The organism is Methylobacterium sp. WL1, assembly GCF_008000895.1.
Classification (GTDB): domain Bacteria; phylum Pseudomonadota; class Alphaproteobacteria; order Rhizobiales; family Beijerinckiaceae; genus Methylobacterium.
In genome coordinates this window covers 1,615,001-1,843,522 of record NZ_CP042823.1, presented here as the reverse complement: position 1 = coordinate 1,843,522, position 228,522 = coordinate 1,615,001, and the positions used below count along the sequence as shown (strand labels likewise).

At 66.2% G+C, this 228,522-nt stretch carries 207 protein-coding genes, 2 rRNA genes, 1 other RNA gene, 12 pseudogenes and 1 riboswitch (2 of these 223 only partly in view); of the genes and pseudogenes, 100 read left to right on the top strand and 122 right to left on the bottom strand.

The genetic code is table 11. The features are described from left to right. Positions 1-773: pseudogene (locus FVA80_RS09130) on the bottom strand (M48 family metalloprotease) (it extends 1,377 nt beyond the left edge of the window). 229 nt (positions 774-1,002) lie between these two features. Between FVA80_RS09130 and FVA80_RS31145 the strand changes: the two are divergent. Then, the gene (locus FVA80_RS31145; RefSeq protein WP_238278309.1) at positions 1,003-1,113 is read left to right on the top strand and encodes a hypothetical protein; all 111 of its coding nucleotides are present in this window, start codon (positions 1,003-1,005) and stop codon (positions 1,111-1,113) included. A 261-nt stretch (positions 1,114-1,374) separates the two neighbouring features. Here FVA80_RS31145 and FVA80_RS09120 read toward each other — a convergent pair whose 3' ends face one another. Continuing rightward, positions 1,375-2,856 carry a PLP-dependent aminotransferase family protein gene (locus FVA80_RS09120; RefSeq protein ID WP_147908975.1) on the bottom strand — a complete coding sequence of 494 codons (1,482 nt, stop codon included), beginning with the start codon at positions 2,854-2,856 and terminating at the stop codon, positions 1,375-1,377. Between the two features lie 90 nt (positions 2,857-2,946). On the opposite strand from FVA80_RS09120, the gene FVA80_RS09115 reads away from it, so the two are divergent. The 18 genes and pseudogenes from FVA80_RS09115 (at position 2,947) to FVA80_RS09035 (ending at position 18,892) form a co-directional block, all read left to right on the top strand. Beyond that, the gene (locus tag FVA80_RS09115; RefSeq protein ID WP_147908976.1) at positions 2,947-3,864 is read left to right on the top strand and encodes a DMT family transporter; all 918 of its coding nucleotides are present in this window, start codon (positions 2,947-2,949) and stop codon (positions 3,862-3,864) included. Between the two features lie 84 nt (positions 3,865-3,948). Then, positions 3,949-4,617, top strand: a pseudogene (locus FVA80_RS09110) (GNAT family protein). Beyond that, positions 4,518-5,396, top strand: a complete 879-nt coding sequence (locus FVA80_RS09105; RefSeq protein ID WP_210248943.1) for an isocitrate lyase/phosphoenolpyruvate mutase family protein — start codon at positions 4,518-4,520, stop codon at positions 5,394-5,396. Before FVA80_RS09110 ends, FVA80_RS09105 begins: the two are co-directional and overlap by 100 nt. 616 nt (positions 5,397-6,012) lie before the next feature. Beyond that, complete coding sequence (locus FVA80_RS09100) at positions 6,013-7,473, top strand: helix-turn-helix transcriptional regulator (protein ID WP_147908977.1); 1,461 nt, start codon at positions 6,013-6,015, stop codon at positions 7,471-7,473. Positions 7,474-7,548: 75 nt separating this feature from the next. After that, positions 7,549-7,671 (top strand): hypothetical protein, encoded by a 123-nt coding sequence (locus FVA80_RS31875; RefSeq protein ID WP_281408709.1) that lies wholly within the window; start codon positions 7,549-7,551, stop codon positions 7,669-7,671. 61 nt (positions 7,672-7,732) lie between these two features. Next, positions 7,733-8,098 carry a CsbD family protein gene (locus tag FVA80_RS09095; protein ID WP_147908978.1) on the top strand — a complete coding sequence of 122 codons (366 nt, stop codon included), beginning with the start codon at positions 7,733-7,735 and terminating at the stop codon, positions 8,096-8,098. Between the two features lie 85 nt (positions 8,099-8,183). Further along, complete coding sequence (locus FVA80_RS09090) at positions 8,184-9,104, top strand: PhnA-like protein (RefSeq protein ID WP_147957822.1); 921 nt, start codon at positions 8,184-8,186, stop codon at positions 9,102-9,104. A gap of 84 nt (positions 9,105-9,188) precedes the next feature. Continuing rightward, positions 9,189-9,392 carry a CsbD family protein gene (locus FVA80_RS09085; protein WP_147957821.1) on the top strand — a complete coding sequence of 68 codons (204 nt, stop codon included), beginning with the start codon at positions 9,189-9,191 and terminating at the stop codon, positions 9,390-9,392. A 73-nt stretch (positions 9,393-9,465) separates the two neighbouring features. Then, the gene (locus tag FVA80_RS09080; protein WP_147908161.1) at positions 9,466-9,849 is read left to right on the top strand and encodes a CsbD family protein; all 384 of its coding nucleotides are present in this window, start codon (positions 9,466-9,468) and stop codon (positions 9,847-9,849) included. A 206-nt stretch (positions 9,850-10,055) separates the two neighbouring features. Beyond that, positions 10,056-10,553: a YidB family protein gene (locus FVA80_RS09075; protein WP_147908162.1), complete on the top strand. Its 498-nt coding sequence runs from the start codon at positions 10,056-10,058 to the stop codon at positions 10,551-10,553. Between the two features lie 137 nt (positions 10,554-10,690). Continuing rightward, positions 10,691-11,641, top strand: a complete 951-nt coding sequence (argC, locus tag FVA80_RS09070; protein ID WP_147908163.1) for an N-acetyl-gamma-glutamyl-phosphate reductase — start codon at positions 10,691-10,693, stop codon at positions 11,639-11,641. Between the two features lie 117 nt (positions 11,642-11,758). Next, positions 11,759-12,301, top strand: coding sequence for a sigma-70 family RNA polymerase sigma factor (locus FVA80_RS09065; RefSeq protein WP_147899394.1), 543 nt, complete (start codon positions 11,759-11,761; stop codon positions 12,299-12,301). After that, entirely contained in the window at positions 12,298-13,104 is an 807-nt protein-coding gene (locus tag FVA80_RS09060; RefSeq protein ID WP_147908164.1) for an anti-sigma factor, read from the top strand. The genes FVA80_RS09065 and FVA80_RS09060 overlap by 4 nt, the downstream gene beginning before the upstream one ends. A gap of 85 nt (positions 13,105-13,189) precedes the next feature. After that, the gene (locus FVA80_RS09055; protein ID WP_187193634.1) at positions 13,190-13,879 is read left to right on the top strand and encodes a helix-turn-helix transcriptional regulator; all 690 of its coding nucleotides are present in this window, start codon (positions 13,190-13,192) and stop codon (positions 13,877-13,879) included. An 83-nt stretch (positions 13,880-13,962) separates the two neighbouring features. Continuing rightward, on the top strand, positions 13,963-14,190 hold the full coding sequence (locus FVA80_RS09050) for a DUF1127 domain-containing protein (RefSeq protein WP_147908165.1): 228 nt from the start codon (positions 13,963-13,965) through the stop codon (positions 14,188-14,190). Between the two features lie 135 nt (positions 14,191-14,325). Continuing rightward, a complete protein-coding gene (locus tag FVA80_RS09045) occupies positions 14,326-15,675 on the top strand; it encodes a discoidin domain-containing protein (protein ID WP_147908166.1) in 1,350 nt (449 codons plus the stop codon). A gap of 258 nt (positions 15,676-15,933) precedes the next feature. Beyond that, positions 15,934-17,178 carry a discoidin domain-containing protein gene (locus tag FVA80_RS09040; protein ID WP_246692327.1) on the top strand — a complete coding sequence of 415 codons (1,245 nt, stop codon included), beginning with the start codon at positions 15,934-15,936 and terminating at the stop codon, positions 17,176-17,178. Positions 17,179-17,242: 64 nt separating this feature from the next. After that, positions 17,243-18,892, top strand: coding sequence for an SGNH/GDSL hydrolase family protein (locus FVA80_RS09035; RefSeq protein WP_147908167.1), 1,650 nt, complete (start codon positions 17,243-17,245; stop codon positions 18,890-18,892). A gap of 9 nt (positions 18,893-18,901) precedes the next feature. Here FVA80_RS09035 and FVA80_RS09030 read toward each other — a convergent pair whose 3' ends face one another. From FVA80_RS09030 to FVA80_RS09005, 5 genes are all read right to left on the bottom strand, one after another. Continuing rightward, positions 18,902-21,307 carry a glycosyltransferase gene (locus FVA80_RS09030; RefSeq protein ID WP_147908168.1) on the bottom strand — a complete coding sequence of 802 codons (2,406 nt, stop codon included), beginning with the start codon at positions 21,305-21,307 and terminating at the stop codon, positions 18,902-18,904. Positions 21,308-21,354: 47 nt separating this feature from the next. After that, positions 21,355-21,771 (bottom strand): hypothetical protein, encoded by a 417-nt coding sequence (locus tag FVA80_RS09025; protein ID WP_147908169.1) that lies wholly within the window; start codon positions 21,769-21,771, stop codon positions 21,355-21,357. Between the two features lie 276 nt (positions 21,772-22,047). Beyond that, positions 22,048-22,722 (bottom strand): DedA family protein, encoded by a 675-nt coding sequence (locus FVA80_RS09020; protein ID WP_147908170.1) that lies wholly within the window; start codon positions 22,720-22,722, stop codon positions 22,048-22,050. A gap of 133 nt (positions 22,723-22,855) precedes the next feature. Next, on the bottom strand, positions 22,856-23,890 hold the full coding sequence (locus FVA80_RS09015; RefSeq protein ID WP_147908171.1) for an NAD-dependent epimerase/dehydratase family protein: 1,035 nt from the start codon (positions 23,888-23,890) through the stop codon (positions 22,856-22,858). Then, positions 23,887-26,532: a glycosyltransferase family 61 protein gene (locus tag FVA80_RS09005; RefSeq protein ID WP_246692326.1), complete on the bottom strand. Its 2,646-nt coding sequence runs from the start codon at positions 26,530-26,532 to the stop codon at positions 23,887-23,889. The genes FVA80_RS09015 and FVA80_RS09005 overlap by 4 nt, the downstream gene beginning before the upstream one ends. Before the next feature lie 313 nt (positions 26,533-26,845). Between FVA80_RS09005 and FVA80_RS09000 the strand changes: the two genes are divergently transcribed. From FVA80_RS09000 to FVA80_RS08985, 4 genes are all read left to right on the top strand, one after another. After that, complete coding sequence (locus tag FVA80_RS09000; protein ID WP_147908172.1) at positions 26,846-27,505, top strand: acetyltransferase; 660 nt, start codon at positions 26,846-26,848, stop codon at positions 27,503-27,505. A gap of 110 nt (positions 27,506-27,615) precedes the next feature. After that, positions 27,616-28,725, top strand: coding sequence for an aminotransferase class I/II-fold pyridoxal phosphate-dependent enzyme (locus FVA80_RS08995; RefSeq protein ID WP_147908173.1), 1,110 nt, complete (start codon positions 27,616-27,618; stop codon positions 28,723-28,725). 38 nt (positions 28,726-28,763) lie between these two features. Then, positions 28,764-30,536, top strand: a complete 1,773-nt coding sequence (locus FVA80_RS08990) for a glycosyltransferase family 61 protein (RefSeq protein WP_147908174.1) — start codon at positions 28,764-28,766, stop codon at positions 30,534-30,536. Positions 30,537-30,563: 27 nt separating this feature from the next. Further along, on the top strand, positions 30,564-32,333 hold the full coding sequence (locus FVA80_RS08985) for a glycosyltransferase family 61 protein (RefSeq protein ID WP_147908175.1): 1,770 nt from the start codon (positions 30,564-30,566) through the stop codon (positions 32,331-32,333). 27 nt (positions 32,334-32,360) lie between these two features. Here the strand turns inward: FVA80_RS08985 and FVA80_RS08980 are convergent, their stop codons facing one another. The 9 genes from FVA80_RS08980 to FVA80_RS31870 all read right to left on the bottom strand — a co-directional run bounded on the left by FVA80_RS08980 (position 32,361) and on the right by FVA80_RS31870 (position 47,281). Next, positions 32,361-36,053 (bottom strand): rhamnan synthesis F family protein, encoded by a 3,693-nt coding sequence (locus FVA80_RS08980; RefSeq protein ID WP_187193633.1) that lies wholly within the window; start codon positions 36,051-36,053, stop codon positions 32,361-32,363. Between the two features lie 168 nt (positions 36,054-36,221). Then, positions 36,222-37,106 carry an NAD(P)-dependent oxidoreductase gene (locus FVA80_RS08975; protein WP_147908177.1) on the bottom strand — a complete coding sequence of 295 codons (885 nt, stop codon included), beginning with the start codon at positions 37,104-37,106 and terminating at the stop codon, positions 36,222-36,224. Between the two features lie 8 nt (positions 37,107-37,114). Continuing rightward, the gene (locus FVA80_RS08970) at positions 37,115-37,660 is read right to left on the bottom strand and encodes a dTDP-4-dehydrorhamnose 3,5-epimerase family protein (protein WP_147908178.1); all 546 of its coding nucleotides are present in this window, start codon (positions 37,658-37,660) and stop codon (positions 37,115-37,117) included. Between the two features lie 6 nt (positions 37,661-37,666). Beyond that, positions 37,667-38,929: a class I SAM-dependent methyltransferase gene (locus FVA80_RS08965; protein ID WP_147908179.1), complete on the bottom strand. Its 1,263-nt coding sequence runs from the start codon at positions 38,927-38,929 to the stop codon at positions 37,667-37,669. Then, a complete protein-coding gene (gene rfbG / locus FVA80_RS08960) occupies positions 38,926-40,023 on the bottom strand; it encodes a CDP-glucose 4,6-dehydratase (protein WP_147908180.1) in 1,098 nt (365 codons plus the stop codon). The genes FVA80_RS08965 and rfbG overlap by 4 nt, the downstream gene beginning before the upstream one ends. Continuing rightward, on the bottom strand, positions 40,023-40,790 hold the full coding sequence (gene rfbF / locus FVA80_RS08955) for a glucose-1-phosphate cytidylyltransferase (protein WP_147908181.1): 768 nt from the start codon (positions 40,788-40,790) through the stop codon (positions 40,023-40,025). The genes rfbG and rfbF overlap by 1 nt, the downstream gene beginning before the upstream one ends. Before the next feature lie 164 nt (positions 40,791-40,954). Next, positions 40,955-44,707 (bottom strand): glycosyltransferase, encoded by a 3,753-nt coding sequence (locus FVA80_RS08950; RefSeq protein WP_147908182.1) that lies wholly within the window; start codon positions 44,705-44,707, stop codon positions 40,955-40,957. Positions 44,708-44,946: 239 nt separating this feature from the next. Beyond that, complete coding sequence (locus FVA80_RS08945) at positions 44,947-45,765, bottom strand: hypothetical protein (RefSeq protein WP_147908183.1); 819 nt, start codon at positions 45,763-45,765, stop codon at positions 44,947-44,949. Positions 45,766-45,871: 106 nt separating this feature from the next. After that, positions 45,872-47,281, bottom strand: a complete 1,410-nt coding sequence (locus FVA80_RS31870; RefSeq protein ID WP_147908184.1) for a CatB-related O-acetyltransferase — start codon at positions 47,279-47,281, stop codon at positions 45,872-45,874. Positions 47,282-48,215: 934 nt separating this feature from the next. Between FVA80_RS31870 and FVA80_RS08935 the strand changes: the two are divergent. Continuing rightward, positions 48,216-49,331, top strand: a pseudogene (locus FVA80_RS08935) (integrase core domain-containing protein). 193 nt (positions 49,332-49,524) lie between these two features. Next, positions 49,525-51,807 (top strand): rhamnan synthesis F family protein, encoded by a 2,283-nt coding sequence (locus FVA80_RS08930; RefSeq protein WP_147908185.1) that lies wholly within the window; start codon positions 49,525-49,527, stop codon positions 51,805-51,807. A gap of 97 nt (positions 51,808-51,904) precedes the next feature. On the opposite strand, the gene FVA80_RS08925 is transcribed toward FVA80_RS08930, so the two are convergent. The 6 genes from FVA80_RS08925 to FVA80_RS08900 are packed head-to-tail and all read right to left on the bottom strand — an operon-like array spanning position 51,905 to position 56,442. Then, positions 51,905-52,552, bottom strand: a complete 648-nt coding sequence (locus tag FVA80_RS08925; protein WP_147908186.1) for an acetyltransferase — start codon at positions 52,550-52,552, stop codon at positions 51,905-51,907. 13 nt (positions 52,553-52,565) lie between these two features. Next, complete coding sequence (locus FVA80_RS08920; RefSeq protein ID WP_147908187.1) at positions 52,566-53,288, bottom strand: SDR family oxidoreductase; 723 nt, start codon at positions 53,286-53,288, stop codon at positions 52,566-52,568. Between the two features lie 9 nt (positions 53,289-53,297). Further along, a complete protein-coding gene (locus FVA80_RS08915; RefSeq protein ID WP_147908188.1) occupies positions 53,298-53,525 on the bottom strand; it encodes a hypothetical protein in 228 nt (75 codons plus the stop codon). Then, positions 53,525-54,562, bottom strand: coding sequence for a ketoacyl-ACP synthase III (locus FVA80_RS08910; protein ID WP_147908189.1), 1,038 nt, complete (start codon positions 54,560-54,562; stop codon positions 53,525-53,527). Before FVA80_RS08910 ends, FVA80_RS08915 begins: the two co-directional genes overlap by 1 nt. Further along, positions 54,555-54,869: a hypothetical protein gene (locus FVA80_RS08905; protein WP_058195353.1), complete on the bottom strand. Its 315-nt coding sequence runs from the start codon at positions 54,867-54,869 to the stop codon at positions 54,555-54,557. The genes FVA80_RS08910 and FVA80_RS08905 overlap by 8 nt, the downstream gene beginning before the upstream one ends. Then, a complete protein-coding gene (locus FVA80_RS08900) occupies positions 54,835-56,442 on the bottom strand; it encodes an HAD-IIIC family phosphatase (RefSeq protein WP_147908190.1) in 1,608 nt (535 codons plus the stop codon). The genes FVA80_RS08905 and FVA80_RS08900 overlap by 35 nt, the downstream gene beginning before the upstream one ends. A gap of 247 nt (positions 56,443-56,689) precedes the next feature. Here FVA80_RS08900 and FVA80_RS08895 point away from each other — a divergent pair, with 247 nt between their 5' ends. Next, positions 56,690-58,123: an SDR family NAD(P)-dependent oxidoreductase gene (locus tag FVA80_RS08895; RefSeq protein ID WP_147908191.1), complete on the top strand. Its 1,434-nt coding sequence runs from the start codon at positions 56,690-56,692 to the stop codon at positions 58,121-58,123. A gap of 599 nt (positions 58,124-58,722) precedes the next feature. Here the strand turns inward: FVA80_RS08895 and FVA80_RS08885 are convergent. Then, positions 58,723-59,262: a hypothetical protein gene (locus FVA80_RS08885; RefSeq protein WP_147908192.1), complete on the bottom strand. Its 540-nt coding sequence runs from the start codon at positions 59,260-59,262 to the stop codon at positions 58,723-58,725. 355 nt (positions 59,263-59,617) lie between these two features. Between FVA80_RS08885 and FVA80_RS08880 the strand changes: the two genes are divergently transcribed. From FVA80_RS08880 to FVA80_RS08870, 3 genes are all read left to right on the top strand, one after another. Next, a complete protein-coding gene (locus FVA80_RS08880) occupies positions 59,618-60,220 on the top strand; it encodes an acyltransferase (RefSeq protein WP_147908193.1) in 603 nt (200 codons plus the stop codon). Positions 60,221-60,457: 237 nt separating this feature from the next. After that, complete coding sequence (locus FVA80_RS08875; RefSeq protein WP_147908194.1) at positions 60,458-64,384, top strand: glycosyltransferase; 3,927 nt, start codon at positions 60,458-60,460, stop codon at positions 64,382-64,384. 46 nt (positions 64,385-64,430) lie between these two features. After that, positions 64,431-65,225: an ABC transporter permease gene (locus tag FVA80_RS08870; protein ID WP_147908195.1), complete on the top strand. Its 795-nt coding sequence runs from the start codon at positions 64,431-64,433 to the stop codon at positions 65,223-65,225. Positions 65,226-65,260: 35 nt separating this feature from the next. On the opposite strand, the pseudogene FVA80_RS08865 reads toward FVA80_RS08870, so the two are convergent. The 5 genes and pseudogenes from FVA80_RS08865 to FVA80_RS08845 form a co-directional block, all read right to left on the bottom strand. After that, positions 65,261-65,527, bottom strand: a pseudogene (locus tag FVA80_RS08865) (transposase); the annotation flags it as partial. Positions 65,528-65,557: 30 nt separating this feature from the next. After that, a protein-coding gene (locus tag FVA80_RS08860) for an IS3 family transposase (RefSeq protein ID WP_147908196.1) occupies positions 65,558-66,660 on the bottom strand; the annotation gives its coding sequence in 2 pieces (ribosomal slippage) (positions 65,558-66,399 and positions 66,399-66,660; 1,104 coding nt in all). Positions 66,661-66,809: 149 nt separating this feature from the next. Further along, complete coding sequence (locus tag FVA80_RS08855; RefSeq protein WP_147908197.1) at positions 66,810-67,574, bottom strand: class I SAM-dependent methyltransferase; 765 nt, start codon at positions 67,572-67,574, stop codon at positions 66,810-66,812. 95 nt (positions 67,575-67,669) lie between these two features. Beyond that, on the bottom strand, positions 67,670-68,509 hold the full coding sequence (locus FVA80_RS08850) for a hypothetical protein (RefSeq protein ID WP_147908198.1): 840 nt from the start codon (positions 68,507-68,509) through the stop codon (positions 67,670-67,672). Between the two features lie 154 nt (positions 68,510-68,663). Next, positions 68,664-69,323 (bottom strand): class I SAM-dependent methyltransferase, encoded by a 660-nt coding sequence (locus FVA80_RS08845; RefSeq protein WP_147957820.1) that lies wholly within the window; start codon positions 69,321-69,323, stop codon positions 68,664-68,666. A gap of 609 nt (positions 69,324-69,932) precedes the next feature. On the opposite strand from FVA80_RS08845, the gene FVA80_RS08835 reads away from it, so the two are divergent. From FVA80_RS08835 to FVA80_RS08805, 7 genes are all read left to right on the top strand, one after another. Next, the gene (locus FVA80_RS08835) at positions 69,933-71,006 is read left to right on the top strand and encodes an IS481 family transposase (RefSeq protein WP_246692325.1); all 1,074 of its coding nucleotides are present in this window, start codon (positions 69,933-69,935) and stop codon (positions 71,004-71,006) included. Further along, positions 70,955-72,499, top strand: a complete 1,545-nt coding sequence (locus FVA80_RS08830) for an ISL3 family transposase (RefSeq protein WP_147910986.1) — start codon at positions 70,955-70,957, stop codon at positions 72,497-72,499. Before FVA80_RS08835 ends, FVA80_RS08830 begins: the two co-directional genes overlap by 52 nt. A gap of 502 nt (positions 72,500-73,001) precedes the next feature. After that, the gene (locus FVA80_RS08825) at positions 73,002-73,415 is read left to right on the top strand and encodes a transposase (protein ID WP_147957819.1); all 414 of its coding nucleotides are present in this window, start codon (positions 73,002-73,004) and stop codon (positions 73,413-73,415) included. Beyond that, positions 73,412-73,759 (top strand): IS66 family insertion sequence element accessory protein TnpB, encoded by a 348-nt coding sequence (tnpB, locus tag FVA80_RS08820; RefSeq protein WP_091928781.1) that lies wholly within the window; start codon positions 73,412-73,414, stop codon positions 73,757-73,759. The genes FVA80_RS08825 and tnpB (FVA80_RS08820) overlap by 4 nt, the downstream gene beginning before the upstream one ends. A 111-nt stretch (positions 73,760-73,870) precedes the next feature. Beyond that, positions 73,871-75,478 carry an IS66 family transposase gene (locus tag FVA80_RS08815; protein WP_147957818.1) on the top strand — a complete coding sequence of 536 codons (1,608 nt, stop codon included), beginning with the start codon at positions 73,871-73,873 and terminating at the stop codon, positions 75,476-75,478. Next, positions 75,436-75,705, top strand: coding sequence for a hypothetical protein (locus FVA80_RS08810; protein WP_244540844.1), 270 nt, complete (start codon positions 75,436-75,438; stop codon positions 75,703-75,705). The genes FVA80_RS08815 and FVA80_RS08810 overlap by 43 nt, the downstream gene beginning before the upstream one ends. Positions 75,706-75,931: 226 nt before the next feature. Continuing rightward, positions 75,932-76,741 (top strand): IS5 family transposase, encoded by an 810-nt coding sequence (locus FVA80_RS08805; protein WP_147910063.1) that lies wholly within the window; start codon positions 75,932-75,934, stop codon positions 76,739-76,741. Positions 76,742-76,955: 214 nt separating this feature from the next. On the opposite strand, the gene FVA80_RS08800 is transcribed toward FVA80_RS08805, so the two are convergent. Further along, positions 76,956-81,284, bottom strand: a complete 4,329-nt coding sequence (locus FVA80_RS08800) for a glycosyltransferase (RefSeq protein ID WP_147910062.1) — start codon at positions 81,282-81,284, stop codon at positions 76,956-76,958. An 895-nt stretch (positions 81,285-82,179) separates the two neighbouring features. Between FVA80_RS08800 and FVA80_RS08795 the strand changes: the two genes are divergently transcribed. Then, a complete protein-coding gene (locus FVA80_RS08795) occupies positions 82,180-82,797 on the top strand; it encodes a hypothetical protein (RefSeq protein ID WP_147910061.1) in 618 nt (205 codons plus the stop codon). A 415-nt stretch (positions 82,798-83,212) separates the two neighbouring features. Here the strand turns inward: FVA80_RS08795 and FVA80_RS08790 are convergent. The 5 genes and pseudogenes from FVA80_RS08790 to FVA80_RS30420 form a co-directional block, all read right to left on the bottom strand. Then, positions 83,213-83,803 (bottom strand): annotated as a pseudogene (locus tag FVA80_RS08790) (IS630 family transposase); the annotation flags it as partial. A 6-nt stretch (positions 83,804-83,809) separates the two neighbouring features. Continuing rightward, positions 83,810-85,090 carry an IS66 family transposase gene (locus FVA80_RS08785; protein ID WP_147910060.1) on the bottom strand — a complete coding sequence of 427 codons (1,281 nt, stop codon included), beginning with the start codon at positions 85,088-85,090 and terminating at the stop codon, positions 83,810-83,812. Positions 85,091-85,154: 64 nt separating this feature from the next. Next, positions 85,155-86,714 (bottom strand): ISL3 family transposase, encoded by a 1,560-nt coding sequence (locus tag FVA80_RS08780; RefSeq protein WP_147910059.1) that lies wholly within the window; start codon positions 86,712-86,714, stop codon positions 85,155-85,157. Between the two features lie 88 nt (positions 86,715-86,802). Beyond that, positions 86,803-87,783 (bottom strand): annotated as a pseudogene (locus FVA80_RS08775) (transposase); the annotation flags it as partial. 101 nt (positions 87,784-87,884) lie between these two features. Then, positions 87,885-88,022 (bottom strand): hypothetical protein, encoded by a 138-nt coding sequence (locus FVA80_RS30420; protein WP_187193632.1) that lies wholly within the window; start codon positions 88,020-88,022, stop codon positions 87,885-87,887. Between FVA80_RS30420 and FVA80_RS08770 the strand changes: the two genes are divergently transcribed. Together FVA80_RS08770 and FVA80_RS08765 are read left to right on the top strand one after the other, a co-directional pair. Beyond that, positions 88,021-89,055, top strand: a complete 1,035-nt coding sequence (locus tag FVA80_RS08770; protein ID WP_147910058.1) for a hypothetical protein — start codon at positions 88,021-88,023, stop codon at positions 89,053-89,055. The two genes, FVA80_RS30420 and FVA80_RS08770, sit on opposite strands and share 2 nt — an antisense overlap. Before the next feature lie 167 nt (positions 89,056-89,222). Beyond that, positions 89,223-89,438, top strand: a complete 216-nt coding sequence (locus tag FVA80_RS08765; RefSeq protein WP_147910057.1) for a transposase — start codon at positions 89,223-89,225, stop codon at positions 89,436-89,438. A 656-nt stretch (positions 89,439-90,094) separates the two neighbouring features. Here the strand turns inward: FVA80_RS08765 and cysC are convergent. From cysC to FVA80_RS08750, 3 genes and pseudogenes are all read right to left on the bottom strand, one after another. Then, positions 90,095-90,775 (bottom strand): adenylyl-sulfate kinase, encoded by a 681-nt coding sequence (cysC, locus tag FVA80_RS08760; RefSeq protein ID WP_246692324.1) that lies wholly within the window; start codon positions 90,773-90,775, stop codon positions 90,095-90,097. A 468-nt stretch (positions 90,776-91,243) separates the two neighbouring features. Continuing rightward, a pseudogene (locus FVA80_RS08755) lies at positions 91,244-92,412 on the bottom strand (IS3 family transposase). A gap of 430 nt (positions 92,413-92,842) precedes the next feature. Next, positions 92,843-93,055 (bottom strand): helix-turn-helix domain-containing protein, encoded by a 213-nt coding sequence (locus FVA80_RS08750; RefSeq protein ID WP_147910064.1) that lies wholly within the window; start codon positions 93,053-93,055, stop codon positions 92,843-92,845. Positions 93,056-93,164: 109 nt separating this feature from the next. Between FVA80_RS08750 and FVA80_RS08745 the strand changes: the two genes are divergently transcribed. The 3 genes from FVA80_RS08745 (at position 93,165) to FVA80_RS08730 (ending at position 94,967) form a co-directional block, all read left to right on the top strand. Beyond that, the gene (locus FVA80_RS08745) at positions 93,165-93,464 is read left to right on the top strand and encodes a hypothetical protein (RefSeq protein WP_147910055.1); all 300 of its coding nucleotides are present in this window, start codon (positions 93,165-93,167) and stop codon (positions 93,462-93,464) included. A gap of 13 nt (positions 93,465-93,477) precedes the next feature. Then, a complete protein-coding gene (locus tag FVA80_RS30415) occupies positions 93,478-93,702 on the top strand; it encodes a hypothetical protein (RefSeq protein ID WP_187193631.1) in 225 nt (74 codons plus the stop codon). A gap of 446 nt (positions 93,703-94,148) precedes the next feature. Continuing rightward, positions 94,149-94,967 carry an HNH endonuclease gene (locus tag FVA80_RS08730; protein ID WP_147910053.1) on the top strand — a complete coding sequence of 273 codons (819 nt, stop codon included), beginning with the start codon at positions 94,149-94,151 and terminating at the stop codon, positions 94,965-94,967. A gap of 30 nt (positions 94,968-94,997) precedes the next feature. On the opposite strand, the gene FVA80_RS08725 is transcribed toward FVA80_RS08730, so the two are convergent. After that, a protein-coding gene (locus FVA80_RS08725; protein ID WP_147911034.1) for an IS3 family transposase occupies positions 94,998-96,139 on the bottom strand; the annotation gives its coding sequence in 2 pieces (ribosomal slippage) (positions 94,998-95,872 and positions 95,872-96,139; 1,143 coding nt in all). Positions 96,140-96,666: 527 nt separating this feature from the next. Here FVA80_RS08725 and FVA80_RS08720 point away from each other — a divergent pair. After that, positions 96,667-98,091 (top strand): phosphomannomutase, encoded by a 1,425-nt coding sequence (locus tag FVA80_RS08720; RefSeq protein WP_147910947.1) that lies wholly within the window; start codon positions 96,667-96,669, stop codon positions 98,089-98,091. Positions 98,092-98,552: 461 nt separating this feature from the next. On the opposite strand, the gene FVA80_RS08715 is transcribed toward FVA80_RS08720, so the two are convergent. Both FVA80_RS08715 and FVA80_RS08710 read right to left on the bottom strand, forming a co-directional pair. Beyond that, positions 98,553-98,945 (bottom strand): HNH endonuclease signature motif containing protein, encoded by a 393-nt coding sequence (locus FVA80_RS08715; protein ID WP_147910946.1) that lies wholly within the window; start codon positions 98,943-98,945, stop codon positions 98,553-98,555. Beyond that, entirely contained in the window at positions 98,945-99,388 is a 444-nt protein-coding gene (locus FVA80_RS08710; protein ID WP_147910945.1) for a hypothetical protein, read from the bottom strand. The genes FVA80_RS08715 and FVA80_RS08710 overlap by 1 nt, the downstream gene beginning before the upstream one ends. Positions 99,389-100,576: 1,188 nt before the next feature. On the opposite strand from FVA80_RS08710, the gene FVA80_RS08705 reads away from it, so the two are divergent. Further along, positions 100,577-100,900 (top strand): polyhydroxyalkanoic acid system family protein, encoded by a 324-nt coding sequence (locus tag FVA80_RS08705; RefSeq protein ID WP_187193630.1) that lies wholly within the window; start codon positions 100,577-100,579, stop codon positions 100,898-100,900. Between the two features lie 23 nt (positions 100,901-100,923). Here FVA80_RS08705 and FVA80_RS08700 read toward each other — a convergent pair whose 3' ends face one another. From FVA80_RS08700 to FVA80_RS08690, 3 genes are all read right to left on the bottom strand, one after another. Continuing rightward, positions 100,924-102,168 carry a capsule biosynthesis protein gene (locus FVA80_RS08700; RefSeq protein WP_147909745.1) on the bottom strand — a complete coding sequence of 415 codons (1,245 nt, stop codon included), beginning with the start codon at positions 102,166-102,168 and terminating at the stop codon, positions 100,924-100,926. Between the two features lie 644 nt (positions 102,169-102,812). Then, the gene (locus tag FVA80_RS08695) at positions 102,813-103,250 is read right to left on the bottom strand and encodes a response regulator (protein ID WP_147909744.1); all 438 of its coding nucleotides are present in this window, start codon (positions 103,248-103,250) and stop codon (positions 102,813-102,815) included. A gap of 31 nt (positions 103,251-103,281) precedes the next feature. Beyond that, positions 103,282-103,797 carry a GAF domain-containing protein gene (locus FVA80_RS08690; protein ID WP_147909743.1) on the bottom strand — a complete coding sequence of 172 codons (516 nt, stop codon included), beginning with the start codon at positions 103,795-103,797 and terminating at the stop codon, positions 103,282-103,284. 924 nt (positions 103,798-104,721) lie between these two features. Between FVA80_RS08690 and FVA80_RS08685 the strand changes: the two genes are divergently transcribed. Beyond that, positions 104,722-105,915: a flagellin gene (locus FVA80_RS08685; protein ID WP_147909742.1), complete on the top strand. Its 1,194-nt coding sequence runs from the start codon at positions 104,722-104,724 to the stop codon at positions 105,913-105,915. Positions 105,916-106,722: 807 nt separating this feature from the next. Here the strand turns inward: FVA80_RS08685 and FVA80_RS08680 are convergent. Beyond that, on the bottom strand, positions 106,723-107,046 hold the full coding sequence (locus FVA80_RS08680; RefSeq protein WP_147909741.1) for a hypothetical protein: 324 nt from the start codon (positions 107,044-107,046) through the stop codon (positions 106,723-106,725). Between the two features lie 668 nt (positions 107,047-107,714). Between FVA80_RS08680 and FVA80_RS30410 the strand changes: the two genes are divergently transcribed. Continuing rightward, on the top strand, positions 107,715-107,882 hold the full coding sequence (locus FVA80_RS30410; RefSeq protein WP_187193629.1) for a hypothetical protein: 168 nt from the start codon (positions 107,715-107,717) through the stop codon (positions 107,880-107,882). 374 nt (positions 107,883-108,256) lie between these two features. Here FVA80_RS30410 and FVA80_RS08670 read toward each other — a convergent pair whose 3' ends face one another. Further along, the gene (locus FVA80_RS08670; protein ID WP_238261124.1) at positions 108,257-108,517 is read right to left on the bottom strand and encodes a hypothetical protein; all 261 of its coding nucleotides are present in this window, start codon (positions 108,515-108,517) and stop codon (positions 108,257-108,259) included. Between the two features lie 7 nt (positions 108,518-108,524). Beyond that, positions 108,525-108,842: a hypothetical protein gene (locus FVA80_RS08665; protein ID WP_147909740.1), complete on the bottom strand. Its 318-nt coding sequence runs from the start codon at positions 108,840-108,842 to the stop codon at positions 108,525-108,527. 285 nt (positions 108,843-109,127) lie between these two features. Between FVA80_RS08665 and FVA80_RS08660 the strand changes: the two genes are divergently transcribed. Next, positions 109,128-109,340 (top strand): hypothetical protein, encoded by a 213-nt coding sequence (locus FVA80_RS08660; RefSeq protein WP_147909739.1) that lies wholly within the window; start codon positions 109,128-109,130, stop codon positions 109,338-109,340. 320 nt (positions 109,341-109,660) lie between these two features. After that, positions 109,661-109,903 (top strand): hypothetical protein, encoded by a 243-nt coding sequence (locus tag FVA80_RS08655; protein WP_147909738.1) that lies wholly within the window; start codon positions 109,661-109,663, stop codon positions 109,901-109,903. Between the two features lie 597 nt (positions 109,904-110,500). Here the strand turns inward: FVA80_RS08655 and terL are convergent. The 3 genes from terL to FVA80_RS08640 all read right to left on the bottom strand — a co-directional run bounded on the left by terL (position 110,501) and on the right by FVA80_RS08640 (position 114,419). Next, positions 110,501-112,111 carry a phage terminase large subunit gene (gene terL, locus FVA80_RS08650; protein ID WP_187193628.1) on the bottom strand — a complete coding sequence of 537 codons (1,611 nt, stop codon included), beginning with the start codon at positions 112,109-112,111 and terminating at the stop codon, positions 110,501-110,503. 13 nt (positions 112,112-112,124) lie between these two features. Continuing rightward, entirely contained in the window at positions 112,125-112,622 is a 498-nt protein-coding gene (locus tag FVA80_RS08645) for a DUF5681 domain-containing protein (RefSeq protein ID WP_147909736.1), read from the bottom strand. A gap of 342 nt (positions 112,623-112,964) precedes the next feature. Beyond that, entirely contained in the window at positions 112,965-114,419 is a 1,455-nt protein-coding gene (locus FVA80_RS08640; RefSeq protein ID WP_187193627.1) for a DNA modification methylase, read from the bottom strand. A gap of 496 nt (positions 114,420-114,915) precedes the next feature. Here FVA80_RS08640 and FVA80_RS08635 point away from each other — a divergent pair, with 496 nt between their 5' ends. Together FVA80_RS08635 and FVA80_RS08630 are read left to right on the top strand one after the other, a co-directional pair. Then, complete coding sequence (locus FVA80_RS08635) at positions 114,916-115,164, top strand: plasmid stabilization protein (protein WP_147899224.1); 249 nt, start codon at positions 114,916-114,918, stop codon at positions 115,162-115,164. Then, positions 115,161-115,586 (top strand): type II toxin-antitoxin system VapC family toxin, encoded by a 426-nt coding sequence (locus tag FVA80_RS08630; protein ID WP_147909734.1) that lies wholly within the window; start codon positions 115,161-115,163, stop codon positions 115,584-115,586. Before FVA80_RS08635 ends, FVA80_RS08630 begins: the two co-directional genes overlap by 4 nt. Before the next feature lie 377 nt (positions 115,587-115,963). Here the strand turns inward: FVA80_RS08630 and FVA80_RS08625 are convergent, their stop codons facing one another. The 7 genes from FVA80_RS08625 to ssrA all read right to left on the bottom strand — a co-directional run bounded on the left by FVA80_RS08625 (position 115,964) and on the right by ssrA (position 122,458). Beyond that, on the bottom strand, positions 115,964-117,265 hold the full coding sequence (locus FVA80_RS08625; protein WP_147909733.1) for an LLM class flavin-dependent oxidoreductase: 1,302 nt from the start codon (positions 117,263-117,265) through the stop codon (positions 115,964-115,966). Between the two features lie 40 nt (positions 117,266-117,305). Next, positions 117,306-118,640: an MmgE/PrpD family protein gene (locus FVA80_RS08620; protein WP_147909732.1), complete on the bottom strand. Its 1,335-nt coding sequence runs from the start codon at positions 118,638-118,640 to the stop codon at positions 117,306-117,308. After that, positions 118,640-119,434: an amino acid ABC transporter ATP-binding protein gene (locus FVA80_RS08615; protein ID WP_147909731.1), complete on the bottom strand. Its 795-nt coding sequence runs from the start codon at positions 119,432-119,434 to the stop codon at positions 118,640-118,642. Before FVA80_RS08615 ends, FVA80_RS08620 begins: the two co-directional genes overlap by 1 nt. Positions 119,435-119,451: 17 nt before the next feature. Then, the gene (locus FVA80_RS08610; RefSeq protein WP_246692409.1) at positions 119,452-120,183 is read right to left on the bottom strand and encodes an amino acid ABC transporter permease; all 732 of its coding nucleotides are present in this window, start codon (positions 120,181-120,183) and stop codon (positions 119,452-119,454) included. A 47-nt stretch (positions 120,184-120,230) separates the two neighbouring features. Then, positions 120,231-120,974 carry an amino acid ABC transporter permease gene (locus tag FVA80_RS08605; RefSeq protein ID WP_147909729.1) on the bottom strand — a complete coding sequence of 248 codons (744 nt, stop codon included), beginning with the start codon at positions 120,972-120,974 and terminating at the stop codon, positions 120,231-120,233. A 16-nt stretch (positions 120,975-120,990) separates the two neighbouring features. Beyond that, positions 120,991-121,803 (bottom strand): transporter substrate-binding domain-containing protein, encoded by an 813-nt coding sequence (locus FVA80_RS08600; RefSeq protein ID WP_147909747.1) that lies wholly within the window; start codon positions 121,801-121,803, stop codon positions 120,991-120,993. Between the two features lie 275 nt (positions 121,804-122,078). Next, positions 122,079-122,458: a transfer-messenger RNA gene (ssrA, locus tag FVA80_RS08595) on the bottom strand. 200 nt (positions 122,459-122,658) lie between these two features. Here ssrA and FVA80_RS08590 point away from each other — a divergent pair. Further along, positions 122,659-124,278 (top strand): methyl-accepting chemotaxis protein, encoded by a 1,620-nt coding sequence (locus FVA80_RS08590; protein ID WP_147957817.1) that lies wholly within the window; start codon positions 122,659-122,661, stop codon positions 124,276-124,278. Positions 124,279-124,476: 198 nt separating this feature from the next. Here the strand turns inward: FVA80_RS08590 and FVA80_RS08585 are convergent, their stop codons facing one another. Further along, positions 124,477-125,310 carry a porin family protein gene (locus FVA80_RS08585; protein ID WP_147957816.1) on the bottom strand — a complete coding sequence of 278 codons (834 nt, stop codon included), beginning with the start codon at positions 125,308-125,310 and terminating at the stop codon, positions 124,477-124,479. A gap of 373 nt (positions 125,311-125,683) precedes the next feature. Between FVA80_RS08585 and FVA80_RS30405 the strand changes: the two genes are divergently transcribed. Continuing rightward, a complete protein-coding gene (locus tag FVA80_RS30405) occupies positions 125,684-125,848 on the top strand; it encodes a hypothetical protein (RefSeq protein ID WP_187193626.1) in 165 nt (54 codons plus the stop codon). 279 nt (positions 125,849-126,127) lie between these two features. Then, positions 126,128-126,415, top strand: coding sequence for a hypothetical protein (locus tag FVA80_RS08580; RefSeq protein ID WP_147910234.1), 288 nt, complete (start codon positions 126,128-126,130; stop codon positions 126,413-126,415). A 14-nt stretch (positions 126,416-126,429) separates the two neighbouring features. On the opposite strand, the gene FVA80_RS08575 is transcribed toward FVA80_RS08580, so the two are convergent. Together FVA80_RS08575 and FVA80_RS08570 are read right to left on the bottom strand one after the other, a co-directional pair. Next, entirely contained in the window at positions 126,430-126,873 is a 444-nt protein-coding gene (locus FVA80_RS08575; RefSeq protein ID WP_147910233.1) for a DMT family transporter, read from the bottom strand. A gap of 116 nt (positions 126,874-126,989) precedes the next feature. Next, on the bottom strand, positions 126,990-127,211 hold the full coding sequence (locus FVA80_RS08570; RefSeq protein ID WP_147910232.1) for a hypothetical protein: 222 nt from the start codon (positions 127,209-127,211) through the stop codon (positions 126,990-126,992). Positions 127,212-127,811: 600 nt separating this feature from the next. Here FVA80_RS08570 and FVA80_RS08565 point away from each other — a divergent pair. After that, positions 127,812-128,012, top strand: coding sequence for a hypothetical protein (locus FVA80_RS08565; RefSeq protein WP_246692323.1), 201 nt, complete (start codon positions 127,812-127,814; stop codon positions 128,010-128,012). Between the two features lie 89 nt (positions 128,013-128,101). On the opposite strand, the gene FVA80_RS08560 is transcribed toward FVA80_RS08565, so the two are convergent. The 6 genes from FVA80_RS08560 to FVA80_RS08540 form a co-directional block, all read right to left on the bottom strand. Then, a complete protein-coding gene (locus FVA80_RS08560; RefSeq protein ID WP_246692322.1) occupies positions 128,102-128,497 on the bottom strand; it encodes a hypothetical protein in 396 nt (131 codons plus the stop codon). A gap of 214 nt (positions 128,498-128,711) precedes the next feature. Further along, a complete protein-coding gene (locus tag FVA80_RS08555) occupies positions 128,712-129,155 on the bottom strand; it encodes a DMT family transporter (RefSeq protein ID WP_147910231.1) in 444 nt (147 codons plus the stop codon). Positions 129,156-129,290: 135 nt separating this feature from the next. Next, positions 129,291-129,512, bottom strand: coding sequence for a hypothetical protein (locus FVA80_RS08550; protein WP_147910230.1), 222 nt, complete (start codon positions 129,510-129,512; stop codon positions 129,291-129,293). 61 nt (positions 129,513-129,573) lie between these two features. After that, positions 129,574-129,750, bottom strand: coding sequence for a hypothetical protein (locus tag FVA80_RS30400; RefSeq protein WP_187193625.1), 177 nt, complete (start codon positions 129,748-129,750; stop codon positions 129,574-129,576). A 121-nt stretch (positions 129,751-129,871) separates the two neighbouring features. After that, entirely contained in the window at positions 129,872-130,282 is a 411-nt protein-coding gene (locus FVA80_RS08545; protein ID WP_147910229.1) for a hypothetical protein, read from the bottom strand. A gap of 193 nt (positions 130,283-130,475) precedes the next feature. Continuing rightward, a complete protein-coding gene (locus tag FVA80_RS08540; protein WP_147910228.1) occupies positions 130,476-130,919 on the bottom strand; it encodes a hypothetical protein in 444 nt (147 codons plus the stop codon). Positions 130,920-131,177: 258 nt separating this feature from the next. On the opposite strand from FVA80_RS08540, the gene FVA80_RS08535 reads away from it, so the two are divergent. Both FVA80_RS08535 and FVA80_RS08530 read left to right on the top strand, forming a co-directional pair. After that, the gene (locus tag FVA80_RS08535) at positions 131,178-131,687 is read left to right on the top strand and encodes a hypothetical protein (RefSeq protein WP_147910227.1); all 510 of its coding nucleotides are present in this window, start codon (positions 131,178-131,180) and stop codon (positions 131,685-131,687) included. Further along, positions 131,684-132,130 (top strand): hypothetical protein, encoded by a 447-nt coding sequence (locus FVA80_RS08530; protein WP_147910226.1) that lies wholly within the window; start codon positions 131,684-131,686, stop codon positions 132,128-132,130. The genes FVA80_RS08535 and FVA80_RS08530 overlap by 4 nt, the downstream gene beginning before the upstream one ends. Positions 132,131-132,143: 13 nt before the next feature. On the opposite strand, the gene FVA80_RS08525 is transcribed toward FVA80_RS08530, so the two are convergent. Then, positions 132,144-132,398, bottom strand: coding sequence for a hypothetical protein (locus FVA80_RS08525; RefSeq protein ID WP_147910225.1), 255 nt, complete (start codon positions 132,396-132,398; stop codon positions 132,144-132,146). Between the two features lie 92 nt (positions 132,399-132,490). Further along, positions 132,491-132,757, bottom strand: coding sequence for a hypothetical protein (locus tag FVA80_RS08520; protein ID WP_147910224.1), 267 nt, complete (start codon positions 132,755-132,757; stop codon positions 132,491-132,493). Between the two features lie 459 nt (positions 132,758-133,216). Between FVA80_RS08520 and FVA80_RS30395 the strand changes: the two genes are divergently transcribed. Further along, positions 133,217-133,354, top strand: coding sequence for a hypothetical protein (locus tag FVA80_RS30395; protein WP_187193624.1), 138 nt, complete (start codon positions 133,217-133,219; stop codon positions 133,352-133,354). Positions 133,355-133,396: 42 nt separating this feature from the next. On the opposite strand, the gene FVA80_RS08515 is transcribed toward FVA80_RS30395, so the two are convergent. After that, positions 133,397-134,122 carry a hypothetical protein gene (locus FVA80_RS08515; protein WP_147910223.1) on the bottom strand — a complete coding sequence of 242 codons (726 nt, stop codon included), beginning with the start codon at positions 134,120-134,122 and terminating at the stop codon, positions 133,397-133,399. A 171-nt stretch (positions 134,123-134,293) separates the two neighbouring features. On the opposite strand from FVA80_RS08515, the gene FVA80_RS08510 reads away from it, so the two are divergent. Both FVA80_RS08510 and FVA80_RS08505 read left to right on the top strand, forming a co-directional pair. Then, complete coding sequence (locus tag FVA80_RS08510) at positions 134,294-135,073, top strand: SDR family oxidoreductase (protein WP_147910222.1); 780 nt, start codon at positions 134,294-134,296, stop codon at positions 135,071-135,073. A gap of 1,001 nt (positions 135,074-136,074) precedes the next feature. Next, entirely contained in the window at positions 136,075-136,863 is a 789-nt protein-coding gene (locus FVA80_RS08505; RefSeq protein WP_147910221.1) for a class II aldolase/adducin family protein, read from the top strand. 211 nt (positions 136,864-137,074) lie between these two features. Here FVA80_RS08505 and FVA80_RS08500 read toward each other — a convergent pair whose 3' ends face one another. Next, entirely contained in the window at positions 137,075-137,974 is a 900-nt protein-coding gene (locus tag FVA80_RS08500) for a LysR family transcriptional regulator (RefSeq protein WP_147910220.1), read from the bottom strand. Between the two features lie 155 nt (positions 137,975-138,129). On the opposite strand from FVA80_RS08500, the gene FVA80_RS08495 reads away from it, so the two are divergent. Further along, the gene (locus FVA80_RS08495; RefSeq protein ID WP_147910235.1) at positions 138,130-140,274 is read left to right on the top strand and encodes a malate synthase G; all 2,145 of its coding nucleotides are present in this window, start codon (positions 138,130-138,132) and stop codon (positions 140,272-140,274) included. Between the two features lie 936 nt (positions 140,275-141,210). Continuing rightward, positions 141,211-142,283: pseudogene (locus FVA80_RS08490) on the top strand (IS630 family transposase). 730 nt (positions 142,284-143,013) lie between these two features. Here FVA80_RS08490 and FVA80_RS08480 read toward each other — a convergent pair. Further along, positions 143,014-143,235, bottom strand: a complete 222-nt coding sequence (locus FVA80_RS08480; protein WP_147910958.1) for a hypothetical protein — start codon at positions 143,233-143,235, stop codon at positions 143,014-143,016. 258 nt (positions 143,236-143,493) lie between these two features. Here FVA80_RS08480 and FVA80_RS08475 point away from each other — a divergent pair, with 258 nt between their 5' ends. The 3 genes from FVA80_RS08475 to FVA80_RS08465 all read left to right on the top strand — a co-directional run bounded on the left by FVA80_RS08475 (position 143,494) and on the right by FVA80_RS08465 (position 144,454). Then, positions 143,494-143,763, top strand: coding sequence for a hypothetical protein (locus tag FVA80_RS08475; RefSeq protein WP_147910959.1), 270 nt, complete (start codon positions 143,494-143,496; stop codon positions 143,761-143,763). 232 nt (positions 143,764-143,995) lie between these two features. Further along, entirely contained in the window at positions 143,996-144,139 is a 144-nt protein-coding gene (locus FVA80_RS08470; protein ID WP_147910960.1) for a transposase, read from the top strand. Positions 144,140-144,217: 78 nt separating this feature from the next. After that, positions 144,218-144,454: a hypothetical protein gene (locus FVA80_RS08465; protein WP_147910961.1), complete on the top strand. Its 237-nt coding sequence runs from the start codon at positions 144,218-144,220 to the stop codon at positions 144,452-144,454. A gap of 300 nt (positions 144,455-144,754) precedes the next feature. Here the strand turns inward: FVA80_RS08465 and FVA80_RS08460 are convergent, their stop codons facing one another. The 6 genes from FVA80_RS08460 to FVA80_RS30390 all read right to left on the bottom strand — a co-directional run bounded on the left by FVA80_RS08460 (position 144,755) and on the right by FVA80_RS30390 (position 148,688). Next, positions 144,755-145,024 carry a hypothetical protein gene (locus FVA80_RS08460; RefSeq protein ID WP_246692321.1) on the bottom strand — a complete coding sequence of 90 codons (270 nt, stop codon included), beginning with the start codon at positions 145,022-145,024 and terminating at the stop codon, positions 144,755-144,757. Beyond that, positions 144,982-146,589: an IS66 family transposase gene (locus FVA80_RS08455; RefSeq protein ID WP_147910971.1), complete on the bottom strand. Its 1,608-nt coding sequence runs from the start codon at positions 146,587-146,589 to the stop codon at positions 144,982-144,984. The genes FVA80_RS08460 and FVA80_RS08455 overlap by 43 nt, the downstream gene beginning before the upstream one ends. A 111-nt stretch (positions 146,590-146,700) precedes the next feature. Beyond that, on the bottom strand, positions 146,701-147,048 hold the full coding sequence (gene tnpB, locus FVA80_RS08450) for an IS66 family insertion sequence element accessory protein TnpB (RefSeq protein ID WP_091928781.1): 348 nt from the start codon (positions 147,046-147,048) through the stop codon (positions 146,701-146,703). Further along, positions 147,045-147,458 (bottom strand): transposase, encoded by a 414-nt coding sequence (locus FVA80_RS08445; protein ID WP_147941957.1) that lies wholly within the window; start codon positions 147,456-147,458, stop codon positions 147,045-147,047. The genes tnpB (FVA80_RS08450) and FVA80_RS08445 overlap by 4 nt, the downstream gene beginning before the upstream one ends. Before the next feature lie 44 nt (positions 147,459-147,502). Beyond that, positions 147,503-147,742 (bottom strand): hypothetical protein, encoded by a 240-nt coding sequence (locus FVA80_RS08440; RefSeq protein WP_147911028.1) that lies wholly within the window; start codon positions 147,740-147,742, stop codon positions 147,503-147,505. A gap of 769 nt (positions 147,743-148,511) precedes the next feature. Next, entirely contained in the window at positions 148,512-148,688 is a 177-nt protein-coding gene (locus tag FVA80_RS30390; RefSeq protein WP_187193623.1) for a hypothetical protein, read from the bottom strand. Positions 148,689-148,972: 284 nt separating this feature from the next. On the opposite strand from FVA80_RS30390, the gene FVA80_RS08430 reads away from it, so the two are divergent. Both FVA80_RS08430 and FVA80_RS08425 read left to right on the top strand, forming a co-directional pair. Then, positions 148,973-149,233, top strand: coding sequence for a hypothetical protein (locus tag FVA80_RS08430; RefSeq protein WP_147911055.1), 261 nt, complete (start codon positions 148,973-148,975; stop codon positions 149,231-149,233). Positions 149,234-149,332: 99 nt separating this feature from the next. Continuing rightward, positions 149,333-150,403, top strand: coding sequence for a hypothetical protein (locus FVA80_RS08425; RefSeq protein ID WP_187193706.1), 1,071 nt, complete (start codon positions 149,333-149,335; stop codon positions 150,401-150,403). Positions 150,404-150,438: 35 nt separating this feature from the next. On the opposite strand, the gene FVA80_RS08420 is transcribed toward FVA80_RS08425, so the two are convergent. The 4 genes from FVA80_RS08420 to FVA80_RS08405 form a co-directional block, all read right to left on the bottom strand. Then, positions 150,439-150,744: a hypothetical protein gene (locus tag FVA80_RS08420; protein ID WP_147910190.1), complete on the bottom strand. Its 306-nt coding sequence runs from the start codon at positions 150,742-150,744 to the stop codon at positions 150,439-150,441. A 1,579-nt stretch (positions 150,745-152,323) separates the two neighbouring features. Further along, positions 152,324-152,791 (bottom strand): hypothetical protein, encoded by a 468-nt coding sequence (locus FVA80_RS08415; protein WP_147910191.1) that lies wholly within the window; start codon positions 152,789-152,791, stop codon positions 152,324-152,326. 135 nt (positions 152,792-152,926) lie between these two features. Beyond that, entirely contained in the window at positions 152,927-153,508 is a 582-nt protein-coding gene (locus FVA80_RS08410; protein ID WP_147910192.1) for a recombinase family protein, read from the bottom strand. Between the two features lie 647 nt (positions 153,509-154,155). Continuing rightward, positions 154,156-155,535, bottom strand: coding sequence for an HD-GYP domain-containing protein (locus FVA80_RS08405; RefSeq protein ID WP_147910206.1), 1,380 nt, complete (start codon positions 155,533-155,535; stop codon positions 154,156-154,158). Positions 155,536-156,345: 810 nt separating this feature from the next. Between FVA80_RS08405 and FVA80_RS30385 the strand changes: the two genes are divergently transcribed. The 3 genes from FVA80_RS30385 to FVA80_RS08395 are packed head-to-tail and all read left to right on the top strand — an operon-like array spanning position 156,346 to position 159,401. Next, positions 156,346-156,492, top strand: coding sequence for a hypothetical protein (locus FVA80_RS30385; RefSeq protein ID WP_187193622.1), 147 nt, complete (start codon positions 156,346-156,348; stop codon positions 156,490-156,492). 51 nt (positions 156,493-156,543) lie between these two features. Then, positions 156,544-156,795, top strand: a complete 252-nt coding sequence (locus tag FVA80_RS08400) for a hypothetical protein (protein ID WP_147910193.1) — start codon at positions 156,544-156,546, stop codon at positions 156,793-156,795. A 35-nt stretch (positions 156,796-156,830) separates the two neighbouring features. Beyond that, complete coding sequence (locus FVA80_RS08395; protein WP_147910194.1) at positions 156,831-159,401, top strand: CheR family methyltransferase; 2,571 nt, start codon at positions 156,831-156,833, stop codon at positions 159,399-159,401. A 171-nt stretch (positions 159,402-159,572) separates the two neighbouring features. Here the strand turns inward: FVA80_RS08395 and FVA80_RS08390 are convergent, their stop codons facing one another. Continuing rightward, complete coding sequence (locus FVA80_RS08390; protein ID WP_147910195.1) at positions 159,573-159,986, bottom strand: hypothetical protein; 414 nt, start codon at positions 159,984-159,986, stop codon at positions 159,573-159,575. Between the two features lie 964 nt (positions 159,987-160,950). Here FVA80_RS08390 and FVA80_RS30380 point away from each other — a divergent pair. Together FVA80_RS30380 and FVA80_RS08385 are read left to right on the top strand one after the other, a co-directional pair. Then, positions 160,951-161,127, top strand: coding sequence for a hypothetical protein (locus FVA80_RS30380; protein WP_187193621.1), 177 nt, complete (start codon positions 160,951-160,953; stop codon positions 161,125-161,127). Between the two features lie 14 nt (positions 161,128-161,141). After that, complete coding sequence (locus tag FVA80_RS08385; RefSeq protein WP_147910196.1) at positions 161,142-161,399, top strand: hypothetical protein; 258 nt, start codon at positions 161,142-161,144, stop codon at positions 161,397-161,399. 7 nt (positions 161,400-161,406) lie between these two features. On the opposite strand, the gene FVA80_RS08380 is transcribed toward FVA80_RS08385, so the two are convergent. Further along, the gene (locus tag FVA80_RS08380) at positions 161,407-161,610 is read right to left on the bottom strand and encodes a hypothetical protein (RefSeq protein WP_147910197.1); all 204 of its coding nucleotides are present in this window, start codon (positions 161,608-161,610) and stop codon (positions 161,407-161,409) included. A 382-nt stretch (positions 161,611-161,992) separates the two neighbouring features. After that, positions 161,993-162,421: a hypothetical protein gene (locus FVA80_RS31125; RefSeq protein ID WP_147910198.1), complete on the bottom strand. Its 429-nt coding sequence runs from the start codon at positions 162,419-162,421 to the stop codon at positions 161,993-161,995. Between the two features lie 762 nt (positions 162,422-163,183). On the opposite strand from FVA80_RS31125, the gene FVA80_RS08365 reads away from it, so the two are divergent. Continuing rightward, positions 163,184-163,705: a MucR family transcriptional regulator gene (locus FVA80_RS08365; protein ID WP_147910200.1), complete on the top strand. Its 522-nt coding sequence runs from the start codon at positions 163,184-163,186 to the stop codon at positions 163,703-163,705. A 663-nt stretch (positions 163,706-164,368) separates the two neighbouring features. Here the strand turns inward: FVA80_RS08365 and FVA80_RS08350 are convergent. The 3 genes from FVA80_RS08350 to FVA80_RS08340 form a co-directional block, all read right to left on the bottom strand. Continuing rightward, a complete protein-coding gene (locus FVA80_RS08350) occupies positions 164,369-164,722 on the bottom strand; it encodes a stability/partitioning determinant (RefSeq protein ID WP_246692320.1) in 354 nt (117 codons plus the stop codon). Beyond that, entirely contained in the window at positions 164,722-165,408 is a 687-nt protein-coding gene (locus FVA80_RS08345) for a ParA family protein (protein ID WP_147910203.1), read from the bottom strand. The genes FVA80_RS08350 and FVA80_RS08345 overlap by 1 nt, the downstream gene beginning before the upstream one ends. Positions 165,409-165,623: 215 nt before the next feature. Then, positions 165,624-166,289, bottom strand: coding sequence for a recombinase family protein (locus tag FVA80_RS08340; RefSeq protein WP_147910204.1), 666 nt, complete (start codon positions 166,287-166,289; stop codon positions 165,624-165,626). Positions 166,290-166,567: 278 nt separating this feature from the next. On the opposite strand from FVA80_RS08340, the gene FVA80_RS08335 reads away from it, so the two are divergent. The 3 genes from FVA80_RS08335 (at position 166,568) to FVA80_RS08325 (ending at position 168,167) form a co-directional block, all read left to right on the top strand. Further along, on the top strand, positions 166,568-167,614 hold the full coding sequence (locus tag FVA80_RS08335; RefSeq protein ID WP_147957815.1) for an SDR family oxidoreductase: 1,047 nt from the start codon (positions 166,568-166,570) through the stop codon (positions 167,612-167,614). A gap of 68 nt (positions 167,615-167,682) precedes the next feature. Next, positions 167,683-167,928 carry a hypothetical protein gene (locus FVA80_RS08330; protein WP_147957814.1) on the top strand — a complete coding sequence of 82 codons (246 nt, stop codon included), beginning with the start codon at positions 167,683-167,685 and terminating at the stop codon, positions 167,926-167,928. A gap of 11 nt (positions 167,929-167,939) precedes the next feature. Beyond that, entirely contained in the window at positions 167,940-168,167 is a 228-nt protein-coding gene (locus tag FVA80_RS08325; RefSeq protein ID WP_147910998.1) for a hypothetical protein, read from the top strand. A gap of 294 nt (positions 168,168-168,461) precedes the next feature. On the opposite strand, the gene FVA80_RS08320 is transcribed toward FVA80_RS08325, so the two are convergent. Further along, positions 168,462-168,713: a hypothetical protein gene (locus FVA80_RS08320; protein WP_147910997.1), complete on the bottom strand. Its 252-nt coding sequence runs from the start codon at positions 168,711-168,713 to the stop codon at positions 168,462-168,464. Positions 168,714-168,785: 72 nt separating this feature from the next. Between FVA80_RS08320 and FVA80_RS08315 the strand changes: the two genes are divergently transcribed. Together FVA80_RS08315 and FVA80_RS08310 are read left to right on the top strand one after the other, a co-directional pair. Further along, positions 168,786-168,971, top strand: coding sequence for a hypothetical protein (locus FVA80_RS08315; RefSeq protein ID WP_147910996.1), 186 nt, complete (start codon positions 168,786-168,788; stop codon positions 168,969-168,971). A 4-nt stretch (positions 168,972-168,975) separates the two neighbouring features. After that, complete coding sequence (locus tag FVA80_RS08310) at positions 168,976-169,176, top strand: hypothetical protein (protein ID WP_147910995.1); 201 nt, start codon at positions 168,976-168,978, stop codon at positions 169,174-169,176. Between the two features lie 174 nt (positions 169,177-169,350). On the opposite strand, the gene FVA80_RS08305 is transcribed toward FVA80_RS08310, so the two are convergent. The 7 genes from FVA80_RS08305 to FVA80_RS30370 form a co-directional block, all read right to left on the bottom strand. Then, a protein-coding gene (locus FVA80_RS08305) for an IS3 family transposase (protein WP_147911033.1) occupies positions 169,351-170,519 on the bottom strand; the annotation gives its coding sequence in 2 pieces (ribosomal slippage) (positions 169,351-170,255 and positions 170,255-170,519; 1,170 coding nt in all). Positions 170,520-170,792: 273 nt separating this feature from the next. Next, positions 170,793-170,972: a hypothetical protein gene (locus tag FVA80_RS30375; protein ID WP_187193754.1), complete on the bottom strand. Its 180-nt coding sequence runs from the start codon at positions 170,970-170,972 to the stop codon at positions 170,793-170,795. Between the two features lie 735 nt (positions 170,973-171,707). Next, positions 171,708-172,379, bottom strand: a complete 672-nt coding sequence (locus FVA80_RS08295) for a sugar transferase (protein WP_187193620.1) — start codon at positions 172,377-172,379, stop codon at positions 171,708-171,710. A 719-nt stretch (positions 172,380-173,098) separates the two neighbouring features. Further along, positions 173,099-173,326 (bottom strand): hypothetical protein, encoded by a 228-nt coding sequence (locus tag FVA80_RS08290; protein WP_147909528.1) that lies wholly within the window; start codon positions 173,324-173,326, stop codon positions 173,099-173,101. 7 nt (positions 173,327-173,333) lie between these two features. Next, positions 173,334-173,528 carry a hypothetical protein gene (locus tag FVA80_RS08285; protein ID WP_147909529.1) on the bottom strand — a complete coding sequence of 65 codons (195 nt, stop codon included), beginning with the start codon at positions 173,526-173,528 and terminating at the stop codon, positions 173,334-173,336. Further along, positions 173,525-173,863 carry a hypothetical protein gene (locus FVA80_RS08280; RefSeq protein ID WP_246692319.1) on the bottom strand — a complete coding sequence of 113 codons (339 nt, stop codon included), beginning with the start codon at positions 173,861-173,863 and terminating at the stop codon, positions 173,525-173,527. The genes FVA80_RS08285 and FVA80_RS08280 overlap by 4 nt, the downstream gene beginning before the upstream one ends. A gap of 150 nt (positions 173,864-174,013) precedes the next feature. Next, positions 174,014-174,223 (bottom strand): hypothetical protein, encoded by a 210-nt coding sequence (locus FVA80_RS30370; RefSeq protein ID WP_147909530.1) that lies wholly within the window; start codon positions 174,221-174,223, stop codon positions 174,014-174,016. 87 nt (positions 174,224-174,310) lie between these two features. On the opposite strand from FVA80_RS30370, the gene FVA80_RS30365 reads away from it, so the two are divergent. After that, entirely contained in the window at positions 174,311-174,808 is a 498-nt protein-coding gene (locus tag FVA80_RS30365) for a flagellar hook-length control protein FliK (RefSeq protein ID WP_147909531.1), read from the top strand. Then, a pseudogene (locus tag FVA80_RS08270) lies at positions 174,768-175,314 on the top strand (lytic transglycosylase domain-containing protein). Before FVA80_RS30365 ends, FVA80_RS08270 begins: the two are co-directional and overlap by 41 nt. A gap of 356 nt (positions 175,315-175,670) precedes the next feature. On the opposite strand, the gene FVA80_RS08265 reads toward FVA80_RS08270, so the two are convergent. Further along, positions 175,671-175,976 carry a hypothetical protein gene (locus FVA80_RS08265; protein ID WP_246692318.1) on the bottom strand — a complete coding sequence of 102 codons (306 nt, stop codon included), beginning with the start codon at positions 175,974-175,976 and terminating at the stop codon, positions 175,671-175,673. A 502-nt stretch (positions 175,977-176,478) separates the two neighbouring features. Next, positions 176,479-177,069, bottom strand: a complete 591-nt coding sequence (locus tag FVA80_RS08260) for a cell wall hydrolase (protein WP_147909533.1) — start codon at positions 177,067-177,069, stop codon at positions 176,479-176,481. A 417-nt stretch (positions 177,070-177,486) separates the two neighbouring features. Next, positions 177,487-177,685: riboswitch (cobalamin riboswitch) on the top strand. A 239-nt stretch (positions 177,686-177,924) separates the two neighbouring features. Here FVA80_RS08260 and FVA80_RS08255 point away from each other — a divergent pair. Continuing rightward, complete coding sequence (locus FVA80_RS08255) at positions 177,925-179,949, top strand: TonB-dependent receptor (RefSeq protein ID WP_147909548.1); 2,025 nt, start codon at positions 177,925-177,927, stop codon at positions 179,947-179,949. A 47-nt stretch (positions 179,950-179,996) separates the two neighbouring features. Here the strand turns inward: FVA80_RS08255 and FVA80_RS08250 are convergent, their stop codons facing one another. Then, positions 179,997-180,323 carry a multidrug efflux SMR transporter gene (locus FVA80_RS08250; RefSeq protein ID WP_147909534.1) on the bottom strand — a complete coding sequence of 109 codons (327 nt, stop codon included), beginning with the start codon at positions 180,321-180,323 and terminating at the stop codon, positions 179,997-179,999. 329 nt (positions 180,324-180,652) lie between these two features. Between FVA80_RS08250 and FVA80_RS08245 the strand changes: the two genes are divergently transcribed. Beyond that, positions 180,653-181,882 (top strand): serine hydrolase, encoded by a 1,230-nt coding sequence (locus FVA80_RS08245; protein WP_147909535.1) that lies wholly within the window; start codon positions 180,653-180,655, stop codon positions 181,880-181,882. An 81-nt stretch (positions 181,883-181,963) separates the two neighbouring features. Here FVA80_RS08245 and FVA80_RS08240 read toward each other — a convergent pair whose 3' ends face one another. Both FVA80_RS08240 and FVA80_RS08235 read right to left on the bottom strand, forming a co-directional pair. Then, positions 181,964-183,364: a DUF4105 domain-containing protein gene (locus FVA80_RS08240; RefSeq protein WP_147909536.1), complete on the bottom strand. Its 1,401-nt coding sequence runs from the start codon at positions 183,362-183,364 to the stop codon at positions 181,964-181,966. Between the two features lie 239 nt (positions 183,365-183,603). Then, complete coding sequence (locus FVA80_RS08235) at positions 183,604-185,304, bottom strand: porin family protein (RefSeq protein ID WP_147909537.1); 1,701 nt, start codon at positions 185,302-185,304, stop codon at positions 183,604-183,606. A 573-nt stretch (positions 185,305-185,877) separates the two neighbouring features. Between FVA80_RS08235 and FVA80_RS08230 the strand changes: the two genes are divergently transcribed. Continuing rightward, positions 185,878-186,306: a MucR family transcriptional regulator gene (locus FVA80_RS08230; protein ID WP_147909538.1), complete on the top strand. Its 429-nt coding sequence runs from the start codon at positions 185,878-185,880 to the stop codon at positions 186,304-186,306. Between the two features lie 229 nt (positions 186,307-186,535). On the opposite strand, the gene FVA80_RS08225 is transcribed toward FVA80_RS08230, so the two are convergent. Further along, positions 186,536-187,561, bottom strand: a complete 1,026-nt coding sequence (locus tag FVA80_RS08225) for a PAS domain-containing protein (protein ID WP_147909539.1) — start codon at positions 187,559-187,561, stop codon at positions 186,536-186,538. 762 nt (positions 187,562-188,323) lie between these two features. On the opposite strand from FVA80_RS08225, the pseudogene FVA80_RS08220 reads away from it, so the two are divergent. Continuing rightward, positions 188,324-189,293: pseudogene (locus FVA80_RS08220) on the top strand (sugar kinase). Between the two features lie 14 nt (positions 189,294-189,307). Here FVA80_RS08220 and FVA80_RS08215 read toward each other — a convergent pair. Beyond that, entirely contained in the window at positions 189,308-190,147 is an 840-nt protein-coding gene (locus tag FVA80_RS08215; RefSeq protein WP_147909541.1) for a YfdX family protein, read from the bottom strand. Between the two features lie 265 nt (positions 190,148-190,412). On the opposite strand from FVA80_RS08215, the gene FVA80_RS08210 reads away from it, so the two are divergent. After that, positions 190,413-191,213 carry a DUF502 domain-containing protein gene (locus tag FVA80_RS08210; RefSeq protein ID WP_147909542.1) on the top strand — a complete coding sequence of 267 codons (801 nt, stop codon included), beginning with the start codon at positions 190,413-190,415 and terminating at the stop codon, positions 191,211-191,213. Positions 191,214-191,285: 72 nt separating this feature from the next. Here FVA80_RS08210 and FVA80_RS08205 read toward each other — a convergent pair whose 3' ends face one another. Both FVA80_RS08205 and recG read right to left on the bottom strand, forming a co-directional pair. After that, positions 191,286-191,609 carry a hypothetical protein gene (locus tag FVA80_RS08205; protein WP_147909543.1) on the bottom strand — a complete coding sequence of 108 codons (324 nt, stop codon included), beginning with the start codon at positions 191,607-191,609 and terminating at the stop codon, positions 191,286-191,288. Positions 191,610-191,944: 335 nt separating this feature from the next. Beyond that, entirely contained in the window at positions 191,945-194,161 is a 2,217-nt protein-coding gene (recG, locus tag FVA80_RS08200) for an ATP-dependent DNA helicase RecG (RefSeq protein WP_246692317.1), read from the bottom strand. A 136-nt stretch (positions 194,162-194,297) separates the two neighbouring features. Between recG and FVA80_RS08195 the strand changes: the two genes are divergently transcribed. Then, entirely contained in the window at positions 194,298-195,182 is an 885-nt protein-coding gene (locus FVA80_RS08195; RefSeq protein WP_147909544.1) for an alpha/beta hydrolase, read from the top strand. Positions 195,183-195,341: 159 nt separating this feature from the next. Beyond that, positions 195,342-196,563 (top strand): annotated as a pseudogene (locus FVA80_RS08190) (FAD-dependent monooxygenase). 199 nt (positions 196,564-196,762) lie between these two features. Here the strand turns inward: FVA80_RS08190 and FVA80_RS08185 are convergent. The 3 genes from FVA80_RS08185 to FVA80_RS31120 form a co-directional block, all read right to left on the bottom strand. Beyond that, the gene (locus tag FVA80_RS08185; protein WP_147899101.1) at positions 196,763-197,107 is read right to left on the bottom strand and encodes a hypothetical protein; all 345 of its coding nucleotides are present in this window, start codon (positions 197,105-197,107) and stop codon (positions 196,763-196,765) included. Between the two features lie 161 nt (positions 197,108-197,268). Then, entirely contained in the window at positions 197,269-198,201 is a 933-nt protein-coding gene (locus FVA80_RS08180) for an acyl-CoA synthetase (protein ID WP_246692316.1), read from the bottom strand. Further along, positions 198,132-198,518: a hypothetical protein gene (locus FVA80_RS31120; RefSeq protein ID WP_246692315.1), complete on the bottom strand. Its 387-nt coding sequence runs from the start codon at positions 198,516-198,518 to the stop codon at positions 198,132-198,134. The genes FVA80_RS08180 and FVA80_RS31120 overlap by 70 nt, the downstream gene beginning before the upstream one ends. 537 nt (positions 198,519-199,055) lie before the next feature. Here FVA80_RS31120 and FVA80_RS08175 point away from each other — a divergent pair. Further along, a complete protein-coding gene (locus FVA80_RS08175) occupies positions 199,056-199,835 on the top strand; it encodes an invasion associated locus B family protein (protein WP_147957812.1) in 780 nt (259 codons plus the stop codon). 200 nt (positions 199,836-200,035) lie between these two features. Here the strand turns inward: FVA80_RS08175 and hspQ are convergent, their stop codons facing one another. Next, positions 200,036-200,374: a heat shock protein HspQ gene (hspQ, locus tag FVA80_RS08170; protein ID WP_147909570.1), complete on the bottom strand. Its 339-nt coding sequence runs from the start codon at positions 200,372-200,374 to the stop codon at positions 200,036-200,038. Between the two features lie 61 nt (positions 200,375-200,435). Beyond that, the gene (locus FVA80_RS08165) at positions 200,436-201,200 is read right to left on the bottom strand and encodes a DJ-1/PfpI family protein (protein ID WP_147909571.1); all 765 of its coding nucleotides are present in this window, start codon (positions 201,198-201,200) and stop codon (positions 200,436-200,438) included. 52 nt (positions 201,201-201,252) lie between these two features. Here FVA80_RS08165 and FVA80_RS08160 point away from each other — a divergent pair, with 52 nt between their 5' ends. Continuing rightward, positions 201,253-202,236: a GlxA family transcriptional regulator gene (locus tag FVA80_RS08160; RefSeq protein ID WP_147909572.1), complete on the top strand. Its 984-nt coding sequence runs from the start codon at positions 201,253-201,255 to the stop codon at positions 202,234-202,236. 5 nt (positions 202,237-202,241) lie between these two features. Here the strand turns inward: FVA80_RS08160 and FVA80_RS08155 are convergent, their stop codons facing one another. Continuing rightward, positions 202,242-203,291 (bottom strand): CoA ester lyase, encoded by a 1,050-nt coding sequence (locus tag FVA80_RS08155; protein WP_147857554.1) that lies wholly within the window; start codon positions 203,289-203,291, stop codon positions 202,242-202,244. Between the two features lie 175 nt (positions 203,292-203,466). Further along, positions 203,467-204,180 carry a DUF2778 domain-containing protein gene (locus FVA80_RS32155; RefSeq protein WP_348644642.1) on the bottom strand — a complete coding sequence of 238 codons (714 nt, stop codon included), beginning with the start codon at positions 204,178-204,180 and terminating at the stop codon, positions 203,467-203,469. A gap of 135 nt (positions 204,181-204,315) precedes the next feature. Here FVA80_RS32155 and FVA80_RS32150 point away from each other — a divergent pair, with 135 nt between their 5' ends. Further along, on the top strand, positions 204,316-204,675 hold the full coding sequence (locus FVA80_RS32150) for a hypothetical protein (protein WP_348644641.1): 360 nt from the start codon (positions 204,316-204,318) through the stop codon (positions 204,673-204,675). A gap of 399 nt (positions 204,676-205,074) precedes the next feature. Here FVA80_RS32150 and FVA80_RS08145 read toward each other — a convergent pair whose 3' ends face one another. The 5 genes and pseudogenes from FVA80_RS08145 to FVA80_RS08120 form a co-directional block, all read right to left on the bottom strand. After that, positions 205,075-206,391 (bottom strand): MFS transporter, encoded by a 1,317-nt coding sequence (locus FVA80_RS08145; protein WP_147957811.1) that lies wholly within the window; start codon positions 206,389-206,391, stop codon positions 205,075-205,077. A gap of 171 nt (positions 206,392-206,562) precedes the next feature. Then, a complete protein-coding gene (locus FVA80_RS08135; RefSeq protein WP_187193619.1) occupies positions 206,563-206,886 on the bottom strand; it encodes a GIY-YIG nuclease family protein in 324 nt (107 codons plus the stop codon). A gap of 220 nt (positions 206,887-207,106) precedes the next feature. Further along, positions 207,107-210,728: pseudogene (gene mfd / locus FVA80_RS08130) on the bottom strand (transcription-repair coupling factor). Positions 210,729-211,340: 612 nt separating this feature from the next. Continuing rightward, the gene (locus tag FVA80_RS08125) at positions 211,341-211,571 is read right to left on the bottom strand and encodes a hypothetical protein (protein WP_147909576.1); all 231 of its coding nucleotides are present in this window, start codon (positions 211,569-211,571) and stop codon (positions 211,341-211,343) included. Positions 211,572-211,585: 14 nt separating this feature from the next. Then, positions 211,586-211,882, bottom strand: a complete 297-nt coding sequence (locus FVA80_RS08120; RefSeq protein ID WP_147857071.1) for a succinate dehydrogenase assembly factor 2 — start codon at positions 211,880-211,882, stop codon at positions 211,586-211,588. A gap of 204 nt (positions 211,883-212,086) precedes the next feature. Here FVA80_RS08120 and FVA80_RS08115 point away from each other — a divergent pair, with 204 nt between their 5' ends. From FVA80_RS08115 to FVA80_RS08105, 3 genes are all read left to right on the top strand, one after another. Beyond that, on the top strand, positions 212,087-213,064 hold the full coding sequence (locus tag FVA80_RS08115) for a quinone oxidoreductase (RefSeq protein WP_147909577.1): 978 nt from the start codon (positions 212,087-212,089) through the stop codon (positions 213,062-213,064). After that, the gene (pncA, locus tag FVA80_RS08110; RefSeq protein WP_147909578.1) at positions 213,061-213,687 is read left to right on the top strand and encodes a bifunctional nicotinamidase/pyrazinamidase; all 627 of its coding nucleotides are present in this window, start codon (positions 213,061-213,063) and stop codon (positions 213,685-213,687) included. The genes FVA80_RS08115 and pncA overlap by 4 nt, the downstream gene beginning before the upstream one ends. A 132-nt stretch (positions 213,688-213,819) precedes the next feature. Continuing rightward, positions 213,820-214,020 carry a hypothetical protein gene (locus FVA80_RS08105; RefSeq protein ID WP_147909579.1) on the top strand — a complete coding sequence of 67 codons (201 nt, stop codon included), beginning with the start codon at positions 213,820-213,822 and terminating at the stop codon, positions 214,018-214,020. Positions 214,021-214,087: 67 nt separating this feature from the next. Here FVA80_RS08105 and FVA80_RS08100 read toward each other — a convergent pair whose 3' ends face one another. The 3 genes from FVA80_RS08100 to rimO form a co-directional block, all read right to left on the bottom strand. Then, positions 214,088-214,321 (bottom strand): hypothetical protein, encoded by a 234-nt coding sequence (locus tag FVA80_RS08100; RefSeq protein WP_147909580.1) that lies wholly within the window; start codon positions 214,319-214,321, stop codon positions 214,088-214,090. A 141-nt stretch (positions 214,322-214,462) separates the two neighbouring features. After that, complete coding sequence (gene dinB, locus FVA80_RS08095) at positions 214,463-215,545, bottom strand: DNA polymerase IV (protein ID WP_147909581.1); 1,083 nt, start codon at positions 215,543-215,545, stop codon at positions 214,463-214,465. A 117-nt stretch (positions 215,546-215,662) separates the two neighbouring features. After that, positions 215,663-217,015 carry a 30S ribosomal protein S12 methylthiotransferase RimO gene (gene rimO, locus FVA80_RS08090; RefSeq protein WP_147909582.1) on the bottom strand — a complete coding sequence of 451 codons (1,353 nt, stop codon included), beginning with the start codon at positions 217,013-217,015 and terminating at the stop codon, positions 215,663-215,665. A 394-nt stretch (positions 217,016-217,409) separates the two neighbouring features. On the opposite strand from rimO, the gene pabB reads away from it, so the two are divergent. The 5 genes from pabB to FVA80_RS08065 all read left to right on the top strand — a co-directional run bounded on the left by pabB (position 217,410) and on the right by FVA80_RS08065 (position 221,143). Beyond that, complete coding sequence (pabB, locus tag FVA80_RS08085; RefSeq protein ID WP_246692314.1) at positions 217,410-218,801, top strand: aminodeoxychorismate synthase component I; 1,392 nt, start codon at positions 217,410-217,412, stop codon at positions 218,799-218,801. Next, positions 218,798-219,409 (top strand): aminodeoxychorismate/anthranilate synthase component II, encoded by a 612-nt coding sequence (locus FVA80_RS08080; RefSeq protein WP_147909583.1) that lies wholly within the window; start codon positions 218,798-218,800, stop codon positions 219,407-219,409. The genes pabB and FVA80_RS08080 overlap by 4 nt, the downstream gene beginning before the upstream one ends. After that, a complete protein-coding gene (locus tag FVA80_RS08075) occupies positions 219,396-220,259 on the top strand; it encodes an aminotransferase class IV (RefSeq protein WP_147909584.1) in 864 nt (287 codons plus the stop codon). The genes FVA80_RS08080 and FVA80_RS08075 overlap by 14 nt, the downstream gene beginning before the upstream one ends. Then, complete coding sequence (locus FVA80_RS08070; RefSeq protein WP_147909585.1) at positions 220,256-220,672, top strand: DoxX family protein; 417 nt, start codon at positions 220,256-220,258, stop codon at positions 220,670-220,672. Before FVA80_RS08075 ends, FVA80_RS08070 begins: the two co-directional genes overlap by 4 nt. Before the next feature lie 210 nt (positions 220,673-220,882). After that, on the top strand, positions 220,883-221,143 hold the full coding sequence (locus tag FVA80_RS08065) for a hypothetical protein (protein WP_147909586.1): 261 nt from the start codon (positions 220,883-220,885) through the stop codon (positions 221,141-221,143). Positions 221,144-221,302: 159 nt separating this feature from the next. Here the strand turns inward: FVA80_RS08065 and attM are convergent, their stop codons facing one another. Beyond that, a complete protein-coding gene (gene attM / locus FVA80_RS08060; protein WP_187193618.1) occupies positions 221,303-222,094 on the bottom strand; it encodes an N-acyl homoserine lactonase AttM in 792 nt (263 codons plus the stop codon). Positions 222,095-222,456: 362 nt separating this feature from the next. On the opposite strand from attM, the gene FVA80_RS08055 reads away from it, so the two are divergent. After that, positions 222,457-223,014, top strand: coding sequence for a ferritin-like domain-containing protein (locus FVA80_RS08055; protein WP_147909588.1), 558 nt, complete (start codon positions 222,457-222,459; stop codon positions 223,012-223,014). A gap of 167 nt (positions 223,015-223,181) precedes the next feature. Here FVA80_RS08055 and FVA80_RS08050 read toward each other — a convergent pair whose 3' ends face one another. The 3 genes from FVA80_RS08050 to FVA80_RS08040 all read right to left on the bottom strand — a co-directional run bounded on the left by FVA80_RS08050 (position 223,182) and on the right by FVA80_RS08040 (position 224,752). Next, entirely contained in the window at positions 223,182-223,511 is a 330-nt protein-coding gene (locus FVA80_RS08050) for a hypothetical protein (RefSeq protein WP_147909589.1), read from the bottom strand. 76 nt (positions 223,512-223,587) lie between these two features. After that, positions 223,588-224,457: a nucleoside triphosphate pyrophosphohydrolase gene (mazG, locus tag FVA80_RS08045; RefSeq protein WP_147909590.1), complete on the bottom strand. Its 870-nt coding sequence runs from the start codon at positions 224,455-224,457 to the stop codon at positions 223,588-223,590. Positions 224,458-224,578: 121 nt separating this feature from the next. After that, on the bottom strand, positions 224,579-224,752 hold the full coding sequence (locus tag FVA80_RS08040; protein ID WP_246692313.1) for a hypothetical protein: 174 nt from the start codon (positions 224,750-224,752) through the stop codon (positions 224,579-224,581). A 625-nt stretch (positions 224,753-225,377) separates the two neighbouring features. Between FVA80_RS08040 and FVA80_RS08035 the strand changes: the two genes are divergently transcribed. Beyond that, positions 225,378-226,857, top strand: a 16S ribosomal RNA gene (locus FVA80_RS08035). Positions 226,858-227,321: 464 nt separating this feature from the next. After that, positions 227,322-228,522: ribosomal RNA gene (locus FVA80_RS08030) — 23S ribosomal RNA — on the top strand (it continues 1,596 nt past the right edge of the window). Together the 16S and 23S rRNA genes form the textbook arrangement of a ribosomal RNA operon.

Genomic DNA, 228,522 nt, shown 5'->3' with positions numbered 1-228,522 from the left:
GCCTCGGGCTTCAACGCCCCGAGCCGGTCACCCAGCCCCTCGATCAGCCGCCACAGGCCCGGCGCCTCGGCGGGCGAGACGACCCGGCCGAAGATCGACAGGGGGTCGGGCTCGAAGGCGGAGAGCGCACGGCGCAGGCCGAGCACTGTGGCGCCCGCCGCGACCAGGACCGCCCCGATGGCGACGACGGCCACGAACAGCATCTTGATCTCGCTGCCGCCCAGCCCGGGCCGTGCCAGCAACCCGGCCTCGAAGACCACGGCGGCGACGAAGCCCGCCGTGGTAAAGAGCACTTGGAGGGCGAGCACCGGCGGCAGCAGGCGGCGCATCCACGAGAAACCGGCCACCAGCGCGTCGCGCGAGGCCCGCCCCAGCCGCCCGAGAGCGGCGCCGGCGAGGAGCACGAGGATCGACAGTAGTGCGGCGCCCCCCCCGGCCGCGACGACCACGGGCGGGAGCAGGCGGCGCCAGTCCATGACCGTCGTCAGGGTCGCGACCTCGTCCCGGGCCGCCCGGGCCTGAACCAGGGCAAGTGGACCGCCATAACCCTTGCCGTTGCGGCGGAACTGCATCCGGAAATCGGGGCGCCCGTCCGGCGGCGCCCGCGCCTCCAGATCCGCGACGATCCGGGTCAGGTGCTCCCGCTCGGCGACGAGGTCGGCCCAATCGGCGCCGGCCCGCTCCTGCTCCCACAGGCCGAGGAGCAGGATGCCCAGGGGCAGGAGGACGGTGGCGGCGATCAGGTGCGTGACGGAACGCAAGCGCAAGGGCATGCGCGAATTAGCTACGTCAGGGATACCCGCCTCCTCAGATGCGTTCGGAGCCAGAACGGGTCACTCAGAATTTGTTCGCCGGACGCTCGTCCACTGGAATCGGGATGAGGCTGTCGTGCTTGCGGCACGAAATCCTATCGACCTTGCGGCTCTCACCCTTGATCAGGTCCATGGCGCCAGTCTTTCGATTGACCAGGAAATAGCTACTGACATCAGCAGCGTCCGCGAGGTGGTGAGTCGCATTCTGGCGCAATGGGCAGAGGCTGGTCTGGTCGAGCTACGTCGTGGCGCGGTCGAGATCATTGACAGAGGCAGCTTGGCCTCTGCCGGTAGACGGTGACTGCTGCACTCCAATGGTTCGGTGTCCGCTTCGGGGCAGAAGGTCAAGGTCCGTTACCCATCCCGAGCCGAGTTTGCCGGACGGCCGACGAATGGCCGCTTTCGGGAAGCGCTGATGGTGATCCTAATGACTGTGTTGGGTCGGGACCCGTCCGTCTGCTCTACGGCCGGGGTGGGTGGAAGGCAGAACGGCTGCTCGGGAGTGGATGAGGCTCTAAGCGGAAGCTGCATACATCAGCTCGCACAGGCTATCCTGAACGAGCTACAGCGGAGGCAGCACGAATAGGGTAGCGAGTCGCCTGACTGCGTCGCGCAATTGCTCGGGCAGAAAACCGCCGTAGCCGAGCATCAGTCCCGGACGTCCGGGTAGCTCGGCGTACATCGGCGAGATCGGACGCATCACCAAACCGATGGCCTGCGCCCGGGCAGCAACCTGCACATCGTCCGCCCCTTCCGGCAGCCACAGCACGATGTGCATGCCCTGGTCACTCGGCTGAATGGACCAGCCCTCCGGCAGGGCCGGCGTGAGCGCTTCCAGCAGCACGGCCCGGCGCTCGGCATAGAGGCCGCGGATGCGCCGGACATGGGCCTCGAATGAACCGTCCTGCATGTAGGCGGCCAGCAGGTGCTGATCAGCGGTGGGGGAGTGTCGGTCGAGCATCGCTCGGGCACCGGCGAACGCCTCGACCAGCGGACTCGGCGCGATGACGTAGCCAAGCCGCAGCGAAGGAAACAGCACCTTGCTGAAGGTGCCGAGGTAGATGACTCGCGCTGGGCTGAGCCCCTGGATGGCCGGGAAGGGATGCCCCGCGTAGCGCAGCTCGCTGTCGTAATCGTCCTCCACGATCCAAGCCTGATTACGCTCAGCCCACGCGACGAGGGCTTGGCGCCGGGCCATGCTCATCGGCATCCCGACCGGATATTGATGCGAGGGGGTGACGAAGGCGGCGCGGGCCGTCGCGCAGATTGATAGGCCGCGTTGCACGTCGAGGCCTTGCTCATCCACGGGCAGGTGGTGCGTGAGGACGCCGAGGTCTTCCAACACGGCCCGCAAGCCCGGATAGGCCGGGTCCTCCGCCCAGACCGCATCGGCGCGCGACAGCAGCACCCGACCGGCCATGTAGAGGCCCTGCTGGGTGCCGGACGTGACGATGACGTTCTCCATTCCGCACCGAACCGCGCGTGCGCGGCGTACGTGATCGGCGATTGCCGCTCGCAACGCGGGTAGTCCGTACGGATCGGCGTAGCCCGCCGGTGCGGAGCGACTGGAAGCCCGGACACGATTGCCGAGCTTTCGCCACGTGTCGTCGGGGGCAATGCCGGCCGCCGGCACGGCGACCGCGAAGGGAACCTGGGGCTGTGACGCGACGGCACGGGCGAAGGCGGCCAGTCGTTCCGCCGCAGGCGGCAAGACCATTTCATAGGATATCAGATGTAGGCTCGACTCTGGCGGCGTGATCAGCGGCTCGTCGCTGAGCGTCGACGCGACACGGGTACCCGCACCGACGCGCGCGTCGAAGTAGCCTTCCGCCCTGAGCTGGTCGAACGCCTCGACCACCAACCCTCTGGCAACCCCAAGGGAGGCAGCCAGCGTGCGGGTCGATGGAAGCCGCTCTCCTGGCTTCAGTTCGCCACTCGCCACGGCATCACGCAGGCGCTGCGCGATCTGGCGGCCGAGGTGGCCGTCGCGCCGCTCGAAGGCTCTCAGGGAGGGGATCACAATGGTCGTTCGCTGCTTCGGCATCCAAGTGGACTAGCCGAAAACACCGATAATGGCACTCTACGCTAAACCATTTTGAGACGAAGGTAAGGTGCTCTCAGGGACCCTCGAGGCATGACGTCCAGCTCCGCCACCACCGTTCTTGGACGCCGACCGTCTCCGGCCTCTGCTCTCTCGACGCTTGGTCTATTCGCCTTCGTGGTGGTGGCCTGGAGCCTCAACTGGGTTGTCATCAAGGTTGCCGTTCGGGAGATCACGCCACTCTGGGCCGTTGCCATCCGTACCGTTCTGGCTACCCTGGTCCTGTTTCCGGCGCTTTTGGCCACGGGGCATCTCGTTCGTCCGCCCCGTGCTGACCTCCCCGTCGTGCTCGTCATTGCCTTGTTCCACATGGTCGCCTTCGCGGCGCTCATGACGGTGGGCATGACATTCGTTCCAGCGAGCCGCGCCATCGTGCTGGGTTACACGACGCCGCTCTGGGTGGCGCCCGCTGCGTTCCTGTTCCTTGGGGAGCGCATCACGACGCGTCAGGCGATTGGCATCGCCATCGGGCTTTTTGGACTGCTTCTCCTCCTAGGACCGCGTGGTCTGGATTGGGGAAGCCCAGCGGCTCTCTACGGCAATGGCCTTCGGCTTCTGGCCGCACTCTCTTGGTCCGTCAGCCTCGTTTATACGCGCGGCCACCGCTGGACGGCGACGCCGCTTCAACTCATGCCCTGGCAGTGCCTGCTGGCTAGCTCGGTTCTCGTCGGACTCGCACTTCTGGTCGACGGTGCGCCATCCCCGCGGATGAGCGCCTCCGTCCTCATCGCACTTGCCTATAACGGCGTGATTGGGACGGCACTCGGCTTTTGGGCGATGACTGTCGTGAGCCGCCGCCTGCCGGCAGCCAAGGCTTCTCTTGGCCTCTTGGCGACGCCCGTTCTCGGGATCGGCCTATCCGCCGTCTTCCTCGGTGAAGGGCTCGACCCGGTTCTCGTCCTCTCTGCGTTCGCGATTCTGGCCGGCGTCGCTCTCGGGATTGCCTTCTGAGTGGCAAGACCGTCCGGACACTGCTGAACGGATCAGGCTTGCCTTATCCAATACTCCCTCATCTCAGATGGATTACTGAAAGCTATGGATCGACAGAACTGGACTGGCGTCCCGAAGCCCGGATCTTGCGTGCTGGAAGGGCGTTACGCGCGCCTCGAGCCGCTGAGCCCCGCGCGACACGGTCCGACGCTCCTTCACTCGGCGCTCCGACCGGGCGCCGAGGATCGCTTCCGCTATCTCTTCGATGAACCACCGGTGGATGAGCCCAGCTTTGCCGCTTGGCTTGAGACAGCATCGACGTCGCACGATCCACTGTTCTTCGCCGTGATCGACCAAGCGACGGGACGGGCCGAAGGGCGCCAAGCCCTGATGCGCATAGATCCGACCCACGGCGTCATCGAGATCGGCAACATTCTCTGGGGACCGACCATCGCAAGGACACGGGTGGCGACGGAAGCGCTCTCCCTCTTCGCCGCCTACGCGTTCGAGACACTCGGTTACCGACGGTTCGAATAGAAATGCGACAGCCGGAACGCACCATCGCGGAACGCGGCGGCTCGGTTCGGTTTCACCTTCGAGGGCATCTTCCGTCAGCACATGATGGTGAAGGGTGAGAGCCGGGACACGGCCTGGTTCTCGATTATCAGCCCTGAATGGCCCAGGATCTCGGCCGCGTTGACCGCCTGGCTCGCGCCCTCGAACTTCGACGAGGCTGGCCAGCAGCGGCGTCGGCTGGACGATGTCAGGGCCTGATGACGATGGATCAACCGATGACCACCACGGTGGAGAAGCGGAAGGCCTTTTGCAGCCTTCACGAGAGCGGCTTCTTCCTTCTGCCCAATGCCTGGGACCGCGGCAGCGCCGTTCGACTCGCCAAGCTCGGCTTCAAGGCCCTCGCCTCGACGAGCGCGGGTGCGGCATGGGCCGCCGGCCGGCAGGATGGGGAACTCGGTCTGGAGGCCATCCTCGATCACCTGAGGATGCTCGTTGCCAGCACCCCTCTACCGGTCAACGCCGATTTCGAGAACGGCTTCGCCGACCGTCCGGAGGATGTCGCGCGGAACGTCGCCCTGGCGGTCGACACGGGCGTGGCCGCCCTGTCGATCGAGGATTGGTCCGGAACCGCGATGTACGAGACGGCTCACGCCGTCGAACGGATCGCGGCCGCGCGCAGGGCTATCGACGCCATCGATCCCACGGTGATGCTCGTCGGTCGCAACGAAAACTTCCGTGTCGCCGGCATGTCGGTGACTGCCAGCATCGCGCGCGTCGTCGCCTATGCGGAGGCCGGCGCCGACTGCCTCTTCGTGCCCTTCATCCTCGATCAAGGTGCCGTCGCGGAACTCGTCGCGGCGGTCGCCCCAAAGCCCGTCAACGTCGTCGTGCACCAGTACGACGCGGGCATCCGGGCGTTCGCCGAATGCGGGGTCCGTCGCTGCAGCGTGGGTGGAAGCCTTGCCCGAAAGACCTGGGCGGCCTTCGATGACGCTGCAGAGGCCCTCAAGAGTTACGAAGCAGGCGATGGGTGCTGACAAACGAGCAGGTTGGAGCGTCTGCTTTCGAGCGACGGCCGAATCCCTGGCTACGTCGTAGTTGGGTCGAGCCTGTGTGAAAACGAAAGCGCTTGCCGAAATTGTAGAACAATCCTCTACGCTGCAGACAAGCGGCCCCGCTGCAGGGCGGTTCTGACGCGATTTAGGCCTAAATTTCGGCGCTGCCCAGGTTGTTCTCGGGAAGATCCTTCTACCCCTTTGTCGTTTTCAAACATCCTCGGTCGAAAGCAGCCGTACAATGCTCCAACGAATTGGGTTCACACCACAGAAGATCCGTCGCCTTCGGGAAACGGGCTCCACGAGGTCGGTTCGTCGCCCTCGCCCAAGACCGGGACCAACCTTCTCCTGACTGCGTCCGCGAGGGCCGCCTCGTGCGGAGCCGGCAACGTTTCGGGGCCTCCGGCAGGGCCTTGATCGCCCTTTGAACATTGCAGAACCTTGGCCGTCCGCGCGGAGTCACACCACGACGCCCGATTACAATCCTAATTAAAATATACCAGCAATCCGATTGCGCACAAGGGAACAACCGGGTGCGCCGCCTGTTACCCGCCGCCGATCCAGTCCGGGTCGCATCAGGCAAGGCAGCTGAACCACCGTGACCGCGGGCGTCGACAGACACGAGCTGAGGCAGATCATCGCCGGCCTGACCGAGGGCGTCATCCTGGTCGAGCCGGATCAGACGATCACCTGGGCCAACGACGCCGCCCTGGCGATGCACGGCGCCGGCAGCCTGGAGGAGCTGGGCGAGACCGTTGACGCCTACCGCGACCGGTTCTCCGTCCGCTACCGCAACAACCGGCCGCCCGAGTCCTACCCGATCGAGAGGGTGGTGCGGGGCGAGACGTTCCACGACGTCATCGTCGAGGTGGTGCGGTCCGATAAGCCGGACGTCGCCTTCGTCCATTCCCTGCGCAGCCTGGTCGCCACCGACCGGGCCGGGCAACCGAGCTGCCTCGCGCTGATCCTCCAGAACGTCACGCCGCAATTCGAGGCCGAGGAGCGGTTCGAGAAGACCTTCAACGCCAATCCGGCGCCGGCCGTGATCACCCGGCTGTCCGACCTGCGCCACGTCAAGGTCAATGCCGGCTTCCTGGAGATGACCGGCCACACCCGCGACCAAGTGATCGGGCGCAGCGTCTACGAGGTCGACGTGCTGGCCGACGCCAAGCAGCGCGAGCTGGCGGTGACGCGGCTCAATGCGGGCGCGACCATCCCGCAGATGGAGGCCTGCCTGCGGCTGCCGGATGGCGGCACCCGCTTCGTCATCGTGGCCGGCCAGCCGATGGAGATGGGCGACGAGCCGTGCATGCTCTTCACCTTCGCGGATCTGGAGCTGCGCAAGAAGGCCGAGACCTCCCTGCGCCAGAGCGAGTCCCGCTTCGCCACCGCGTTCCGGATGACCCCGGTGCCGACCCTCCTCGCCCGGGCCGACGGATTCGCCATCACGGCCGTCAACGAGGCCTTCCCGCGGATCTTCGGCTACGGCCCGGACAAGTCCGTGGGCCGCTCCGCCGCGGAACTGGGCCTGTGGATCTCGGACAGCGCCCGGACGAAGTTCGAGGCCACGGTCCGGCGCACCGGCTACGTGCTCGGCCTCGAGACCTGCATGCGGCACGAGGACGGGACCGAGATCGACTGCCTGGTGTCGGCCGAGCGGGTGGTGATCGGCGAGGACGACTACGTCCTGGCGGTGCTCCAGGACATCACCGAGCGCAAGCGCTCCGAGCGCGACCTGTTCACTGCGATCGAGACCGTGATGGCCGACACCTCGTGGTTCAGCCGCGGCCTGATCGAGAAGCTCGCGGGCCTGCGCCATCCCGGCCGCGACAGCACCGACGAGGGCGTCCAGAGCCTCACGGTCCGGGAACGCCAGATCCTCGGGCTGGTCTGCGCCGGCCTCTCCGACGAGGCCATCGCCAAGCGTCTGAACCTGTCGCGCAACACCGTGCGCAACCACGCCGCCGCCCTCTACCGCAAGCTCGGGGTCCACAAACGCACCGAGGTGATCGTCTGGGGCCGGGACAATGGCTTCACCACGCGGGAAGCTAGTACATAAGTTCGAGCAAATCGGTATAATTATACCATTGAACCAGCGATATCAGACCCCACTCTAGTATCGCCAGGATCAACAATGGGTTTGACCATCGAAACCCATCCCACGCTGACCGGCGCCGCGGAGATCCCCGCCGGCGGCCAGGCTCAGCACTCTTCGCAGACGTCCGACGCGAAACCCGAGATCCCGCGCAACGCGTAGGCCGGGTCGAGCGGCGCACGACCACCAAGCCACCCGCCGACCGCCAGACAGGAGAGACACCATGGTTGATACGGATCGCGTGACGGGCGCCGCCAAGGCGTTCGTCGGCAAGGCGCAGGGCGCCGTCGGCGACCTCACCGGCTCGAAGAGCGACTCGGTCGAGGGGCGCTTCCGCGAGGCACAGGGCTCCGCCGAGAACCTCTACGGCCAGGCCAAGGACACGGTCCGGCAGGCGGCCGACCAGGCCGCCGACTACGCCGATGAGGCCGGCCACTACGCCGAGGACGCCTACGAGCATGCCGGCGACTACGCCCGCCGGGGCAGCCGCGCCGTGGCCCGGCAGGTCGAGGAAAGCCCGATCGTCGCGCTGCTGATCGCCGGAGCGGTCGGGTACGGCCTCGCCCTGCTGATGCACACCCGCCGCTGAGGCCGGGCCGCGCATCCGGGGCGACCCCGATACGACGACCAAGACGATGACGACCAAGACGACGACGACGACCAGGAGTTACCCAGTGGCCGCTTCCCCCAACCTCTCGACCACACCGCTCGCCCATGCGAGCGACTCGCGAACCGTCCTGCTCCACCAAGTGTCCTGGGGCGCGATCTTCGCAGGCGCCACCACGGCCCTGGTCGCCCAGGTCATCTTCAACATGCTCGGCGTCGGCATCGGGCTGTCCAGCGTCGGCATGAACGCCGCCGACAACCCGGCCGCCTCGACCCTGTCGATGAGCGCCGGCATCTTGTTCGTCGCCTCCGGCATCGTCGCCTCGCTGATCGGCGGCCTCCTGGCCGGCCGGCTCTCGGGCAAGCCCGTGGCCGGCGCCGCCGGCCTGCACGGTCTGGTGTCCTGGGCGGTGACCACCCTGGTGGTGCTGTACCTGCTGACCTCGGCGGTCGGCGGCATCGTCGGTGGCGCGTTCAGCGGCGTGACCAGCACCCTGGGCGGGGCCGGCTCGCTCGTCGGCGGCACCGTGCAGACGGCCGCTCAGGCCGCCGCGCCGTCGCTGTCCAAGATCACGAACCCGCTCGACGGGATCGAGAGCACGGTCCGCCAGCAGGCCGCCGGCCAGGACCCGCAGGCCGCCCGTGACGCCGCCGTCGCCGCCGTGAAGGCGCTGTTCACCGGCGATCCGAGCCAGAAGGCCCAGGCCGAGGCCCGCGCGGCCGACGCCCTGGCCAAGGCCCAGAACATCCCGGTCGACCAGGCCAAGCAGCAGATCCAGGACTACGAGAAGCAGTACGACCAAGCGGTCGCCACCGCCAAGCAGAAGGCCGAGGCGGCGGCCGTCGCGGCCAAGTCCGCCGCCACGCAGGGCGCCTTCTACGCCGCCCTGGCGCTGATCCTCGGCGCGCTGGCTGCCTTCTTCGGCGGTCGCCTCGGCGCCCCGAAGGCCGAGACCCTGGTCGGCGCCTACGACGCCCGCCGCGCCTGATCCCCTCGGTCCCCGCCCTCCCGGCGGGGACCTCGCCGACCGGCACGAGCCGGCCACCCGCAGCACCCCGCAAGGAGACCTTCGATGAGCAGCACCACCGACAAGATCAAGGGCCTGGCCAACGAGGCCGTCGGCAACGTCAAGCAGGCCGCCGGCAACGTCACCGGCAACGACAAGCTCGTGGCCGAGGGCAAGGCCCAGGAGCTCAAGGGCGAAGCGCAGAAGACCGTCGGCGACGCCAAGGACGGCGCCAAGAACCTCGCCGACAAGATCACCGGCAAGCATTGACGCAAGCGCTGCCGCAAGCGCGGGGGCGGCCGCCCGGCCGCTTCCGCCCCAGGGACCGAGACAGGAGCCTCACATGAACCGGGACGGGTTTCGCGGCGCCACGCGCCACCTCAAGGGCCGCGCCAACACCGCGCTCGGCGGCCTGACCGGCGATCCGGCCCGCCAAGTCCGCGGCGCGGTCGATCAGGTCGCCGGCGGGGCGCAACACGCCTACGGCCGCGCCCGGGAGCGCACCGAAGATCTCGTGGAAGAAGGCACCGAGCTCGCCCACGAAGCCCGCCGGCGGGGCGAACGGCTCCTCGACGACGGCAGCCGCTACGCCCGGGAGGCCCGGCAGCGTGGCACCCGCTTCGGCCGCGACGCCCTCGGCTACGCGGACGACCACCGCAGCAGCACCCTTCTCGCCGTCGCCGTCGTCGCCTTCGGCGTCGGCTGGCTCACCCGCTCCCCCCGCTGAACCGTCACGGAGACCCACGATGATCCGCAAGCTCCTCACCATCTTCGTTCTGCCGAAGCTGATCGCCTATGTCGGCCGCCGCTTCGCCGGCCGGTCCGCCGCGCCGACCCGCCGCCCCCGCTGAGATCCGCATCGCGGGGCCCGGCATCCGCCGACCGGGGCCCGCGCTTCCACGACGATGGGCGGCTACACGAGAGGACACGCCGATGAGCAAGGGTTACCCCTCGATGACCGCGCTGCTGGGCCTACTGGCCGTGGCCGGCTACCAGAACCGCGACAAGCTCGCCGAGCTGCTGAAGGGCCACGACCACGGGACCAGCCCGGCGCAGGTTCCGTCCGTGCCGAAATCGGCCCCGACAGGAACCGGGACCGCGACCGGCGGGCTCGAGAATTTCTCCGGCCTCTCGGGCCTTCTGGGCGGCGCCGGGACCGCCGGCGTCGGCGGCCTGATCGCCAGCGGGCTCAGCGAGCTCGTCGACCACTTCACCAAGGGCGGTCACGGCGAGGCCGCCACCTCGTGGATCAACCACGGCGCCAACCGCGACCTCCCCGAGGCCGACCTCGAGCGCGCCATCGGGCCCGAGACCCTCGACCACCTGACCCGTCAGACCGGCCTGAGCCGGGCGGCGCTCCTGGCGCGCCTGTCCCGGGAGCTACCCTCGGCGATCGACCGCTATTCGCCCGACGGCCGCCTGCCGACCTGAGGCCGGAACACCACGCGCCCGCATCGTCCCGGCCGCCGCGCCGGAGCCGATGCGGGCGCCGCCGTTGACATGCGTGCGCGCAATGGTCACCTCCAGGATCTGACGGCCGGGCGTGATTCTGGCCTGAGAGGCGGATCATGGCGAGCGAAGCAGCGACGCGGCCCATCGTGTTCATCGATGGCGAGGCCGGCACGACCGGTCTCGGCATCCGCGAGCGCCTGGAGCGCGACGGCCGCGTGACCCTGCGCAGCATCGCGCCCGAGCACCGGAAGGATCCGGAGGCGAAGCGCGCGCTGCTCGCCGAGGTCGATCTCGCCGTCCTGTGCCTGCCGGACGACGCCGCCAGGGAGACGGTGGCGCTGGCCGACGGCCTGCCCGGGGGCGGCCCGCGCATCCTCGACGCCAGCACCGCCCACCGGGTCGCCCCCGGCTGGACCTACGGCTTCCCGGAGATGACCCGGGAGCAGGACGCCGCCGTGGCGCGCGCCCGGCGCGTGGCCAATCCCGGCTGCTACCCCACGGGCGGGATCGCGCTCCTGCGTCCCCTGGTCGAGGCCGGCCTGATCCCGGCGGATATCCCGCTCAGCGTCAACGCGGTCAGCGGCTACAGCGGCGGCGGCAAGGGCATGATCGAGGAGTACGAGCGGGGCGGCGCGGCGCCGTTCCTGCTCTACGGCCTCGGCTTCGCCCACAAGCACGTGCCGGAGCTGCAGCGCTACAGCGGGCTCACCCGGCGGCCGATCTTCGTGCCGTCGGTGGGCAATTTCCGCCAGGGCATGCTGGTAAGCGTGCCGCTCCACCTCGACGCGCTGCCGGGCAAGCCCGCTTCCGGCGACCTCGAGGCGGCCCTGCGCGACTGGTACGCCGGCCAGCCGCTGGTGCAGGTGGTGACCGGCGCCGAGACCGGCCAGCACCGCGAGAAGATCACCCCCGAGGATCTGAACGACACCGACCGGCTTGAGCTGCGGGTGTTCGGCTCCTCCGAGCACGGTCAGGCGGTGCTGGTGGCGCGCCTCGACAACCTCGGCAAGGGCGCCTCCGGGGCGGCGGTGCAGAATCTCGGGTTGATGCTCGGGCTCGACGCCTGATTTATCGCCGATCTCGGGAATACCCGGGACGGCCCGACGGTTCTCAGTCCGGGGCGCGAAGCTGCGGGGTGAGCGGCCGATGGCGGCGCAGGATACGGACCCGGCGGGCGGCGGCGCATGACGACGCTCGCCCGTGCGCGCTTCAGCCAACTCGTCCTGCCCCGGCTCGACGAGGGCTACCGGCTCGCGCACTGGCTCACCGGCAACGCCACCGACGCCGAAGACGTGATGCAGGAGGCCTGCCTGCGCGCCTATCGGGCGATCGAGACCTTCGCGGAGGGCAACGCCCGGGCGTGGTTCCTGACCATCGTCCGCAACACCGGCTATTCGTGGCTGCACCGGCACCGGCCCCGGACGGTGGTCTTCGCCGAGGACCTCGCTCCAGAGGCCCGCGCGATCCTGGATGCAGGAAGCGTGCACGCCGAGGCGCCCGAGACGCCCGAAGCCGCGCTCATCGCCCACGACGAGGGCGGGCGTCTCGCCCGGGCGATCGACGCGCTTCCGGTCCCGTTCCGCGAGACGCTGGTGCTGCGCGAGTATCACGGCCTGAGCTACCGGGAGATCGCCGAGGTGACGGACGTGCCGATCGGGACCGTGATGTCGCGTCTCGGGCGGGCGCGCCAGCACCTGCTCGAACGGCTCGCAGGGGAGGGGCGATGACCGGCGGCGACGAGACCCTCCTGCTGCTCTGCGCCTACGCCGACGGCGAGCTGTCGCCGGGCGAGGTGCTGGCTATGGAGCGGCGCCTCGCGGCCGATCCCGAGCTCCGGACCAGGGCCGAGCGCCTGCGCGGCCTCTCCGGCGCGGTGCGGACCACGCTGGCGGCGGCGCCGCTCCCCGAGACCCTGCGCGGACGGATCGTCCAGGAGGTCGGGTTCGCCGACCCGGAGCCCCGCCGCGCAAGGATCAGCTCTTGGCTGAGCCCTCGGCTCACCTCTTGGCCGGCGCTCGCCGCGACGCTGGTGGTCGGGATCGCCCTCGGTGCCTCGCTCGGTGGCCTCGGTCCCCTCGGGATCGCCGCCCCCCCGCCGCGGGCGGCCGACGCCATTCTGGCCGGCCATCTGCGAGGTCTCGCCGCGCCGCAGCCCTACGATATCCCCTCCTCGGACGGGCACGTGGTCAAGCCGTGGTTCAACGGCCGCACCATCATCGCCCCCGACGCCCCCGACCTCGCCGAACGGGGCTACCCGCTGGCCGGCGGCCGGATCGACATCGTCGACGGCAAGCCGGTGCCGACCCTGGTCTACCGCCACGACCGGCACGTGATCAGCGTCACCGTGGTGCCGGCGGCCGCCGATGCGGCGGCCGCCGATGCGGCGGCCGTCGAGGCGCGCCGGGACGGGACGTTCATCGAGCGCTGGAGCGCCGGCGACCTCACCTACTGGGCGGTGTCGGACCTCAACGCCCGAGACCTGCGGGGCTTCGTCGCGCTGTACCGCGCCCGGACCGGGCAGCCGCACTGACGAATTCGATCGGCGTCCGGGAATAACCGCGCGGGGAACCGGGTTCTACATCCTGCCATCCGCTTCGATCCCATGAGGGCCGCGCGTGATCGTCAGTCCCGACCGCACCCTGCGCCCGTTCGATCGGCACGCCACGCCGACGCCCGATCCGGCCCGCGAACCGGCACCTGTGGAGGACGCGCTTCGCCTGCTGGTCGAGCATCTCGAGCAGGGGGTGGCGGTGACCGACCGGTCCGGGCGCGTGCAGGTCCTGAACCGCGCCGCCCACGCCTTGGTCCGCCGGGGCCTGCTGCGCCTCCGGAACGGATACCTGTGCACCGGCACGCCCGAGCACGCCGCGGTGTTCGGCCAGCTCGTCGCCCGCTGCGCAACCGGCACCGGCGGCGCGCTTCGCCTCGCGGGGGAGGGCGGCACGCTCCTGATCGCCGCCTGCCCGATCCCCGGCAACGGAGTGCTGCTACGCGTCATCGACCCCGCCGCCGCCCCGCTGCCGGACCCGGGGGCGCTGCAGGAGCTGTTCGGCTTCACGCCGGCCGAGGCGGCGCTCGCCACCGACATCCTGGCCGGGCACGATCTCGCGGCGAGCGCGGCCCGGCGCCGGATCACCCTGCACACGGCGCGCGCGCATCTGCGCCGTCTGTTCGAGAAGACCGGCACCAACCGGCAGGCCGAGCTGATGCGCCTGCTGCTGCTATGCCCGCTCCCCGTCCCGGCCACTGCCGAAGCAAACTGGCAGCCGACAGGATTTTCGACGGAGTATCGCTCAAATGAGTGATGCGCGAACCGTGGAATAAAACGACGCTGCCATTCGTCTAATACCGACACCACATCAATATTCATGACGGAGGAGAGCACGATATGCTGGTCTCGATCTTGAGATCCATTCGGGTCCGGCGCGCGGCTGCGCGGACCTACCGCGTCCTCTCGGCGCTCGACGACGATGCGCTGCACGATGTCGGCCTGGACCGGCACACCCTGCGCGCGTTCTGCGACGCCGGCTGCCGCCACCACGCCGCGCTTCCGGGCAAGCCGGGCGCGGGGCTGGGGGTCCTGATGCCCGGCGGCCTCACGCCCGCCTGGCGTTGAGGCCCATCGGGCCCGTTCCGATGGCGGTTCCACCGGCGTCGATCGCGACACGACCGGGAACGGCTCTCGTCAGGCGGGACGACCGCCATCGGCTCCGGTACAGGATCTCCCGGCATTCGGGAGGATCCAGGGGCGATGCGCGCGGCACTCGGCGGGACGGACGATCTGATCGACCTGGCGGCGGGACAGCCGTGGCATCGGCTGGATACCGAGGCGCGACGCCCCGATCCCGCCTGCACCGTCCGGCTGCAGGTCGATCTCGGCCTGCGCTTCCCGATCCACGCCGTCGGGGGCGACGGCGAACTCCGGGATCTCGCCGTCTCGGATGACGGGGAGGTCTGGTCGGAGGTCGCCCTCGAGGCGGGCGAGGGGGCCTCGGCGGCCCGGGTGATCGAGCCCGGCGAGGGCACCTGGGCGCGCCACGTCCGGGTGACCGCAAAGCTCCCGGCCGGGGCGGGCCTCCCGGCCGTGCAGGTCTGGTGCGCGCGCGCCGCGTTCGACTTGATCGCCCTGCGGCAGGTCTTGGGCGCGTCGTTCGACATGGCCGGCGAGCGGCCGGGATCCACGCCCTACATCACCTACAGCCTCGTCAGCGCCGAGCGGCCCCGGTCGCACGCGCTGGTCGGCATCGCACTCTACGAGTGCGGCGCCTTCGGCAATTGCCTGATCCAGTGCCTGCTGGCGATCGGGATCGCCCGCAACCTCAACCTCAAGACGATCAAGCTCCCCGCCGCCGACCGCAGTGCGGTGATCGCCCTATCCGGACCCGTGACGCTCGGCGGCATCACCTTCATTCCCGGATCCGAGCCGCTGCCGGAGGACGGGGCCTACCTGTCGGGGATGTATTTCGATCTCGGGATCCAGCGTCTGGCCGGCGTGCTCGGCCCCGAGGAGACCCGGGAGATCGTGCGGACCACCATCCGGCCGCTGTTCAACCGGCTGCCGGCACAGATCCCCGAGAAGCCCGACGACGCGTTGCTGATCCATATCCGCTCGGGCGACATCTTCGGCACCTGGGTGGCGCCGCAATACCCGCAGCCGCCGCTCGCCTTCTACCGGATGGTGATCGACCGGCTCCTGGGGGAGGGCAAGATCGCGTCGATCAAGTTGGTGTTCGAGAACCGGCTCAACCCGGTGATCCCGGCGTTGGAAGCCTGGATCGCGGCGCGCGGCGTACCGCTCTCGACGCAGAGCGGCGCGCTGACGGACGACGTCGCGGCGCTGATGAACGGGCGCTACCTCGTGTTCGGGCTCGGCACCTTCGGCCCCGGCGTCTGCCAGCTCTCAGACCGGGTCGAGCAAGTGTTCTACTTCGCCTCCGGCTGGCCGCAGCACTTCAAGAGCATCCCGACCATCGGCACGGTGGTTGAGGTGCTGGACGTGGCGGGCGGCTACACGAAGGTCGGCGAATGGGATAATTCGCCGGAACGGCGCGCGCTGATGCTCGACTACCCGATCGAGAATCTCGCCTTCGACGACGCCTGAACCGCCGCCCTTGCCGAAGGCGGGAAACTCGGTGACAAGCGCCCGAGAAACCTTGAGTCGGTCCTGCGCACCGAAAAGAATCCTGGATTCAAAAGGTCCGTGGCCTTTTGCGGGTCCAGGGCGGAGCCCTGGTGTCGGGCTTCGCCCGATGCTCGTGGGCTCCGCCCCCGAACCCCGCCAAAGGGCTCAAGCCCCTTGGGATCCCGGTCTTGCCGGTGCGCCGATCGACGGCTGGGTCAGCCGCCCGGGAGGATCGATTTGGCCAGCGATGTCCAGCCCTCGGAGGCCCTGCGGGTCAACGCCTTCCCGATGCACCGGGCCGAGGTCCTGATGCAGCAGCGGCGGCGCCTGCGCCCGCGCCGCAAGACCCTGGTCAGCTTCGCCGCGAAGTACCACTACGTCGAGAGCCAGCGCCGCCTCGTGGCCGCGGCCGCCGCCACCGGGGATTTCGATACGATCGAGAGCTGGTCGCCCGACCGGCTGCGCGGGACGCCGTTCTACGCGGCGCACAGGGCGATCCTCGACCGGTCCCGGGGCGCCGGGAACTGGGCCTGGAAGCCCTACATCATCGCCGAGGCGCTCGCGCACAGCCGCGACGGCGACTTCATCGTGTTCACCGATACCGGCATGCAGGCGATCGACGCCGATCCGCTGCCGCCGGTCACGCCGCTCCTGACCTGGCTCGCCGAATCCGGGCGCCGGGTCGCGGTGGGCGTGCTGCACGGCAAGCCGCAGCGGGTCTGGACCAAGCGCGACTGCTTCGTGCTCATGGACTGCGACGCCGAGCGCTACTGGAACGCCGACCAGATCCAGGCGACCTGGATCGCCTTCATGGTCGGCCCGGAGACCCGTCACTTGGTCGCCGAATGGCTGCGCTACGCCGGCGACGAACGGGTGGTGACCGACATCCCCAACCAGATGGGCTTAGCCGATTTCGACGGCTTCATCGACCACCGCTTCGACCAGAGCATCCTGTCGAACCTGATCTACAAGCTCGACTTGGAGATCCCGCCCCTGCGGGAGGCCTCGAAGAAGATCAAGACGCTGGTCGGCGAACTGGAGATGGACACCCTGGTCTCGGTCCGGCCGTCCGAGAACATCGCGCTGGGCAAGACCTGGCGGGCCAGCTCGGCCTCGCCCTGGTCCGGGACGAGCGGCCTCTACGGCGAGCGGACCACCGGCGACCCGTCGTTCTTCTTCCACACGGCGCTCGAGCCGAAGCCCTGGTTCGTGCTCGACCTCGGCACGGTCGAGCGGGTCTCGGAGATCCGGCTCTACAACCGCTGGGGGCAGCTCAGCGAGCGCGCCCAGATGATGCGGGTGTGGCTCGGCGAGACCGAGGCCGCGTATCGCCTGGTCTTCGACGCCGTGGATGCTGACTGGCACCCCGGCCTGCCGCTCTATCTCCGCTTCGACAATGCCCGGTTCCGCTACCTGAAGGTCGATCTCGACGAGGAGCAGATCCTGCACCTCGACGGGATCGAGATCTTCGCGGCCCGCTGACCCGGCGTGCCGGACGACAGCCCGCATCACGGACGATGACGCCACCCATGACGAGGGCGACCGCATGAGCGCGCCGGCCGGCGACAGGCCGCTCTTTCCGTTCGGGCCGATCCTGTTCTTCGGCGATTCGGTGACGGCCGGCTGGACGGCGCAGATGCCGCAGGCCTTCTCCGGCCCGCAGACCGTGCCGCGCGGGATCGCCGGCCAGACGACCCGGGACATGGCGCGCCGGCTCCGCTCCGAGATCGCCCTCTACGGCGCCCGGGGCCTGCACCTGATCTGCGGCCGCGACGACATCCTGGCCGGCGCTCCGGGCGTGTCGCTGGAGAGCATCGTGGCCGACATCCGAGCGATGCTCGCCGACACCCGCGACCTCTACGTGCGCAGCTGGGTCGGCTCGATCCCGCCGGTCGACCCGGCCTCACCCGCCGCTTCCGGGCGGCCCCTCGAACTCATCGGACAGGTGAACGCGTGGCTGCGCGACCACGTCCATGAATACGGCGCCGGCTTCATCGACCACGATCCCGTGCTGGCGAATGGCGCGGGGGCGCTCAGGCCCGATCTCAGCGACGACGGCGTGAGCCTCAACGCCGCCGGCAACGCCGCGCTTCAGGCCGCGATGCTGGCCGCGCTCACCGCGCCGGGCGTCGACCAGATCTGGGCGCCGCCCGAGAGCGAGGATGCCGCGCGCCGGCGCAAGTTCCTGCACCATTTCGGTTATCTCGACTCGAACACCCGCCACCCGAGCCCCTACATCCAGTTCACCGGCAAGCCGGGGGCGAGCCATTACGGCGTCCCGTTCGACGCCCAGGGCTTCCTCAACGCCACCGCCATCACGGCGGACAAGCCCCCGGGCGAGACCCGGGTCTTCGTGGTCGGAGACTCGACCACCATCGACGGCGGCACGCTGGCCAACACCCTGCCGGGGCGCCTCGAGCGGATCCTGCGCGCGGACGGGCTCGCCGCGGCGCGGGTCTACAATTTCGGCGTGATGTCGAGCTGCCTCACGCAGATGACCCACCTGATCTGGTCGCGGCTCGTCGGCTACCGGCCCGACGCGATCGTGGTGATGAGCGGCAGCACCGACCTGTTCCAGCCCTGGACCTACGATCCGCGGCCCGGCTACCCGTACAACGCCTTCATCACCGAGCGGCTCTACGACCACTTCTTCGACACCCACGATCCCCGGGCGCGCGAGGACGGCCTGTCGTATGACGCCCTGGTGACGCTGATCTACGAGGAGCTCAAGCGGCTGCGCGCGGAGGTGGGCTGGCAGACGCCCGGCTGGGAGGACGCGATCGTCCACCATTACCAGCTCGCCGCGCACCGCCTGACCAAGCTGTCCCACGACCACGCCGTGCCGATCGTGAGCGTCCTGCAGCCGACGGTGCTGCGCAAGCGCCACCTCACCGCGGTGGAGCGGGGCGTCGCCTCGGGGGCGTTCCTGGCCTATCTCGACCGCCAGTACGCCAAGCTGGAGGCGTTCACGGCCGAACTCGCGGCGCGACGGCCCTATCGCAGCACCTTCACGGCGCTCGATCTCAGCGGACTGTTCCGCGATCGGGAGGAGGGGACCTTCTACGACATCGTCCACTACGACGATCCGGCCCGCGAGATCGTCGCCACCCGGTTGGCAGCCGAGGTGACGCGGGTACTCGACCGGCCGCGCACGCCCCTCGCCCGCGTCCGCCGCCTGCTCGGCGGTGGGCGGTAGCCCGCCGCCTTACCCCTGCCGGTCGGTCCGCTTCACCCGGTGCGTGAAGATGACCGACAGCCAGGGCGACACCTCGTGCTCGACCTCGATCGAGAGCAGCACTTCGAGGTGGAGCGCGTAAGGAAGGGTGAGGCGGAAGCCGCAGCGCGCCTCCTCCATGGTGGTCGGCATGTCGCCCAGCACCGCCGCGATCACGTCGGGCCGGTGCACGTCGACGGGATGGCGCTGGATCTCACCGTCGACCTCGGCGACGAGCGTCGCTTTGGCCCGGCTCGCCGAGACCACCCAGCCGGACAGCACCACCTGCCCGTCCTGGATCTCGGCCCAGACCCGGTCCGGGGGCGTTTCAAGGTTCGCCCGGGCGAAGGGATCCGGCAATTCGCCGTCGAGTTCGGCGATCGTGCAGCCGACCTCGTATTTCTCGAAGCCGCGCCCCTCGCCGAAGATCTGCGCGAACTGCTTCTGGTACTCGGCGATCCGGGCGTTCCTGATGTCCTCGGGCAGGCCCGACCACTGGCCCTTCTCCTGGACCGTGTAGACCGACAGCAGCTCGCGCAGGAACGCGATGCGGCCCTTGTCGGCGACGTAGAGGTTCATCAGCCAGTCGGCCGCCGCCGCATTCTCGTAATACGCCTCCGGCACCCGGCGCAGGGCCTCGGCGCGATAGACGCAGCACGAGAAGTTGGCGGTGAGGGGCGCGTTGGCCAGCACCGGGAAGCTGATCGTGCCGGTGGGGTAGCGGCCCTGCTCGTCGTGCGGCACGTAGGAGCCGGTCGCCGGGTAGTGCAGCAGGACCCAGTTGAAGCACATATCGAGGGCGCGGTCGTTGCGCAGCATGCGCAGCTGCATCGCGATCTTGCGGTCGGACAGCCAGTAATCGTCGGCCTCGCAGAAGGCGATGTAGCGGCCGGTACAAGCCGCGATGCAATCCTGCATGTTGCGCAGCATGCCGAGGTTTTTCGCCCGGGGCCGCACGGTGATCCGCTCCGGATCGCGCGCCCGGTAGGATTCGACGATCTCGGGCGTCCCGTCGGTGGAGCAATCGTCCCCGATCACCACCTGCAGCTTGAACAGGCCGCGCTGGGCCAGAACCCCGTCGAGGCAGCGGCGGATGTAGGCGGCATGGTTGTAGGCGGTGACGATCACGCTGACCGTCAGCTGTTCCTCGAGCCAGGCGCGCAGCGCTGCCGGATCGCCGGAGAGCTCGTCGGGCGCGTCGAGGCCCATGTCGCGCAGGGCCGCCCGGGCGATGTCGGGGTTGGCCTCGATCAGGGCGCCCAGGCTCGGGACATCCTCCTCGTCGAGATAGGCCTCGGCCAGGCGCTGGAAGATCGCCTTCTGCGAGGCTTCGTAGCCCGCGGCGTAGCGGCCGCCGAAATGGCCGCGGAGCGCCCGGAAGAACGCGATCTCGGAATTGCCGAGCTTCTTGTGCCGAGCGAGTTCGGTGGCGTAGGTCGCCCACATCCCGGCCGCGTGCTTGCGGTAAACCGCCATGACCTGGGGCAGGAAGCCGATGCGGCCGACCTCGGCATGCATCAGGTGAACGTACCAATCCCCCGGGGCGATGCCCTCGTCGAGCCGGAACGGCTCTTCGCCGTGGTAGCGCCAGCGATAGAGCACGCTGTTGGTCTGGACGAAGTTGTGCGCGACGAGGTCCGACAGCGACGGCTGCGGGCTCGAATGCTTCGGATAGATCTCCTCGACGCCCGGCATGTCCTCGTAGAGGACGCGCACCGGGTGGAAGCACAGGGTGAATTCCGGGTTCGTCCGCAGGAATTCGACCTGGCGCTGGAGCTTGCTCGAATCGGTCCAGTAATCGTCGCCCTCGCAGATCGCGACGTACTCGCCGCGGGCGCGGGCCGTGAGGTCGGCGAAATTCTTGTTCGGCCCGAGATTCTCAGATCGCAGCACCGCCACGAGGTTGGGATGGCGCGCAGCATACTCCGCGATGATCTCAGCGGTGCCGTCGCTCGACCGGTCGTCGCCGACCAGGAGCTCGAACGGGAAATCCGTGACCTGGCCGAGGATGCTGTCGAGGGTCTGCCGGATGAACCGGGCTTGGTTGTAGGTGATGCACAGGACCGACACGACCGGCCGGTTCCATTCCGGCACCGGCTCGGCCTCAGCGCGCGCGCGGATCCAGGCCGCGAACGGATTGACGAAGGTGCCGTCGAAGCTCTCGTCGGGCTCGGCGGTGAAGTCGGCCCGCGGCTGTCGCCCGAGCCGGGCGCCGTATTTGACGTAGTGCTCCAGCGGCGAGAGGTCGGTCAGGCCGACATCGGGATAGCGCGCCGCGTACCAGATGTGGTCGAACCGGCCGCTGCGATAGATCGTCGAGAAATCGTCCTGCCACGGCTCCAGGGCGGGCGTCGCCGTGCTCGCACCCGGCGCGGCGTCTCCTGCACCGTCCTGCATCGATCAGATTCCTCGAACGCTCGGGACCACGTCCTTCGACCGGCCCCTCAGAGGGTGCCGGGAAGGCGCCCTTCCTCGGAGCCGTGGTTGTAATAATGCCGCGTCGGATCGGCGCCGGCATTCGCGACGTCGTCGTTGCAGGACAGGTAGAAGTGCCGGTCGAACAGCCCGGAGGTCTCGAGCCAGTCGAGCATGGTCTGCTCGGGGACGACCGGCGCCCGATCGGGGCTCGCCGCGGCGGCCTCCCGGTAGAGATGCACGAACTTGGCGATCCGGGCCGCGACCTCCTTGGCGGGGGGCCGGCGCACCGAGGAGGCGACGACGCTCGATGGCTCGCCGGGCCGCCGGCGCTGGAGATCGGCCTCGGCCAGACGCACCAGCCGGGCCATCTCGCCCTGCGCGTCCTTGAGCCTCGCCTGCGTCTCGGCGAGCTCGGCCCGCAGCGCGTCCACGTCCTCGCTCAAGGTCGGCTCCGTCTCAGTCACGACGTCCTGAATGCGTGCATGGGATCATGCGGCGGAATGGCCGGATCAGAGGCGCGATCGGACCGCACGCCGCGTGAGGCGGGGTGATACGATCGGCACCGGAGTCGGTCAACCTTGGGCGCTTCAGCCTGTACGACGATCTGCCGAGGCTCACCGCGCCTCCGGCGCAGGGTGGCGCCGGCGCATCCTCTGCGAAGAGAACGCCGGGCGCAGCCTGGCGTCGGGTGGCTACGCGCGGACCGGGAGTGGCTTTGCCTACCCCGCGACCGCCTGCGGCGCGACCGAGCCCGCGACCAGCGGGCCGGGGATCGCGGCCTCGGCGTCGACCATCAGGCGCGCCTCGTGGCGGCGCATGAACATCCATAGGGCTACGGCGCCCAGCAGCACGAAGGCCAGGAGCGCGAGGCCCACGGGCCCCATGACGTTCTCGATGGAGCGACCGCACAGATACGCGCCGAAGCCCATGATCGAGGCCCAGGCGACGCCGCCGACGGCGTTGAAGAACATGAAGCGGCGGGCATCAAGCTTGTTCACGCCGGCGAGGACCGCCGCGTAGGCGCGCAGCATCGCGGTGAAGCGGCCGAAGAACACGATCTTCCCGCCGTGCCGGCGGAACAGGTACTGGCCGAGCTTGAGCCGGCCGTGGTCGAGGCCGATCATGTGGCCCTTGCGCAGAAGAAGGGGCAGACCCCAGCGGCGGCCGACCCAGTAGCCGGCATTGTCGCCGAGGATCGCGGCGGTCGCGGCGATCGCCACCACGAGGGCGATGCTCAGGTTGCCGGTGCTGCCGGCATAGGCCGCCGAGGTAAGCAGGACCGTCTCGCCCGGCAGCGGCAGGCCGGCGCTCTCCAGGGTGATGATGACGAAGATGGCGATGTAGCCGTAATTGGCGATCAGGTCGGCAATGGGCAGATCGTGCAGGAAGGACATGCGGTCTCCTCGCGGATCGGAGAGCTGCCCTGTCGGCGAGAAACATGGCCGCTCCGGGGCGGAGCGCGAAATACCTGGCCGGGCGACGATCGGCTGTGCCGCCGAGCACGGCGACTCTCGGGCTTTGACGGCCTCAGCGGGCCGGGTTCGACAGCGCGCCGTCCCCGCGCGCCTCCGCCAGATGGGCCCGCATCCAGTCGATCGTACCGGTGAGCCCGTCGCGCAGGGCGACCCGGGGCCGCCAGCCGAGTTCGGACCGAATCAGCGTGGTGTCGAGCACGTTGGCCGGCACGTCGGCCGCGCGGCTCGGCTTGTACACGCAGGGCAGGCGCTCGCGCCCGAAGGCCCGCTCCAGTTCGGCGATGATCTGGTTGACGCTCAGGCCCGCACCGCTGCCGACATTCATCACTTTGTGCGGCCCGTCATACGGGATGGCGGCCAGGAAGGCATCGCTGACATCGTCGATGTGCAGGAAGTCGCGCACGACCTCGCCGGTGCCCCAGACCTCCAGCGGCAGGTCCGCGAGCACGCGGTGGATGTAGCTCCCGATCAAGCCCTGGTGCCTGTTGCCGAGCTGGAACCGGCCATACGGATTGGCGATCCGCAGGATCTGATAATCGATCCCATGGAGATGCCGGTACAGATGCAAGGACTTCTCGATCATCAGCTTGCTGATGCCGTAGGCTGAGATCGGGTCGGTCGGCGCATGTTCCGGAATCGGGATAGCGTGCGGGATCCCGTAGATCGCCCCACCGGAAGACGCGAACACGACCTTCTTGATCCGGGCCGAGCGGCAAATCTCGAGCAGGTGCAGGGTGGCGATCGGCGCGGCCGCGAGCTCCGCGGACGGGTCGCGATTCGAGCTCTCGGGGATCGATCCGGCGATCAGGTGGAAGACGATGTCCTGACGCTCAACCGCGTTGGCGATGGCGAGCCGGTCGGAGAACTGTCCGGTCACCCGGGCGACGCGCCGGTCGAGGACCTCGGCTTGCGGGTGGCTGCGGCTGAAGCAGGTGACCTCGGCGCCGGCTTGCGCGAGGCGGTTACACAGGTTCAGGCCCAGGAAGCCGGCGCCGCCCAGCACGAGGCAGCGGGCCCCCGCGAGGGCCGAAGCGCTGGCTCCGGTTGGATCGATAGGCGCCCCGTCAAATCCTTGGCCGCCGCTCATGGTCGGAGTTCGGCGCTTAGGTGCATCGATGCCGGGGCTGCCGGCGCCTCGGGCCCGGCCGAGTCCGAGTCTCGCGCTTCGATCAGACGCTCGACCAGGGCGAGGGCGGATTGCTCCAGCGCACGACGCGTCGGCTCCAGCGGCGCCTTCCCGTAGGCCCGGGTCGCCGCGTAGGCGGCCGCATAGGCCGCATCCCAGCCGGCAGCGAGGATCGGCGGCCCGGCCTCCTCCAAGGCGTCCCGGACGGTGATCCAGGCGGCCTGCTGGGTGGCATCCCAGGCCGCGGCCCGGACCGCGGAGCCGGTCTGCCGCAGGGTGAGATTGGCGACCGCGGCCCGCTTGCGCGCACGCTTCAGGTGATCGCACAGGGAGGTGAGATCGGCGACGTCGGTGAGTTCGGCCAGGTCGGCCAGCTCGTCCGCCTCGACGTTCAGCTTGGCCAGGCGGAACCAAGCCGGCACGTGGCTGCGCACGAGCCAATCGGCGACCATCGCGATGCGCCGGCGCTCCAAGGCCTCCGAGCCACGCGTGCCGACGAGACTCGGGACCAGCGGGAGGATCAGGCTGTCGCGCTCCGCCTGCGGCAGGCCATCGCTCCAGGTCCGGACGAAGGCGGCGAGGCTGGGCGAGGCGCAGGCGGGCTGATCGGAATGGCGTTCCCCAGCGAGGTAGGCCACCGCCTCCAGGGCGCACAAGCCCTGGTCCGGGCTCGCGTGCGGACCGGCCGCCAGGGTTGTGATGTGTGCCTGGCGCGCGGGATCCACCCGCGCGGGCTCCCCGCGGGCCGGCGACTGAAGCACGCCGTCATCCGGCACGCGGATGGCATGGCTGTCTGGGTCCGAGAGCGTGAAGCCGGCGGGCGTGCCGGACGCGACCTCGTTCTCCAAGGCGGCTACCGCGGCGGCGACCTTCCCCGGGTCGACGGTGTAGCTCACGTGGAAGGCGTGCACGCCCGGGCGGTGGAGGGTCCGGCCGCGCAGGAACAGGATCCGCGCGCCCCCGACCTCGATGTAGCTGGTATAGCCCCGGAAGTTGAAGGCCAGCTCCTCGTGGATGAGGCCGAGGATCCGGCAGCCGGGCCGGCAGAACAGGGCGTTGCTCAGGGCCGAACTCGACGAGCCGACCACCAGGGCGGCCGAGTGGAACGCGTCGACCTGTTCGAGGAACGACATCGTCTCCGGGTAGATCACCTCGAAGCCGAGGGGACGCAGGCGCTCGGCGATCTCGGCCTCGTTCAGCAGCGCCCGCTGGGTGAAGGCCTTGCGCGAGATGAACAGGCGCCGATCGGTCCGGTCCGACAGGACCCCGCGCTCACGCGCGCTCTCGAGGATCCGCTCGCGCACCGCCGCGAAGATATCAGCCGGCCAGACCGCGTCGTAGACCGGCCGCCCGGGCTTCATCTCGAACGGGAAGAACGCCGGCGGGGGCGCCATCCCGAGGAGCCCGAATTCGACGGGCTTGGGCGGCAGCTTGATCACGGGCCGGTCGCGCGTATCGAGCAGGCGCAGGATCTCCTCGTGCGAGCCGGGCATGTGGTCGTCGATGCACAGCGGGATCCCGTCCGGGCAGCGCGGATCGTTGTAGCAGAGCATCCGCGGGACGTACTCGCAGAACCAATGCCCGTAGTTCCGGCTCTGGAGGCCGAACATCATCAGTCCGGCCTCGACCACGTGCGGATCCTCGGGCACTTCCACGAGGGCGCGCGTATCGCCGAACGCGGCCATCATGATCTGGTCCGGATTGAGCCCGTCCTGCAGCAGGATGTCCGGGCGGCGCGGATGCGCGGCCAGATCGTAGACGAGCTTGTCGCCGGCGATGACCACGTTGCTGCGCGGGAACGCGCGGGCTTCCTTCAGAAAGGCGAGGTACTGGGACGGCATTTCGAGTTCGCCCCGCTCGGACAGCAGGGCCGGGGGCGGCTCGAAGAAGCGGAGTTCGGGAGGCGCGATCCTGCGCGCCGGCCGCAGCTCCGTGTACGCGGCGCCCTCGCTCGCCGCGAGCGCCTTGGCCGTGGTGATGTCGTAGGCGGAGAAGGGCCCGGCCGAATAAACGTGACGGGTCTGCTCGTGCAGCGCGATCGCGTCCGCGTAACGCCGATCCGGGAGCAGGGCATCGAGCTGCAGCCGGCGCAGGTTCTTGACCTTGGTGCTCACGGCAAAGCCGTCCGCCGTCGTGATGCCGTCGTCACCGCCGTTCAGCTCGTAGGCCAGCCGATAGCTCTGCGCGCAGGCTTCCGGCTCCCCCCGGCACTCGGCCACCCAACCGAGCCGGAGCAAGGTCGCGACACCGTCGCGGATGGCGGCGGGGTCGCCGCTCTCGCGCAGGCTCTGGACGCGGGCCGTGGCCTCCGCGTAGCGAGCGTGCCCGCAGAGGTCGCGCAGGCGCGCGGTGACGGCGGCCAAAGCCCAGCGCTCGCGCTCGTGCGGGACCAGCGAGCCGATCAGATCGTAGGTGTCGGCGGCGGCGCCGAGCTGGTCGTCGCCCTCGAGCCGGAACGCGAGCGCCTCGAGATGCCGTCGTATCGTGGTGAGGCCGGCCTGATCGTCGACCGGCACGAGCGTGTGCAGCCGCTCGAGGACCTCCGAAGCGTTGTCGCGATTGACCGTCCGGATCAGGTCGATGAACGTCTCCGTCGGCCTCATGTCGGTCTCAACATCCTGCCCGTCCGCGCGCGTCGGCGCGTTCGATCATGCCGCGCGCCCATGGCGGCGGTGTACTGGAACGGAGGCAGCGTGACGAGGCATCCCGGTTTCCGTGAGACTCGAACCAACGATCCACCGCCGCCGCCACGCCGGCCGAGCCCGATGAGCGATCCGAAGCCTCGCCCCTGGAGAGCCCGCGGGGACTCGTGTAGGGCAGGGCTCCCGATAGGCAGGGAACCCCGCGCATGGACGTTCGCCCGAGCGGCAGGCAGCCGCCAGCGCCGAGCCGGAGCCGGTTACGGCAAACGGCGCGATGACGGTCCGCCTCGTCCTCTACGGAGCGGGCGCCCTCGCCCGCGAGATCGTCGATGCCCTGAAGCGCCTGAACGCGCACGAGACCGCGATCGAGCTGCAGGCGAGCATCGTCGATCCCGGCATCGATGCGCCGGAGACCTTCCGCGGAACGCCGGTTGTCCGGGATGTCCGCACATTCGCGGGAGACGACAGCCTCCGCTTCGTCGTGGCCCTCGGCGAGCCCGGTCCCCGGGCCCGGGCGGTGGCGCATCTGCGCGCGGAGATCGGCGCGCGCTTCGCCACGATCATCGATCCCGGGGCGCTGATCGGTGCGAGCAGCCGCATCGGCTCGGGCGCGGTGATCCTCGGCCATTCCTCGATCACGGCGGATGCGCAGATCGGCGACCACGTGCTGGTCAATCCGGGCTGCACCGTCGCCCATGACGACGTGCTGGAGGATTTCGCGACGCTGAGCCCCGGCGTCCACTTGGCCGGGCATGTCCAGGTCGGGGAGGGGGCGTTCCTCGGTACGGGCGCCTGCGTGATCCCGAAGATCCGGATCGGCGCGCATGCCCTGGTCGGGGCCGGGGCCGTGGTGATCCGGAACGTGGCGCCGGGCCAGACGGTGTTCGGCAATCCCGCACGCGCCTTGCCGGCCCGACCACCGCGGCGCGCCTGAGAGGCGGCGGTCGCCGCCTTCCGCGGCCGCACCCAGCCATGTATAGCGGGCGCCGTCACCGGGCGTGCGGATAGGATGGTGGCGACCGACAGCCAGGACGTGTCTCGACGATGATCCCCGTGCTCATTCCCAGCCTGCCGGAGACGGACGCGATCGTCCCGTATCTCCGCCGGATCGATCAGACGCACACCTACAGCAATTACGGGCCGCTCTCGCGCGAATTCACGGCCAAGCTCTGCGCCTTCGTCTCGGAGCGCGCCGATGGTGCGCCGGTCGCCGCGACGATCACCGGCAACGGCACCAGCGCCATCGAGCTCGCCCTGCGCTACCGCATTGCGGGCCGGTCCGGCCGGCTCTGCCTGATGCCCGGCTACACCTTCGTAGCCACCGCGCATGCGGCGGTGAATGTCGGCCTGGAGCCGTTCTTCGCCGACGTGGATCCCGAGACCCTGTCGCTGACGCCCGCCATCGCCGAGCGGGCGCTCGCGATGGCGGAGGGGGATGTCGCGGCCGTCGTGGTGGTCAGCCCGTTCGGGGCGCCGATCGATATCGCCGCCTGGGAGGCGTTCGAAGCGACCCACGGGATCCCGGTGGTGTTCGACGCCGCCGCGGCCACGCTCAACCTGCGCCGGGTCGGCGCGCAGCCGATCTGCGTCAGCCTGCACGCCACCAAGGCGCTCGGGATCGGGGAGGGTGGCGCGATCCTCACCACCGACACAGCCTTGGTGGAGCAGACCACCGCGATGACCGGGTTCGGCTTCACGACGACCAGCCGGGTCTCGGAGGTGCGCGGCGGCAATTACCGGATCTCCGAATACGCAGCCGCCGTCGGCCTTGCGGTGTTCGACGGCCTGGAGGCGCGCATCCGACAGTTGCGCGAGGCGTCCCTGGCCTATGTCGAGGGTTTTGACCGGATCGGGGTGCGGATGCAGCCCGGCTTCGGAGCTCAGTGGCTGACCATGACGGTCAACGCGCTGTTCGAGCCCGCCGCCGCCAAGGCGGTGACGGACGGCTTCGACGCCGCCGGGATCCAGTGGCGGCGCTGGTACGGCACCGGCTGCCAGGCACATCCCGCCTTCGCCACCTGCCGGCACGACGGTCTGGCGCGGACCGAGCATGCCGCCGCCGGCGCCATCGGGCTGCCGTTCTTCCCGGCGATCACCCGGGAGCAGATCGCGGAGGTCTGCGGCTGCGTGGAGCGGGCGCTGGCAGCCCGCTGAGGGGGCTCGCGTATCGCGAAGGGGAACGGTCGGTGACGATGCAGGACGACTTTCGCCAGACCCTGTCGCAGGCCAATCGCGCGAACGGGACCGCCGCCCTCGACACGATCGAATGCGCCCTCGCCTCCGTAGCGGAAGGCCGGGCCGAGACCGCCGCGCAGCACCTCGCGACCCTAGGCTTCCGGTTCCAGGGTGAGGACAGCTTCGATCTGGCCGCCCGCGCCTACGGGCTGGCGGCCCGGACCTCGCGGTCCCACGCTGCTCATTACAATCTGGCCGCCATCCGGACGGGCATCGTCGCTTGCTGCCGCCGGCAGGCCTTCGACGGCGTGGAGAGCCTCCTGGAGGAGCTGCGCCAAGCCAAGGCCGCAGCAGGGGACCGTGGGCCGAACGATCCGTCGCTGGTCCAGATCGCCTGGGATTACGAGCTCGCCGGGGAAGCCGAGAGCGCGGTGCGCTGCTACCTGCTGGCGCGGATCGCGCGGGACATCCTGGGCGGCCCTGCGCTCACGATCGACGGCGACACGCTGGAGCGCAAGATCCGAAACCTGCGCAGCCTGCAGATGACCACGCTGGCCGAAGAGGGGCGGCACGAGGAGGCGCAGGCGCTGCACGAACGCACGCGCACGACCCTCGGGCTCGGGCCGGTGCGGATCTACGACATCGTCTCCGCCCGCCAAGCCGCCGCCGCGGGGGAGGGCGACTATCGCGAGCTTATCGGCCCCCGCCGGATCGCGGAGCCGGAGATCCGCTTCCTCGCAGGCCCAGTGGCGCTGACCTCGACCTGCGGCACCCTGGACGCCCCGCCGCAATACGTCGCCCGGTTCAAGGACTGCCTGACCTTCCCGCGCAGCAACATCGTGCTCCAGGGCAATCGCCTGATCTACGACCTCGCCGCGCACCCGGACAGCGGCGTCGCGGACATCAAGGACGGGAAGAACTCCGATCAGATCATGACGGCCGTCTACGGGGCCGGGCGCGCCCTGGTCGAGGAGCCGGCCGAGGCGCAAACCCTGGATGCCGGCCTGATGATGTTCGGGCTCCAGAGCAAGAACTACGGCCATTGGCTGCTCGAGTTCGTGCCGCGGATGCTGTGCTTTAACGATCCCGCCTGCCCCGCGGGCTTCCCGATCTGCATCGACGACCACATGCCCGAGACGCACCGGCAGATCGTGGAGCTGCTCGACGAGCGCAACAGGCCGATCCTGCCTCTGCCGGCACGGGCTGTCCGCTTCGAGGAACTCGGGGTCGCCCCGGTCCCGACCTTCTTTCCGTTCGACGCGCGTCCGGGCCTGCCGGTCTACGACGCGGTCTGGCCGAAGGATGTCCTGGGAGGCATGCGGCGCGCGGTGCTCGACAAGCTCGCGGCGCGCGGCGTGGACGTGCGTTCCACCGGGCGGCGGATCTTCCTGTCGCGGAAGGGCTTCACGCAGCGCCAGCTCGTCAACGAGACGGAGATCGCCGGCGCCCTGGCGCGCCACGGATTCGAGGTCGTGTATCCGGAGAAGCTGTCGTTCGTCGAGCAGATCGCGCTGTATCACGCGGCCGACGTGATCGTCGGCTCGGCAAGCTCGGCCCTGACCAACTGCATCTTCTGCAACGACAACGCCCGCGTCGTCGCGCTGATCCACGAGAACCGGTCGTTCAACTTCCGCGGCTACACCAGCATGATCGAATCGAGCGGCGCGAAGGTGCTCTTCATTCGCGGCACGACGGTCGCGGGCGAGAACGCGCATCCGTTCCACGCCAATTACACGGTCACACCCGGACAGGTCCTGCGCGGCCTGGAAAGCGTGGGCGTCGGCCCGTAGCTCTCAGGTTCTGGAGACGGGAGCGCCATGCGGCCGACGGCGACCTTCATCGACCTGATCCGGTCGATCGACAGCGGCAATGCCACGACCAAGCTCGAGACGCTGGCCGCCCTGCTCAGCGCGGAGCCGCCCTCAGCGGCGCGCACGGCCGCGACCGTGCGGCACCTTGAGGCCCTTGGATTCCGGCTCGAAGGCGGCGCGCGGTTCGGGGACGCGGCGCGCACCTACGAGCTCGCCGCCTCGATCGACCTGCGGGACCCTCAACGCTGGCGCATGATCGCCGCGACGGCGCGCCTGCGCGACTTCGTCGAGCACGAACGCTGGGACGACGCGGCGGCGTTCATCGCCGAGATCAGGAGCCGCGGAGAGACGGAGGCGGCCCTGCGCGAGGCCGCCAGGACGCTGCTGCAGGTCGGTTGGGATCACGAGTGCCGCGGCCGAGCCGAACCCGCCGTCCAGTGCTACCGCCTGGCTTTCGCGCTCAACAGCGGCGATGCCGGCCTCTCGACCGGGGACGGTCACAGCCTCAGCGCCAAGATCCGGAACCTGCGCATCCTGCAGATGAACGCCTTGGCGGAGGCGGGCCACTACGAAGAGGCCGCGGCTTTGCACGAGAGCACGCGGGCGATCGCCGGTTTCCGCCCCATCGGCATCTACGACATCGTCTCGGCGCGACAGGCCGCCGAGGCCGGGCACGGGCGATATCGCGAGCTGCTAACTGGCCGCACCATCGCCGAGCCCGAGGTGAAATTCCTCGGGGGCTCGATCGCGCTGACCTCCCGGGCGGGATCGCTCAATGCCCCCCCGCAATACGTCGCGCTGTTCAAGGACTGCTTGACCTTCCCGCGTAGCAACGTTGTTCTGCACGGACCGCGCCTGATCTACGATCTGGCGGCCCATCCGCTCAGCGGCCTCGCCGACATCAAGGACGGGGTCAATCCCGGCCAGATCATGCTGGCCGTCTGGGGGCCCGGGCGCGCTCTGGTCGAGGCGCCCGCCGAGATCCAGGAGATCGACGCCGGCCTGATGCTGTTCGGCTTCCAGAGCCGGCAATACGGACACTGGCTGCTCGAATTCGCGCCCCGGATGCTGTGGTTCAACGATCCCACCTGCCCGGCGGGCCTGCCGCTCTGCATCGACGACCAGATGCCGGACTCCCACCGGCAGATCATCGCGTTGATGGACGAGCGCGACCGCCCGGTGCAGGTCCTGCCGCCGGTGGCGACCCGCTTTCGGGAACTGGGCCTCGCCCCGGTGCCGACCTTCTATCCCTTCGACACGCGGCCGGGCCTGCCGACCTACGACGCGATCTGGCCGAATGACGTGCTAGCCGCCATGCGGGGCAAGATCCTTGAGCGGCTCGCCGCGAACGGCGGCGACCTGCGGCGGACGGGGCGGCGGATCCTCCTGTCCCGGCGCGGTTTCACACAGCGTCGGTTGGTCAACGAAGCGGAGATCGCGGACGCCCTGCAGCCTCACGGCTTCGAAGTCATCCAGCCCGAACATTACACCTTCGCCGAGCAGGTCGAGATCTATCACGCGGCCGACATCGTCGTCGGGTCGGCGAGTTCCGCCCTGATCAATTGCCTGTTCTGCCGCCCCGGCGCGAAGGTCATCGCCCTGACCCACGACAACCCGGCCTTCTATTTCCGGGGCTTCACCAGCCTGATCGAGTCGAGTGGGGCGAAACTCCTGTTCGTCCGCGGCCACGCCGTGCAGACGGAGGGGCTTCACCCGATGCACGCGGATTACGCGGCCTCGCCCGCGGCGATCCTGCAAGCGCTCGCCGCATTCTGAGCGGCCCCGGCCGGCAGGCTGCCGCAGCTACACCGCCGCGTAGACCTTGTGGAGCGGGAAGCCGCAGAAATCGTCCTCGACGCCGAGCTTCCTGATCGGTTCCGAGGGCGTCGCGATCTGGCCTTCCATCAGCATGCGCAAGAGTTCCTGCGGTGCCATCAGGGGGATCTCGGCTCGCAGCAGCTCCGGCCCGTAGAGGTCGAGGGTCTCGATCAGGTACTGCTCGGCGCCGGCATGCAGCTCGGCCAAGATGGCGTGCTCCTCCGGCGTCCGCGGATCCGCCTTGAACAGCGGCTCGATCCGATCGCCCGCCGTGTCATAGCCGATCACCTGTCCATGAGCTGCGGTCAGGAAGGCTTCGACGGAGAGGGAGTGGTTCAGCGCGGGCATCGACGCGGTCAAGGTCGCGACGTTCTCGCACAGGCACCCGAAGGCGGACCCGCCCTCCGCCGCGACGGCGTTCGCCTTGTCCAGGGCCGCCAGGTAGAACCCGGTCAACGGCCGGCCGAGCGCCGTCTGCATCATCCGCTGGATCGTGGCCGAGTATCCGACATCGACGACGCCGCAGGCGACATCCGGGTCCAACCCCTCCTGCCGAGCGTAGGCCAGGAGGCGCCGGTGCATGTCCGCGGCATGCGCCGCAATCTCCGGCTCGAGGTCGATCATGATCCGCTCGACGGCCTCGACATCGCCCGGAAGCCGCACCGCGATGCGGTCGAGCTCGCGATGCGCCGGGGCCGTGAACCCGGCCCTGTTCCACAGGAGCCCCTGCACGGAGCCCACGTAGCGTCCGGCCGCCGTCACCAGGTCCGGGCGGAACGCCTTGGCGAGGGCGGCGGCGATCGCCGTCTGCCGGGAGACGTGGAAGTAGCGCCCCTCGGGCAGGTGGTCCCAGCCGTAGCGCTCCCGGATGAGCCGGTAGATCCTGACGAGGACGTCGCCTTCGCGCGCCAGGAAGTACAGCCGCTCGACCCGGGCCAAGCCTTCGTGGCGGATCAGCCAGGACATGAAGACCAGCATCAGCGGTCCGAACACGGCGTACCCGATCTCACGGCTCGAGCCGAGGGACAGGTAGGGGGCGGCGGCTCGACCGAGAAACGGATTTCGGCCCAGCTTGAGCATGGCGTGGCCGACGACCAGATCGGCCGGCCACGTCCGCGCCAGATCGCCCTCGTCCCGCACGAAGCCGCTCTGGGCGAGGATCTTGGCCGGATGGGCGACGTGCAGGTAGGGGATGCGGCGGTCGCAGGCCGCCTGGATATCCGAGTGCTCGTTGTCGCCGACATGCAGCCAGCGGGCGCGCGGCACCGCCTCGGCCTCTTCGACGTGGCGCCACAGGTCGCCCCGGTCCTTGCGCGCGCCCACCGCGTTGGACACGTAGAGGGCGGCGAAACGGTCGGCGATTCCGGCACCGTTGAGGATCGCGCGGATGTCGGCCTCCTCGTAATAGGTGTCCGTCATCAGGACGATCCGTTTGCCGAGCGCGTGCGCCGCTTCGAGGATCGCGATGACCTCCGTGCGCGGGCGCAGGGCGGCGAGGTCGATCCGCTTCTCGAGGGCGTGCGCCCGCGCGACCACGTCGCCCGGGATCGGCCCCGAGGCGGCAAGCTCCGCGTAGATCTCCGACAGGTTGACGTCGCTCTGATGATACTTGCGGGCGCGCACCCGGTTCTCGGCAGCGCGGCGCTCCGCGAACAGCGGGATCGGCCGGCCCGCCTCCGACGAAATCCGATGCTCGACGAGCTTGAGCACCGCATCCGGGCGCCGGGCCGGGCGGCTCACGAGGGTGTCGAACAAGTCGAACGAGACGAGGTCGGCATCGCGCAGCGCCTGAAGCGCCTGGTCCTGAGTGCGGGCGCTGTACTGATGCCAGTTGCGCGCGCTGCTGTTGGTGCGGGCGAGCCCGCTTTCGTAATCGAAGCAGACGGCATCGTAGCCCTGGGATCGGCACACGATGGGGACCACCCGCTCGATGGCATGGGCGAGCGTCCCGTCGGTCTGGCCGTGCTCCTCAGGGAAATCCTGCGGGGTCAATCCGGCGGTCAGGAGCGGGCGCAGGGCGTCGACCCGCGCCCAGAACATGCCGCCCACCGGATAGTCGAGATACTCGTCGAACCCGTCGTAGCGCAGGCCAAGGCGGTCGAGCAGCCCATAGCCCGCGCCGATATTGGCGAGCCAGGTATGCGCCCAATAGACGATGTGCTTGCTGGTCTCCGGGAAGAACAGGCCGATCCGGGGATCCTCGTCCAAGAGGGCCACGGCGAGGCGGGCGCAGGCTCCGTTCGCGAACAGCGCGCGATAGATCTCGTCGCGCCAGCGCGTCTGCTCGGCGCCGCTGAACAGCGACTTCTTGGTGTGGACGTGGAGCACATAATCGTAGCGCAGGATGTCGGGCGCGAACACGGTGACGAGCGGCCCGAAATTGCGCCCGCGATTCTCCACCAGCTCCACGCGGCAGCGGCCGGCGAGCCCGGTGCGCACCGCCGCCGCCTCGAGCGCCGCCTTCTTGTCGGGCTGGTCGGTCGAGACCAGCAGGTCGAACCGGGGAATTCCCCGCACGAGGTGGGGCAGGAGTTCCTCGAACACGTCGACGTAGAAGGCGTGGACGACGACGACGATGCGCGCCGGCGTGCTCTCGCGCAGGACGATGGGTCGGGTCTCGATCCGGTTTGCGCCCGCATCGCGAGCGACGGCGAGGCGGATGGGCCGTCCCTCCGTGCGTCCGCTGACCAGGTAGTGCAGGAACGGGTTCGCGCCGGCTTCGGCGACATCGGCGTTGTTGCCGAGATACCACTCACCGTCGAACAGCGGGCCGGGGTTCATCCCGCTAGCTGCGCCCTCTCGGAGGTAATGGCGTGCGGCTAGGCTCGGCGAGAGGTCAGGCACGTGGATCGCCCGGTACCAATCGGCGTCGAACAGGTCGGAGCCCTCGACCCGCGCCAGCGCCTCCGGATCGGCAAACGGACAGATCGGCCGGCCCTCGGTGCGCCCATCGTTCAGGTAGTGGAGGAGGGGGTTCTGGCCCGCGTCCGCCACGTCGGTGTTGGTCTTGAGGTACCATGGCCCGTCAAACAGGGGGCCGGGGCTCAAGCCCCGCGCGGCGCCCTCTTGCAGGTAGTGCCGTGCGGCGTGGCCCGGCACCACGCCGGGGGCCTGCGTCGCGCTGTACCACTCCGCGTCGAACAGATTCGAGCCCGCGATCCGCGCAAACGCTTCCGGGTCGGCGACCGGGCAGGTCAACCGACCTTCCGCACTTCCGCTATCGAGGTAGTGCAGCAAGGGGTTCAAGCCCGCGGCGGCGACATCGGGGTTGTTCCGGAGGTACCACGGCCCATCGAACAGCGGACCGGGGCTCAGGCCCCGCGCGCCACCCTCCTGCAGGTAGTGCCGCGCGGCTTGGTCCGGTGCCACGCCGGGCGCTTGGGTTACCCGGTACCATGCCGCATCGAACAATTCGGAGGCAGCGATCCGCGCGACCGCTTCCAGGTCGGCGACCGGGCAGATCGGACGTCCTTCCGCGCGCCCGCTGTCCAGGTAGTGAAGTAGCGGATTCAAGCCCGCCACGGCGACATCGGGATTGGTGGCGAGGTACCAGGGCCCGTCGAACAATGGGCTGGGGCTCAGCCCACGCGCGGCGCCCTCCTGCAGGTAGTGCCGTGCAACCTGATCCGAGCGAAGGCCCGGGACTTGGGTCGCACGATACCACGCCGCGTCGAACAACTCCGAACTCGCAAGCCTTCGCTCGGCGTCACGGTGGCGAATAACACCAAGGAGATCGTGCAGCACCCAGCGGAGCGCGTTACGGCGGCCCATATCAAAACTTTGAATCGAGATTTCGTGCGCAGAGCAACGGCCTCTTCGTAGAGGTCGATAAGGCCTTCAACTCCATTATTTTATCCGAGCCGCAAAGCAATCCTCGAGCCCGGCATCCAGATCATAGCGAGGCTGGAAGCCGACTTCGCGCCGCAAGCGTACAACGTCCGCCTCAATGCTGGCCGGTTCCGTCGCCGGCAACGGGCGGGCACCGAAATCGATCAGATTCGGGCGACCGGTGAGGGCGCCAATCCGCTCAAGGATCGCCCGTACCGGCACGGCCGTTCCAGAGCCAATATTGACTGAGCCCGGCACCTCTGAGTCGACCAACGCCGCGAACGCCCCCGCCACGTCTGCCACATGGCTGAAATCCCGCCGCTGGTGTCCCGGGCTGGTCGCGAAACGCTCACCCGCCGCCAGCATCCGGATCGCGTCGCTCACCAGCCGGCCGGACTTCTCCCCGGGCCCGTACAGGAAGAACAGCCGGCCCCAGGCGAACGACAATTCGGACTCGTCCGCATAGGCCGACAGGATGCGCCGCGTCCCGTCCTTGGCCACCCCGTACAGGGTCGCGGGCGCGCACACCGCGTCCTCGCTGAGGCGCTCGGGGCCCCAGGCGTACTCGGCGCAGGTGCCCGCCACCACCGCCCGCTCGCCACTGGCCTCCCGGAAGGCCCGGACCAGCGCGAGGCTCGCCGCAACCCAGTCGAGGTTCACGGGCGATCGCCAGTACAGGCCGGGCTCCGCGTACCAGGCGAGATGCAGCAGATGGCTCGCTCCGATCGCCTGAACGGCCGCCCGCACCGCCCCTACGTCGAGGAGATCCACCGGGTGGAAGGCGACGCCCCCGGGTGGCCGCCGTCGGCCGAGCGCGTGAATTTCGAAGCCGCGAGCCTGGAGCGCCGGGATCGCGTGGGTTCCGACGAAGCCGGTGGCGCCGGTGAGGATGAGGCGCCGCACGCCCGAACTCACGCGACCGGATCCGTGCCGTCCCAGGCCGGAAAGGCGCGGTCGCGCTCCGAGATCACCATCACTGGCTCAGGCCAGGAGAGATCGACCGCCGGATCGTCCCAGCGCAGGCCCCGGGCGGCCCCAGCCACGTAAGCGCGGTCGATCATGTACAGCACTTCCGAATTGTCCCGCAGCGTCTGGAAGCCGTGCGCGAACCCGGCGGGGATGTAGAGCGCGGCCCGGTTCTCGTCCGAGAGTTCGACACCAGCCGCCTTCAGGTAGGTCGGCGAGTCCCGGCGTAGATCGACGATCACGTCGTGAATCGCCCCCCTGGTGCAGCGCACGAGCTTGGTCTCGGCGTGCGGCGTAACGGCGTAGTGCATCCCCCGCACCGTGCCGCGCCGCAGGTTGAACGACACGCTGGACTGTTTGAAGCGGCCCACGAGCCCGCGATCCGCCAGGGTGTCCTCGCACACGGTTCGCGCGAAGAAACCGCGCTCGTCCGCGTGCGGGCTGAGTCCAATCCGATAGGCACCCGTCAGTGGCAGTTCCTCGAAGACCACGCAGCCTCACTCCACCGCTAGGCTCGGGATGGCGGTGACGAACTGCCCGCCCCATTCACGGATCCCGGCCATCTCCTGCATGATCTCGGCCTTCAGGTTCCACGGCAGGATCAGCACGTAGTCCGGACGCATGGCGAGCAGCGCTTCGGGTGAGATCACCGGGATCCGGCTGCCGGGCAGGAGCGTGCCCTGCTTGTGCGGCGAGCGGTCGGCCACCGCCTCGACCAGTTCCGGGCCGATCCCGCAATAGTTCAGGAAGGTGTTGCCCTTGGCCGCTGCCCCATAGCCGCAGACGCGCTTGCCGGCCCGGCGCTGCTGGATCAGGAACTCCAGGCTGGCGCACTTGATCTCGACCACGGCTTCCGCGAACCGGGCGTAGCCGTCCGCCAAGAACAGACCGCCGTCCCGCTCGTCGGCGAGCACGCGCGCCACTGCGGGTGTCGACGCGTGCGGACCATCGGCGTGGCAGAAGAACACCCGCAGCGAGCCGCCGTGGGTCGGCAATTCCTCGACGTCGAACACCCGCAGGCTCGAGCGCTCCAGAATGCCGGAGACGACGCCCAGCGAGAGATACGAGAAGTGCTCGTGGTAGATCGTGTCGAACTGCTTGTGCTCCATCATCCGTAGCAAGTGCGGGAACTCGAACGTGCCGGCTCCCTCGGGCTTCAGCAGCACCTGGAAGCCGGCCACGAAGTCGAGGATGTCGGGCACGTGGGCCAGCACGTTGTTGGCCGCCATCAGGTCGGCGCCGTGCCCCTCGGCTTTCAGCCGCTCTGCGGTAGCACGCCCGAAGAACGCGACCTCGCTCGGCACGCCCTTCTCGCGGGCGACCGCGGCGACGTTGGCGGCCGGCTCGACCCCCAGCACCGGCACGCCGCGGGCGACGAAGTACTGCAGCAGATAGCCGTCGTTGCTGGCTACCTCTACGACCTTGCTGTGCGCCCCGAGCCGGAAGCGTTCGGTCATGGCGGCGACGTAGGCTTCCGCGTGGCGCAGCCAGCCGGCGGAGAAGCCGGAGAAGTAGGCGTAGTCCGAGAAGATGTGCTCGGGGCTCTCGAACGCTTCGAGTTGCACCAGCCAGCAGCGCTCGCACACGAAGGCGTGGAGCGGATAGACCATCTCGCCCTGCCCGGCACGCTCGGGCGGCACGTAGGAATTGGCCAGCGGCGAAAGGCCGAGATCGGCCACCGTGCGGGCGAGCGGTGCGCCGCAGGATCGGCAGCAGGCGCGGGCCGCGGAGGTCGGGAGAGTGTCCGTTGCTGCGCTCATGCCGGGTCCCGTGTCTCTGCCAGCGCCTCGTAGCGCGCGATCTGTTCAAGTGTCAGCGTGGCTGCATCCGCACCCTGCGCTTGCGCGCGATACCACGCCCCGGTCCAGTCCAAGGCCTCGGCGAGCCGCAGGCGCCGATCCCATCCGAGATACGCGCGCGCCTTCGAGGCATCGACCTTGAGGAAGGTCGCCTCGTGCGGATGCGTGCCCTCGGCGAGTCTCCAGTGTGCACCCGCGCCCCAGCCCCGGGCGAGGCCGGCCACCACCTCGGAGACCGGCTGGCAATCCGCGTCGGCCGGCCCAAGGTTCCAGCCCTCGGCGAAACGAGCCCCATCGTCGCCGCACAGGGCCTCGGCCAGGCGCAGATAGCCCGAGAGTGGCTCCAGCACGTGCTGCCAGGGCCGCACGGCGCCCGGCGCGCGGATCTCCACCGGCTCACCGCGCCCGAACGCGCGGACCACGTCCGGAACCAAGCGGTCCAGCGACCAGTCGCCGCCGCCGATGACGTTGCCCGCGCGCGCACTGGCGATACGTGCCGGATGACCGCCGGCGCCGAAGAAGGAGGCCCGGTAGGCGCCGGTGACGAGTTCGGCGCAGCCCTTCGAGTTGGAATAGGGATCGCGCCCGCCCATCGGTTCGTCCTCGCGGTAGGCCCAGACCCACTCGCGGTTCTCATAAGCCTTGTCGCTGGTGACGATCACCACCGCCTGGACCGACGGGCAGGCTCGGACCGCCTCCAGCAGGTGGACCGTGCCCATGACGTTGCTGGCATAGGTGCCCACCGGGTCGGTATACGAGGGCCGGACCAGCGCCTGGGCGGCCAGATGCAGGACGATCTCGGGCCGCGCCTCGGTGAGGCAGGCCGAAAGCGCGGCGAGGTCGCGCACGTCGCCGATGCGGCTGTCGACCCGCTCGGACAAGCCGGACAGGGTGCAAAGGCTCGGCTCGGTTTCCGGAGCCAGCGCGTAGCCGGTGACCCGGGCACCGAGGCGGGCAAGCCATAGGCTCAGCCACGCGCCCTTGAAGCCGGTATGGCCGGTGACCACCACGCGGCGGCCGGCCCAGAAGCTCGGATCCGGGTTGAGAGCCGGCATTACCAAATCTTCCAGGGGGCGGCCTTGGCGGCCCAGAGCGCTTCGAGATGGTTCTTGTCGCGCAACGTATCCATCGCTTGCCAGAAGCCGGTGTGCCGAAAGGCCTGAAGCTGCCCCTCGCGCGCCAGCCGCTCCAGCGGCTCGTTCTCCCAGACCGTGGCATCGCCCGACACGTAGTCGAGCACCCGCGGATCGAGGACGAAGAAACCGCCATTGATCACGGCACCGTCACCGGCCGGCTTCTCGCGGAAGCTGCGGATCGCATCGCCCTCCATCTCGAGGGCGCCGAACCGGCCGGGCGGGGCCACGGCGGTGAGGGTCGCCATCCGGCCATGCGCCTTGTGAAAGGCCGCCAGGGCGCTGAGATCGACATCCGCGACGCCGTCGCCGTAGGTCATGAAGAACGGCTCGGTCCCGAGATAGGGACGCACGCGCTTCAGCCGGCCGCCGGTCATGGTCTCGGGCCCGGTCTCGATCAGCGAGACGCTCCAATCCTCCGCGCCGGACCGGTGAAACTCGATGTCACCCGATCCGGTCGCCACCGTCACATCGGAGAGATGGAGACGGTAATTCAGGAAGAATTCCTTGATCATGTAGCCGCGGTAACCGAGGCAAATCACGAACTCGGTCACGCCATAGGCGGCGAAGCTCTTCATGATGTGCCACAGGATCGGCTGCCCCCCGACTTCGACCATCGGCTTCGGCCGCGTCCCGGTCTCCTCCGACAGGCGCGTGCCGAGGCCGCCCGCTAGGATCACTGCTTTCATCGCGCAGACCAATTAAAGATCATTTGATTTCACTCCTATATCCCAAAGCGCAACTGTGTAGCTCGTCGACATAAATGACCACTCAAGACAGATCCGGATTTATCTTTTAAAAAAGTCGTTGGGTAAATCCGAGCTGCAGGATGGAACCTGCAAACCGAGACCTCTCATGGGCGTAAGCCGATCGTGTGGAGGGCACCTGCCAAACGACACTCAAATTCGGCCGGTGCACACTCCTTTCTGACTTTCAACAGAGAGCTATCTCGAACCGCATTCCACGTGTGTTCATCCTGATACAGTAGCCCACACTGCTCTGCGAATTCGCTCTCGTCCGAGCCGATCAGAGCAGCTTCTCCTGAGACCCAGCCTAGTTGATCAGCCAGCAGCGGCGTGATCACCGTCGGAACACCGAATGCGGCAGCTTCGTAGATTTTAAGAGGGATTCCAGCGGCGTACCGCGTCGGGCCGATAAAGACCCGTGCGGCGTCGTAGTGCGGCGTGAGATCGTCAACACGGCCGAGGATTTGAATTCGCGGATCGTCGAGCGCCACAAGCCGCGCGGAACCGGTGGGACCGGCAACAATTAAACGGTAGTCGCTCCCAATAAAGCCGTCGAGTTTCGGCATCACCCGCTCGATAAACCAGAATAAAGCATCGACATTTGGCGAAGTATCATCGTCCAGACGCCCAACAAATAGAAATCCCTGTCGCTGTGCGAATGTGTACTCGCCTGCCTTTATCTCAAGTGCGTGCCCGAGCACGCCGACATTGCTGCGTCCGCCGTCGCGAAAATAACCCGCGTCCCATTCATTAACAACCAGAGTGAGGTCGGCAATATCTGAGAGTGCGATCTCAGCGGCAAGCGCCTCGCTTTCCTCAGCTGGTGTCATTGGATTGCCATGAATGGCCCGGCGCCGCGCGTCCCGCGGAGCGCAGACGGCTTCAGCGTCATAGATCAACGCTGTACCCCGGTAAGGTGCAGAGTTTTGTAGAAAGTGAGCTTGGATGACATGCATGTTATTTGGCCGACAGACAAAGATACCATCGTAGTATCCTGGCCTCTCCTCGATCAGCTGTGTAAGTACCGGGCGGTCGCTGCCGAGCACAAACTCGACGTCGACCGAGCAATGGCTGCGTAGCTCCGCCTCAGATACATGCGGCTGGAACGTCGGATAGTAAGTGACAAAGAAACCCTGCCGGGTCAAAGCGTCGAGGATGCGGCTCGTGCGCGGAAAGCCAGCGCCGTGCGAGCTGAGCGGCACGAGGTTGTCGATCATCAAAATCCGCCTGAGGTGCCGGTGCCGGCTTCGGGCTAGATAGGTTGGGCTGGTCTGCGGTAGGTGACGACGCGCTAAAGCAGAGTGATGCCTCTCCGAGAAGGTCTTGAAGTTGCGCCCCATCAGAGCTGAAGCCTCGCCAGCATAGGCTACGCTCGCGAACTCGTAGTGGTTCACGACGATACGCGGATCGTAGATTACTCGAAAGCCGGCCGCATGAATGCGCATGCACAAATCGGTTTCTTCGTAGTAGGCGGGTGCATAGATCGTATCGAATCGGCCGAGTTGTTCGAAGACGTCACGGCGCATCATCATGTATGCACCAGAACAATAGTCAACATCACGGCGGAAATTGTACTGGTAACCGTCCGGCGATTGGCCTCGGCCGTACCCAAGGCAGGCACCGTCGCTCCAAATGATGCTGCCAGCCTCTTGGAGTGTGCCATCGGTCAGAACAAGCTTAGCGCCAACGACTGCGACGTCGGCCGAGCTCTCGAGCGTCTCCAAACCATACCGCACAGCATCAGGCTGCAGGCTGATGTCGTTGTTGAGAAACAGCAGCGCGCGCCCTTTGGCGCGGGCGGCCGCTTGGTTGGCAGCCCGCAGGAAGTGAAGATCCTCAACGTTCCGCACCATTCGCGCATTGCGCACACGGTCCAAGAGATAACGGGTGTCATCCGTCGAGGCATTGTCGACGATGATGACTTCTACAGGCAGATCGACGGTTGCGACTATAGATTGTAAAGCTCGGAACGTTAATTCGGCCTCATTATAGACCACCATCAGCACTGAGATGACCGGATCAGGATAAACCGGCAAATCGATAGTCTGCCGCGTTGCAAAGAAAGCGTGGAGTTCGGCGCGTGCCTGCTGCCGATGGTTGAACTTTCGGGCCGCCAGCGATACGGGGGCTATCACAGTCCGCGCGGCCATTTCGGCGAGCGTGCGGTCGGCGGGAGCGGTGTCGTAGCCCTGAAGCGACGTCGCCTCGCGCCAACCAATCAGGTTGGTACCCTTGCTGAGGCCGCGGACGGTACTAACCTTGATAAAAGGAAATCCAACATCAAGAAGTTCGCGCCACCTATGTAAGGTTGAGTTGGGCAGGCCAGGCGTCGGAAACATCGACTCGCAACGCAGACCGTGCCTCATCATTTGGCGAGTGAACTGAGTTTCATACTCGTTGATCACGTCGTCTTTGTGGTCGAACGAGACGATACTGTGTATGAAATCACGTAAGACTTGTGATTTCAGGGCACGCTGCTTGACGACAAGAAAATAACTTTGGATATGCCAGCCGCGCTCCAGGTTGTCAGTTAGGCCGATCAGATCGGCGTCAGTCTCTCGGATACGAACAACGAGCCGCCCGAAATCGGTCTCGCTGGTCGGACCGAAGACGCTGTCATTGATCAAATAGACGATGTCCGCTTCGAACAATTCCGGCTGAAGGCGAAAAACATGTGCCCATGCGGCAAAATCAAAACCGCCGTTGGCACGTTGATAAATTACCTCTGAGCATGCCGCCAGCGTTTCTGGCACTTCTATCTTGTCGTGGTCGCTAGTCACGATCAGAATGCAGTCAATTCCCTGCTGCTTCAGGCTTGCCGCATAATGGGCCACGTGTGGCTTGATCGTCCCCTCGGCGGACCAAGTCACGAACAGCGCGACTTCGCGTCCGATACGGCCGGCTTTGAGGCAGGTGATTTTGGTTGCCGTGACGTCGCTACCAGGCAGTGTCACATTTTTGTTAGGACGGCGACGTTCGAGCAATCCATGTCGGATAAAATGCTCGAGCGGATCTAGCCCCGCATCCGCGACATCCGTGTTGCGGTCGAGGTACCAAGCCTCATCGAACACGGTCTTCCAGGCCTCGCGATCATCTTCGAACGCGTTGGGCGCGCGGCCCTCCAGGATCCCGATAGTTCTGAAATGATGTAGCGGGTCGGTTTTGAACTCGCCCAGATCCAAGTAGCGAGCCGAATACCAAGCCGGGTCAAAGATTGAATCCCATGCCTGCCGCGGCTCGACTGCAGCGTTTGGATATCGGCCTTCGACGTGACCATACTCGGCGTAGTGGAGCCGCGGGTCGGTCCCCGATGCCGCCACATCCCGATAACGAGCTAGGTACCATGCCGGATCAACCTCGGCAGCGCGTATGCTGAAGGCCTCGGCTTCTGCATTAGGAAAGCGGCTATCAATATAACCGTATTTGGCAAAATGGATCTTCGGATCCATGCCGGCTTCGGCTACATCCGGATAGCGGGCCCGGTACCAGATTGGATCGACTTTGGCGGCCATCGCATTGGCGGCCTCGGCTTTTGCATTCGGATACCGGCCGTCGGCATGACCGTATGATGCATAGTGGTTGCGAGCATCGGCACCCGCATCTGCTACGTCGGGGTAACGGTTAAGATACCATATCGGATCGACCTCGGCCGCTCGCAAACTCGCCGCCTCAACCTGGGCATTCGGGAACCGGCCTTCGTGCCGACCGTGCTGCGCGAAATGTTCGAGCGGATCAAATCCTGACTTTGCCACGTCAACATAGCGATGGAGGTACCAAACCGGATCGAACTCTTCTACTTGGATACTGGACTGCTCTACCATATCGTCAGTTTCGCGATCCCTCGTACCCTGATCCGTCATACTTCGTCTTCACTCTGCTAGAAAATTTGCATACCGCTGGCGCAAGCAGATGCATGCACTTCAGCCCAAACGATCAACTTGGATGGGGAAACCAAAAGCAGATCTAGAAGGGCGAGCAACTAAGATAATGCTTTAAACGTCAGCGTGCGATTGCGGATCTTCGATTCACTAGTGCGACGTTACTTATTATATTTGAGGCCGAGAACCAATATCCCCGGGTGCCATCAAATTACGGCACTTCATCTCAATGAGCAAGCGTCAAGGTCTGGGCGCGTGTCAGCCAGCTCGATATGCGATCCCCATGCCAAACGCAAGAGCATGCTTTTTTCAGGCGCCAAGGCATCGTCGAAGCGCCGCGTCTGGTTGTCGGCTATGAGGAGGTTGTCCTGTCGCCCCTGGCGGAAAGTGTCGCTTGCCGGCCACCAAAGAGGGGGATAGCCACGCCCGTTTCGACCCACCACCAAGACGTCATAGCCGCGCGCCGTGATCCGCCGGGTGAGGCTGCTCCGTCCACTCTCAAAAGCATAAGCGTCGAGCTTGCTGCCGATCAAATAATCTCGGAACAGGTCCAGAAGCACAGTGCGGCGCAGCGCGAAGCCGTTGGTGCGCAAATGCGGATTGGGGAAGAGCTCGACCTCAAGCCCAGGTAATTGCAGACTTTCAAAGGATCCGCTCGCTCCGACGAGTCCCACTTCTCTGCGACGGAGATGAGCCACGAAGTTGTTGAGCCAGTTAGGCGCAAGAATCTCTGCATGGGTATTCATAAAACATATGTATGTTGCTGCCATCTGCTTGCTGCAATCGATATAGGCGCCGACGTCGTAACGATTATCTTCCAAATTAAGAAAAACAGGATTGATGGCTGAAAAGCGCGCGCGCGTTGCAGCAAGGTGATCGGGCGAAGCGAACCCCTTAAGGGCTACATACAAGGTGTGAGCTATACCGGCAGCGTTGAGCTGATAAGACTGAATGAAACGATCAAATTTCGCATCGCATTCCGTGTCTGCACCACGCGCGAGATAAAGTGCTGCAGCCGATTCCTCATTCTGACACATCATCGTCGATCTCACATTAATACTCACATGCGGTACCTACACCATAAAACACGCTCCTGAAAGCATTGCTTTAGGAACGCATGGAGCCAAATACAATTTATCGCCGCACTCAACTACGAACGGCAAAAAACAACATGACCGGGCCGGGGGGCGCATCGACCTGCTCTTTGAAATGAAGCAACTTGAAGCCGCGCTCCGTTACATAATCGAGTATTATATTTTTTTCCAGCCAATAGGCTCCGCTCTCCACACCACCTGAAAACTCGATCCCCTTCGCGACATAACTTTTGTAATGATGGACTACCGGGGCACTGCCAATATCTTTCACAATATCTTTATCGACATCAAACGTTAAATCCTTCGCGCATTCTTCTTGCTTCCAATAATGCGTCCATATAAAAAAGGCGTTTGAACGATCGCAAATCAATTCCAGCAATCTGAGCGGTTCGACTTGATGATAAAGCACACCAGACGCCCAGATCACGTCGAAAACTTTGTCGTTATTCTCAAGATATTTTAATGCACTTCCGTAAAAAAAATTGGCGGGGATATTGAACATCTCCTTGACCATCAAACATTTCACGAACGCCAGATCATTGGCTTCAACCGCCACCACGGGGCCCGCGCCGGCATCACAGAGATGCTTGGTTTGGTATGCTTCCAATGGACCAAGTTCGCAGACCGATTTTCCTGAAAAATCGAAAACGTCCGCGACTTCTTTAACGCGATTGTCAACCGTTTGATCGAAATGAGCGGTGCCGCCGGCCGACAAGCCCATTTCTGGAGGAAATGAGCTGACCCAACTTCCTGCTAGAATATCAATCATTGCCTGCTGAGACGGAGCGTCATTGCTATAGGCCGGAGCAATTTGTCTGAGAGATTGCATTTTGTTTTCCGAAATTTGATTTGGAGGAGAGACCGTCGCCGGAGCGGGGAGATCTGTTTGATTCTGCGCCGCGGAGAATTCAGAGATGAAGATTTCTATCGGTTTATAGAACCACTCAGCCCGAGCCCGAATCTCTTCCGGTGTCCAATCCCACCAGGCAATCGCCAGAAGATCGGCGCGAGTAGCCTCATCGAAACGATATCGGATGATCTTCGCCGGGTTTCCCACTACGATGGCAAACGGCGGCACGTCTTTACAAACGACGGCACCCGCTCCAATAACGGCGCCATGCCCAACAGTACATCCGCCAAAAACTTGCGCACTGCGACCAATCCATACATCCGATCCGATGCGGGTATCCGGCTTTCGACGATATGCACGCGATGGGTTCCAGACACCTAAGATAAAAGTGTCGACGGGCCACGTACTCACCTTTTCTGTGAAATGCTCTCCCCCTGTCGCTAGAAAAGCGTCCTCCGCGATCGAGCAATAACGTCCGATGTATAATCTTTCATCTGCTATGTAAGTCATAAACTTAGTTTTCGGGTCCCAGTAAGTCCCGCGGCCAACATGGACGGAGTCTGGAAACGCGGCTGACGAGATAACTCGGTCGTTCTGCAGATCGTGGTGCATCTGAGTTTGATTCGGGCGTTTCAATGGGGGGCGATATGCCTTATTGAGGCAGGCTTGGCAATTGCCGCCTGCTTATCTCAAGTTTAGGACTATCCTGATAAGCGCCGATGCGGCAGCTCATTGCAGAGCTTGAGTGGACATCGTGCTTTCTATATCAGTTCAATCTTTGATACGGGTAATTTGGTCGAACGCAAGCTGAGGTTTAATGCGGCACTCCTAACAATCGCAGCATCACCCATTTTGCTCGGGGTATATCTATATCTCCCTGGAACACTCTATAGATTTAATTTGAAACCATCCCCGTCCAACAAATTATGCGATCTCTGGAGTGAAAAGGCTCCCAGTTAGAGTGCCCAACGCCGCCAAGTCTTTTAGCTAGCAAGCGCATTATGCTACATTCTGACAATCATAATTTCTGCGTTCTCACGCGACCGCGAAATCCATACCGCCACATATCGGCGCCAAGCGGCTTCTGCCGGTAGCTAAGGCTGACAAATCGGGTATTCCGGCAGCTAAACCGAAGCTTATCTCACATCAGCGCATAAATTTTTTCGGGTTTTTGTCCAAAATGTGGGCTTTTATAAGCGATTAAACTACTAGTCAGCTATTTATAAATAGGTCCGTGAGGGTCATTTGCTCTGAAAAAATTCGGATTGATTTTTACAATCTTATATTGGTTCATATCGCCCGTTCTGCAAATTATATATCTGAACTCTGATTTATTATTAATAGACAGGCGCCAATCAAGATATCACCTTCATTCAGAAGCGTCGCATAACAGATTGGAACGGTGGCGTAGTACTACGCATTTGTTCGGTGAAATACATGCAGATACCCATAGAGATCGTTGACGCTTGGTAATAACTTTGGCCTCGCAAAATGGTTGGCGCTGGCCGCAGGTTTTTCGGGCGTCCTGGGCCCTGAAGGAAGGCGGATGCCATGTCGGCAATCGCTTCGCGAAGAACAGATCGCGTTTGCCCTGCGGCAGACGGAAACTGGTGCGGCGGTAGACAAGGTCTGTCGGGAGATGAGCCGGTGCGAGCCGACCTCGTTACCGTTGGAAGAAGCAGTTCGTCGCCATGGGCGCGCGTGATATCCGACGGCTCAAACCTCTGGAGGGCGAGAAGGCAAGCTTAAGCGGTTGGTGGACGGCCTGACGCTGGACCGCTCGTGGCCGCAGGATGCCCTGAAGCGAGAGTAGTGAGGCCCGCCGCTCGCCACGAGGTCGCCGGCCACCTGCAGGTGGCCTACGGCGTCCGCGAGCGTCGGGGTTTGCCAGGCCACCGGCTTGGCCGCTCGTTCCAGCGCTACAGAAAGCCCTCCGACCCGCAGGTGAAGCTGCGCATGCGGCTGAAGGAGCTGGCTATCGGTTGGTGCGCAACGGCTACCAGCGGCTGCACATCCTGTTGCAACGGGAGGGCTGGACCGTGAATGACAAGTGGAGTTCCGGATCTACCATGACGAGGGAGTGTCGACCCGGTCCAAGCTGCTCCAGCGCAAGCGACCTTGGCTCGATCGCCGGGAGCGGCCGGCGACCGGCGAACACAACGAGGTGTGGGCGATGGGCTTCGTATCCGATCGCGTCTTCGATGGGTGTCCGTTCTGGACTCTCACGGTGATCGATTGCCCTACGCGAGAGGCGCTCTCGCTCACACCGAGAGCCAGCTTCCCCCCCTACCAAGTGACCGAGACTCTGGACGCCTTGGTGCGGCTGCGAGGTCGACTGAAACGCCAGGGGGGGGACGATGGATCAGAGTTCGCCGGCCGAATGCTCGACCCTTGAGCCTACCGGAACGGGGTCGCGATCGACTTCTCCCGGCCAGGGAAGCCGACCGACATCGAAGCGTTCAAAGCCTCCTACGGGCGGAATGCCTGAACGCTTGGTGTTTCTGTTGCTCGCCGATGCCCGTGGACCCCTCAAGGACTGGAGGCCCGACTACAGCGAAGATCGACCCCATAAGCCCTGGGCGGCTTGACGCTCCGATCCTTCGCGAACCAAGCTGTCACAGCCCGAGGACTTGCATCGTCCGTGGACCACAAACTGGGTTAACTCCACGCGCACGGAAGCCATACATCCATGCAGACCACCCGCAACGGGGTGAACCAAGGGTTGGGACGGGCCTCGACCGGTCCGATCGATTTGATATAGGAGCGGGTCGGCTAAGAGGTATGAACCCATCGGACGAGTCCTGCATCCGTGATACTGGTCCAGCGAGCGTGTTGCGGTCAAGCTTCGGACGATCATGAGCGAATCTGCAGGCAGCGAAGTCGATCCCGACTGGTATCTCAACCGCTACGGCGATGTTGCCAGCGCGGGGGCGGATCCCGTGGAACACTACGCCCTGTATGGACGCGCGGAGGGCCGCTATCCCAACGCAGCATCCGAGGCCCTTCATCGCTCCGCGTCCAATCTCGATCCGACCTGGTACCGTGCGCGCTATCCGGACATTGCCGCCGCGGACGTGGATCCGGCCGCCCATTACATCGCGTTCGGCGCCCTTGAGGGGCGCTATCCCGATGCCGAGAGTGAGCGGAGGCAGCGGCTTCTTAACGCGTTCGACCCGGTCTGGTACCTCGCACGCAACAGGGACGTGGCCGCCAGTGGCGCGCCGCCCTTTCAGCATTTCCTGGCATACGGACATGCCGAGGGTCGAAGCGCCTGCGTTGAACAGGAATCCCGCAGCTTCTGGAAAAACTGGTTCGACCCCGTTTGGTATGTCGCGCGCTATTCCGACGTGAACCAAAGCGGCCTGCCGCCCTTGGACCACTATCTCACGATTGGCATCTATGAAAATCGCGCACCGACTTCGGCGGCCGAGGATCGCGCTCAGTGGACCGGTGTCTTCGACGCCGACTGGTACACGATGCGGTACAAAGATGTCGCATCGCTCGGCATTTCTCCGCTCGAGCACTTCATCACATTTGGCATCGTCGGGCACCGGAAGCCCAACAGCACTGTTGCGCTCCGTCATGCGCGCGTCGAGGATGCCGAACTGGTCTGCATCAAGGAGAGCGGGCTCACTGAACATGTGGCCCTGTTCGTCACCCATACACCGACCGCAACGCTCAAGCCCCATTTGAGGCATCACCTGGAGGCTCTGCGCGACGCGCGGCTCTCGATCGTCCTGATCATCGCAACGGATGCAGCATCGGTTCACGTTCACCCGGACATCGAGGCGTTGGCTAACATCATTTTCGTTCGTCAGAACCGGGGATTCGATTTTGCCGCCTGGGCGCACATTATGCGCAAAAGGCCCGAGGTTCTCGCAAGCCGTACTCTATACCTGGTCAACGACAGCACATTCGGTCCGTTCGGGTCCGCTGCATTCGGCAACCTGAGCAGGCAAATCGAAGCACGCGCTGCCGATATCATCGGTCTCACGGACAACCATGAGCTTGGTTGGCATCTACAGAGTTATTTTCTCGTCCTGAAGCATTCCGCGCTCAGATCCGACGCGGTAATAAACTTCTTCGATTCCGTCGTTTCCTATTACGACAAAAACGATGTTATCAATGAATATGAGACGCAGTTCACGGGCCTCATGGCCGCAGCGGGCCTGCGATGCGACGCATTGTTCAAAACCGATGAGCCTATCAATCATACGGCTTTTCGGTGGCGCGAACTGATCGACCGCGGGTTCCCGTATCTGAAGGTGACGCTCCTCAGTCGATTAATCACGCGCGCCGACATCGTGGGTTGGCGTGACCACCTGACGGCCCGCGGCTATGACACCGCCCTGGCGGATGAAACGTTGGCTGAAATCACGGCAACATCGAGCGCCTTGGACCCGTTCGAGAACAGCCTTGAACCAAAGAGGCGGCGCGATCTCATCGTAAATTTGCATCGTTTCTTTGCGCGCCACGCGACCTTGCCTATTCCCACCGTGTCCGAGCCGGCATTGTCGATCGTAATATTAGCCAAAAATCATGCAGAATACTTATTTGAAATCATGAATAATGTATTACGCAGCAAGATTTTCGAGAATGCAGAAATAATTATTATCAATTATAAATCATCTGATGATACAGAATACCTTCTGTCGCGCGCTGCCAACGTGAGAGTTGCACACACCTCTGAGGACGCCTCGCTGGCCGGTGCATACCGAGTCGGACTTGCGATGGCACGAGGGCGCTACGTTTTGATGATGGATCAGCCCAAGTTCGTCAGCGAGAACTTCTTCACGCGCTTACATACCGCACTCATTCCTGCAGACCATCAGACTTCCATAACCGTACGCCGCCGTCGCATGCCCAATCAGATGGGCGCCGCCGGAACAGCGTCATCCATCGAGGACACGCACAACGCGTTGAGGGACTGGGATATCATCGCGGATGAGAAGGCCGGGGATCCACTAGAGACTACGCCTTACCTGTGGCTCAGGTTGCGATCGATCGTCGAAAACTGTTTTGAACTTGACGACGTGAATGATCTTCCGTCCCTCTGGGCTCACCTTACACGTCTGCAGGCCGCGCACGAATATCCGTCGAAGGACGGCCAGGAAAACATCAATCTGTTTACCGTTTGAGCGGGGAGCCTGATACATCCGCTCGTGCGCCGTACCGTCTAGGCTCGTCTCGCCATCGGCCGGTCCCTCGGACTATTGGCCGGCGCACCCGATTGTCTCAGCCCCGGTCCATGGCGATGGGATTGTCGGGCTTCGGCCAAACCGCCGCGTCGTCGGGCACAGCGCGCAGCACGGTGCAGCCCATGCCGATCATCGCGCGCGCGCCGACCTTGAGGCCCTGCAACACCTTCGCGAGCGGACCGACCAGACCGTCCGCACCGACCATGCAGCGTCCGCCGATGAAGGCTGCTGGCGAGATCGTCGTGTTGTCGCCGATCTCCGCGTCATGCCCGATGATGGCACCGGTATTCACGACGCTGAAACGCCCGAGCCGCGCATCGACATTGACAATCACGCCATGGGCGACGAACGCGCCGGCGCCAAGAACCACGCCCTGGCTGACGATCGCGTGCGGCGACACCAGGGGCGGGCAGGGGAGGGCATGCCGGTCGAGCCACGCGATGATCTCGGCGCGCGCCTGGATCGCAGCCCGGCTCACCCCGCCGACCGCGAGGGCGACACCCGCAAACTCCGCGCGGTCGGCCAGCAATGCGTCGAGGTAGCCCCGATAGGTTCCGACCTGGGCGCTCGGCTGGCTCGAATAGGTCGCCTCCACGGTGTAGCCGCAGAGTTGCGCGACCTCGGCAATCTCCTTGGAGAAGCCGCCGCCGCCGATCAGGGCCAGGCGCTTGGTCTCGGACGTCACCGGCAGCCATCCATCACAGCGTTGCCCCGCCGTCGACCCGCAGGATTTCGCCGGTCACGTGCCGCGCCTGCGGCGACATCAGGAACGCGATGGCATCGACCACCGAATCCACCGTCGCCGCGCCCGCCGGGCTGCGCTTCTCCAGCGCGACCTTGAAGTCGTCGCTGTAGAGGCGCGCATGGGCCTGGGTCATCTCGGTGTCGAGCCAGCCCGGCGCGACGCCGACCGCGCGGCGCGGCGCGAGTTCCCGGGCGAGACCGCGGATCAGCGCGTCGAGACCCGCCTTCGAGGCCGCGTAGGGAACGATCGCCGGCTCCGGGCGCTGGCCCGCGACCGATGATATCGCGCAGAACACCGCGTCCCGCGTCGAGATCCGGGCGCTGCCGAACGCGGCCGCGAACAGGGTCGGGGCCACGAGGTTCGTCTTGTAGAGACGCTCGACCTCGTCCACGCCGAGGCTGCGCATCGGTTTGATGACCTGTACGCCCGCGCAGTACACGAGGCCCGTCAACAGGCCGCGCTCGGCGACAGCAGCCTGCAGAACGCCGCCGATCGCCGCCAGGTCGGTCACGTCCGCCGCGACCGTCGCGATCCCTGCATCGGCGAGGCCTGCCAGCTTGTCCGCCCGTCGGGCGAGGGCGGTGACCGAGCCCTGTCCGGCGAAATGCTCCGCGACGGCCCGGCCGATGCCGCTGCTGGCTCCGACGACGAGGATGTGTCCCGCGGGTTCCACCATCGCCCGGCCTCAGGCGGCCAGTTTCGTGCTGGCCATGGCCAGAAGGTCGTCGGTGGTCAATGCTTCCGCGATCCGCGACGGCTCCACCTCGAGACCCAGCGTATCGAACAGAGCCATGATGTTGAGGATGCCGAGGGAGTCGAAGGTCTCGATCTCGCCGAGCGTCTGGCCGCGCGCGAGCGGCCCCGGCTGATCCAGGATCGCGCCGAGCTCGTCCAGGAACCCAGCCTCGGTCATCACGCGGTCTCCTCGAACTTCAAAACGGGCGGGGCGTAGATCCGGTCGGTGCTCAGCGCGCACGCGCCCCAGCTCAAACCGACGCCGAACCCCGCCAGCACCGCGCGCAGCGGCCGGCGCGCAAAATCCTCCGCCAGGAAGCCCGAGATCGTTCCGGGGATCGAGGCGGAGTTCTGGTTCCCGTAGACGGATTGCGTGCCCGAGGGAAGCTTGACGTCGTCGAGCCCCAGCCGCCGCTGCAGGTTCTTAAGAATGTACTTGTTCGGCTGGTGCAGGACGTAGAAATCCGGCTCCTCCGGCCTCATTCCGGCGGCCGCCAAGATGTCGGTGACCAGCGAGGGAACGCGTTTAAGCGAGAAATTGAACACCTGAGCGCCGTCCATGTGCATGGAGGCCGGCTTGTCGGCATCCTCTGGATCCGCGCGCAGGCCGCTATGCGGGATGAACAGAGCCTTCTCGCCGGAGCCGTCGCTGTGGAGCTGGAAGACGCTCTCGGTCTCCCGCCGCTCGATCAGGACGGCGGCGCCGGCATCGCCCATGATCGGGGTGATGGAGCGGTCGTTCGTGGCGACCATGCGGCTCGCGACATCGCCGACGCAGAGGAGCACGCGCTTCAGCCCGGACTCGACCAGGCTGTAGGCGACCGAGAGCCCGTACACGAAGCCGCTGCAGCCCAGCCGCATGTCGAAACAGAGCGTGTCGGTGCGCATGCCGAGGCGATGCTGCATCGCGATCGCCGTCGAGGGCGAGCTGTAATCCGGCGTCTGAGTGACCAGGATCAGCCCGTCGAGATCCGCCGGCTGCAGGTCGAGGCCGCGCAGGAGCGCCCGGGCCGAGTTGAGGCAGAGGTCGGCGGTGGTGGTGTCGTCACGCACGACCACGTGGCGGGTGGTGAAGCCCATCGCGCGCTTGAGCCGCTCGGCCTCCTCGGGGGACATCCCGAGATCGGCCGCCTCGGCGTCGAAGGCGAGCGCCCGGCCGCCGACCGTGGTGACGAGGCCGGCGATCCCGGCGTGTTGGAATCGCAGCTCAGCCACGGGCGACGGCCTGCGCGACGTAGTCGAACCAGCCCTGGAGCCGGCGCAGGGGCGAGCGGGTGCTGTCGAGGATGCTCTCGTCGGCCAGCGGGACGTAGCGCCCGACCGCCTTCTCGACCTCGGACTCGGTCTCCAGCAGCAGTTCGACCACCGCGAAGGAATCGATCCGCTCGTAGAGGTCGTCCTCCGGGCCGAGGCCGCTCAGCTCCGGCCGGCCCCAGGTCTCGACCAGGCGGTCCAGGGTGGTGCGGGCGGCTGTCGCGGCAGCGTGCTCACTCGGCGACGATGTGGACGTAGGCAGTGTCATCCGGTCCTCGGGTCAGTCGATAGTCCTTGCCCTCGGGGCCAGAGCCGATGAGCGCGAACCCGTTTTCGTCCAGGAAGGTCTCGACCATCCGGTTCTTGGCGCTGGGGCGATAGCGTGCCCGCAGCGCCGGGTCGGCCTCTTCCTGGCAGACGTAGCGCAGGACTTGGCTCTCAATGCGGCGTCCGAGCGCCCGGCAGCTCATCAGGAACGTCTCGAGCGCACCGCCCCGGACGATGGCGACGCCGACGATGCCCATATCGCCGAAGCGGTCAACCACCCGGGCCGCGTACACGCTGCCCTCGCGCATCGCGGTGGCGACCTCGTCCTCGGTGTAGCGCCGCGTGGTGAGATTGAACTGGTTGGTCTTGTTGATGAGCTGCGCCACGCGGCGGAGCGCGCCGGGATTGTTGCGGGTGATGTGCAGGCGGATGTCGAGCGAGGCGAGGTACTCGTCCATGGAGGCGGCCGAGCGCTGCAGTTCCTGCCGCTGCGCCTCACCGCGATACTGCTCGGTCTTCGACAGGTCTTCGGCCGTGACGTTCCGCGCCCGCAGGGACGCGATCGCGTCGAGCAGGGTCAGCGCCTGCTCCGGCCGTGTCCGGTCGAACAGGTGGCACTCGACGCCAGGCAGCCGCGCGCGGACCTCCTCGATCTCGAACGGGTTATCGTCCAGGAAGACGAAGCTATCCAGGCCGAGATTGAGCGTCTCGGCGAGCTCGCGGATGTTGTCGCTCTTCTCGGACCAGTTGCTGCGATAGGCGACGAAGTCGTCGAGGCGCAGGGGCATCGCGCGCTGCTCGAAGACCGAGCGGAAATCCGCGTCGTTGTTCTTGGTGACCGCGCAGAGCAGGATGCCGAGGCTCTTCAGGCGCAGCAGCTGACGCTGGAGCTGAGTGTGCACGATCCCGGGATAGTCGCTGTCGACCTCGAGGTTCTCGACGCCGTCCTCGCCGACGACGCCGCCCCAGAGGGTGTTGTCGGCATCGACCACCACGACCTTGCGGCGGGCCCGCAGCCGGGCCGCGATCGCGTCGGCGTAGCGCTCGACCAGCGCATCGACGGCGGCCGGGGCGTAGGGCATCTGATAGAGGTAGCGGTTGCGCTCGCGCAGCGCGTTGGCGAAGCCAATCTGCGCCAGGGCTCCCGCCGCATCGATGACGCTCACGCGCTCGTTGGTGCGGGCGAGTTCGAACAACACCCCGTTGATGCGGGCCAAAGCGTCCAGCTGGCCGTGGAGGTCGCTCTCCACCGACGAGACCGGCACGAACGGAACCGTGTTGAGGATGATCGTTCCGGACGCACTCGCGAGGCGGGCCGAGACCAGTTCGCCCAGCATCCGGGCCCGCGCGACCGCGGCCTCGTCCGGGGCGACGTCGAAGAACCAGCGGTGATCGAGATGAACGATGAGGGTGTCGACGGAGGCGGGTCCCGCCAGGACTTGCTCGATCTGCCCGATCGGGAAATGCTCGCACGCGACCTGAGCGAGATCCGCGAGGCGGCTCGTCACCTTCCCGAACGGGTTGGTGACGACGTTTCCGACGAAGCCGAGCGAGAGAGCGCGAGCCGTGGTCATCCCCGATACCGGTCCCTGCGACACCCCGAAGGATGCCTGCCCTCCGGCGATCGACCGGCCCCATCCTGACTATGCGAGCGGCGCCCTCTTGCGAGATCCGATACCATAAAGCAAGGGGCCGGACCGGATCGCGATCGGTCGCGCCCGAGCGCCCGATCGAAGCACGGTTTCTGGGCGGCGTCCCGATGCGATCGGGTCGGGGCCGATTCCGAGCCTACCGGCCTGGTCGTCGACAAGGAGCTTCACGATGAACGGATCTGATTCGGCTGCCGCGACGGCGATGGTGCGGATCTGGTCCGAGACGCACCAGACAGCCTTCGCCCGGGCCACCGGCGACGTGAACCCGATGCATATGGATGCGCGCGTGGCACAGCGGACGCTCGCGGGCGGCCGCGCGGTCCACGGCGTCCACGTGGCCCTGTGGGCGCTGGATGCCTACGCGGAGATATACCGGCTCGAAGAGTTGAGCAGCCTGCAGATGCGGTTCGAACGCTTCGTGCTGGTGGGCGACCGCACCGAACTCGCGGTGCACGGGGCGGATGCGCAGGGGCTGCGTCTTTCCTTGTCAGTGGACGGCGTCCGTGCGGCGACGATCCAGGCGACGCTCGGAGGAGCGAGGCCGCGGGCCGAGCCTGTGGCGGTCGCATCCGGGGCGATTCCGACGGAGCCGGCCGTCGTCGAACCGGGAACGATCGCCGGCGCGACGGGGGCATTCCGGCTCCCCGACCCGGAGGCGATCGCGGCGCTGGTGCCGCAGCTCTCGCGGGCCATCGGTCCCGCCCGCGTCGCCGCCCTCGGCGGCCTCTCAACCCTTGTGGGCATGTTGATACCCGGCCTGCACTCGATCCTCTCGAAGATCGACGTGACGCTCACGGATGGGGCCGACGGTTCGAGCCTCGCCTACACAGTGAAGCGGTTTCAGCCGATGCTCCAGTCGGTGACGACGCAGGCCAGCGGTCCGGGCCTTGAGGCCCGGGTCGAGAGCTTCGTGCGCCCGCGCCCGGTCGAGCCGGAGAGCCTGGCGGGCCTCGCGGCCCTGGTCCGCCCGGGCGAATTCTCTGCGGTGTCCGCCCTCGTCGTCGGTGGATCGCGGGGCCTCGGGGCGGCCACGGCCAAGCTGCTCGCGGCGGGGGGCGGCGACGTCTGCATCACCTACGCGTCCAGCGCCTCCGAAGCGGAGGCGGTCGCCGAGGAGATCCGGAACGGTGGCGGACGCTGCCAGGTCCTCCGCTACGACGCCGTCCAGCCGGTCGCGCCGCAACTCGGATCCGTCGTGATGCAGCCGTCCCAGCTCTACCACTTCGCGACGCCCCGTATCTTCCGCCAGAAGCGGGCCGCCTTCGAGCCGTCATGCTTCGAGGAGATGATGCGGGTCTACAATTACGCGTTCTACGATCTGAGCCTGTTCTGCCTCGAACGGCGCGACCGCGTGGCGGCCTTCTATCCCTCGACCACCGCCATCGACGAAGCGCCGCGCGACACCCTGGAATACGTGATGGCCAAGACCGCCGGCGAGACCCTCGCGGCGACGCTGGCTCGGACGATTCCGAACCTGCGGACCGTGATCGAGCGGCTGCCGCGGGTGAAGACTGATCAGACCGCCACGATCTTTCCCGTGCCCGCCGCGTCACCCGGCGGCTTGATGCTGCCGATCATCCGGCGCCTGTCGTCTGACTACTGAAACCGGCCGCATACCGGCGGCCCCACACCCAACGCTCACCGAGATGCTGTGCCCCCGGCGGCGGAGCTCGACAAGGCATCGGTGCCGCCCTGGACGCCGGCGGTGCCCAGTGGGTTCCCGCGCGTGTCGGTGGTCAGGTTCGGGTCCCTCTGGACCAGTCCGGGGGGCGCAGGGTCGAAGGGCTCGACCGGGTTGAATACTTGCTGCCCGCCCCCGAGGGGCTTCACGACGACCTCGGGACGTATGGAATCCGTGCATAATCCCGCACAGATCGGCTCGACCAGATCGGTCTGCTGGCAAATCGGCCGCATCATGCCCCTGACGCAGGCGCATCGGCAGGCCGCCCAAGCCTGCGTGGGCAAGAGCAGGAGGGAGCAGAGCAGGAGGATCGACCGCATGGCGCAGGGCCCCTGGTAACGCCGCTCCGTACGGGCGGCGGGTTTCATGGTAGCAGGCCGGCACGATGGCCGCGAGACACGGCTACGATCCTGAGGAACACCGCAAGGGCCTTCGAAGCAGCGCTTCAAACACGCCGCCGACGGCTAAGAGCGGCGCGAGCGTCACCCGGGGAGGACGCCTCAGAGCGCTCCCCGGCTCTCTCACTCGGCAGCGGCCACAACGTGATGTGGATCCTCGTCGTCCGATGCCGTGTCATCCTGGTCCGACTCGACATCGGGGTCGTCGGCCTCGTTCTCACCTCCATCGGCGGCGGTGAAGAAGTCGCCTTTTCGAACTGCTTCACCGCCCGTCACCATCATGCTGAGATAGGTGTTGAGGGTGTTCGGAGCGACGTCGGGCAAGCGCTCCGCGATCTCCGCATGGGTCAATCCCTGTGGCCCCGCGCTACCGAGGAGGGCCTTCAGGCGTCCCTTGGCCGAGTTCGACCGTGGACCGCGAGCTCCGCGACGCCCACTGCGACCAGACGTGGCTTGATCCTCTCCGGACGATCGCGGATTGTCCGATGACCGAAAGATGGCCGTGTCCTTCAGTGGGACACCCTCCACGATCGCCGTCAGAGCGGCTTCCGCCGCCCGCAATTTGGTCAGTTCCGCCGAGATCCGGTCGTAATCGCTCTGAAGCGCAGCCTGCCTGGCGCGCACATCGACCAGCGCCTTCGTTAGGGTGTTGTCCTCAGCCATTGACGGGCCTCACTGCATACACTCGTTCGTGAACGGTCATAGGTCATAGGACCCTGGAAGCGTCAACAGCTGGTGGGTTTGGCGTTTGCGAAGCTGGATCGGTCGCTAAAGGCAGCCCGAGTTGTGAGAAACGCATTGTCTGGCTTAGAGATCGCTGAAACGCTTCCCTCGGATATGGCCGGCACTGGTGACGTAAGCGCCTTCCAATAGATCAGATCCATACGGCTTAAATCAACGCCGACACGGCTGCGCCAAGCGGAATTTCTGACCATAATCTCACGCCGCACCAAACTGCTTATCGACACCAACTCCGTCGCGATCGCCCATACAATAAGCTAAATTTGCAGAGTCTTTCATGCCATTAGATATCTTCGACAAAGGAGAAAATAACGTTGTTGATATTGACCCGCGGGATCAGCACAATCAGGCGGGGAAAATATATATCAACGGCGACAATAATTATATACGTATAGGAAGAGGCTGCGTTTCCGACAAAGATATGCACATCGTCATCGAGTCGAATTGCAAATTCGACATCGGCGACGACGTCCGACTCGGGATGGCGAACATCTATATCGGCCCTGGCTCGATGCTCCGCGTCGGCGACAGGACCGGCTTCACCGGGCTAGTCCATCTCAACCCGGTCGAGGCGAAGGCGATCGAGATCGGGGCGGATTGCTCGATCGCATCCGGGGTCTGGATGACGACGAGCGATTTCCACTCGATCATCAGCCGAAGCGGCGGCGCGCGGCTGAACCCGGCCAAGCCCGTCCGCGTGGGAAACCATGTCTGGATCGCTAACCACGCGACGCTCCTCAAGGGCTCGACCATCGGCGACAACGCGATCATCGGGGCGCACGCGGTCGTCACGGGGGTCGTGCCGCCCCATTGCGTGGCCGCCGGCAACCCCGCGCGTATCGTGCGCGAGGATGTCACCTGGCGGTCGGACTTGATCTGACCGCGCCGGCTTGGGGACGGCGGGGCAGGGCGCCCGAGGCCGGCCCCTCATGTTTACCGGGCGCGCCCGTTCCGATAGGGCGGGGATCGCTGGCCGGACGCTTACCCGGCCCGATGATCCACCCGCGATGCAACACCCTCAGAGACATGCTCATCCGGGCGACAGGCCTCGAGACAGCCGCCGGCGAAGTCCGCATGCCGGGTCAAGCGCTCCGAGCGGCGATGTGAGAGCAGTGCGTTGAAGACCCTGTACGGCCTGTATCACAGCTGGGCGGGCTCCGCCGGAGCGCGTTCGAGCCGCAACCCGCTGGTCCGGCTCGCGGCCCGCAGTAGCCTTCCGCCGGCGAACGATCTCACGTCGGCGGCGGAGCAGATCGCGGCGCTGGAGCTCTATGTCGACGCCGGCTTCTACGCGAGCTGGTACGGCATCACGGTCGATCCGGTGCGCGACTACCTCGTGCTCGGCTGGCGCGAGGGCCGGGATCCGCGACCGGATTTCTGCACCGCCGACTACCTCGCCGCGCGGCCGTATCTGGCCAGGGCCGCTATCAACCCGCTCCTGCACTGGGTGACGGCCCAGCGCGCTAAAGGTGGCGCCCTGCCCAAGCCCGACACCAGGCAGGCCGAGCGCCTGGCCCGTCGCCTCGTGGACGGCGCGTTCTACCTCGCTAACAACCCCGACCTGCAGGCGGCCGGCGTCGATCCGGCCGGCCACTACATGGCCTCCGGCTGGCGCGAGGGCCGCGAGCCGTCGCCGCATTTCGACACCCTGGCCTACTGCCTGACCCGAAACATCTCCTACGCGACCCAGAATCCGCTGGTGCACTACGTCCTGCACGGCGGCCTCGCCCGGCCCGAGCCGGAGGATCTTTTCGGGCTGCAGGCCGAGACGCTGGCGCTCTATTTCAACGCCGCCTATTACCGCGAGGGCCTGGACGAGCGGGAGGCCCAGGCGCTCTCCGACGCGTCCGACGCAGAGTTGCTGCGGGCCTACATGACCGGCGACTGGCGTGCGCTGCGCAGCCCGCGCCAGGACTTCGACCCGGCCGGCTTCGTGCAGGCGCGGGCCGGCAGTCGGGCGGTGATCGGCGACCCGTTTTTTCGGTATGTGGCCGAGACGCTGCTCTCCGGCGGCACGCCGTTCTCGGGCCGGGACCAGCCAACGTTTCCTGCCGTGGACGAGGCTTGGTACCGGACGACCTACCCGGATGCGCAGGGGCTTGCGCCCTACGTCCATTTCTCACGGGTCGGCTGGCAAGAACTGCGGGATCCCGGCCCGGGCCGCTCGACGCTCGACGCGCTGCTGCGCGTCTGCGGCCTGCGCCCGACGCGTCCGCCGATCGAGGATACCGGCTGGCTCGACGCGATCGGCCGGGAGCCCCTGGACCGGGCCGCGTCCCTGGACCTGCAGGTCGGGCTGGCGGCGCTCCATTTCGACCATGCCTTCTACCGGCAGCGCTACGGCCTGCCGGATGACGCCGACGCGGTCCGCGACTATTGCGACACCGGCTGGCGCAGGGGCCGCAACCCGCGCCCCGACTTCAACGGCTGGGCCTATCGCGCCCATCGCCCCTACGTGGAGGCGACGGGAATCGCCCCCTTCGTCCACCACCTCGCCACCGCATTGCTGCGCAGCACCGACCTGTCGGGCGACGCCTTCGATTCAGGCTACGGCACGCCGCCCGCGGCGGAGGATGCGGAGTTGCTGGAGCAGGCCCGACTGATCGAACCGTATTTCGACGCCGCCTGGTACCTGAAGCGCTATCCCGACACGCGCGGCTTCGAGAACGGCCCGGCCATCCACTTCCTGTCCCACGGCCAGGAGGAAGATCGCGACCCGAGCAAGACCTTCTCGACCCGCTTCTATCGCCGGGCCTACGGGCACCTGTTCGCGCCGGGCGAGTCGCCGGTCCTGCACTACGTCCGCACCGGCCGAACCGCCGGGCTGATGGGCTGCCCGGAGGATCTCGGCAGCTGGCCGGCCATGGAGGCGCCCGAGCCGCGGGACTGGGACGGCCTGCCCCGCGCACTCACCCTCGCCCAGGCCCGGGTCGTCGTGATCATGCCGGTCTACAAGGGCCGCGGCGAGACCCTGCGCGCCATCCACGCCTGCCTCTCGGCTCCGCAAAAAACCCCGTTCACCCTGCTCGCGGTCAACGACCGGTCCCCCGACCCGCGGCTGACCGCGGAGCTCGTGGAGCTGGCCGGCCGCGGCCTGTTCCACCTCGTCGAAAACCAAGACAACCTCGGCTTCGTGCGCTCGGTCAACCGCGGCCTGTCCCTGCGCCAGGGCCGGGCCGTGGTCCTGCTCAACTCCGACGCCGAGGTCTTCGGCGACTGGCTCGACCGGCTGGTCGCCCACGCCGAGACCGCCGAGGCCGAGGGCCGGGCGCCGGTCGGCAGCGTCACGCCGCTGTCCAGCAACGCCACGATCTGCAGCTACCCGAAGTTCAACGCCAACAACGCCATGGCGCTGGAGATCCCCCGGCCCGAGCTCGACCAGGCCGCCAAGGCGCTCAACCGCGGCCGCTCGGTCGAGGTGCCCACCGGGGTCGGCTTCTGCATGTATATGACCGCCGCCGCGCTCGATGCCGTCGGCACCCTCGATGCGGTCGCCTTCGGCAAGGGCTACGGCGAGGAGAACGACTGGTGCATGCGCGCCCGCAAGGCGGGGTTCTCGAACCTCCTGGCCGAGGACGTGTACGTCTACCATGCCGGGCAGATCTCGTTCGGGCTCGACCCGGGCGGCGAGTACGACCAGGGTCAGGCGGCCTTGCTCGCCAAGCATCCGGACTACCCGGCGCTGGTCGGCCAGTTCGTTCAGGCCGATCCGGGCCGGCGCGGCCGGGCGCGGCTCGACCTGTACCGGCTCGCCCGGCACTTCCGCGGTCGGGCCGTGCTGTTCGTGACCCACAGCTGGGGCGGGGGCATCCAGCGGCACATCGACGACATGATCGCCCGGCTGAAAGCCGAGGGCACCGCCGTGGTGCTGCTCTCGGTCGACCGGGCCCGCAACATCCAGGTCAACGTCTCGTACCGCAGCCGGGAGTTCGTGTACCTGCCGAGCCTGGACAGCCTGTACCTGCCCCGCGACGCCGAGGCGGTCGCCGCCTTCGTGGAGCAGCTGGCGCCGGTTCTGATCCACGTCCACTCGCTGGCGGGCCTGCGCTGGAATGCGGCGCGCGCCCTGATGGACCTCGTGTCATACTCGGGGCGGCCCTATGCCTGGACGCTGCACGACTTCTCGCCGGTCTGCCACCGCAACCACCTGGTGATGCCGGACGGGCGCTATTGCGGGCTGGCGCCGGTGCCGGTGTGCCGGGACTGCCTGGCCTCGGACGCGGACGGCTACGAGGAGCCGGACCCGGAGGAGCGGCGGGCCGCGTTCGGACGGTTCCTGGCCGGGGCGGCGCGGGTGTTCGCGCCGTCGGCCGACACGGCGGGGCGGATCGGGGCGGTGTATCCGGAGCTGGCGATCACGGTGCGGCCGCATGTCGAGCACGACCGGAGCGTACGCTCGACGGCGCTGCGCCGGCCGGGCCGCGTGCGCCGGGTCGCCGTACTGGGTAGAATCAGTATGCCTGAAGGCGGCCTACTGCTTCAGGCCTTGGTGGCCGATGCCAGCAAGCGAGACCTCGCGCTGCAGTTTTCGATCGTGGGCTTCTCAGATCCGGCGCTGACCGGCAGCATGGAGCGGGCCGGCGTTACCGAGACGGGATTCTACTCCTCCGATGATCCGACACTCGATCGCGTCGCCCGGGCCGCCCTGCAGATCGCAGAGACCGGCCAGCCCCGGGAGGACGAAGAGATCCTCGATCTCCTGCCGAAGGTCTCCCCCGACCTGATCCTGCTGCCGACGATCTGGCCTGAGACCTATTCCTACGCCCTGACGCTGGGGCTGCGGACCGGCCTGCCAGTGGTGGCCTTTGACCTTGGTGCTCAGGGCAATCAGCTGCGCGTCTACCCGAACGGCCACCTCCTGCCCTACGCTCTCGCGAACGACCCAACCGCCTTCAATGACCGGCTATTAGCGATCGACATCTCAACCGCTACGGAGCTCTCGGTCCCGATCCAGACGGCCGAGTACGATGACCTGATGCGGGACTACTACTCCCTAGGAAACGTAAGGCTGGCCGCTCTGGCACATCCTGTCAACGCACTTTAGCCCAGTTTTTCCTTGAAACAGGCGGAGAATTGCAGAGGCCAACTCGATGTCCGCTCTCCCCACGGTTCAGACGCAGAAGACCCCGGTCGAGTCCTACTTGCACGTCCTGCACGCCCTGATTCTGCGCGACATGCGCACTCGCTTCGGAGCGTCAATATGGGGCTACGCTGTGGTGGTGCTATGGCCCTGCGTCCATGTCTTTATGTTAATATCGATCTACACGTTCCAGAAGCTGGCTGCGCCCCTCGGCGATAGCAGACCGTTGTTCTTCGCTACGGGAGCAGTCCCAGTACTGGTTTTTCAGTACATATCGCGCGAAGTGATGAAATCCGTAATTATGAATCGTCCGCTGACATATTATCCGCAGGTAAAGTTGTTTGACTTGGTTTTTTCTCGCATACTGGTCGAAATCGTGACGGGTTTTCTCGCTTTGCTGGTCGTCATTTCAGTTTTATTGGCGCTGGGCACCAATCCTGTCCCTGCAAATCCTATCGCCGCTGTTTCCGGCTATGTGGCCGCCATTATATTGGGAATTGGAGTGGGGACAATCAATGTTGCCATCATAGGATTTTTCCCTGGATGGATGATCGGCTATGCACTTTTCAGTATCATTATGTATATATCAAGCGGAGTTATGTTCCTACCAAGTTTCATGCCCGACAAAATTTATTATTGGATGAAATTCAATCCTGCCCTGCAATGCGCGGAATGGGTGCGGTCAGCATACTATCCGTACGCCGGCATTCAAGTGGACTATTTGTATGTCATCATGTTCGGACTCACTGCCGCCAGCATCGGTCTTCTTCTCGTCAAGCAAGTGGTTAGTAAGCTCAATGCCTGAGTGATCGGCCCCCACAGCGTGGTCCAAGGTTAAAGTTAGTGCGCAGTAGGCCGCTCCACCACGGGCAGCTTGGCCGGCGGAACTGGTCGGGCGAGCGCAGCCGGCCAAGCGGAGAAGGCTGGCACGAACACCTCCGGGGCCGGCGGCCGGTATCCTAGAGAGGCATGCGGGCGCACGCCGTTGTAGTGACGTCGCCAACTTTCGATGACGACCTGCGCTTCCCTGAGTGTGTAGAAGATCTCCCCGTTGAGGAGTTCGTCGCGAAGTCGTACGTTGAAGCTTTCGACGTAGCCATTCTCCCACTGGAGTTGACCCCGTTTGTGGTCCACGGCCTATGCAAGTTTTCGGGCTGTGACAGCTTGGTTGGCGAAGGCTCGGGGCGTCAAGCCGCCCAGGGCCGTATAGGGGCGATCTTCGTTGTAGTGGCACCTCCAGTCCTCGATGCGCTCGCGGGCATCGGCCAGCGACAGGAACCACGAGGCGTTCAGACATTCCGCCCGTAGGCGGCCGTTGAACGACTCGATGTAGGCGTTGTCCGTCGGTTTGCCCGGTCGTGAGAAGTCGATCTCGACCCCGTTCAGGTACGCCCACTGGTCGAGCATGCGCCCGGCGAACTCCGGTCCATTGTCCACCCGTAGGCTCTTTGGACGACCGCGGAGCTTCACCAGTGCGTCCAGGGCCTCGGTCACCTGGAAGGCGCGGAAGTTGGCTCTCGGCGTGAGCGAGAGCGCCTCTCGCGTATGACAATCGACGACCGTCAAGATCCGGAACGGACGTCCGTCGAAGATGCGATCAGACATAAAGTCCATGGCCCAGACCTCGTTGGGCCCACCGATCGCCGGCCGCCCTTGCCGGTAGCGCCAAGCTCGTTTGCGTTTGGGCAACTTGGACCGGATCGATAGTCCCTCGTCGCGATAGATCCGGTAGGTGCGCTTGTGGTTCACCTCCCAGCCCTCCCGTCGCAGTAGGATATGCAGCCGTCGGTAGCCGTAGCGCACCCGCGCGGCAGCGAGTTCCTTCAGCCGCATCCGCAGCGCAACCTGCGGGTCAGAGCGCTTCCTGTAACGCTGGGACGAGCGGCCAAAACCGGTGGCCTGGCAGGCCCGACGCTCGCTGATGCCGTAGGCCACCTGCAGGTGGCCGGCGACTTCACGGCGAGCGCCGGGCCTTACCACTTTCGCTTCAGGACATCCTGCAACATCGAGCGGTCCAGCGTCAGGTCGGCCACCAATCGTTTGAGCTTGCTGTTCTCGTCCTCCAGCTGCTTCAGCCGCCGGATCTCCGGCACGCCCATGCCGACGAACTGCTTCTTCCAGCGGTAGAACGTCGGCTCGGACGCACCCATCTTCCGGCAGACCTCGTCCACCGTCGCGCCGTTCTCCGCCTGCCGAAGGGCAAAGGCGATCTGTTCGTTCGTAAAGCGCTTGCGAGGCATGGCATCCACCCTCCTTCAGGGTTCAGGATGCCCGAAAAACTTGCGCTCAGCGCGGACCAGTTTGGTGGGTCAGGGTCACTCGCATGCATCACCCCTTGTGTGAATCCTCTGACCGCATCAGTGCACTAGGTCTGGTCGACGGATGGATGTCACGTTGACAGGCGACGCTTTGCTACGAAGGTGACGCCAGGGCCGTGTGGGTGATTCAGCTGTTGGCTCAGGATATCGACGCTGAAGCCAAGGGCGTCGAAAGCAGAGACAAGCCCATCTAGGCTCACCCACTTGCTGTGCACCTCCACGCCACCGGCGAAATCCGTGCGCTGAAGGTCGTTCTTGTATGACTGGCGGCTGTATTTGATCTTACGCCCGTTGAAGAACTGAAAATCCGGGTCGTCAAATTTGCCTGCTAGGATCTCATTACCGTCTATAAGCTCTTTATCGTAATAATGCGTCCAGATACAGATTTGATCCGCAACCTTAGTCATCAACTCGATGGCAAGAAGCGGGTCCTCAAGATGATACAGGACTCCTGACGCCAGAATGACGTCTGCGGTCGGCCTCGACAGCGATAGATACTTTATAAAATCGCCACAGAGAAATTTTGCTTTGAGATCAAATATCTCCTTAACCACCAGGCACCTAAGGAATGCATCTTGATTCGCTTCAATCGCCAAGATTTCGGAAGCCCCGAGCAGCGACATGCAATAGGTATGTCCGGCTTCCAGCGGACCTAGCTCAAGAACTTTCTTGCCAGCGAAACCGCCAATGGTTTTATCAAAATCTACAATTCTGCTATCGTTAAACAAAGCTGCGGGGCCGCCGCCGTAGAGCGGAACGTTGCTGCACCACTGCCCATGAAAGATATCAAATGCATTGCTCATTGCGGCAATGCGTGTCTCAAATTTAGTAGTCATATGGCGCTCTGGATCTGTTTCGGTTCCGAAGTACGAGGCGCAATGCTTGCGCCAAGAGCAGGTCGAAAACAAGCCCCTTTAGTGGGCCCCATCAGTCAGAAAAACATCTCGGCATTGAGATCCAAAACACCGTCTTGCTTAGACAGGACAACTGCAGGACGGCCAAATGCCAAAGGAGACGACAGTTGAAGATCGATCTCAAGGCATGAGCGCGTGCTATAGTCGGTCATGACTGAGACGGCCGTCGCAATCGCTTCTCCGTCAAAGATCTTAAGCACCCCGAGTAGCGTAATCTCGGGCTCTGCCCGCATCTCCACCGAGAGTGGCATACCGCAACGGGCTGCGACATTCCCACCGACAACTCCACGAAGCGGCGGCGCAAGCAAGCGGTTGAAGTAGCGCTGACATCGCCTAAGTTCGTCATCGCGTCTTTCGTACACTGTTGGCGTAGCCCCAGGTTCAAGTTGAGCTAGGCCGAGTGACACTGGAGCTGCATCGCGGGGCAAGCTGAACTCGACGGCTATATCTTGACCAGAGTTGAGCTTCTGTGACGAGATGGGGCCCGCAATGAAGCTGGAGGGCTGAACTGCAACGAACCGTCCGACCGCATCTCCTTGCCAGGAAAGGCAGTAGGTTCCGCCCTCTGGGAGATAGAGTGCCCCTTCCACCACCTGGAGGATTGATCCGGCCCCGATGTGGATCGTGACATCGCCGTTTGGACCAGCCTTGCAGGCTGCCGTGCAGCCAGCCAGGCCCGCCCGCCAGCGATCACGTATGAATTCGCCGGGCTCGTAGACAGTGGGGGCATCCGAAGCTGAACGCTGATTGACGGCAAAATTGCCATTTACCAGCCGGTTCCGAAAAGAGACCGCCGATGCCCCGTTGAGATTGAGGCTGAACAAGAGCCGGGAGATGGAATTGGAGGTCGAGGACATCGCTTCAATCAGAGGACATGCGTCTTTTTACAAACGCCCGACCGCCAGCGTTTCGTCAAGCGTCCGGCGACTTACAGCGATGGCGACCTCGTCAGGCATCGAGTGTTCGCATTCCGGCGCCGGCTTTCGAGACGAAGTCAGCGCCGCTCCACGCTCACCGATTGTAGTGCCCTGTCGAGCCTTTCATTTCACTGTATCGCGACAATGGCTGCCCTCGCTCAAAAAATGCCATGCTATTGTAGAAAGAAATCGAATTTGTTGTATTCGTGAATTCCGTCGTCGGCAGCGCATTATGAGAGACATCGGCGTTCAATTCATCGATTAATGTCTTTGCATATTCGATGAAGCTTCCGTCCTTGAGATGCCCGCCGCCGTATTCAGGCCAGTAGGCGGTGTGCAGATCCTCGATGGCGTAAACCCCATGTCGCGGCAGTTTCGGGTATAGGTGCTTGAAGGTAGTGCAAACATCGCTCATGACATGGCTCCCGTCATCAAGCACAACGTCGGGAATCCCAAATTCAGCGAGCAACGCATCAAGAAAATCCACGTCGGACTGATCTCCGATACGGATAGATATTTGACTATCTGCGTACTGTAGGCATACGGATCTATTGTCTATTCCTACAATCGATGCATGAGGCCCAAAAAACCTCCGCCACATTTGCAGCGACCCGCCGTCGCCGACACCAATTTCAAGAAACAACAACGGTCGATTTACGAACGGCGCAAAATGCCGTTCATATGCTGGAAAATAATGGGCCCATTTATGTATCGTTCGGCCGCTGTTCGTTTGAAAATCGTTCCACAGCGACATTGTATGACTCCGCGCTTTTTTGGGCGGCCTCAGTATAGGACCGGCATACCAGCATACTTCTCGGCCAATGTCGCGACTGCGCTCTTACGCTTAGACGACATGCCGCATTTTTTCCAGCTTGGCCAGCGCGCTTGTAACCCCGCGGTGGGCCCAAACCCCTTAGGCGTTTGGCGCTGTCAGCAGTTTCAACTGCTCCGCCGTGTCGACGGGCCGCGGGGCTGGCGCCGCAGGGTCCTTGCGGTACCCGCCGCGCTCCTCAGCGAAGCCGCTGTTGACGAAGTGTACCAGCGGGTTGTGGCCGGCCGCCGCAACGTCAGGATTCGTAGCGATATAACCCGATGTGCTGAACCCCGCGCTCGGATCCCAGCCCTCCTTCCAGCCGAGATGGGGGTAGTGATAGAGCGGGTCGAGACCTGAGGCTCGCACGTCCGAGTACCAGAAAAGGTTTTAGATTGGATCGAAACCAGGGAGCGGCGTGCGGACGAGTTTCGGGCGCAGGTCTAGTTGTTTGGTTGCGGAACGTCGTTGGGATGCGGCGCGTTGGGCGATCAAAGCCTATGCGTGGCGGTTTGCAGGTGTGCGCCGCCGTTCTTCCAGGAGGGCTCGCTGATGCTCGCCATCCATCCCCAAGCCCGCACCACCCCGGCTGTCCGCGCCGAGATCGCCCGCTCGTACGAGCGCTCCGGTGTGCTGGCCAAGCGCTACGGCGTGTCCACCGAGACCATCCGCAAATGGCGCAATCGCGGTCCCGATGCGTGTCAGGACCGCTCGGCTCGGCCCCACAAGCTGCCCTGGAAAGCCACCGATGAGGAGCGCGCCATCGTGTGCGCGCTCCGCCGCTCCACCGGCTTTCCTCTGGATGCACTGACCTTCATCGTCAGCCACTTCCTGCCACACCTGAACCGGGATGCGGTCTACCGCATCCTCAAGGCCGAGGGCCTGAACCGGCTGCCGCCCGCCGAGCAGGCCCGCAAGCCACACGGCACCTTCAAGGACTACGAGGTCGGCTTCATCCACGTCGATGTGAAGCACCTGCCCAAGCTGCAGGATCGCGACCGCGTCTCGCGCAAGCGCTACCTGTACGTCGCCATCGATCGCGCCTCCCGCTACGTGCACCTCGCCGTCAGAGACGACGAGACCACGGCCTCGGCGGTGGCCTTCCTCACGGACGCGCTCGGGGCCTTTCCGTTCAAAGTCACCCACGTGCTCACCGACCGCGGCTCATGCTTCACGGCCGATGCGTTTGAGGCCGCCTGCCAGCGGCACGGTGTGCAGCATCGCAAGACGCGTCCCTACACGCCTAAAACCAACGGCATGGTCGAGCGCTTCAACGGGCGCGTCCAGCGCGAGGTGCTGGGGATCACGCTCTACAGTCACGCCGACCTGGAGATCGTGCTGCGCGGCTTCAACGCGGCCTACAACGGCCGCCGGCAGCGCGTGCTCAAGGGGCTCTCGCCCGAGATGTTACTGCGCCAGCGTCTCGAAGCCGATCCCGCATTGGCCAACCCAATCTACAGACCGCCCAGTTCTACTATCATCAAACGCGCCCTCCGCGTCGTTGCCGATGCCAAGGAGGTCTCACATCCAGACAATTCGGGCGTTGGTTCACGTGGTGGCCCGAGGGCAGCGCTATGCCGATCTCGAACCCGTCGGTCCCGGACGGCCTGCACGTCGATGGTCTGACGCTGGACAAGTCCGGGTTGCTGATCACCGCCCGAACCACGGCAGCCCAAGCCTGCTGTCGGGTCTGCGGGCGGGCGTCAGTGCGGGTGCACAGCAGGTATTGGCGGACGTTCGACGACCTGCCCTGGCAGGACCGGTCGGTGACGTGGCGGGTGCAGGTTCGCCGCTTCCGCTGCGGCCATTGCCCGGGGCGGATATTTGCCGAACGCGTGCCGGGGCTGGGTGCACGCAAGGCGCGCCGCAGCGACCGGTTAGCCGCGGTGCAGACCGACATCGGCATGGTGCTGGGTGGTGAGGCCGGCGCAAGGTTGTCGCGGCGGCTGGCCATGCCTGTCGGCGGCGACACCGTCCTGCGCCTGATCCGTCGTCGCGGGACCGTACCGTCTCCGCCGCCGCGGGTCATCGGCATCGACGATTGGGCGTGGCGGCGCGGCCGGTCCTACGGCACCATCGTGTGCGACTTGGAGCGGCGGCGCGTCATCGATCTGTTGCCCGGCCGCTCGTCGGCACCGGTGCGGGACTGGCTCACCGCCCATCCGAGCGTGACCGTCGTCAGCCGTGACCGTTCGGGACCCTACGCCGAGGCCGCGCGCACGGGAGCACCGACGGCGACGCAGGTCGCGGATCGCTGGCACCTACTCGTCAACGCTTCCGAGGCCCTGCGCGGCATCGTCGAGCGGCACCAGTCCGAGATCCGAGACGTGGCGCACCGCGCCGTGCACGACCCCGCCGGCTCCCCTGATCTGGCGAAGACAGCGCCAACGAACGTGAGCAGCCGGCGACGCGACCGCTGCGAGGCGGCCCTGTGCCTCCACGACGAAGGCCTGCCGACCAAAGAGATCGCTCGCCGTCTCGGCGCATCCCGCAACGCCGTGCGCCGCTGGGTGCGGGCGGGCCGGTTCATGCCCTACCGCCGCGCACCGGGTTCGAGCCTGCTCGATCGCCATCTCCCCTTCGTCGAGGCACGCTGGCGGGAGGGCCAGCACAGCGCCACCGTCCTCCACCGCGCGTTGCACGCGCAGGGCTTCATTGGCAGCTACGACATCGTCCGGCGCTGGGCCTCACGACGGAGGCAGGATGCGCCTGCGCGATCACCGTCCGCCCGGGTCCCCTCGACGCGCCGCATCACCCGTTGGCTCACCGCCGACCCGGCCGCACTATCGCGGGAGGATCGCGCCTTCACCGAAGCGCTCTGCAGCGCCGCGCCGAAGCTGAAGCAGGCCGCCAAGGATATACGCGCCTTCGCCGAGCTCCTGCGCCAGAACGATCCCACCGGACTGACGACCTGGCTGGAAGCTGCAGCCGCGACCGATCTCGGCGGCTTCGTCACCGGGCTCCGGCAGGACGAGCCAGCCGTGCGCGCCGCTATCGTCGAGCCCTGGAGCAACGGCCCCGTCGAGGGGCAGGTCAACCGCCTCAAGCTGATCAAGCGGAGCATGTACGGTCGCGCCGGTTTCGATCTCCTGCGCCTACGCGTCCTGCATGCTGCATGAGCCGGGATCGGCAAAGCTTGATCGGATGCCAAACCTTCAGCACCGAAAGTGCGGAAGTACCAATGTTCAACGCTGTTTGACATGGTTACCTCCCATGTCGCCGATCGTTCGTCGACTGACCGAGACGGAATCACCCGAGGCAGTTGCGCACGCAATAGGGAGCGACCGCATCCTTTCGAACGCCTGCCCGAGCCACCAGCGCGCTTTTGTGCCTGGGATTCCGAAGCGGGGTGGCGCGACTCCCCGCATCCCTAAGTTCCGGTACCCGGTGCCCATCAGGCTGGGTCCGAACTTAATTGCATATCAGCTTGCCCGGCGCTGGTAAGATCAGGCGCTCCCACGCTCTGCGAGCAGATTGGGGCTGGCTCAAGCGATGACGGCGACCAGCCGCTTCAACCGTGCGCATCCGGCGAAGGCCGCCTTGTTTGGAGGTTTATCGGCGTCCAGCTTTTCGGTGATCTGATCCGGCATCGGTGCTGGCATCGGTGCTGGAGATGCTCGGATGGACGATGCGACCTACATCCGGCGCCGCCGCTGGAGTCCTCAAGAGAAGCGCGCTGTCGTGACGGAGTCTGTGACCAGCGGCAACGTGATCGCGACGGCCAAGCGCCACGGCATCCAGGCGCAGCAGATCTATCGCTGGCGTGAACGGCTGGAGGCGCGGCCGGCCTGTGGCGCTTTCCTGGCTGTGGCGGTCGCGTCGGATCCAGGGCCGTCCAGTCCGGCACCGCTGTCGGCACCGGTGCCGGCATCGCTGCTGGATGACACGAGCAGGGATCGGGATCCGACATCGCGGCCGGAGCGGTCGCCGCGGGTTGAGATCGTGCTGTCCGCCGGGCGCCGGATCATCGTCGAAGGCGGCGTCGAGGTCGACGCGGTGCTTGCGTTGGCGCGGGGCCTTGAGGGCTTTCGATGATCCCGGTTCCGCTTGGGGTGAAGGTCTGGCTTGCCACTGGCCACACCGATATGCGGAAGGGGTTCGCCTCACTGGCGCTGTTGGCGCAGGAGGTGTTGAAGCGTGATCCGCTCGGCGGCCACGTCTTTTGCTTCCGCGGGCGCCGGGGCGATCTCTTGAAGGTAATCTGGCACGACGGGCAGGCGGCGAGCCTCTACGTGCGACGGCTTGAGAAGGGCCGCTTCCTATGGCCCTCGCCAGCCGACGGGGTCGTCGCGATCACGCCCGCACAGATGGGTTATCTGCTCTCCGGGATCGACTGGCGCAATCCGGTGGAGACCTGGCGTCCGACGGTGATCGGATAGGCCTTTTTGCTTGCGTTTGCAGGAGGATGTGATTCCCTCACCGTCGTGAGCGCCGCCCCTTCATCGCCGACTTCGCCCTCGCTTCCCGCCAATCTGGCGGCGGCTCATGCGATGATCCTCAGCGAGCGCCAGGCCAGGATCGAGGCACAGACTGCAGCGTCCCACGCCGTCGCCGAAGCGCTGAAGGCAAAGGCCGCGGCGTCCTCCACCGAAGCGATGATCGCCCACCTCAAGCTGATGATCCAGAAGCTCAGGCGCGAGCTCTACGGCCAGCGATCGGAGCGCACGGCGCGGCTCATCGACCAAATGGAACTGCAGCTTGAGGAGCTGGAGGCCAAGGCTACGGAGGACGAACTCTCGGCAGAGGCTGCGGCGCTGCAGGCCTCGTTGCCGGCTCCGGCGCTACGCCGCCGTCCATCACGCAAGGCGTTCCCGGAACATCTTCCGCGCGAGCGGGTCGTGATCGCAGCGCCTTCGTCGTGCCCGTGCTGCGGCTCCATGAAGCTGTCGAAGCTCGGCGAGGACGTCACCGAGACCCTGGAGGTGATCCCACGCCAGTGGAAGGTGATCCAGACGGTCCGGGAGAAGTTCACCTGCCGCGCGTGCGAGGCCATCTCGCAACCGCCGGCGCCCTTCCATGTGACCCCACGCGGCTTCGTCGGGCCGAACCTGCTGGCCATGGTGCTGTTTGAGAAGTTCGGTCAACATCAACCACTGAACCGCCAAAGCGAGCGCTACGGCCGCGAAGGCATCGAACTCTCCGTCTCGACGCTCGCCGACCAGGTTGGCGCGGCAACGGCAGCGCTGGCGCCGTTGCATGAGCGGATCGCCAGGCACGTGATGACGGCCGAAAGGCTGCACGCCGACGACACCACAGTGCCGATCCTGGCCAAAGGCAAAACCGATACGGGCCGGATCTGGACCTATGTCCGCGACGACAGGCCCTTTGGCGGCGCCGATCCGCCGGCGGCGCTCTACTTCGCCTCGCGCGACCGGCGGCACGAGCATCCGGACGCGCACCTCGCGGCATGGTCCGGCATCCTCCAGGCCGACGCCTATGGCGGCTACAACGGGCTCTATGATCCCGCGCGTCCGAGCGGACGGGTCACGTCGGCGCTGTGTTGGTCCCATGCCCGTCGCGGCTTCTTCGAACTCGCCGACATCGCCGCGAGCGCGCGGCGTAGCCCTGGCGCCGCGCCTGTGTCACCGATCGCCCTGGAGGCGGTTACGCGCATCGACGTGCTCTTCGCCATCGAGCGCGAGATCAACGGTCTGAGCGCCGACGCGCGTCGCCAGGTCCGACAGGAGCGGAGCCGCCCGCTCGTCGAGGACCTGCGCACCTGGCTTGGTGAGCAGCGCATCAGGCTCTCGCGCTCGGCGACCGTCGCCAAGCCGATCGACTATATGCTCAGGCGCTGGGACAGGTTTACCTCATTCCTCGACGACGGGCGGGTTTGCCTCACGAATAATGCCGCCGAGCGGGCGCTCAGAGGTTTTGCCCTCGGTCGAAAAGCATGGCTGTTTGCAGGCTCCAGCCGCGGCGCCGAGCGTGCCGCCGCAATAGTGACGCTGATCCAGACGGCAAGGCTTAACGATGTCGACCCACAGGTCTGGCTCGCCGACGTGCTGGCCCGCATCGCCGGGCATCCGATCCATCGACTCGACGACCTGCTGCCGTGGAACTGGTCCCCGCCGTCGACCAGGGCAATCGCAGCCTGACGATGCACATCAACAAGGTCCATGCCGTCAGGACCTTGGCGCTCGTCGCAAGGGAGCTCGGCGAAGATGCGGACTGGCTCGCCGATATCGCTACCGATCTGGAGCCCGAAGACGGGCTGATCTGGGTCTACGATCCGCAGTACCCTGACGGAACCATGGCCTTCTCAGACTTTGGTATCGAAAGTCTCCGTAACCTCATCGAAGTCCACCGCAGCGCGCCGAAATAGGACCCCCGCGGCCCACGCCGGATGAATACCTTCAACCCTACCGCATTGCGCATTGCGCATTGGGCGTTCTGGCTTCGCCCGGCACCTTTCGTCGGTTCAAGCGCCAGCAAGGATTAACCCATGCCCCGCGGCCATCTAAGAGCCTGTTTGAGCCCCTCAACCGGCCGCCCCCATCTGTCTTGTGTGCAAACACAAATTCCGCCTAGCGGGGCGGATTGGAGAGCAGATGTGGACGGACCGACATCAGACGCGTCATGAGGCACGCCTGAAGAACATGGTGCTGCAGACGGGCCTGGACGAGGTGGCGCGCTTCCTGGAGCGAGCGGATCCGCCAGGTCGTCCGGAGGCGATACCGGCGCGCCGCGTGCTGGCCGCGATTGCCTGGCACCTGCGGGTCGGCGGAGCATGGCGGGCGTTGCCTGCGGGCTTTCCGCCCTGGCGCTCGGTCTATGGCTGGTTCCGGCGCTGGATCGACAAGGGTCTGTTCGAGAGCCTGATGCGGGCTCTGGCTCGCCGACAGCGGCGGCGGTGTGGACGCCGGTCGGAGCCACGGCTGGCGATCATCGACACACAAAGCGTCAAATGCATCAGCGTGCGCGGGCCGCGCGGCTACGATGCAGCCAAGAAAGTCGTCGGGCGCAAACGTGTGGCCCTGGTCGATGCCGAAGGCCACGTCCTGGCGCTCGCGGTCCTGCCGGCCAACGTGCAGGATCGCGATACCCTGCCTACCCTCGATGACGGCAAGGAGCAGTGGCCCAGTCTGCGCTTGGCCATCCTCGACGGCACCTTCGCGGCCGAGCGCTGCCAGGACTGGTGCAACATCCACGGCATGCGCCGCCGCATCGTCGAGAAGGAACCCGATCAGAAGGGCTTCGTCGTGCTGAAGCGGCGCTGGGTGGTCGAGCGCACCTTCTGCTGGCTCAGCCACTGGGCCGGCCTCCATCGCGAGCGGGCCGGTCGCCTGGATGTCGCCACGGGCAGGCTCGCCTGCGTCGCCAGCCTCATGGCCGCCAACGCCCTCTACAATCCAGTCTGAGAGCCGTCCTCAAACAGGCTCTAAGAAACCCTGCCTGCACGATGCGGGACCCGCACAGCGAACTTCGCCGCGACCGTTGTTCGAGTAATGGGCGCCACCGCATCATCGTCAAGAGCCACAAGGTAGGACTGGGTAGCCCTGTAGAAGGCGGCACCAAATTCAGCAGCTAAATCGCCGTGTAAGATTGCTAAAGGCAGAAAACAAGTCAAATCCTTCATGCTGAAGCTCCAGTAAATCCGATCGGCTCATATAGTGGAAGCGCCTTTAATTGCTCACCGTACCAACGACTCCGCGTGGCGCAGTAGGGTTCTTTAAGTGTCATTCTCTCTCGATCGAGTGGCATCAAGTCGTGGAACGGCCGCTCGATTACAAAGTTCACATAGGGAGTTACAGCGATGAGCCACCCGTCACGATCAGCCAAAAAGCCCAATACAACGGCAAGGCTACTCGCGTTAACAGATGTTCCGCTTCTCTCCATAAGATCGAGCGCCGTAACTAGCCTGTCGGACCGAATTACGACATCAAGCAGCGGAGCTACATCAACACAGCGCTGACAGTACAACGCTCCGTGATAGCCGCCGTCGGCTATCGGCGCCCCCTGATGCAAATCAATCACGCCCGCTTCCGTAAAGACGCCCCCAGACCACGCGACCTGGCCGTCCGAGCGGCTAAGCAGGCCACCCACAACGCCGACACGCTTCTCCCAATGGGCAGCGGCTGACAATGCCAATAGATCCGTGTCTCTCACGACCGGGTCTTGCGAAGTTAGGAGGGCGACCCACCCACCCGCGCTGGCCATGGTACGCAGCATAGCAGCCCGCGCATCAACGGGCGACCGCCAGAAATCAAGCGACGAGGCAATTTCGACGGCAGCCAAAGGAGAGGTGGCCGCAAGAGACCACATTCCGGTTTGTGGGCCGAGGGTGTTGGGTTCCACCCTTAGCTCAGCGGATAGGGACCGTTCGGCGATCGCCCGTTCGAGCACAAATCGCTGCGAGTTGACGGCTTCGGGCTTAGTGCCAGTCGAGACCGAGGCCGTTGAGCCCGGGTTGATACGCCAAGCGTAGAGCAACTCTGGCACATGGACTGGCTCAAGCCCAGCCCCAATGGATCGGAATGTCGTATCCCAATCGTGACACCAAGTAGCCCGCGGATCGGAGTAAGCGTTGATAGACCGAAGAAAACCTGTTTTAATCATCATCAAGTGCGTCACGTAGCAGCAGTTTGTAATCTTGATAATATCAAAATCCGACTTGAAGAAAGGGCTAAACTTGTTTGATCGCACGTCTGATTTAAATTCGTCTGAGTAGAAAATCAGCTTTCCAGGATTCGCAGCGGAAGCCTGGGACAAGATTTGCAACGCATCGACCGTGATGAAATCATCCGAATCCATGGGGACGAACCATTCCCCCAGCGCCGCGTCTAGGAGAACCTTCTGCGCGCCCACGATGCCGACGTTCCGACCGAGACGGATTACCCGCACGTCGCCCCGTTTCTCGACATTTTCGAGCCAGCGGAGCGTATCGGTGCTCGTCGATCCGTCGTCAACAATCAGGATCTCAAGATTACGGTAAGTTTGCATGAGCGCCGACGTGAGCGCTTCCTCCAATTGTGCGGCCGGGCCGTTGTATACCGACATCCCAATCGTAATTAGGGCATCCTGCTCGATTAGCGCGCCCTGCGTACGATTAGAGATGCGCCGATCTAGCCATCGCTCGAAACAGATTGGGTCTGAAAATTGACCGCGCTGCCTCGGCCATTTGGGTACGAATGCAGGGTTCCTCTGATCGAACTTACCGTTGAAGTACGGATCCTTGAGCGCCGGCCACCGACGGAAAAGTTCCTCCTTCTCGCACTTGAATGTTCCTGTCTTCGACGCGCTTTCGTAATGATAAACGTGCACATTCGGATCTACCACACAGCTGTACCCGGCATCTCGCAAGCGGAGACAGAAATCTACGTCATTGTAATTCAGCGGGAGACGAACATCGAAGCCGCCCAATTCCATGTAGAGAGCCCGACGGACGAACATCATCGCGCCGGTGACGCCGAACACTTCACGGCGATAATTCAGGTAGCCATGTTCACCGAAATCGCTCTGGCGCTGCATAATACCAGCGTGAGATGGTCCCTGTTCCAGCAACATTACTCCGTCGTGTTGTACTCTTCCATCTTCGAAAAGGCATAACGGAGCGGTTGCCCCAACCTCGGGGTGATGTTCCATAAACCCAATAAGCAGACCGCCCCCGGCCAGAGTAATTGCTTCCACGTCATCATTCAGCAGGCAAACGAATTCTCCAGAAGCACATTCGACCCCCAGATTGATTTTCTCGGCAAGGTTGAAAAGCTCAGCCTTATATTCGACGAGCTTAACACCGTCCACCGCTTTCAGAGCCAAGACCTGTGAATCGCTAAGATTCCCATTGTGAACGACTATATATTCCCGTAGCTCATAAAAATTCGCATTTTCCAAGCTTTCAATGCAATTGAGCAACAAGTCAATGGGTGCTCCTCGGACGTTTCGAGATCCGCCCGCGGTCGGGATAACATACGAAAGCAAGGCCTTCTCTGGTGGTAAGGGGTAGTCCACGCGCCAGAAACCGGGCGACAGTCCTGGCTTAACGACAGCGCCTGGTGCACGGGCCTGCGCGGCCTCGCGTACTGCGGCCTCTTGGGCGGCGATCACACCATCTTTTGCGTCAAGCCGCAGAGCGGTCGATCCCTCTATGGCTCGCCAAAGGTAGGCGATGCACGGGACATGAGCCACGCGCGGCGCTTGCGCAGCTGCACGGAGCGCCATGTCATAGTCCTGGGTTCCGTCAAAATTCGTGCGGAATCCACCCAGCCCACGCAAGAAAGGCAGTTTGTAGACAGTTAAATGCCCAATATACATGGTGTTTTGGAGCAATACCGGCGACCAGTCTGGCTTAAGAAATATGCCGTAAATAGAATAATCCGCCGTTAATTTACATTCATCGGTGTAGATCATGTCGAACGGCCCGTTCGACATGATCTCGTCTCTCACACATCCTAATGCGTCGCGTGCTAATACGTCATCATGATCGACGAGGCATGCATAATCTCCGAGCGCCGCGTCGACGGCCCGGTTAGTTGCCGCCGAAATCCCTCCGCCTATAGGATCGCAACACAGGATCACCCTCTCGTCATTCGCCGCAATTTCGTGGAGCGTTGCAAGCGTATCTGAACGCGTTGATCCGTCGTCGCTGATTATCCACTTCCAGCCAGAGTACGTTTGGTTGCGTAAGCTTTGGTAAAGCTCCCGCAACCACACCGACTTAGTGTTATATGTCGGTGTCAAGACCGAGATCACAAGGTCGACATCTGAGCTTGATCTAAGTTCATCAGCATTTAGATTGCATAGATCAAGAATAGTAAGCGCGTCCGAAGCGCTGCCTTCACGCAGAATAAGTGGACAGACTTCGCCCTTTGCCCGACCATAACGCAGCCAGCGTTCCAGAACCCCACGGGCACCGCGGGCGTCTCCCGATGGCCGTTCGAGAAGCCATGAATTATCAAACTTAGGATGTGGTGATCGTCCCTCAAAAGCCCCATCGTTTAGGAAGTGGGTCAAGGCGTTGAGGCCGGATTCAGCGATGTCCGGGTAGACCTCAAGATACCATGCGATGTCGAACAACGCGCTAGGCGAACGTCCTTCTTTCGCTCCAAATTCTATAAAGTGACAAAGGGCATTCTTCCCGTGTGCTGCAATATCACCGTACCTTGCAAGGTAATAATCGTTGTCAAACAATGGATTAGGAAATAAATTGCGCTCGCCGCTATGCAAATAATGCGCTAGAGGGGTGGAAAAATTTGCACAATTCGGATTAATTTTGGCATACCACGATGAATAGAACAAGGGATGCGGATCCCTTCCCTCTACAGCGCCGCACTCTATGTAGTGAGTCAGTGGGTTGATTCGTTCAGACGTTACGTCCAGATTCTTCTCGAGATACCAAGCCGTATCAAACACGGGTGTAGGGTTGAATCCGTTGAGTGATCCGTACTCGATATAGTGGACTAGAGGCGAGGTTTCCGGATCCATATGATTTCGGTAAACGTCCAGGTAATATTTGCCGTCAAAAAGTGGGTTTGGCCACCGCCCATCCCTCCAGCCAACCCTGATGTAGTCACTTAATGGATTGTCGCCGTCAGCAATGAGATGTCCATAGCGCTCGACGTACCAGGATGTATCGAAAAGCGGATGCGGCCTGCGTCTCTCTCGCCATCCGTGGCGAATAAAATGAAGCAGCGGATTGAACTCCGCGTCCGCGACATCTGCATATTGCTTGAGATACCATGCGCCATCGAATAAGGGGTGGGGAGATCTTCCCTCCAAACCGCCAAAATTCAGATAGTGCTCCAATCCGCCTAGACTGGCAGCAGCAACGTCAAGATTGCGGGATTCGTACCAATCCGTTAAAAATAGCCCCGAGCGCTGGAGGTCTGCAATTTCAGAACCCCATACAAGCTCTGTGGGCGACGAGACGTCAGCATGGTCTATCGCTGCCGATTCTGTTTTCAAGAGAGACAATCGCTTTCTCGCTTCTATTAGTTATGCTTCCACTCGTCCGGCGCCTACTATCGACTCATCGGCAAGGCGCTTCAGATCCGCGCTCACAAGCATTTTAGCTTGTTCGCTTGAACAGCATCTTGTCCTTGCTATTTCATGGATACTCGATCAACCATTTTGACGCCCGCTCAACATACTCTTTCAATCCGATGTCGACGGGATAGCCACATTATTTCGATTCAATTTCAACGTTTGCGCGTTTGTCAAAAAAATAGGGTGCACCGGTACAACCTCACGCTCTGGGCTCCGTTAACAGCTTGGAAGGCACTTCGTCTACCGCCGATTGGCCTGGATCGGCTTGCGCCGCCCCTTGGTGCGGCGCGCATGCAAACCCAATACTACGACCTATGCACGGCCGCTTATCACCAGCGACGAGTAGCTCGCGCGCCTCTTCAAGAGACGTCTCTCCCGCGCCCTGACCGCCGGCACTTCGCACTTCCATTTCGCCACAGCCGGCCGTGGGCCACAGACGGTGTTGCGGTATCATCACACGACGGCGGCTATGTGGCGGACTTTACCTCTCTGCTTCGTTTCTGCAACTTGAGATAAGCAGGCTTAGGACCTATGGCTAGCAAAACGCGAGTTGCAATCTGTGGGATCGCCGGCTGCCTCATAGTGGGCGGGGCCTCGATGAAGCGGGTGAATCTTACGAAGCCTATTAGGTTGGAATTTGCGACGCATAAAAACTGAGAGGCAGCTAGAAATGCTAATTGGTAGTTACACGCGCAATGTCACGCTGGAGACAAAAATATACTATGTACATGTTCCGAAGACCGCCGGAACTTCTGTGAATGTTTTGTTTAGAAATATTTTTGGGGCGATGAGGTCGGTCTTTCACGCGGAGTCGATGTTACTTCCTGCGCCAAGTCGCGAGGCGAACGCGGAACTCTGCAGAAGGAAGAACTTTGTTTCGGCTCATCTTCCTTTTGACTTTTTCGCTGTCCACTTCCGGCCATTTGGATACAAATCCATCGTAACAATTAGGAATCCAGTTGATCATCTAAGATCACAAATTGCTCATATCGTGCGTGATAAGACCGCTCTGCATGATGAAGAACAAATTTTTATTAAGAAATCGCTGGCGAAAGATCCCAATAACTTTATTGCGTCGGCAACACGAGAGCGGCTTGATTTTCTCAGAGCTATGCAGAGCAGGACAATTTTTGGATCGAGCAATGATCGAATTGGCAACCACGCCCTCGATCGGGTATCTTGGATCTTAGAAAATTATGATAGTGTCGTGCTTACAGAAGATGCGGACGATCTTCATCGATATATTACAATTGAAGGAGACAAGCTGGAATTCCCGCCACCGAATGAAAATTTGCGACCGGCATCTCAGGAAATAGAATTGGATCTAAGTGATAAGGTTTTGGATCTTCTCGAATCGGACTTTATTATTTATGAAGAAATCAAGAAAATCAATAATATATCAAATAAATACTGGAAACAACTGATTCGTTAATATTCTATGGTCTAACACGTTTATTTATGTGGCCATGCGCCGTGACTTAACGGTCGGTGTTCCGTTATTTATTTGTGCCTGTCAGAGGTTTGGGAGTTATTTGGTTTGTATCCGGCGGCGTGTAGCTGAGACTGGTTGCTTTCCGCAGCTGCTCTGCAGGTTACGGGTCGGACCCAGCTGACCCGCAACAACAAAATGAGCCGCCGTTTTGTGTGCGGGACCGCGACTGTGCGCGATGCTTCTGCACACATGCGTCGTCAATTCGCCCATCGCGCTGCGGCCGCAGGTTCGAGGCTGCCAAGATGCGGCTGGCATGCTGCTCGCCTCCGGGTCCACGCTTGAGTTTGCTGATTGATCCCTCAGGTATATCGAGCTGCTGAGTGAGATCATCTTGCGACAACTCTAGTGCACTGACTCAGACGGGTGGTTCATGGGCTCGATTGAGGGCGTCGAAGATGGCGGCGGCGGGCTTGGTCCAGACGAAGGGTCGTGGGCTTTGGTTGTGCTCACCGATGTAGCGTTTGATGGCGGCCTGTAGGTCGACGATGCCGGTGAAGGTGCCCCGTTGGAGACGGCGGCGCGTCAGCGTGGAGAAGAAGCCCTCGACTGCATTGAGCCAGGAAGCCGAGGTCGGTGTGAAGTGGAACGTCCATCGTGGGTGGCGGGTGAGCCAGGCGCGAACCTTCGGGTGCTTGTGGCTGCCGTAATTGTCGAGCACCACGTGGATCGCCTTGCCCGCTGGGACTGCCGCCTCGACGGTGTTGAGGAAACGGATGAACTCACCGTGGCGATGGCGCTGCATGCAGCGGCCGAGCACCGTGCCTTCCAGGACGTCGAGGGCGGCAAACAAGGTCGTGGTGCCGTGGCGGGTGTAGTCGTGCGTCTGAGCAGCGGGATGCCCGGGTCCGAGCGGCTGGTTGTCAAACAGCGTTGAACATTGACCCTGGATCGGCGTCGAACTTTGGCTCTGACTCACTTTCGCTGTAATTACCCGGGCCTTTGACGGCGAGGATCAGGCGCTGACGGTCTTGAGGATGGTGCCGAAGGGGGTACCGCCTGTGAGGCGCGCGGTATCGACGACGGTGCGGATGGCGGCCTCGCCTTCGGCAGCCCACATCGCGCGGTAGCCGTTGGTCATCTTCCGCTGGATGACCGCCGGGCGCAGCAGCCTCTCCGAACCGTTGTTGGTCGGTCCGACCGCCCCGGGATGGGCGAGGAAGACGAGGAGCTGAGCGCGGGCCCGTCCGATCTTGGCCTGCAGATCGCAGGTCAGGTCGCAGCCGCTCGGCGTGGCGAGGATGGCCCCGAGTTGTCGGTCGAGGCTCCGGCGCTTGGCTTCCAGGGTCGAGGTGGCCAAGGTGGTGACGCGCTCGGCCAGGGCGAACACGGAGGCCAGCCAGAGCTGCAGACGCCAGGGCACCGGATCGTCGCTCGCCTCGACGACGTAGGCGATGTCGCGGGCGAGATGGGCGAGGCAGGTCTGGTGTTGGGCCGCATGGCCCTGCTGGGCGGTGTAGCGGTCCGAGATCCAGACTGCGGGCCGGTGGCCGTCCATCATCTCGCGCACCACGACGGCACCCCGCGTCGGCGAGGCTTGATGAACGACCGCATCGGCCGCGTGGAAGACCCAGTGGAAGGCGTTGCTGCCCTCGATCCGCACGCCGGTCTCGTCCGAGGCGACCACCGCGGCCCGGCGTAGCGTCGAGACGGCCTCCTCGCGACCGGAGCGGAAGCGCCTCTGCGCGCGCTGGAGCAGGTTCATCAGCCCGCCCTGGCTGAGGGTGAGACCGAACAGGTCCGACAAGGCCGCCTGGAGCCGCTCGTAGGACAGCGCCTGGAAGGTCTTCAGATATGTCGCCACCGCATGCAGCCGTGGGCCGAACGGCGTGCCACGGGCCGCCTCTGGCGCCGGCGCGACCATCCGCGCCCCGCAGGTCGGGCAGTGCACGGCCAGCCGCCGATGCTGCGTCACGACTGGGGCCACCTCCGGCAGCTCGATCCGCTCGGACACGCTCACGAGTTCGGCGGGAAGATCTCCGTGCAGGGCGCCACCGCAGCACGCGCAGCGGTCGGGACGATGCTCGACGACTGCGTCGGGATCGTCGCTCATCACCCGGCTGTGGTCTTCGTGCCCGGGCTTGGCCCCGCCGGGCTTGGATTGCTCCCGCCGCTCCTTGCGGTCGGTCGCGGGCGGCTTCGAGGAGGTGCGCGAGGTCTTCTCTGGACGCTGCAGCCGCAGCACCAGCTCAATCAGTTCCTCGCGGCTCAATCGCTCAAGATCGCTGCGACCCATCCGTCGAGGGAATCAGCGAAACCCGACCCGCGCAAGGGGGTGGGTAATTACCTTTCGCTGATCATCAAGGCTTGAGGCCTATCAGGCGAGCCTGCAGCAGGTCGATCTTGCCGCGGCCGTACATCTGGCGCTTCACGAGCTTGAGCTTCGTGACCTGTCCTTCGGTCTGGCCGTTCGACCATGGCAGCGTGATCGCGGCCTGAACTGCGGATCGGTCCTGACCGATGCCGCGCGCGAAGGAGGCGACGAGACTCGCCTCGGCCCGCCTGAGCCATCCTTCAAGCCGGCCGGGTTCGTTTCCTCGCACCATCGTCTGGAAGGCGCTGACTACCTCGCGTGCCTCGACCAGCTCCGGCACCCCTTCCTCGACCGCGGCCACGGTCAGCGTCTCCGCCCTGGTCAACCGGTCGCGATCCGTCGTCAGCAGACGTGCCAATGTTCGCGCCGACGGCACACGCTGAAGCCGCTCGATGTTGGCCTGCTCTGCGCGCCGGCGGCGCGTCGCCCATTCCCCAACCACGCGGAGCGATCCTCGGAAGCCCTGCGCCTTCGCCATTCGCCAGAGTTCGGTGGCGTTGCGGCTGCCTGCGTCCCACTGGGCGTCGAGCCAGGGCATATAGGCGTCGAGCGAGCTCTGGCGGACCCGGAAGACGTCCGTGCGCTCGCCGCGCAGGACTGCACGCACCATCATGCGACTGTGGCCCAGGCGCTGGCCGATCCGGCGAATCGGAACGCCTGCTTCCGCGAGCGCGCGGATGGCCGCGTCCGCCTCTTCCCTCCGCAGGTAACCCTCGTACTGGATACGCTCAGCCGCAGTGAGGAGCGCCGGATCAAGGGTGGCCGCGCCGACGACCTCGCGAACCTGACGCATCGACCTGCGCACGGCGTCGAGGAAGCCGCGGCTGGCGTTCTCCATGAGGTGCCAGCGGTCGGCGACCTGGATAGCCTGCGGCAAGGCGCGGGCGATGGCCTCACCATATCCGCCGCCACGGTCGCGGGCGATGATCTGGATCGAGGTGTTCTGCTTCAGCCAGGTCTGCGCGGTCGCCTGCTCGCGATCCGGTAGGAGCGCCACGATGCGGCGGCGTTCGAGATCGCAGACCAGGGTGCCGTAGCGGTGGTTGCGTCGCCAGGCGAAGTCGTCGATGCCGATGACGTCGAGCGGATCGGACCGTGTGGCCGCCCGACGGCGGATGACGCGCAGGAGCGTGTCGCGACTGACCGGCAGCATGAGGCGCTGGGCGAGACCCGCACCGGGCCGACCACCGAGGGCTAGACCAAGGTGATGGACGATCTGCTCCAGCCGCGAGGTGCGTCGCGCGAAGGCGGGCAGGAACTCGTCGGGAAAGCGCTCGGCGAAGATCGTCCGCTCGCAGGCCGCCGCATCGCACCGGAAGCGTCGTACAACGACCTGGAGCTCGACGCGCCGGCCACCGAGCGGCAGGTCGGCGGCCCGACGTCGGTAGCGGCTTTGAATGCGACGCGAAGGGGTCCGGCAGTTTGGGCAGGCCGTCACCACGGCTCCCGACCTCACGACCAGACCGATGCGGTCAGTGCCGACGTCGAGATGATCGACGATGAATCCAGTGGGTACGAGGCTCGATGACCGGAAGTGAGGGCGCATGCTGCGGCTCCAACATGGATATCCGCAACCTCAACGCCGCCAGCATCAGCGAGAGTGAGTCAGAGCCAAAGTTCGACGCCGAAACACACTCTCGCGGCTTGCGCCCGAGATGAGCGTGGACGTCGTCCACGAGCGGCACGAGGGCGCGGGCGTCGGCGGCGTTCGTCACGAGGCGGTGCGCGACGATCACCTGATGCGCGGCATCGACGGCGATCTGCCCGTTGTAGCCCTGCACGAACCCGTCGCGGGTGGGCAGGATGCGGCTGTCCGGGTCGGTGAAGTTGCGCTGGGCCCGGTCGGGCGGACCGCCGTCCTCACCGCGCAGAGGCCGCCCCTGCCAACGCATGCCCGAGGATGCACCCGGCCCGCTCTCGTCCTCGGGGTTGGGCGGGTCGACCGCTTCCGCCTCCAGGGCAGCCTTGGCGGCACGGATCGTCTCCAGCCGTCGCTGCTTGTCGGCCATCCAGTCCGGCGTCTCGTCCCCACGACGGGTCGCACCCTGCGCCTCATCCTCGGCCACGTCCGCCTCACGCGCCTGCTCCAGCCAGGCATCGACCTCGGCGGCCAGCGCTGGCTCGGCTGTCTTCATGCGTCCGTAGCTCATCGCCTTGTGGCGGGAGGCATTGGCCTTCACCTTGGTGCCGTCTACCGCCACGTGGGCGAACTGGACCAAACCAGCCGCCCGACACAGACGCAGCACCTGTACGAACAGGTCGGACAGGGCCACGAGGTGGCGCTTGCGGAAGTCGGCGATGGTTCGGAAGTCCGGCCGGTTCAGCCCGGTCACCGCCATGACGTCGGCCCGCTCCTCGCAGGCCCGGGCGAGCTGACGCGAGGAGTACAGGCCGCGGCTGTAGCCGTAGAGCAGGAGCGCCACCATCATGCCCGGATGGTAGGGCGAGTAGCCGCGCTCTTCGCTGTAGATGTCGAGGATGGCCGAAAGATCGAGCGCTTCCCGAACCGTGTCGCGGACGAAGTGCGCCATGTGCCCGGGCGGCACGAACTCGTGCAGCCAGGGCGGCAGCAACCAGCCCTGATCCACATCCCAGGAGCGAAACACCTTGGCCATGAGCCGAGTGAATCACCCCCAGGCCCCGCCGTCGAGAGGATTACTCGGACGGGCTCCTAGTAGCCATCTCAGAGAGCTATCGCAGCCTGCTCCAAGCTCCATCAGGCCGGTTTGGTGAACGCCATTCGAACTGGGCAGTCAACTTTAATCCATGCGGCAACCGATTCCTCGCGATCTATCGGGAGCCGCCGGTTCGGCAGATCACCCACGATGTGGTCAACCTGGGCAAGCAGGTCCATGTCAGCGATCGTCACTAAATCCGTGGTGTCCGGCCCGCGGCCTGCCTTGAGGTTTGATATGCGCAACCACTTTAGGATCGCCTTCCTGCTCGCACTCGGCGCTATGGTTCTGCCGGTTGCCGCCCTTGCCCTCGACACACCCTCAGCGTCACGAAGACTTTCCACAGGACTGAGCAGTGCGCAAGTAGACAGCACCTACAGCGCGTCTTCACCGTCGATGCTCGCTACCTACGGATACCAGCGGGTGCTAACGTCCTTGTGGTTTGAGGCCGAAGCGAAGAGCGCCACACAAGCCGAGCAGGCCGGGGTATTCCGGATGACGTCCACGACCGGCAGGCCTGGGGACGTGAAGAGCTACAAGATGGCGCTCGGCGCGGAAACAACCTGCGGTGTCGGGTCTTCATCGTGTTGGGGTATGTCAGTCATTGGATCATTTAACCGAGGCTACTCGACAAAAAACCATCAGGTCGCGTTTGAGGTCGATCACAACAATCTGACGGGCACGAACTGCTTGGAGGCTGACTATGGGATCGCTGGCAATGTGCCTTGTGCCTCGCTGGTCATAACCGGCTCGGGAAGCAGCCAGATCACCGCTGCGCTCGATATTCAGGGCAACAACCAATCGCATAATGCGATCCAGATAGACACAGCCGGCGCGTCGCTTTCCACGCTGCGCAATTATGCTAATACGCAAAATCTCGCATATGATACGGGCTCGCACATCAACGGCGTTTTCCTCAACGGTACTTATTCGAAAACCGCGATCTACTCGCCAGGCTTCACGGTAAACGGGACAGGCGACGTGGTGGCCAGAGCCGTGTCGGCCGAGGGAGACGTAAGTTCTCGATATGGGCGCCTAACGCCCGTAATCTACCGGACGGTTGCGGCGCAGCGCCCTTGCAATATCGAAAACCAAGGGGTCACGGCCTACATCAAGGACAGCACGACCGCGAGTTTCAACGCCCCGATTTCAGGCGGTGGGTCAATCGCAATTGGTGTCGTGTGCAATGGAGCCGACTACGTGGTTCACTGAGCGGCCCGCCAATGATCGTGAAGTGGCACCCGAAATAATCGTACTGGGGCTAACGCATTTGGAATTGTGTGCCTATGGCGGACCCTATGGTGAGTTCTGACGACCCACCCCGCGCCGAGCGCGTCGAGGCGATCACCATGATCCAGCGCTGGACGTAGCAGGAGAAGGTGCGTCTCGTCGAAGAGACGTATCTGCCTGGCCAGTCCGTCTCGCTCGTCACCCGCCGCCATAGGCTGAACGCCAACCCGCTGTTCACGTGGCGTGGTCTGATAGAGCGCAGCGCGTTGACGGTTGCCGGTGCCAGCGAAGAGGGGGTGCCAGTCTCTAAACTGCGTGCTGCCCATCAGCAGATCGGTGAGTTGCAGCGGGTCCTGGGCAAGTAGACGCTGGATATCGAGATCCTGCGCGAGGCGATGGAACGGGTCGCCGCCCCCAAAAAGTTGCCGTTGCGCGTGACCTCGTCGCCGGGAGACGAATGTTGAGCGTGGCGGCTTCGGCGTTAGGCATGTCGCGCCCGCACCTCGCCTCCAGTCGGCAGACGCATCCCGACACGATCGAGATCTGGCGCGATGCAGGCGGCAACATCGAACTGCGCCCCGCCACGACCTACCCGTTGCCCGTGACGCTCGCGGCATTTGCGACCGCCCATCTTAACTGGCTAAACCACGAGGTCACGCTTCGAGACCGATCGCGGACCGGGCGGAAGCGTGAGGCTCCGCCAAGGCCACGCTTGTCGGAACTCGCTGATGTCTCAACTCGACCAAACGTCACTACTTCTCCGGTTGGTTCTCGCCTGCGATGAACACTCGCACAACTCCGCCGGTGAAGAGGGATCGAACTAGGGCTTCCGATCCGTTCTCGACCGGCCATACCTTGATGATGACACCCTGGATTTCGCCATCGTCCGAGCGATAATCCTGCCCAACGTCGAGACGTTTTCGATTAAGCTTCACGTTCGCCCCCGATGTCGCGATCGCTCACGCCACGAGGATGACAAATAAGTGTATCCGTGTGTGATTTCTACGGCAAACCGGTAATATTAGGCTACGTCATGCACTGTGTTGAATTCACAACTGCGTGATCTGCGCTGCATTGCTGTAGTCGGCAGACCGGCGGAGGAGTGAATCAACTTAGGGATGAGCAATGCGGCAGACTGATGAATGCTGCATCCCTCGGTCCGAATGACCACATCTGGCGCTTGAGGAGCTTCATAAGGTGCGGAGATACCGGTGAAATTTGGGATCTCGCCGGCTCGAGCCCGATGATAGAGCCCCTTAGGATCGCGTGTTTCACAGAGCTGAATCGGCGTATCGATGAAGACTTCGAGAAAAGTGATGTCATCCGCGATGCCGCGCGCCATCGCGCGCTCTTGCCGGAAAGGGGAGATCAGCGATACGATTACCACTAAACCTGCCTCGGCCATCAGCCGCGCGGTCTCAGCTGCGCGGCGGATGTTCTCAACGCGATCGGCGTCGCTGAAGCCCAAGTCTTTGCTCAGGCCGTGACGCAGGTTGTCTCCGTCGAGCACCATCGTGTGCCGTCCGGCTTGGATCAGAGCACGGTCTACGGCGTTGGCGATGCTCGACTTGCCGGCACCAGACAGACCTGTGAACCAAGCGATCAGTGGACGCTGCTGTAACGAACGCCAGCGTTCTTCTTTAGGCTGCAGCGAGTGCCAAGTGAGATTGCGGGTGCCCACGTTTCCAGATCGCTCGTTCATCACGGTGCAGATCATACAACTTTAAGTCAGATTACACCCTTTTGTGGTAAAAAGTGCGCCAAAATTGTCACTTGGCCATTTATCAATCCGTCGACCTCGGTAGGGAACTCGACAACCATATGCGCTTACAAGCGTTTTCCACCTGAGTATGTGGTTATTCCAGGAGGAGCGTGGCGATCAAACGGCCTTTCTGGCTCTTGGATGAGGCGTCGCGCGGATGATTCGCACCTTACCCATGGCCAGCCCGGCAGACGGCAAAACGACCGGCGGGCGATCAGCGGCGTAAGCATCCGGCCTGGGCCGCGAGTACCTGCTTGGGATAGTCAGTCCGCGTCAGGCGGCTTCGGCGAGGTGCTGATCACCGGCGGATTGCCGCTAGTTCAGGGCAGCAGGGCGTCGAGATCGCGGGTGGGGTGGTCGTTGATGCGCGCAAGCGGCCCCCTCCCATTCGGTAGCCCAGGTTCAAAGTTAGTGCATTGTCGGTCGCGTGACGATGGCGGGGTGAGCGGATCGCACTGAGCCGCTCGACTCCCTTGTCCAGATGACGACCTCCGGTGCAGGCGGTTTGTAGCCCAACGATGAGTGTGGGCGGATGGTGTTGTAGTCTTTCCGCCATTGTTCGATCACGACGCTGGCTTCCTTGAGCGTGTTGAAGACCTCGCCGTCGAGTAGCTCGTCCCGCAGCTTCGCGTTAAAGCTCTCGCAAGAGCCGTTCTCCCATGGACTGCCCGGCTCGATGTAGGCGGTCTTCGAGCCGACCGCTGCGATCCAGTCCTGAACGGCTTTGGCGATGAACTCCGGCCCGTTGTCTGAGCGGATATGACCCGGCACACCGCGCAGGCTGAACAGATCCGAGAGAACATTAATCTCGTCGAGTGCCTTCAGCTTGCGAGATACACGGATTGCTAGGCACTCCCGGGGGAACTCGTCGATCACATTCAGCATTCGGTACTTGCGCCCATTATGCGTGCGGTGCTCGACGAAGTCGTAGGACCAGACGTGGTCGGGGCGCTCCGGCCGCAATCGTAGGCAGGAGCCGTCGTTGAGCCAGAGGCGTGCCCGCTTCGGTTGCCGAGCGGGGACCTTGAGCCCCTCTCGCCGCCAGATCCGTTCGACCCGTTTCAGGTTCACCGTCCAGCCATCGCAACGGAGCATCGCCGCGATCCGACGGTAGCCGTAGCGCCCGTATTAGAGGGCCAACGCGATGATCGCAGCCGTCATGGCGGCCTCGTCCTCGACCAGGACAGCGCATTTGCGCTGGGTCGAACGATGCTGACCCAGGACACGGGAGGCGAAGCGTTCCGAGACGCCATGCTCGGCAACGACGGAATCGACGCAAGCCCGGCGGCGAGCCGGGCTCAGAAGTTTCCCGAAGCTGCCTCCTTCAGGATCAGCTTTTCCAGGGTCAGGTCGGAGATCGCTCGGCGAAGCCGCAGGTTCTCTGTCTCCAGAGACTTCAATCGCTTGACCTGACCGCCCTTCAAGCCGCCGTATTCGGCCCGCCAGCGATAATACGGGACCTCCGTCACCTCGATGGACCGGATTGCTTCAGCAACCTTGCGCCCTTGCGAGACCAAGACATCCACCTGGCGCAACTTGGCGACGATCTCTTCAGCCGTATACTTCTTCCGTCCCATGAAAATATCTTCCACATGGCCCAAAGCCATACATCAGGGAGGACCACTTTTCAGGAGGCAGGCCAGCACCCTGCTGGCCTGCTTCGTTTCCACCCGGCCGGCATCCGGTGTGATGCGCGGTAGCAACACGCCGTCTAACGACCCTCGACCCGCCGGAGGCCCTACCAACGCAGCTGTCCAATCTTTCCGAAGCGCGCGAAGCCCGTTATCCGACAACGTCCACTGCAAGCCGGCAACGAATGTGGGGCACAAGGTGGGGCCGCTTATTTTCATTATACATTAAACCAAACGAAAACAAAGGCTTACCGGTATGAATTGGCGGAGGGAGAGGGTTCAGGCAAGACCTACTCGCCATTGATTGTGACCACCAATTAGTGCGGCATTGCTCGTTCCAGCTGCTGCAGTGGTAGCTTGTAGCCGTTAGAGGGCATCACGGCGCCTTCCGCTCCCGAAACCGGATTCCAGCTCCGCCGCCATTCTCAGGGATGAACTCCAGGCCGGCGGCCTCGAGAGCGGTTCGAATTTTTTCGACGCTGCTAAGCCGAGCGTCTTGGCCAGCCTCAAACCGATTGATCGTGTTGGCGCCCACGCTGGCTTCACGTGCAAGATCTTGTGTGGTCCACCCAAGCGCGGCCCGGGCCATTCGGCATTGAAACGACTTCATATGGTGATTTTATTACCGAATGTGGTTGACTCCAAACTGGTGATGCCGCTACCGTAAGTGGTGTTATTTACACCACAAGGCTCATCTTATGCCCCTCCTGCGCCGCATCTCCTGGAACGCCGCACTCCGCGACGTTCGTGACGACCGCGCCAAAATCCCGGTCGGTCTTCTTGCTGCCAAAGCCTCCATCAACCTGACCGTCCGCTACGACCGTCGCCCACTGGTCGTCGCGGGCAAGTTCGACCGGTCCGCCATCATGCGGGCTGCAGCCAAGGCCGCACACCTCCATCAGGCACGGTACGGCTGCTCCTGGACCGACGCCATGTCTGTGGCGCTCAAGGCCGCTTGGGGCGCCGCCAAGCTCGCCCGTCACATGGCCAGACACTGAGGGGAGGGGGGCCATGAACCACGCACTCCCCCTGGTCCTACGCTCGCCAACCCAGCGTCTCGCCCACGCTCGGGAGGATCACGCGACCTGCCTCGTCCTGGCCGCCGCGTACCGCGACCGCCTCATCCGCGCCGACGGCGATCCCGCAGACCTACGCCAGCGCCACACGTGGGCCATCGACCACGCCCGGACGCTCCGTACCCGCTTCCCCGGCGTCCTAAGCGCCTCGCAGGCCTAACCGACCTCCGACCAAAGCACCTGCCACTTTCGACCTACCGCCACGAGCCTCATTGGGAGCGCGAACGATGACGTATGCGCGCATCCCCGATTTCAGCCAGTGCGGAGAGGGCTGTGGGACATGGCAGCCGGCTCTATCCGCGCAGCAGGCTGACACGACAACTCGACCTGGCAAGGCCAGCGAACCCGCGCCCAGTGTCACGTCCCCGAATTCAGCAACGAGGCAAACCATGGCTCAGAAGAGACCGCGCAGTCGCGCGGATGACCACGCAAGTCCGACAGTGGCGTCATTAGCCCTTCAAGTGAAACTCGTCGCCCGAGAGGACGACGCAGAGCTGAGGGGCCTGATCGAACGCTATGAGCAACTCCTGTGTGATTGGGAGGGCCTAACCCACCGGGCGCTCAAAGCGCTCGCAGTCCGACCAAGCCCTCAAGGCAAGCGTCACGATGCCGTACGTCGCTCTTGAGGACGTCGGCACGACTAAGCGTCGATCATTATCGGGGCGCCGCCGGCTCGAGGTTTGGGAGAAGACTGGCGGCACCTGCATCCTGTGTGATCGGCGGATCGACGGCGTGCGCGAGCGCTGGATCGTCGAAAACATCCGGGCCCTCGAGCTCGGGGGGATGGATGACATCGACAACATGGGCCCCGCGCATGAGGCTTGCGGTCGCAAGAAAACGCTTGATGATCACGCCCGGGCCGCCGAAGCGAAGCGGCAGAAGATCCGCCATCTGGGCGCCGCCGTCGCTGCTAGGCCGCTGCCGGGTTCGCGGGCCGGCCCGCTCAAGCGAAAGGTCAATGGCACCGTTGTCCGTCGCGATCCTGCGGCTCGTCGTTCCAACAATGAAGGGCTGGGATCGGACCCGGAGGAGGCCTTGGACTTCGATCCAACACGACCCTCGATGGATTCGACGACTCGATCAGTCGATCGGCTTTGTGTCCGACCCGAACCTTCCGCTAAGGATCACGGGGCAGGAACGAAAAGTCAGATGACGAATCAACCGCGGCTGCGCAGACGTGAAATAATTCCCGGTCCGGATGTCGATGCAACGGCATCGGGCGAGGTGATGCCGGATATCCCTGCCCATCTCGGTTTCCTGTTTGACGAGCGGCCTCTCTTACCGGGCGAGGTCACAGACCAGTACGACGCGCTCCTGCGCAGCATCGTCCAGCAGGTGAAACCCGTCGATGTGATCGAAGCAATCTGGGTCAAGGATGTTATCGACCTGATCTGGGAGGCCAAACGGCTTCGCCGTTTGACCTGACCGGTATTTTGGACCGAGCCGATTGAGAGGCTACTGCATGGTGGCGGCCATGGGTAGCCGGAAGGCCAGGTCCGGGAAGGTGACAGGCGCGGGCGGCCGATAGCCCAAGGACGAATGCGGTCGAACGCGGTTGTAGGTATTCTGCCACATGCCGATCACGGTCTGTGCCTCCTTGAGCGAGTAGAAGATCTCTTGGCGTAGGCACTCGTCCTTCAGCTTGCCATTGAAGCTCTCACAATAGCCATTCTCCCACGGCGATCCTGGTGCGATGTACTGGATCTGCGGGCCGGTTTTGGCGACCCATTTCCGCAAAGCCTTCGAGATCATCTCTGGGCCGTTGTCGCAGCGGATGTTGTCGGGGATGCCATGCAGGCACATCGCATCGGCCAGCGCCTCGATCACACCCAGACTGCTGATGCGCCTCGCGACCTTTAGCGCCAGGCAGGCGCGACTGTGCTCGTCGATCAGCGTCAGGATACGCAGGCTTCGCCCGTCATGGGTCTGGCCCTGCACAAAGTCGAAGCTCCAGACGTGATTGCGATGGAGAGGCCGCAGCCGTACGCAGGAGCCATCGTTCAACCAGAGACGGCTGCGTGGTCGATGCTTTTGCGGGACCTTGAGCCCCTCACGACGCCAGATCCGCTGAACCCGGTCTTTCCCCACCTGCCAGCCCGCTGCCTGCAGCAGTGCGGTGACGCGGCGGTAGCCGTAGCGTCCGTACTCGGACGCCAAGGCGATGATGGCGCGGGTCAGCGCATCCTCGTCAGCTGGTACCGTGGGCACGTAGCGTTGCGTGCCTCGGTGCTGGCCGACGATCCGGCAGGCGTGACGCTCCGAGAGGCCGTACTTCTCCTGGATGGCGTCGACTGCCTGCCGGCGTCGCTCCGGGGCTATAAGTTTCCCGAGGCGACATCCGCCAGCACCTGCTTCTCCAGGGACAAGTCAGCCACGAGCCGGCGCAATCGAGCGTTCTCGCGCTCCAAATCCTTCATCCGACGGGCCTGGTCGATTTGCAGGCCCCCGTACTCCTTGCGCCAGCGATAGTAACTCTGCTCGGAGATCTCCGCCTCCCGGCACGCTATCGCCAAACTCTTACCCTGGGCCGTCTGCACCTCAATCTGGCGCAGCTTCAGCACCACCTGCTCCGCACCCGTCTTCTGACCTCGCTTCATGTCCAGCTCCTTCAGTCCTGGCTGATCCTCTCAATCAGCCCGGTCCAAAGCCAGCCGGTCAGGTCACTGAAGCGATTACTCGCGCATGTCGCGCCGCTGCCCGTGCCCCCACCGCAGCCTGAGGCCGATAAGCAGCACGACAAGGGAGCCATGGAAGCCCACGCCTTCCTGAGCGCAGTCGCTGCCGCAATGCCGCGGATAAACCCACCCAACGCTGCAAACGACGACCCAATGGAGAGTGTTCACAAGGTCGTCGAGTACGCCCTGGCACAGTCCGGCTACTTGCGCTGAAGGTATTCACCCGGTTTTCGTGGCAGCGAATTGCCGCGCGTTTGGCGCAGCGAGATTGACTACACATGTGTAGAGGTCGACTGTCTCAGTCGGGGAATAGTGCGACGGCGGTGTGGGGTACATGGGGGTCGCGGTGGTTTTGAAATCGCCCCCCCGCCGGCAGGCGTTGAGAAAAGGGGCGATTCACGGCATCAGGCGTTGGAACAGACCTAACCGCTTGAGTCGATGGAAACGCCGTGAGCAGCTTGAAATTTGGCACCAGTGGCCTGCGGGGTCTCGTGACAGACCTTGTGGGCTGGCCGAGCTACGCATACGCCAGCGCGTTTTTCCGATCCGTCACGGCAGATGGTGCCGCCCGTAAGGTGGTGATCGGCCGTGACCTGCGCGACAGCAGCCCAGGCATCGCCGCGACCGTAGTGAGCGCCGCGGCGGCATCCGGCTTCGAGGCGATCGACTGCGGCGCCCTTCCAACCCCAGCCCTCGCACTTGAAGCGATGCGGCGTGGGGCCTACGCCGTCATGGTCACCGGCAGTCACATCCCTGAGGATCGCAACGGTCTGAAATTCTATCGGCCCGACGGCGAGATCACCAAGGACGACGAGATCGCCATCCTGGCGGCGTTGGGGGATGTCACTGCGGTCGGTGAGATACCGACAGCAGTGACAGCGATATTAGAATCCGGCGCCATCGAGCGCTACCACCAGCGCTACAGCGACGCCTTCGCGCCCGAGATCCTGAAGGGTGTACGCATCGCGGTTTACCAGCAAAGTTCGGTCGCTCGCGACCTGCTGAGTGAACTGCTCGCGCGCTTCGGGGCGAGCGTCACGCCAATCGGTCGCTCGGACAGGTTCGTGCCGATCGATACCGAGGCGCATCGCCCCGAAGACATCGCGTTCATCCTGGACGTAATGTCGTCCGGCGACTTCGACGCGCTGGTGACGACGGATGGTGACGCGGACCGGCCGCTGCTTGCCGATGGTGCCGGGCGGATCGTGCGCGGGGATGTGCTCGGGCTGATCACTGCGCGCTACCTAGGCGCCGATACGGTCGTGGTCCCTGTGACCGCCGGTTCGGCGCTGGAGCAGTCCGGCGGCTTCGGCCGAGTCGTGCGGACCAAGGTCGGCTCGCCCTTCGTCATCGCCGGTATGGAACAGGCGAAGGAAGCCGGGGCGCAGGCCGTCGTGGGTTTCGAGGCGAACGGTGGGTTCCTGCTCGGATCGGATGTGACTCTCGGGGGCAAGATTCTGTCCGCCTTGCCGACGCGGGACGCGATGCTCCCAATTCTGGCGACACTCGCCGCGGCACGCGCGGCGGGTACGCTGACCGATCTCGTGACCTCGCTCGATGCGGGGGAGATGGCGAGCGACCGGCTGCCCAACACGCCGTCGGAGCGAAGCAGCGCCTTTCTCGAACGGCTCCGCGAGCCGAACTTCCGAGGCGAATTTCTCCGGTCGATCGGTTCGCCGCAATCGGTCGATGAGCAGGATGGGATCCGGATCGGCCTGGACGGCGGCCGGTCGATTCATTTCCGGGCCTCAGGCAATGCTCCTGAGCTACGCTGCTATGCAGAGGGCAAGTCCGCTCGCGACGCTCAAGCTCTCGTCCAGTGGGGACTGACAGCAGCGGCGGCAGCCATGGCGGGACGGCCCGACCAGTCATAACGGCCGAGACAGCCAGCGTGATCGAGGTACCGCGTCGCGATACGTTCTCACATCACCGGAGCGCAGAACCAACGCCCGCCATCGGCGGATCGTCGGTTGGGCTTGGGAGACGGACGCGCCGGAAACACCGGTCGCCGTATTGATCGCGATCGACCGGCGTATCCTGGGCCGGTGCAAGGCGGATTCGTTCCGTGAAGATCTGGCAGTACACGGCATCGGGACAGGCCGGTGTGGTTTTGCGATGAGCATAACGGCAGCCTTGCTATCACCACGCCACGGCTACGAGATCAGCGCCCGGCGGGAGGGCGATGGGACTCATCTACCCGGCTCGCCTTATGTGCTCGCGCCGGCGATCGGAATCGTCGGCGAGCCATAGCGCTTTGCCAAAGCCAGAAATTTCAACCCGGCCGCACCCATTGAATGGCCCTGAGGCGCTCGCGGGCATCGAGCGGGCTGGAGCACTATCGATCTCGCCTATCCAGCCGCTCACCTGTGTCTCGCCGGACGACACCACCACCGATCAGTCGCTTGAATGGGCTGGCCTTGCCGCCCGGAAGCGAACGGCGATGCGCATCCGTGATGCCTGCATGCCGGTCATGCACGCGGCGAACCCGCGCGATCACACCGACGTCGATCACCGTCTTGGCCGTGTGACAGGGCCTGCACAGCACCTGGCAGTTTTCGAGCGACGCATCCTCGGTCAACGCTGCTGGCACGATGTGATCGTAGTGGAACCGCCCAACGTGCAGGACGCATGGGCAGCGGCTGCCATCGGTCAGCACACCCTCGCATCGCCCCATCGCTCGGTCGAGGGCCGCGCGCAGGACAGCTTTGCTGAATTCCCGGCGGGGCATCACACCCCTCCCACGTCAGCAGTCGGGATCGGACCACCCAGATCGGAGGCGATCGCCGCGCGTTCAGGTCCGCTCTCGGCCAGTCGATAGGTATGCAGTTCACTCGCCCCGCGTATCGCGCAGGCGGCGAGCCACCCGAGAAAACCCGGATCGCCGGCTGGGCAGACGCGAACAGCGGCAATCGAGGCCTGTCCCTGCTCGTCGCGGCCCACGGCCAAGACGACCGCAGGATCTTCGGCGACGAGATCGACGGTATCGAGCGGCTGCACCACGACGACGTAGCGTCGGCCCGAGTGCCCCCGCCAAGCGCTCATAGCGAGGACAGGCGCGCCCCGTAAGCCCGTGCTCGTGCGTAGACGCTCCTCGCGAATCGCCGAGCGTGCCACTCGATCGGACTTCAGCTCGCGCAGTGCGGCCGCCCAAGAGATGCTGCGATTGGACATGCCCGCCCTCACGCAGAGATCGGGGAGGGCGGTGCCAAGCGGCGGTCCGATATCCGACAGCTACACAGTCTCAGCGTTGGGCAATCGAGCGGGGATGGGGAGGGGAGGGTAAAATCGGGGAGATACATGACACGCACCGAGTTCGCGGCGGGATCGGCCCCGCCACTGCCCCGACCCCGCACGCAGCCCAGTAGGCCTGCAGGGTGATGTCATCCTTCAAATGTCCCGCCCCGCTTGCGGGCGGCGTCCCTCAGGCGGCCGGAGCTTTGGCGCTCACGTCCGCCGGTCGGTCTTTGAGCGATTGAGTGTCATACGAACCAGACACCTCCCGGTGCAGGATGGTTATAAAGTATAGATGAATATCATGCCCGGATCTGAGCCTTGAGTATGATCACATCGATGGCCAAAACCAGCTTGATACGACGGCATGATTGTTCTAGCACTCCGCTGCGTGCCAGTAGGTAACGCTCGTCTAAGGAGTCTTACTCATAAATTTCACGTCCCGAGTCGCGTAGGGGGCTTTTTCGTGGCCCACTGAGTAACGCTCCATTCGTCCGAGCAGTCCAGTGGAATATGCCCGCCTCGTTCAGGAAATTAGCGATGGCAATCTTACCTCCCCAATCGATCCAAATAACCAGTACTCAGTTCAAACATCGTCTCGCCGACGCAAATTCGTCAGGCGAGCCGACCTGCCGCCACGGATCAACTCCAACCCGCCTCAATCCAGTCGCGGTGCGACGCGCAGGCAACAATCCAAGGCCTGGGCATGGCGACCATTTTCCTACTCACTGCCGGCGTCCGTGAGAGGGGGGCGCAAAAGGCAGCAACCGACTTTCGGCTCGTGACACGGAATGCCGCCACGGAATCGTGCAGGGCAGGGCATGCATCGACGGGGTCCGCGTCGGTCACAGCATGTGACGGCGGCGGGCAAGCAGCTTGACCGATCGATCGTGATGCGAGCGAAGAGGTGCTGTGATGAAAAGGCCGCCTCAGCATGCGCTGAACGAGCTAAGCTCGTAAGCTGAGGGGTATATCGGCACGGAACCCGGTCTCGGTTCTGTGACCCATGCGTCCGCGGCAAATCTCGAACCACCTCCGCGGGGTGGTCTGGAAGGGAAGCGTCTTGCGATGGTGACCGGCGCTTAACCCGCGCTCGCCACTTTGCAAACGACCATCATGGGAAGGCATATGCCGAAGCACATCACCATCGCGATCCCACACGATCTCGGCGCGGCAGAAGTGATCCGTCGCCTGGACCAACGGACCGACTGGGCGGTGCAGCGGTTGAAGCGCGAGAACATCTCCGTCACGATGACAGAGTGGGTCGAGGGCCGGAGGGCATTCACGGCGCGCGCTCTTGGACAGGACGTCCGAGGTAACATCGTCGTGGCGGGCGACACCTTGTTGCTCGAAGCCAAGATGCCCTGGACCATAGGCGTGTTTGCACCTGCGATCGAGGCGGCAGCCAAGCATTACGCGGCACGGCTACTCGCCACAGCTGAGGCTGCCTAAAACCTCCGAATGCCTGGCCTCAATCAGCTAACCATTGTTTTGCGGGCAAACATCGCAGCCGCAAACATAACAGCGGATCCTGCGGCGATCAGGCTTATCATCAAAAGGCGCCGAGGCTCCGTGGCGGAATCTGCCTTTATCGGTGCGGTGATCATGTTGAAGAACTGCGGCTGCCGAGCGACCAAGATGCGTGCTCGGTCAAACGCCTTCCGAACCTCTTCGGCGTATTTGACTGCGCTTTTCCGCTCATGATCGAGAGCCTCGAACCGCGTCAGCGCGCTTGCGAGCTGACGTTTCTGGTTCGGATCCTGGCCTGTGGCCTGCCGTTCGATTCGAGCGATGTTGTCATCGAGATCTCTGATCTGCTGCTTGATATCGATGATCCGACGAGACTCTGGGCCGAGATCTCGCTGGCCGATCGAGAGCTGAACGGCCAAGTTGATGCGGGAGCCTCGCAGCTCTGAGACGAGCTTGAGATTGGCCTCGTTGGATTTTTGAGCATCGAGCAGGCCTTCGCGATTGCGCAGATCCGTTTGAGCGAGGTCAAGCTTAGCGACGCGATCCTCAGCGATCTTCAGTTCACGCGTGCTCTCAACCAAGGCATCCTCACGCGCCCGCAAACTGAGGTTACCCAGCATCTGCTCGGCATCCTTCAGGATCGCTTGTGTGATCGCCAGTGACTCGTCTGGATCAAACGCCTCTACCGTCAGTCCCATGATGCCCGAGGCGGACTCGACATCGATGGACACCCGCCGCTTCCAGTAGCGAAGCGCTTTTTCAATCGGCTTCTCAGGGTTGAGCCGGGACGCGAAATCGACGCTGTCGCGGCCGAACCATTCGCGGATCGGCAGCTGGGCCTCGATCTGCTCAAGCATCGGCCGGCTCAGGATGTACTCCTGGGTGATCAGCGTGTCTTGCGCGATCGTCGAACTCACCACGCCGACACTGGTGCCAACCGCATCGGGCGCCGCCTTATCGGCCGTGCCGACCGAGGGGCGGATGGCGAACTTCACCTCGGTCACGTACCGATCCGAGGCGATCAGGCCATAGTACAGCGCCCCACCCAGCGTCGGCAGCACGAAGCAGACCACGAACAGGATCAGGATCCAGGGATCGCTTTTGACGTGGCTCTGGTAGGACGTCACACCCTTCTTGCGGTCCCGGAAGCTGGGAACGTTTGGTAACCGCTGCAGGACCTTGGCGATCGCTTTTTGATTCTGAGGGGCGGCGATGGGCTGTCCGCCGGCCTTCCGAGCTTCCATATTCATGGACCAGTCCCTGGCGCTGGCGATCCGCGAGGTTTCGAGACTCGGCCGGATACCGGCGGCCTCAGTGCGGCTGTGCGCATGGGCAGTCCCATCAGCTCGCGGCAAAAGCATGTCGGCCCTAGCGATCAGGTCCGCGCCGATCTCGATGGCGTGATGGATCTCCGGGATGGTCAGGAGCTCGCTCTTGGATGTGAAACGCAGAGCGACATTCTCGTCGTCACCGTTTCCCAGGCATCCTGGTCCGGGACAATCCCTGCGAAGCCGTACTCGGCCGGACCCGATCGATCAGTACCTCTGCGGCCGTCGCGGTCAAAGGCTAGGCCTTCGCCCTCCGCCTCACCAGGGCCTACCGCGCCCTGATGTCGGGGAAGCCGCCCCCTTAAGGAGGGGTTGGCCAGTAAAATGCCGGGACGGCTCTCGAGGCGATGCAGGGCACGGACCGCGGCGACGCGTTGGTCGGCCATACCCGGGTCATTGGCGGTACGAAGATAGAGGCAGTACGGCAGCGTGTCGGTCGTGGTTCAGAAGCCCGTGCCAGAGACCAAGCTTGGCCCGCTCGCCTCTGGCAGCTCGCTCGAACGCGGTCATGAACCGAGGTGGACGTTGACGCGGGCAATTCGATGTCGCCACGACCGCCCGCTCGGCTAATCCAGCACCACGACGGTCGGCCGTGAGTGATCCCACTTGCCGTGAGGAAACGCGTGCTTCCTCTCCACCGCAGCAGCGATCTGCGCGCTCAGATCGGCTGGCGTAAACGGCTTCAACAGCACGCCATCGACGCCGGCCTCGCCCGCCGCTTCCACCATCTCGCCAGTTCGCGAGGTGGTCATCACGAACGTCAGCGCCCGATTGTCCGTCCGCCTCCGTACCAGCATGATAAATGCGGTGACGCGCATCGGACCGACCCGCGCGTCGATCACCGCGATGTCGGGTGCGGTCGCCTCGATCTGCCCGCGTGCGGTGAGGGTGTCGAAGGCGACATCCGAATTCGTCAGACCGGCTGAGCCGAAAATTTTGGCCACGAGGCGCGCGACCGCCACCTGACCATCGACGATGAGAACACGTGCGTCCGAGCGTAGCATCGCTCAAGCCTCCTGTGGCAGCGGGGCGAACTCAGACACGCTGATGTTCAGCAGAACGCGCGGCTTGCCGGACCCAAATCTCGCCCGCGACCCGGTCAGCCAAATGTCGCAACGTGGGGACGTCGATCTCATCCGCGGTGCGCGGGCGCTGATCGATGATGCACAGCGCACCGAGACGGATGCCATCTCCGTAGTAGAGCGGAGCCCCCGCGTAGAACCGCACGTGCGGTGGTCCGACCACGAGCGGATTCGAGGCAAAGCGCGAATCTTGCCGCGCATCGGGAACGATCAAGACTACGTCCTGTGCGACTACATAATTGCAGAATGACGCGTCTCGCGTCGTCTCACAAATATCCAAGCCGACGCGAGACTTGAACCACTGCCGCCGCGCGTCGAGCAGTATGATAAGCGCGACCGGCGCGTCGAAGGTCAGGGCGGCTTCTTGGCAAAGATCGTCAAAAGCGGGATCTTGCGGCGTATCGAGTAGGTCGAGATTTTCCAAAACGGCGAGGCGTTCAAGTTCATTAGCGGGAACAGGATACGTCATGCTGCAGAACTCGAACCGCGATCGTGCTCGAACGAGTCTGAGCCAATAGGGATAAGAATCAGTTAGGCGTTCCGAAGCGGCGACCTCGGCCTAACGACACACTGATCGACGACGTCAACCAGGACCCAGAGCGACAGATGACGGCGCCTGAGGGAGGTCTGGAGGCCAAAAACCACTGATCACTGCCGACAAGCGCCCGGCCTTTATTTTGTGCAGGATACCGTCGGAATTGCAGTGACGTGGGTTTTTTCCTCCCAGCGACAGAGGCCGAACTCACCAATCGTCGCCTGAAACGCCGCTCGTGGTTGCGATGTTGAGTTTTACGCAGACGATAGCTGATGCGGTTCAGACGAGGTGGGCGTTGCAGCACACCCAGGTCCTTCGTCAGGCGCCTCGATACCCGCTTTTGCCGTTGCCCTTGGTACTCTCGTGCTGCGGCTCCTCGTACCCCTTGTCGTCAAAGGCACCCATATCACCAGGCTCGGACTCGCCGGGCGATCGAGGCCCCTGCGGTCGCACGGCGACGTCACTCGGGGGATGGGGGCGAGCGTTAGAAGGAGCCTCTGTGACTACCTCTTGAGCTGGGGTTGGTTCGGTACGACTCATCGCACGCTCTCGATCCATTGCGCTCCAGTTTGAAAAAGGAACTCAGGGTGACGTGGTTCCGAAACGGCAGATGGCCGTCAGCCGTAATCCGGCGCACCTTTGCCCTCGCCTTACGGGACCGCGGGCACCAGGCAGCGATAGCGGCGCAGCTCCTCCAACGCCATCGCCCGAGCAGCGATCGAGGGAGAGAGGCCCGTACAAGCAGCACCTCGCCCCGGACCATCCAGCGAAGAGTTTCTTGGAGTGCGACCGCAATAAGATTTCATTCATCCTATCGTGTAAAAAAGCAGTGCACGCTCAATGATGGATGCGTAACCAATGTCTTCTAGCGTCACGCTTACCGCGGCCACCCGCCAAAACCTGCTCTCGCTGCAGGATACCGCTGCGCTGACCGCGACCACCCAGAACCGGCTCTCCACCGGCCTGAAGGTCTCCTCGGCCCTCGACAACCCGGTCAACTTCTTCACCTCGCAGTCCCTCAGCCAGCGCTCGGGCGACCTCGGCAACCTGCTCGACGGCATCTCGAACGGGATCCAGTCGATCCAGGCCGCCAACCAGGGCATCACCTCGATCCAGAAGCTGGTCGATCAGGCCAAGTCGGTCGCCAACCAAGCGCTGTCCACCCAGATCACCACCACCGGCACCGCCTCGACCGCCTACTCGGCTCCGGCCGCTGCAACCACCCTGAACCTCTACGTCAACGGCTCGGCGACCACCGTCGCGCTGGCCACGGCCGACACCCTCGACCAGGCCTTGACCAAGCTCAACGCCGCGGTCGGCGCCGGCAGCTTCTCGAAGAGCACTGACGGCACCAAGATCGTGATGAACGCGTCCTCGGACTTGGAATTCAAGACCTCGGCCGACCAGACCGCACTCGGCTTTGCCGGCGGTACGGCCTCGTCCGGACCGACCTACGGTACCACCGCCGCGGCCGGCCAGAGTTCGGACCTGAGCGTGTCGGGCGTCACAGCCCGGGCGACGCTCGCGACGCAGTACAACAGCCTGCTGACCCAGATCGATCAGCTCGCCGGCGATTCGAGCTTCAACGGCACGAACCTGATCAACGGCAAGAGCGACAACAACAACCTGACGATCAACTTCAACCCGAAGGGCAACTCGAACCTCACGGTCACCGCGACCGACGAGACCTCGGGTGGCCTGGGACTGACCTCGATCACCAGCACCTCGACGAAGACGTCGACGATCGGGCAGGGCAACTTCCTGCTCAACGCCGACATCAACACGACCCTGAACAAGCTCACGACCGCCTCCAGCCAGCTGCGGACGGACTCGTCGACCTTCGGTTCGAACCTGTCGGTGGTGCAGAACCGTCAGGACTTCACTAAGAACTTGGTCAACGTGCTCGACACGGGCTCATCGAACCTGACGTCCGCTGACTTGAACGCTGAAGCTGCGAACTCGCAAGCCCTGTCCACCCGTCAGTCGCTGGGCATCTCGGCCCTGTCGCTGGCGAACCAGGCGCAGCAGGGCATCCTGCAGCTCCTGCGCTAAGCGTCCGCTGCATCGTAGACGTCGCGGCTGGGGTCATCCCCAGCCGTTTTGCGTTGCGTGCGTGCTCGTATCGGCGCCTCGGCGTGGCGTATCTCGACAGGATGACCATCGAGGTGGGTACTTGGACGGCGCTCAGAAGGTCGCCGACGTGGACCTGGAAGGGGGCCTAATCCCGTGCCATGAAGCCGGTCGGCAACGACGAGACCGACGGCAAGTGGCGCGAGCGGTTCAAGCACGCACAGGTGTCTTGGCTGCGCGTGTGGGGCACCGAGCCGCGACCTGGCGGCGGCGCCGCGGGTCCGGCGCCGCCCCGGATCAGGAGACGCCGGGGATCTGCATCCACCTTCGATCGCGTCTTATCCGTGATCTTTGCCGGCCGCCGCGGAAGCGTGCGTGGGAATGTCTCGCGGCGCTACCACTGTGCTTGCTGTCCCGAGGAATGCCATGCCGAGGCAGGCGAACCCCAATGCTTTCATGCGGCGAGAGGGATCTCGAACTGCGCGTTCGTGAGCTAGCACGTCGTACGCTGCAGCCCGATTTGAGTTGGCACGATCGTTGAGCATGACGCCCTCCGTCCACCCCGCAGAAATACGGGCTCGGATGAGGGCTAAATGGTCTGACCTACAGGGCGATGTCCTGTTCGTTGCAGCCGAAATCCACCCGGCCAAATCGTCTGTTGCGGCAACCCGCCGGGCGTTCCGCTTCGAGCCGCGCCCCCCCCCCAAGCCGCGGGCCAGCAGCATGCCTGAGCCCATAATGATCAGCGCGGGACCATCGAGGTCGATCACCCCTCGCGGGTGGACCGCGTCACTGGAGGGAACGTCCCTCCGGTGCCATTGAGCGTCCGGCATCGAGAAGAGCGCGAACCTTGCGCATCGCATGCAGCATGATGTCGGGGCGGGCGACGTCGCTCGCGTGCTCAGCGGCGAAGCTGTCCAGCGCTTCCGTGATTTGGTTCTCGATCTCGTCCATCAGGGCGAGACCGTCCGATCCCTCACGACGCAGGTGCGCCCCCGCGAGCGTCAAGTAGGCCGCGCTGGCAAGGAGAAACGCCACACCATTCGCCTCCTGCGCGGCGGCCGAGGGCGGCTCATCGCAGCTTTTATTGTCAACCGACCTGTCATAAATCATCGGAATGCACCCCTAGTCGTTGTTCAGAGAGCGTATACGCTAATCACCATGCTGCACGCAGCCGTAAATATTGCGCAAACAATCGATATCTATTGACGTCAATACAACACGAAGGCTCACGCCTGCCTTCGTAAGACATCTTTTGGTTGTTGCGACGATGTTGTGGGTGCGGGGTTAGTTCGTCGCGGCAAAAGATGCCCGCGGCTAAGACCTTCAGCGCCGCCGACCCGGCCGATTGCGCTGAGCGAGAGGTCCGCCAGCGGCTACGCGCTGATCCTCGAAGGGTCGAGATCGGACGCAGGACCCAGCAGCTTGCCGACTGCTACAGCGCACTCATGCACGCGATCGTGGAAGCTCCGTGCGGAGGCCGACAGCGAGGACGCGAGCAAAGACGTGTTGGCGCCTTACCAGGGGTGAACCCGTGACTTCGGTTCCGCTCCGCTACTGCAGATGGACGCGCGCGAGGGCCATCTGGTGCGCCCGGCATACTGCGGTCGAGAGTGGTCCGGGCCGGTCATCTCGGACGCGCACCAACGATCGATCGCATGCCGCAGCCAAGGCATCGAGCGCTGCCGACGCAGATGCCATCAAAGCCAGGGCCAGAGCCGAGCCGAGCCGAGCCGACGGAGATCAAAGCAAATATGGTTGCGAGGGTTTGGGGAGCTGTCATGGCGAACCTCCTCAGTCTCCAGTGGGTCGCCCTCAATATTTGGGATGTGAGAAGCCGTAACGCCGTGCGGATCAGCACTCGTCTCAACCGCCGCGCAGACTCTTCGCAAAACGGGTGCTTCATGCTCGTCACGGCCGAGGTGCTCGACATCGCGGCGGCGGCATGAGCGCGACGACTGACTGATGGCGAACTTTATCCGCCCGCATGCGCGCCATTTGACAGGACGGGGCTGATACGACTGGCGACCCGAAGGCAATCTAATCGTGCGGCCTAGCAGACGCTTGGGAGTCGTTGAACAACGCGATCGTTGCCCGAAATGCGGGGCGTCGTGTCAGGAGACTATCTTCTGATCGCACGCCGGTAGTCAGCCGACACGTCGGTCGCGATGGACCGCAGCATCTCCGAGATCTGGACCGTCGTCCGGCGCTACGGTGCCGGCGAGTTCGCCCACATCGCCAAAAGGGATCGCCCCCATCGTTATGACGACGCCGTGGAGATTCCGTACCGAATGCGCGCTCCATCATGAAGCGGCCGATAGGGTCAGTGCACCACCCTGCTGATGCCCGGGCCAAACGCTGCCAGACCGTCCCTCTCCACGACCCCCATAAAGGCGCGGTAGGCATCCCGCTCGGTTGCGAAGCGCTCCTGCCACTCCGTGCTACCGCTCGCCATGTGGACGACCGCCAACTGCCAGGGATCCTGCGTCCCAGCCAACCGATAGATCTCCACGTCGACGGTCTCACCGCCACGAGTGAACGAGCCGGACATACCCGAGTGCTCGTACTCGCGATCCTCGTCCACGGCTTTCTCAGGTCCGTTTAACGTCGCCGACGAACCGGCTCATGTGCACCACGACATCATCGCCGTTGGGCCTCACCCCCGCGCTCTCTGGATGCACTTCAGCCTGCTCAACGCGCTGAGCGATCTCCATAAACACGATCTCGACCGAGGGCGGCCAGGGCACATCGTTGTCTTGGAGCATCTGGGTGGCCCTGACCAGCATATGGAATTGGCTCGGCTGGATCGATGTGCCTGCAACGTGCTGATCGAGGATCCGGTCAGCCAGTGCTGTCGCCAACCCGGCGACCTCCGCGAGCTTGCTGGGCGGGGCGTCAACGTCTGTCATCTCAAGTAGCCCCTCGCTTCCATCGGCTTGGAACTCAGCTCAGGCACGCCCCTTCAGGCAGGCTGCGCCCTGTATCCGCCAGCGAATCGCCCCCGGCCGACCCGTACTAGCTCGTGGAGGGGGGAGCGGCGCATTCATCGTGCCGCATTCAGAATCACTCCCGCCGATTTCGTACTCCGGCGGCCGCCCTGCAGCTGCTCAGGCAGATCTATCAAAATGACGGGATCTACGAAACCCGATCCTCATAGGTTCCATGGTCCACTTTCCGGCGAGGAGGCCAGAGCCATGACGATCACCGCCTCGATCAATACCGTTGGCGTCATGCGCGCGACGGAAATGCTGCAAACGGCGCGCACGGATGCGGCGCTCGCTCATCGGGAAGGACCGCACACCGTCTCGGTCGAAATCGCACGCTCCAGCGAGACTGGGGCGCAGCAGCGGGAGGGTAGGCACCTGTCTCCACCATCGCAGAGGCGGGTCGTAGATATTCAAGTCTGAGATTAGGCAGACCTGCTGCCAATCCCGGCTTGATGAAACAATCTTCTACGAGCTAAGATCATCAGCTCAAAGATCGGCAAGCTTGATATTTGATGTCCATGCAGCCGATTCGCCCAAAAGTTTTAAATCAATTTTCCTAGTAGCTAACGGGCAACCGCGATTAATCGAGCCTCCTTGATTGATCCGCCCGTAGATTTAGGAAAATGCGTCGACATAATCGGCTCCCCGTGGCCGTGCTGCGACACGCATGCCATCGCCGCATTTCCCCTGTCCAAATTGTAATGCAGCTTTACATACCAGTAGAGCAAAAAGAGCGGCCAATGACATCGGCCATCAGCATGCGCGATTTGCAAAAACTGTCGGCCAGCGCGATCCAAGCATTACCCCACGCTGTCCCGATCAAGAATGGCACGGCGACGGTCGGCGTCTTGGTACCCATGCATACGCTCTCCCGCAGATATCTGACCAAGGTGTTGGCCGATATTGAAGCGGCAGCGGAACGGCGCTCGCCCGAACAGGAAGCCGCGATCGACCAGTTGCTTGCCGAACGCGGCACCGAGTGATGCAGGAAGACGCGCGGACTGACCACGCGCCCCGCCCTCGATCCTCGTCATCGACGCCAATATCATTCTGAGTGTCGTTCGCGGCCGCCGATCGCGACCGGTTTTCGCCGAAGGGATCGCCGCCCGCAGCATCGGGACCTCAGCTTGAGCGGCCGAAGAGATCCATCATGTCCTACGTTCGTTCCCGAGATTGTCGCCGGAACCCCCGATCTCGCCGAAGCGCTGGTGGTTGGAATCGAGGTTGTGCCGCAGATCGTCTAAGTTGACCGTCTCGAGATCGCATCGCGCGCGCTCACCCATGCGGTCGCATCGCGCAACGGGTCGACAAGCGACGCCCATCTTCTCGCCCGTGCCTGGATGTTCGACGCCGATATTTTGGAGCCATGATCGCGATTTTGCCGGCACGGGCTGGCCGTCTTGGTCGAATGCCAATCTGCGCCACGCGATTGGGAGAGAGCCGGACGAAAACCCAGCCCGCTCGCCTTTTACAGCCTGACGGGCGGTCGCCCGACCATTGACGGCCTTAAATTGAGGCGACGGCATCCGGGTGTGCCCACTCGTTAGCTCTCAATTGGGTCGCCGACCGAGACAACTCTCTCAGCTCCGGTTACGCACGGAACGGCGGGTCGTCTGACCGTTCGAGCTGCGCGGCGCGTCCTGCACCGGCATCGGCGTCGAGGCCGGGACGTCGATGACGCGGCATCCATTCACCAAACGTACCTTCGCGCCCTCGGGAATCAGAGCGTCGGGCTCGGCCGCTACGATCTCCGGGTCGACGGCTCGGCGGCGCGAACTCAGCGGCCGTATACTCTCCCGACTGCGCCGGACTGGCGGCCGAGCCCGGCGCAACCAGTCCGTGAGGTAGTGCAGCGCGTAGCTCGTCGCATCCACCTGATCGTCGTGACGCCCGTTTGGGAAGGCCAACAGCTCAGACAGGTAGGCGCCAAGCCAAGGCGCCTCGGCGGGTAGGTGCACGCGCCCCTCCTCGAACCGGGCCGATTGCGCCTCGCAGCGCGCGACCTTGTCGAGGCGCGCCGGCAACAGGATTGGTCTGAGAGGGCTTGTGCGCCGCAGATCCTGGAGCAGCGCGTGGCCGAGGGCGGTCTTCTCGATCAGCGTGACGTCGGCATCCCAGTCTGCGTGCAACTTCAGCACAGCCCGCCGCAGCTGTGGGAACTCCAGACGCTGCCTGACGACGTTGAGCAGGTAGAAATCTTGGTCACACACGCCCCAGACCTGACCCACCGACCAATCGCTGGTCTCGCCCAGGGTCGAGGCCGTGTCCCAGGTGACCACGACCCGGCTGAAGGCGGCCGGCCTCTCGCTGTAGGATCTCAGCCATTCGCGTCGGATCAGGTTGCCGCTCGCCGGTGTTGGAGTCTGTTGATACTGCGCCTCGAAGGTGCGCGAGCCGAGCTCGCGCCGCAGACCGTCGAGCAGCTCACACGGTTCACGATCGGTTTGAAGCGCGTCGCCGCAGAAACGCCGATGCACGTGACCCGGCCGGTCGCTGAGCCGGAACTCACCGTCCTCGACGGCGATGGCCGGAAGGTGGACGACCTCCCATTCCTCAGGAGCGCGCGCCAGCAGATGGCCACACAAATCGGCCTCGTGGAGGCGTTGCATGACCAGCACGATGGCGCCACGCCGCTTGTCATTCAGGCGCGAGACCAGCGTCCCCTCGTAGTACTCGATCGCCCGCCGCCGATCGGCTTCCGAGGTGGCGCTCGAGGCCTTCATCGGATCATCCAGGATGATCACATCGGCGCCCCGACCGGTCAGCGCGCCGCCGAGTCCGAACGACAGGCGCCCGCCCTTGAGGGTGGTCACGAGTTCGGTGTCGCGTTGGCGGCGGGCGACGAGCTCACAGCGCGGAAACAGCTCCTGAAACCACGCGCTGTCCATGATGTGGCGCGTGTCGATCGCGTGCTTGCGCGCGAGATCGGCGGCGTAGGAGGCGCACAGGATCCGCTTTGTCGGATCGCGCCCCAGGAGCCAAGCCGTAAAGGCGACCGAGACCGTGATCGACTTCATCGAGCGCGGCGGCACATTGATGATCAGCCGACGCACCTCGCCCCGGGCGACCCGGTTCAACTGCCAAGCGAGATGGTCCAAGTGCCAACTGTGACAATACGGCGTCCCCGGCTCCAAGGCATGGAACGTCTTCTGGGCGAAGGCGGCGAGGTTCTGGCGCAGCAAGGCGCGCAAAAGACGCCCGTGATCACTCACCGTCCTCTCCACCCTCGCCGATGAACGATCCCGGACGGGTCTCCTCACCATCGAGCAGACCGGTGGCATGCGTACGCAGGATGGCTTCGTCTTCGGCAGCGGTTTCTTCAGCGATCCGCGGAGCAGGTACCTCGACAGCAGCAGAGTAGACGAAATTGATACTGTCGTTGATCGCTTTCGCGTCACCCTTAATTGCCAGATCCCCTTGCTTCTTCAAAAGAGCGAGGAACCGCGGGATGTGACGCTCGCGTCCACCCTCGATGATCTTGATCGATTCTTCAAACCACACCTGGTGCACCATCGCGCGGATGGTCGAGCGGTTGAGGCTTCCCTTCGGTCTTCCCTCGGGATTGCCACTCTTGCCCTTGACAAAGCGCGTCCGCTTCGGCGGGCATTTGTAGCCGACGCGCTCTCCATCCTTAGGAGGTTTAGGGGGTGAGTTCGCCTGACCGAGCTCAGCAGGCTGCTCATCATCATCGTCGTACGTCATGGCCCCCTCCAGCAACTCGCCACGCCTTCCCGTCGAGGAAGGACACAACCGTGCCGGAATGCCGCTCGCTTGAACGATGACGACTGACCCGCGCTGAGGCGGAGCGTCTTCCCGGTTTTTCGATCGACATAAGGCACATCTCACCGATGTGCACCACTCTTATTGACGACCTTGAGTCAGATCGTCAAGTTAAAAAAGTAGTTTTTATAAGGTATTAGTTGCTTCAATCAATCGATACCTAAGACATGACGGGGCTATGACTCAAAGCAAAATACCTTGAGCCATAACCCCGTCTTCTTGATCACGCCGGATCCAGTCGGTGGCGTAGGGTTCGTCGCGCCGCTACGAACCCTTTGGTTTGGTCCGCTCGCGCACCCGTGGTCTGGCCGCCGCTGCCGAAGGTGATGCCACGGGGGAAATCGGGCGATCTGGAGCAGCACCCTGCAGCCCCTCGGCGAGCCGGCTTTCGGTCAGCTGCGCCAAGCTCAGCCCGGTCTCGAGGTGCATCGCTTCCCGGCCGGAAGCCTCCTCGAAGCGCCGGATCGCGATCTGGGCGTAGCGCGGCTCGTACTCGATCGCCCGAACGCGGCGTCCGACCCGCTCCCCGGCCAGGATGGTGGTACCCGAGCCCACGAAGGTATCGAGCACCACCGCGTCGCGCCGGCTGACGTCCTTGATCGCATCGACCACGAGCTGGATCGGCTTGACTGTGGGGTGATCGTTGAGATCATCCACGCGCCCGGCCCGAAATCCATTGCCGCCGGGATAGGTCCATACGTTCGACCGATTGCGCCCGAACCGGCCCATCTGGACGTTGTCGCGATGGGGCGTATCCCCGACCCGGAACACGCCGACCAACTCGTGCTGATTGCGATACAGCCCACCTTGCCCGGCGTTGGTCTTCACCCAGGTGACCAGGTTGAGAAAAGCGCCGTAGACGCTCTCACCGGCCTCGATGAGGTCGCGCACGTGCTTCCAGTCCATGCACACGAAGTGTACGGCCCCGGGCGCCGAGACCCGGGCGGCGTTACCGAGGCTCGCCGCTAAGAAAGCGACGAACTCGACGCGGCTCATCTCGCCCGACGCGAAGGCGAACTCCGGATGCTGGGTTTGGCCGCGCCCGCCTGTCGCGCGCACCGGCACATTATAGGGAGGATCGAGAAACGCGACCTCCGCCCGCTCGCCCGCCATGAGCCGGTCGAGGAGATCGGCATCCCGGGCATCGCCGATGGCGAGCCGATGCACCCCGAGACTGAAGATATCGCCGTGCCGTAAACACGTCTCCGCCCCCAAGAGCGCCGAACCGATCGCATCGCCGGCGTCTCCTGCACCGTCATCGAAGTCGATCACGAGCGCGTCGATCTCGGCGACCTCGAAGCCGGTGTCGCTCAAGGTGAGGCCGGCCTCCTCGAACAGCAGCGTCAGCTCGGGGATCTGGCCGGCCAGCGCCTTGCGGTCGAGGCGGGCATCGAGGCCGACGCGATTGTCGCTGAGCAGGAAGGACCGCTTCTGGGCTTCCGACAGGTTGAAGACCTGGACGACCGGCATGCTCGCGAGACCCCGCCCCTGGGCAGCGGCGAGCCGGGCATGGCCGGCCAGGATCATGTAGCGCTCGTCGATGATGGCCGGCGCCAACTGCCCCACACCCTCGATGGCACGGCTCAGCTTGTTCACCTGCCGCGACGAGTGGACCTGTACGCGGTGCGGGTTTTTCACGATGATGTTGAGTGGAGCGAGCCCGTAGCGCCCTTCGAGCCCCGGCCCGACGGAGACGCGCGGTGCCTCGTCGAGGGCCATCGCGTTGGCGCCGGCGCCGGGAGGGGCCAAGCCTGCCGGTACGGCGAGCGAGCGTGTTTGAGTTTGTCTCGGCATAAGTGCCTCCAAAGCTGACTGCGATGGAGACCGATGCGGGCTTAAAAGGCAGACGAGCAGCACACAGTCATCAGCTGGCGCACGACCGACTTGGCCGCACGTCCCAAACCGATGCTGCTCCGGGCTGAACCGCCCAATGCTGCTTCGAGATTTCTGCGGGCTGCCGATCGCCTCGCGGCTGTGATCGGCCCCCGTGCGCCAAAGCGAGCTTTACTCGACTCAACCGTGGCACAATCTGTGATGCCGCACCTTCAACCCAAATACAATAGCTTTCCGAACCACGACGGTACGAAAGCTGGCGTCGGAGCCTGCCAGCGCTGTGGCCGTTTCTTCAAAGGCCAGCCGCACCCATTCGACAGGGATACCTTGTCTGGTCCTTCAGCAGACGCTAATTTGCAGTCAATGACTAACGGAGTTCGCCATGGCGGTGATGACCATCCGCAACATCGACGCGGCGATTAAAACCCGCTTGCGGGTCCGCGCCGCCATCAACGGCCGCTCAATGGAGGACGAGGCCCGCGATATCCTTCGCTCGGCGCTCTCAACCGAGATCCCACGCCCCACGAGCGTTGGACAATCAATTCATGAGCGCTTCGCCGCGCTCGGAGGGGTCGATTTACCGGAGTCACCGCGGGAGCCGAGCCGTGAGCCCATTGGATTCGAAGAGTGATCATCCTCGATACTAACGTCCTCTCAGAGTTGATGCGAGCGAAGCCAACAATATTCGTCCTAAAATGGTTTGCGGCTCAACCCTCGGCCGGCTTGTTCACCACAACTCTCACGCAAGCGGAGATCTTCTACGGCCTATCGTTGCTACCGGAGGGGCGCCGTCGCGACGATCTGTTCGCAGCAGCTCAGCCGATTTTCGAGGTCGAGTTAGCCGGACGTATCCTGAGCTTCGATCAAGATGCGGCTATGGCCTACGCGGACATCGCGGCCAGCCGACGCCGAGCTGGGCAGCCAATCTCGCAGATTGACGGTCAAATCGCTGCGATTACCGCCTCCCGCGGCGCGCGTTTGGCGACCCGTAACGTGCGCGACTTTGTCGATTGCGGGATCGTTGTTGTAGATCCATGGATGACGCCGAATTGAGCCATCCACCGCACCGCCACGTACCCGTCCCACTCCCATTGGATCGGCGAGCGCTGAAACGGGGAGATAATCGGCGGAGCCGCTATTCGGCTGGGGTCTTTCGGCGATCGTAGGGTATTGCAGGTTCGTGTGGTCAGCGCTTGATAGCGTACGCTGTCAGGCCCAAAATCCCTGTACTTTTCCCTCGTGCAGGGAAAATGGTATCGCGGCGTATCGCGCTACGGCGCATCGCCCCTTCGACTCAGTTTTGAGCTAACCGGCCGCGGCAAGGCGTCGACCGCGGAAGCGGTGAGACTCGCCGAGCGTTCGCGGCTCACCCGTAGGTAGCCGAGGCGCTTGCAAACGACGGGGGCGGACCGCAAGCGCACGGATCGGATTCACCGCGGCTCCGGCCTCGACAGGCCGAGATGCCCGCGCAGGGTGGTTCCCGTGTACTCCGTCCGGAACAGGCCGCGCTCTTGGAGCAGCGGAACGACCTCTCGGACGAAATCGCTCAGCCCCTCGGGGAAGAAGGGCGGCATCACGTTGAAGCCGTCCGCGGCCCCACCCTCGAACCAAGCCTGCATGCGGTCGGCGACGTCCGTCGCCGTGCCGACGATCATGTGGTGGCCGCGCCCCGCTGCCACCCGCAGGGCGAGCTGGCGTATGGTCAACCGCTCCCGGCGGGCCAGCCCGGTGAGGAGTTCGGCGCGGCTGCGCAGCTGATCCGAGATCGGGAGGTCCGGGAGCGGGCCGTCCAAATCGTAGGTTGCCAGCGAATGGCCGAGACGCTCTTCCAACAGCGGCATCGCCTTGGCGATCTCCGTCCACCGATCGAGTTCGATCAGCTTCGCGCTCGCTTCCTCCAGCGTCCGACCGATGACCGGGAGGATACCCGGCATGACCGCCACGGTCGCGGGATCGCGGCCGAAGCCGGCGACGCGCTGCTGGAGGCTGGCGTAGAATGTCTGCGCCTCCTCGATGGTCTGCTGGGCGGTGAACACCACGTCGGCCCGGCGGGCGGCGAGATCCTGGCCCGGACCGGACGAACCGGCCTGGATCAGGATCGGGTGGCCTTGCGGCGAACGTGGGATGTTGAGCGGGCCCTTGGTACGGAAGTAGCGGCCGACATGGTCGAGCACCCGCACCTTCGCGGGATCGGCGTAGATGCCGCGTGCCTTGTCCTTCACGAAGGCGTCGTCGTCCCAGCTGTCCCAGAGGCCGCAGACCACGTCGACGAACTCCTCGGCGACGGCGTAGCGCTCGTCATGCGCGGGATGGTCCTTCGAGAAGTTGTCGGCGGTGCGCGCGTAGGAGGTGGTGACGACGTTCCACGCCGCCCGTCCGCCGCTCAAATGATCGAGCGACGCGAAGGCGCGGGCGGTGTGATACGGCTCGCCGTAGGTGGTCGAGGAGGTCGCCGCGAGGCCGATGCGGCTCGTCACCATCGCCAGGGCGCTCAACAGCGTCAGCGGCTCGAAGCGCGCGATCATCGACGGATGCGCGTCCACCGCGCTGGTAAGGCCGTCCGCGAGGAACACCATGTCGAACTTGGCGTCCTCGGCCATCTGCGTCACCCGGCGCAGGAGGTCGAAATTCTCGCTGCCGGCCTCGGCGCGCGGGTGGCGCCAGCCGGAGACGTGATGGCCGGCTCCCTGCAGGAACAGGCCGAGATGCATCTGTCGCGGGGTCGTCGTCATGGGCGGGCTCACGGATGCGGTTCGGGGGCGGCTGGAATGCTCACGGCTGCAGCCGTCGCGCGAGAAGGCCGAGGAGGTGGGCGAGATCGTTTCCGTCGTGCATGTTGCGCACGAGGTCGGGCACCGGACGCAAGGCCTCCGAACCGGCGGTCGCGTCCCGGAACTTGTCGTCGGGATCCGTGAGCCCAGGCAGGCCGTCGATGCGCCGGCAATTCGTGCGGCCCGCGGGGTCCGTGATCTCCACCACGACGAAGCGCGTGCTCGGGTCTGAGGAAAGGCGGCGGGCGGACGGATCGTGCCGGCGCTCGACCCGCGCCGCCAGCGCCGCGAGGTCGGGGCGGACCGGACGCGCGTCGAAATGGTCGATCCGGACCGCCCCGTCCACCAGGGCCGCGGCCAGGATGTATTCCGGGCTGAACCGTGCCTCGATGCCGGTGCGCGGCGTCCGGACCACCAGGGCCGCGTCGCCCCCCGGCGGGAAGGTGATCGTCGCCCCCGCCAAGTCGCGGATCCCCTCGCGGTGGAAGGCGAGGCCGGCCACTGCCACGGGGTGGGCCGCCGTGCAGCAGGGGAACGCCTTGAGGGTCAGGCCGGGGCGGACGATCTGCCAGGGGGCGCCCCAATCTTCCAGCAGCCGCTCGGGCGCCGCCTCGCCGAAGCCGTAGGCCTGCAGGAACCCGTTCGCGCCATCGAGGCCGTCGTCGGCGCCGGACAGGCCGGCCTCGGCCAGGAGGGCCGCCGCCAGGCCGTTGCGGGCGGCGAGCCCGGCATGGAGCGGCTTCGCGTCGGATCCGAATTGCAGCCGCAACCCGGCGGCCTGCGTCGCGGCGAGACCGAGGGCGATCGCGGTCGTCCCGGCGGTGAAGCCGCGCAGATGCGCGATCGCGGCCGCCGCACCGAGTGGACCGAGGGTGGCGGTGGCGTGGAAGCCGCGCTCGTAATGGGCGGGGCCGATCGCGCGCCCGAGATGCGCCATCGTCTCCAGCCCGACCAGGTAGGCGGCCAGGAACGCGACCGCGGTGGGGAGCGCGTCCGGGTCGAGGGTGGCGAGCAGCGCCGGGACGATCACGGTGGTCGGATGGCCGCGCACGCTGGCCTGCACGTCGTCGTAGTCGAGCACGTGGCCCGCATGGCCGTTGAGGAGGGCGGCGAGGAACGGGTCGGCCGGCTGCCCGGAGCCGATCACCAGGGCACGACCGGGCGCATCGCCGAAGACGCCGCGCAACGTCGCGAGCGACGGGTCGGTGCTGCCCGCCAGAGCGCAGGCCAGGAAGTCCACCAGCGCGACCCGCGCCGCCATCATGGCGGCGGTATCGACGTCCGGGCGGGCGGCGACGATCGCCTCCGCGAGGGCGGCGGTGCGCGGGTTCGGCATCAGATCCCCTCCCGGTCCTGCACGGCGTCCCGGTAGCCCTGGAAGCCGCCGATGAACTGGCGGATGCGCGGATTGCCGGACCGATAGAACAGCTCGGCCGGCGGAGCCTGCGCGACGATCCGGCCGTTTTCGGTGAACGCGATCGTGTCGCTGATCTCCTCGGCGAAGCGCATCTCGTGGGTGACGAGAATGCTGGTCAGCCCGTCGCGGACCAGCTCCCGGATGACGGCGAGCACTTCGCCGACCATCTCGGGATCCAGGGCGGAGGTGACCTCGTCGAACAGGACGAGGTCCGGCCGCATGGCCAGCGCCCGCGCGATGGCGACGCGCTGCTGCTGGCCGCCGGACAATGCGCCCGGATAGGCCGCGACCTTGTCGGCGAGGCGGACCCGGGCGAGCAGGTCGCGGGCCAGGGCCTCGGCCTCGGCCCGCGGCACCTTGAGGATGCGGGTTGGCGCGATGGTGATGTTCTCCAGCACGGTGAGGTGCGGGAACAGGTTGTATTGCTGGAACACGATGCCGATGCGCTTGCGCAGGGCGATCCGCTCGGCCTCGGTGCGCAGGGTGTCGACCCGGGTGCCGGCCACCGTGATCCGGCCCGCCTGAGGCTGGGCGAGCCCGTTGATGCAGCGCAGGATCGTGGACTTGCCCGATCCGGACGGTCCGATGATCGAGACCGCATCCCCCTTCGCCACCGTGAGATCGATGCCCTTGAGCACTTCGGCCGCCCCGAAGGACAGGTGGACGTCCTGAAGCTCGACGAGGATCGGCCGGGGGGTGGAATCCTGTGCCATGGGGCGGCGATCGACTTTCAGCGCGGGGCGAGGCGGCGTTCGAGGCGCCGCGTCAGGCGCGAGATCGGGAAGCAGAAGAGGAAGAAGGCGGCGAGCACCGTGAGGTAGACCGCGATGGTGAAGTCGTCGCGGCGCACCGCCGTGCTCGCGTCGGTGGCCGCGTGCAGCAGCTCGTGGACGCCGACCAGGGAGGCCAGCGCCGTGCTCATGGTGATCGAGGCGTAGAGGTTCATCCAGGGCGGCAGCGCCCGGCGCAGGCACTGGGGCAGGATGATCCAGCGCAGGGTTTGCCCGCGGGACATGCCGACGCCCTTGGCGGCGTCCCACTGCGTGGTCGGGACCGACTGGATCGCCCCGCGGACGATCTCAGCCACGTAGGCGCTCGCCGGGATCGCGAGCCCGAACACCGCCTTCAGCCAGTCGGGAAAGGGCAGGTAGTTGCCAGCCACCACGATTTCAAATGGGAAGATGTAGGTGGTGGCGAAGATCAGCACGAGGTGCGGCGCGTTGCGGAAGACTTGCACGTAGGCCACCGCCGGGGCTCGCACGAGCCGGGAGGCCGACAGCTCCATCGCCCCCAGCATGACGCCCGCGAGCGTGCCCGCGCCCATGGCGAGCACGCTGATCAGGATGTTCATGGCGAAGCCCGAGGCGAGGTAGGGCAGCCAGTCGAGCAGGTCGCGGGCGAGCCGCGCGTCGAGCACGAACCACAGGAGGAAGCCGGCGGCGGCGAGACCGAGCCATGCCAGGGCCGGACCGAGGGTGGCGCGGCTTCGCGCGGGGAGCGCGGCGGTGCTCACACGCCGTAGCCCGGGACGGCGAGGCGACGCTCCACGTACCGGCCGACCTGCGACAGCACCGTGTTGATCAGGCCGAAGAACAGCAGGATCACGATCATCAGTTCGAGGACGTTGTCGCGCTGCGTCCAGATCATGATCGACGCATAGGTGACCTCGCCCACCGCGATCGCCGACCCGATGGTCGTCAGCTTCACGAGGTTGACGAGGTTGTTCACGATGGCCGGCATCGCCGTGCGCAGGGCGAGGGGAAGCGTCACGAAGCGCAGGACCTCGAAGGCGGAGAAGCCGATGGCATGCGCCGTCTCCACCATGGCTGCCGGCACGGCCTCGATCCCGCCGCGCAACGCTTCGGCGTGGAAGGCGGCGACGTGGAGCCCGGTGACTGCGACCACCCAGAAGAACGGCGTGAACGGGTTGTGGGCCGCGCCGCCGAGCGCCTTCGACAGCAGCATGTTGAGCGCGAAGAACGCGAACATGAGCTGGACGAGGGTCGGGGTGTTGCGGGTGAGCTCGACATAGGCCCGCACCGGGCCGGCGAGCCAGGGCCGGCCCGAGGTCAGGGCCGCCGCGAAGGCCACGCCGGCCGCAAGGCTCAGCGGGATTGCCACGAGCACGAGCAGGAGCGTGGTGCCCATGCCGGCGATCCAGGGCCGGACCTCGGACGCGCTGAGGAGGAAGTCGTAGTGCAGGCCGACCTCGCCCGCGAGGGCGATGAAGGTCCGGACGGCTTGGTCGATCATGTCGGCAGCGACGCGGTTACGGCTTGGCGGGCGCGGCGTATCTGCGCCGTGCCTCCTCCAGGAAGGCCGGATCGACCAGACGGTTGGCCTTGGCCATCTCCAGCATCGCACCCGAGGCATGGAGATCGCGCACCGCCGCGTCCAGCGCCGCGCCGGTGTCGCGCTCGCCCTTGCGCAGCCAGATCACCGAATCGGCCGGCTCCAGCTCCGTCGGGATGACGATGGCGAAGTCCTTCCACTCGTTCGGGCGGTCGGCGAGCAGCAGCTTGATCGTCGGCGCCACGTGGACGGCGACGACGCAATTGCCGCCCTGGAGCGCGAGCATCGATTCCGGCTGGCTCGGGATGCCCTTCACCTCGGCGCCATAGGTGTCGGCCAGGGGCTGCGCGTAGTTCGAGCCCTGCGAGATGCAGACCGGCTTGCCCTTCAGGTCCGCCCAGTCCTTGATCCCGCTGTCCTTACGGCCGAGCGCGGCACCGCCGGCTCGGTCATACGGGGTCTGCACGTGATCCATGATCTTCGCGCGATCCTCGGTGAACTGCATGTTGGCGATCAGGACGTCGACCTTGCCCTGCTGCAGGAACTGCACGCGGTTGGGCGGCGTGACGGTGACGAGCTCGACCTTCACGCCGAGCTTCTCGGCCAGCGCCTTCGCCAGGTCGATATTGAAGCCCTTCTCGGCCCGGCTCTGCGGATCGATGTAGCCGAAGGGCGCACCCGACAGGATGATGCCGACCGTGAACTTCTGCCGCCCCTTGATCCGGTCGAGCGTCGCGTCCGCCTGGGCCGTCTGGCTCGTGACCGTGCCGAGGGAGACCAAGGCGAGCATGCCGAGACAGGATTTCAACGACGAGGTGCGCGCCATGACGGCTCCGGTGTAATGCGCGAGGCGGGCCCATCCTTACGGGGGACGTGGACGCGCGAAAAGCCGGAATGCGCCGCGCCGCCGAAGTCTCGCCCAGGCTGAGGAAGAGTCTGCACCGCTGCCGGTCAAGGCGCGATCCGAACGTCCGGACGTGCATCGACCGCCCACGGCTTGGCCACTGAGCGTCGTCGATCATCGCGATGAAGGAAAAAGGTGGGCCCCGGGGCCGAAGCCCCGGGTTCTGTTTCTACGGCTGCCCTGCCGCAAGATGCTTACGCCGCGAGGCGGGCATCCATGACAACGTTATCGTTGGCATTTAGAGTTTTGGTCAGGTGCCCGGAACAGGGGTTGCCTGCGCCGAACCGGTCGAGTCCTTACCGAAGATCGCATCTTATCCTGCCGAAACAGGGTAGAACTCGCGGTCCCTTTACCGTCCAGTCGAACCTAACTTCGCCCCCAGCAGAAACACCCTGGCCGCAATCGACGCCCGTTAAGGGCCGTCTGCGCTGCCCCGTGAAAATCACCGGGCAGGATGTTTTTGGTGGAGGCGCCGGGTACCGCCCCCGGGTCCTGAAACGTTATTATGAACCGGTCATCAACCTCGCGGACATTCTACCGCGTACGCGACGGAAGGTCCACTGGTTCGTGGCGGCATCGCGGACCGCCTTACCGTCATGCGGAGGGCGCCGGCCCGGAAGGGCGGCGCGCTGTCGCCGCCGGTCGCTCGCACCGGCGGGGTTTGGGCGTTATGGGCTTACCCGCCATCGATAGCCGCGGCCGCGCGCGGCCGTCCGCAAATCCAGGCAGGGAAAGTCGAGCATGCCGAACACGTTGGGCCTCAACCGCACCCTCGGCGCCGCCATCGGCGTCATCGCGCTGGTCTCGGTGCTCAGCAGTGGGGCGGTCCTGGTCACCCGCGGGCAGCTGCAGGACGCCAACGATGTCCTCGACCGGTCGAACCAGACGATCCGCGGCCTCGACGCGTTCCGTAACGCCATGCTCAACCAGGAGACGGGGCTGCGCGGCTACCTGATCACCGGACGGGATGGCAGCCTCGAACCCTACCGGCAGGGACGGCCGGCCCTGGACGCGGCGATCAACCGCCTCGGCCTCCTGATCGGCACCGACGCGACGGCGTCGCGGCTTCTGGCCGATGCCGCCACGGCGGCGCGCACTTGGCAGACCGAGATCAGCGAGGCGGCGATCAAGGGCGCAGCCGACCCGGCGACCCGGCCCGAGGCGATCCGCATCGAGGCCGAGGGCGCGGGCAAGCAGCTGTTCGACACCCTGCGGTCCAAGCTGGGCGCCATCGAGACCGCCGAGGAAGCCCGCCGGGTCGCCTTGAAGCTGCGCGTCGCCCGGGCCGAGCGCAACGAGAGCCTCGCCCTGTGGGGCGGCACCCTGATCACGCTCCTGATCTGCGCCGGGATCGGGCTTGCCATCAACCGCCTGATCGTCCGGCCCCTCGGGGCCGTGTTGGGCTTCGTCGAACGGGTCGGCGCCGGCGATTTGTCCGGCCGGCTGCGCTCCGGCGGGCGTGACGAGATCGCGCGCCTGGGGCGGACCCTGAACGCGATGGTGGACAACCTGTCGGACCTCGCCCGCACGAGCCGGGCGGCCACCGCCGACCTGAACGCCGCCGCGGCCGAGATCCGCGCCTCGGCGCAGCAGCAGGCGGCGTCGGTCGAGGAGCAGTTCGCGGCCGTGCAGGAGACTGCGGCCACGGTGGACGAGATCACCCATTCCGGCGCCCAGATCGGCAAGCGCGCCACCGAGGTAATCGCCACCGCCCAGGCCACGGCCCAGACCTCCCGGCAGGGCCTGCGCGCGGTCTCCGACACCGCCAAGGCGATGGACGCGATCCGCGAGCAGGCCGAGGCGGTGGCCGGCAACATCGTCAGCCTGTCGGAGAAGACCCAGACGATCGGCGACATCATCGAGACGGTCAACGACATCTCGGAGCGCACGCACCTGCTGGCGCTGAACGCCGCGATCGAGGCGGCGGCGGCCGGCGAGAGCGGGCGCAGCTTCGCCGTGGTGGCCTCCGAGATGAAGCTGCTGGCCGACCAGGCCAAGGCGGCCACCGGTCAGGTCCGGGGGATCCTGGGCGAGATCCAGCGGGGCATCAACACGTCGGTGATGCTCACCGAGGAGGCGGTCAAGCGCGCGGCGGCCGGCAAGACGCGCTCGGACACGACCCAGCGGACGATCGAGGAGATCACGGCGCGGGTGGAGGAGAACGTGCAGACGTTCCAGCAGATCGTGGCCTCGACCAACCAGCAGCAGCTCGGGATCGAGCAGGTGATGGGCGCGCTGCAGAACATCCGCCAAGCCAGCCAGCAGACGGCGGCCGGCACCCGCGAGGTCGAGGCGGCCTCGGCCAACCTCACCGAACTCGCCCAGGCCCTCATGGCCCTGGCCGAACGCTACCGGCACTGAGGGCGGCACCGATCCCGGGTCATCCGAGGCCGCGGCTCACCTTTGCGCAATGGAAAAACCCCGGGTGCCAGGGGCACCCGGGGTTCTGCACGGCCGGAGCGGCCGATTTGACCGGGCTGGGATGCCGAAGCGGCTCTCGGCCAAGACGACTTCCGGCGAAGACGACTCCCGGCGTTAAGGCCGGGAGCGTCGCGGGTCCTAGTACGAGCCGAACTTGTAGTTCAGGCCGGCGCGGACGACGGCGAACTCGTCGTCGCGACGACCGATGGCGCTGTAGGCCACCGGGACGAGGTTGGCGGCGTTGACGACCAGGGCGCCCTGGTTGCGGTTGCCGCGCTCCAGGTTGACGTACAGACCTTCGATCTTGAACGTCACGGCCGACGAGCGGAAGAAGTTCAGGAACGACTCGGTGGGGAGGGCGAACTCGACACCGCCGCCGACGGCGTAGCCGGTGCGGAAGCTGTCGTTGCCGGCATAGCCGCCGAACGAGCGGTCGGCGCTGCCCGAGCCGTAGGCGAAGCCGCCGGTGCCGTACACGAGGGTGCGGTCGAAGGCGTAGCCGAGGCGGCCGCGCACGGTGCCGAAGTAGTCGAGGCTCGACAGGCCGCGCGGGTCGGTGACGTAGTAGCCCGGGGCGACGGCGCCGTTCACGAAGGCGTTGTTCCGGCTACGGCCGAAGTCGAGGTACTGGGCGTCGGCCTCGATGCCGACGACCACGCCCGAACCCGGGGTGAACTGAACGTTGTAGCCGATCTGCGCGCCGCCGGAGAAGCCGTCCTGGCTGCGGTTGCGGAAGGTGGCGGTGGTGCCGGGAACGGCGAACGGGGCCGGGACGCCGAAGGTGGAGTTGTTCGAGCGGCTGCTGGCGTCGAAGGCGTAGCCGGCGTTGAAACCCGCGTAGAAGCCGGTCCAGGTGAACACCGGCACCGGGGTGAACACGGGCGGCGGGGCGGCGCGACGCGGCAGGTCGGCGGCAGCAGCGGCGCCGGTCAGAGCGGTGAAGGCGGCCAGGGAGGCGAGAAGCTTGGTCATGCGGGGTAATCCAGGACGTGAAATCTGACGCCATGACTACCAATCCGTCGGGAAGAAAGCTGTAGTTTTACGGACACACCCGCCGGCAACGACACCGGGCATCATAGTAAACCGGCGGTAAATGGCTGCGGTCCGCCAGACATCATTCGGGAATACTGGGCCGACTGTGACAACGCCGACGCCGCGCATCGGTTGCGGCGACGGCGACGGTTGCCGAGCCCCTGTGGCCGAAGAGCGACAGAACGGGTTCGCGGAGGGCAGCAGAAGGATGGCGGCAGTGCTCGCGTTCACATTCCGTACCCACTGTGGCCCGGGGGCGGCAGCGGCTTTTCGGGGGCGCTGCTAGACAGCTCGACGTCTCTGGATGCCGCGCATGTCCAATCGACCGATCCTCCGCCGCATTGTCTTGGTCCTGTGGCTGATGGGCATCCTGATGGCCTTGGCCGACGTCGTCGCCCGCCGGGAGCTGACGCAGGCGGCCCACGAGACCTTCGGGCGCGGTGGCGCCATTTCACGGACGGCCGAGGCCACCGATTAGAGCCGCTCCCGATCGCGCCGCCGGGGCCCGCAAGGCTGCGGTAAGGGCAGCCGGTCGGACCGATGACGGACGGGAGAGCGTCGGCGCACGCCTCAGTACGGCCGGATCGTTCCGCAGATACGATTCCACGCCACGACCGAGCGACGTGTCGAGGGCCGGCGGAGTGTTGATGCCGGAAGCGCGGCAGAACCGAACGCCGCGCTGCGCCGTTGAGGGACGTGATGCCGGCCGAGGAGCGGTCGGGGTCGCATATCCACGCCCATGGCCTGCGAGCTTCCGATGACCCGTCCGCGTCGCGTGGGCCTGCCCTGGTACGCCCCGGAGCATTACGAGGCGCTCCGCGCCAGCCTCGCCGACGGACCGCGGCTGCCGCCTCGGTACGAGACTTGGCGGATCGCCACCGAGCAGATGGAGCGCGAGGTCCAGCGCAGCGGCGTCGCCGTGATACGCGTGTCGATCGAGCCCGCTGCGTTCGCGGCGTGGTGCGCCGATAGCGGCGTGCTAGCCGACGGGCCAGGCCGGGCCCGCTACGCCGCCGAGGTTGTGGCCGCCGCCGCCCCGGCTTGAAGGGCGTCCGCCGCTCAGAACAGCGCGACCAGCGCCACGCCAGCGATCATGAGGACGGCACCCAGCATCCGCCAGAGGCTTGCCGGGTGCACGGCGAAGCCGACCCAACCGTAATTGTCGAGCACGATCGACGCGACCACGCCCACGGTGACGATGATGCCGAGGAAGGACGCGGCGCCGATGGCCGGCGACGCGTAGAGTTGGGCGAGGATCAGCAGGATGCTGAGGAACCCGCCGAGCCAGGCCCACCAGGGCACCTGCGCCCATTGCTGCCCGCTCGGGATCTCGAGCTTGCCGACGGCGAGGCCGCCCACCAGGAGGGCGGCCGTACTGACCAGCAGCGTCAGCAGGGCGGCCGTAATCGGCAAGCCGAGGGATTTCGACAACGTCGCGTTCTGGCCAGGCTGGATCGCATTGGCGAGGCCGGCGAGGATGGTGAGTCCGTAAAGATACCACATGCTCCGCTAGCTCTTGGACCTGCGGCCAAGATCCGCCGCCCGCCCGCGCATTTTTGACGCGCCTGGCGCGGGCGGCGGTGCGGCCCCGCCGATCCGCGCAGGATCGTGCGCGGATCCTAGGGCGTGACCGGCAACCGCCCGACCACGGATCCGGACGCGTCGCGCACGATCAGGATCCACGCTTCGTCGGGATCTGCGGTCGCCAACTCGGCGGCCATCTCCCGGATCACGCTCCGGGCCTCCTCCAGGGCCGCATCTAGACTGACAGCCTCGACGCCGTCCTCGTCGCGGATCGCCTCGGCGCCGTTCTCGATGTCGAAGTAGAAGCGCTCGGGCATCTGGCAGGTCCCCCAGATCGAATCCCCCGTAAGGGTCCATGAATTCGGCTACGTAGTGCGTAACGGCACAGCAGCATTCAAAAACAACGATAAACCTTAAAATATCTCAAACCTGAATTGGCTGCGCGAGTTGCAATTATGTCGAGATTTTGGCGAGACGATCCACTAAAGCTTTTAGCGATCGCCTTCCGAACCAAGGCCCTAAGGCCCGCTGAGGTGGCGCTCCTTCCTTGGGGCACTTGCCATGTCGACGTGTAACAAACCGGACTCGGCCAAGAAAACCGACGCGCCGTCGGACAGTAAAGACCAGCTGCGCAACCACATCCGGCGCGTGTTGCTGTGTATCAAGACCCGGTCGGCGCAGAAGTAGTTGCTGCGCCACCGCGCAGAGTGCGATCGACCATCCGGCATACGAGCTCGGCGTGAGCAGGCCCGGACAGGGTCTGGCCGCGACGCTTTGCGGCATAACCTGACCGTCTGTCGGCGGCCCGCTGTGGCGTCCCTGCGCTGGCGCGGCCCGCCGACAGACGGCATCGTCGCGTCATGGTGAAGCCCGGAACCCCGACCTGCGAAGTCTCCGTCGAAGGAGCCTGGGTGGCCATGACGGTCGACGAGGCGCAAGCGCGCCATCGCGACGCCCTCAAGCGCTGCCCGGCCTGCTTCGGACGCCTGATGATTCAGGGTGGCTATACGGCGGTGCGGCGCGCTTCGCCGTCACATTTCCGCGTCCACGATGGCTGCCCGCTGATCCCGCGCCACTACAAGGGCGCGCCATCGCGGCACCCGGCGGCGATCAGCTAGACGAGGGTCTGCCGTTTTTTCAGCGGAAGCCGTCCCGATGCTCGGCGCATCGGGGGCACCGAAGCTCCGCGACCGTTCGAGATCGAGACTCAGCGCTGTACCGCCTCGATGTCGTCCTCGAAGATCGAGTCGGGCTGGCAGGCGTGCCAGTCCTTCTTCTCGTCGGTCTGCCCATTGCGACCCCAGCAATAGCCGGCCTGGGCCAGGCGTCCGCTCAGTCGGTCCCGGAGCCGGCACTGCTCGCGGATGACGGCAGGATCGCCGGATCCCTCGCATCCGAGCGCGGCCCGCGCCTCCGCGCTCAGCAGTTCGGGCACCGTGGGCGGCGGCTGCTGTGCGAGTGCGACCCCGGCAGCCATACTGAGGGTGAGGGCGGCGAGGGCGGTGCGCATCCCGGCACGATACAGGCCGGCGTAGCCTTGTCGAGACGACGACCGCGTCGAGCGGGCACGGCGGCCGGTCCGCTCACTAGGGCGCGCGGTCATCACAGGGGTCCGCATCTCAGGGATTCACCGCCGGTCGGGCACGCTATCGCCCGCGCAGGAAGAAGAACCAGATCAGTATGAGGACGGGGATCGGGACCCCGATCAGCCACAGCAGACCACCCGTCAGCATCGCGCTCTCCTTGAACTCTCCGAAGGGCAACCCCGTGCGGAGCGGGACCGTTCCGGCATGCCGGCGGTGCAGTCGGCCCCGTTGTCAGAAGGTTGCAACCAGCGCCACACCGGCGACCATCAGGACGCCGCCGAGGATGCGCCACAGGCCGGCGGGATGCGTCTCGAAGCCGACCCAGCCGAAATGGTCCAGTACGATCGAGGTGATCACACCAGAGGTGACGAGAAGGCCGAGGAACGGTGCGGCCCCGATCTGCCGCGCCACGATGAATTGCGCCAGGATGATGCAGCCGCCCAGGATCCCACCGAACCACGCCCACCAGGGCATCGCCATCACCTGATCCGCCGTGGGCCAGGTGAGCCTGCCGGAGAGGAGGCCGACCACGAGGATGCAGGTGGCAGTCCCGGCCGCCACCACGAGCCCCGCTGTCAGCGATTCGGCAAGCCCTTTGGAGAGCGCCCCGTTCTGCCCCGCCTGGACGGCATTGGCGACGCCCGCCAGCAAAACGAAGCCGTACAGGTACCACATGGTTGAGATCCCGATCTGTGACGGCACAGGTTGGCGACACGGTCGGGGCCGTGGCGGCGCACAACCGAGGTCGGTGACCTCTCATACTGCCGCGACAACCACGCGGAGATGGTCCGACGGGGTGTCGGATGCCTGTCAGAGCACCCCGTCCGTCTGCGTTCCGGCGGTATCCATGCGGTCGGCCAGATCCTGGACGACCTCGTGGACGAGGGGCGGCCAGGGCACGTTGCTGTCCTGAAGGAGGCGCGCCGCACCCACCAGCGCGGCGAGTTGATAGCCCGAGATCGCCCGCCCCATGATCTGAGAAGCCAGCATCTGCTCCGCCAGAGCCGTCGAGAGGCGCAGAACCTCCGGCATCCGAGCTGTCCGGGGATCGCATTCTGGGCTGGAATGCGCGTCGGGGTCCCTGTCGGTCATGTCAGCCCCCCTTCGCTTCGTAGCCGCGCGCCACCTGGATGAATACGGGTTCGGCGTCAGGCATGTTCCATCGCCGATCGACGGCGTTGCCCGATGACATGACAATCGGGTTCATCGAAAGCAGATATTTCAGACTGTTCGGCGTTGTCAGGGCGAGGACCGATGATCGATCGGTCACCGGCCCGGTCGGCGCGGCCTCTCTCGGCGGTGACCCAACGAGGGGCGACGGTGGGCGCCCGCCGAAGCGGGGAGGGCGGGGCCGGCCCGCCCTCCCCGGGCCTCGGGGAGACCGATGCGCGCTATTTGGTGATCCGCACCGAGACCGGATCGCTGCCGGGAAAGCTCTCTTCCAGCGCCTCGTCGAGCCGCTCCTCCATCCGATCCGCCTGGTTCGCGGCGAGACCCCGGTCCGCAGCCGGGAATCCGGCCGTAAGCGTGGTCGAACGCCGGCGCGCCGTCGACCGGAACACGTCGTAGACGAGCAGGCCGAGCCCGGCGGCGATCAGCAGGGCCGGCACGGGGTTGACCCGCACGTCGGCGACGAAACGCTCGACCGCCTCGCCGGCGGCCTGCCCGGACCGCTTCAGGTCGCCGAGATCCCGGGGGATGCCCGGACCTTGAAGGCGGGATTGCAGATCGCCCAGCGTGCGATCCAGGCGCCCGCGGCTCGCTTCCACGTCCTGCTCGAGTTCGTCCGCCGCGTTGGTCATGGGTCCTGTACTCCGGTGGGGCATCGTCCCGCGGTGCCGGTTTCCGGCCCTCGGTACGATGCGAAATCGAAACTCTCAGGCCTCGTCCCGGAGCGGATGTCCAGGACGATCCGCGAGACCCTGCGCATCTCTGCTGATCTGCCGTCCCATCCGGGTCCGCCGCCTACCGGGATCCGCGCTCCGCGACGCGGCCCTACAGGTCCGGCGTCGGCAGGACGTCGACCGGGACCAGGGCCCGCGAGCGCGGCACCGGCCGGATCCCGGGCGGGTTGATCAGCCGATAGAGCGCGACGCCGGCCAGCATGGCGGCGGCCGCGGTCAGGACGGGCCGGCGCCGGGCGGCTGCCCGGACCGCGTCGTACATCTCGCCGAAGGAGCGGCGGGACATGTCCTCGGCCAACCCGTCGACACCGAGAGCGGCCTGCTCGAAGAAGGCTTTCACATGCGGCAGCCCATCGAAGCCCGCGCCCGAATCCCGGATGGCATCGCCGACATCGGAGACGACCCGGACCGCATCGGCCCGCCGCTTACCGGCATAGTCGTGTGCTTGATCGCGCAGGGCGTCTGCGAACCCACGCGCCGGGTCCCGGTCCGGCCCGGAGGAGGTCGGACCTCGATCCTGGGCACTGTTCCGCATCAAGCTGTTCTCCGGCAGGAATCACGTCTGAAGGGAAGCCGGCAGCAGCCCATCCAGTTCCGCGAGCGACCGGGGGAGCGTCGGCCTTTCCGGTGTCGCGGAGCCGGCCGGCGCGGTCCATCCAACCCACGCGAATTCCAGCACCGGGCGCAGCCTATGTTAACAAACCCTCACCCTGCCGACTTGATTTTTAATGGTTTGTTAATCATTGCGCTTCGTTTAATCACCCAACGTCTACAGGCAGGGAGAGGGCGCCCCGTGAGCGAGCTGCAGCGGCTTTTGAACGATCCGCGCTTCCGCACCGCCGACAAATCGAAGCGCGAGCCGGGCGCAGCCCCGGAAGCCAATCTCGGCAACGTCCTGCGGGTGGTGTCGTCGCTGAACGAGCAGGCCCCGTTGCCGACACCGCAATCGTCGCCGCAGGATTGGGACGCGCTGATCCACCGGGTGCAGGCCGCGGCCCGGCAAGCGCGGGAAGTCGAGGCCCAGGCTCGGGAGCGCGAGGAGCGCATCGAGCACGTGCTGGAGCGGGTCCGCGACGACATCAATGCATCGAACGAACGGGCCCGCATCGCCGAAGTTCAGGCGCGGGAAGCGCAGGTTCGTGCGGAAGCGCAGGTCATCGCCGCCGAAGAGCGCGCCAAGGCGGCCGAGGCGCGAGCCCGGGCGGCGGAGGATCGCGCGCGTCACGCCGAGGAGTGGCTGGCCCGCGTCCAGGACGCGATCATGTCCGAATTCTCCGACCTGACCGATCAGGCCGCCGCATGAGCAGCAGCCCGGCCCGAGCGCAAGCGGTCCCCCCGGAAGTCGAGCCGGTGGACCGGGTGGTCGCGCTGTTCTCCGGACCCGACGCCGCCGCGTCCGCGGAGGACGAGGATTGGTCGGCCTCGCTGCTGGCCGTCCGGGGCGTCGCGGCTCGGGTCCGCGAGATGCAGAAGCGCGCGCGGGACTCCGCCCGAGACGCGCAGCGCTCGGTCCGCGAGGCGGATGCGGCGGCGCGGGCGGCCGAGGACCGGGCCCGCCATGCCGAGGCGACGATGCGCGAGGCGGTTGCCCGCGCGGAGCGGGCCGAGGAACAGGTCCGCTTGGCGGCCGAGCGGGCCGACCGGGCGGAAGCCCGCGCGACGGAGGCGCATATGTGGCTGCGACGCATGCACGAATGCATGGTCAGCGAGTTCGGCACGCTCGCCGCGGACCCGCCCCGGCCCTGACGCGCCGCCGCGGTCAAGCGACCTCCGGAGCCGCCACGACGTCGACCGCGTGCGGTGTCCAGGCGTAGGGCGCGGTATGGCCGTGATACCCGGCGATCTCGAGTTGCAGGATCCGGATGCACTCGGCCGATAGCTCCGTCAGGATGTCGTAGCCCTCCTCGTCCACCGCGGACCGGACCGTCACGAACGGCCGGTGATCGTCGTAGGTGACGAGGACTTCCTGTTCGGCATACGGATCGAGCGGGTTAATACAATAATGGGCCGGCATCCGCCTTCGCTCCTGAGATGATGTTACGCAGGATGCCTCTAGTTCCTGGTTGTAACAGCCCGATGAAGAGTGCCGACCGCCCCGCCACACGGTCACAATCCGAGCAGGGCGCCCGGGCCGGACGCGATTGGGCAAGGTGCAATTGGGAGAGGCCCGGAAAACTCGGCCCGGAGGGCGGCGAGCGCCGCGCGGATCGCCAGCGTCACAGATCGGGGCGCGCTCGCGGCCTGGGCGCGCAGCTGAAGCTGCTGCAGCTCGTGCCGGAGGACCCGCCGCCCGGGATCGCCGGGGAGCCCGTAATCCGCGGTGAGCAGACTCAACAGCTGCCGGCCGAACGGATCCGCAAGAAGGGCCGCCATCAATCCATCCCGATGCAATACAGAAACATGCCAATAGCGGCCTATGCTCTATCGCTCAGTATAAACCGCTGATTGGCGACTCCATAGCCGGAATGATAGGCGTAGATTACTGACTTGCGTACCCCCCACGCAGGCCAGTACCGGCGAGGCGGGAGGGGGAGCCTTGCTCGCCCGCCTCGCCGGTACCCCCGGCTCCCGGTCGTCGCCGATGCGCCCGCCGCTCCCGCTATAAGCGGCCGACCGCCCAACAGACGCCCCGACCCGGAACGATTCCCTATCCTTACGGGACCGCGCGCTCCTGCGAGGCGCCGGCCGCCCAGTCTGTGCGCAACGGGTATCGATCCCGGCGACATGCTGAATCCACCTCAAAACGACCATTCATTTTAAGGGCAAAACAATATTTTTCGGCGATGATTGCTGCATCCGGGCAATTCTAAGCTGTCCAGCGAGCAGGCCACCGTGACCCTCAGTCTCGTTCTCAGTATCACCGCCCCGCTGCTGACCGGCGTCGGCGCCCTGCTCTGGGCTGGGTTCGTAGCCCCGTGCCTTGGCGAGGTGCCGGAAGCGGGCGGGCGCCGCGACCTGCGGACCTGGTAGCGCGCACCTCACTTTTCGGGGACGGGGCGGGGAGGGGGCCGCTCACGGCATGCGTCGGATCCCGGTGATGTTCTCCGGCGAAAGGTCGGCCGCCAGACTCCGGTGCGGCGGAGTTGCGGCGGCCCGCACCCGGGTCGGCGGCGTCCTGCCGTGGTCGGCCGCACTTGGGGCCATCGCAGCCTCCCGGTCCGGCCAATCCTCGAGCTTCAGATGCCGGGCCGGCTTCTGATCGCCGCAGCCGTCGCAGACCGAGACCAGCCACGATTGCCAGAGGCCATCGGTCTTATCCTGTGCCGAGCGCGCCTGCTCGCGTTGCGCGGAGGCCAGCGGCAGAGTGTCGAGGTCGGCTTGCTGCTTGGGCGGCGCCAGGGTCCGGAGTTCGTCGAGCTGGACGTCGCGTTTGGCCGGCACGCCGGCCTCCGGTCCGGATCCGGGCGACGCGTTGGGCAAGGAGGCAGGCGAGGCGCTGGGCAAGGGCTCGGCCAAGGAGCCGGTGGTGCCGGGATCGGGCCGGCAGCCGATGCAGATCCGGGTGCTGATCGCGTCGTCCGCGACCTGGCGCGGGGTCCGGCGCGCGATCGGCCGGATCTCGGCCGGGCTGGCGTCCCGGCTCGGCGGTTTGGTCTGTCCCACCGCGGTGGTGTTCGGCACTTTCTCGGTCGAGAGCGGGCCTCCGCCGGTCCCGGTGACGTCCGGCTGCGCGCAGGCCAGTCCGGCCGAGAGCGCCCAGAGCGCAAACCCGGCCAAAGGAATCCGAAGCACGATCATGGGCACCTCCATGAGAGACCAATCCCACAGGTTGCATCGGGTTCGATAAGTCTTTCGGCGGATCGGCACGCCCGGTCCCGCATACGCCCCGCCCCGGGTGCCGGCGGCAACGGGCGCGCGTTACCATCCCGCAAAGGTCCTCGCCGGGAGGACCGGTTCTCGGAGGCATCCATGGATCTCGGGTTGAGCGGGCGCCGGGCGCTCGTATGCGCGGCCAGCAAGGGTCTCGGCCGGGGCTGCGCCCTGGCGCTCGCCCGCGAGGGCGTCGCCGTGACGATCACCGCCCGCACCGCGGAGACCCTGGAGGCGACCGCCGAGGCCATCCGCCGGGAAACCGGCGCCGCCGTGACCGTGGTGGTGGGCGACATCGCCACCGAGGCCGGCCGGGCCGCCGCGCTCGCCGCCTGCCCGGAGCCCGACATCCTGGTCAACAATGCCGGCGGCCCGCCCCCGGGGGATTTTCGCGACTGGGACCGCGACGCCTGGATCCGGGCGCTCGACGCCAACATGCTGGCGCCGATCGCCCTCATCCAGGCTACCGTCGACGGCATGATCGGGCGCAGGTTCGGCCGGATCGTGAACATCACCTCCGGGGCCGTGAAGGCGCCGATCGCGCATCTCGGCCTGTCCAACGGCGCCCGCTCGGGGCTGACCGGCTTCGTGGCCGGCCTCGCCCGCCAGACGGTGCGGCACAACGTGACGATCAACAACCTCCTGCCCGGCCCGTTCGACACCGACCGGATCCGCAGCAACGCCGCCGCCGGCGCCGCCAAGGCCGGCACCAGCGTGGAGGCGTTCCTCGAAGCCCGGGCGCGCGACAACCCCGCGGGCCGCTTCGGCCAGCCGGACGAGTTCGGCGCCGCCTGCGCGTTCCTGTGCAGCCGCCACGCCGGGTTCATCACCGGCCAGAACTTGCTGATGGACGGCGGAGCATATCCCGGGACGTTGTGAACGCCTGTCCGGCCGGCCCATCCCACCCATCCCGTCATCTCTCCCTCATCCTGAGACGCCCGCGTCAGCGGGCTTCGAAGGAGCCTCAAGCCGACCGCGCTATTCCCGGAGCCCTCCTTCGAGACCTCCGCTCCGCTTCGGTCCCTCAGGATGAGGGGGATGGTCTGCGACGGTGCGGGGCTCGACGGCTTTCGACACACCGCATCGGCCCCGCGCGGAAAACACCGCCGGGGGCATGGCCTAAAAAACCCAGGCGCAACCGGGGTGACGCGGGACGCCGCGAAGCCCGAACGCAACGTTGCACAAAGCCGGCTCCCCGGCGTCCCGCGGACAGGTGGCGCCGCCGCCGATAGGCTGATCGCACCACCCCATCCGTCTTTTACGTCTGGTGTTCGTCACGCGGGAACGCGCCTGCGCTAAGATCCGACCCGAGGTGCTCATCGCCCCTCAGCACTTCCGAGCGAGCCTTCGTCGCACGCCCACTCGTAGTGGAGAGCGCTGCAGAACCGCCGCACCGCCCAGGCCAGGGTCGCCAGGACAGGGTCGCCGCGGGCCTCTGAACGACCGGAGGAATTTTTTCCGCCGACCGCCGCCCAGCCCGAGTCGGGGGGTGTCGCGTTCCCGCGCCCGAGGCTGCCGCAGCCGACGGCAGACGCGGGCCCCGTCCCACAGCCGCCGATCCGGCGGCTAACCGGGCCGGCGGCTGTGGGACGTCTCACGACATATCGCGGCAGGCGGTAAGACCATGAGCACAAGATAGGAATAATATAAAAAAATCGCGGAGTAAAGGGCTCCCAAAAGGCAAGTCCTTTGGCGGGGTTCGGGGAAGGAGCCCCTGATCATGGGGCTATGCCCCACACCCGGGCTCCGCCCTGGATCCGCACAAGGTCCCGGACCTTGTGCGGATCCAGGACTCCAGCGATCGGCCCCGATGCATTGCCGGCCGCCGGCCCCTGGTGCACCCTGTCGGCGATGCCGCCCAGCGAGCCAGGAGCCGTCGCATGATCGAAGCCGCCCATTCGAGCGCCCCGGACCCCGCAGCCGACCCCGCCGCGGTCGAGGCGATGCGTTTCGACCTGGCTGCGGCCTACCGGCTGATCCACCGGCTCGGCCTTGACGACAGCATCTACACCCACATCTCGGCGCGGCTGCCGGGAGAGGGGCATCGGTTCCTGATCAACCCCTACGGGATGCGCTTCGAGGAGGTGACGCCGCACAACCTCGTCACCGTCGATATCGACGGGCGCGTGCTCGAGGATCCGATGGGGCTGGGCATCAACCCCGCCGGCTTCACGATCCACAGCGCCATCCACGCCGCGCGCCACGACGCGATCTGCGTGCTGCACACCCACACGGTCGCGGGCGTCGCGGTGTCGTGCCAGGAGGAGGGGCTGCTCGCCCTGAACCAGTGGTCGATGCAGTTCGCCGGCCGGCTCGCCTATCACGCCTACGAGGGCATCGCCCTCGACCTCGACGAGCGGGCGCGGCTGGTGGCCGACCTCGGCGACAAGCCCGTCATGGTGTTGCGCAACCACGGGCTGCTGACCTGCGGCCGCTCGGTCGGCGAGGCGTTTAAGCTGATGCACAACCTGGAGCGCTCGTGCCGGGCGCAGCTGGCCATCCAGGCGGCCGGGGCCCCGATCACCCGGCCCTCCGCCGCCATCGCGGCCAAGACCGCCGGGCAATACGCAGCCGGCTACGATCGCGTCGCCGTCCAGGGCGCGCCCGACAACGAGTGGGCAGCGTTCAAGCGGATGCTGGCCCGCACCGATCCCGATTGCGCTCAGTGAGCCGGCTACGGATGGCGGAGGTTTTGGGGCGTGGGGCGTTGTCGTCTGGAACACGGGCGGCGCTCTCCGGCCCCTTGTGGCTACGGGTTACACCGGTTTCCACCGGAGCCGTGATCATGCCGTAGGCGCAGAGGGCGCAGGTTCCCATCCCCGTGCGGGAGAGGGGACCTGCGCCAAATCCTTTACCCGCCGGTGAGCCGGGCAGGGCGCCTCACGGCTCCGGCCAGGCAGCGCTCGACCGGTAGGTGCGCTTCAGGAAATCGAGGAACGCCCGGGTCTTGGCTGGGACGAAGGCCCGGCTCGGATAGACCGCGTAGATGCCGGCCTGCGCGGCAGCCGTGTAGGCCGGCAGCACCACCTCCAGCAGGCCGCTGCGCAATTCCGCGTGCACGTCCCAGGTGGAGCGCAGGGCGATGCCCAGCCCGCCGATCACCGCCTCGCGCACGACCTCGTTGGAATGGGTGCGCAGCGGCCCGGCGGCGCCGACCGTGCAGGGCCCGTTCGGTCCGACCAGCCGCCACGGGTTCTGGTTCTCGGTGGCGAGGCAGACATGGCCGCGCAGGTCGTCGAGGCTGGCCGGGCGCCCGGCCGCGTCGAGGTAGCTCGGGCGTGCGCACAACACGCGCCGCACCGGGGCGAGGCGCAACGCGGTCAGCCCGGAACTCTCCAGGGCGCCGACCCGGATCGCGAGATCGTAGCCGCGCTCCACGATGGGCTCGAAATCGTCGCTCAGCTCCAGGTTCAGGACGATCTCGGGATGGAGCGTGAAGAAGGCCCGCAGGTGCGGGACGATGTGCAGCCGCCCGAACGAGGTCGGCGCCGTCACCCGCAGGGTGCCCCGGGCCCGTGAGGCCCGCTGCGACACCAGGGTCTCGGCCTCCGCGATGGAATCGACGATCGGGGCGATCCGCTGGAAGAACTCCTGGCCGACATCGGTGGGGACGACCCGCCGGGTGGTCCGGTGCAGCAGCCGCACCGCCAGCCGCTCCTCCAGCCGCTTCAGGCGCTTCGAGACCACCGCCACCGACAGGCCGAGTTCGGCCCCGGCCTGGGTGAGGCTGCCGGCCCGGACCACCCGGGCGAAGATCTCCAGGTCGCTGTGGTCGTGCATCGGGTGGGATCCGCATTCTCAACGCCGCGGAAAGAATCAAATCCCTTTTGGCGCCTTTTTCGCCGGAGCCAAGGGTCCTATCGCTGGGGCGTCAAAGATTCTTCACGCGCCGCTCAAGTTTTTCTGACATGCGCGCGCCAGTCCAGGGGATCGCCATGTCGGGCCTCGTCGTCGCCGAAGACCTCCGCCGCTTCGTGTCCGAGGAGGCGCTGCCCGGGACGGGCGTGGACGCGGACCGGTTCTGGTCGGGCTTCGCGGCGATCCTCCGGGATCTCGCGCCGCGCAACCGGGCGCTCCTCGACCGGCGCGACGCGCTCCAGGCCGACATCGATACCTGGCATCGCGACCGAAGGGGCCAGCCGCACGATCCGGCGGCCTACGCGGCGTTCCTGGCGCAGATCGGCTACCTGCAGCCGGAGCCGGAAGCCGTGCGGGTCACCACCGCGGACGTGGATGCGGAGATCGCTGGGATCGCCGGCCCGCAGCTCGTGGTACCGATCTCGAACGCGCGCTACGCCCTCAATGCCGCCAACGCCCGCTGGGGCAGCCTCTACGACGCGCTCTACGGCACCGACGCGATCCCGCGGGACGGCGACCTCGCCCCGGGCCAGGGCTTCAACCCGGCCCGCGGGGCGGCCGTGGTCGCCCGGACCAGGGCGTTCCTGGACGCCGCCGCGCCGCTGACCGCCGGCGCCTGGGCCGAGGCCACCGGCTTCGCGGTGACGGCGGGACGCCTCGCGGTGGATCTCGGCGGCCGGACGGCTGGGCTGGCGGACGAGGCCGCGCTGGCGGGCTATACCGGTGCCGCGCAGGCGCCTGACGCCATTCTGCTGCGCCATCACGGGCTGCACATCGAGATCCGGCTCGACCGGACCAGCCCGATCGGCCGCACCGATCCGGCCGGCATCGCCGACGTGGTGCTCGAATCCGCCCTCTCGACCATCATGGACATGGAGGATTCGGTTGCCGCCGTGGACACCGCCGACAAGGTCGCGGTGTACCGGAGCTGGCTCGGCCTGATGCGCGGCGACCTCGTCGCGCATCTGCCCAAGGGCGGCCACACCATCGCGCGGCGGCTTGCCGAGGACCGGACCTACACGGCCCCCGACGGCGGCGGCCTGAGCCTGCCGGGCCGGTCGCTGATGCTGGTGCGCCATGTCGGGCATCACATGGTCACGGACTCCGTGAAGCTGGACGGCGCCGAGATCCCCGAGACGATGCTGGACGCGGCGATTACCGCGCTGATCGCGCTCCACGATCTCAAGGGCACCGGCCCGCTCCGCAACAGTCGGGCAGGCTCGGTCTACATGGTCAAGCCGAAGCTGCACGGGCCCGACGAAGTGGCGTTCGCGGCGGAGCTTTTCGGCCAGGTCGAGACGCTGCTGGGGCTGGCGCCGCGGACCCTGAAGATCGGCGTGATGGACGAGGAGCGGCGCACCAGCGCGAACCTCCGGGCCTCGATCGCCGCCGCGGCCGACCGCCTGTTCTTCATCAACACCGGCTTCCTCGACCGGACCGGCGACGAGATCCACACCACGATGGAGGCCGGCCCCGTGGTCCGCAAGGACGCCATGAAGGCCACCGCCTGGATCCGGGCCTATGAGGACGGCAACGTGGATGCCGGGCTGGCCTGCGGGCTGCCGGACCACGCCCAGATCGGCAAGGGCATGTGGGCCGCCCCCGACCGGATGGCGGCGATGCTGGCCGCGAAGGGCGACCAGCCGGAGGCTGGCGCAAACACCGCCTGGGTCCCGTCCCCGACGGCGGCCACGCTCCACGCGCTCCACTACCACCGGACCGAGGTGCGCGCCCGCCAGGCGGAACTCCGCGGCCGGGCGCCCGCGACCCGCGCCGCCATGCTGACCCTGCCGCTGGCCACGGAGCCGTTCCCGCCCGAGGCCGTCCGGGAGGAGCTTGACAACAACTGCCAGGGCATCCTCGGCTACGTGGTCCGCTGGATCGACCAGGGCGTCGGCTGCTCGAAGGTGCCCGACATCCACGATGTCGGGCTGATGGAGGACCGCGCCACCCTGCGCATCTCCAGCCAGCACATCGCCAACTGGCTCCGGCACGGGATCGTGGACCGCGTGCAGGTCGCCGAGGCCCTGCGCCGGATGTCCGGTATCGTCGACCGCCAGAACGCCGGCGATCCGTCCTACCGGCCGATGGGACCGGATTTCGACGGGCCGGCCTTCCAAGCCGCGGAGGCCCTGATTTTCGAGGGTGCGGCCCAGCCGAACGGCTACACCGAGTTCGTCCTGCACCGCTACCGCCGGGCGGCGAAGCGCCGGGGCGCGTGACGCGCGCCGTCCCGGGCTTGCGCGGAGGAGCCTCGGCCGGGTCTCAGCGACGCTTGCGCGTCGCGAACCGTCACCGGGATCCGCATCGGTTCTGACCGGTAGCGCAGGGGCGGGCGCCTCCCAGACGGACGAGGCCACGCGCTCGGATGGCCCGACGCGCGCGGATCGGCCAGAGTGAACTGGAGGCTAGACCCGGGGGGGAAGGCGGCCAGAGGCGGCCCAGCGGCGGCTCCGTTCCATCGAGACATCCACGTGTGTAGTGTCCGGAAGTCAACGCCGGGCCTCCTGGGGCTTCCTGCGCGATTTGGGGGCGAAAGTGTCAAGCTCGCGTCAGCTGTTGCCGTTGGGTTCAGGCTCTGTCCGCATTTCTGTCCACCGACCGAGGAGTGGCAGCCGTCAATAAGTCCAGACAGTACCTCAGCCTCGGCCGCGGTAATCTTCCCCTCGCTATATCTAAATGCGAGACTCAGCGGCTTGGCCTTATCGCTTCGTCAGCGGCCACAGCCTCGACCTCGCAGCCCTCGTGAGCGCCTCTCCAGCTTCCACGATGGCGGATCGGTCTCAGCCACAGGTGAAGGGGTTTCGGACGTTGCTGGCGGCCGCCATCATGGGAGCCCATCCAACCCCACCCTGAGCTTCAGCCGCTTGGCCCCGTTCGACCTGCGTGCTGATGCCGCGAGGCGTTTGCGGTCCGGCTGCTACGTTTCTTGCAACAGCGTTTGGCGCCTCGTCGTTGTGGCAGTGATTGAGCGCTCGCTTGAGGCTGCAGCCCGCCTATGTCTCCTACCCCCTTAAACCCAGATCCGTCTGACCCGCCTAACGAACAAGGCTCGACAGTCTGGATGTTGGCACTCGCCACCGCGCTCCTCAGCCTCGTAGTGCACTGACGCGGTCAGAGGATTCACACGGGGGGGGGGATGCATGCGTGTCTGGGCGATGGCTCAGGCCGTCTGCGTGCTCCTCGACGACGCCACCAAGTTGACTTTGTCCACGATCGCCGGAGACCGATCCCGCCCCCTTAAGCACATCCTGCGGGCACGCATCGTCCTGCTCTCGTTCGAACGCTTGAGCGTGCGGGACGTGGCTCGGCAGGCCGGCGTCACAGCCGGCCCGCGGTCTGGCGCTGGCAGCAGCGCTTTGCCGAGGAGGGTGTTGAGGGCCTGCTGCGGGACAAGACCCGCCCACCCGGCACCCCGCCGCATTCCACCCGCACAGTGGCGAAGGTGCTGGCGCTGACGTGTTCGGAACTGCCGGACGAGGTCACGCACTGGACCGGCCGCGCCGTCGCTGCGCGGACCGGCATCTCACTTCGCTCCATGCAGCGGATCTGGCAGGAGCACCGCCTGCAACCGCATCGGGTGCGGACCTTCAAGCGCTCCCACGACCCGGCCTTCGCCGAGAAAGTCGAGGATGTGGTCGGTCTCTATATGCAACCGCCCGCCCACGCCGTCGTGCTGTCCATCGACGAAAAGTCCCAGATCCAGGCCCTGGAGCGAACCCGTCCCGACCAGCCGCTCGGACCCGGGCATCCCGCTGCTCAGACGCACGACGACACCCGCCACGGCACCACGACCTTGTTTGCCGCCCTCGACGTCCTGGAAGGCACCGTGCTCGGCCGCTGCATGCAGCGCCATCGCCACGGTGAGGTCATCCGTTTCCTCAACACCGTCGAGGCGGCAGTCCCAGCGGGCAAGGCGATCCACGTGGTGCTCGACAACTACGGCAGCCACAAGCACCCGAAGGTGCGCGCCTGGCTCACCCGCCACCCGCGATGGACGTTCCACGTCACACCGACTTCGGCTTCCTGGCTCAATGCCGTCGAGGGCTTCTTCTCCACGCTGACGCGCCGTCGCCTCCGGCGAGGCACCTTCACCGGCATCGTCGACCTGCAGGCCGCCATCAAACGCTACATCGGTGAGCACAACCAAAGCCCACGACCCTTCGTCTGGACCAAGCCCGCCGCCGCCATCTTCGACGCCCTCAATCGAGCCCCTGAACCATCCGTCTGAGTCAGTGCACTAGCTCACGGTCGAGCTGACGAGGTACTGCACACCATGTCCAAATTGCATCCCCGTGCCCGAGGTCATCTCAGCTCGTTCACCGCCAGAGACGCAGTTCGCCGAGAACACGCAGATCAGGTCAACCAAGATCTCGACGCCGAGAAACAGGTGCTGGGCGAGCGGACCGCGCAGCTACGTGCCGCTCGATTGGTTCAGAAGTGCATCGAGCCCGCCGCATCGTAAAGCTGCAGAGGTCATTTTTCCCGAAGAGAATGGTGAGGGCCCGGCGTGCGATTGCGGAAGGCACTGTGGATTTGCGGTAGCAAGGACTGACGCAACAGCCGCCTATAGGTACACTCTCCGGCGATGCATAAGCTCGCGCCCAGCAGTCTCTCTCGGCTCCGAACCCTCGCGGCGACCGGACCGCGGTTCTATCAGATCAACGTCTACATGCGGCGCCTTGAAACGCTGGGATTGGTAGTGGGCACTGGTCGAGCGCGGCCGGCAGAAGACAGCGCCGAGTACGAAATCACCGCATCAGGACGCCAGGAATTGATCGAACGATATGGAGCCTCATAGTCGGCGTTCTCGCGAAGAGATAGCCTACGCACCCCGCCATCCGTGATCAGATCACAAGCTCAAGCCGGCCAAAGAAGACTATACAGATCTGCGCATCAGCAAAATCAAAAACGATTAGTTAAAATCTATTCGCAACCAAGTACTAGAAAATAAACTTCTGTCACGCCGCATCGGACATATTTGTTCTAATTTTTGACTGCTGAACGCAATTTGCTGTCATCTGTCCCAGGTAGAGCAACAAAACATCAATCATCACTGTCAAATCGCCATCATCAATATCGAAGATAGTTTCCCGTAGATCGATTGCCTGAAGAACGGCACGATCCAGCACGATCGCTCTATCAATCCTCATGAAGTCAGCAGACGCGCGATCTGTATCCATAGCCCTACCCTCAAAACTCACTTATGATGTGAAGGCAAAGTTAACAGTTAGTTAACAGACTCGCTCATGAGTTGCATTAAATGAACTACAACCATGATCGGTTGTTGCTGCTCATGCCCAGTTCTGGATTTGCGCCTCAGGGTGGGTACGAAGCGCCCCAATTCCGGGATGGACTCAATGGGAAGGGCCGAGCAAAGGTGCTTCACGGTATCTTGAATTCATGCGCGATCTGACCGATCGATGGCGTGTTGCGCGATTATGGACACGCTTGATCCCAGTCTCGCCGACCACGCCTCTATCCTGGAACGGGTTGCTCGCGCACTCGATGCGCCGGTCGCCGAGTTCATAGACGAGCGGTCTGTCGACGAAGGGGACGACCTTCTCGCCCTCGTGCGCCTCTGGTCAAAGATCGAGGACAACCAGGGTCGTCGTCGTGTCCTGGATGTGGCGCGGCAGGAAGCAAAACGTGGCAGCCACAAGAGGCGCGCCGAGCAGCTTTCAACCAAGATCCGGCAGACCCGCTTCTGACCGCATGGCCTGCCGGTAGCACCTATCGTAGCTCGGCCGGATATCATCCAGTCCCGGCAGCCTATGCAGACGCCGGTGAGATAGACGACCTCCCCCGCCGGCCCGTGATCAGATCGGGCGACGGGGCCGAGCCGGCGAGTACGCCATCAAGGGGGTACGCGTCCGGTGAGGACCGCCTTGTGTGATGGTCGGGTCGGGTTGAGGTCATAGGAGTAATCCTAGGACTTTGAGCATGACGCGGTCGGGCATCGAACTGGTGAGGTCGAAGCGGCGGCGAAGCTGGACGCGGGCGGTGAAAGAGCGGCTTGTGGTTGCCTCGTTCGAGCCGGGCGTGTCGGCCTCGGATGTCGCTCGCGAAGCAGCCGTGAAGAAATGAAGCCGAGGCTATATGCCGAGGATCGAAGCCCTCTGTAGGGTTCGCCGTTCGAGCAAGGGCAATGGTGGATCGCCTCACATGACAGACGACAACGAAAGCCTTCCGTTCCTCCCAGCGGAGTGGCGGCGATCGGCCGAGGCCATCGCGCACGCGATGGGGTTTGCACCGCCTGCCCAGGCCAGCGAAGCCGAATGGGACGTCATTCTGCGCAACGTCAAAGAGGCAGCGCGGCTCCGCGGGATCATCGACCCGCCGATCGGCTGGCAGGAAGCGTTGGCGCGCAAATTCGGGCGCGGACAACAGGGCGGCGGGTAGTGAACGACGATTGGATTCCCCCGAGAAGCCGCCTTGGCCGCGCCTCGGAACCCCGGGTTCTCTTCTGACGCACAGCAGTTGGCGCCGGAGCTTTAGCAGCGGCTGCCGGCTTCCGTCGAGGCGCGGGCGCGGATGCGCGGAGTCGATCTGCCAGTTGGTTGGTGCGCAGAACTGGCCGAACAGATGGGTCGGACAGGGCTCGACTCGCACGAAGCCCCGGAAACTGAGCGACGTCAGCCAAAGCCTTACTCATCGAAGATTACGCGGAGGCGTATTCATCCGGCGTGGGCCGCGGGGGTCCTATTTCGGCGCGCTGCGGTGGACTTCGATGAGGTTACGGAGACTTTCGATACCAAAGTCTGAGAAGGCCATGGTTCCGTCAGGGTACTGCGGATCGTAGACCCAGATCAGCCCGTCTTCGGGCTCCAGATCGGTAGCGATATCGGCGAGCCAGTCCGCATCTTCGCCGAGCTCCCTTGCGACGAGCGCCAAGGTCCTGACGGCATGGACCTTGTTGATGTGCATCGTCAGGCTGCGATTGCCGTGGTCGACGGCGGGGACCAGTTCCACGGCAGCAGGTCGTCGAGTCGATGGATCGGATGCCCGGCGATGCGGGCCAGCACGTCGGCGAGCCAGACCTGTGGGTCGACATCGTTAAGCCTTGCCGTCTGGATCAGCGTCACTATTGCGGCGGCACGCTCGGCGCCGCGGCTGGAGCCTGCAAACAGCCATGCTTTTCGACCGAGGGCAAAACCTCTGAGCGCCCGCTCGGCGGCATTATTCGTGAGGCAAACCCGCCCGTCGTCGAGGAATGAGGTAAACCTGTCCCAGCGCCTGAGCATATAGTCGATCGGCTTGGCGACGGTCGCCGAGCGCGAGAGCCTGATGCGCTGCTCACCAAGCCAGGTGCGCAGGTCCTCGACGAGCGGGCGGCTCCGCTCCTGTCGGACCTGGCGACGCGCGTCGGCGCTCAGACCGTTGATCTCGCGCTCGATGGCGAAGAGCACGTCGATGCGCGTAACCGCCTCCAGGGCGATCGGTGACACAGGCGCGGCGCCAGGGCTACGCCGCGCGCTCGCGGCGATGTCGGCGAGTTCGAAGAAGCCGCGACGGGCATGGGACCAACACAGCGCCGACGTGACCCGTCCGCTCGGACGCGCGGGATCATAGAGCCCGTTGTAGCCGCCATAGGCGTCGGCCTGGAGGATGCCGGACCATGCCGCGAGGTGCGCGTCCGGATGCTCGTGCCGCCGGTCGCGCGAGGCGAAGTAGAGCGCCGCCGGCGGATCGGCGCCGCCAAAGGGCCTGTCGTCGCGGACATAGGTCCAGATCCGGCCCGTATCGGTTTTGCCTTTGGCCAGGATCGGCACTGTGGTGTCGTCGGCGTGCAGCCTTTCGGCCGTCATCACGTGCCTGGCGATCCGCTCATGCAACGGCGCCAGCGCTGCCGTTGCCGCGCCAACCTGGTCGGCGAGCGTCGAGACGGAGAGTTCGATGCCTTCGCGGCCGTAGCGCTCGCTTTGGCGGTTCAGTGGTTGATGTTGACCGAACTTCTCAAACAGCACCATGGCCAGCAGGTTCGGCCCGACGAAGCCGCGTGGGGTCACATGGAAGGGCGCCGGCGGTTGCGAGATGGCCTCGCACGCGCGGCAGGTGAACTTCTCCCGGACCGTCTGGATCACCTTCCACTGGCGTGGGATCACCTCCAGGGTCTCGGTGACGTCCTCGCCGAGCTTCGACAGCTTCATGGAGCCGCAGCACGGGCACGACGAAGGCGCTGCGATCACGACCCGCTCGCGCGGAAGATGTTCCGGGAACGCCTTGCGTGATGGACGGCGGCGTAGCGCCGGAGCCGGCAACGAGGCCTGCAGCGCCGCAGCCTCTGCCGAGAGTTCGTCCTCCGTAGCCTTGGCCTCCAGCTCCTCAAGCTGCAGTTCCATTTGGTCGATGAGCCGCGCCGTGCGCTCCGATCGCTGGCCGTAGAGCTCGCGCCTGAGCTTCTGGATCATCAGCTTGAGGTGGGCGATCATCGCTTCGGTGGAGGACGCCGCGGCCTTTGCCTTCAGCGCTTCGGCGACGGCGTGGGACGCTGCAGTCTGTGCCTCGATCCTGGCCTGGCGCTCGCTGAGGATCATCGCATGAGCCGCCGCCAGATTGGCGGGAAGCGAGGGCGAAGTCGGCGATGAAGGGGCGGCGCTCACGACGGTGAGGGAATCACATCCTCCTGCAAACGCAAGCAAAAAGGCCTATCCGATCACCGTCGGACGCCAGGTCTCCACCGGATTGCGCCAGTCGATCCCGGAGAGCAGATAACCCATCTGTGCGGGCGTGATCGCGACGACCCCGTCGGCTGGCGAGGGCCATAGGAAGCGGCCCTTCTCAAGCCGTCGCACGTAGAGGCTCGCCGCCTGCCCGTCGTGCCAGATTACCTTCAAGAGATCGCCCCGGCGCCCGCGGAAGCAAAAGACGTGGCCGCCGAGCGGATCACGCTTCAACACCTCCTGCGCCAACAGCGCCAGTGAGGCGAACCCCTTCCGCATATCGGTGTGGCCAGTGGCAAGCCAGACCTTCACCCCAAGCGGAACCGGGATCATCGAAAGCCCTCAAGGCCCCGCGCCAACGCAAGCACCGCGTCGACCTCGACGCCGCCTTCGACGATGATCCGGCGCCCGGCGGACAGCACGATCTCAACCCGCGGCGACCGCTCCGGCCGCGATGTCGGATCCCGATCCCTGCTCGTGTCATCCAGCAGCGATGCCGGCACCGGTGCCGACAGCGGTGCCGGACTGGACGGCCCTGGATCCGACGCGACCGCCACAGCCAGGAAAGCGCCACAGGCCGGCCGCGCCTCCAGCCGTTCACGCCAGCGATAGATCTGCTGCGCCTGGATGCCGTGGCGCTTGGCCGTCGCGATCACGTTGCCGCTGGTCACGGACTCCGTCACGACAGCGCGCTTCTCTTGAGGACTCCAGCGGCGGCGCCGGACGTAGGTCGCATCGTCCATCCGAGCATCTCCAGCACCGATGCCAGCACCGATGCCGGATCAGATCACCGAAAAGCTGGACGCCGATAAACCTCCAAACAAGGCGGCCTTCGCCGGATGCGCACGAGGATGTCACCGTCCTCTGTGATGATCCAGGGCTGCACGTCTTCTGCGTCTATGACTTCAGCCGCTGCCGCGAGAGCTTGGCGCAGCGTTGGGAACTCGTGACCCTGCGCGACGTGCGCTGGGCCATGGCCAAGCCACACGGTCAGCGCGGCGCGCTTGTCGAGGTCGGCGCGCGTCATGCTCTGCTCTCGGCCGTTGCGGGAGCGAGAGTGCCTACCGCCGACATGCGGCGAGCGAGAGACAATCTGGTTAACGGTCGGTTTCGCTAGACAGGGATGCCCATGCAGCGGGTGTAGGAAGACGTGACGGCTATGTGCTCTGGTCGGAGATCGAGCATTGTTTGTTGCGTCGCACCAGATTAAGTGTGCGTTGCGGGATCGCGATGGCGTCGCAATTCTGCTGCCCTGAGAAGGGCGTTTCCTCCCTAGACTTTGGGCCGCTCCTTCAGGGGGGGCCTTTTCTTTGTCCGGGGCGGCTTCGGTACCCGGACCGAATGCCGACGGCAAGCAGGATGATGCCGATTGCGGCTGTCCTCTGCAGAAGCTTGAACGATATTGATCACGATGACGTTCAGCCCATGAACGATCGAACCGATCCGTCTGGAGCAAAACGCCATGTCGATTAAGACACTCGCTCTCGCCGCCGCGCTTTCTGTTGCAATGGCGGGAGTAGCACTCGCTCAAACCCCCGCCGGCGGAGGCAGCGCCGAAGGCAACATGAATAACCCGGGCAGCGTGAAGAGCCCGTCTCAAAAGCGGATGGGTGGACAGAGCGGCATGATGGGGCGGCGACACATGACCCGTCACCGGCGTCATCACATGCGCCGCTCCCGCATGTGATTTCATGGTTCAGCCCCGCAGCTGCGAAAACTGCGGGGCCCCTTCCCATCAGACTGGGCGACCGGCGATCTCCGCGGCTGTCCCGTCCGCGACCTGCGCCTCAAACTTGCTAGGCCAAGCCATCCTTGGCTGCCTTGTCTGGATCTTCAGGTTTGCTCTCGGCGTCTTGCACCACGTCTTTGCTCTCAGGCTCGCTCCCCGTCGTCGGGTCGGGCACATTGATGTTTCGGATCGGCACCGTCGGCGGTACGACGCTGATGCCATGAGGTTTATCGGTCTCGGTCATCGCTATGCCGTCCCTCAGTGACACCGGAACGTCGTGCGGACCAGATGACCCGCCCGGCATCATCCCTCAACGTCGCAGATCCTGCACGATTGGCAATCAGGCCCGCGAACCGGGCATCGGCATAGGCGATCGCCTCGGCATCCGTGCGCATCACGATCTGCTCGGCCGCAACCGAGAGACCACTGGCGCAACGCCGGTGGATGGAGCATTCGAGGTGGAACACAGCCATCTCAATGGGCAGGCAATACCCTTGCCAGAATGCACGGGTCGATCGGCGGCGATGCTTGTCCGGAGAAGCCCTGTTCCGTGAGATTGACCGCCTGCACGACGGCGACATGGTCGTGGTTTGCGAGAAGCTCAGCCCATGGCTGGGCGTCGTCTACGGCTCCGCGCTGCTCGGATGCCGGACCACGATCCTCACGCCGATCGAGCAGAGTTACACCGGCCCCTGCGAGCACGGCTGGTTCTGGCGCGCTACATCAGCCTCAGCAAAGATCAAAACTAGCGTCGTTTGCCCAGGCAATAAGCACCGCGACCGCTATTAACCATCGCGTAATGTTCGTTAATAACTCGTTGACGCGATACCGCTGTTTGTGAGGAAATACGTAGGCGGGTCGGTGCCCGCCACGTCTTTCGAGGTCATCATGGTTCGGGTCTCGGCGCTCAGGCTCACGCGTCGCCTGGGTACGCGCTCGCTGGGAAGCCTCGCAGTCTCACCCTTGGCCCTCCTCGCCGGTACGAGCTCCGCCAGCGCTCACGTGAAATGGTTCTGCGCCTACGACGTCGCCGGGCAGCCACGTGGCCTTGAGCAGGTGCTGTGCGCCAACTTCGAGTGGCTCGCTGGTCTGGCCATCCTGTGCCTGATGTTCGGGTGCTTGGCGGAGGGCACGCCGCTGGGCAGTGCCCTGCTCAACGCGCTGGATCGCGTGACCACCCGGATCCGCACCGACACCGAGCTGCTGGTCCGCGTCACGCTGGGCTTCTTCTTCGTCTCGCTGTGGGGGATGGGGGGCATCATCCTCACCCCAGAGCTCAAGACCGACGTCGCCTGGATCCCGTGGTTCCAGCTCGCGCTGGCCGCCTGCCTGATCTGGCGCCGGACCATGCCGCTCACCGGCCTGGGCATCGTCTTCCTGTTCAGCTTCGCCACCGCGCAGTACGGCATCTTCCACCTCGCCGACTACCCAGTGTTCCTCGGGGTGGCGGTCTACCTCGTCTGCCAAGGCCTCAACCTGAAGCCCTTCGGCCTGCGCCCGCTCGACATCGTGCGCTGGACCGCCGCCATCACGCTGATGTGGGCCTCAGTCGAGAAGTGGGCCTACCCGCAGTGGACCGATCCGCTGCTCGCCGCCAAGCCGCAGATGACCATGGGCGCCACCCCGGAACTGTTCATGCAGGCGGCCGGTGTCATCGAGTTCACCTTGGCCTTCGCGCTGCTCTGGACCCCACTGGTGCGACGCGCCGCGGCAATCATCCTGGCCGCGATCTTCGTCTCGGCGGTGTTCGAGTTCGGCAAGGTCGACGCGATCGGGCATTCCGGGATCATCGTCGTGCTGCTCGGCATCGCGGCCGACGACATGCGCACCGCAGTGCGGGTCCGCGACGTCACGTGGGCGCCGGCGTACTACGGCGGTGCGCTCGCGACCTTCCTGGCGCTGTACTACGTCGGTCACGAGGCCCTGTACGAAGGCCTCACCCGCTTGCCGGTGATCTGAGGCCGTCCGCTAGACGGAGCTTGGTCGCCACCTTCCTACTGGACGTGGAGGGTGAGCTTCATCTTCGGGTGGATACCGCACTCGATCACGAAGTCGCCGGGCTCCTTCAGCGTCAGCGGGGCCTGCTTGCCCGGCTCTTGGTCGCCGGCGTCGAACGCGAACCGATCGGCCTCGATGAAGGCGTGATGGATCGCGCCGTCGTCCCCGTTGACCAGGACGATGGTGTCACCTCGGCGCAGGAACAGGTCGGTGGGGGCGTATTGCCGACCCTTCTGCAGCACGACGCGGACGACGTTGGCAAGATCGGCTTGGGCCGGTCCGAGTGCGAATAACCCTGCCATGAGCGCGATAGGCGTGCCGATGAGAAACGCGCGGCCTAGATTGCATATCGGCACGGATATAACCTGGGTAAGAAATTTTTGTGGGACAAACCTAGCATTACGAGGCTAGGTCCCACCTAACAGAGATCAGTATAGTCGCCTAAAGGTTCCCGGTGCTTCGCGCTCAATTTGTGAAACGTGCGCAATCTGCGCGTTAATATCAATTAATTATTAAGCCTAGGCATTGGTTGCTGGTTCAAGCGTAGGGCCCGCCGAACAGGTCGCCCATCGCCTTCCGCCGGAACAGCGTGTTCCAGTGCCGTCTCCGACGCTCCGATCGGTCATGGATCATGTGGCTGTGCTGGCAGAAGGCCGCGAGATTGGCGTCGGTTTTGTTGGCCGTGATGCGCGCCCAATCACCTACGATCTAGCGTACGACCTGACCCACGGGCACTCTCGGCTTACCTGGGATCGATCCCTCGGCTTGCGATGCATCTGGCCGAGATCCGTTTGGCGATCGTCGCAACGCGAACGGGATGGTTGTGCCGGACCATATGATCGATGTCGTATCGCGGTGTGGGACGATCTCTCCGCCCGCATGGTGCTGGATTTGTGCGACGGTTTGCGCCCCATCCTCCACCTTCCTTCTCGCCCGTTCCGTCATTCGCCTCGATGCGCGAGCGGCGCATGGGACGTGGAACGCTTGCCCCGTGGCTATGGGTCTTCGTTGTCAGCACTCACCACGCACCTCCGGGGCGGTGTTTCCGGCCGGAACACAGAAAAACGATTTTGGCACCGTGACTTAGCGTGGCCACAGACGAGATCGTTCGTCCGCTCCAGGCTCATGATTGACCGCGCGAGGATCTCATCGGCGACGGCGCCGACGAGGGGAAATTATCGGTGCCACAACGGTCCGATACGCCCCTCACACGGTCGGTCCAACGCATCGACAAGCGTGCGACAGCCCCACCGCATTCCACGGACAAGGGACCGTGATGGCGGGGATAGGTCTAACCATAGTCCGGGAGCATGGGTCAGCGCTGCGAAGCACAGCACCAGGCGCGGCGCAGGCAACTCATCCGATACGCATGGAGCCAAGCTGGAACAGCCGGGACGCAAGCGTGAGACAAACGGGAACCAGGGCGATCAAACGTCCGGTGCGTTGCCCCGCTCGAGCTCCGGGGTGGTCCGAAGCTTCGAAGCCATCCGAGGAGGAAGGGGGCAGAGATGAGCCATCACAGGGTGTTGGCTCATCTCTGCCAGTCGCCGCGATCCTCGGCTCGGCCAGGGGATTGAAGCCATGATCGCGGCTCGGGAATGCCGGTCTGATCGCGGGATCGGCGTGGTGGGACACGAGGCCGTGCCGCCGTCATCGACATCTTCAGTGTTGTAAGATGTGATGCCCTCGCGATCGATCCGAACGCGAGGCGGGAGGTTTTGTCCCGGGTTCTGCGTGCGGGAATGGTCGGGGCCACCGGGGGCCACAAAGGGCCACCCGGTACCAGTCGGTGCCAGCGCGTTTGCCAGCTGGATGCCATAAGTTTTGGGTATCACACCTCACGCACTGAAGCGTCGATGCCACCAGGTCGCCGGGAACGCCTCAGGGGTTGAGGCCTGCGAACAGGTCGAGCTGTCCCCCGGCGCCTCGCATGCCGGAGCTTCGGCGGAGTGCGGTCCTTAGGGATCTCGGCATCGGCAAGTCAGGCAGGCCGACACCGGGTCGACCGTAGAGCGCTGCGCCGACGATCCGGCAGCCGTCGCCGTGGTGGAACACGTTGGCGGTGTGGGGACCGGCCCGGAGGATCTCCTGGGTCAGGACCTCGTCCACCGCCATGTCGGCGACAGTCGCGAGCAGGTCGACGAGTCCAGCCGATGCGATGTCGAACGACCGGAATTCGGCGGCGCGCTGTCGCCAGACCTGCCGGACGGCTCCGGCGCTGGTTTGGGAAAACGGGTTGGGCGCCGACTGCGTTGCCGGGTCGGCGATGAACGCCGCGATCGCATGACGGTCGGCGATGTGGGTGGCCGTCATCAGGGATGCGGCGAGCTGGCGTCGGCTGATCGGCATGGCGCTCCGTGGTCCAGCGATCCGTTCTCAGGCCTGCGCGGCATCGGCAAGGCACACATGTCCGCTCGTGCGCGGCGCCTTCGACGACCGCTCGGGTGTCGGCAGTATGCCGAGGCTACGAGCCCTTGGTACGGATCAGCCCTTGGTGGCGGTACTGTTGGCACGCGCGCGCGGGAAGTAGCTGTAGAAGGTATCCCGATTGACCCCGAGGCGTTTGGCGATGTCGGCGACGCTGATCGTGCCGGCCGCCAGCATGGCACGGGCCGCCTCGAGATCGGCCTCCTTGAGCTTCCTCGGCCGGCCACCTTTGCGCCCGCGCGCGAGGGCCGCCTTCAGACCTTCCATGGTGCGTTCGCGGTTGAGGTCGAGGAAGTACTCGGCCATGGCGCCGTGCATCTGCAGGGCGAAGCGGCCGTGTGCGGTGGCGCTATCGAACTGCTCTGTGAGCGAGCGGAAGTGCACGTCCTTCACGCGTAGGCCGTCGATGGTGCGCATCATCTCGACGAGCGAGCGACCGAGCCGGTCGAGCTTCCAGACGACGAGCACGTCCTCAGGCCGCAGGAAGGCGAGCGCCGCCTCGAACTCCGGACGCCTGGTCCCGGCTTTGCCGGATTTCTTCTCCTCGAACAGGCGCTCGCACCCGGCCTTCGTCAGCGCGTCGCGCTGCAGGTCGAGGTTCTGGTCGAGGGTAGAGACGCGGGCATATCCGACGAGCATGTCGGGACAGTGCCAAAAACACGTTTCTCCGGCAATAGAAAAGCCGACACTTTTATCCGACAGAAACACGGCCGTTTGGGTTGGCTTTCGACCTGCCGTTGCTTATTGTCGGGAAAACGATCGTTTTACCGATGCATATAGCTGCACGTGGCAGCGTCCGATAAGGGGGAAAGCTGCCCTTAACCCTTCGCCCCGAAGCAGACGTTCCGCTTCCGATCTAACCTCGCCCTAGAAGCCAATGTACGTCGTTTTGAAAGCTGACGAAGGTGGCGTTCAGACGAAGGCGAGCGTGACACAAGGAATATGCAGCTAGAAGATGTAGATCTGGTTGTATCAAATGCAATCGGAATTGCTATCAGCATGTACTATCAGGCAACGTATCCTGCGATCGCTGGGCGGATGACAGCTTCACGAGCACTCCACGTCTGCCGCTTTACCCTGGATTAGAAAGTTAAGATCGTGCTTGCCCGCATCCTCAGCTCGCTCTGCCTCGGAGCTTTGAGTTCGCCAGCCTTCGGATGGGTGGTGCGCGCGCTCATCGTCTCGGCTTCAAGAGAAGCAGCGTCCTGTCGCGAGGCCACCAACGGCGGATCAGGGAAGATGGTCTTGGTCCGGTAGTCAGGGGGTTCGCCGAGAGGTGGCTTGGTTCAAGCCGCCCGAGCGAGATCGCCCTCGATCGCGGTGAGCGCCCGCTCCAGCGCCGCAAAGCAGAGCGGGTCGAACGCCGTGCCCAGGTCTGCGCGCATGATGCCGAGTGCCTTCTCAAGCGACATGGCCGCACGGTAGGGCCGGTCGGCGGTCAGCGCGTCGAACACGTCGGCGACCGAGACAATGCGGGTCTCGGGTGCGATTGCGTCGGCTTTCAAGCCGCGCGGATAGCCCTTGCCGTCGAGCCGTTCGTGATGGCCGCCGCCGATGCTAGCCATCTCGTGGAACACCGCCGCGCGGGTCAGGATGGTCTCGGAAAGGGAGGCGTGATTGCGCATGTCCCGCCACTCCGCGTCATCCAGTTTACCGTTCTTGTCGAGGATCGCGTTCGAGACCCCGAGCTTGCCAACATCGTGAAGCAGCGCAGCCCGCTTCAGCCAGCGGCGGCGTTCCGACGTATAGCCAAGTTCAGCCGCGATCATGTCGGCGTAGACCGCAACCCGCTCCGAATGGCCGGAAGTGAACGGGCTCTTGGCGTCGATAATCTGAGCAAAGGCACGGGCGATGTCGTCGAGGTAGTCTTCGTCCACGACGATCGGGCTGACCGGCGCCAACGCGAACACCGCCTCCTCGACCTCATCCGAAGCCAGGGTGTCCCAGAAGCCGGGTTTGGACGCGGCCGCCTCGAAGCAGGCGACCACCTGAGGATCGAACCATGTGCCCGAGCGCGCCCGCACCTCGGCAACCGCGGCCGCGGGGCCGGCCGCGGTGTGGAACACGTCCACTACCTGAGCGAGCAGCGCTACCCGTGCGTAGAGTGGGATCGCTGGGCCAGCGAGGCGGTCCGGTCGACCGCCGCCGTTCCAGTGCTCGTCCAGGGCGTGGATGGCCTCGCAGATGCTCGCGGGGAAGTGAAGCTGTCGGGCGATCTGAGCACCACGCTGACAGCGGGTCTGGATCAGGTCGTCGGTAATCGCTCCGCCGTTCTGCAGGATGTTGAGCACGGCACGGAAGCGTTCAGCGAGGCCGGCCTTGAGGCCGGTATGAGAGAAGACAAAGCCGAGCACCTTTGGCAGGCTGTCGCTCACTGTTTTGAAGTCACGTTTGAAGCTGAGATCGTCGGAGAGGTAGAGTTCGCAGATGCGCGCTGCATTGCTGGAGCACCCGAGGTCCTTCAGCATCACCGTGTGGTAGAGTTCCCAGAGCTGCAAGTCCGGTAGGCCCATCTCCCGGCCGATGTTGAAGCCGATCCAGGTCGCGCGCACGCAATGCCCGACGGGCTGACCCTCCGTCAGGTCCAGGGCGTGGCTCAAGGCGCCGAGCACTTCCGACAGCTGGATCGTCCTGGCTTCCTCTTCGCTGCCTGATACGATCCGCATCGTTCTCGTCCAGTCTCTTGCCTTATAGGCCTCTATAGGCGGCAAAACTGCCTGAAGAACCTAATCAAAGCGTTGCGCTGCCTTTCTCTCGCTAGTCAGCCCTAAGCGGACATTTCCAGCTTCCGCAAAGGGCCGAGTGTGTGAAAACGCAGAAGCGGTAGAAGGATCTTCCCGAAGACAAACTGGGCAGCGCCGAAATGGCTCTCCAAACCGCGTCGGAACCGTCCTCCAGCGGGGCCGCTTGTCTGCCGTGTAGACGATTGTTCTACAACTTCGGCATGCGCTTTCGTTTTCACACAGGCTCGGTCGCCAGCGGAATGACCGAGTAGGGTTGGTTTTCAGCCCGTCCGTTTCCGAACGGTAGATGTATCAAAGCGGACATAGGAGCGATGATCGCTCACGACTCATTGCAGAAGGCCGATAGGTCCGCCTCCCGGTATGTTATTGGACAAAGACCTCGGAACTCAGCGTATGCACTCGCGTCTGTTCGCTTAGGAGGCGCATATTAAAGTTTGACCTTCTCAATCGCTAGCGAATTTGATATCCGAATTGCTACACCTAGAAATTGAGCGCACGATGCCAGCGTCCGCTCAGAAGTGATCCACGCGCGGGCATTCAGTGCAGCTTGGAGTGCCCATGGTGGACCGCCCCCACGCAGATCGGTGCCTTGAAGTCGCCCGTGAGTTGCGCGCGGCAGCAGAGGAGACGCGGCGGACGCTTCAGGCTTCCCGCGACCTTGTCCGGCGCTCGCGCGAGCAGGACGCCGGGCCACCGGCCTCCAGCAGCGACCCCGGCCCATCGCAACAGCTAGTGACGTCTCTCATCGAGGCCTACGAGGCCGCGGAGGACGAGCCTGACCTCGAGACCCGCCTGCTGCTGGGCCACGTGCTCCATCATGTCGGGCGTCGCATCGCCGGCGTGATGGGACCGCGGGCGGCCGGGATCGCCGTGCATTGAGGGCCGCCGCGCAGAGATTGGCACGGCGCAGGAATTTGCGGAGGGGCCCGAATGGACGGTGACAATCCGCAGAATGACGACATGACTGCACTGGTCCGCATTGCCCGGACGTTGCGCGTCCCCGTAGCGACCTTCCTGACGGCCTGCCCGGTCGGTACATCGAACACTGATTCCGCCGTGGTGGCCCAGGATCATCCGGCCGAGGTAGTGGCGCTGCTGCGTCTATTTGTGCGGCTGAAGAGCCCCGAGGCGCGGGCACGCTGCCTCGCCTACGTTGTACAAGAAGTCACGAACGACGGCTGATCCGCGCGGCCGTCCTCGACATTGGTCCCGGACGCATGATGCTGGAACCCGACGAACGGCGCGTCATCGATCCGAAGGCTCAGAACGTGGAGATAGACCAGGACCACTTTCCGATCGTCGGCATCGGCGCGTCCGCGGGCGGCATCGAGGCGATGCGGGGCTTCTTCCGCGGGGTGCCAGAGACGCTGGTGGCGGCCTTCGTCGTCGTCACGCATCTCAGCCGGGAGCACAAGAGCCTGCTTCCGGACGTACTGGCCCGCTTCACGCCGCTTGAGGTCGAGGCCGCCGCCGATGGCGTGCGGGTCCGGCCGGGCTGCGTCTACGTCATGCCGTCCGGTTTCGTCGTGGGCATCACGGGCGGCCGGCTGACGTTGACACCGCTCGGGTCGGAAGGCCGCGAGACCAAGCCGATCGACATCTTCCTGACCGCGCTTGCCTTCGACCAGGGCGAGCGCGCGGTAGGGGTGATCCTGTCCGGCGGCGATGGCGACGGCGCCATCGGCGTCAAGGTGATCAAGGAGCACGGCGGCCTGACCCTGGCTCAGACTGCGGATGGCGACGGCCCCGAGACCGCCGACATGCCGCTCAGCTCGCTGCGGACCGGCTTCGTCGATTTTGGCGAGACTGCCGAACTGATGGGCGGCCGGATCGCGGCGCACGTTGATGCGTACCTCGCCGCCGCGTCGGATGCGCAGGCCGACGCGGTTGCGCGGGAGCCTGACGCGGAGCTTCTTACCGAGATCTACGCCATCCTCCGCCGCCAGGTCGGCCACGACTTCTCGGGGTACAAGCCCAGCACCTTCGTGCGCCGCCTCCAACGGCGCATCAGCGTCGTCGGCGCGGCCGGGCCGGACGCTTACCTCAAGCTTCTGCGGGCCGACCCGGCCGAGGTCGGGGTGCTGTTTCGGGACCTGCTGATCGGCGTGACGAACTTCTTCCGCGACACCGCCGCCTTCGAGGCGCTGGCCACCCAAATCATCCCGAAACTATTCGAGGTGCGCGCGGCGACCGATGGTGTGCGGATCTGGGTGCCGGCCTGCTCGACCGGCGAGGAGGTCTATTCCCTGGCCATCCTGGTGCGCGAGCACATGCTCACCCTGGCGGATCCGCCGCGCGTGCAGATCTTCGCCACCGACATCGACGAGCGCGCGCTCGCGGTGGCGCGGACCGGCCGCTACCCGACGGCCTACCTGTCCGCCGTATCGCGTGAGCGGATCGCGCGGCACTTTGTCGTCGCGGGAGATAGCGCGGTGGTCGCAAAGGCCGTGCGCGACCTGTGCACCTTCGCGCCCCACAGCGTGCTGCGCGATCCGCCGTTCTCCCGCCTTGATCTGGTCTCCTGCCGCAACCTGATGATCTACCTCGGCGTCGAAGCCCAGCAGCAGTTGATACCGGTGCTGCACTACGCCCTGCGCCCACGCGGCTACCTGTTCATCGGAATGGCCGAGAACGTGACGCGGTTCGAGGACCTGTTTGAGACGATCAACAAGCAGTACCGGATCTTCCAGGCCCGCGATGCGATCCCGCCGGTCCGGTTGCGGCCGATGTCCGGGGCGGACACGCCGATCTTCGCGAGTGCCGGCCAGCCGCACCGGCGCAACGTGACGACGCATGCGGCCCTGCGGCACGCGGTGGAGAGCCAGATGTTGTCCGAGTTCACGCCGCCCCATGCGGTCGTGACGCGGACGGGCGAGGCCGTGCACTATTCGTCGCGGATCGGCGATCACCTAGAGGTGGTGCCCGGCCAGCCGACCCGGGAGTTAGCCGCGATGGCGCGCAAGGGCCTGCGGTTGGACCTTCGGACGGCCCTGCGCGAGGCGATCGAGGGTAATACCCTCGTCGTGCGCGACGGCATCGGCGTCGCGCTATCGGACGGCCGTCTCCAGTCGATCTCCCTGGTGGTCAAGCCGCTGACCACGCCCGGCGCGAGCGAGCCGCTGTTCCTGGTCGTGTTCATTGAGGCCGCCGCGCCAGTCGAGAAGGAGCGGCAGCAGGCCCTGGAGGCGAACGAGCGGGACTCGGCACTCCAAGGCCTGGAGCGCGAGCTGAACGTGACGCGCGAACGGCTCCAGGCCGTGATCGAGGAATACGAGACCTCGCTGGAGGAGCTCAAATCCTCGAACGAGGAGCTGTCCTCGGTCAACGAGGAGATGCAGGCCGCCCACGAGGAGCTCGAGGCCTCGAAGGAGGAGACGCAGTCCCTCAACGAGGAGCTGCAGACGGTCAATTCCGAACTCACGTCGAAGATCGAGGCGATTGACCAGCTGAGCGACGATCAAGCCACACTGTTCGAGGGCATGAACGTCGCCAGCGTACTGCTGACGCCGGACCTTCACATCCGCATGTTCACCGGAGCCGCGGCGCAGATCTTCGGCCTACAGCCGAACGATATCGGCCGGTCCCTGCGCAACTTCTCGGCGCCGATCCCTCTGGACTGGCTGCAAAATGAGATCCCGGCGGTGCTGGCGGCGAGCCGGCCCTCCGAGCGGACGGTCGAGGGGGCGGACGGCGCCCGCTACCGGGTCCGGCTGATGGCAGCCTCCCGCACGGGCAGCCGGATACCCGGGATCGTCGCGAGCTTTACCAACTTGGCCGAGCCGAGATGATCGATCGGTTCGCACGCCGTGCCTGGGACCTCGGCAGCCACACCCCGGCGTGACATGGCCACGGCTGCCTGCGCGCAGACGGCGAGCGTCGGCACGACTTTGCAGACACCCGCCTCCTCCGATCTTGGGAGAGAGCGGACTGTGTCGCCGACTTAGGCCGAAGATGGAACGTCAACTTTCTGCCAGCAGGCTGACGTTCGATTGCAACTCCGAGCCGAGGTTGCCGGACGGCCGACGAATGGCCGCTTTCGGGAAGTGCCAAGAGCTGTCCGCGTGACTGAGATGGTTCGAGAGCAGCCGCGAATGGCGGTCTGCTAAAGGCGCACCCAAACCTGACTGATCGCTGTCGGCTTGAATGTCCGGTCCCGGCCGCATCGCTAAAGCCCGCTCACCACCCTTAGCCGGACCTGCCGGCTGACCGACTAACGACCGCTTTCTGGCAGAGCTGACGACGGTCCCGACGACCAGGTTGGGTTGGAGGAAAGTGGCCGCTTCAGAACCAAAGGCTAGACGCGGGTTTAGGCGCTCAGTGAACGGTACCAAGCGTTTGATTTCGACCACTACCCGCCGCAGAGCGCTCTGCATCCTGACACGAGGTAATTCCAATCCGATGCTAGTGCCGGTGTCGGCCGCAGGTAGTACCTAGTTTCACCTGATTGTCCGCTGCACGATATCTCGAAGCGTCGCAATATGATCAGCGTCTAATTCGAACTTATCAATTAATATCTTTATGGCAACTTCCATTTGTTCAGCATGGTATATTATGTTAAATATCGGATGTGATGGAGATATAAATCCTAGATCGTCGAACATACGAAGCAACGGATCTCGCTCTTCATCATTGATGGATATCTTCCACGTAAGATGCACGAGCTTAATCCAACTTATGCGTTCTCTACGAGCATCGGTCTCGTTAGGGTCGTTTTGCTTGCCGGGCATTGTTCCTCATCGGCATGATCGAGATAGGTTGTGCGCAATCAAAAACCTAAATGCGGTTTGATGCCGTGTGCTGCCACACAGACCGATCCCAATTCCAAGCTGCCGCCGCAGAATTGGTAGCTGATCCGGCGGGCTGAACTACGTCGGGGTCCGCTTTTGGGAACTATGGAAGTAGCCCGATATGTCCATGTTGGATCGGATGTGGACACCGCTGGCGCGTAACCAAGTGCTAGATTTTCACTGTCAGAAGCTACTCTAACAGCCGGATCTTCTATATAGTCTCAGGACAATAGAGTGGGTATCCGGCAGCACATCGAGCCAATCAGCTTAGGCATAGATCGTCCTCAACGGTGGCAGTTGCCGTTTCCGATGGGGATCGTCATGCCCGCCTCGTCCTGCTCAGTGGTGTCGTTGTTCCGGCTGGTGCCTTCCTCGTCGGCGCGTACGTCGCCCTTGTCAGCCTCGCCCTACCGATGCATTTCGCCTGACCCCTGTCGCACCTCCATCGCGATCGCGCTGCTCATGCGGCATGCTGACCGATTGAGGTAGCCCGGGAACGTCGAAGACAACGCTACGCTTGACCGCACATCGAACGTGGGAGGGTGTAGTGATGAAGGTGTTCCAGATCCGTCAGGGTGCGACCGGCACGATCCTTTGGACCGGATCGGCCTCCGATCCGATCGCCGCGCTGGACGCCATGGCCCACGAGGCCGGGTACTACGATCACGCCGATATCCCGGATAACATGCGGGCTGGTGGTCTGCACGCGGAAGAGATCCGGGTCTGACACCTTTGAGCAGCATGCCGGTAGCTGATCAGCAGACGTGCGAGGTGAAGGTTGATGGCGTGTGGAGCGCCGTTAGCCTGGTGGAAGCACGTACCCTGTACGGGATGATGCCCAAGCGCTGCCCGGCCTGCCATGGCCAGGTGAACATCGCTGGGAACTACACCCCCGGCGGGGGCTACAAACTACAGCACCGCCGCAGCCATTCCGGCTGCCCGCTGACGGCAGCCGCGTTTTCCGGCAAACCATCGCGACACCCGCAGGCGATCGGGTGACGCTGGCTCAGTCGCCGTCATCATTGCCAAGAGCATCATCGAAGGCGTCGAATAACCAAGCGAGAAGGTTGGTCCCAACATCGTCGCCGAAACCGTCAATCGGCTTACCCACCAGCGTCTTAGGGTTCTGCAGGCGAACTTCGACGAGCAGCTTGCGGGCAAGCTGGTCGAGAGCATCACCAGGCGGCACGAGCATTGGATCGATAGGCATGGCGCATCTCCTACCTGTGCGCCGGGCGCTCGGCCCCACCCCGATCTGCTCACGGGGCGGGGGAGCGTCCGATCTCACCAGCGGTGGGTCGATACGCAACGTGACCCAGCAGCAGGATGCCAGATGAGGGTTAGCGCGCTGTCAGCTGGACCGGCTTAGAGCTGTGTCGAAATAGGCCGCGTACGAGCCGGAAGGGCAGCCGCACCAATTTATAGACGGCGTGGGCGGCCATCACTGCAACGACAGCGAGAAGGGCCAAAATGGTATTGCGCAACGTGGTTCACTCCATGACGGAGTGAACCCGGCGATCCGCCATCGCCATTGCAGCGAGGAGGCGCCTCGATCGAGGCGACACTGTGAAGGTGCTCACTCAACAGCGACTTCACGTGTATGGTCCTCGGAATAGGTCGCCCAGAGCTTTCCTCTGGAACAGCGTCATCCACCGTCGACGCTGATGCTCAGGCCGGTCATGGATCATATGGCAGCGCTGACAGAATGCAGCGAGATTGCCACCGGCGTTATTAGCGGTGTCGTGATTTCGGTGAGCGGTAGCGAGCACAACTCGGGTGGTGCGTACGTCTCGGATCATGTCTACCGCGCCAATCTTAACCCGGATCCGTCGACCGCTGCCATCACGCCACGATGCTATCTCGGCGTCCCACCAGCGCCCGTCTCCGAGATGGTGGACCAAGCGGCTATGCGGTCGACCGCAGCCCTCACATCGCCCCTGCGCGCGACCGAAGCGAATAGTGATTGAAAGCTCACGCCAGTCGATTGGGTAGAAGAAGCGGTGCTCACGGCGGATCGGCATGACAGGGTTCGGGTGAAAGCGGCGTCTAATGTTCCCATCATGATCGGGGTTGACGCAACCCGTATCTCAATACCGGTTGGCAATTGCGGCGGGCGGCTGAGTGCCAGGCTAGCCCCGGGTGCCCTGCTTGTGCGTTAGCGCGACGCTGCAACTCGCGGCCCTGCGAGACTGACGTTCCGCTTACCGCCGGTCGAAGGAATAGCATCCACCCACGCGCTCGGGTTTTGTCGAGAAAGATCGTGTAGCGCATTCCCGACAAAACCAGCGACACGCCGTAGGCTGGCGCCCTCGCAGGTCGCTGCGATCTGCACCCCGAGGTGGCGCGTATGACTGCGCCCGTAGAGGTAGATGGCCAACCGCGCTCGCGTGGCTTCCGGGATGCTCTCAAGCTGATCAGCCAATACCTCTGGCTCTGCGCGGTAGAGCCTGCTGAGTGTATCGATCGGCACCGGACAATCGCCGGCGGGATCCTCGGCGCTGACAGGGAAGGCTCGGTTCACGGCGGTACCTGCAGGCTGACCTTGAGTAAGGTGCCGGCGGGATAGTTAACGAATTGCTACGTGGCGCTGGCATCCTCAAACCAGTTTGATCGCCTGCAGGCGGAAGCGCGGCTCTCAGCGATGACCTTATCCGCCCTTTCAGGTTGAGAAGCCTGCATCGCTCCGCCGCGAATGGCTACAGAAACAAGCTACGATCTCGAACCTGCATTGATTTATCCCATCCAGATGTAGAGAATGCGACCTTTCTAAAATCAGGTGCACCGTGGACGAAAACGCAGAAACAATCGACGCCCAGCCTGTCAATTTCATCGAACTGACGGCCGATATCGTCTCGGCTTACGTGTCGAAAAATTCGGTCCGGCCCAGTGACATGCCGGAGCTACTTGCTAGCATTCACAGTGCACTAACTGTGCTCGGCCAGGGAGTTGCCCCCGAGACCCCTACGGTCAACAAGCCCACGCCATCCCAGATCCGGAAATCGATCACTCCCGACGCGCTGATTAGCTTCGTCGACGGCAAGTCGTACAAGACGCTGAAGCGCCACCTCAGCAAGAGCGGTATGACGATTGAGGAGTACCGCGAGCGCTACGGTCTGCCGCGCGACTACCCCTCGACGGCCGCCAGCTACTCTGAGCAGCGTTCGGCTCTCGCCCGCTCGCTCGGCCTCGGCCAGCAGCGCAAGAAGGCTGCCCCGAAGGCGGCTGAGCCGGCAGAGATGGTCTCTGAGAAGCCCAAGCGCGCTCCGGGTCGGCCGCGGAAAGCCAAAGAGGCTGCTGAGGACTGAGGTCGAGCGAAGGGGGCTGCCCGTTCCCTCCGGCGATCCCCATATACGTAACCATCGCGGTGGTTGAGTGCCCTTATACTCCTGCCCGCGAGCGCGCCGGCCGCCGTGTTCCCCCCGTTCACGTATGGCCGGCGCGTCCCTCCCTCAGTACATCCGGTGATCCAGGCTAGGTCGAAGAGTCGTACCCTTGCCTCAGATCGCATCCATGCTACCCGCCCTACGTGCGAAGCCAGGCGGACATTTATGCGACCCACCCTCGCGCTCATAGCCGCCCTGACTGCTCTCACCTGCTTGCCCGGCATTGGCGTGGCGCAGAGCTGGCCGGAGCCTGATGAAGAGAACGCCTCTAGTGCGTCAGCCCTAGGCGAGGAGGCCGCTGACGACGTCGGCCCGGAGGTTTTAGCGGGCTGCCGGCGGCAGGCCGCAGATCAGAAGTTGAAGGGCCCTGCTCGCAAGGCTTTCATGGGGACCTGCGTCACGGCCGAGGATTGATGGTCATCCGTTCGGCAGCAACTCCCGCTATAAAAACCCGCTTCCTGAGTGCCCCTTGAAGGCGTTCGCCCGTCGGATGTACCCGACCATCGAACGCGGAGCCCGGGTGGCCGGATTGGTCTCCGATCCGAGCGAGGTCACCATCCTGAGCAATCTGGTAGCTACCAGCTATCATTTCTTGACGGTGCTTTGCTCCAGCAGCTCAACAGCGCGCTCGAACGCCTCGCCCAAGCCCCACCCGTTCGCATCTGCCACCCGTATGAACGTCTCGATCGTCTCAGGCTTCAGCTTGAGATTTAGCTGAGCCGTACGGCCTGTCCGGCGTCGGCGCTGTTGCCGGGGCGTCGCCGTGATTGGCTCGCTTTTGACAGGTTCTCGGCTTCTGAAACCGGTGGCTTCCGCTGCTTGCCTCGTTGCTTCAGCTGTAGGCTTGTCATCCCGTGGCTTTGGCTTGGCCCAGGCTGAGGGGTCGATATCGTCGAGCTCATCGCCGAACCCGAGCGAAGCACGCTCCTTGCCGGCCATCACGCTGCCGACCTTTCGTTCGCGGCTGCTTTGAGCTTCGACACCACCTCCCCCGCGAACTCGCGAGCGTTCTGGATCGCTTTTTCGAGATTGCCTGTCTGTGCCGCTGCAAGCCCTGCTAGGGTACCGCCGAAATCGAACAGGTCCTTGAAGGCGGCCCGCTCCACGATCGCCGTCTCGAACATGGCAATGCCGCCGGCATGCAACTGCTCCTGCACGTTGCGCAGAGCGCGGGAGGTGACGGCTGCACCGGTGCGCGTGAGCAGGACGGCATGGGCGATGCGTCGGCGGGACAGCTTCTCCGAGTTGCGGATGAGGCGGATGGTCTTGGCCGCACCCTTCGCATCCATGCTGGATCCCTGCGTCGGGATCACCACCAGATCGGCCATGCCGATTGTGTTGGCTACCAACAAGCTAGCTGTTCCCTCCAGATCGACGATGACGAACGCCGCGTCGCGCTCAGCGGCGTCAATGGCGTCGACCACGCTCTCCTCGGTCACATCGCTGATGATGGTGACGTTCTCAGGCTTGCCGGGCAGCTTCGCCCACTGGCTGATCCAGCGCTCTGGATCGGCGTCGATGATGGTGACGGACGCTCCCTTAGTTGCCAGTTCGGTTGCCAACAGCAGCGCGCTGGTGGATTTCCCGGACCCACCCTTCGGGTTGGCAAAGGCGATGACGGGCATGGTTCCTCCGAGCTCGGATGCCTCTACGCAGTACGTCACGTATGATTTAACAGCTAGCTAACAGATACCTTACCATAGACGATAGCTAGCTAGTACCTGTCGAATCGCCAAAAGCTACTTAATAGCTTCTTGGTAGCCGTTTTTAGCTGTATAGTAACTGATAGCTAACTAGTAGCTCTTTTTAATGCCTCGCGCCGATGCGGAGAAGGGCAATTTCATGCCTTTGCCAGCATCCTTTGGATCTGAGCGGCCGACCAGACGCCGCCCCGGGCCGCTGGGATCTCACGGGCGTTCAGAGCCGCAGCGATCTGGCGCAGCGAGACGGCGCCTTCGGCCCGCACGGTGGCGATGACCGGGGCGAGGTCCATGGCTCGTTCCTTGGACCGCTGGGTCTGACGCACCCGGCTGCCCACCTGACCGGCCTCCCGGTTTGATAGGTTCTCTGGCTTGCCCAACTGGACCCCTCGGGCCTTGGCGGCCGCCAGCGCAGCCTTGGTCCGGGTCGATATCATCTTGCGCTCGGCCTGGGCGACTACCGCCATAATGCCGACCACCAATTCGTTCGCCTCCGGCATGTCTGCCGCCACGAACCGGACGCCAGCCTTCTGGAGGTTCAGGAGGAAGGCGGCGTCGCGTGACAGCCGATCGAGCTTGGCGATGACCAGCGTGGCCCCGTGAAGTCGACAGAGTGCCATGGCCTCGGAGAGGCGAGGGCGGTTGTCCCGAGATCCGCTCTCCACCTCGACCAGTTCGGCTACATGGCGCCAGGAGCCGCCTGCGAGGAAGTCGGCCACGGCTCGGCGCTGTGCCTCTAGGCCGAGCCCGGATCGGCCCTGCCGCTCTGTGGAGACCCGCAGATATGAGACGAAGGCGGAAGCCATGCTAATTTCGTGGGGTGTTACGTCCGATCGAACGGACGTTCAACCGGATGAAACATCGAAGCGCGAGGGCGTTGGAGGCACACTATCGCTTCCCCGCGACTGGCTTCGTCCCTATTTCCGGAAAATCGGCCGCGGCCGCGGTCGGGTTGCGCGCAAGGCCGAGCAAGCCGTGATGATATGGCCGCCCGGCCGGTGTGACTGACGGCTCGTTCGGAGCAAAGTTGTCCCTCATGCGTCTGTTGCTGCGGGACGCTTAAGATCCTCGAGACGGATGACCGATGAGCCGAGACGCGAACCGTGACCAGCGCCCGACCGTAGTCGTGACCGGTGCGAGCGCCGGGGTTGGGCGAGCTATCGCCCATGAGTTCGCCCGGTATCGTTGGAATGTCTCGATCTTAGCTCGCGGCGAGGCTGGGTTGAAGGGCACCATCCAAGACATCGAGCGGGCAGGGGGGCGCGCGCTTGCGCACCGGGTCGACGTCGCTGACGCCGATGCCGTCATGCGGGCGGCAGACGAAACCGTCAGAGAGTTCGGCGGCATCGACGTCTGGGTCAACGTCGCCATGGTGACGATCTACGCACCCGTGCAGCAGACGCCGCCTGAGGAGTACAAGCGAGCGACCGAGGTGACCTACCTGGGACAGGTCTACGGGACGCTCGCTGCCCTCAAGCACATGCAACGCCGCAACGAAGGGGCCATCATCTGCATCGGTTCGGCCTTGGCGTACCGCTCGATCCCGCTGCAATCGAGTTACTGCGCTGCCAAAGCCGCCGTCCGCGGCTTCATCGACAGCCTGCGCAGCGAGCTGCTGCATGATGGTAGCCGGGTGCGATTGACGATGGTGCAACTGCCAGCCGTGAACACGCCTCAATTCGATTGGGCACGCACCCGCATGCCGCGTCGGCTGGAGCCGGTGCCACCGATCTATCAGCCGGAGGCCATCGCACGGCATGTCTACCGGGCCGCCCATACCTCACCGCGCGAGCTGTGGATTGGCTTCCCGACCTGGAAGGCCATCATCGGCAACATGATCATCCCGGGATGGATCGACGGCTACCTCGCCCGGCACGGCTACAGGGGCGAGATGACGAGCCAGGCAGCTCTCGAAGGGCGCCCGGACAATCTCTACGATCCCGTCGACACTGATCCCGGGGCACACGGGCGCTTCGATGACCGAGCCGTCGATACGGTCCCCGCAGCTGATCCCAAATGGCTGAAGATCGGCCTTGCCGGGGCATTCGGCCTCGTCGCGGCGACTGCGTTGTTCGCAGCGAGCGCACAAGGCCAAGCCGAGGGTCGGCAACGGGTCATCGGGCGGAGGTAGCCACGGCCTCCGCCTCGACGCGCCAGTGCGGCTTACGGTAGCTCCCCGGCATGTCCAGCACTCCCACCGTGTCCGACCTCCTGAAATCCAAAGAGGTCACTGCCAAGCAAGTGAGCGCTGCGGTCGATGCGGTGCTCGCCAATCCCAAAATCGGTCTGTTTGAGCTGGCCGTCGGCTGCATCGTTGACCTAACTGCAACTGTGCGAGCGGATCGCCACGCATCAGCCGTTCTCAAAGAGCCAACTGCCAAAGCCGGTAGCAAGCGAGCTGCGGTCAAATCCGCGATCCTGCTGACGCATCCGGTGAAGGCATGAGCAGCTCTGACATGCGCAAGACCATGCTGAAGTTGATGGGCATCCTCTCGCACGACATCATCGCCACCGAGGCGATGGCGAATGAGCTGGCGGGGGCAGCGTTAGCCCTGTCCGATCAACCAGAGGCCATAGCGATACGAGATATTGCGGTGTCAAAGCGGGTGAGGGTGATTGAGCTGCAAGGCAAGCTCGCTGCCCTGCGCGAGGACTACGCTGCCCGGTTCCCCCTGAAGCTGTAGATCTGGGGCGCCAGCGAACTGCCCTCCCCGATCGCGAGGCAGCCCATGGTCCAGCGCCTGTAGAAGAGCCCACCGGATCGGACACAAGCCTTGGGGGAGAATGACTTCCGTCCGAGCCGGTGAGTGTCCCTCGTCAGGACGCGCCATGTTGCGCGTCAATGGATCGGGGGTCAAACTTTTGAACGAGCCAGGCCCGCCTAGTTTTCTGAGCAGCTGGCTTGATGCGACTGCCTTTGCTTCGGCATGCCGGGGGCAGGCGAGCTGCGCCGATACGGTCGGCTGGTGCGACACGATTTATGAGGATGGAGGAGTGACCTTCCACTCGCCAACGAGCGTGAGTGTCGCGGCGTAGATCTCTATGCCATTCTCGTCGCGGACGATCGCTCTGAACGTGCCTTGGTCCCCGTCCGGCACTCTGTCTCGGGCCAGGTCCGGTAGCGCGGACAGCGCCATGCGCCGCGCCGCCAAGTGGCATGTCAGGCCCTCGCCGTAGTCGCCCTCGACGTATTGGGCGTCGGCGTCGGTATCGATCGTGTAGTGCGCCACGCCGGCTCTCCTTCACACCGACGTGACGATGCATATTCCTGGCCTGGCCTTCTCCAACCTGTATCAGGCCGTATGTTCGAGGAAACCGACCCGATCGCCGAGGCAGTGACCGTCATCATGTCCCGCGGCCATACCGTCGAGCCCGACGACGACTTCGAGAACTGGCGCGTGGACGGCGGCGACTGGCTCACCGCCGGGGACGTGCTGACCTGGGCTATCGTGCTCGGCCTGAACGGCGGCGTCGGCCGGCTGCAGTAGCGCGATGCCTGAGTCCCTAACCGGCTGGATCCTGATCGCTACCGTCATGCTCTCCGGAGCGGGTGGCGGCTACTCCGCAGCCCGGATCATCACGGGCTTCCTCAATGGCCCAGGGGTCGACCGGCGCGACGTGGTGGCGGCCGTGACCTTCGTTGCAATGCTGATCGTGTCTGCCCTGCTGCTCTTGTTCGTCGACGGGCGCTGACCGGATGCCGACCGAACCTCACGCTCCAATCCGCGGCCGCGCGCTCCTGGCGCTCCGAGCCTGCGCCGCCCATCCGCAGGGGCTCCGGCATCAAGCCTACCCAACTTACATGCCGGTGCTGGCTGAGATGGAGCTGGTGTTGGCCTGCCCCCATTCGGTGGCCCAGGTTCGAAGTTAGTGCATCGTCGGTCGCGTGACGATGGCGGGGTGAGCGAGCGGCCCTGAGCCGCTCGGTTCGGTTGGCCAGATGACGACCTCGGGCGCAGGTGGCTGGTAGCCGAGTGAGGAGTGTGGCCGGATGCTGTTGTAGTGCCTCCGCCATTGCTCGATCACGACGCTGGCCTCTTTGAGGGTGTAGAACACCTCGCCGTTGAGAAGTTCATCCCGCAGCTTCGCGTTGAAGCTCTCGCAATAGCCGTTCTCCCACGGACTGCCCGGCTCGATGTAGGCGGTCGCTGATCCAACCGCCGCGATCCAGTCCTGAACGGCCTTGGCGATGAACTCCGGCCCGTTGTCCGAGCGGATATGCCCTGGCACCCCGCGCAGGCTGAACAGGTCCGAGAGTACATCGATCACGTCCAATGCCTTCAGCTTACGAGATACGCGGATGGCCAGGCACTCGCGTGTGAACTCGTCGATGACGTTCAGCATCCGGTACTTGCGTCCATTGTGCGTGCGGTGCTCGACGAAGTCGTAGGACCAGACGTGGTCGGGACGCTCGGGCCGTAAGCGAAGGCAGGAGCCGTCGTTGAGCCAGAGGCGCGACCGCTTCGGCTGGCGAGCGGGAACCTTGAGGCCCTCGCGGCGCCAGATCCGTTCGACCCGCTTCACGTTCACCGTCCAGCCATCGCGCCGGAGCATCGCGGTGATCCGACGGTAGCCGTAGCGCCCATACTGCAGAGCCAGGGCGACGATAGCAGCCGTCAAAGCAGCCTCGTCCTCGACCATCACGGCGACTTTGCGCTGCGTCGAACGATGCTGACCCAGGACACGGCAAGCGAAGCGTTCGGACACACCGTGCTCGGCAACGACGTAGTCGACACAAGCCCGGCGGCGAGCCGGGCTCAGAAGTTTCCCGAAGCTGCCTCCTTCAAAATGAGCTTCTCCAGCGTCAGGTCCGAGATCGCCCGACGCAGACGCAGGTTCTCCGTCTCCAAGGACTTCAGCCGCTTGACCTGATCACCCTTCAGACCGCCGTACTCGGAACGCCAACGGTAATACGTAACCTCGGTCACCTCGATCGACCGGATTGCTTCAGCAACCTTGCGACCCTGCGAGACCAGGACATCGACCTGCCGCAGCTTAGCGACGATCTCTTCAGCCGTATGCTTCTTCCGTCCCATAAAAACATCCTCCAAATGGCCCAAAGCCATACATCAGGGAGGACCACTTTTCAGGGGGCAGGCCAAAGGCCCATGATCGATCCAGATAAAAAGCCTGCATCCCTCGATGCGACCCTAGCTGCGCAGGTCCAAGCCGCCCGCCTACGCGGCGCCTACTCGATAGAGACCTTGGCAACGCTCGCCCGGGTTGAGCCCGGGGTGATCACCGAGCTCGAGAACGGCAGACAGGTTTTCGATGTCAGCGCCCGAGAACGCGTCATGGATATCCTTGGTCTACGTCCCGACAGCCTTCGCCATCTCAACAGAGCCGCCGATCCTCTTCTGCGCACCCCGGACTGAGATGGACGTCGGGCCGTCGGCAATCACCAGGATTTCATTCCGCCAGGCATCGCGCTCGCCCTGAACCGCCTTGATCAGCGCATGCATGCTACCGGCGTCGATCGCGGTTTCCATCAGCATGTCCTGGGCGATCGCGAGCTGCTACCACAGGTCGGCATTCTCGCGTGCGATGGGGATAAACGCGCTCACGTCATCGCCCAACCTCTGGCCTTCTGCCCGCGCTGTCGCGTGCCATCATAGGCTGGAACTGGAGCACCAGAGGCGGCTTAGGAGGCCCACACTGTTCCGGCGGCAGGCGTTAGGCGATCCGTTCGGTTGTCCCCACGCCTGACAATCCGCTTTCTTTAAGTGGACGTGAAGCAGGACCTCACAGCCGGCGCATAGGGTCTGACACAACTTCAAAATGTTGTAATTTGTTAAGGTTTTGGCTGCACAAATATGGGTCGTCCGTGTTAAAAAACCTGATGATGCATTGGGCCGCCGTTGTCCTCACCGCCTACGTCGTAGGCTTTGTCGAATTCTGGCGCATATGTGAAGCTGCGCCGACTTCGCGGGACGACGTGGGCAAGGGCGTCGTTTAAGGCCACGCAGGTTTGCGACAGCTACCACGCGGCTTAAAGCGGCTCTACCCGCACCCTTCGAGTTTGAGCCAACTGAGTTGGTTTCAAGGGCCACAGCTGGTCGGACATCCGGCATACCCGGATCGTAGCCGCGATGATGTTCATCGCGATGGACACCAAGCCAGCTAAAACGAGCAGCGTTCGACAGGGTGCCTCGTCGGGTTCAGCGTAATCGCACCAGAGCGGGTTGTCGTCCTGCATGGCGTGGTCCCTCGGCGGCACGGCCACGCTACTTGCTGCCGCGCTGGGCGAGCACGGCCGGGACGGTGCGCAGCATGATCGCGATGTCCCGGCGCAGGCTCCAGCGGCTGGCGTAGTCCAGGTCGAGCGCCACGCGCTCGGCGTAGCTGGTGTCGGACCGGCCCGAGACCTGCCACAGCCCGGTGACGCCCGGCGGCACGGCAAAGCAGGTCGAGAACGCCCGGCCGTAGCGGGCGACCTCGGCCTGCACGATCGGGCGCGGGCCGACCAGGCTCATCTCGCCGCGCAGCACGTTCCACAGCTGCGGCAGCTCGTCGAGCGAGGTCTTGCGCAGCACCTGGCCGATGGCGGTGATGCGCGGATCGTCGGAGAGCTTGTGCGTGGCGGCCCACTCGGCACGGGCGCTCGGGCTGGCGGCCAGGTGCGCGGCCAGCACGCCCTCGCCGTCCGTGACCATCGAGCGGAACTTCAGGCAGCCGAAGCTGCGTCCGTCCCGGCCGAGCCGCATGTGCCGGAAGATCGGCGCCTTGCGGTCGCCGGCCCAGACCAGCACGGCGATCAGCAGCATCAGCGGCAGCAGCAGGAACAGCGCGGTCGCCGCCACCCCGATGTCGAGCCCGCGCTTGGCCGCCCAATCCAGCCGAAGCCCACGCGCCACGAACGGCGTATCCGGCAGAACAGCCTCGGTCGCTTCGATCACCGGGCTTGGGACCTTCTCAACATCCACACCAAAATGCGTGATGTCGAGCTTATGCCGCAATGCAAAAACATGCTCGATCTCTTGGTAAATTGCGGTATGCGACATGGCTATGCTTCACAGTAGAGACGGAACGAATGATAAATCATCGGTAAGTTAACGAACTATTACGGCCAACATTCTGTCGATAGTTGAGCATATTAAAAAATATTGGCGGTCGCCTCAGCAGGCTAATGCTGGTTAACGCCGCGGATCATGTCGCGAATGTGGCAGAACCAATCTGGGAGGTTAAGCTGCATTACGGATATGCATGAGACGCGCACAGTAGTCCCATAATAAAACAATTTTAAATTGTGTTTTTTGACGAAATTTCGCCTTTGCGGCGCAACAACAAGATCAATCCTGCCGTGGGATTTGAATGGGTTCGAGGTAGGAGCAGAGGCTGGAGTTCTGTGTCGGGTCACCAGTACTCGTTGAGATCCCTGCGGATTGCCTCCGACGATCAGAGATCCGGGCCGTGTGCCGGCGCTTGCGGTGTCCAGTTCCCCCGCCGCGCCGACCCTCCCGCGACTGCCCGGCCGAGGCTTCACGGGCGCCCTGTGGGGAACTGGCCCGGAGAGCGCCTGTCGTCACGAGCTTGGCCGCCGCACGCTTTGCGGTGTCGCGAACGCCTCAGGCGCACAGACGGAAGAGGCGACGCTTTAGCAAATCCTGAGATGGTCTCAGAGGGCCCCCTCCAGCAAGCGCTCCATCTGCACGTCGGCCAGGTAGTTCATCAGGCGATCGGCCGTGCCAGAGCTAGCTCCCGCAACCCAAGCTGGAACGGGCAACTGGGTTTGCGGGATGGCGGCAATAACGGACTCGGCCTTCAGCGCAGCCTCCCGCGGTGTGGCGGCGACGAGGAACCGTACCCCCTGAGGGGCTTCGATAAGGAGCGCGATGCAGGTCATGGCGTCCTCAACGGGTCGACTGCGAGAACTGTTTCGTTCTCAATCCTGTTTTCTCGTCCGTCTCGCCGAACGGCTGCAGATCCTCACCGCATGGCTCGGCCTGTTCCACCACGCGCGCGCATTCTCGGTTGGCCTGATTGGTCGAGGTCGACAGCCGGTTGTCGGCAGCCCCTGTTTTGGTCCCGCTGGCCTCGTCTTTCACAGATCTGCAGCCTCAGCGGACATACGCTTTGCGGACTTGCACCCTCTCCCCCCGAAAAGCAGGGTGGTGATGACCTTCTCTCCGGACGGGGGAGACTCGGCGGCATTCTCCCTTTGGGCCAGCCGTGGCCGGGCGGTCCATTCGGGCGAGACGATCCGCACGATTTTGGTCTCGCTGCGGAAGCCGGTGATCTGACGCTCCTCGACGGTCAGCAGCTCGAGCTTCCGGGCCTCGCAGATCGCGTTGCGCACCGTGGTCTCGGCGACGCCTACGAACGCCGCGAAGCGCCCGACTGCCAGCCGGCAATCCTTCCTACGAATCACCTCGGCGGCCACCAAAGCGAGATCCGCCTGACGTCGCGAAGGTCCTTCGCGGCGCCGGGGCGAGCGTCGCGGTGCTGGGCCGTGCGGTTCGTTTCAAGCCCAACGTCGCGGGTGGCGCGCCCGCGCCCGAGCCTGCGAGTGCGAAGCCGCCCGGCCCTGATGTCAACGATTCTCGATCCTGCAGGCGCCCTGTCCGCGCTGCTGGCCCTGAATGCCGCAGCGGCGCTGAAGCTTCAGCCGCTGGTCCAGTCGAAGCCGGATCCGCGGCACGACCACGGCATTCGACACGGCCGCCCCCCAGAAGCCGATGGGCGTCGCACCTGCGCAAAGCCAGGTGATCTCCTGGATCGAGCGGGCCGTTCTCGCCTCCATCGGCGAGCATGCGGAGGATGCCGCAGTGTCGGCCGGATCGCGCGACGGAAGCGGGACCGCCACGAGCTTGCCCGCCGAACCCTGCCGATGATCGCGACGGCCATCCGGGAGAAGCTCGAGCGCGCGACCGCGGCCGCCGTGCAAGGCCGGACCCATGCCGATCCGACGGCTGGCGGCGTCCCGGACGGGCCGCTGCGCGTCCTCAAGATCCGGCTTCGGCCGGACGATCTCGGGGTCGTCACCCTGGAGGTGCAGCTCTCCAACGGCCAGTTTTTAACCCATCCGCGCGCCTCGCAGTCGGAGACCGCCACGCTGCTGCGCGAGCATACGGCGATCCATACCGACCTCCTGAGCCACGGCAGCTACCAAGCCGGGGGCATCGTCGGGCAGGCGCGTTCAGCCGAGGCATCGACCGCGTCGGACGGCTCACAATTTCACGCGTCGCCATCGTTCAACGACGGGGCCCGCGCGGGCAACGAGGGCACCAGACAGCAGCAGGACGAGCAGCGCCAAGCGGGCAACAGACGCAAAAGGGAACGGACGGATGAAGTGGTACGTCTTCGTGAGAGCGGCATTTATCTCTAGCGTTGTCACGGCAGTGGCGAATGTCTGCGAGGCCGAGATGGCGCGCGCCTCCGCCCGCTACTGCGTGCCGCTGGGCGTGCTCTACGCCGTCGGCCTGACCGAGGATCAGCAAGCGCGGCTCCCTTCAACCCTACGCCATGAGCTTCGCCGGAACCGCCTATTTCGGAACGGGGCCGCGGGACGTGATCGCTCGCTTCACGGAAGCGCGCAGCAAGGGCATCCGCCCGATCGACCTCGGCTGCATGCAGATCAACCACCTCTATCACGGCGGCAAGCTCGGCTCGGTCGAGGCCATGATCGACCGGCTCGCGAACGTCCAGTACGCCACCCAATTCCTCCAAGAGTTCAAGAAGCGAGAGGGCAGCTGGACGATGGCGGTGGCGCGCTACCATGCCGGGCCGAACAACAATGCGGCGCAGAAACAGTATATCTGCCGGGTGGTCGCCAACATGGTCGCGACCGGATTCAGGCAATGGACCCCGGCGGCGACGCAGTTCTACCGGTGATGCACCCTTCGACCGGGGGCGGCCGCGGGCACGCTCGATCACGGTGGCCGGCGCCGATCCCCTCGAGGCATGCCACGTCCCTTCCGGCTAGGCGGCGAGAGATGCAGACGAGGAACGGTTTCTTCAGTGCCAACAGCGCAGATTACCGACCACTCTATGCGGATGCTGCCTATTGGCCGCTCATACGTTGAGCAAGACGGCAAACGCCACCATCCTTCCGGGGCTGGGAGAGCATGATGAACGACGCACCAGACCCGCCCGACGGCGCGTTCGCCAGGACGCTTCTGCTGTTCGCGGTGACCATCGCGGTCATCGCGGTCTCGGCCTACATCCTGATCCGGATGGATTGAGCGCAGTCAGAGGATCTTGCAGCTTCCGTAGCTCATCTTGATCTCGCCGCGATCCTCCGGATTGAGCTGCGCCTCGACGAAGTTCAGCTTGTTTAGGTCGATCAGAAGAAAATATACGCCGTTCTGGCACTTGATCGCGTTGCGCGGGGTCCGTTCATTCAAGCGCGGCGACGCCACCTGACATTCGTAATAGTCGGACCGCCCGGCGGAGAGGACGGTCAGCAAGCCGCCGCCGGAGACCAACGAGAAGGTCCGCGCCCGGTGCGGCTGAGGCTTTGCACCCTCGGGGCCGGGGGCCGCGTCGAGCCCCACCGAGACGTCCTCCGTACAGGTCATCGGGCGGCGCAACTGAGAGGCTGCCGGTGCGATGCTCAGAATGAGGACCGCACCAGCGAGCGCTACCCTGTGGGCAATCATCGGCGGCAGATCCGTGATTCGTGGGTAGTTCTAACCGACAAGCTAAGGCGTCGCCCGTCGATGTAAATCTCGCCTCCGCGGGTCACGGAGCCAATCAACAGATTTACCGCCGCGCGCGATGTCACTTCATCTGCCATGACCGGTCAAGATGGTGCGATCGACAGCACCGCCTCGTTCTATGCCGGTCGATCCGCGTCCCTGTCGGGAGCCGCGTCCCGATGTATGGCTTGCGGCGGCTTCCGCCGGCCCGCGTGGTCGCGGGCGGCCACGCTCGCAGCGGGATGGACACGCGCTGCGAGCGGGTGGTGCCGGGGCGCAGGCTTGCGGCAAGGGGAGGGACCCGCGCCGGAAGCGCGATCCGGATCCGGCAAGGCCGTTCGGATCGTTGTGCGCAGCGCTAACGCGTCGGCGCAGCCGGGCCGGCCGCGTAGCTCGACACCGTCGGGGGCAGGGCGGCGGGCGCCGGCGTTTCCGCCTTGGCGGCGCGGGAGTTGCGCTTCTCGTAGAAGGCATTGCCGCCGGCTACGGCCACGTAGTGCATGTTCGTGTACGGGAAGTGGTGGCCGGCCGTGTGGAAATACATCGCCTTCCCGACCTTCGGGTGACGCTCGCCCGCCAGCACCGCGTCGGCGGCATCCGCCACCTTTTGGAGGTCGCGGTCCTGCATCGGCTTGGTCAGGACGCCGGGGGCGAACTGCCCGGGCTGCCCGACCACCGCACAGATGCCGCCCGGGAAGATCGCGGCCTCCATCCGGTTCATGACCACGGTGCCGACGGCCAGCAGACCGGATTCGTCGCTGCGGTTCGATTCGAAATACATGGCCCGGCCGAGGCAGTCGCGCTCGGCGTCGGTGACCACCATCGACGGCTTGCGGCCGGGGATCGATCCTGTGGTCAGGGGTGACGCGGTGTTGCACGCACCGAGGCCGCCGGCGAGCGCCAGCGCGACCAGCCCCGAAACGGTCTTGATCCTCTCGCTACCCTGCATGCATCAGCGCTCCGTCCTCCGGCCTCGGGGCAGGGCGATCGCCCTGCCCGGCGTCGCCACTCTCGATCGTTGTACGCGCCAAGCTTGTGTGCACGTTCGCGGCGAGGATGTGGCGGGCCGGCATGCGTGGATCGCCCCGAACGCCGGTCGGCCCGCGCTGGCGGACCACGGACAGCCCTGGAACGCGGCCCCTCGCGGGACGGACCGGAGCCGCAGCGGGAGCCGCAGGTCCGGGCGGAAAAGCTTCGCGATACCATTAGCGTAGCATCGCCCGGAGCCGTCCGGGATCGGAGGGACGAGTCCCCCGGTCGGCGGCCTCGTTCGGCTGGAACGAGAGCCGGCCGAGGGCCCGGTGTCATCCGATAGACACACACGCCGCCAACCGGTGCCGGGACGTTGACGGGACCCAAGCCTTGGCTCGAAGGTGGCCGGGACGGTTCCCTTCGGGGATCAAAAGGGAACGCGGTGAGGGGTCTTCCCCGAATCCGCGGCTGCCCCCGCAACTGTAAGCGGTGAGCCTTCTCGTCACCACGTCACTGGGCCGCCTCGCCCGGGAAGACGACGAGAGGGCGGCGACCCGTGAGCCAGGAGACCTGCCGTCAGTCGTGGTCACACGCGAAACGCGCTGGGCGGGGTGTCCTGGCGGGTGCCGGGACGCCCGCGCGAGCGCGGTCGGCGCGGTCTCGTTCGCGGTGACGTGCCACTGCCGTCGCCCGAGGTCCCGTGTCCCGTCCTGTCCCGCGCTTCACGCTCTCGAAACTGGCCGTGCTGACGGCCCTGGCGCTGCTGCCCCCTGCGGCCTCCGCCCGGGACGGATCCCGGCCGGGCCCGGACACCGAGGCGACGCTCGACGAGATCTCGGTCACCGCAGAGCCTTCCGGGGCCCCGCGGGGCGGTGCCGCCGCGAGTGCGGGCTATGTCGGCGGCGTGACCGGCATCGGCGGCCCGCTCCTGCCCGTGGCTTCCGCCAGCGCGGGGGTGATCACGGGCGCCCAGCTCAACAGCCGGCCGGTGACGCGTCCCGGCGAGGTGCTGGAGGCGGTGCCGGGCCTGATCGTCACCCAGCATAGCGGGGAGGGGAAGGCCAACCAGTTCTTCCTGCGCGGCTTCAACCTCGACCACGGTACCGACATCGCCCTGTTCCTGGACGGCATGCCGCTCAACATGCGCACCCACGCCCACGGGCAGGGCTATGCCGACATCAACTTCCTGATCCCCGAACTCGTCGGCGCGGTGGAGTTCCACAAGGGGCCGTACTTCGTACGCGACGGCGACTTCGCCTCCGCCGGCTCCGTGCGGATCGACTATCTCGACACCGTCCAGAAAAACCTCGCGCTCACCGCCATCGGCAGCTTCGGCTACAAGCGCGCGCTCACCATCGCCTCGACCCCGATCGGGGACGGCAACCTCCTGGTCGCGGCCGACGCACAGGTCTACGACGGTCCGTGGGTGGTCCCGGACGCCCTGCGCAAGATCAGCACCGTCGCCCGCTACAGCCAGGGCACGGCGCTCGACGGATTCTCGGTCACCGGCATGGCCTATGCGGGCCGCTGGACCGCCACCAACCAGATCCCCGAGCGGGCGGTCGCGCAGGGGCTGATCGGCCGCTACGGCACGATCAACCTCACGGATGGCGGCGATACGAGCCGCCTCTCGCTGTCCGGCCGCTTCAGCAGCACCGACGAAACCGGCTTGACCCGGGCCTCGGCCTACGTGATCCGCTCGCAGCTCAACCTGTTCAACGACTTCACCTATTTCCTCAACGATCCGGTCAGCGGCGACCAGTTCCACCAGCTCGACCAGCGCATCATCGGCGGCGGCGAGGCGCTGCACATCTTCCAGGGCGACGTGTTCGGGCGTCCGATGGAGAACGAGGTCGGCGTGCAGACCCGGACCGACAGCATCCGGGTCGGGCTGTTCAACACGACGAACCGGCAATACCGCTCGGGCGTGCTCGACGACCGGGTGCTGGAGACGAGCGGGGCTGTCTATTTCGACAACCGGGTGCGCTGGACCGACTGGCTGCGCACCAGCCTCGGCTTCCGTGCCGACGGCTATGATGCCCGCGTCGCCTCGGACACGCCGGCCAATTCGGGCCGGGCCCGCGACGGCATCGTCAACCCGAAGCTCGGCCTGACCCTCGGACCGTGGTTCGACACCGAGCTCTACGTGAATTACGGCGGCGGCTTCCACTCGAACGACGTGCGCGGGGTGACTGCCACGGTCGATCCGGCAAGCCCCCTGTTCAACATCGGCCGCGCGCCGTTCCTGGTGCCCTCGACCGGCTACGAGGTCGGGCTGCGCAACCGCTCGATCGCCGGGCTGGAGACGAGCCTCGCCTTGTTCCGGCTCGACTTCGCGTCCGAAAACCTGTTCCAGGGCGACACCGGCACCACGGAGCCGAGCCGCCCGACCCGGCGCTTCGGCGTCGAGTGGACGAACCGCTACGCGCTGACGCCGTTCCTGTCGCTGGAGGGCGATCTGACGATCACCAACGCCCGGTTCTCCGATTCCGACCCGGTCGGCACCCGGGTGCCGGAGGCGCCCACCACCATCGCGTCGGCCGGCATCACCTTCGGCGCGCCGCTCGGCTGGTTCGGCTCCCTGCGGTTCCGGTATTTCGGGCCGCGCCCGCTGATCGAGGACAATTCCATCCGCTCGCGCCCGACCGCCCTGTTCAACGGCCGGGTCGGCTACGCCTTCGAGAACGGGGTCAGCGTCTCCCTCGACGTGCTGAACCTGACCAACAGCAAGTCCGACCAGATCACCTACGCCTACGTCTCGCGCCTGCCCGGGGAGCCCGCCGAGGGCCTGACCGACCGCGTGTTCCACCCGGTCGAGCCCACGGCCGTGCGCCTCACCATCGCAGGCCGGTTCTGAGCGCGGCCGATTCTGAGCGCGACCCGGGGGCCCGGAGGGGATCCGGCTCAGTGCTGGCCCTGCCCGGACGCCAGGATGGCCACGCCCACCGCGATGATCGCGATCCCGACCAGCATGGTCGGGCTGATCGCCTCGCCGTACAGCCACGCGCCGCCGAGCGCGGCGCCGATCATGCCGACCCCGGACCAGATCGCGTAGACCACCCCGATCGGCAGCATGTCCATGCTGCTCGACATCAGCCACAGGGCGGTGCCGTAGCCGACCGCCACGATCAGGGTGGGGCCCGGCTTGGTCAGGCCGTCGGCGGCCTTCAGCGCCAGGGTGGCGGTGACCTCCGCGCCGATCGCGAGCCCGAGGATCAGGAAAGGGTTCATCGCGCGGAAGACCTTTTGTGCAGGCGCGGAGCCAGTCTCAAGTGAAAATCGGTTCTTCGGATCGGCAAGGACGATCAGGGGAGGGCGGCGGGTTGCAGTTTGTGCGCGGCAGCCCCCCATAAGGGGCCGCCGACGTTCGGGAGCCCTTGTCCATCGAATCGATGAAGATTTTCGAAGCCTCCGCGCCGGGCACGCGCGGCTGAGCACCGAATTCGACGTCCGACCGAGTTGGCCCTTCGTTAACGCCTCCTCATCATGGTCGCCGCCCGTGCCGAGGCCCCGGTCGACGGCGCCACGGCAGTACCGATCCAGAGCGATACCGATCCACCATGACTGCGTCGCCCGCGATCCCGGAAGCTTCGGCCCGCCCCCGTCCGGGTCGCCGGCGGGGCATGCGCTGGGGTGCGATCGCCGCGGCCGGCGGCGTCGTGGCGGCGGGCTGCGCCTGGACCGCCACCGCACTGATCAACGTCCCGGATCCGGTCACGCTGGCGGCCCTGGCGGTCATCGAGCCGTCCGCGATCGGCCCCTGGTTCCCCAGCCGGGTGGTGCAGGCGCCCGAACGGGCCCGCGACCTGGCATTCCGGCCGAGCCCGATCCTGGAGCGCGTCTCCTGGAAGGGCCGGACGGTTCCGCTCGCGACGATGCTGGCGGAGACGCACACCAACGCCTTCCTGGTGGTGCAGGACGGCGTCCTGATCCACGAATGGCAGCGGCCGGGCACAGGACCGGCGACGCTGTTCCCGTCCTGGTCGGTGGCGAAGTCGATCGTGTCGCTGCTGGTCGGCACCGCGGTGGCGGGCGGCAAGCTCGCGGAGACCGACCGGGTCTCGGCCCTGCTGCCCGAATTGCGCCACGGCGCGGTCTTCGGCCAGATCACCGTGCGCGACCTCCTCGACATGACGAGCGGGATCGCCGTGCCGGAGAACTACGACCCGCAGCATCCGCTGACCGGTACCGCCGGGATGTACCTGACGCGCGACATCACCGCCTTCGTCCGCGACAACGCCCACCTGGCGTTCAAGCCCGGCAGCCAGGGCCGCTACCGCAGCATCGACACCGAGCTGCTCGGCCTGATCCTGGCGCGGGTCGAGGGCAAGCCCCTGGCGGACCTGCTCTCGGAGCGGATCTGGAAGCCGATGGGCGCCCAGTCCGACGCGACCTGGAACCTCGACCGGGCCGGCGGCATCGAGAAGGCGTTCTGCTGCATCAACGCCACGCCCCGCGACTTCGCCCGCCTGGGGCTTCTGGTGGCCGACCAGGGCCGCGCCGGGCAGAACCGCATCATCCCGGCCCGCTGGATCGACCGGATCGAGACGCCGGCCCGCCGGGAGGTCGATGGCTGGCAGTATTCGGCCCAGTGGTGGCACGCCCCCGGGGGCGACGACAGCGACATCTCGGCGATCGGCGTCTACGGCCAGTACGTCTACGTCGACCGCGAGACCGGGACCGTGATCGTGAAGCTCAGCGACCACGGCGCCGAGCAGGACGAGGTCGACACCCTGTCGGTGATGCAGGCCATCGCCCGCGATCTCGCCGCCCGCCGCACGGCCCGCTGACCCGGGCGCGCCGTCGGCGGCCCGGAGGGCAGGAGGGCACGAGGGCAGGAGACCCGGGGAGGGGCCTCAGTCGGGCCTCGGTCAGGCCTCGGTCGGCCCCGCGCCTGATGCGGGCCGGCGCCGGGCGAGGTGAAACAACCGGGTCAGGGACCCGGCCCGCCCGTTGCGGATGAACCGGCGGCCGACACTGGCCCAGGCGATGGACGTCATCGGTGCGGCGGGGTCGACGAGGGCGCTGAGCGCGCGCGTGTAGTCGAGCACCAGGCCGGGGGTCCAGGTCATCGACCGGGCACCGTTGCGCAGCAGCGCCGCGGCCCAGAATTCCGGGCTCGTCAGCGCGTTGGCAAGGCTCCGCCAGGGATGCCCCCCGCGGCTGAACGCGCCCTCCACGGCGACATCCAGGGCGCGGGCGACCGTGGTCGAACAGTTGCGGCTGATGAAGTTGTAGGTCGTGTCGCGGTGATAGACGTCCCAGAACGCCCGCAGCCGGGGGCCGTCGACGCCGTTGAGCGTGACCGCGACGGTGGCCTCGCACCAATCCGCGACCTCCGCGCGATGCGACGGCAGGAACCGGCCGGGGACGTCGTTCTCGGGACCGGCGCGCAGGCTCGACCGGAGGTTGGCCGGCGAGCGGTCGATCTCCACCGCGGGGTAGTGGCTGATATAGAGGTCGCCCGCCAGCTCGAGGGCGGCGTGGCCGGTGGAGTACCGCCCCGCCACGTCGACGGAGGCGACGTAGCGCCGGACCAGCCGCTGCGTGGCCGGCGTCGTGGCCTGGCCGGTCGGCGTCCAGACATAGACGGTCAGGCTGTCGGAACCCGGGGCCGACGCCCCCTCCGGCACCGGCTCCGGGGCCGTCCGCCGGGTCCGCAGGCCCGCCAGGGCCAACCGCAAGCCGTTGATGACCAGGAACATCCCGATGCAGTAGCCCACGGTGCCGACGTACCAGGTCGGCCAAGGCTGCAGGTGGAACACGCCGAAGGCGACGCCCAGCGCGCCGAGCGCCACCGAGGTCCGCCATTCGGGGAACTTCAGCAGGTAGGCGAGGACGATCCGGATCATGCCGTCGACCAGGAAGACGGTGCCGAACAGCATCGCCAGCAGGAAGAAGCTCGAGGCCGAGGCCATCATGATCAGGATGGCCGCCAAGGCCAGGAACAGGCCCTTGAAGATCCGCAGCCGCCGGGCCGCCCCCGCGGCGATCAGGCCGGCGCCGAGCGAACCGAGGGCGTCCACCAGCAGGAGCAGGCCGAACCAGCGCTCCGGGATATGGACCGCCCCCGCGAGGGCATCGATCATCACGGCGACGCCCAGCAGGGCCAGGGCCACGCCGGCGGCCAGGATCAGGTGGGCATGGCGGCGCACCGCCTCGCCCCCGACCAGCACCTGCCACAGCGGCGCCATCCGGGCGTTGCCCTCCCGGATCGGACGATCCGGATCGAGGCCGCCAGGATGGGTTTCCAGGAATGAACGATGGGACATGACAGGTCGTCTTCGGAAGCGCGCGGGCGACCCGCACCTTTCACGACTCGCCTGATGACTTTGTTAAAGCATGCGCGGCCGCCGCCCGTCCCGGGATGGTCTCCCGGGGATGGTCTCCCGGGGATGGTGTCGACGGGGCACATTCGGGCCCGCCGAACCATCCGGCACGGCGAGGTCCCGGACCTGGCGCGCGTTCCGCTCGAACAAGGCGCCGCCCCCGAACCTCGACCCCGCGCAGATCAGTCTTTGCGGACGCGAACCGGCGGGCCGTCCAATCCCCCGAGCCCCAGATCCGACAGCTTGTAGGCGATCTGGGCGAAGGCGCCGTACCGGTCGGTCTCGAACTTGGTCGGGCTGCCCGGGGAGAACGGGAACCTGATACGGCCCGAACCGGTCTGCATCCGCCAGTAGCGGCCGCCGACACCGACGCTGACGGCCGGCCTCAGGTCGTACGAGAGGATACCCTCCGCGAAGTAGCCATCCCCGTGCCCTTTTTGCGGAAGCGGGTTGATGTCGGGCCGGAGCCAGTGGCGATCGACGCCGGTCACGGCGGAGACGGGCAGATAGGCGCCCTCCAGGCTCAGCTTGAACCGATCGAACCGCGCCGCGCCGATGAGGCCGATCCGAAGCGCGTTCCAGCGCAAGTTCTCGCTCAGGACGTTGATGTCGGTCGGAACGGGGCGGCGCGCGCAAATGGTGCCTCCAGCCACCTGGCTGCAGCCATAGCCGTTGGCCAGTTCGGCGTCGTACTGGTAGCCGACGAACCCGCCCAGGCTGAAGCCGTCCCGGCGGAGCGCCGTGTAGCCGAGATCGACGACGCCATAGCCGATGTCGCCGTCCTTAATCCGCGAGAGGGTCTTCGTGTAGGGACTTAAGGCCGGCGGAAAATCCTCGTCGTAGAGGCGACCGGAGGTGACGACGCCCGAACCGAGGAAGCCCTTGGCGAACAGGCCGGTCGGGTTGTGGTCGACCCGGACGAAGCTCTCGCCCGCATGGGCATCGGTGCTCTGGTAGGTCAGGCGGGAATTGACCTGTCCCGGCCTCCGGTCGGATCCGAGCGTATAGCGGGGGCCGCCGGAACTGTAGAAGTAGCGCAGGCCGCCTTCGAAATCCCAGATCCCAGACCCTGCACGGGGGCCTGCGGGCGGCAGGACCGGGAGCCCGGCGCCGAACCGGTAATTGAGGCCGACCCGGGTCAGGATGCCGTCCGTGGTCGCCCGGGTGCCGAAGCGATACCGGGTGGTGTCGTCGAAAATCACGCGGTGCCCGAGATCGTAATAGAGGCCCTCGATCTTGGCGGAGAGATGCGCGCTGAACGCATATTCGAGGCCGCCGCCGACCACGTAGCCGAGGCGGACCTCCCCCCGACGAGCGTCGAAATCACGATTGCTCAGGAAGCTTTGCGTCGTATCGATGCGAACGTTGCCGACCGCGAGGCCGCCGGTGGCGTAGGCCAGCGTCCGGCCGGCGGCGAGGCCCACCTTCCCGCGCAGCGTCGCGAGGTCGTCCAGCCGCTGCCCGGCATGCGCGGTGCTGAAGCGAAAGGCGCCGCCGCCGACGGCCGGAAAAGTCCCTTCGCGGGATCCGTAATCCCAGAGGCGGGTGAACTGGTAATCCGCCGCGCCGCCGATGAGCAGGTGCGCCCCGAACAGCCTGTTGTAGCCGACCTCGCCACCCGCGATGAAGGCACCATCCGCTCCCTTCCGGGTCTGGATGATCGGGCAGCCGGCCGCGCAGCGCCGCCCCGTCGGTCCGATGCAGTCGAACCGCGTCGCGCTGTCCAGGACCCCGTATCCCGCGAACAGGCCGCCATAGAACCCAGCCCATGCGGGTACGGGACGGCCGCCCGATTCGACGACCGGTGTGGTCGCGAAATCTGCTGAATAGGCTTTATTCAACAGGACCGTCTCCATAAGAGCGGCCACTATCAATTTCTTCATTGAAAAACTCAGGTCTTAAATCTTGCCTCGATCCAAATGATCACACCGCATTCAACACACCAGAAACGCCAAGCAACCCCGGATGACTTTAGTTACTCTATTTCATCGAAGCTACGCTACGCACTGCGCACAAGTAAAAATCGATCCCGGTAGGGCCATTCATGTTTCATCACGTCATAGATCGACATTTGAACCGAAGATCTAATCCTGGCACTGATGTCGCCGCACTTCGCGCAATGCGCGTAATTCCCTGCAGCGACGAGCAGGTGAGCTTTTTGGGCCACCCCAGGTAGCCATCGACGCTGACTTGGACTGCATCGGCCCGTGCGACTGAACATTATCTGTCTGGATCCAAAGAACGAGCAACCTCGTGTTGGATTTGTAGGACAAATTATGTTCAAAGACTATCCAAGGTAAACCCTAGACAATTTGCCGCAGTTTCGTATTGTTAGTCGCCAATTCTGGCGGAGCATCAGCAGTCGCGTAGAAGTCCGCACGGGACGATCCGGCAAACTTATCCGTATCCCTCCCAGCCGGACTTGTAACGCCGCGGCAACCTGAAGCGAGGGGAACATGACGACTATCGAACTGCACGAAAAACTGCCGGAACCGAACTACGACTTGATCAAGTGCACGGCTTCACTGGTCGCTGCTTATGTATCGCGGAACGCCGTCGGTGTTGGGGAACTGCCGGTTCTGATCGATCAGGTGCACACGGCCATCTCGGTGCTTCAGGGCAGCACCGCCGGCTCGACCTCGGTGTGGACCGGCCCGACGGCGGCGCAGATCGAGGCCTCGATCGGCCAGGACGGCCTGATCAGCTTCATCGACGGCCGTCCCTACAAGACGCTTAAGCGGCACCTCACCGCCCACGGCCTCACCCCCGAGCGCTACCGCGCCAAGTTCGGCCTGCCCGCCGACTACCCGATGGTCGCCCCGAGCTACGCCGAGCGGCGCTCGCAGATCGCCAAGGCGATCCAGCTCGGCCACAAGGTCGCCTGACTCAAGCGTGCGCGTCCCGACGCGGACCGGGCCCCGGTTCGGGCCGACCGGACCGGTTGCACGGGACGCGCACCTTGAGCGCCGCGATGCCGGGGCTCGCACCGACTGGCATGCGGGTGCCTCCGGCGCAGATCCAGCTCGCTCGCCGGCCGCCGCGCGCCCAGCGGGCGCGGCCGTCCGGGCGGCCGAGGGCGGGCCGGCTCTTATGGCGGGTCCATTCCCGAACCGTTCAGCGCCTGCCCACTGCCAGCGTGCCGTCATCCATCGGGATGAACCGGATGCCGGATCGACGCAGCGACGCGACGGCCTGAAGGCGCGATCGGCTTCCCCGATGCTCGCTGCCCTCCTCCAGGCGGCGGACGGTGGAATGCGACAGGCCGCTGGCCTGGGCCAGGTCCATCATCGACCAGTCGAGCAGGGCGCGCGCGGCGCGCAGATGGTGGCCGGTCACGCACTGATCGAGCCCCTCACCCACAGCCGCCGAGATCGGCATGGGACTGCGGACCGGGTGCTTCAGCCCACAGCGGCCGAGATAGGTGCCGTCCGGATCCTGGACCGGGACCGTGATGATCTTGAAATGCCAGAGCTCGCCGTTGGCGAGGCGCTCGTGGACCGTGCCTTGGAAGAACTGCCGCCGCTCGATCTGCGCCACGGCCGCGTCCTGAAAGGCCGCCCGCTCTTCGGGAACGATCATGACGTAGGGATTGATGCAGATCTCCTCGTGCGAGACCCCGTGCACCTGCGCCACCTCGGAGGGGAACTCGAAGCGGCGATCGAGCCCGAGCGAGAAGCACGCGATGCGCTCCATGAGATACAGGGCCCCCCGCCGCCGCCGCTCCGTCTGGCGCATCAGCACCCGCTGCTCGCGGTCGGTGACATCGAGGGCCGTGCCGTTCACGGCCACGGGCCTTCCGTCCCCGGAGAAGCGCGCCTCCATCATCAGCGAGAGGATGCGGAGCGTCCCGTTCGGGCGAATCACCCGGACGATCGTCTCGCGGGGAACATGGCCCTGCCGGACATCGCCGAGCGTCGGCAGCCGGTGTCGATCCTCCGGATGGACCAAATCCAGGAGCAGATCGTAATGCGCCTTGGCGGCATTGGGGACGAGGCCGAGCAGGCGGAAGAACCCCGGCGACCAGATCTGCTCGCCACCCGCGAGCACCCAGCTCCAGGCTCCGCTCAACCCCCGACTCTCGGTGAGCGTCAGGAATTCCCCGGACGAAAACGTCAGCGCGCTGAGGGCGGAGTGAAACATCTCAATCCCTCTCGGATCTATGCGTGGACGCCGTCGTGTTAGACCCTTCCGTATCGGGCCGAGCCGGCCGCAGGCTGTCGTTCGAGACCAGCCATTGCGCCAGAGGTCGCGCGCACGGGGCTTCCGACGCGCGCACAAAGCCGTGTCCCCGGTCTCCGGGCACGTGCGATTTGCCCCCGCTGTCCTCCATCAGACTTGAACGCATCCCTATACAAATCGATGCCGTCCGGCTTCGACACGGTATCGACCCGCATAGGATATACAGATTCTCCCGCCGATTCACCCTGCTCGTCCGGTAGATCGGCTATGCTTCAGTGACGGCATCAATCATTCAAGATCATTAAAATTTACCCCATCCATATTACAGTCGTTTATTCAAAGGTCTCTCCGCATCAAATGGTACCGTGATTGAGCCATGACAGAAACAAACGCCTGTTACGAACTAAATTTGAATACAATCGATACGTTTCCTCCCGAGACCGCGAACGATGTCCGCTTGCGTTGTCGTCGTACCGAAATTTATCTTCTCGATATCGTTCGACGCAGATTTTCATCACACCGATACGGTCTCTGCCCCGCCCACCCAGGAACATGCACTGGACGACGGCGTGCGACGCTCCCAAACCGGATGCGGGATCGGGTCGATGGGCGTTATTGCGAAACGGGTTCGCGTCCGCGAGGCGGCCGCGCGATTGACAGGCCAGGCCGGACGGGGCCGGTCCTCCACCGGGCCCGTCGAGGCTCCGCACAGGGAGAAACCGCATGAGGGTCGCCTGCGTCGGCGAGTGCATGGTCGAGTTGTCGGAGCGGCCGGACGGGAGCCTGGTCCGCGGTTTCGGCGGCGACACGCTCAACACCGCCCTCTACCTCGCCCGCCTCGGCGTGACGGTGGATTACGTCACCGCCCTGGGGGATGATCCCTGGAGCGACGCGATGGTGGACGCCTGGGGCCACGAGGGTATCGGCCTCGAGCGGGTCCGCCGCCTGCCGGGCCGGATGCCGGGGCTCTACATCATCCGCACCGACGACGCGGGCGAACGCAGCTTCCATTACTGGCGCGACAGCGCCGCCGCCCGGGACCTGTTCTCGGAGCCGGGCGCCGCCGAGACGCGCGCCGCCCTGGAGGCGGACGACCTCGTCTACGTCTCCGGGATCAGCCTGTCGCTCTACGGCGAGGCCGGCCGCGCCGCCTTGGCCGAAACCCTGGCGGCCCTGCGCGCCCGGGGCGGGCGGGTCGCGTTCGACACCAATTACCGGCCCCGCGGCTGGCCGGACTGGGAGGTGGCCCGGGCGGCGTTCCGCGCCGGCCTGGCGCAGGCAGACCTGATCTTCGCCTCGGTCGAGGACCTGGACTGGCTGTTCGGAGAGGCCGGAGAAGAGGAGGTGCTGCGCCACCGCTCCCGTGCCGAGATCGTGCTCAAGACCACGGACGGCCCGGTCCCGGTGGCCCGGGTGCTGCACGGGACGTCGGACGTGAGCGTACCGGCCGGCCCGGTGGACCGGGTGGTCGACACGACGGCCGCGGGCGACAGCTTCGCGGCCGGCTACCCTCGCGGCGCGCATCGCCGGGCTGGCCCCGGAGGCCGCCGCCGTCGAGGCGCACCGCCTGGCGGGCGCCGTGATCCGGCATCGCGGCGCGGTGATCCCCGGGACGCGATGCCGGACTCCGCCATCCGACGTCCCGAATCCGGGACCCGGCGGTAGCGGCGGGGTTGGAGCGGCGGACCCGTAGCCCGCCGCCCCGCCTCACTGCGCGGCCGGCTTGGCGGTGCTGACCGTGGTGTGTCCGGCCTCCGGCTTGGGCGCGGCAGCCGCCTTCGGCACCGTAGTCGCGTCGATCGTATCGAAGCGCACGCCGTCCTCGACCTGCTTCAGCGCGACGTTGGCCTGGTAGTACTGGCCGTCGGCGATCAGCTTGGCGGCCTGATCGACGTCCTGGGTGGTCTTGACCAGCGGCACCACCGCCATGGTGAAATCGACATCGACGCCGGCAAGCTTGAGCCGGTCGACCGCGCCGGTTCGATCTCCGGCCCGCAGTTTGTGGTTGGCTTCGTCGATCGCGGTGGACTGATCCTTGGTGCGGGCTACGAAGTCGTCGGCCAGGACCAGTTGCGCGTCGACCGGCAACCACGTGACCGACTCGGTCGCGCGCGGGGTCCCGGCCTTCGCCGGCGGCGTGTCCTTGGCGCTCGCTTGCCCCATCGCGGCGTCGCCCGCCGGGGCGCCCCCTGCCATCGTGGCCGTCGTGCGCATGCCGGACGGCGGCTTGAGGTCAGCTTCGGCCTTCGTGAAGGCGGTGGAGTCGGTCTTGGCCTTCTCCAGTGCGGATTGGGCGTGACTGACGAACATCCGCGCCTGCTCGGGCTTCGCCTCGTAGATCGCGAGCCGCGCCAGGTGGACGTCGCGATAGGCGTCGATGCCGTCGGTCGACAGCTTGCCGGCCTCCGCGGCGGCCTGCTTCTGCTGCGCGCCGGTCACGTGCGGTGCCGCGCGGTCCGGCTGCGCGGCTTGGTCGGCGGCCGCGGCCGCGCCGGCGAGCAGGGTCGATGCGGCCAGGGCAGCCGCCAGCGTCTTCAGTCTGGTCATATCAGGATTCCGGTCTGGCCCGGTGGGCGTCGGCGGCCGGTGTCGGTCGTCTTCAGCGCGCCGTCGGGACTGCCGGAACAACCGCCTGCCGGGGGCGGCCGTTGCGTGAAATTTCGGTCATGGCTCGGCCACCGGACGGTCAGGCGGCGAGGCCGCATGCGGCTATCGCCCTTGAGGCGGACAAGCGCAGCCGCTACCTGTGCCTTCGGGGGACCGATCGCCCCCAGGCAGGATCGCCGCAGGTCGAGCGGCCGAGAGGGCACCCGTGGCGCCGAGTTCCCCGCCGATTCAGGCTCCCGAGACCGACGCATCCGCGCCCGGCCCCGCCACCCCGAAGACGCGCGTCAGCGCGCGGGGGCGGCTGCGCACCTATTTCCTCACCGGCATCATCGTGGCCGGACCGCTGGCGATCACCGCCTACATCACGTGGTGGTTCATCGCGCTGATCGATTCCTTCGTGAAGCCGCTGGTGCCGGCGAACTACCTGCCGGACCATTACCTGCCGTTCTCGATCCCCGGCCTCGGCCTCGTCATCGCGTTCCTGGCGGTGACACTGCTGGGCTTCCTCACGGCGAACCTGGTCGGCCGCTCGGTGATCGAGTTCGGCGAGGTGCTGCTGGCCCGCACCCCGGTGATCTCCGGCCTGTACAAGGGCCTGCGCCAGATCTTCGAGACCCTGTTCTCGGCCAACGGCACCTCGTTCCGCACGGTCGGCCTGGTCGAGTTCCCGGTGAAGGGCACGTGGTCGGTGGTGTTCCTGTCGGCTCCGGCCTCCCCGGAGGTCGAGGGCGCGCTGCAGGCCCGGAACGCCGCCGGCGCCGACGAGATGGTCGGGGTGTTCCTGCCCTGCGCGCCCAACCCGACCACGGGCTTTTTCTTCTACCTGCCGCGCTCGGCGGTGGTGGAACTGCATATCAGCGTCGACGACGCGGCCAAGCTGGTGATGTCGGCGGGCGTGATCCAGCCGGAGGACCCGCAGGGGCGGCTTCATGCCATGGCGGCGTCCCTGCGGACGGCGCAGCAGGCGGGCGACCCGGCGGCTCACCGGGAGCCGCAGGACGCGTGAGGCCCAACGGAAAGGGCCGCCCCGCGCGCGGGCCGGCCCTGAAATCCGTCACTCACCCTGGGATCGGGCGGCTCAGCGCTGCAGCGAAGCCGTCTGCGGCGCGATGGTCGGCGGGGTGGCCTGAGCGACCGTCACGGCGCTGCGGGTCGGAGTAGGGGTCCAACCGGTGGCGCACTGGATGGTCAGGGCCAGGCCCAGCGCGATGCAGATCCCGTTGGCAGCGAGCCAGAACGGACGCGCGGCCCGCCGCACGGCAGCCTGCAGATCCTCCGACGTCTTCGTCACCGCTGCGACGGCACCGTCCGAGATCGGCAGCAACCAGGGCTCGGTCGGCAGGGCTTGGATACCGGCCATCTCGTGGGAGCCCGGCAGGTTTTGGAACAGTCCGTTCGACATGTCCGTCCTCCAGATTCGTCCGTGATGTCCCGGCTTACCGGGCCATTCGTTCATCTACAGTTAAGGGACGATTGTGGCTGATGCAAGGTCAAGGCGCATGCCTACGCGCTCTCCCGCCGCCGAGAGGCCGGCCCCGGAGCGCCTACTGCTCAGCACAAGTCCTTCTCAAACAAAGATCTTTTTCGCAAGACGTGTTCCGCGTGCATCAGCAGGCGGCTTCGTGCGGTTTGTTCCCGGGCACAGAGGGCGAGGTGGCGCTTTCCTGAACGGCGAGCATTCCTGAACGCGCCGTTCAGGAATGCCACGTCCCACCCGGGCCGTTCAGCCGGCCCCGATCAACCGGCCCCGATCAACCGGATCGCGGCATCGCGCTCGAACAGGTAGAGCAGCACCCGCAGCGCCTGGCCGCGCGGGCTCTTCAGGCCGGGATCGCGCTCGACGATCATCCGGGCGTCGTCCCGGGCGGCCACGAGCAGGTCGCCGTCGCTCTCGAGCCGGGCCAGCCGGAACGCGGCGAGGCCCGACTGGCGGGTGCCGAGCACCTCGCCCTCGCCGCGCAGCTTCAGGTCGGCCTCGGCGATGCGGAAGCCGTCCTCGCTGTCGCGCATCATCTCGAGCCGGGCCCGCGCCACCTGCCCGAGCGGCCCGCGGTAGAGCAGCAAACAGGACGACGCCTTGGAGCCGCGCCCGACCCGGCCCCGGAGCTGGTGCAGCTGCGCCAGGCCGAACCGCTCGGCATGCTCGATCACCATGATGGTCGCCTCGGGCACGTCGACCCCGACCTCCACCACCGTGGTCGAGACCAGGACCTTGGTGTCCCCGGCGGCGAACCGGGCCATGGCGGCGTCCTTCTCGGGCCCCGGCATCTTGCCGTGGATCAGCCCGACCGCGTCGCCGAAATGCTGTTTCAGGTCGTCGAAGCGCTCGGCCGCGGCGGCGAGGTCGATGAACTCGGATTCCTCCACGAGCGGGCAGATCCAGTAGACCCGCTCCCCCGTGGCGATCGCCCGGGCGAGCCCCGCCACGACCTCGTCGATCCGCTCGGTCGGCAGGGTGATAGTGCGGATCGGCTGGCGGCCGGCGGGCTTCTCGTCGAGGACCGAGACGTCCATGTCGCCGAAGAAGGTCAGCGCCAGCGTGCGCGGGATCGGCGTCGCGGTCATGACCAGGAAGTCCACCGCCTCGCCCTTGGCGCCGAGCGCCAGGCGCTGGTGCACGCCGAACCGGTGCTGCTCATCCACGACGGCGAGACCGAGGTCCCGGAACGTCACCGCCTCCTGGAACAACGCGTGGGTGCCGACCAGGATGTCGATCTCGCCCGCCGCGAGGGCGGCGAGCGTGCTCTTGCGCTCGGCCGCCCGGTCGCGGCCGGTCATCAGGCGCAGCCGCAGGGAGCCGGCCAGCGGCTGGAGCCGTTCGAAATGCTGCCGGGCCAGGATCTCCGTGGGCGCCATCAGGGCGGCCTGCCGCCCGGCCTCGACGGCCGAGGCCAGGGCGAGCAGGGCCACCGCGGTCTTGCCCGAGCCGACATCGCCCTGGAGCAGGCGCAGCATCCGGCGCGGGGCGGCGAGATCCTCGCGGATCTCCGCCACCGCCCGGGCCTGGGCGCCGGTGAGCGCGAAGGGCAGGGCGGCCCGGATGCGCCCGCTCAGCGCCCCGTCGCCGGCGTTGACCCGGCCGGCCTTGCGCCGCTGGCGGGCCCGCATCAGGGCGAGCGCCAGCTGCGAGGCGAGCAATTCGTCGTAGGACAGCCGCCGCCGTGCGGGGGTGGCCGGCGGCGGCTGGAGCGGATCCTCGGCCTTCGGCAGCGGTTCGTCGGGGCGGTGCTCCACGCGGAGCGCATCCGCGAAGGCGGGCAGGCGGTTCTTCTCCAGCCAGGCCGGATCCTGCCATTCGGGCAGGGTCGGCAGGCGATCCAGGGCCGCCACCGCGAGCTTGTTGATCGCCCGGGACGTCAGCCCCTCCGTGGCGCCATAGATCGGCTCGACGGCGGGCAGCTCGGCCAGGCCCGCCTCGTCCACGATGCGGGACGGGTGGACCATCTGGCGGGTGCCGTCCCACAGGTCGATCCGGCCGGTGATGTAGCGATGCGCACCCAGCGGCAGCATCTTCTCCACCCGGGCGCGGGGCATGCCGAAGAACACCAGGGAGATGTCGCCGGTGGAATCCTCCACCAGCACCCGGTGCGGGCGCTTGCCCGATCCGATCTGGGCCGGACGGTGGGCCACCACGGTGACCCCGACGGTCACCGGCTCGCCCACGGGCGCCTCGCTGACCGAGCCCATCAGCCGGCGCGGGACGCCGCCCTGGGGCAGGTGGAACAGCAGGTCCACGATCCGGGCCTCCCGCTCAGGCGTGCCGAGCAGCTTCTCGATCAGCGGCGCCATCTTGGGGCCGACGCCCGGCAGGGCGCGGGCCGGGGCGAACAGGGGATCGAGGATGCTCGGACGCAGCAGCGGCGCGCGGACGCCCTCCGGCGCCTCCGCGGCGTCGGGGTCGTTCACGGCCGCATCCCGGGGGGCGGCGTCCTGAGAGGCGCGTGCATCTGTCATGGTGGCTCGGCGGACATCGTGCCGGAGCCGCCTTATCATCCGGTGCATCCCGGCGCGCCAGTGCGGCGCAAGGCACGGGCGCATGGCACCTGGACTCACGGCACACGCGTTCGCGACACGGAGGCGACCCACCCGCATGACGACGGATTTTCTGCCGGGCTTCGACCGGCACCGGATCGAGACCGCACCCGGCGTGACGATCCACGCGCGCTCGGCCGGCTCGGGGCCGCCGGTGCTGCTGCTGCACGGCCACCCGCAGACGCTGTCGACCTGGCTGCACGTCGCCCCGCGCCTGGCCGAGCGCCGCACCATCGTGGCGATGGACCTGCGTGGCTACGGCGATTCGGACAAGCCCCCGGGCGGCGAGCGCCACGCCGCCTACGCCAAGCGCGCCATGGCGGCGGACGCGGTGGCGGTGATGCGGGCGCTCGGCCACGACCGGTTCGCTGTGGTCGGCCACGACCGCGGCGGCCGCGTCGCCCACCGCCTGGCCCTGGACCATCCGGAGCGGGTCGAGCGCCTGGCCCTGTTCGACATCGCCCCCACGGCGACGATGTACGCCCGCACCGACAAGGCCTTCGCGACGCGCTATTTCTGGTGGTTCTTCTTCATCCAGCCGCATCCGCTTCCCGAAACCCTGATCGGCGCGGACCCGGAATACTTCCTGCGCCACCACATCGAGGGCCAGTCCAAGACCCCCGGCTCGACCCCGCCGGACCTCTTTTCGGAATACCTGCGCTGCTACAGTGACCCGGCCTGCCGCCACGCGATCTGCGAGGATTACCGGGCGGCGGCAGGCATCGACCTGGAGCACGACGCGGCCGATTCGGGGGCGCGGATCACGGCGCCGCTGCTCGCCCTCTGGGGTGCGCGGGGCGTGGTCGGCCAGACCTACGACGTGCTGGAGACCTGGCGCGAGAAGGCCACAGCCGTCTCGGGCCGGGCGCTCGATTGCGGGCATACCTTGCAAGAGGAGCGGCCCGAGGAGGTGTTCTCGGAGCTGTCGGCGTTCCTCGGGTGAAACGGCGCGCTCGGACGGCGAGGGGAGGCCGAGGCGCGAGGCCATTGCTCGGCTCCGGGCTGCGGCTTTGTGGCCTCCGCAGATCGGACTTGGCAGGGATGCCGGAAAACTCAGATAGGAGCAGGAGCGGGCGACCGGATCGGTAACGGGCGAGGAATCGTGCAGGGCAACAAGGCCGAAGGCGCAACGTTCGACGTCGCCGTGGTGGGCGCGGGAGCCGCGGGGCTCGCCGCCGCGCTGGCGAGCGCCCAGGCCGGCATCCGGACCGCCCTGGTCGGCCGGCACGCTCCCGTGGCGGACGGGCGCACCGTGGCGCTGCTGGACGGGTCGGTGCGCTTCCTGGAGGCGCTGGGCGCCTGGGAGGCGGTGGCGCCGCAGGCCAGCCCGCTCTGCACCCTGCAGATCATCGACGACACCGGCAGCCTGTTCCGGCCGCCGCCGGTGCGCTTCCAGGCCGCCGAGATCGGGCTGGACGCCTTCGGGTGGAACGTCGAGAGCGCCCGCCTGGTCGAGAGCCTGCGCATCCGGGCCCGCGCCCAAGAGAATCTCACCCTGGTCGAGGCGGATGCGGCCGGCGCCGCCCCGGCGAGGCGGTCTCGCGCCTGACCCTGGCGGATGGCGGCACGGTCGCGGCGCGTCTGGTGGTGGGCGCCGACGGGGCGCGCTCCCCACTTCCGGGCCGCCAGCGGCGTGCGCGTGCGCGACTGGACCTATCCGCAGAGCGCCATCACCACGATCCTGGCGCATGACCGCCCGCACCGGGACGTCTCCACCGAGTTCCACACCCGCTCCGGCCCGTTCACCCTGGTGCCGCTGCCGGGCGGCCACCGGTCGAGCCTCGTCTGGGTCACCGCGGAGTGCGCCGCGCGGCGCCTCGCGGCCCTGGACGACGCCGCCCTGGGCCAAGCGGTGGAGCGCCAGGCCCGGGCGATGCTCGGCGCGATGCGGATCGACGGCCCCGGGGCCTCGTGCCGATGCGCGGCCTGTCCGTGTCGAGCCCGGTGGCGCAGCGCCTGGCGCTCGTCGGCGAGGCGGCCCACGTCTTCCGCCGATCGGCGCACAGGGGCTGAACCTCGGCCTGCGCGACGCGGCCGCCCTGCGCGACCTGCTGGTCGCCGCCTCCCAGGACGGCCGCGACCCCGGCGGCCGGCCGGTGCTCGACGGCTACGCCCGGAGCCGCCGCCGCCTCGACGCGGCGGCCCGCACGGCCGCGGTCGACCTCCTGAACCGAAGCCTGCTCACCGACCTCGTTCCGGTCGACGCGCTGCGGGGCCTGGGACTGCTGGCGATGTCGCATCTCGGTCCGCTCCGGCGGATCGTGATGCGCGAGGGCGTGCTGCCGCGGCTCGGCGCGCCGGAACTGATGCGCGGCGCGCGCTGAGCGCGCTTCCAATCGCCGCCGATGAAGCGCCGTGGGCCCTTGGCCGAATCGGACACGATCGTCCGGGCAGATCGTCCAAGGCCGTCATGGCGCGCAGCGCAGCGACCCAGTGCTGCGCTGCACTCCGGGAGGGCGCGCGGCCTGAGGTTGCCTCGCGGCACCCGCTAGGGCGGCGGAGCTTTGAACGAAAACTTAGCGCTTAGAGATCGGGCTGGGCGGCCACGTAGGCGCCGAGACGGGTGGCGAGGTCGACCGGGCCGCCGGCCCGGCCCTCGGCCGCGTCGCCGATCAGGAGGACCGGGATGCCGCGGTCCCGCAGTTGTGCGCGCAGGCGTGCTGCGCGGCGGGCATAGGCCGGGTCCCGACGGGTCGGGGCCTGGAGCAGCACCGCCGCGGGGCGGGCGATCACGGCCAGGACATCGTCCGCCGCCTCCATCGAGGCGGTGACGCTCGCGTAGCCGAGGTTGGCCAGCTCGCCCGAAAGGGACCGGTCCACGGCGCGAACACCGTCATCGACCACGAGCACTTGTTGCAGCGCACCCATAGGCTTGAGCGGTACCTCATGAAGCGTGGCTTGGGAAGATAGCCAGAACCACAATCCGAAGCGAAACCCGCGAAGAAGCGGATCGGATCCGTCCGGTTGTGTGCGCGTGCGAGATTATCCGTCGTGCCTGAGCGCTGGATGAACCGAATGCCGTCCGCCGGTCAGGCGGTCTCGACCCCGGTCACGGTCCCGCCGGCCGAGACCGGTCGGTAGCCCGAGTTCCGCCAATCCTGGGGGTCCAGGTCGGGTACGCCGCCGCGGGGGAGGGGCGCCGCCGCGCAGGCCAAGCCGCGATAAACCAGGCCCCGATAAACCGGGCCGCGATCGAGGAATGCGAGATCGAGGAGCGCCCGGGGCAGGGGCGCCCGCTCCGGATGGGCCAGTGTCGCGGCGAGGTCGCGGCCGCCCGGTCGCGTGAGGACTACGTCTTCGTCGAACACCAGCGAATCGAGGCGGCGCGGGCCGGCCGATTCGGCGACGGGGCCCGGGATCAGGTGCGTGGGCGCCCGGTGGACCACGTGGAGGGCGCGCACGGTCCAGGGCAGGGGCAGGGCGGCGAGCGCCGCCTCGATCAGGGACGGCACCACGAGGCGCGTCGGCACCGGCCGCATCAGGCCGGCCCGGAACCCCGCCTCGTCGAAGGGAATCACGGTCTCGAGGCTGGCCCCGGCCGCCAGCGCCGCGCCGAGGCCGGTGACCAGCCCGCGCAGGTCGTGGGCCGGCAGGAGCGTCAGGATCCGCTCGTCCGCCGTCACCGGCAGCACGTCGAGGTGGACGTCGATCGCCGCGGCGAGCGCTGCCGCGCTGCGGTAGACCGGCCGGGTCGGGTCGGCCGCCGCGAAGGTCACGAGGCCGCGGCTCGCGACCGGCTCGACGATCCCGCGCTCCAGAGCCATCGCGTCGAGGCTGATCACGCCGTCCGGGACGCCGGGCCCGAAGGCGGCGAGGTAGCGCAGGCCGAAATGGCCCATGGCCGCCTGGGCGAGGTCCTCGGCCGGACGGCGCGCACCGCGGCGGCCCTCCGTCAGCACCGCGACCAGGCCGGCGGACGCGATCCCGGCCGAGAGCTGCCCGGCATCCCAGAGGGCGGGCATCGGCAGGGCAGGTGGCCGGCCGCCTCGACGGCCAGATGGGCGAGGGCCGATTCGGCGCCGCCGGAGAACCACAGGCCGACCCGGCTGCCCGCGGGCAGCCGCCAGGCGCCGATCCCGCGCGCGAGCCGGCCGACGATCTCCGCCGCCGCCGCGTAGGTCCAGGTGATCGGCGGGCGCCCGCACCACGCCGCCCGGTCCCCCGAATCACGCAGGGCCGTGCGCTGCGGGCCGGACCGAGCCGCCGCGAACAGGCTGGCGGACAGCCCGCCGGACCGCGCGGACGCGTCCGGCGCGGCGTCGGCCGTCCTCTCCGCCACCGCGAACGCGCTCAATCCGCCCCCCGCTCAAACCGCAGATCCATCCGCATGGTCGGCCGGCCATGGTTAACCCGCGCCTAAGATGCGCTCACTTGAAACCGGCTCGCTTGGGCGAGGCTGTCGCCAGCCCTTGGGCGAGGCTGTCGCCAGCCCTTGGGCGAGGCTGTCGCCGCGCCACACGTCCGGATCACGGTGGCGCGTGGGGGCCGTGCACGCGGGCACGGCCAACGTCGCGCTTGCGGCCGGGGAGGCAGGAGCCTATCGGAGGCCGCTGCGGCACGACGCGCTCCGAGGGCGCTCGATGCCGTGGTGTCATGCCTTCGCCTCATTCGGAGGGGACAGGCAGGCCGCCCGGTCGCTGGGGCGGGCGATGCGCGCATGAGGCGCCCATCCTCGCCCGATGGTCGGACCGATTCATCCGGAGCCCCGGGAGGCACGCCACGGCGGTGCGTGCCCGGGCGGTCCGGCGGACCAGCCCGTCAGGCCGGCTCCGCATTCCGCAAGCCACACCACGTTTCTTCAAAGGGGTCAGAGCCGATGTCCTTCACCCGCCCCGCGACGCTGGCACGCGCCGCCCTCCTCGGCCTTGCGGGCCTCGGCCTCGCGGCCGCCCGGCGCTGTCCCAGGCGAAGAAGCCCGCGGCCCCGCGCCGACCGCGCCCGCCCCCACCGCGCCGAACACCCCGGCCGCCAACACCCCGCCGGCGGCGCCGCGCAGGCCGGTCCCCAGATCGTGACCGTGAAGTCCGAGCCGAGCCAGGCCGACTGGACCAAGGTCTGCGGCAAGGACCAGGGCTCCGGCACCGACATCTGCTACACGACGCGCGATTTCGTGTCCGACCAGGGCCAGCCCGTGCTGGCGGTGGCCGTCTACGAGATGAAGAACGCCGCGCAGAAGCAGGAAGTCCGCGTGGTGCGCTACCTCCTGCCGCTCGGCCTGCTGCTGCAGCCGGGCATCCGCTTCAACGTCGACGGCCAGGCCGCGACCCCGGGCCGCTTCGCGGTCTGCTTCCCGAACGGCTGCTTCGCCGAGGCGGGCGGCGTCGATGCCGGCGTCGTCGCCGCGATGAAGAAGGGCACGACCCTCAACGTCTCGGTCCAGAACCAGACCCAGCGCGAAGTCACCTTCGCGGTGCCGCTGGCCGGCTTCGGCAAGGCCTTCGACGGCCCGGCCATCGACCCGAAGGTCCTGGAAGAGCAGCAGAAGAAGCTGCAGTCGGAGCTGGAGAAGCGCTCCGAGGACATGCGTAAGAAGCTCGAGCAGCAGGGCAACGCCGCGCCGGCGGCCGGCGCCGCGCCCGCTCCGGCCGCGAAGTAACGCCCCGGCGGATTGAGATCGGGGGCCGGACCGCGAGGGCCGGCCCCTTTTTCATGCGCGATCGCCGGCGCCAAGCGTCCGGGCTCCGCCAAAGGCTTCCGAGCCCGGACCTGAGAAGCACAGCCTCAACCGACCGGACCCCACGGGTCCGGGGCCGGGCACGGCGTGCCGGCCGGTTCCTTCGAAGACCTTCGAAAAAATCAGTTCCGGACGCGGTCGCGCACGCGGTAGCCGCCCACGGCGTCGCGCTCGAACATCTCGGCGATGCCGGCGTGGCGCAGCGCCTCGCCGGAGGTGTCGGGCAGGAGGTTCTGCTCCGACACGTAGGCGACGTACTCGGTCTCGGCGTTCTCGGCGAGCAGGTGGTAGAACGGCTGGTCCTTGCGCGGCCGGACATCCTCGGGGATCGCCAGCCACCATTCCTCGGTGTTGTCGAACACCGGGTCGACGTCGAACACGATACCCCGGAACGGGTAGATCCTGTGACGCACCACGGCGCCGATCGCGAACTTCGCGGTTCTCAGTGTTACGTCCGTCATGACTCTGCCCGCCCAGAGCGGACAGATAGGACCGATGCCGAGTCGTGTCACCGGGCCGGCGTCATCTCCCGGTGACCGGCGTGCGATTTGGCAAGTCGTGGATCTCGGGATCCGAAATGCCGAGCTCGGCCGCGATCGCCCGGGCGGTGGCCTCGCGCCGGGCGGTGATCCCGGCCGCCGCCTCCCGGGCCTGCGCCAGGATCGCCGGCGGGGCGCTGCGCGGCGTGCCGCTGTCGAAGGGCGGCTCCGGGGCGTATTGCATGCCGAGCTGGATCAGCCGCGCGGCATCGTCGCCGCGCAGCGCGGCCGCGAGTTGCAGCGCGCCGTCGATCCCCGCGGTGACCCCGGCGGCGAACAGCCAGGTGCGGCCGTCGGCATCGGGGTCGATCACCACCCGCGCGTCCACCGCCTCCGCGCCGAACCAGGGCAGCAGGTGGACCGCGTTCCAGTAGGTCGTGGCCCGCCGCCCGACCAGCAGACCCGCCGCCCCGAGCAGCAGCGCGCCGGTGCAGACCGAGAAGACGTGGGAGGCGCCCGAGGCCTGGCTGCGGATCCAGCCGAGCACGGCGGCGTCGCGCATCAGCGCCTCCTGGCCCTGGCCGCCGGGGATGTGCAGCACGTCGAGGCGCGGCGCCTGCGCCAGGGTGGCGTCGGGGGTGATCCGGAGGCCGCGCACGTCGCGCACCGGGTCCAGGCTCGGCCCGTAGATCCGGTAGGTCGCATTGGGGATCCGCGACAGGACCTCGAACGGCCCGGTGAGGTCGATCTGGTCGAGCCCCTCGAACAGGAGCGAACCGATCTGCAGGTGGGTCTCGGGGGGAATCATGCGGGCCTCCGTGCTGGACAGGGAGACCTTACCGCGCCACGGTCTGGCCGAGATGCCAAAGACCCCTCGTTTCTCGCCAGATACCCCGCGCCCCGTGGAGCTGCTGGCCTTCCCGGCGGTGCAACTGCTCGACGTCGCCGGGCCGCTCCAGGTCTTCGCCACCGCGAACGACCTGAGCGGCGGGCTTGCGCCCTACGCGCCGCGGGTGATCGCGGCCGACGACGGGGCGCTCACCGCCTCGGCCGGCCTGCGGCTGGTGGCCGAGCCGCTGCCGGAGCGCGGCGCGCCGGTGGACACCCTGATCGTCGCGGGCGGGCCCGGCGTCACGGCGGCCTGCGCCGACCCGGCGCTGGTGGCCTGGGCGCGGGACCGGGCCGGGCGGGCGCGCCGGGTCGCCTCGGTCTGCACCGGGGCTTTTTTGCTCGGGGCCGCCGGGCTTTTGGACGGGCGGCGGGCCGTGACCCACTGGAAGCATTGCGGTGCCCTGGCCCGGCGCTATCCGCTGGCCCGGGTCGAGCCCGACCCAATCTTCGTGCAGGACGGCCCGGTCTGGACCTCCGCGGGCGTCACCGCGGGGATCGACCTGGCGCTGGCCCTGGTCGAGGCCGATCTCGGCCGCGACCTCGCCCTGGCGGTGGCGCGCCACCTCGTGATGTTCCTGAAGCGCCCCGGCGGGCAGGCGCAGTTCAGCGCGGCCTTGGCCCTGCAGGCCGGGGAGGACCGCTTCGCCGCCCTGCACGCCTTCATCGCCCAAAACCTGTCGGGGGACCTGTCGCTCCCGGCCCTGGCGGAGGCCGCCGGGATGAGCGAACGCAGCCTGAGCCGGCACTACCGGGAGGCGACCGGCCTCACCCCGGCCAGGGCCGTGGAGCGCCTGCGGATCGAGGCGGCCCGGCGGGCGCTGGCCGAGACCGCGCAGCCGGTGAAGCGCATCGCCCGGACCTGCGGCTTCGGCTCCGAGGAGACCCTGCGGCGCAGCTTCCTGCGGCACGTGGCGGCGACGCCGCAGGATTATCGGGCGCGGTTCGGGGGGTGAGGGGGCTACCCCAGCTGGTACACCGCCGCCAGCTCCGGATCCTTCGCGGCGACCAGCTTGGCCAGGTCCACGATGACCTTGGCCTGCTTCCAGGTGGCGTCGTCCTGCATCTTGCCGTCGAGCATCACGGCGCCGGTGCCGTCGGGCATGGCCGCGACGATGCGGGCCGCGAACGCCACCTCGGCGGGGTCGGGGGCGAAGACCCGCTTGGCGATCGTCACCTGGCTCGGGTGCAGCGTCCAGGCGCCGGCGCAGCCCATCAGGAAGGCGTTGCGGAACTGCGCCTCGCAGGCATCGCCGTCGGAGAAGTCGCCGAACGGGCCGTAGAACGCCTTGATGCCGTTGGCCATGCAGGCATCGACCATCTTGGCGATGGTGTAGTGCCACAGGTCCTGCTGGGCGGTGGCCCGGGGCGCGTCGCCCGCGGGATCGCTGAGCACCCGGTAATCCGGGTGGCCGCCGCCGACCCGGGTGGTCTTCATGCCGCGCGACGCCGCCAGATCGGCCGGGCCGAGGCTCATACCGTGCATCCGCGGCGAGGCGGACGCGATGGCGTCGACGTTGGCCACGCCCTCGGCGGTCTCCAGGATCGCGTGGATCAGGATCGGCTTGGTCACCCCGTGCCGGGCCTCGAGCTGGGCGAGCAGCTGGTCGACGTAGTGGATGTCCCACGGCCCCTCGACCTTGGGCACCATCACGACGTCGAGCTTGGATCCCACCTCGGCGACGATGGTGAACAGGTCGTCCAAGATCCAGGGCGAGTTGAGGGCGTTGATCCGGGTCCAGAGGCCGGTGCCGGTGGCGGCGAAGTCGGTCGCCTGCGCCATGGCGACGAAGCCCTTGCGGGCGGCCTCCTTCTGGTCGGCCGGGACCGCGTCCTCCAGGTTGCCCAGCACCACGTCGACGGTGCCGGCGAGCTCGGGCACCCGGGCGCGGACCTTGTCGTTGTGGGGCGGGACGAAGTGGATCATCCGCTCCAGCCGCACCGGCAGCTCGCGGAACGGGGCCGGCGCGCCGGTGGCGAGGGGCTGGAAGAAGCGGCGGGGCAGTTTCATGATGGGCCTCTTGTAACGGGCTTGGCGTCTGGCCCGTTAAGGCAGGCTTGGGGCGGCGCGTAAAGGCGCTGGCCGTCCAAGCCCCCTCCGACTTTCGGGGCAGCCGCCCGGAGCCGTTCCCGGCCGTGGTGCGATCGGGAGACCGGCCCGCGATCCCCGCTACGACGTGCGCGCGTCAGCCCCGCCGGCCCGGGCGGTCGGCCATGCCGACCCGGCTGCCGAAGAAATCGCCGCTCTTGCCGGCCACCACCACGAGGCGGCGGACCTCGCCCCGCAGGAACGCCTGCAGGAAGCGGTTGTAGTCGCGGAACGAGACGCAGCCGTTCGAGGCGCCAGGCTGGCGCAGCATGTAGGTGTGGGCGAGCAGGCCGTCGCGGCCGTGGATCGCGGCGCTGCCGCCGACCGGGTTGAGGCGGATCGCCCGGACCCCGTGGAACAGGCGCTCGCGCTCGGTCAGGTCGTAGGTGCCGGGGGGCGTCGAGCCGCGCATGCGCAGGTGGACGTAGCGCGGGTCGTCCATGGCCTCGCCGAGGCCGGAATGGGCCTCCAGCACATCGCCGGAGGGGAGGGTCACGGTGCGGGCGGTGATGTCGTAGACGGCGGTGCCGGCGACCGAGTCCGGGGCGGCGCTGATCCGGGTGCGCGGCGCCTCCTGCGGCAGGGCGTCCGGGCTGGCATAGGCGAGCGCCTGACGCGACTCCGCGCGGGGTGCGGCGGCGCCGACGCCGAACAGCGTCTCGAGGAAGGACGGCTCCTCCGCCATGGCGGCGCGGAACACGTCGCGGGTGCGGGCAGGGCGCGGGCCGCCACCCGGGGCGCCAGGGGCCACCGCGGCCGGGCGCCGCAATTCGGACGGCCGGGCGACCGGCAAGGGGACGAGATTGGGCACGCGGGCGGCGGGCGTCGGCTCGGCGGCGGCGATCCGGACCGGCGCCTGGACGGCGCGGCGGCGGCCTGCGTGATCGGGGCCTGAACGACGGGAATCGGGGCCGGCTCTGCCGATGCCATCCGGGCCTGGACCACCTTGCGGGCGACCTTCTGGGCGATCTCCCGGACCGCCGGGGACGGCTCGGCCACCGCGACCTGGAAGGACGCGGCCGGGGGCGGCGCCCCGAAAGCGGTGGCGGCGCCGGAGCCGAGCGCCGGGCTGGGATCGAGCATCCAGGCGATGCTCGGCCGCGGCGCGGGCCGGGATGCGGGGGCGGGCTGTGCCTCGGTGGCCGGGGTGGTCTCGCTCCGGGTGGTTGGCCAAGCGGTCGACCAAGTGGTCGGCAGGCCGTGCGGCAGGGTCAGCACGGTCCAGCCGGCCATGGACAGGGCGGCCAGCGAGATCAGCGCCGTCAGCCGGGCGCGGCGGCGGGCGCGCCGCATGGCGCTCGGGTAGGGGGCACGGCCCGGGGGCGCGTAGGCCGCCTCATAGACGAGGCGCGGGTAGGGCGCCGGCACGGAGGCCAGGAGAGGGGCCGCGTCGCGGTACGCGGGTCGGGAATACGCAACCTGGGCCATGCGGGAACTCGCGTACGCGCTTCCCCGTATGGCAGCCGTCGCCGTTCGCCCGCGGAGGCTTTTTCCGCGCACGTGGCCTGGGCTGCCCGTCTGGGGAGGACATCAACCGTCCAGCCCATTAGGCCTCGGCGTGGTTAATCTTGGCTAAAGAGCCGGCGGCGTCGGACGCACCGCCCTGGAACACGCTCGGACGGCGTGCGGAACACCGGACACGCGCCCCGAAAACCGATCGCCGGCGCGCGAAGACTGTGGAGATCGCGCACGCGTCCGCGGGCCGTCACCCGGCCGGCGCCTCCATGGGCCCGTGGCGGCGCGCCACCAGGAGGCACAGCAGCGCCACCGGCACGCCGATCAGCGAGGTGCCGATGAAGAACCACGTGAAGCCGGTCTGCTCGATGACGAATCCCGACAGCCCGGCGAGCAGGCTGCCCGGCAGGGCGCAGAGCGAGGTCAACAGGGCGTACTGGCTGGCCGCGTGCTCGGTGGCCGCGAGCCGGGACATGTAGGTGATCAGCACGATCGACGCGAAGGCGTAGGCGAAGCCGTCGATCCCGACCGTCACCGCGAAGGTCCAGAACGCCGCCCCGCCATGGCCGCCGTGCCAGGCGAGGTAGGCCAGCGCGAGATGCGACGCGGAGGCGACCACGGTGCCGATCAGCAGGCTCGCCATCATGCCGATCCGCGGGATGATCGCGCTCGCCAGGAAGGTGCCGCCCAGCGCGATCCAGAAGCCGAACAGCTTGGTCACCGTGGCGATGTCGGTGTTGGTGTAGCCCAGCGTCTTGAACAGCGGGATCGCCATGGTGCTCGACACGTAGCCGGGCATCCGGAAGCCCGCCACCAGCGCCAGCACCGGCACCGCCAGGGGCCCGAGGCGGGCCAGCAGGTCGCGGATCGGCGCCCAGACGGTCTCGACGAAGCCGCCGGGCGGCAGCGGCGCGGCGGGGGCTCGGGGCCAGCAGCGCCGCGATCGTGCCGGGGCGAGCAGCACCGCCATGCACAGGTAGGCGGTGCGCCAGCCGTAGGCGTCGGACAGGTAGAGGGCGCCGGCGCCGGCCGCGAGGTTGCCGACCCGGTAGCCGATCTCCGACCAGGACGACATCAGCGCCTGCCGCTCGGGCGGCGCCGCGGTGATGCGCCAGCCGTCGATCACCACGTCCTGGGTCGCGCCCGCCACCCCGAGCGCCAGGGAGAACGCCACCGTCCAGCCGAGCCAATGCGCCGGATCGCCGAACGCCACCCCGGCGAGCGCCAGCGCCACCAGGATCTGCGTGGCGACGATCCAGCCCCGCCGCCGCCCGAGCCAGCGCCCGAGCAGGGGCGCATCGTGACGGTCGAGGAACGGCGCCCAGAGGAACTTGAGCTTGTACGCGATGGTCAGCTCGCTCATCAGGCCGATCGTCGCCAGCGGCACCTTGGCCTGGACGAGCCACGCCGACTGCGTCGCGTAGACGAGCAGGAACGGGATGCCCTGCGCGAAGCCCAGCCCCAGCACCGCCACGACCCGCCGGTCGGTGAACAGGGGCGTCAGGAAGGCGTTCGTTTCAGACTTGGCCGGACCGGACGCACCGGTGGCCTGCGCCGGGTTTGCCATCCACGCGTCTCCTGGGGTTCGCGACGGTGAGAGCAGAGATGGGCGGGAGGCGCAACACGCGACGGTCCCAACCCATCCTGAGGCGCCCGCGGAGCGGCTTCGAAGGTGGGATGCAGGGATCGCGTGGCCGGCTGGAGGGCTCCTTCGAGGCCTCCGCTCCGCTTCGGCACCTCAGGATGAGGGGGTTTGTTGGGAGGAGCGGTGTTGCGCGGCGGGTCGCTTGGCGAGCCATTGAAGAGCCTCCCAATCCTCGCGGATCAGCGCCTCCTTCTCGGCCCGGCTCCAGCCCTTGATGCGCCGCTCGGCCGCGATGGCGTCCGTGATGCGGTCGAAATGCCCCGCATAGACCAGCGTGACGGGCCGGCGGCGGCTCGTATAGCCGCCATAGGTGCCGGCCTGATGCTCGCTGAGACGCCTGTCGAGGCTCTCACCACGGGCAGAGCCGACATAGTAACTGCCGTCCGCGCATCGCAGCATGTACACGAAGGCGCTCACGGACCGATGCGTCCTGTTGAAGGACGCAAAGCCTAACAGACGCTGCTGGTTCGCTCACTCCCACCCACGCCCTCATCCTGAGGTGCCGGAGCGCAGCGGAGGCCTCGAAGGAGGGCTCCAGGGAGCGCGGGGCTGGCTGGAGCCCTCCGTCGAGGCCCGCTGCACGCTCACCTCACGGTGAGGGGGATCGTTGGCGGGGCCCTAGTCCCCACCCCGCCCCTCACGCCGCCTTCTTCACCCGCTCGGCGATCTTCACCAGGCTGCGCAGCACCTCCGTGGCGGTCTTGAGCCGGGCCGGGATCGTGGTCAGCTCGCGCACGAACACGACGCTCATGTCGGGCCGCACCTTGGCGAAGGAGGCCTGCTCGGCCACGAACGCCACCAGACCCTGCGGGTTGGCGTAGGATTTGCCCCGGAAGTGGACGACCACGCCCTTCGGGCCGGCCTCGACCTTCTCGACGTTGGCCTTGAGGCACAGGATCTTGATCGTGCCGATCTTGAGAAGCTGCTCCACCTCCGGCGGCAGAGGCCCGAACCGGTCGATCATCTCGGCCCCGAAGCTCTCCATCTCGGCATCGTCCTGGAGGGTGGCGAGCCGACGGTAGAGGGACAGCCGCGCGCCGAGATCCTCGACATAGGTCTCCGGGATGGTCACCGGGGCGCCGAGCGCGATGGTCGGCGACCACGCCTCCTCGGGCACGTCCTCGATGCCGGCCTTGAGCGCCGTGACCGCGTCCTCCAGCATCTGCTGGTAGAGTTCGTAGCCGACCTCCTTGATGTGGCCGGACTGGGCGTCGCCCAGGAGGTTGCCGGCGCCGCGGATGTCGAGGTCGTGGCTGGCGAGCTGGAAGCCCGCGCCCAGCGTGTCGAGGGTCTGCAGCACCTTGAGCCGCTGCTCGGCCTGGGTCGTGAGCTGGCGGTTGGCCGGCGTCGTGAACAACGCGTAGGCCCGGGCCTTCGAGCGGCCGACGCGGCCGCGCAGCTGGTAGAGCTGGGCCAGGCCGAACATGTCGGCCCGGTGCACGATCAGCGTGTTGGCGGTGGGGATGTCGAGGCCGGATTCGACGATGGTGGTCGAGAGCAGCACGTCGAACTTGCCCTCGTAGAAGGCGGTCATCACGTCCTCGAGCTGTCCCGCCGCCATCTGGCCGTGGGCGATCGCGACCTTGATCTCCGGCATCTCGGCGTCGAGGAATTTCTTCACGTCCGCCAGATCTTCGATCCTGGGCACGACATAGAACGACTGGCCGCCGCGGTAGCGCTCGCGCAGCAGCGCCTCCCGGATGGTCAGCGGGTCGAACGGGGTCACGAAGGTGCGCACCACCAGCCGGTCCACCGGGGGCGTCGCGATGATCGACAGCTCGCGCACGCCGGTCATGGCGAGCTGGAGCGTGCGCGGGATCGGGGTCGCCGAGAGCGTCAGCACGTGGACATCCGCCTGGAGCGCCTTCAGCCGCTCCTTGTGGGCGACGCCGAAATGCTGCTCCTCGTCGACGATGATCAGGCCGAGATCCTTGAACGCGATGGTCTTCGCCAGCAGCGCGTGGGTGCCGACCACGATGTCCACCGTGCCGGCGATCAGGCCGGCCCGGGTCTGCTTCATGTCCCCGGCCGAGACGAACCGGGACAGCTGGGCGATCTGGATCGGCAGGCCCTTGAAGCGCTCGGTGAAGGTCCGGAAGTGCTGGCGGGCGAGCAGGGTGGTCGGCACGATCACCGCCACCTGCTTGCCGGCGATCGCCGCCGCGAAGGCGCCGCGCAACGCCACCTCGGTCTTGCCGAAGCCGACATCGCCGCAGACCAGCCGGTCCATCGGCCGCCCGGCATTGAGGTCGTCCAGCACCGCGTCGATGGCGTTGGCCTGGTCCTCGGTCTCCTCGAACGGGAAGCGGGCGGCGAACTCGCCGTAGAGCCCCTCCGGCGCCTTGAGGACCGGGGCCTTCCGGACGAAGCGCTGGGCCGCGACCTTGATCAGCTCGCCCGCCATCTCGAGGATGCGGCGCTTCATCTTGGCCTTGCGGGCCTGCCAGGCGCCGCCGCCGAGCCGGTCGAGGGCGACCTCCGAATCCTCCGAGCCGTAGCGGGTCAGGAGCTCGATATTCTCCACCGGCAGCAGCAGCAGGCCGCCGGTGTAGCTCAGCTCCAGGCAATCGTGCGGCGCGCCGGCGGCGTGGATCGTCTTCAGGCCGGAGAACCGGCCGATGCCGTGGTCGGCATGGACCACGAGGTCGCCGGGCTGCAGCGCCTGCACCTCCAGGATCACGTCCTGGGGCCGCTTGGCCTTGCGCTTCTGGCGCACCAGCCGGTCGCCCAGGATGTCGCCCTCGGAGACCACGGCGAGCTCGCCCACCGTGAAGCCCGCCTCCAGGCCCCAGACCGCCACGGCGGAATCGGCGCCGCGCTTGAGCGCGTAGACGTCCGACAGGCGGGTGATCGCCACGGGCTTCCTCAGGCCGTGGTCGGTGAGCACGCCGCAGAGCCGGTCGCGGGAGCCGTCGGACCAGGATCCCAGGATCACGTGATGACCGGATCCCTGGAGGTCGCGGATATGGGCCACCGCCGCGTCGAACACGCTGGCGCTCTCGTTCGCGCGCTCCGGGGCGAAGTTTCTTCCGGATTTTGCGCCGCAATCGATGACCGCGCGCTCGGGGGATTCGGGCTGCGCGAACGGGGTCAGCCGCGCCACCGTGGCGGCGGCGATCCGCTCCTTCAGCTCGTTGGGGGTCAGGTAGAGGGCGCGCGGCGGCAGCGGCTTGTAGGGGGCGACGCCGGACTGGGGCGTCTTCATCGCGCCCTCGCGGGCTTGGTAGTAATCCTGCACGAGGCTGATCCGCTCGGCCGCCGCGTCCTCGACCTGCGGATCGAACACCAGCGGCACGCCGCCGAGATAGTCGAACAGCGTGTCGAGGCCGTCGTAGAACAGCGGCATCCAATGCTCGAGGCCGGCATAGCGGCGGCCCTCGCTGACGGTCTCGTAGAGCCGGTCGTCGCGGGTCGCCGCGCCGAAGCTCTGGATGTAGCCCTGGCGGAAGCGCCGGATCGTCTCGGTGGTGAGCTGGACCTCGCTCATCGGCATCAGGTCGAGCGAGCGCAGCTGGCCGGTGGTGCGCTGGGTCTCGGGATCGAAGGCGCGGATCGATTCCAGCGTGTCGCCGAAGAAGTCGAGGCGGATCGGCACCGGCAGGCCCGGCGGCGACAGGTCGAGGATGCCGCCGCGCACCGCGTACTCGCCCGTGTCCCGCACCGTCCCGGTGCGCAGGAACCCGTTGGCCTCGACCCAGGCGACCACGTCGTCCATCGCCACGACGTTGCCGATCGCGGCCGAGAACGCCTCCTTGGCGATGTGGCCCCGGGGCGGCACCCGCTGCACCAGCGCGTTGACCGTGGTGCAGAGGATGCGCGGGCGGTCCTCGGCCGAGCGGGTCCGGGCCAGGCGGGCCAGCGCGGTCATCCGGGCGGCGGCGGTGGCCGTGGTCGGCGAGACCCGGTCGTAGGGCTGGCAGTCCCAGGCCGGCAGGTTCATCACGTCCATCTCGGGCGCGACGAAGCCGAGCGCCGACTGGAACGCCGCCGAGCGCCCGGAGTCGCGCGCCACGTGGACCAGCACCGCGGGGGCGTCGACGGTGGGCGCCAGCGCCCGGGCGAGGTCGGCCACCGCGAGCGCGTCGAACCCCTCCGGGGCGTTCGCCAGGACCGGGCTGTCGCCGCGCTTGAGCGCGTCCAGCACCTGCGCGAGCGCCGAGGACTTCGGCAGGGCGAAGCGCGCGGCCTGCGTGGTTTGGCAGCCGGCTTGGCGGCCGGGGCAGGGGCTTCGGGGAGGATTTCGGCTGGGGCTTGGCCATCGGGTCTTTCGCGGGGAATCCCGCCGGGTACTGGGAGGGCTGACGCGGGCCGGCGTTAGCCCATTGAGCCGCCGTGATAAAGCATCCCGGCGGCCGGCGTTCGGGCGGCTGACGGTGCCCTATATGGCGGCGACGCTCCAGCAGGGAACGTGTATTCGGTTGCGTTTCGGGGACGCGCCCTCTTGCCGGGGGCGCGGCACTTTCGACGCGCTGGTGGATCGGGGGGCGCGTCCGCCATGGCGCATGCCGACGCGATCCTGTTCACGCATCGGGCGGATGGAACGCTGGTTCAGCGCCGGCCCGATGGCGCATCACGGCCGGTGGTTGCCGTGAGCGACCGCGCCCAGCGCGCGGCCCCGCCGGACGATAGAGATCGCGCGCGTGCGCAGGGCCGACCCGGATCACCCCGGCCGCGACGGGGCCTTCTGGAAGCGGGCGATACCGGTTCGAAGCGCCGTCATTCCAGCGCGCCGCAGGCGAGCCCGGAACCCAGAAACGCTGCCCGTGCAGGAGCGTGCCACATCACGCGTCGCGCGATGGCCTGCTCGGAGGTGGAAACCAGGATCGGCCGCCACCGTTGCGCGCGGCCGGGACGGGGCGCTGAGCCCCACCCTACGCGTCGGGCCCCACGAGCTCCGCGAGCGCCGCCTCGACCCGGCCGCGGAAGAAGTCGGCGTTGGGCATGGTCTCGGTCATCGCGGCGGCCCGGCTGGTCGCCTGCCGCAGGATCTCCGCGCGCAGCGCCGGGTCGTCGCGCTCCATCATCTCCAACATGATGCGCACCACGAGTTCGGTCGCGATCGACCGGGCGGGGTGGTCGTAGGGGGGCTTGGGCTCGTCCATCGCGCGCTCTCGTGTCAGGAGTGGATAGGTGCGTCGTGCCGGTGGAACGCCCGCACGCGGCGCCAGACCGCGGTGTCGTAGTTCGACGGCGTCTCGGCCTCGCCGGTGAGCCACTTGAACAGGTCGCGGTCCGGCACCTCGATCAGCGCCTCGAATTCGGTGAGTTCCGACTCCGACAGGGTGCCGATCTCCGCGTCGGCGAAGCGGCCCATGATCAGGTCCATCTCGCGGATGCCCCGGTGCCAGGACTGGAACAGCAGGCGGCGGCGGCGCGGGTCGAGGTCGGCGCTGGTGCGGGTGGTGCCGGACATTGTTCGGGACTTCCGGTCGGAGGGTGGTCGGCCTCAAGATAGGCTGCGCGGGGGGCCGGATCCAGGATTGGGATTCCGGGTTTCGGGTTTCAGATCGGGCCGCAACCGCAGGGCGAACGGCAAAAAGCAATTGCCTCCGGCGGGGCCTCCGTTATCTCGAGTCCGCGACGTCCCGGCGCAACGGGACTTGAGCGGAGTACGATGATGCCGAAGGCGATCCGGGTCTACGAGTACGGCGGCCCCGAGGTGATGAAGTTCGAGGACGTGCCCCTGGCCGAGCCGGGCCCCGGGCAGATCCGGGTCCGCCAAGCCGCCATCGGCGTCAACTTCATCGACATCTACTTCCGCACCGGCGCCTACAAGTCGCCGCACCTGCCCTACACCCCCGGCAAGGAGGGCGCCGGCACCGTCACGGCGGTGGGCGAGGGGGTCTCCAACATCAAGACCGGCGACCGGGTGGCCTACGGCTCGGTGCCGGACGGCTGCTACGCCGAGGAGGCAGTGATCCCGGCCGCGGCGGCCGTTCCGATCCCCGACGGCGTCGACGAGAAGACCGCCGCCGCCATGATGCTGAAGGGCCTGACCGCCGAGTACCTGCTGCACCGGACCTACGCGGTGAAGCCCGGCGACACGATCCTGTGGCACGCGGCCGCCGGCGGCGTCGGCCTGATCGCCTGCCAATGGGCCAAGCAGATCGGCGCCACCGTGATCGGCACCGCCGGCAGCCCCGAGAAGGCCGAACTGGCCAAGCAGAACGGCTGTGACCACGTCATCCTGTACCGCGAGGAGGATGTCGCCAAGCGGGTGCGCGAGATCACCGGCGGCAAGGGCGTGCCGGTGGTCTATGACGGCGTCGGGCAGGCGACCCTGATGGGCTCGCTCGACAGCCTCGCGCCGATGGGCCTGCTGGCGAGCTTCGGCTCGGCCTCCGGGCCGATCACCGGCCTCGACCTCGGCCTGCTCGCCCCGCGCGGCTCGCTCTACGTGACGCGGCCGACCCTGGCGACGTTCTCGTCGAACCGCGCCACCCTGGAGGAGGCGGCCGCCCGCCTGTTCAAGGTGGTCGGCGACGGCGCCGTGAAGATCGCCGTCAACGCGACCTACCCGCTCGCCGAGGCGCAGACCGTGCACCGGGACCTCGCCGGACGCGAGACCACCGGCTCGATCGTGATGCTGCCGTGACACCCGGCGCCGCCGACCTGCTCCTCGTCATCGACGTGCAGGTCGATTTCCTGCCGGGCGGGGCCCTCCCCGTCCGGGACGGCGACGCGGTGGTCGCGCCGATCAACGCGCTCCAGCACCGCTTCCGCCACGTGGTGCTGATGCAGGACTGGCATCCGGCCGACCACGTATCCTTCGCCGAAAGCCATCCCGGGCGGGCCCCGTTCGAGACCGTGGCGCTGCCCTATGGCCCACAGGTGCTGTGGCCTCGGCACTGCGTCCAGGGCAGCCTGGGCGCGGGCTTCGCGCCGGGGCTGGCCACCGACCGGGCGAGCCTGGTGGTCCGCAAGGGCCTGGACCCCCGGGTCGACAGCTATTCGGCGTTCCTGGAGGCCGACCGCATCACCCGCACCGGGCTCGCCGGCGCGCTGGCGGAACGCGGCATCACCCGCGTCGTCCTGTGCGGCCTCGCGACCGATTTCTGCGTGCTCTGGAGCGCGCTGGATGCCCGCGACGCGGGCTTCGAGGTCCAGGTGATGGAGGATGCCGTGCGCGGGATCGACGTGGACGGCTCGCTCGCCCGGGCCTGGGCCCGGATGGAGGCGGCCGGCGTGCGCCGGATCGCGTCGGCCGAGATCGCGTAGCGCGCCATCCCGGCGGCTGGCTGTCGGCGCGTGGGGGATCGGCGGGGGATCGAGAGGCGAACCGCCGCACGGCGACCGCGCGACCGCCCCCGTCCCGACGCGTTGGACTGGCACCAGCCAACAGGAGCCAGCATGTCAGGCAAGCACCCGAAGACCGATACGCCCACGGACGCCGACCTCAAGGGCAATCCCGGGATCGGCACCTCGAAGGGCATGACCGGCGCCGACCCGGAAGATCTGGAGGCGGATTCCACCTTCGAGGGCGACGTCGAGAACGAGACCAAGCCCGACGGCGGCATCGACCCGAACCACCGCCCGCGCAAGAACGCCTGATCCAAGGCGCCTGATTCCAGACGCCTGATCCGAGAAGCCCGGGCCGGCTTGGCCCGGGCCATGGGCGTCAGCGGGCGCGGGTCGGCGCCTTCGGGCGCTGCGGCACGGCGGTCCCATCGGTGAGGAAGCCGGCGCCCGGGCCGCCCGAGGACACGTAGAGCTGCGGCGGGCTCGCGCTGTAGCCCCGCAGCAGGATCGCGTTGGCGGCCCCGAAGGACGCGGTGCTGTCGGCGCGGGCGGCACCCACCGGGACACCGAGCAACAGGGCGGTGGCCAGGGCCAGGGAGATCGATTTCGACATTGGGACGGGACCTTTTGTTTCGTGAGGTGGCGGGCAACGCCGGCCGCACCGGATCGGTCCTATCTGTGGTTGATAAGTCGCACCTGACGTGTGCCGCCGCACAGCCCACGCGACCGCGCTCCATCGACCGGCCGAGGCGGATCAGAGCCCGAGCCCAAGCTGCAGCGGCTCTTCCTTCTCCCCCTGCTCGAAGCCCGAGAGTGCGATCCCGATCAGCCGCGCGCTGCGCCGGAGGGGGAACAGGCCGGAGAGCAGTTCCAGCCCGATCCGCTCCAGGGCGGCCCGATCGGCCACCGGGGCGGGGAGGGACCTCGCCCGGGTGACCTGGGCGAAATCCGAGAACTTCAGCTTCAGGGTCACGGTCCGGGCCCGCATCCCCTTGGCCTCGGCCCCGCCCCAGACCTTGTCGAACAGGGGCGCGAGCCGCTCGGCCAGGATCGTGAAGGCGGCCGTATCCTCCGAGAAGGTGGTCTCCGCCCCGATCGACTTGCGCACCCGGTGGGCGCGGACCGGCCGCATGTCGAGCCCACGGGCGACCGCGTGGTAATAGGCCCCGGCCGACCCGAAGGTCTCGCGCAGGCGGTCCGGATCCCAGGCGCGCAGGTCGGCCCCGGTCTCGATGCCGAGCCGCTTCATCTTCGCTTCGGTGACCGGGCCGACGCCGTGGAACCGACCGATCGGTAGGGCGGCGACGAAATCCGGCCCCATGGACGGGGTAATGACGAACAGGGCGTCGGGCTTCCTGAAGTCGGAGGCGACCTTGGCCAGGAACTTGTTGTACGAGACCCCGGCCGAGGCGACGAGGCCGGTGCGCTCCAGGATCTCGGCCCGGATCGCCTTGGCGACCGCGGTCGCGGTCGGAAGGCCCAGCAGGTTCTCGGTGACGTCGAGATAGGCCTCGTCCAGGGCGACCGGCTCGATCACCGGCGTGTGCCGGGCGAACACCGCCCGGATCTCCTCGGAGACCGCCCGGTAGACCTCGAAGCGCGGCTTGACGAACAGCAGGTCCGGGCAGAGCCGCCGGGCGGTGGCCGACGGCATGGCCGAGCGCACGCCGAACCGCCGCGCCTCGTAGCTCGCCGCCATCACCACGCCGCGCTCCCGGGAGCCGCCCACGGCGAGCGGCAGCCCGCGCAGGACGGGATCGTCGCGCTGCTCCACGGAGGCGTAGAACGCGTCCATGTCGATATGGATGATCTTGCGGAGCGCGACCTCCGGATCCATCGCGGCCTCGGGGTCCGGGCTGAAGTTCCTGCTATGTTCCAGACATGCCGGACCGGACGCCCGGGTCAACCGCTCCGATCCGACGGCGCACAGGGGATTGCGCGCAATCCGGGGCCATCAGGTCACGGTGCCGTAGAGGTCGTAGGCGTCGGCCCGGTCGATCTTCACGGTGACGATGTCGCCGGAGCGCACCGGGCGCCGGAACGCGGCGTGGACGTTGCCGTCGATCTCGGGGGCGTCGGCCTTCGACCGGCCCTTGGCGATCCCGCCCTCGACGGAATCGACGATCATGGCCAGCCGCTTGCCGACCTTGGCCCGCTGGAGCCGCAGCGAGATCGCGTTCTGCGTCTCCATGAACCGGCGCTTGCGCTCGGCCTTCAGCTCCGGCGGCACGAGGTCGCCCAGGGCGTTGGCGGTAGCGCCGGCCACGGGCTCGTACTCGAAGCAGCCGACGCGCTCGAGCCTGGCCTCCTGTAGCCAGGCCAGCAGCTCCTCGAACTCGGCCTCGGTCTCACCCGGGAAGCCGACGATGAAGGTCGAGCGGATCGCGAGGTCCGGGCAGGTCTGCCGCCAGCTGCGGATCCGGTCGAGCTGGCGCTCCTGGTTGCCGGGCCGGCGCATCCGCTTGAGCACGGAGGGGCTGGCGTGCTGGAGCGGCATGTCGAGGTAGGGAAGCACCTTGCCCTCGGCCATCAGCGGGATGACCTCGTCCACGTGCGGGTAGGGGTAGACGTAGTGCAGCCGCACCCAGGCCCCGAGCTCGCCGAGCTCCTTGGTCAGGTCGTAGAACTTCGCCCGCACGCTCCGGTCGCGCCACGGGCTCTCGGCGTAGCGGATGTCGACCCCGTAGGCGCTGGTATCCTGCGAGACGACCAGCAGCTCCTTCACGCCGGCCTTGACCAGCTTATCGGCCTCCCGCAGCACATCACCGGCCGGGCGGCTGACGAGATTCCCGCGCAAGCTCGGGATGATGCAGAAGCTGCAGCGGTTGCTGCAGCCTTCCGAGATCTTCAGGTAGGCGTAGTGGCGCGGGGTGAGCTTGATCCCCTGCGGCGGGACGAGATCGAGGAACGGGTCGTGGGCCGGAGGCACCGCCTCGTGGACCGCCGCCACCACGGATTCGTAGGCCTGCGGCCCGGTCACGGCGAGCAGGTCCGGGTATTTCGCGCGGATCTCTTCCGGCTGCGCGCCCATGCAGCCGGTGACGATCACCCGGCCGTTCTCGGCCATGGCCTCGCCGATCGCCGAGAGCGATTCCGCCTTGGCCGAATCCAGGAACCCGCAGGTGTTGACGATCACCACGTCCGCCCCGTCGTGGCGGCGGGCCAGCTCGTAGCCCTCGGCGCGCAGGTGCGTGAGGATCCGCTCGGAATCGACGAGCGCCTTGGGGCAGCCCAGCGAGACGAACGAGATTTTCGGGGCGGCCCCGGGGACGGCGTCCCGGGGGGCGGGCGTGGCGGTTGCGGTCATGGTCGCATTCGGAAGACGGGTCGGACGCCACCCTCGCGTGCGGCCGGTGGATCGGGTCGCACGGCGCACGAGGACAGGCATTCGGGATCGCGCCCCTATAGCGGTTCTGACGCGCTCGCGCGAGACCGGCCGCCGCAGGGGTACCCGGCCCCGCGCGGGAGGCTCGGCGCCGGAGGTGCGGCACATCGCCGAAACTTGGCTGTTCGCAGGGCTTTGCCGGCGGCTCCTGAGATCCCACATCAGGTGCGGCCCGCCATCTCCCGAACCCGGGACGGACCCCGACCGCCCGCGACGGGCGGGGCCTTGCGCGGAACTGCCGCTTTCCCCGCGGCATCGCCTGTGCAACGGCAGCGTGCGGGGCGCGTGCCCTCAGGACATCAGCCCGAACCCGGTCATGTGGACCCAAGAGATCTGGACCCGAGAGATCCCCTTCGTCGATCCCGTCGCGGCGGCCGCCCGGCTGCGGCCCCTGCCGGATCTCGCCTTCCTCGACAGCGCCATGCGGCACGACGCGCTGGGGCGGCACTCGATCGTGGCCGCCGACCCGTTCGCGCGGTTCCGGTTCCGGGACGGGCGCGCGACGCTGGACGGGCGCCCGGTGTCGGGCGGCCCGTTCGCTGCGCTGCGGGCCTGCCTGGCCCCCTACCGGATCGAGCCCGATCCGGACACCCCGTTCCCGGGCGGGGCGATCGGCTATCTCGCGTATGATCTCGGCGCGCAGCTGGAGCGGGTCGCGGCCCCGGCCCGGCGGGCGGGGCTCACCGACGACATCGCGGTCAACCTCTACGACACGGTGCTGGTGATCGACCACGCCGCCGGGACGTGCCGGCTCGTCGCCACGGGATTTCCCGAGACCGAGCCGGCCGCCCGGCAGGCCCGCGCCGAGGCGCGGCTCGCCGCCTTCACCGACCGGCTCGGCACTGCGACCGAGCCCGAGGAGGCACCGCCCCAACCTGCAAAAAACCTCGCGTGGCACTCGAACTTCGACCGGCAAACCTACGAAGGGGCTGTCGAAAAGGTCCGCGCCTATATCCGGGCGGGCGATATCTACCAGGCCAACATCGCCCAGCGCTTCAGTGCCGACCTGCCGACGGGCTTCGACCGGTTCGCGCTCTACCGGCGCCTGCGCGCCACCAATCCGGCGACCTTCGGGGCCTATCTGGAACTGGCCGGGCTGACCGTCGCGTCGTCCTCCCCGGAGCGCTTCATCCGGCTCGACGGCCGGCACGTCGAGACCCGGCCGATCAAGGGCACCGCCCGCCGGCTCGACGACCCGGAGGCCGACCGGGCCGCCGCCGAGGCGCTCCTGGCCTCGGTCAAGGAGCGGGCCGAGAACGTCATGATCGTCGACCTGCTGCGCAACGACCTGTCCCGGGTCTGCGCGCCGGGCAGCGTCGCCGTACCCACCCTGTGCGGGCTGGAGACCTACGCCAACGTCCACCACCTGGTCTCGGTGGTGACCGGGACCTTGCGCGACGGGCTCGACGCCCTCGACCTGCTGGAGGGCACCTTCCCCGGGGGCTCGATCACCGGCGCCCCGAAGATCCGCGCCATGGACATCATCACCGAGATCGAGGGCGACGCCCGGGAGCTCTATTGCGGCGCCATCGGGCGGATCGGCTTCGACGGCGCGCTCGACACCGCGATCGCGATCCGCACCGTGTTCATGGACGAGACCCGGGCGGTCCTGCAGGCCGGCGGCGGCGTGACCCTGCTGTCGGAGCCGGGCCCGGAATACGACGAGACGCTCGCCAAGGCCGCCCGGGTGTTCGAGGCCTTCGCATGATCCTCGTCCTCGACAACTACGATTCCTTCGTCTTCAACGTCGTCCGCTACCTGGAGGAGCTGGGCGAAGAGGTCCGGGTGGTGCGCAGCGATGCGGTCGACGTCGCCGGCATCCGGGCGCTCGCCCCGGACGCCCTGGTAGTGTCGCCGGGCCCCTGCACCCCCGCGGAGGCCGGCATCTCGCTGCCGGCGATCCGCGACCTGTCCGGCGCGGTGCCGATCCTCGGGGTCTGCCTCGGCCACCAGGCGATCGGCGCCGCGTTCGGCGGCACGGTGGAGCGCGCGCAGCGCCCCCTGCACGGGCAGGCGACCCCGATCGCGCACCGGGGCGAGCGGCTGTTCTCCGGACTGCCCGCGCCGATGCCGGTCGGGCGCTACCACTCGCTGGTGGTCACCCCCGGCCCGGACATGGACAAGCACCTCTCGGTCGACGCGGTCTCGCAGGAGGGCGAGGTGATGGCGCTCTCGCACCGGACCCACCCGACCTACGGCATCCAGTTCCACCCGGAATCGGTGCTGACCGAGGGCGGCCACGCCCTGTTCGCCAATTTTTTAGGACTGGCCCGCGCTTGGCGGGGCGAGCACGGGCGCGACGATGCTGTGGCGTGACGGAGCGATCGTCCCCGGGACGCAGGCATCCCTGGACCACACCGATCGGGGCCTGACGCTCGGCGACGGCCTGTTCGACACGGCGCTCGCGCTGGGCGGCCGGGTGGCCTTCGAGGAGGCCCATATCGCCCGGCTCGTCGCCGGGGCGGAGACCCTCGGGATCCCCGCCGAGGCGGACCGGATCCGCGCCGCCATGCGGGCGCTCGCCGGGCAGGGTAGGGGAGACCCGGACAGGCTGGCGATCCGCACCACCCTCACCCGGGGCTCCGGCCCGCGCGGGCTGAAACCGCCGCCGGATCCGCATCCGACCCTGTTCGCCACTGCGGCGCCGAGCGCCAGGAGCGCGGCCTTCGCGCCGCTGCGGCTGTGGCCGACCGGGATCGCCCGCAACGACACCTCGCCCGCCGCCCGGCTGAAGACCTTAGGGTATCTGGACGCCGTGCTGGCCGCCCGCGAAGCCGCCGCTTCGGGCTTCGACGAATCCCTGTTCTGCAACACCCGCGGCCGCGTCGCCTGCGCGGGCACCGGCAATGTCTTCGCGGTGCTCGGCGACAGGCTGATCACGCCGCGGCTCGCCGACGGCGTGCTCGCCGGGATCATCCGCGCGGAGGTGCTGGGGCTGGCGGGGGCGTGCGGATTGCGCCCGGAGGAGGGCTCCCTGAGCCTGTCCGAACTCCTCGGCGCCGAGGCCGTGTTCGTCACCAACTCCCTGCGGCTGCTGGCCCCCGTGACCGCCATCGGCGCCACCGCCTTCGCCAGCGCGGAACACCCGGGCGTCGCCCGGCTGATGGCGGCGCTCCGAACCGCACTCGCCCGCGCCTGCGGCGTCACGGAAGACAAGGTCGGATGACTGGACCGGACACTGAGGCCTGGCGGCGCCGGCTGCGCTACGGGCTGGCCCTGGTCTATGCCGGGATCGGGATCGTCCACCTCGTGGCCGCCGACGCGATGCTGCCGCTGATGCCGGACTGGGTGCCGGCGCCGCGGTTGATGATCCTGGCCACCGGCCTGTGCGAGATCGCCGGGGCGATCGGGCTTCAGACCCGGTCGCTGCGCCGGGCGGCCGCGATCGGGCTCGCCGTCTACGCGGTCTGCGTCTACCCGGCCAACCTGAAGCACGCCTTCGCGGCCGTCCACGTCGAGGGCATCCCGGATTCCTGGTGGTACCACGGACCCCGGCTGGCGTTTCAGCCGGTCTTCGTCTGGGCGGCGCTGTGGGCCGGCGGTCTGATCGACTGGCCGTTCGGCGCGCGCCGGCGCTGAGGCGCCGGCCGGTCGATCCCCGGGCGGCCCGGCATTCGTCGCGCCCCCAGGACAGGACGGCGAGCAATCCCCGAGAAACCGTGATCACAGGATCCACGGATCGCAGGCTCACGGCAGGCTTTGATCCCGGGATCACTGCGGATAGACTGCGGTGCGGTCGCCGCACGCGCTGGAACATCGCGTCGCACGGCCCCGATACGGGCGAACTGCATGACCAAGCGCCGCGCGGCCGGCCGAACGACACCGCACGCCGATACGCTGCCGGAGCAGGCCGCGGTCGAGCGCGCCATCGAGGCCGTCCTCGACCGCCTGCGTCCCAAGGACCGCCAGGAGACCAAGAATCGCCAGGACACCAAGAATCGCCAGGGCGTCAGGGAGCGCCCGCAACCCAAGTCGGCCGGCCCAGCCACGTCCCGCCGCCCGGCGACCGAGGCCCCCCGGAAGCCCGGTCCGGACCGGAAGGCCGATTGAACGGCCGGATGCGGCCGGGCGCAGCCCCCGTTCCGAAGGGCGAAGATTGCCCCCAGGACGATCGTGTTGCGCACCCTGCCGGGTCTCGGAACCAGCATGGTGCGCATCGATCCGCATCGTTTTTTCCGAAAGGCGGCGGCCGCCTTTCGGCACGATGCGCTAAGCGTAGAAGGCGGGGGCCTTCTTGAACATCGGCCACGCATCCGGATCGTGACCGGTCACGATCTCGGCCCCCGTCTTGTTGGCGATGCCGTGCAGCTTCTGGACCGAGCGGACGCAGTCGACGGCCGAGGCCAGGAAGCCCGGCAGCGCTTTCTGGTTCCAGTGATCGAGCGTGTAGGCCGCGTCGATCGTGAGCAGAACCGGTCTCGAAGCCGGCAACCGCACCAGAACCGATTGATGTCCAGGGGCGTGCCCCGGGGTAAACACCGTCGTCAGCGTGCCGTCGCCGTAGATGTCATGATAATCGTCGGCTGACCCGTTCAGGAAGTGCCACTTGAGATTGGGCCGGTCGAAATCAGCGCGGATATAGCCGCCTCGGGCGAACCAGTCCGGCGTGAACGCATATTCGTATTCCGACCGCTGGACGATGTGCGTGGCGTTCGGGAAGCGGCCGATCGCGCCCGTATGATCGAGGTGCAGGTGGGATTGAAGGACGTAGCGAACGTCTTCCGGATTGATCCCGAGGCGGCGCAGCTGGTCGACGCAGCCCTCCTCCTTTCGGAGCACGGGATAGTAGACGTCGGCGATGCTGCCCCAATAGGCGTGGGGATTTTCGGCGACCTCCACCGCGTTGCCGCCATCGATGATGGTATGTCCGGCCGGATGCGTGATCAGAAAGAACGGCACCGGAATCTCAAAATCCGCACCGTCGCCCTGGTTCATCTTGATGTTGTGAACCTTGCACTTCAGCGAGCCGGACTGGAGCATATATAGCTTTATAGCGCTCATTTTTCCCCCCAAATTCGATGCTTATGCTACATAATTCCTCCTCGGCCGATCGATTTTCAAACGTACTCATAAGGTCGATCGGGATATCAATACTCGGGCCTCGATCACATAGACTGCAGATCCGGGCCACAGAGTGTAGCGCGAAGCCTTCGTCTTCTTCAAGCGCCTTGGCGAACGTCTGTGGCGGCGTGGGCGCGGCCGTGACGCGCCGGCTCGGCGACGCCGGTCCGGGCGTGCCAGGGCACGGCCAAAAAGTTCCTCCACAGAACGAAGATATCGCCCGGAAACGACGGGGCGGACCGGCGTTCCCCGTCCGGAAGCCGCGTCCCCGAGACGGCGGCCCGCACTGGAGACGGACAGCCATGGCCAAGCCGAAGACGCTGCACGACGCCTTCTACGAGACCCTGAAGGACGTCTATTACGCCGAGAAGCAATCCGTGAAGGCGCTCAAGAAGTCCGCCAAGGCGGCCGAGCACCCGGAGCTGCGCCAGGCCTTCGAGACCCATGCCGAGGAGAGCGCCCAGCAGGTCGAGCGCCTGACCCAGGTGTTCGAGATCATCGGCAAGCCCGCCCGCGCCAAGACCTGCGAGGCGATGCAGGGCATCACCTCCGAGATGGAGGAGGATCTGGAGGATTTCGCCGACAGCCCGGCGGCCGACGCGGTGCTGGCCGCCTGCGCCCAGGCGGTGGAGCATTACGAGATCGCCCGCTACGGCACCCTCAAGACCTGGGCCCGCCAGCTCGGCCACGAGGAGGCCGCCAAGCTGCTCGACGAGACCCTACAGGAGGAGAAGAAGACCGACGCGCTGCTCTCCAAGATCGCCGAGACGATCAATGCCGAGGGCACCCCGGCGGACGACGACGCCGAGGCTCCGAAAGGCGAGGCTCCAAAAGGCAAGGCCCCGAAGAAGGCGGCCTGAGCGCGGCTGCGGCGGAGGAGGGGAGTCCGCTCCTCCGCCGGCCCAGGGATCCGCGTTTCCGAGGGGCTCAGCCCCGGCCGTTGTCGGGTGCGCGGATCGGGCTGGAATCGGGCCGACCGTACCCGTCACGTACCACGGCACAGGTCCGAGCTGCCCCCCCCAAAAAGTCACTTCGCGGGCTCGATCGCGCTGAGCGGCGTCCAGTAGCAGCGATCCTGCCCGCTCGTCAGGGCGAGGCACCCGTAGGTCACCGTCCGGTTCTCGAGCCGGACCGCTTCGCCGAGCTTCCACGACCGGCACTCGCCGCTGGCGAGGCTGCTCTTCAGGAGCTGCCCGAACGCCACCTCTTCGCCGGCCATGACCAGCTTGAACAGGCGATCGGTGACCTCCGGGGCGTGGCAGCCGAACCGCTCCTGGACGATGGTCTCGGCGCACGCGTCCCGGGGCAGGGACACCATGACGGCGAGGGCGGCGAAGGCGGAAAGGAGGATGCGCATGGGCCAAGGATAAGCGCCGGCCGCCGCCTGTCGAGCCCTCGGACCAGGGGCGCCATGCGGGGGAAAGCCGCGGCCGCTACCGCTTCTCGTCCCGCTTCACCGCCTGCCAGGCGGCCTCCATGGCGGCGAGATCCGAGCGGCCGAGCGCCCCGCCCGCAGACGTCAGGTGCTCCGCCATGGCGGCGAAGCGGCGCTCGAACTTGGCGGTTCCGTCGCGCAGCGCGGTCTCGGGATCGATCCCGGCATGCCGGGCGAGGTTGGCCACCGAGAACAGCAGGTCGCCGATTTCTTCCGACAGGGCCTGCGGATCGCCGGCTGCGAGGGCCTCGGCGACCTCGTCGGTCTCCTCCCGGACCTTGTCGATCACCTGCGCGGCGCTGCCCCAGTCGAACCCGTAGGACGCCGCCCGCCGGGAGATCTTTTCCGCCCGGGCCAGGGCCGGCAAGGCACGGGCAACGCCGCCGAGGGGATCCGGGTCGCCGGTGGCCGGATCCCGGGTCGCCCGCTCCTGTGCCTTGATCGCGGCCCACTGCGCCTCGACCTGGGCCGGGTCGCGCAGGGCCGAGCCCGCTTGGAGGGGGGCGCCGTCCGGCTCGAACACATGCGGGTGGCGCCGGATCAGCTTGTCGCCGATCGCCCGGGCCACGTCGTCGAACGCGAAGGCGCCCTCTTCCTCGGCCATCCGGGCGTGGAACACCACCTGGAGCAGAAGGTCGCCGAGTTCGTCGCGCAGGTCGTCCCGGTCGCCCCGCGCCACCGCGTCGGCGACCTCGTAGGCCTCCTCGATCGTGTAGGGCACGATGGTCGCGAAGGTCTGCCGGACATCCCAGGCGCAGCCGGATTCGGGATCGCGCAGGGCGGCCATCAGGCGCAGGAGCCTGCCGAGGGAGGCGGGCTCGCCGGCGGCCGGGGGCCCGGGCCGGCTTGAATCGCGTGTGTCGGTCATGCCCGCCGGGTTAGAGCAGGATGCGGGACAAGGAAATCCGGCCGTCCGGAGCGGACGTCCGGTCAGACCCGGGCGTCGCGTTCGCGGACCTGCTCGGCCTGCAGTTCGCTGAGATAGCCGGTCAGGCGGCCGGTGACGCCGGGGTCGGCGCATTGGACCCAGAGCGGAGCCGGCAGCGCCCGCGCGGGCAGCCGCCGCAGGAAGCCTCGGCCGACAGGGCCGCCTCCCCGCCCGAGGTGGCGGCCAGGAGCCGGGCCCCCGCCCGCGTACCGATCAGGATCGCAATCGTGGCCATGGACACCCTCACATCGCATCACCAACCCCGTGAGCGGCCTCGCGTTGCCTGGACCGGCGCCGGCGCCGATGCCGCGGCGCAGGCCGCCGTCGATGCAAGCGGTCGTCGATCACGGGATCCCAACCCGGCCCTTGCAGAACCGGGGAACCGACACTACTTCCGCAATCGTCGCCGGGGCCGCGCATCGCGGGTCGGTGGCTCCCTCGAGTTCGATTCGCGAGCCAGCCGCCCGGCGCAAGCCGGAGCCGTCTTCGCAATGCCGGCAAAGGGGTTGTTGACAGGGGAATGCGGGGCATCTTATACGGCGCCTCCCGACGCGGTGCCCAAGCAACGGCGAGCCGGTCGGACGGACTTTCCGAAGATTTCAGTAGGACTTGACCGGGGCAGCCTGGTGGTTTACTGGTCCCTTCAAGGTACTGGCGCAGGTCAGTTCCGCTCTTTGACAAGTGAATACGAGAAAGAGAAGCGTGGACGGCGCTCGTCCTTGCGGACCCGACGTGAGTTGGGTCGTCAAGAGGATGCGAGCTGTCATGCGCTTTTTGGAAGCTCACACGGTTCGGGTGGAAACGCCCGGATCAATGTGAGCCTTCGTCAAGATGACGTGATCAGCTTTGATCAATCTCTTCAACGTGAGAGTTTGATCCTGGCTCAGAGCGAACGCTGGCGGCAGGCTTAACACATGCAAGTCGAGCGGGCACCTTCGGGTGTCAGCGGCGGACGGTGAGTAACGCGTGGGAACGTGCCCTCTGGTTCGGAATAACTCAGGGAAACTTGAGCTAATACCGGATACGCCCTTTTTGGGAAAGGCTTGCTGCCGGAGGATCGGCCCGCGTCTGATTAGCTAGTTGGTGAGGTAACGGCTCACCAAGGCGACGATCAGTAGCTGGTCTGAGAGGATGATCAGCCACACTGGGACTGAGACACGGCCCAGACTCCTACGGGAGGCAGCAGTGGGGAATATTGGACAATGGGCGCAAGCCTGATCCAGCCATGCCGCGTGAGTGATGAAGGCCTTAGGGTTGTAAAGCTCTTTTATCCGGGACGATAATGACGGTACCGGAGGAATAAGCCCCGGCTAACTTCGTGCCAGCAGCCGCGGTAATACGAAGGGGCTAGCGTTGCTCGGAATCACTGGGCGTAAAGGGCGCGTAGGCGGCGTTTTAAGTCGGGGTGAAAGCCTGTGGCTCAACCACAGAATGGCCTTCGATACTGGGACGCTTGAGTATGGTAGAGGTTGGTGGAACTGCGAGTGTAGAGGTGAAATTCGTAGATATTCGCAAGAACACCGGTGGCGAAGGCGGCCAACTGGACCATTACTGACGCTGAGGCGCGAAAGCGTGGGGAGCAAACAGGATTAGATACCCTGGTAGTCCACGCCGTAAACGATGAATGCCAGCTGTTGGGGTGCTTGCACCTCAGTAGCGCAGCTAACGCTTTGAGCATTCCGCCTGGGGAGTACGGTCGCAAGATTAAAACTCAAAGGAATTGACGGGGCCCGCACAAGCGGTGGAGCATGTGGTTTAATTCGAAGCAACGCGCAGAACCTTACCATCCTTTGACATGGCGTGTTACCCAGAGAGATTTGGGGTCCACTTCGGTGGCGCGCACACAGGTGCTGCATGGCTGTCGTCAGCTCGTGTCGTGAGATGTTGGGTTAAGTCCCGCAACGAGCGCAACCCGTCCTTAGTTGCCATCATTCAGTTGGGCACTCTAGGGAGACTGCCGGTGATAAGCCGCGAGGAAGGTGTGGATGACGTCAAGTCCTCATGGCCCTTACGGGATGGGCTACACACGTGCTACAATGGCGGTGACAGTGGGACGCGAAGGGGCGACCTGGAGCAAATCCCCAAAAGCCGTCTCAGTTCGGATTGCACTCTGCAACTCGGGTGCATGAAGGCGGAATCGCTAGTAATCGTGGATCAGCATGCCACGGTGAATACGTTCCCGGCCTTGTACACACCGCCCGTCACACCATGGGAGTTGGTCTTACCCCGACGGCGCTGCGCCAACCGCAAGGGGCAGGCGACCACGGTAGGGTCAGCGACTGGGGTGAAGTCGTAACAAAAGGTAGCCGTAGGGGAACCTGCGGCTGGATCACCTCCTTTCTAAGGATTTTTGGATCTGCGGTCCGGTTCTGCCGGATCGCTGTGAGCCCAGGCATCACGCTCCGGCTCATCCATCGAAGGTCATTGGATACAAGGGTTCAGTCAGAACCCATTTTGCGGGACGGACGCCGTCCTCGTTTCTCTTTCTCGTTCCGGGCCATCGGGCTCCGCCGCTCCACATCGGGGTGCGCGTCGAGCCGGCCTGGATTGAAGTTTGCCGCGGCAGACGATTGACGAGGACCTTAGGGTTCGGTCGATCGCGCCGATTGGCGAAGACATCAGTGACATCGTGAAGAGGGAATGTGGCCGTTGGGGCGCGAAAGCGTCTACCCTGGCGGTCATGTTCGGCAAGCATACGGTGATTGGATCGGAAACGATCCGATCACTGGTCTTTTGTGACCGTGTCGCGCTGATCGGCCAGCCTTACGGCTGTCGGATCAGCGACGGACATCGATCACGAGAGCGATCAAGTGCCTTAAGAGCATTCGGTGGATGCCTTGGCGCTGAGGCGGCGATGAAGGACGTGGTACGCTGCGATAAGCCTTGGGGAGCTGCGAACGAGCTTTGATCCAGGGATTTCCGAATGGGGAACCCACCTTCGATTTTTTGTCATGTGGCCCTGGAGTTTTGGCTTCCGGTCCGCATGATGAAAGGTCAATGAAGGTATCAGACCTTGAATAAAATAGGGTTTGAAGCGAACCCGGGGAACTGAAACATCTCAGTACCCGGAGGAAAGGACATCAACGAGACTCCGTCAGTAGTGGCGAGCGAACGCGGATCAGGCCAGTGCCTGTGGTGAGTTTACCGGAACGGTCTGGAAAGGCCGGCGTGATGGGTGACAGCCCCGTACGGGACGGACGAACCACAGGACTCGAGTAGGGCGGGACACGTGAAATCCTGTCTGAACATGGGGACCACCCTCAAGCTAAAGTACTCCTCAGCGACCGATAGCGAACCAGTACCGTGAGGGAAAGGTGAAAAGCACCCCGACGAGGGGAGTGAAACAGCACCTGAAACCGGATGCTTACAAACAGTGGGAGCTCAAGGTTTGTCCTGAGTGACCGCGTACCTTTTGTATAATGGGTCAGCGACTTAAAGTTACGAGCGAGCTTAAGCCGATAGGTGGAGGCGCAGCGAAAGCGAGTCTGAACAGGGCGTTCAGTTCGTGGCTTTAGACCCGAAACCGAGTGATCTAGCCATGTGCAGGATGAAGGTGGGTAACACCCACTGGAGGTCCGAACCAGTGCCCGTTGAAAAGGTCTTGGATGACGTGTGGCTGGGGGTGAAAGGCCAATCAAACTCGGAAATAGCTGGTTCTCCGCGAAAGCTATTTAGGTAGCGCCTCGCGTGAATGTCTCACGGGTAGAGCACTGGATGGGCTAGGGCCGCCCACAGCGGTACCAAACCCAACCAAACTCCGAATACGTGAGAACACTGCGCGGGAGACACACGGCGGGTGCTAACGTCCGTCGTGGAGAGGGAAACAACCCTGACCGACAGCTAAGGCCCCCAATTCGTGGCTAAGTGGGAAAGGATGTGGGACTCCCAAAACAACCAGGAGGTTGGCTTAGAAGCAGCCATCCTTTAAAGAAAGCGTAACAGCTCACTGGTCTAAATAAGGGGTCCTGCGCCGAAAATGTAACGGGGCTCAAGCCACGAGCCGAA

Bases quoted from the DNA above. Each gene is read 5' to 3' on its own strand.
- FVA80_RS09120 (WP_147908975.1), bottom strand. From the start codon at position 2,856: ATGCCGAAGCAGCGAACGACCATTGTGATCCCCTCCCTGAGAGCCTTC.
- FVA80_RS09115 (WP_147908976.1), top strand. From the start codon at position 2,947: ATGACGTCCAGCTCCGCCACCACCGTTCTTGGACGCCGACCGTCTCCG.
- FVA80_RS09105 (WP_210248943.1), top strand. From the start codon at position 4,518: ATGGCCCAGGATCTCGGCCGCGTTGACCGCCTGGCTCGCGCCCTCGAA.
- FVA80_RS31875 (WP_281408709.1), top strand. From the start codon at position 7,549: ATGGGTTTGACCATCGAAACCCATCCCACGCTGACCGGCGCCGCGGAG.
- FVA80_RS09095 (WP_147908978.1), top strand. From the start codon at position 7,733: ATGGTTGATACGGATCGCGTGACGGGCGCCGCCAAGGCGTTCGTCGGC.
- FVA80_RS09085 (WP_147957821.1), top strand. From the start codon at position 9,189: ATGAGCAGCACCACCGACAAGATCAAGGGCCTGGCCAACGAGGCCGTC.
- FVA80_RS09080 (WP_147908161.1), top strand. From the start codon at position 9,466: ATGAACCGGGACGGGTTTCGCGGCGCCACGCGCCACCTCAAGGGCCGC.
- FVA80_RS09075 (WP_147908162.1), top strand. From the start codon at position 10,056: ATGAGCAAGGGTTACCCCTCGATGACCGCGCTGCTGGGCCTACTGGCC.
- argC (WP_147908163.1), top strand. From the start codon at position 10,691: ATGGCGAGCGAAGCAGCGACGCGGCCCATCGTGTTCATCGATGGCGAG.
- FVA80_RS09065 (WP_147899394.1), top strand. From the start codon at position 11,759: ATGACGACGCTCGCCCGTGCGCGCTTCAGCCAACTCGTCCTGCCCCGG.
- FVA80_RS09060 (WP_147908164.1), top strand. From the start codon at position 12,298: ATGACCGGCGGCGACGAGACCCTCCTGCTGCTCTGCGCCTACGCCGAC.
- FVA80_RS09050 (WP_147908165.1), top strand. From the start codon at position 13,963: ATGCTGGTCTCGATCTTGAGATCCATTCGGGTCCGGCGCGCGGCTGCG.
- FVA80_RS09045 (WP_147908166.1), top strand. From the start codon at position 14,326: ATGCGCGCGGCACTCGGCGGGACGGACGATCTGATCGACCTGGCGGCG.
- FVA80_RS09035 (WP_147908167.1), top strand. From the start codon at position 17,243: ATGAGCGCGCCGGCCGGCGACAGGCCGCTCTTTCCGTTCGGGCCGATC.
- FVA80_RS09030 (WP_147908168.1), bottom strand. From the start codon at position 21,307: ATGCAGGACGGTGCAGGAGACGCCGCGCCGGGTGCGAGCACGGCGACG.
- FVA80_RS09020 (WP_147908170.1), bottom strand. From the start codon at position 22,722: ATGTCCTTCCTGCACGATCTGCCCATTGCCGACCTGATCGCCAATTAC.
- FVA80_RS09015 (WP_147908171.1), bottom strand. From the start codon at position 23,890: ATGAGCGGCGGCCAAGGATTTGACGGGGCGCCTATCGATCCAACCGGA.
- FVA80_RS09005 (WP_246692326.1), bottom strand. From the start codon at position 26,532: ATGAGGCCGACGGAGACGTTCATCGACCTGATCCGGACGGTCAATCGC.
- FVA80_RS09000 (WP_147908172.1), top strand. From the start codon at position 26,846: ATGACGGTCCGCCTCGTCCTCTACGGAGCGGGCGCCCTCGCCCGCGAG.
- FVA80_RS08995 (WP_147908173.1), top strand. From the start codon at position 27,616: ATGATCCCCGTGCTCATTCCCAGCCTGCCGGAGACGGACGCGATCGTC.
- FVA80_RS08990 (WP_147908174.1), top strand. From the start codon at position 28,764: ATGCAGGACGACTTTCGCCAGACCCTGTCGCAGGCCAATCGCGCGAAC.
- FVA80_RS08985 (WP_147908175.1), top strand. From the start codon at position 30,564: ATGCGGCCGACGGCGACCTTCATCGACCTGATCCGGTCGATCGACAGC.
- FVA80_RS08965 (WP_147908179.1), bottom strand. From the start codon at position 38,929: ATGAGCGCAGCAACGGACACTCTCCCGACCTCCGCGGCCCGCGCCTGC.
- rfbG (WP_147908180.1), bottom strand. From the start codon at position 40,023: ATGCCGGCTCTCAACCCGGATCCGAGCTTCTGGGCCGGCCGCCGCGTG.
- rfbF (WP_147908181.1), bottom strand. From the start codon at position 40,790: ATGAAAGCAGTGATCCTAGCGGGCGGCCTCGGCACGCGCCTGTCGGAG.
- FVA80_RS08950 (WP_147908182.1), bottom strand. From the start codon at position 44,707: ATGACGGATCAGGGTACGAGGGATCGCGAAACTGACGATATGGTAGAG.
- FVA80_RS08945 (WP_147908183.1), bottom strand. From the start codon at position 45,765: ATGATGTGTCAGAATGAGGAATCGGCTGCAGCACTTTATCTCGCGCGT.
- FVA80_RS31870 (WP_147908184.1), bottom strand. From the start codon at position 47,281: ATGCACCACGATCTGCAGAACGACCGAGTTATCTCGTCAGCCGCGTTT.
- FVA80_RS08930 (WP_147908185.1), top strand. From the start codon at position 49,525: ATGAGCGAATCTGCAGGCAGCGAAGTCGATCCCGACTGGTATCTCAAC.
- FVA80_RS08920 (WP_147908187.1), bottom strand. From the start codon at position 53,288: ATGGTGGAACCCGCGGGACACATCCTCGTCGTCGGAGCCAGCAGCGGC.
- FVA80_RS08915 (WP_147908188.1), bottom strand. From the start codon at position 53,525: ATGACCGAGGCTGGGTTCCTGGACGAGCTCGGCGCGATCCTGGATCAG.
- FVA80_RS08905 (WP_058195353.1), bottom strand. From the start codon at position 54,869: ATGACACTGCCTACGTCCACATCGTCGCCGAGTGAGCACGCTGCCGCG.
- FVA80_RS08900 (WP_147908190.1), bottom strand. From the start codon at position 56,442: ATGACCACGGCTCGCGCTCTCTCGCTCGGCTTCGTCGGAAACGTCGTC.
- FVA80_RS08895 (WP_147908191.1), top strand. From the start codon at position 56,690: ATGAACGGATCTGATTCGGCTGCCGCGACGGCGATGGTGCGGATCTGG.
- FVA80_RS08885 (WP_147908192.1), bottom strand. From the start codon at position 59,262: ATGGCTGAGGACAACACCCTAACGAAGGCGCTGGTCGATGTGCGCGCC.
- FVA80_RS08880 (WP_147908193.1), top strand. From the start codon at position 59,618: ATGCCATTAGATATCTTCGACAAAGGAGAAAATAACGTTGTTGATATT.
- FVA80_RS08870 (WP_147908195.1), top strand. From the start codon at position 64,431: ATGTCCGCTCTCCCCACGGTTCAGACGCAGAAGACCCCGGTCGAGTCC.
- FVA80_RS08855 (WP_147908197.1), bottom strand. From the start codon at position 67,574: ATGACTACTAAATTTGAGACACGCATTGCCGCAATGAGCAATGCATTT.
- FVA80_RS08850 (WP_147908198.1), bottom strand. From the start codon at position 68,509: ATGTCCTCGACCTCCAATTCCATCTCCCGGCTCTTGTTCAGCCTCAAT.
- FVA80_RS08845 (WP_147957820.1), bottom strand. From the start codon at position 69,323: ATGTCGCTGTGGAACGATTTTCAAACGAACAGCGGCCGAACGATACAT.
- FVA80_RS08835 (WP_246692325.1), top strand. From the start codon at position 69,933: ATGCTCGCCATCCATCCCCAAGCCCGCACCACCCCGGCTGTCCGCGCC.
- FVA80_RS08830 (WP_147910986.1), top strand. From the start codon at position 70,955: ATGCCGATCTCGAACCCGTCGGTCCCGGACGGCCTGCACGTCGATGGT.
- FVA80_RS08825 (WP_147957819.1), top strand. From the start codon at position 73,002: ATGGACGATGCGACCTACATCCGGCGCCGCCGCTGGAGTCCTCAAGAG.
- tnpB (WP_091928781.1), top strand. From the start codon at position 73,412: ATGATCCCGGTTCCGCTTGGGGTGAAGGTCTGGCTTGCCACTGGCCAC.
- FVA80_RS08815 (WP_147957818.1), top strand. From the start codon at position 73,871: ATGATCCTCAGCGAGCGCCAGGCCAGGATCGAGGCACAGACTGCAGCG.
- FVA80_RS08805 (WP_147910063.1), top strand. From the start codon at position 75,932: ATGTGGACGGACCGACATCAGACGCGTCATGAGGCACGCCTGAAGAAC.
- FVA80_RS08795 (WP_147910061.1), top strand. From the start codon at position 82,180: ATGTTACTTCCTGCGCCAAGTCGCGAGGCGAACGCGGAACTCTGCAGA.
- FVA80_RS08785 (WP_147910060.1), bottom strand. From the start codon at position 85,090: ATGGGTCGCAGCGATCTTGAGCGATTGAGCCGCGAGGAACTGATTGAG.
- FVA80_RS08780 (WP_147910059.1), bottom strand. From the start codon at position 86,714: ATGCGCCCTCACTTCCGGTCATCGAGCCTCGTACCCACTGGATTCATC.
- FVA80_RS08770 (WP_147910058.1), top strand. From the start codon at position 88,021: ATGTCAGCGATCGTCACTAAATCCGTGGTGTCCGGCCCGCGGCCTGCC.
- FVA80_RS30420 (WP_187193632.1), bottom strand. From the start codon at position 88,022: ATGGACCTGCTTGCCCAGGTTGACCACATCGTGGGTGATCTGCCGAAC.
- cysC (WP_246692324.1), bottom strand. From the start codon at position 90,775: ATGAACGAGCGATCTGGAAACGTGGGCACCCGCAATCTCACTTGGCAC.
- FVA80_RS08750 (WP_147910064.1), bottom strand. From the start codon at position 93,055: ATGGCCCGGGCCGCGCTTGGGTGGACCACACAAGATCTTGCACGTGAA.
- FVA80_RS08745 (WP_147910055.1), top strand. From the start codon at position 93,165: ATGCCCCTCCTGCGCCGCATCTCCTGGAACGCCGCACTCCGCGACGTT.
- FVA80_RS30415 (WP_187193631.1), top strand. From the start codon at position 93,478: ATGAACCACGCACTCCCCCTGGTCCTACGCTCGCCAACCCAGCGTCTC.
- FVA80_RS08730 (WP_147910053.1), top strand. From the start codon at position 94,149: ATGCCGTACGTCGCTCTTGAGGACGTCGGCACGACTAAGCGTCGATCA.
- FVA80_RS08715 (WP_147910946.1), bottom strand. From the start codon at position 98,945: ATGCCCCGCCGGGAATTCAGCAAAGCTGTCCTGCGCGCGGCCCTCGAC.
- FVA80_RS08710 (WP_147910945.1), bottom strand. From the start codon at position 99,388: ATGTCCAATCGCAGCATCTCTTGGGCGGCCGCACTGCGCGAGCTGAAG.
- FVA80_RS08705 (WP_187193630.1), top strand. From the start codon at position 100,577: ATGCCGAAGCACATCACCATCGCGATCCCACACGATCTCGGCGCGGCA.
- FVA80_RS08700 (WP_147909745.1), bottom strand. From the start codon at position 102,168: ATGAATATGGAAGCTCGGAAGGCCGGCGGACAGCCCATCGCCGCCCCT.
- FVA80_RS08695 (WP_147909744.1), bottom strand. From the start codon at position 103,250: ATGCTACGCTCGGACGCACGTGTTCTCATCGTCGATGGTCAGGTGGCG.
- FVA80_RS08690 (WP_147909743.1), bottom strand. From the start codon at position 103,797: ATGACGTATCCTGTTCCCGCTAATGAACTTGAACGCCTCGCCGTTTTG.
- FVA80_RS08685 (WP_147909742.1), top strand. From the start codon at position 104,722: ATGTCTTCTAGCGTCACGCTTACCGCGGCCACCCGCCAAAACCTGCTC.
- FVA80_RS08680 (WP_147909741.1), bottom strand. From the start codon at position 107,046: ATGATTTATGACAGGTCGGTTGACAATAAAAGCTGCGATGAGCCGCCC.
- FVA80_RS30410 (WP_187193629.1), top strand. From the start codon at position 107,715: ATGGCGAACCTCCTCAGTCTCCAGTGGGTCGCCCTCAATATTTGGGAT.
- FVA80_RS08665 (WP_147909740.1), bottom strand. From the start codon at position 108,842: ATGACAGACGTTGACGCCCCGCCCAGCAAGCTCGCGGAGGTCGCCGGG.
- FVA80_RS08660 (WP_147909739.1), top strand. From the start codon at position 109,128: ATGACGATCACCGCCTCGATCAATACCGTTGGCGTCATGCGCGCGACG.
- FVA80_RS08655 (WP_147909738.1), top strand. From the start codon at position 109,661: ATGACATCGGCCATCAGCATGCGCGATTTGCAAAAACTGTCGGCCAGC.
- FVA80_RS08645 (WP_147909736.1), bottom strand. From the start codon at position 112,622: ATGACGTACGACGATGATGATGAGCAGCCTGCTGAGCTCGGTCAGGCG.
- FVA80_RS08640 (WP_187193627.1), bottom strand. From the start codon at position 114,419: ATGGCCCTCGACGAGGCACCGCGCGTCTCCGTCGGGCCGGGGCTCGAA.
- FVA80_RS08635 (WP_147899224.1), top strand. From the start codon at position 114,916: ATGGCGGTGATGACCATCCGCAACATCGACGCGGCGATTAAAACCCGC.
- FVA80_RS08625 (WP_147909733.1), bottom strand. From the start codon at position 117,265: ATGACGACGACCCCGCGACAGATGCATCTCGGCCTGTTCCTGCAGGGA.
- FVA80_RS08620 (WP_147909732.1), bottom strand. From the start codon at position 118,640: ATGCCGAACCCGCGCACCGCCGCCCTCGCGGAGGCGATCGTCGCCGCC.
- FVA80_RS08615 (WP_147909731.1), bottom strand. From the start codon at position 119,434: ATGGCACAGGATTCCACCCCCCGGCCGATCCTCGTCGAGCTTCAGGAC.
- FVA80_RS08605 (WP_147909729.1), bottom strand. From the start codon at position 120,974: ATGATCGACCAAGCCGTCCGGACCTTCATCGCCCTCGCGGGCGAGGTC.
- FVA80_RS08600 (WP_147909747.1), bottom strand. From the start codon at position 121,803: ATGCTCGCCTTGGTCTCCCTCGGCACGGTCACGAGCCAGACGGCCCAG.
- FVA80_RS08590 (WP_147957817.1), top strand. From the start codon at position 122,659: ATGCCGAACACGTTGGGCCTCAACCGCACCCTCGGCGCCGCCATCGGC.
- FVA80_RS08585 (WP_147957816.1), bottom strand. From the start codon at position 125,310: ATGACCAAGCTTCTCGCCTCCCTGGCCGCCTTCACCGCTCTGACCGGC.
- FVA80_RS30405 (WP_187193626.1), top strand. From the start codon at position 125,684: ATGTCCAATCGACCGATCCTCCGCCGCATTGTCTTGGTCCTGTGGCTG.
- FVA80_RS08580 (WP_147910234.1), top strand. From the start codon at position 126,128: ATGACCCGTCCGCGTCGCGTGGGCCTGCCCTGGTACGCCCCGGAGCAT.
- FVA80_RS08575 (WP_147910233.1), bottom strand. From the start codon at position 126,873: ATGTGGTATCTTTACGGACTCACCATCCTCGCCGGCCTCGCCAATGCG.
- FVA80_RS08570 (WP_147910232.1), bottom strand. From the start codon at position 127,211: ATGCCCGAGCGCTTCTACTTCGACATCGAGAACGGCGCCGAGGCGATC.
- FVA80_RS08565 (WP_246692323.1), top strand. From the start codon at position 127,812: ATGACGGTCGACGAGGCGCAAGCGCGCCATCGCGACGCCCTCAAGCGC.
- FVA80_RS08560 (WP_246692322.1), bottom strand. From the start codon at position 128,497: ATGACCGCGCGCCCTAGTGAGCGGACCGGCCGCCGTGCCCGCTCGACG.
- FVA80_RS08555 (WP_147910231.1), bottom strand. From the start codon at position 129,155: ATGTGGTACCTGTACGGCTTCGTTTTGCTGGCGGGCGTCGCCAATGCC.
- FVA80_RS08550 (WP_147910230.1), bottom strand. From the start codon at position 129,512: ATGCCGGAGGTTCTGCGCCTCTCGACGGCTCTGGCGGAGCAGATGCTG.
- FVA80_RS08545 (WP_147910229.1), bottom strand. From the start codon at position 130,282: ATGACCAACGCGGCGGACGAACTCGAGCAGGACGTGGAAGCGAGCCGC.
- FVA80_RS08540 (WP_147910228.1), bottom strand. From the start codon at position 130,919: ATGCGGAACAGTGCCCAGGATCGAGGTCCGACCTCCTCCGGGCCGGAC.
- FVA80_RS08530 (WP_147910226.1), top strand. From the start codon at position 131,684: ATGAGCAGCAGCCCGGCCCGAGCGCAAGCGGTCCCCCCGGAAGTCGAG.
- FVA80_RS08525 (WP_147910225.1), bottom strand. From the start codon at position 132,398: ATGCCGGCCCATTATTGTATTAACCCGCTCGATCCGTATGCCGAACAG.
- FVA80_RS08520 (WP_147910224.1), bottom strand. From the start codon at position 132,757: ATGGCGGCCCTTCTTGCGGATCCGTTCGGCCGGCAGCTGTTGAGTCTG.
- FVA80_RS08515 (WP_147910223.1), bottom strand. From the start codon at position 134,122: ATGATCGTGCTTCGGATTCCTTTGGCCGGGTTTGCGCTCTGGGCGCTC.
- FVA80_RS08510 (WP_147910222.1), top strand. From the start codon at position 134,294: ATGGATCTCGGGTTGAGCGGGCGCCGGGCGCTCGTATGCGCGGCCAGC.
- FVA80_RS08505 (WP_147910221.1), top strand. From the start codon at position 136,075: ATGATCGAAGCCGCCCATTCGAGCGCCCCGGACCCCGCAGCCGACCCC.
- FVA80_RS08500 (WP_147910220.1), bottom strand. From the start codon at position 137,974: ATGCACGACCACAGCGACCTGGAGATCTTCGCCCGGGTGGTCCGGGCC.
- FVA80_RS08495 (WP_147910235.1), top strand. From the start codon at position 138,130: ATGTCGGGCCTCGTCGTCGCCGAAGACCTCCGCCGCTTCGTGTCCGAG.
- FVA80_RS08480 (WP_147910958.1), bottom strand. From the start codon at position 143,235: ATGGATACAGATCGCGCGTCTGCTGACTTCATGAGGATTGATAGAGCG.
- FVA80_RS08475 (WP_147910959.1), top strand. From the start codon at position 143,494: ATGGACACGCTTGATCCCAGTCTCGCCGACCACGCCTCTATCCTGGAA.
- FVA80_RS08470 (WP_147910960.1), top strand. From the start codon at position 143,996: ATGACGCGGTCGGGCATCGAACTGGTGAGGTCGAAGCGGCGGCGAAGC.
- FVA80_RS08465 (WP_147910961.1), top strand. From the start codon at position 144,218: ATGACAGACGACAACGAAAGCCTTCCGTTCCTCCCAGCGGAGTGGCGG.
- FVA80_RS08455 (WP_147910971.1), bottom strand. From the start codon at position 146,589: ATGATCCTCAGCGAGCGCCAGGCCAGGATCGAGGCACAGACTGCAGCG.
- tnpB (WP_091928781.1), bottom strand. From the start codon at position 147,048: ATGATCCCGGTTCCGCTTGGGGTGAAGGTCTGGCTTGCCACTGGCCAC.
- FVA80_RS08445 (WP_147941957.1), bottom strand. From the start codon at position 147,458: ATGGACGATGCGACCTACGTCCGGCGCCGCCGCTGGAGTCCTCAAGAG.
- FVA80_RS08440 (WP_147911028.1), bottom strand. From the start codon at position 147,742: ATGACGCGCGCCGACCTCGACAAGCGCGCCGCGCTGACCGTGTGGCTT.
- FVA80_RS30390 (WP_187193623.1), bottom strand. From the start codon at position 148,688: ATGACCGAGACCGATAAACCTCATGGCATCAGCGTCGTACCGCCGACG.
- FVA80_RS08425 (WP_187193706.1), top strand. From the start codon at position 149,333: ATGGTTCGGGTCTCGGCGCTCAGGCTCACGCGTCGCCTGGGTACGCGC.
- FVA80_RS08420 (WP_147910190.1), bottom strand. From the start codon at position 150,744: ATGGCAGGGTTATTCGCACTCGGACCGGCCCAAGCCGATCTTGCCAAC.
- FVA80_RS08415 (WP_147910191.1), bottom strand. From the start codon at position 152,791: ATGCCGATCAGCCGACGCCAGCTCGCCGCATCCCTGATGACGGCCACC.
- FVA80_RS08410 (WP_147910192.1), bottom strand. From the start codon at position 153,508: ATGCTCGTCGGATATGCCCGCGTCTCTACCCTCGACCAGAACCTCGAC.
- FVA80_RS08405 (WP_147910206.1), bottom strand. From the start codon at position 155,535: ATGCGGATCGTATCAGGCAGCGAAGAGGAAGCCAGGACGATCCAGCTG.
- FVA80_RS08400 (WP_147910193.1), top strand. From the start codon at position 156,544: ATGGACGGTGACAATCCGCAGAATGACGACATGACTGCACTGGTCCGC.
- FVA80_RS08395 (WP_147910194.1), top strand. From the start codon at position 156,831: ATGATGCTGGAACCCGACGAACGGCGCGTCATCGATCCGAAGGCTCAG.
- FVA80_RS08390 (WP_147910195.1), bottom strand. From the start codon at position 159,986: ATGCAGAGCGCTCTGCGGCGGGTAGTGGTCGAAATCAAACGCTTGGTA.
- FVA80_RS30380 (WP_187193621.1), top strand. From the start codon at position 160,951: ATGAAGGTGTTCCAGATCCGTCAGGGTGCGACCGGCACGATCCTTTGG.
- FVA80_RS08385 (WP_147910196.1), top strand. From the start codon at position 161,142: ATGCCGGTAGCTGATCAGCAGACGTGCGAGGTGAAGGTTGATGGCGTG.
- FVA80_RS08380 (WP_147910197.1), bottom strand. From the start codon at position 161,610: ATGCCTATCGATCCAATGCTCGTGCCGCCTGGTGATGCTCTCGACCAG.
- FVA80_RS31125 (WP_147910198.1), bottom strand. From the start codon at position 162,421: ATGCCGATCCGCCGTGAGCACCGCTTCTTCTACCCAATCGACTGGCGT.
- FVA80_RS08350 (WP_246692320.1), bottom strand. From the start codon at position 164,722: ATGGCCGGCAAGGAGCGTGCTTCGCTCGGGTTCGGCGATGAGCTCGAC.
- FVA80_RS08345 (WP_147910203.1), bottom strand. From the start codon at position 165,408: ATGCCCGTCATCGCCTTTGCCAACCCGAAGGGTGGGTCCGGGAAATCC.
- FVA80_RS08340 (WP_147910204.1), bottom strand. From the start codon at position 166,289: ATGGCTTCCGCCTTCGTCTCATATCTGCGGGTCTCCACAGAGCGGCAG.
- FVA80_RS08335 (WP_147957815.1), top strand. From the start codon at position 166,568: ATGAGCCGAGACGCGAACCGTGACCAGCGCCCGACCGTAGTCGTGACC.
- FVA80_RS08325 (WP_147910998.1), top strand. From the start codon at position 167,940: ATGCGCAAGACCATGCTGAAGTTGATGGGCATCCTCTCGCACGACATC.
- FVA80_RS08315 (WP_147910996.1), top strand. From the start codon at position 168,786: ATGTTCGAGGAAACCGACCCGATCGCCGAGGCAGTGACCGTCATCATG.
- FVA80_RS08310 (WP_147910995.1), top strand. From the start codon at position 168,976: ATGCCTGAGTCCCTAACCGGCTGGATCCTGATCGCTACCGTCATGCTC.
- FVA80_RS30375 (WP_187193754.1), bottom strand. From the start codon at position 170,972: ATGGAAACCGCGATCGACGCCGGTAGCATGCATGCGCTGATCAAGGCG.
- FVA80_RS08290 (WP_147909528.1), bottom strand. From the start codon at position 173,326: ATGACCTGCATCGCGCTCCTTATCGAAGCCCCTCAGGGGGTACGGTTC.
- FVA80_RS30370 (WP_147909530.1), bottom strand. From the start codon at position 174,223: ATGGAGGCGAGAACGGCCCGCTCGATCCAGGAGATCACCTGGCTTTGC.
- FVA80_RS30365 (WP_147909531.1), top strand. From the start codon at position 174,311: ATGATCGCGACGGCCATCCGGGAGAAGCTCGAGCGCGCGACCGCGGCC.
- FVA80_RS08260 (WP_147909533.1), bottom strand. From the start codon at position 177,069: ATGCAGGGTAGCGAGAGGATCAAGACCGTTTCGGGGCTGGTCGCGCTG.
- FVA80_RS08250 (WP_147909534.1), bottom strand. From the start codon at position 180,323: ATGAACCCTTTCCTGATCCTCGGGCTCGCGATCGGCGCGGAGGTCACC.
- FVA80_RS08245 (WP_147909535.1), top strand. From the start codon at position 180,653: ATGACTGCGTCGCCCGCGATCCCGGAAGCTTCGGCCCGCCCCCGTCCG.
- FVA80_RS08240 (WP_147909536.1), bottom strand. From the start codon at position 183,364: ATGTCCCATCGTTCATTCCTGGAAACCCATCCTGGCGGCCTCGATCCG.
- FVA80_RS08235 (WP_147909537.1), bottom strand. From the start codon at position 185,304: ATGAAGAAATTGATAGTGGCCGCTCTTATGGAGACGGTCCTGTTGAAT.
- FVA80_RS08230 (WP_147909538.1), top strand. From the start codon at position 185,878: ATGACGACTATCGAACTGCACGAAAAACTGCCGGAACCGAACTACGAC.
- FVA80_RS08225 (WP_147909539.1), bottom strand. From the start codon at position 187,561: ATGTTTCACTCCGCCCTCAGCGCGCTGACGTTTTCGTCCGGGGAATTC.
- FVA80_RS08215 (WP_147909541.1), bottom strand. From the start codon at position 190,147: ATGACCAGACTGAAGACGCTGGCGGCTGCCCTGGCCGCATCGACCCTG.
- FVA80_RS08205 (WP_147909543.1), bottom strand. From the start codon at position 191,609: ATGTCGAACGGACTGTTCCAAAACCTGCCGGGCTCCCACGAGATGGCC.
- recG (WP_246692317.1), bottom strand. From the start codon at position 194,161: ATGACAGATGCACGCGCCTCTCAGGACGCCGCCCCCCGGGATGCGGCC.
- FVA80_RS08195 (WP_147909544.1), top strand. From the start codon at position 194,298: ATGACGACGGATTTTCTGCCGGGCTTCGACCGGCACCGGATCGAGACC.
- FVA80_RS08185 (WP_147899101.1), bottom strand. From the start codon at position 197,107: ATGGGTGCGCTGCAACAAGTGCTCGTGGTCGATGACGGTGTTCGCGCC.
- FVA80_RS08180 (WP_246692316.1), bottom strand. From the start codon at position 198,201: ATGCCCGCCCTCTGGGATGCCGGGCAGCTCTCGGCCGGGATCGCGTCC.
- FVA80_RS08175 (WP_147957812.1), top strand. From the start codon at position 199,056: ATGTCCTTCACCCGCCCCGCGACGCTGGCACGCGCCGCCCTCCTCGGC.
- hspQ (WP_147909570.1), bottom strand. From the start codon at position 200,374: ATGACGGACGTAACACTGAGAACCGCGAAGTTCGCGATCGGCGCCGTG.
- FVA80_RS08165 (WP_147909571.1), bottom strand. From the start codon at position 201,200: ATGATTCCCCCCGAGACCCACCTGCAGATCGGTTCGCTCCTGTTCGAG.
- FVA80_RS08160 (WP_147909572.1), top strand. From the start codon at position 201,253: ATGCCAAAGACCCCTCGTTTCTCGCCAGATACCCCGCGCCCCGTGGAG.
- FVA80_RS08155 (WP_147857554.1), bottom strand. From the start codon at position 203,291: ATGAAACTGCCCCGCCGCTTCTTCCAGCCCCTCGCCACCGGCGCGCCG.
- FVA80_RS08145 (WP_147957811.1), bottom strand. From the start codon at position 206,391: ATGGCAAACCCGGCGCAGGCCACCGGTGCGTCCGGTCCGGCCAAGTCT.
- FVA80_RS08125 (WP_147909576.1), bottom strand. From the start codon at position 211,571: ATGGACGAGCCCAAGCCCCCCTACGACCACCCCGCCCGGTCGATCGCG.
- FVA80_RS08120 (WP_147857071.1), bottom strand. From the start codon at position 211,882: ATGTCCGGCACCACCCGCACCAGCGCCGACCTCGACCCGCGCCGCCGC.
- FVA80_RS08115 (WP_147909577.1), top strand. From the start codon at position 212,087: ATGCCGAAGGCGATCCGGGTCTACGAGTACGGCGGCCCCGAGGTGATG.
- FVA80_RS08105 (WP_147909579.1), top strand. From the start codon at position 213,820: ATGTCAGGCAAGCACCCGAAGACCGATACGCCCACGGACGCCGACCTC.
- FVA80_RS08100 (WP_147909580.1), bottom strand. From the start codon at position 214,321: ATGTCGAAATCGATCTCCCTGGCCCTGGCCACCGCCCTGTTGCTCGGT.
- dinB (WP_147909581.1), bottom strand. From the start codon at position 215,545: ATGGATCCGGAGGTCGCGCTCCGCAAGATCATCCATATCGACATGGAC.
- rimO (WP_147909582.1), bottom strand. From the start codon at position 217,015: ATGACCGCAACCGCCACGCCCGCCCCCCGGGACGCCGTCCCCGGGGCC.
- pabB (WP_246692314.1), top strand. From the start codon at position 217,410: ATGTGGACCCAAGAGATCTGGACCCGAGAGATCCCCTTCGTCGATCCC.
- FVA80_RS08080 (WP_147909583.1), top strand. From the start codon at position 218,798: ATGATCCTCGTCCTCGACAACTACGATTCCTTCGTCTTCAACGTCGTC.
- FVA80_RS08075 (WP_147909584.1), top strand. From the start codon at position 219,396: ATGCTGTGGCGTGACGGAGCGATCGTCCCCGGGACGCAGGCATCCCTG.
- FVA80_RS08070 (WP_147909585.1), top strand. From the start codon at position 220,256: ATGACTGGACCGGACACTGAGGCCTGGCGGCGCCGGCTGCGCTACGGG.
- FVA80_RS08065 (WP_147909586.1), top strand. From the start codon at position 220,883: ATGACCAAGCGCCGCGCGGCCGGCCGAACGACACCGCACGCCGATACG.
- attM (WP_187193618.1), bottom strand. From the start codon at position 222,094: ATGAGCGCTATAAAGCTATATATGCTCCAGTCCGGCTCGCTGAAGTGC.
- FVA80_RS08055 (WP_147909588.1), top strand. From the start codon at position 222,457: ATGGCCAAGCCGAAGACGCTGCACGACGCCTTCTACGAGACCCTGAAG.
- FVA80_RS08050 (WP_147909589.1), bottom strand. From the start codon at position 223,511: ATGCGCATCCTCCTTTCCGCCTTCGCCGCCCTCGCCGTCATGGTGTCC.
- mazG (WP_147909590.1), bottom strand. From the start codon at position 224,457: ATGACCGACACACGCGATTCAAGCCGGCCCGGGCCCCCGGCCGCCGGC.
- FVA80_RS08040 (WP_246692313.1), bottom strand. From the start codon at position 224,752: ATGGCCACGATTGCGATCCTGATCGGTACGCGGGCGGGGGCCCGGCTC.